150 protein-coding genes and 2 pseudogenes (1 of these 152 running past the window's edge) are annotated in these 161,551 nt (G+C 65.2%); 103 read left to right on the plus strand and 49 right to left on the minus strand.

Annotated elements, in window-relative coordinates; genetic code table 11:
- Positions 1-113 carry the beginning of an AraC family transcriptional regulator gene (locus BAC01S_RS30260; RefSeq protein ID WP_043201096.1) on the minus strand. Its footprint begins 790 nt before the window's first position, so only the first 113 of its 903 coding nucleotides appear in the window; its start codon is at positions 111-113; the stop codon falls past the left edge of the window.
- Positions 114-285: 172 nt separating this feature from the next.
- Here BAC01S_RS30260 and BAC01S_RS04445 point away from each other — a divergent pair, with 172 nt between their 5' ends.
- Both BAC01S_RS04445 and BAC01S_RS04450 read left to right on the plus strand, forming a co-directional pair.
- Positions 286-1,767: an aldehyde dehydrogenase family protein gene (locus BAC01S_RS04445; RefSeq protein ID WP_043201098.1), complete on the plus strand. Its 1,482-nt coding sequence runs from the start codon at positions 286-288 to the stop codon at positions 1,765-1,767.
- A gap of 136 nt (positions 1,768-1,903) precedes the next feature.
- Positions 1,904-2,659: an SDR family oxidoreductase gene (locus BAC01S_RS04450; protein WP_027793678.1), complete on the plus strand. Its 756-nt coding sequence runs from the start codon at positions 1,904-1,906 to the stop codon at positions 2,657-2,659.
- 41 nt (positions 2,660-2,700) lie between these two features.
- On the opposite strand, the gene BAC01S_RS04455 is transcribed toward BAC01S_RS04450, so the two are convergent.
- Positions 2,701-3,315, minus strand: coding sequence for a TetR/AcrR family transcriptional regulator (locus BAC01S_RS04455; protein ID WP_245616506.1), 615 nt, complete (start codon positions 3,313-3,315; stop codon positions 2,701-2,703).
- 53 nt (positions 3,316-3,368) lie between these two features.
- Here BAC01S_RS04455 and BAC01S_RS04460 point away from each other — a divergent pair, with 53 nt between their 5' ends.
- From BAC01S_RS04460 to BAC01S_RS04530, 16 genes are all read left to right on the plus strand, one after another.
- The gene (locus BAC01S_RS04460; protein WP_027793680.1) at positions 3,369-4,253 is read left to right on the plus strand and encodes an SDR family oxidoreductase; all 885 of its coding nucleotides are present in this window, start codon (positions 3,369-3,371) and stop codon (positions 4,251-4,253) included.
- Between the two features lie 48 nt (positions 4,254-4,301).
- The gene (locus tag BAC01S_RS04465) at positions 4,302-5,024 is read left to right on the plus strand and encodes an SDR family oxidoreductase (protein ID WP_245616500.1); all 723 of its coding nucleotides are present in this window, start codon (positions 4,302-4,304) and stop codon (positions 5,022-5,024) included.
- A 168-nt stretch (positions 5,025-5,192) separates the two neighbouring features.
- Positions 5,193-6,137, plus strand: a complete 945-nt coding sequence (locus BAC01S_RS04470) for a LysR family transcriptional regulator (protein ID WP_027793682.1) — start codon at positions 5,193-5,195, stop codon at positions 6,135-6,137.
- Positions 6,134-6,379 (plus strand): EexN family lipoprotein, encoded by a 246-nt coding sequence (locus BAC01S_RS33655; RefSeq protein WP_084168186.1) that lies wholly within the window; start codon positions 6,134-6,136, stop codon positions 6,377-6,379. The genes BAC01S_RS04470 and BAC01S_RS33655 overlap by 4 nt, the downstream gene beginning before the upstream one ends.
- 219 nt (positions 6,380-6,598) lie before the next feature.
- Positions 6,599-8,602: a conjugal transfer protein TraG gene (locus BAC01S_RS04475; RefSeq protein WP_027793683.1), complete on the plus strand. Its 2,004-nt coding sequence runs from the start codon at positions 6,599-6,601 to the stop codon at positions 8,600-8,602.
- A complete protein-coding gene (locus BAC01S_RS04480; RefSeq protein WP_027793684.1) occupies positions 8,599-9,063 on the plus strand; it encodes a CopG family transcriptional regulator in 465 nt (154 codons plus the stop codon). The genes BAC01S_RS04475 and BAC01S_RS04480 overlap by 4 nt, the downstream gene beginning before the upstream one ends.
- Entirely contained in the window at positions 9,060-10,094 is a 1,035-nt protein-coding gene (trbB, locus tag BAC01S_RS04485; RefSeq protein ID WP_027793685.1) for a P-type conjugative transfer ATPase TrbB, read from the plus strand. The genes BAC01S_RS04480 and trbB overlap by 4 nt, the downstream gene beginning before the upstream one ends.
- A complete protein-coding gene (locus BAC01S_RS04490; protein WP_027793686.1) occupies positions 10,091-10,459 on the plus strand; it encodes a TrbC/VirB2 family protein in 369 nt (122 codons plus the stop codon). Before trbB ends, BAC01S_RS04490 begins: the two co-directional genes overlap by 4 nt.
- Entirely contained in the window at positions 10,456-10,725 is a 270-nt protein-coding gene (locus BAC01S_RS04495; RefSeq protein ID WP_027793687.1) for a VirB3 family type IV secretion system protein, read from the plus strand. Before BAC01S_RS04490 ends, BAC01S_RS04495 begins: the two co-directional genes overlap by 4 nt.
- Positions 10,726-10,735: 10 nt before the next feature.
- Positions 10,736-13,162, plus strand: coding sequence for a conjugal transfer protein TrbE (gene trbE / locus BAC01S_RS04500; RefSeq protein ID WP_027793688.1), 2,427 nt, complete (start codon positions 10,736-10,738; stop codon positions 13,160-13,162).
- Positions 13,159-13,887 carry a P-type conjugative transfer protein TrbJ gene (trbJ, locus tag BAC01S_RS04505; protein WP_027793689.1) on the plus strand — a complete coding sequence of 243 codons (729 nt, stop codon included), beginning with the start codon at positions 13,159-13,161 and terminating at the stop codon, positions 13,885-13,887. The genes trbE and trbJ overlap by 4 nt, the downstream gene beginning before the upstream one ends.
- 12 nt (positions 13,888-13,899) lie before the next feature.
- The gene (trbL, locus tag BAC01S_RS04510) at positions 13,900-15,255 is read left to right on the plus strand and encodes a P-type conjugative transfer protein TrbL (protein WP_027793690.1); all 1,356 of its coding nucleotides are present in this window, start codon (positions 13,900-13,902) and stop codon (positions 15,253-15,255) included.
- 12 nt (positions 15,256-15,267) lie between these two features.
- Positions 15,268-15,975 carry a conjugal transfer protein TrbF gene (gene trbF, locus BAC01S_RS04515; RefSeq protein ID WP_027793691.1) on the plus strand — a complete coding sequence of 236 codons (708 nt, stop codon included), beginning with the start codon at positions 15,268-15,270 and terminating at the stop codon, positions 15,973-15,975.
- Positions 15,972-16,979, plus strand: a complete 1,008-nt coding sequence (gene trbG, locus BAC01S_RS04520; RefSeq protein ID WP_043201100.1) for a P-type conjugative transfer protein TrbG — start codon at positions 15,972-15,974, stop codon at positions 16,977-16,979. The genes trbF and trbG overlap by 4 nt, the downstream gene beginning before the upstream one ends.
- On the plus strand, positions 16,966-18,258 hold the full coding sequence (locus BAC01S_RS04525) for a TrbI/VirB10 family protein (RefSeq protein ID WP_027793693.1): 1,293 nt from the start codon (positions 16,966-16,968) through the stop codon (positions 18,256-18,258). The genes trbG and BAC01S_RS04525 overlap by 14 nt, the downstream gene beginning before the upstream one ends.
- Complete coding sequence (locus BAC01S_RS04530; RefSeq protein WP_027793694.1) at positions 18,255-18,473, plus strand: DUF2274 domain-containing protein; 219 nt, start codon at positions 18,255-18,257, stop codon at positions 18,471-18,473. Before BAC01S_RS04525 ends, BAC01S_RS04530 begins: the two co-directional genes overlap by 4 nt.
- Before the next feature lie 33 nt (positions 18,474-18,506).
- Here the strand turns inward: BAC01S_RS04530 and BAC01S_RS33230 are convergent, their stop codons facing one another.
- On the minus strand, positions 18,507-19,997 hold the full coding sequence (locus BAC01S_RS33230; protein ID WP_084168238.1) for a helix-turn-helix domain-containing protein: 1,491 nt from the start codon (positions 19,995-19,997) through the stop codon (positions 18,507-18,509).
- 96 nt (positions 19,998-20,093) lie between these two features.
- On the opposite strand from BAC01S_RS33230, the pseudogene BAC01S_RS30270 reads away from it, so the two are divergent.
- From BAC01S_RS30270 to BAC01S_RS34395, 3 genes and pseudogenes are all read left to right on the plus strand, one after another.
- A pseudogene (locus BAC01S_RS30270) lies at positions 20,094-20,576 on the plus strand (PDDEXK nuclease domain-containing protein); the annotation flags it as partial.
- 876 nt (positions 20,577-21,452) lie between these two features.
- Entirely contained in the window at positions 21,453-21,710 is a 258-nt protein-coding gene (locus BAC01S_RS35450) for a recombinase family protein (protein WP_281175876.1), read from the plus strand.
- Positions 21,656-23,989, plus strand: coding sequence for a P-loop NTPase (locus BAC01S_RS34395; RefSeq protein WP_156954301.1), 2,334 nt, complete (start codon positions 21,656-21,658; stop codon positions 23,987-23,989). Before BAC01S_RS35450 ends, BAC01S_RS34395 begins: the two co-directional genes overlap by 55 nt.
- A 550-nt stretch (positions 23,990-24,539) precedes the next feature.
- Here the strand turns inward: BAC01S_RS34395 and BAC01S_RS04550 are convergent.
- The gene (locus BAC01S_RS04550) at positions 24,540-24,962 is read right to left on the minus strand and encodes an Rrf2 family transcriptional regulator (RefSeq protein ID WP_027793695.1); all 423 of its coding nucleotides are present in this window, start codon (positions 24,960-24,962) and stop codon (positions 24,540-24,542) included.
- A 76-nt stretch (positions 24,963-25,038) separates the two neighbouring features.
- On the opposite strand from BAC01S_RS04550, the gene BAC01S_RS04555 reads away from it, so the two are divergent.
- Positions 25,039-26,013, plus strand: a complete 975-nt coding sequence (locus BAC01S_RS04555) for an alpha/beta fold hydrolase (protein WP_027793696.1) — start codon at positions 25,039-25,041, stop codon at positions 26,011-26,013.
- A 209-nt stretch (positions 26,014-26,222) separates the two neighbouring features.
- On the plus strand, positions 26,223-26,378 hold the full coding sequence (locus tag BAC01S_RS35340; protein WP_218001619.1) for a hypothetical protein: 156 nt from the start codon (positions 26,223-26,225) through the stop codon (positions 26,376-26,378).
- A 72-nt stretch (positions 26,379-26,450) separates the two neighbouring features.
- On the opposite strand, the gene BAC01S_RS04565 is transcribed toward BAC01S_RS35340, so the two are convergent.
- Positions 26,451-27,254: a LytTR family DNA-binding domain-containing protein gene (locus BAC01S_RS04565; RefSeq protein WP_027793697.1), complete on the minus strand. Its 804-nt coding sequence runs from the start codon at positions 27,252-27,254 to the stop codon at positions 26,451-26,453.
- A 204-nt stretch (positions 27,255-27,458) separates the two neighbouring features.
- Here BAC01S_RS04565 and BAC01S_RS04570 point away from each other — a divergent pair, with 204 nt between their 5' ends.
- The 8 genes from BAC01S_RS04570 to BAC01S_RS30275 are packed head-to-tail and all read left to right on the plus strand — an operon-like array spanning position 27,459 to position 35,772.
- A complete protein-coding gene (locus tag BAC01S_RS04570) occupies positions 27,459-28,337 on the plus strand; it encodes an FAD binding domain-containing protein (protein ID WP_027793698.1) in 879 nt (292 codons plus the stop codon).
- A 21-nt stretch (positions 28,338-28,358) separates the two neighbouring features.
- Positions 28,359-28,889: a (2Fe-2S)-binding protein gene (locus BAC01S_RS04575; protein ID WP_027793699.1), complete on the plus strand. Its 531-nt coding sequence runs from the start codon at positions 28,359-28,361 to the stop codon at positions 28,887-28,889.
- Between the two features lie 17 nt (positions 28,890-28,906).
- Positions 28,907-31,318, plus strand: coding sequence for an aerobic carbon-monoxide dehydrogenase large subunit (locus BAC01S_RS04580; protein ID WP_027793700.1), 2,412 nt, complete (start codon positions 28,907-28,909; stop codon positions 31,316-31,318).
- Between the two features lie 21 nt (positions 31,319-31,339).
- On the plus strand, positions 31,340-31,963 hold the full coding sequence (locus tag BAC01S_RS04585) for an SRPBCC family protein (RefSeq protein WP_027793701.1): 624 nt from the start codon (positions 31,340-31,342) through the stop codon (positions 31,961-31,963).
- 8 nt (positions 31,964-31,971) lie between these two features.
- Complete coding sequence (locus tag BAC01S_RS04590) at positions 31,972-32,868, plus strand: AAA family ATPase (protein WP_027793702.1); 897 nt, start codon at positions 31,972-31,974, stop codon at positions 32,866-32,868.
- Positions 32,862-34,064: a vWA domain-containing protein gene (locus BAC01S_RS04595; RefSeq protein ID WP_027793703.1), complete on the plus strand. Its 1,203-nt coding sequence runs from the start codon at positions 32,862-32,864 to the stop codon at positions 34,062-34,064. The genes BAC01S_RS04590 and BAC01S_RS04595 overlap by 7 nt, the downstream gene beginning before the upstream one ends.
- On the plus strand, positions 34,061-35,143 hold the full coding sequence (locus tag BAC01S_RS04600) for an XdhC family protein (protein WP_027793704.1): 1,083 nt from the start codon (positions 34,061-34,063) through the stop codon (positions 35,141-35,143). The genes BAC01S_RS04595 and BAC01S_RS04600 overlap by 4 nt, the downstream gene beginning before the upstream one ends.
- A complete protein-coding gene (locus BAC01S_RS30275) occupies positions 35,143-35,772 on the plus strand; it encodes a nucleotidyltransferase family protein (RefSeq protein ID WP_245616503.1) in 630 nt (209 codons plus the stop codon). Before BAC01S_RS04600 ends, BAC01S_RS30275 begins: the two co-directional genes overlap by 1 nt.
- Before the next feature lie 137 nt (positions 35,773-35,909).
- On the opposite strand, the gene BAC01S_RS04610 is transcribed toward BAC01S_RS30275, so the two are convergent.
- The 7 genes from BAC01S_RS04610 to BAC01S_RS30280 are packed head-to-tail and all read right to left on the minus strand — an operon-like array spanning position 35,910 to position 43,939.
- Positions 35,910-36,446: an NADH-quinone oxidoreductase subunit B family protein gene (locus BAC01S_RS04610; RefSeq protein ID WP_043201106.1), complete on the minus strand. Its 537-nt coding sequence runs from the start codon at positions 36,444-36,446 to the stop codon at positions 35,910-35,912.
- Complete coding sequence (locus BAC01S_RS04615; protein WP_027793706.1) at positions 36,443-38,017, minus strand: hydrogenase large subunit; 1,575 nt, start codon at positions 38,015-38,017, stop codon at positions 36,443-36,445. The genes BAC01S_RS04610 and BAC01S_RS04615 overlap by 4 nt, the downstream gene beginning before the upstream one ends.
- A 3-nt stretch (positions 38,018-38,020) precedes the next feature.
- Positions 38,021-39,481 (minus strand): hydrogenase 4 subunit F, encoded by a 1,461-nt coding sequence (locus tag BAC01S_RS04620; protein ID WP_027793707.1) that lies wholly within the window; start codon positions 39,479-39,481, stop codon positions 38,021-38,023.
- Entirely contained in the window at positions 39,474-40,133 is a 660-nt protein-coding gene (locus BAC01S_RS04625) for a formate hydrogenlyase (RefSeq protein WP_027793708.1), read from the minus strand. The genes BAC01S_RS04620 and BAC01S_RS04625 overlap by 8 nt, the downstream gene beginning before the upstream one ends.
- Entirely contained in the window at positions 40,134-41,084 is a 951-nt protein-coding gene (locus tag BAC01S_RS04630; RefSeq protein ID WP_027793709.1) for a respiratory chain complex I subunit 1 family protein, read from the minus strand. It lies immediately after the preceding gene.
- Entirely contained in the window at positions 41,081-43,090 is a 2,010-nt protein-coding gene (gene hyfB, locus BAC01S_RS04635) for a hydrogenase 4 subunit B (RefSeq protein ID WP_027793710.1), read from the minus strand. Before hyfB ends, BAC01S_RS04630 begins: the two co-directional genes overlap by 4 nt.
- Before the next feature lie 21 nt (positions 43,091-43,111).
- A complete protein-coding gene (locus BAC01S_RS30280; RefSeq protein ID WP_084168190.1) occupies positions 43,112-43,939 on the minus strand; it encodes a fused MFS/spermidine synthase in 828 nt (275 codons plus the stop codon).
- Between the two features lie 279 nt (positions 43,940-44,218).
- Here BAC01S_RS30280 and BAC01S_RS04645 point away from each other — a divergent pair, with 279 nt between their 5' ends.
- The 5 genes from BAC01S_RS04645 to BAC01S_RS04665 all read left to right on the plus strand — a co-directional run bounded on the left by BAC01S_RS04645 (position 44,219) and on the right by BAC01S_RS04665 (position 46,607).
- Positions 44,219-44,662, plus strand: a complete 444-nt coding sequence (locus BAC01S_RS04645; RefSeq protein WP_027793711.1) for a hypothetical protein — start codon at positions 44,219-44,221, stop codon at positions 44,660-44,662.
- Positions 44,663-44,785: 123 nt separating this feature from the next.
- Positions 44,786-44,974 carry a ribbon-helix-helix protein, CopG family gene (locus BAC01S_RS04650; protein ID WP_027793712.1) on the plus strand — a complete coding sequence of 63 codons (189 nt, stop codon included), beginning with the start codon at positions 44,786-44,788 and terminating at the stop codon, positions 44,972-44,974.
- Positions 44,975-45,002: 28 nt separating this feature from the next.
- Complete coding sequence (locus BAC01S_RS04655; RefSeq protein ID WP_027793713.1) at positions 45,003-45,347, plus strand: zinc ribbon domain-containing protein YjdM; 345 nt, start codon at positions 45,003-45,005, stop codon at positions 45,345-45,347.
- Positions 45,348-45,570: 223 nt separating this feature from the next.
- Positions 45,571-46,260 carry a CBS domain-containing protein gene (locus tag BAC01S_RS04660; RefSeq protein ID WP_043201112.1) on the plus strand — a complete coding sequence of 230 codons (690 nt, stop codon included), beginning with the start codon at positions 45,571-45,573 and terminating at the stop codon, positions 46,258-46,260.
- Between the two features lie 104 nt (positions 46,261-46,364).
- A complete protein-coding gene (locus BAC01S_RS04665) occupies positions 46,365-46,607 on the plus strand; it encodes a DUF3562 domain-containing protein (protein WP_084168192.1) in 243 nt (80 codons plus the stop codon).
- A gap of 18 nt (positions 46,608-46,625) precedes the next feature.
- Here the strand turns inward: BAC01S_RS04665 and BAC01S_RS04670 are convergent, their stop codons facing one another.
- Positions 46,626-47,465 carry a universal stress protein gene (locus tag BAC01S_RS04670; protein WP_027793716.1) on the minus strand — a complete coding sequence of 280 codons (840 nt, stop codon included), beginning with the start codon at positions 47,463-47,465 and terminating at the stop codon, positions 46,626-46,628.
- Positions 47,466-47,951: 486 nt separating this feature from the next.
- On the opposite strand from BAC01S_RS04670, the gene BAC01S_RS04675 reads away from it, so the two are divergent.
- Both BAC01S_RS04675 and BAC01S_RS04680 read left to right on the plus strand, forming a co-directional pair.
- Positions 47,952-48,656, plus strand: coding sequence for a universal stress protein (locus BAC01S_RS04675; protein WP_169740097.1), 705 nt, complete (start codon positions 47,952-47,954; stop codon positions 48,654-48,656).
- A gap of 134 nt (positions 48,657-48,790) precedes the next feature.
- Entirely contained in the window at positions 48,791-49,033 is a 243-nt protein-coding gene (locus tag BAC01S_RS04680) for a hypothetical protein (RefSeq protein ID WP_043201115.1), read from the plus strand.
- A 106-nt stretch (positions 49,034-49,139) separates the two neighbouring features.
- Here BAC01S_RS04680 and BAC01S_RS04685 read toward each other — a convergent pair whose 3' ends face one another.
- The 5 genes and pseudogenes from BAC01S_RS04685 to BAC01S_RS30290 all read right to left on the minus strand — a co-directional run bounded on the left by BAC01S_RS04685 (position 49,140) and on the right by BAC01S_RS30290 (position 54,192).
- The gene (locus BAC01S_RS04685) at positions 49,140-49,928 is read right to left on the minus strand and encodes a helix-turn-helix domain-containing protein (RefSeq protein WP_407667905.1); all 789 of its coding nucleotides are present in this window, start codon (positions 49,926-49,928) and stop codon (positions 49,140-49,142) included.
- A 13-nt stretch (positions 49,929-49,941) separates the two neighbouring features.
- On the minus strand, positions 49,942-50,349 hold the full coding sequence (locus tag BAC01S_RS04690) for a response regulator (RefSeq protein ID WP_027793720.1): 408 nt from the start codon (positions 50,347-50,349) through the stop codon (positions 49,942-49,944).
- Between the two features lie 125 nt (positions 50,350-50,474).
- Entirely contained in the window at positions 50,475-51,122 is a 648-nt protein-coding gene (locus BAC01S_RS04695) for a response regulator (RefSeq protein WP_027793721.1), read from the minus strand.
- A pseudogene (locus tag BAC01S_RS30285) lies at positions 51,119-52,399 on the minus strand (PAS domain-containing sensor histidine kinase); the annotation flags it as partial. The gene BAC01S_RS04695 and the pseudogene BAC01S_RS30285, both read right to left, overlap by 4 nt.
- A 368-nt stretch (positions 52,400-52,767) precedes the next feature.
- Entirely contained in the window at positions 52,768-54,192 is a 1,425-nt protein-coding gene (locus BAC01S_RS30290) for an MBL fold metallo-hydrolase RNA specificity domain-containing protein (protein ID WP_043201208.1), read from the minus strand.
- A gap of 353 nt (positions 54,193-54,545) precedes the next feature.
- Here BAC01S_RS30290 and BAC01S_RS04715 point away from each other — a divergent pair, with 353 nt between their 5' ends.
- The 4 genes from BAC01S_RS04715 to thpR all read left to right on the plus strand — a co-directional run bounded on the left by BAC01S_RS04715 (position 54,546) and on the right by thpR (position 59,023).
- The gene (locus tag BAC01S_RS04715; protein ID WP_027793722.1) at positions 54,546-55,292 is read left to right on the plus strand and encodes a beta-ketoacyl-ACP reductase; all 747 of its coding nucleotides are present in this window, start codon (positions 54,546-54,548) and stop codon (positions 55,290-55,292) included.
- Between the two features lie 83 nt (positions 55,293-55,375).
- On the plus strand, positions 55,376-57,193 hold the full coding sequence (locus BAC01S_RS04720; protein ID WP_084168200.1) for a PHA/PHB synthase family protein: 1,818 nt from the start codon (positions 55,376-55,378) through the stop codon (positions 57,191-57,193).
- Positions 57,194-57,338: 145 nt separating this feature from the next.
- The gene (locus tag BAC01S_RS04725) at positions 57,339-58,376 is read left to right on the plus strand and encodes a zinc-dependent alcohol dehydrogenase family protein (protein ID WP_027793724.1); all 1,038 of its coding nucleotides are present in this window, start codon (positions 57,339-57,341) and stop codon (positions 58,374-58,376) included.
- Between the two features lie 65 nt (positions 58,377-58,441).
- Positions 58,442-59,023: an RNA 2',3'-cyclic phosphodiesterase gene (gene thpR / locus BAC01S_RS04730; RefSeq protein WP_027793725.1), complete on the plus strand. Its 582-nt coding sequence runs from the start codon at positions 58,442-58,444 to the stop codon at positions 59,021-59,023.
- A 55-nt stretch (positions 59,024-59,078) separates the two neighbouring features.
- On the opposite strand, the gene BAC01S_RS04735 is transcribed toward thpR, so the two are convergent.
- Positions 59,079-59,552: an Lrp/AsnC family transcriptional regulator gene (locus tag BAC01S_RS04735; protein ID WP_027793726.1), complete on the minus strand. Its 474-nt coding sequence runs from the start codon at positions 59,550-59,552 to the stop codon at positions 59,079-59,081.
- Between the two features lie 242 nt (positions 59,553-59,794).
- Between BAC01S_RS04735 and BAC01S_RS04740 the strand changes: the two genes are divergently transcribed.
- The 12 genes from BAC01S_RS04740 to BAC01S_RS04795 all read left to right on the plus strand — a co-directional run bounded on the left by BAC01S_RS04740 (position 59,795) and on the right by BAC01S_RS04795 (position 71,571).
- Positions 59,795-61,180: an amino acid permease gene (locus BAC01S_RS04740; RefSeq protein WP_027793727.1), complete on the plus strand. Its 1,386-nt coding sequence runs from the start codon at positions 59,795-59,797 to the stop codon at positions 61,178-61,180.
- Positions 61,181-61,239: 59 nt separating this feature from the next.
- The gene (locus BAC01S_RS04745; RefSeq protein ID WP_027793728.1) at positions 61,240-62,436 is read left to right on the plus strand and encodes an amino acid aminotransferase; all 1,197 of its coding nucleotides are present in this window, start codon (positions 61,240-61,242) and stop codon (positions 62,434-62,436) included.
- A gap of 154 nt (positions 62,437-62,590) precedes the next feature.
- Positions 62,591-62,989 carry a DnaJ family domain-containing protein gene (locus tag BAC01S_RS30295; protein ID WP_043201119.1) on the plus strand — a complete coding sequence of 133 codons (399 nt, stop codon included), beginning with the start codon at positions 62,591-62,593 and terminating at the stop codon, positions 62,987-62,989.
- A gap of 18 nt (positions 62,990-63,007) precedes the next feature.
- Positions 63,008-63,655, plus strand: a complete 648-nt coding sequence (gene tadA / locus BAC01S_RS30300) for a tRNA adenosine(34) deaminase TadA (protein ID WP_084168202.1) — start codon at positions 63,008-63,010, stop codon at positions 63,653-63,655.
- The gene (gene ldcA / locus BAC01S_RS04760) at positions 63,652-64,578 is read left to right on the plus strand and encodes a muramoyltetrapeptide carboxypeptidase (protein WP_027793729.1); all 927 of its coding nucleotides are present in this window, start codon (positions 63,652-63,654) and stop codon (positions 64,576-64,578) included. Before tadA ends, ldcA begins: the two co-directional genes overlap by 4 nt.
- 307 nt (positions 64,579-64,885) lie before the next feature.
- Complete coding sequence (locus BAC01S_RS04765) at positions 64,886-65,608, plus strand: GntR family transcriptional regulator (RefSeq protein WP_043201122.1); 723 nt, start codon at positions 64,886-64,888, stop codon at positions 65,606-65,608.
- Between the two features lie 263 nt (positions 65,609-65,871).
- Positions 65,872-67,377: an NCS1 family nucleobase:cation symporter-1 gene (locus tag BAC01S_RS04770; RefSeq protein WP_027793731.1), complete on the plus strand. Its 1,506-nt coding sequence runs from the start codon at positions 65,872-65,874 to the stop codon at positions 67,375-67,377.
- 30 nt (positions 67,378-67,407) lie between these two features.
- The gene (locus BAC01S_RS04775) at positions 67,408-68,199 is read left to right on the plus strand and encodes an aspartate/glutamate racemase family protein (RefSeq protein WP_027793732.1); all 792 of its coding nucleotides are present in this window, start codon (positions 67,408-67,410) and stop codon (positions 68,197-68,199) included.
- Positions 68,200-68,458: 259 nt separating this feature from the next.
- The gene (gene puuE, locus BAC01S_RS04780) at positions 68,459-69,418 is read left to right on the plus strand and encodes an allantoinase PuuE (protein WP_027793733.1); all 960 of its coding nucleotides are present in this window, start codon (positions 68,459-68,461) and stop codon (positions 69,416-69,418) included.
- Positions 69,415-69,936 (plus strand): 2-oxo-4-hydroxy-4-carboxy-5-ureidoimidazoline decarboxylase, encoded by a 522-nt coding sequence (uraD, locus tag BAC01S_RS04785; protein WP_027793734.1) that lies wholly within the window; start codon positions 69,415-69,417, stop codon positions 69,934-69,936. The genes puuE and uraD overlap by 4 nt, the downstream gene beginning before the upstream one ends.
- Positions 69,937-70,015: 79 nt before the next feature.
- The gene (gene alc / locus BAC01S_RS04790) at positions 70,016-71,026 is read left to right on the plus strand and encodes an allantoicase (protein ID WP_027793735.1); all 1,011 of its coding nucleotides are present in this window, start codon (positions 70,016-70,018) and stop codon (positions 71,024-71,026) included.
- 20 nt (positions 71,027-71,046) lie between these two features.
- Entirely contained in the window at positions 71,047-71,571 is a 525-nt protein-coding gene (locus BAC01S_RS04795) for an ureidoglycolate lyase (RefSeq protein WP_027793736.1), read from the plus strand.
- A gap of 448 nt (positions 71,572-72,019) precedes the next feature.
- Here the strand turns inward: BAC01S_RS04795 and BAC01S_RS04800 are convergent, their stop codons facing one another.
- Positions 72,020-73,213, minus strand: coding sequence for a urate hydroxylase PuuD (locus tag BAC01S_RS04800; RefSeq protein ID WP_027793737.1), 1,194 nt, complete (start codon positions 73,211-73,213; stop codon positions 72,020-72,022).
- 141 nt (positions 73,214-73,354) lie between these two features.
- Entirely contained in the window at positions 73,355-73,708 is a 354-nt protein-coding gene (gene uraH / locus BAC01S_RS04805) for a hydroxyisourate hydrolase (RefSeq protein ID WP_027793738.1), read from the minus strand.
- A 177-nt stretch (positions 73,709-73,885) separates the two neighbouring features.
- On the opposite strand from uraH, the gene BAC01S_RS04810 reads away from it, so the two are divergent.
- Positions 73,886-74,068, plus strand: coding sequence for a hypothetical protein (locus BAC01S_RS04810; protein ID WP_027793739.1), 183 nt, complete (start codon positions 73,886-73,888; stop codon positions 74,066-74,068).
- A gap of 235 nt (positions 74,069-74,303) precedes the next feature.
- Positions 74,304-75,689, plus strand: a complete 1,386-nt coding sequence (locus tag BAC01S_RS04815; RefSeq protein ID WP_027793740.1) for an 8-oxoguanine deaminase — start codon at positions 74,304-74,306, stop codon at positions 75,687-75,689.
- 53 nt (positions 75,690-75,742) lie between these two features.
- On the opposite strand, the gene BAC01S_RS04820 is transcribed toward BAC01S_RS04815, so the two are convergent.
- Positions 75,743-76,675 (minus strand): LysR substrate-binding domain-containing protein, encoded by a 933-nt coding sequence (locus BAC01S_RS04820; RefSeq protein ID WP_027793741.1) that lies wholly within the window; start codon positions 76,673-76,675, stop codon positions 75,743-75,745.
- A 261-nt stretch (positions 76,676-76,936) separates the two neighbouring features.
- Here BAC01S_RS04820 and BAC01S_RS30305 point away from each other — a divergent pair, with 261 nt between their 5' ends.
- From BAC01S_RS30305 to BAC01S_RS04845, 4 genes are all read left to right on the plus strand, one after another.
- On the plus strand, positions 76,937-78,580 hold the full coding sequence (locus BAC01S_RS30305) for an ABC transporter ATP-binding protein (protein WP_043201128.1): 1,644 nt from the start codon (positions 76,937-76,939) through the stop codon (positions 78,578-78,580).
- Positions 78,581-78,686: 106 nt separating this feature from the next.
- Positions 78,687-79,793, plus strand: coding sequence for an ABC transporter permease (locus BAC01S_RS04830; RefSeq protein ID WP_027793742.1), 1,107 nt, complete (start codon positions 78,687-78,689; stop codon positions 79,791-79,793).
- A 30-nt stretch (positions 79,794-79,823) separates the two neighbouring features.
- The gene (locus BAC01S_RS30310) at positions 79,824-80,753 is read left to right on the plus strand and encodes an ABC transporter permease (protein ID WP_043201131.1); all 930 of its coding nucleotides are present in this window, start codon (positions 79,824-79,826) and stop codon (positions 80,751-80,753) included.
- A gap of 104 nt (positions 80,754-80,857) precedes the next feature.
- Positions 80,858-81,943 carry a BMP family ABC transporter substrate-binding protein gene (locus BAC01S_RS04845; protein ID WP_027793806.1) on the plus strand — a complete coding sequence of 362 codons (1,086 nt, stop codon included), beginning with the start codon at positions 80,858-80,860 and terminating at the stop codon, positions 81,941-81,943.
- Positions 81,944-82,057: 114 nt separating this feature from the next.
- Here the strand turns inward: BAC01S_RS04845 and BAC01S_RS04850 are convergent, their stop codons facing one another.
- Positions 82,058-82,267 carry a dodecin gene (locus tag BAC01S_RS04850; protein ID WP_027793744.1) on the minus strand — a complete coding sequence of 70 codons (210 nt, stop codon included), beginning with the start codon at positions 82,265-82,267 and terminating at the stop codon, positions 82,058-82,060.
- Positions 82,268-82,387: 120 nt separating this feature from the next.
- Here BAC01S_RS04850 and BAC01S_RS04855 point away from each other — a divergent pair, with 120 nt between their 5' ends.
- Positions 82,388-83,293, plus strand: coding sequence for an NAD(P)-dependent oxidoreductase (locus BAC01S_RS04855; RefSeq protein WP_043201134.1), 906 nt, complete (start codon positions 82,388-82,390; stop codon positions 83,291-83,293).
- Positions 83,294-83,448: 155 nt separating this feature from the next.
- Entirely contained in the window at positions 83,449-85,041 is a 1,593-nt protein-coding gene (locus tag BAC01S_RS04860; protein ID WP_027793746.1) for an ABC-F family ATPase, read from the plus strand.
- Between the two features lie 113 nt (positions 85,042-85,154).
- On the opposite strand, the gene BAC01S_RS30315 is transcribed toward BAC01S_RS04860, so the two are convergent.
- On the minus strand, positions 85,155-85,895 hold the full coding sequence (locus tag BAC01S_RS30315; protein ID WP_052408686.1) for a PA3715 family protein: 741 nt from the start codon (positions 85,893-85,895) through the stop codon (positions 85,155-85,157).
- 232 nt (positions 85,896-86,127) lie between these two features.
- Here BAC01S_RS30315 and BAC01S_RS04870 point away from each other — a divergent pair, with 232 nt between their 5' ends.
- Both BAC01S_RS04870 and BAC01S_RS04875 read left to right on the plus strand, forming a co-directional pair.
- A complete protein-coding gene (locus BAC01S_RS04870) occupies positions 86,128-87,561 on the plus strand; it encodes an aldehyde dehydrogenase family protein (protein WP_027793747.1) in 1,434 nt (477 codons plus the stop codon).
- Between the two features lie 166 nt (positions 87,562-87,727).
- Entirely contained in the window at positions 87,728-88,918 is a 1,191-nt protein-coding gene (locus BAC01S_RS04875) for an NAD(P)H-dependent flavin oxidoreductase (protein WP_027793748.1), read from the plus strand.
- A gap of 133 nt (positions 88,919-89,051) precedes the next feature.
- Here the strand turns inward: BAC01S_RS04875 and BAC01S_RS04880 are convergent, their stop codons facing one another.
- Positions 89,052-89,255, minus strand: coding sequence for a DUF1289 domain-containing protein (locus BAC01S_RS04880; protein ID WP_027793749.1), 204 nt, complete (start codon positions 89,253-89,255; stop codon positions 89,052-89,054).
- Positions 89,256-89,780: 525 nt separating this feature from the next.
- Between BAC01S_RS04880 and BAC01S_RS04885 the strand changes: the two genes are divergently transcribed.
- The 4 genes from BAC01S_RS04885 to BAC01S_RS04900 all read left to right on the plus strand — a co-directional run bounded on the left by BAC01S_RS04885 (position 89,781) and on the right by BAC01S_RS04900 (position 93,887).
- Positions 89,781-90,881, plus strand: a complete 1,101-nt coding sequence (locus BAC01S_RS04885; RefSeq protein ID WP_027793750.1) for a polyamine ABC transporter substrate-binding protein — start codon at positions 89,781-89,783, stop codon at positions 90,879-90,881.
- A gap of 101 nt (positions 90,882-90,982) precedes the next feature.
- Positions 90,983-92,143: an ABC transporter ATP-binding protein gene (locus BAC01S_RS04890; RefSeq protein WP_027793751.1), complete on the plus strand. Its 1,161-nt coding sequence runs from the start codon at positions 90,983-90,985 to the stop codon at positions 92,141-92,143.
- Positions 92,140-93,072 (plus strand): ABC transporter permease subunit, encoded by a 933-nt coding sequence (locus tag BAC01S_RS04895; RefSeq protein ID WP_027793752.1) that lies wholly within the window; start codon positions 92,140-92,142, stop codon positions 93,070-93,072. Before BAC01S_RS04890 ends, BAC01S_RS04895 begins: the two co-directional genes overlap by 4 nt.
- On the plus strand, positions 93,069-93,887 hold the full coding sequence (locus tag BAC01S_RS04900; protein ID WP_027793753.1) for an ABC transporter permease subunit: 819 nt from the start codon (positions 93,069-93,071) through the stop codon (positions 93,885-93,887). Before BAC01S_RS04895 ends, BAC01S_RS04900 begins: the two co-directional genes overlap by 4 nt.
- Before the next feature lie 82 nt (positions 93,888-93,969).
- Here the strand turns inward: BAC01S_RS04900 and BAC01S_RS04905 are convergent, their stop codons facing one another.
- Positions 93,970-95,388 carry a methyl-accepting chemotaxis protein gene (locus BAC01S_RS04905; protein ID WP_027793754.1) on the minus strand — a complete coding sequence of 473 codons (1,419 nt, stop codon included), beginning with the start codon at positions 95,386-95,388 and terminating at the stop codon, positions 93,970-93,972.
- A gap of 166 nt (positions 95,389-95,554) precedes the next feature.
- Here BAC01S_RS04905 and BAC01S_RS35770 point away from each other — a divergent pair, with 166 nt between their 5' ends.
- Positions 95,555-95,683: a hypothetical protein gene (locus BAC01S_RS35770; protein WP_281175877.1), complete on the plus strand. Its 129-nt coding sequence runs from the start codon at positions 95,555-95,557 to the stop codon at positions 95,681-95,683.
- A 22-nt stretch (positions 95,684-95,705) separates the two neighbouring features.
- Here BAC01S_RS35770 and BAC01S_RS04915 read toward each other — a convergent pair whose 3' ends face one another.
- The 4 genes from BAC01S_RS04915 to BAC01S_RS35455 form a co-directional block, all read right to left on the minus strand.
- The gene (locus BAC01S_RS04915; RefSeq protein ID WP_027793755.1) at positions 95,706-97,187 is read right to left on the minus strand and encodes a flavin-containing monooxygenase; all 1,482 of its coding nucleotides are present in this window, start codon (positions 97,185-97,187) and stop codon (positions 95,706-95,708) included.
- A 125-nt stretch (positions 97,188-97,312) separates the two neighbouring features.
- The gene (locus BAC01S_RS04920) at positions 97,313-98,491 is read right to left on the minus strand and encodes a tetratricopeptide repeat protein (RefSeq protein WP_027793756.1); all 1,179 of its coding nucleotides are present in this window, start codon (positions 98,489-98,491) and stop codon (positions 97,313-97,315) included.
- A gap of 115 nt (positions 98,492-98,606) precedes the next feature.
- Positions 98,607-99,287 carry a PspA/IM30 family protein gene (locus BAC01S_RS04925; protein ID WP_027793757.1) on the minus strand — a complete coding sequence of 227 codons (681 nt, stop codon included), beginning with the start codon at positions 99,285-99,287 and terminating at the stop codon, positions 98,607-98,609.
- Positions 99,288-99,658: 371 nt separating this feature from the next.
- Complete coding sequence (locus BAC01S_RS35455) at positions 99,659-100,309, minus strand: hypothetical protein (RefSeq protein ID WP_027793758.1); 651 nt, start codon at positions 100,307-100,309, stop codon at positions 99,659-99,661.
- Positions 100,310-100,936: 627 nt separating this feature from the next.
- On the opposite strand from BAC01S_RS35455, the gene BAC01S_RS04935 reads away from it, so the two are divergent.
- The gene (locus BAC01S_RS04935; RefSeq protein ID WP_027793759.1) at positions 100,937-103,453 is read left to right on the plus strand and encodes a penicillin-binding protein 1A; all 2,517 of its coding nucleotides are present in this window, start codon (positions 100,937-100,939) and stop codon (positions 103,451-103,453) included.
- A 258-nt stretch (positions 103,454-103,711) separates the two neighbouring features.
- On the opposite strand, the gene BAC01S_RS04940 is transcribed toward BAC01S_RS04935, so the two are convergent.
- The 6 genes from BAC01S_RS04940 to BAC01S_RS04960 all read right to left on the minus strand — a co-directional run bounded on the left by BAC01S_RS04940 (position 103,712) and on the right by BAC01S_RS04960 (position 111,573).
- Positions 103,712-104,242 carry a hypothetical protein gene (locus BAC01S_RS04940; RefSeq protein ID WP_027793760.1) on the minus strand — a complete coding sequence of 177 codons (531 nt, stop codon included), beginning with the start codon at positions 104,240-104,242 and terminating at the stop codon, positions 103,712-103,714.
- A 5-nt stretch (positions 104,243-104,247) separates the two neighbouring features.
- Positions 104,248-104,913, minus strand: a complete 666-nt coding sequence (locus tag BAC01S_RS33665) for a type II toxin-antitoxin system MqsA family antitoxin (protein ID WP_084168204.1) — start codon at positions 104,911-104,913, stop codon at positions 104,248-104,250.
- A gap of 2 nt (positions 104,914-104,915) precedes the next feature.
- The gene (locus BAC01S_RS04945) at positions 104,916-105,320 is read right to left on the minus strand and encodes a hypothetical protein (protein ID WP_027793761.1); all 405 of its coding nucleotides are present in this window, start codon (positions 105,318-105,320) and stop codon (positions 104,916-104,918) included.
- A gap of 381 nt (positions 105,321-105,701) precedes the next feature.
- Positions 105,702-107,303 (minus strand): efflux transporter outer membrane subunit, encoded by a 1,602-nt coding sequence (locus tag BAC01S_RS04950; RefSeq protein WP_245616504.1) that lies wholly within the window; start codon positions 107,301-107,303, stop codon positions 105,702-105,704.
- A complete protein-coding gene (locus tag BAC01S_RS30325) occupies positions 107,300-110,437 on the minus strand; it encodes an efflux RND transporter permease subunit (protein WP_043201146.1) in 3,138 nt (1,045 codons plus the stop codon). Before BAC01S_RS30325 ends, BAC01S_RS04950 begins: the two co-directional genes overlap by 4 nt.
- A complete protein-coding gene (locus BAC01S_RS04960) occupies positions 110,434-111,573 on the minus strand; it encodes an efflux RND transporter periplasmic adaptor subunit (protein WP_027793763.1) in 1,140 nt (379 codons plus the stop codon). The genes BAC01S_RS30325 and BAC01S_RS04960 overlap by 4 nt, the downstream gene beginning before the upstream one ends.
- 254 nt (positions 111,574-111,827) lie before the next feature.
- Between BAC01S_RS04960 and BAC01S_RS04965 the strand changes: the two genes are divergently transcribed.
- Complete coding sequence (locus BAC01S_RS04965) at positions 111,828-112,445, plus strand: TetR/AcrR family transcriptional regulator (protein ID WP_027793764.1); 618 nt, start codon at positions 111,828-111,830, stop codon at positions 112,443-112,445.
- A 20-nt stretch (positions 112,446-112,465) separates the two neighbouring features.
- Here BAC01S_RS04965 and BAC01S_RS04970 read toward each other — a convergent pair whose 3' ends face one another.
- From BAC01S_RS04970 to BAC01S_RS04990, 5 genes are all read right to left on the minus strand, one after another.
- On the minus strand, positions 112,466-112,696 hold the full coding sequence (locus BAC01S_RS04970) for a DUF2795 domain-containing protein (RefSeq protein WP_027793765.1): 231 nt from the start codon (positions 112,694-112,696) through the stop codon (positions 112,466-112,468).
- 183 nt (positions 112,697-112,879) lie between these two features.
- A complete protein-coding gene (locus BAC01S_RS04975) occupies positions 112,880-113,140 on the minus strand; it encodes a hypothetical protein (protein WP_027793766.1) in 261 nt (86 codons plus the stop codon).
- 389 nt (positions 113,141-113,529) lie between these two features.
- The gene (locus BAC01S_RS04980; RefSeq protein WP_027793767.1) at positions 113,530-115,275 is read right to left on the minus strand and encodes a ClcB-like voltage-gated chloride channel protein; all 1,746 of its coding nucleotides are present in this window, start codon (positions 115,273-115,275) and stop codon (positions 113,530-113,532) included.
- A gap of 136 nt (positions 115,276-115,411) precedes the next feature.
- Positions 115,412-116,149, minus strand: coding sequence for a glutathione S-transferase (locus BAC01S_RS04985; RefSeq protein ID WP_027793768.1), 738 nt, complete (start codon positions 116,147-116,149; stop codon positions 115,412-115,414).
- Positions 116,150-116,298: 149 nt separating this feature from the next.
- Positions 116,299-117,372 (minus strand): YeiH family protein, encoded by a 1,074-nt coding sequence (locus BAC01S_RS04990; protein ID WP_027793769.1) that lies wholly within the window; start codon positions 117,370-117,372, stop codon positions 116,299-116,301.
- 136 nt (positions 117,373-117,508) lie between these two features.
- Here BAC01S_RS04990 and BAC01S_RS04995 point away from each other — a divergent pair, with 136 nt between their 5' ends.
- From BAC01S_RS04995 to BAC01S_RS05020, 6 genes are all read left to right on the plus strand, one after another.
- Positions 117,509-118,453, plus strand: a complete 945-nt coding sequence (locus tag BAC01S_RS04995; protein ID WP_027793770.1) for a LysR family transcriptional regulator — start codon at positions 117,509-117,511, stop codon at positions 118,451-118,453.
- A gap of 170 nt (positions 118,454-118,623) precedes the next feature.
- A complete protein-coding gene (locus BAC01S_RS05000) occupies positions 118,624-119,610 on the plus strand; it encodes a sugar kinase (protein ID WP_027793771.1) in 987 nt (328 codons plus the stop codon).
- Positions 119,611-119,637: 27 nt separating this feature from the next.
- A complete protein-coding gene (locus tag BAC01S_RS05005; protein WP_027793772.1) occupies positions 119,638-120,603 on the plus strand; it encodes an NAD(P)-dependent oxidoreductase in 966 nt (321 codons plus the stop codon).
- On the plus strand, positions 120,600-121,661 hold the full coding sequence (locus BAC01S_RS05010; RefSeq protein WP_027793773.1) for a LacI family DNA-binding transcriptional regulator: 1,062 nt from the start codon (positions 120,600-120,602) through the stop codon (positions 121,659-121,661). The genes BAC01S_RS05005 and BAC01S_RS05010 overlap by 4 nt, the downstream gene beginning before the upstream one ends.
- A gap of 139 nt (positions 121,662-121,800) precedes the next feature.
- Complete coding sequence (locus tag BAC01S_RS05015; protein ID WP_027793774.1) at positions 121,801-122,610, plus strand: YhfC family intramembrane metalloprotease; 810 nt, start codon at positions 121,801-121,803, stop codon at positions 122,608-122,610.
- Between the two features lie 57 nt (positions 122,611-122,667).
- The gene (locus BAC01S_RS05020) at positions 122,668-123,033 is read left to right on the plus strand and encodes a DUF3022 domain-containing protein (protein ID WP_027793775.1); all 366 of its coding nucleotides are present in this window, start codon (positions 122,668-122,670) and stop codon (positions 123,031-123,033) included.
- A 48-nt stretch (positions 123,034-123,081) separates the two neighbouring features.
- Here the strand turns inward: BAC01S_RS05020 and BAC01S_RS05025 are convergent, their stop codons facing one another.
- Together BAC01S_RS05025 and BAC01S_RS05030 are read right to left on the minus strand one after the other, a co-directional pair.
- Positions 123,082-123,516 carry a PGDYG domain-containing protein gene (locus BAC01S_RS05025; protein WP_027793776.1) on the minus strand — a complete coding sequence of 145 codons (435 nt, stop codon included), beginning with the start codon at positions 123,514-123,516 and terminating at the stop codon, positions 123,082-123,084.
- A gap of 112 nt (positions 123,517-123,628) precedes the next feature.
- Positions 123,629-124,159, minus strand: a complete 531-nt coding sequence (locus BAC01S_RS05030; protein ID WP_027793777.1) for a Spy/CpxP family protein refolding chaperone — start codon at positions 124,157-124,159, stop codon at positions 123,629-123,631.
- A 264-nt stretch (positions 124,160-124,423) separates the two neighbouring features.
- On the opposite strand from BAC01S_RS05030, the gene BAC01S_RS05035 reads away from it, so the two are divergent.
- Together BAC01S_RS05035 and BAC01S_RS05040 are read left to right on the plus strand one after the other, a co-directional pair.
- Positions 124,424-124,888 carry an Lrp/AsnC family transcriptional regulator gene (locus BAC01S_RS05035; protein ID WP_027793778.1) on the plus strand — a complete coding sequence of 155 codons (465 nt, stop codon included), beginning with the start codon at positions 124,424-124,426 and terminating at the stop codon, positions 124,886-124,888.
- A 223-nt stretch (positions 124,889-125,111) separates the two neighbouring features.
- The gene (locus BAC01S_RS05040; RefSeq protein ID WP_027793779.1) at positions 125,112-126,224 is read left to right on the plus strand and encodes a saccharopine dehydrogenase family protein; all 1,113 of its coding nucleotides are present in this window, start codon (positions 125,112-125,114) and stop codon (positions 126,222-126,224) included.
- An 87-nt stretch (positions 126,225-126,311) separates the two neighbouring features.
- On the opposite strand, the gene BAC01S_RS05045 is transcribed toward BAC01S_RS05040, so the two are convergent.
- Positions 126,312-126,905: an AAA family ATPase gene (locus BAC01S_RS05045; RefSeq protein ID WP_027793780.1), complete on the minus strand. Its 594-nt coding sequence runs from the start codon at positions 126,903-126,905 to the stop codon at positions 126,312-126,314.
- Positions 126,902-127,060 carry a cytochrome bd-I oxidase subunit CydX gene (cydX, locus tag BAC01S_RS35460; RefSeq protein ID WP_052408687.1) on the minus strand — a complete coding sequence of 53 codons (159 nt, stop codon included), beginning with the start codon at positions 127,058-127,060 and terminating at the stop codon, positions 126,902-126,904. Before cydX ends, BAC01S_RS05045 begins: the two co-directional genes overlap by 4 nt.
- Positions 127,061-127,262: 202 nt before the next feature.
- Here cydX and BAC01S_RS05055 point away from each other — a divergent pair, with 202 nt between their 5' ends.
- The 19 genes from BAC01S_RS05055 to BAC01S_RS05145 all read left to right on the plus strand — a co-directional run bounded on the left by BAC01S_RS05055 (position 127,263) and on the right by BAC01S_RS05145 (position 151,579).
- Positions 127,263-127,727 (plus strand): hypothetical protein, encoded by a 465-nt coding sequence (locus BAC01S_RS05055; RefSeq protein WP_027793781.1) that lies wholly within the window; start codon positions 127,263-127,265, stop codon positions 127,725-127,727.
- Between the two features lie 130 nt (positions 127,728-127,857).
- Entirely contained in the window at positions 127,858-128,835 is a 978-nt protein-coding gene (gene corA, locus BAC01S_RS05060) for a magnesium/cobalt transporter CorA (protein WP_027793782.1), read from the plus strand.
- 270 nt (positions 128,836-129,105) lie between these two features.
- Positions 129,106-130,785: a sugar ABC transporter ATP-binding protein gene (locus tag BAC01S_RS30330; protein WP_084168206.1), complete on the plus strand. Its 1,680-nt coding sequence runs from the start codon at positions 129,106-129,108 to the stop codon at positions 130,783-130,785.
- A complete protein-coding gene (locus BAC01S_RS05070; RefSeq protein ID WP_027793783.1) occupies positions 130,782-131,804 on the plus strand; it encodes an ABC transporter permease in 1,023 nt (340 codons plus the stop codon). The genes BAC01S_RS30330 and BAC01S_RS05070 overlap by 4 nt, the downstream gene beginning before the upstream one ends.
- Positions 131,805-131,964: 160 nt before the next feature.
- Positions 131,965-133,005 carry a LacI family DNA-binding transcriptional regulator gene (locus BAC01S_RS05075; RefSeq protein WP_027793784.1) on the plus strand — a complete coding sequence of 347 codons (1,041 nt, stop codon included), beginning with the start codon at positions 131,965-131,967 and terminating at the stop codon, positions 133,003-133,005.
- 227 nt (positions 133,006-133,232) lie between these two features.
- The gene (locus BAC01S_RS05080) at positions 133,233-135,059 is read left to right on the plus strand and encodes a methyl-accepting chemotaxis protein (RefSeq protein WP_027793785.1); all 1,827 of its coding nucleotides are present in this window, start codon (positions 133,233-133,235) and stop codon (positions 135,057-135,059) included.
- A gap of 384 nt (positions 135,060-135,443) precedes the next feature.
- The gene (locus BAC01S_RS05085; protein ID WP_027793786.1) at positions 135,444-136,205 is read left to right on the plus strand and encodes a 2-keto-4-pentenoate hydratase; all 762 of its coding nucleotides are present in this window, start codon (positions 135,444-135,446) and stop codon (positions 136,203-136,205) included.
- Between the two features lie 29 nt (positions 136,206-136,234).
- The gene (locus BAC01S_RS35015; RefSeq protein WP_169740091.1) at positions 136,235-136,615 is read left to right on the plus strand and encodes a hypothetical protein; all 381 of its coding nucleotides are present in this window, start codon (positions 136,235-136,237) and stop codon (positions 136,613-136,615) included.
- Positions 136,616-136,712: 97 nt separating this feature from the next.
- The gene (locus tag BAC01S_RS05095) at positions 136,713-138,635 is read left to right on the plus strand and encodes a PrkA family serine protein kinase (RefSeq protein WP_027793788.1); all 1,923 of its coding nucleotides are present in this window, start codon (positions 136,713-136,715) and stop codon (positions 138,633-138,635) included.
- A gap of 186 nt (positions 138,636-138,821) precedes the next feature.
- Positions 138,822-140,090: a YeaH/YhbH family protein gene (locus tag BAC01S_RS05100; protein ID WP_027793789.1), complete on the plus strand. Its 1,269-nt coding sequence runs from the start codon at positions 138,822-138,824 to the stop codon at positions 140,088-140,090.
- A complete protein-coding gene (locus BAC01S_RS05105) occupies positions 140,087-141,799 on the plus strand; it encodes a SpoVR family protein (protein ID WP_027793790.1) in 1,713 nt (570 codons plus the stop codon). The genes BAC01S_RS05100 and BAC01S_RS05105 overlap by 4 nt, the downstream gene beginning before the upstream one ends.
- A gap of 193 nt (positions 141,800-141,992) precedes the next feature.
- A complete protein-coding gene (locus tag BAC01S_RS05110; RefSeq protein WP_027793791.1) occupies positions 141,993-143,669 on the plus strand; it encodes a SulP family inorganic anion transporter in 1,677 nt (558 codons plus the stop codon).
- Positions 143,670-143,932: 263 nt separating this feature from the next.
- Positions 143,933-145,345, plus strand: a complete 1,413-nt coding sequence (locus BAC01S_RS05115) for a GH1 family beta-glucosidase (protein ID WP_043201148.1) — start codon at positions 143,933-143,935, stop codon at positions 145,343-145,345.
- A gap of 125 nt (positions 145,346-145,470) precedes the next feature.
- Positions 145,471-146,712 (plus strand): ABC transporter substrate-binding protein, encoded by a 1,242-nt coding sequence (locus tag BAC01S_RS05120; protein ID WP_027793793.1) that lies wholly within the window; start codon positions 145,471-145,473, stop codon positions 146,710-146,712.
- A gap of 9 nt (positions 146,713-146,721) precedes the next feature.
- Entirely contained in the window at positions 146,722-147,657 is a 936-nt protein-coding gene (locus BAC01S_RS05125; protein ID WP_027793794.1) for a carbohydrate ABC transporter permease, read from the plus strand.
- On the plus strand, positions 147,654-148,586 hold the full coding sequence (locus BAC01S_RS05130) for a carbohydrate ABC transporter permease (protein WP_027793795.1): 933 nt from the start codon (positions 147,654-147,656) through the stop codon (positions 148,584-148,586). The genes BAC01S_RS05125 and BAC01S_RS05130 overlap by 4 nt, the downstream gene beginning before the upstream one ends.
- A gap of 13 nt (positions 148,587-148,599) precedes the next feature.
- Complete coding sequence (locus BAC01S_RS05135) at positions 148,600-149,697, plus strand: ABC transporter ATP-binding protein (protein ID WP_084168208.1); 1,098 nt, start codon at positions 148,600-148,602, stop codon at positions 149,695-149,697.
- A gap of 34 nt (positions 149,698-149,731) precedes the next feature.
- On the plus strand, positions 149,732-150,739 hold the full coding sequence (locus BAC01S_RS05140) for a LacI family DNA-binding transcriptional regulator (protein ID WP_027793797.1): 1,008 nt from the start codon (positions 149,732-149,734) through the stop codon (positions 150,737-150,739).
- A 78-nt stretch (positions 150,740-150,817) separates the two neighbouring features.
- The gene (locus BAC01S_RS05145) at positions 150,818-151,579 is read left to right on the plus strand and encodes an IclR family transcriptional regulator (RefSeq protein ID WP_043201149.1); all 762 of its coding nucleotides are present in this window, start codon (positions 150,818-150,820) and stop codon (positions 151,577-151,579) included.
- 27 nt (positions 151,580-151,606) lie between these two features.
- Here the strand turns inward: BAC01S_RS05145 and BAC01S_RS05150 are convergent, their stop codons facing one another.
- Genes BAC01S_RS05150 through BAC01S_RS05160 form a run of 3 tightly spaced genes read right to left on the minus strand, consistent with a single transcriptional unit; the run spans position 151,607 to position 155,102 of the window.
- Entirely contained in the window at positions 151,607-152,440 is an 834-nt protein-coding gene (locus tag BAC01S_RS05150; protein WP_027793799.1) for a citryl-CoA lyase, read from the minus strand.
- A 2-nt stretch (positions 152,441-152,442) separates the two neighbouring features.
- Positions 152,443-153,639, minus strand: a complete 1,197-nt coding sequence (locus BAC01S_RS05155) for a CaiB/BaiF CoA transferase family protein (protein WP_043201150.1) — start codon at positions 153,637-153,639, stop codon at positions 152,443-152,445.
- Between the two features lie 29 nt (positions 153,640-153,668).
- On the minus strand, positions 153,669-155,102 hold the full coding sequence (locus tag BAC01S_RS05160) for an MFS transporter (RefSeq protein ID WP_027793801.1): 1,434 nt from the start codon (positions 155,100-155,102) through the stop codon (positions 153,669-153,671).
- Between the two features lie 347 nt (positions 155,103-155,449).
- Between BAC01S_RS05160 and BAC01S_RS30335 the strand changes: the two genes are divergently transcribed.
- A complete protein-coding gene (locus tag BAC01S_RS30335) occupies positions 155,450-156,322 on the plus strand; it encodes a DUF2092 domain-containing protein (RefSeq protein WP_052408688.1) in 873 nt (290 codons plus the stop codon).
- A 206-nt stretch (positions 156,323-156,528) separates the two neighbouring features.
- Positions 156,529-157,548 carry a hypothetical protein gene (locus BAC01S_RS05170; protein ID WP_156954307.1) on the plus strand — a complete coding sequence of 340 codons (1,020 nt, stop codon included), beginning with the start codon at positions 156,529-156,531 and terminating at the stop codon, positions 157,546-157,548.
- Between the two features lie 54 nt (positions 157,549-157,602).
- On the opposite strand, the gene BAC01S_RS30340 is transcribed toward BAC01S_RS05170, so the two are convergent.
- Entirely contained in the window at positions 157,603-158,754 is a 1,152-nt protein-coding gene (locus BAC01S_RS30340) for a TQO small subunit DoxD (RefSeq protein WP_043201153.1), read from the minus strand.
- A 299-nt stretch (positions 158,755-159,053) separates the two neighbouring features.
- Between BAC01S_RS30340 and BAC01S_RS05180 the strand changes: the two genes are divergently transcribed.
- Genes BAC01S_RS05180 through BAC01S_RS05190 form a run of 3 tightly spaced genes read left to right on the plus strand, consistent with a single transcriptional unit; the run spans position 159,054 to position 161,469 of the window.
- On the plus strand, positions 159,054-159,824 hold the full coding sequence (locus BAC01S_RS05180; RefSeq protein ID WP_027793803.1) for a ferredoxin--NADP reductase: 771 nt from the start codon (positions 159,054-159,056) through the stop codon (positions 159,822-159,824).
- A gap of 55 nt (positions 159,825-159,879) precedes the next feature.
- Positions 159,880-160,446 carry a DsrE family protein gene (locus tag BAC01S_RS05185; protein WP_052408689.1) on the plus strand — a complete coding sequence of 189 codons (567 nt, stop codon included), beginning with the start codon at positions 159,880-159,882 and terminating at the stop codon, positions 160,444-160,446.
- Between the two features lie 24 nt (positions 160,447-160,470).
- Positions 160,471-161,469 carry a substrate-binding domain-containing protein gene (locus tag BAC01S_RS05190; protein ID WP_027793805.1) on the plus strand — a complete coding sequence of 333 codons (999 nt, stop codon included), beginning with the start codon at positions 160,471-160,473 and terminating at the stop codon, positions 161,467-161,469.
- The last annotated feature ends 82 nt before the right edge of the window (positions 161,470-161,551 follow it).

The following is a 161,551-nucleotide window of genomic DNA, read 5'->3' on the forward strand; positions in this document are numbered from 1 at the left end:
GGGACTTCTGGAGCCGTTGCCCGAAACAGCCTCAGCTCGGGAATGCGGGTTCCGCACATCCCCTCGGTCTCTCCGCAAAATCGTTCAATTGATGCTATCAGATTCTTGAGCATGGCTAGGCCAATCGAGCTTAATTTCCATGGCTAAATCATAGCTCGGATCTTTCTGTCATGTGTCAGCCACCCTCACAACTCGGATAATCAGGCAATATTTCCGGAGAATCTTGCTGGCTGATCCAGTGTGGCCGTCTTAGTCTTGGACATCAACCAAACTAGGAGAAACACCATGGATCAGCAAACCTTGGCAGCCCAACCTGCGTTCCTGCGTGGGCCCAAGCAGCTTTTCATCGACGGCCAATGGGTCGATGCGGTTTCCGGCGAGACCTTCGCCTCGATTAACCCGTCGAACGGCCGTGAAATCGGTCGGCTCGCGCTCGGCGCGGCAGCGGACATCGACCGTGCGGTCGCCGCCGCGCGCCATGCATTCGAGGGTCCGTGGCGACGTTTCAAGCCCGCCGACCGGCAACGCGTGTTGCTCAAGCTGGCTGACCTGATCGACGCACGCGTCGATGAAATCGCGACCATCGACTCGATCGACATGGGCATGCCCATCACTTCGACGAAGCGCCTGGCGGGCATCTGTACCGCGACCTTCCGCTATGCTGCCGCGCAGGCCGTGTCGATCCACGGCGATACCATCGAGCATTCGTACAACGATGCCTTTGCCTATACGCTGAAGGAGCCGGTCGGCATTGTCGGCAGCATCACTCCTTGGAACAGTCCGCTATTCTCCTCGACCTGGAAACTCGCCCCGGTGCTCGCGTCGGGCTGTACCTTGGTGCTGAAATGTGCCGAACAGGCCTCGTTCGTGCCGCTGCTGCTGGCAGAACTTTGCCTGGAAGCCGGCGTGCCGCCCGGTGTCGTGAACGTTGTCACAGGGTTTGGCGATGCGGGCGCCGCCTTGGCCTCGCATCCGGGCGTCGACAAGATCGCCTTCACCGGTTCGACCGAGACAGGCAGCAAGATCATCCAGGCCACAGCCGGCACGATCAAGCGCCTGAGCCTCGAACTCGGCGGCAAGTCGCCGCACATCATCTTCGCTGACGCAGACCTCGATGCAGCAGTCCCGGCTGCGGCCATGGGCGCCTTCGCCAACTCGGGCCAGATCTGTGCAGCCGGCACTCGCCTGTTTGTGGAGCGACGGGTCTATGACGAGTTCACCGAGAAGGTCGCCCAGTTCGCCAAGACGCTGAAGCTCGGCGATCCTTTGTCACCCACCACGAACCTCGGACCGCTGGTCTCAGCCGAGCAGCTCGAGCGCGTGACCGGCTACCTTAACGCAGGTGCCCGAGAAGGGGCGAAGACGCTTGTAGGTGGCAGCCGCGCCACCGAGGGCAACTTGGGCGACGGCTATTTTGTGCCGCCCACAGTCTTCGCCGGTGTCACCGACGACATGACCATTGCCCGCGAAGAAATCTTCGGGCCGGTCCTGTCGGCCATTCCGTTCGATGATATCGACGACGTGCTGCGCCGGTCCAACGACACGCCCTACGGTCTTGCCAGCGGCGTCTGGACCAAGAACATCAACACGGCCGTCAAGATGTCGAGAGGCATCCGCGCAGGCATCGTCTACATCAACGGCTACGGTCTGCACGACCCTGCGGTTCCGTTCGGCGGTTACAAGATGTCGGGCTTCGGTCGCGAGAACGGGCGACACCATATCGAGCAGTACCTGGAGACGAAGTCCGTATGGATGAATGCGGGCTAGGCCATACCACGCCAAACGGCCAGCGGTATCCGTGCTGGGTAATCGACATGTGGAGCCAGATCCGTGTCTCTCGACTGTCGAACTCGAAGCGGTACTCGGCGACATTCAATCCAGACTAATCCCTCAGGAGGGTTTTATGAAATTAACAGGCAATACGATTCTGATCGTCGGTGGCACGAGCGGGATTGGCCGCGCCTTGGCCGAAGCACTGCACGATCGCGGTAATCGCGTGATCGTAGCCGGCCGCAGGAAGAATCTGTTTGCAGAGGTTGCCAAACAGCGCCCCGAGATCGAGGGCATCGAAGTGGATCTGGGCGATCCGGTATCGGTGTCCAGATTGGGAGAAACCGTGCGAAAACACTATCCGCAAGTGAACGTCGTGATCGCGAATGCGGGCATATCGGTGCCGGAAGTTGTCGCAGCAGACGGATGGGACACGTCGGTCGCGGAAGCGGTCGTCGAAACCAACATCCTCGGAGTGATCCGTGTGGCGGCAGCATTGCTTCCGGTTCTGAAGGCGCAGCAGGACGCTGTGTTCATCGGCACCACCTCCAACCTGGCATTCGTTCCAAATGCCGGCTCGCTGACCTACAGCGCCAGCAAGGCCTTCGTGCATTCCTGGCTACAGGGCTTGCGCCATCAGTTGCGCCGCGTACCAGTAGAGGTGCTGGAGCTGGTTCCCTGCTATGTCCAGACCGAGTTGAGCGGGCCGCAGCAGGCAAGCGATCCGCGTGCGATGCCGCTCGATGCATATATCGCTGAAGTGATGCAGCAACTTGAGAATGGCAGTTACCCGAACGGGGAAATCATGGTGCAACGCGTTCTGCCGGCTCGCTGGGCGGAGAAAAACGGCACTTACGAACAGATTTTCTCGGCCATCAATCCGTCCTGATCGGCACGTTCATGTCCCTGTATGTCGACGCGGAACGGCGATCAAGCGTTCAGAGTTTCGTCGGGCCACGCCGACATGGCTACATCGATCATGCCGGTCAGCGCGTTCGTGTCCGCGCCGGCCTGCGGGAGCGTCAGAATGGCTTGCAGTACACCGAGAAAGTGCCAGGCCAACACTTCGACATCGGCATCCTGCGGCAGCTCGGCGCTTGCGATGCCTTCACGCAACAGACCCTTGAATACATCGCGCTGGCGCGCCACGGCATCAAGGATGGCCGTCTGTCCTTCTACCGTCAGTCCCGCAATCTCGACGCAACCCCATCCGATCAGACAGCCGGCCGGTCGCGACGGATCTGGCAGAAATCCTCGCAGCAACGCGTCAAGCCGGGTGCGGGGCGTATCGGCCTTGGCCGCGCCCATGTGGTGGAGGACACGCTCTGTATAGATCTGCAACGCCTCCCTGAACAGACCGTCCTTGTCGCCGAAGCGCTGGTAAAGGCTCGAACGAGAAAGTCCTGTTGCCTCGGTCAGCTCGCTGATCGAAGTGGCTGCGTAGCCATGGCGCCAGAACACCTCGATGGCCGCACGCATGACCGCAGCCTCGTCGAACTGTGGTTTCCCACTCATTTCCGCACCTCGCTTGACATCATGGAACATTCGTTCCAATATTATCCTGAACCGATCGTTCCAACAACTAGGAAGAGGCTGATATGTCCGAAGTCGTCCACGATTCCCGCCCATCTCGTATCGCCATTGCCGGCGCAACGGGTCGCGTCGGCTCGGCCTTGGCTCGTTTGCTCGCCACCGATCCGGTCGATGTTGTCGCGCTGACGCGCCGTCCCGACGAAGCCCGGCTGCCTAGCAACGTGACCATCGCAGCTGTCCGATTCGACGAGCCCGATACTTTACAGGACGCACTACGCGGCGCCGATCGCTTGTTTCTCTCGCAAGGCAGCTCGCCCGAGCAGGTCGCCAATGAAATCGCGCTGATCGACAGCGCCGTTGCCGCGGGCGTGCGCCACATCGTCAAGCTCTCCGCACTGGGACCGGCATCGCGGATCTTGCCGTTCGCATGGCACATGGAGATCGAGGCGCACCTGTCGCGTCAGCCGGTTGCCTCGACCATATTGCGGCCATCGGCCTACGTCGACATGCTCGTACGGCGTGCGGCGGGACAGGTCGCCAAAGGCTCATGGGCGGGCGCGGCCGGTGACGGACGCGTGAACTTCATCGACACACGCGACATCGCAAAGGTGGCACGCGTGGCGCTCCTTGAAGACGTCCAGCCGACGTCTCAACGCGCCTACCACCTGACGGGGCCGAGGTCCTGGACCATGACGCAGATTTCGGAGGAGTTCTCCCGTTTGCTCGGTCACTCTGTCGTCTACTGTAATCGATCGCCCGAAGATCAAAAGGCTGCGCTGACTGCCGCTGGGCTGACACCGTTTCTCGTCGATTTGATGCTCGGGCTGGAGCAGGTCCTTCGCGAATCCGTACTCGGAGAAACCACTTCGACTGTTGAGGAACTGACAGGCGAAGCGCCCCGGTCATTACCGGACTGGATCGCAGAAAACATCGCGCTCTTTCGCGCATAGGACCGGCATTGCGCCGGTCAACTTCCCACCACCATGCATCGGAGAAAGATGATGTCCTTGTCAAATAAAACGGTCCTGATTACTGGCGCCAATCGCGGCATCGGTGCCGCAACCGTTCGTGAATTGCTGAAGACTGGCGTTACCAAAATTTATGCCGGCGCGCGCAATACCCAATCCTTGCCGGATTTCAGCGATGCGCGCGTGGTGCCGCTGCAGCTCGATGTGACCAGCGACGATTCGGTCAGGAAAGCGGCTGATTTCGCAAAAGACGTCGACGTCCTGCTGAACAATGCCGGCACCATGGCGTTCGGCGACTGGGTCACGAGCCCGATGGACGTGATTGAGGCGGACATGGATACCAATTACTACGGCACTCTGCGCGTGATCCGCGCCTTTGCGCCTTCGTTCGTCAGTCGGGGCTCGGGCATCATTGCGAACGTCGTTAGCATTGTGGGTCTCGCGCCAGTTCCGGTGCTGGCAGGCTACTCGGCATCGAAAGCTGCTCTGCAATCGCTGACCCAGGCGCTTCGCGGCACCTTGGCAAAGTCCGGCATCACCGTTGTCGGCATCTACCCCGGCCCGGTCGATACCGATCTTGCCAAGGGTATTCCTCTCGACAAGGTCACGCCCGAGCAAGTGGCTGCCAATATCGTTAAAGGTATTGAAGAAGGCCAGACCTATATTTTCCCCGATCCGATGGCGCTGCAAATCGAACAGCTTTGGGCGACCAATGGCCGTCATCTGGAAGTCGCGATGCAGGTCGGCGGCTGAGCTGCTTCTGATCTACGCTGGAGACCCCGGCAGATTCTAGCAACGCATCGGTAGCCAGGCATCGTGGCTTAACCGGACGGCTGGCCGAACTTGATGACCAGGAAGCTGGCCGCTTTTATTGATGAAGTCCCCGGTTAAGCAGGAAAAGCCAAGGAGCCTGTGTATTAAATGGAACTCCGTCATCTTCGCTGCTTCCTGGCAGTTGCTGAAGAACTCCATTTCGCCCGCGCAGCAGAACGTCTACACATTGAGCAGTCACCGCTTTCGCGGGCAATCAAGGAGTTGGAAGAAGACCTTGGCGTTCAGCTTTTTGTTCGCACCACACGCAGTACCCGCCTAACTCGTGCCGGAAAACTATTTTTGGAATATGTGCCTCGCATCTTTACCGCTGTGCAACAGGCACGCGACTGTGTAAAGGCCGCCGCGAACGGATTTCATGGTCAATTGAGAGTTGCACTTTCGGACGGCATTCCTCCTTCGCGCTTTTCCATGTTCCTTGCGAGATGCCGAGAAGAAGAACCAGAGGTCGAGATACGACTGTCCGAGGTTCCATTAGCACAGCAGATCAAGGGGCTCCACGATGACCTATACGACGTAGGGTTCGCCGGATCGGACGAGGTCGGCGATGGTGTCAGTGCCTACCCAGTGTGGAACGATCCTTTGATGGTCGCCGTGCCGACGCGGCATCCTTTGTTGGCGCACAAGCGCATCCCGTTAGAGGATGTACTCCGCTATCCGCTTGTGCTCGGAGATCTCCACGCTTGCGAAGGCTATGCGCGGCAGATTGAGCGTGTATTGCGACGGGTCGATCAAGAACCGTTGATTGCGGAAAGAGTGGCTTCCATTGACCTTATGTTGGCATTGGTAGCGGCCGGCTTCGCATTGGGGCTGGCTGGTGCTTCGCAGGTCGCCGTCAGCCGCGAGCCGGGAGTAGTGGCCCGCCCCCTGGTTGGACACACGCCCGTGCTCACCACCTACCTACTGCGCCTGGACGGCGAGCCTTCGGAGACGTTGGCTCGCTTCATCGAGAGAGTCAGCAATATCGAATCCACCGGCATGAAGAAGCCAGTCGTACCATCTGATCCAGAGGGATCGGAGGAAATCGAACCATGAACAAGATCGTGTTCTTTGTGTTTGCCTTGGTATTGAGCGCGTGCAGTAAATCCGCTCCAATCGATACAGCGGAGTCTTTAGCTTCCCATCCAGATCATTTGCGTGAAGTAGAGCAGCAATGTGCAAGTGGCGACAAAAAAATGCCAACTGCCGAATGCAACGCTGCATCTGAAGCACGGCATCGGCTGTTCATAGGTAATGGCCCGAAGTACACACCGCCAAAGGACGTGCCAAAATTCTGAATCGTTAATACACGACAACTTTTCTGATGTCGTTGCTACGTATGCCGCTACACGCGCGAATACGCCGCGATAAGCGATACATATATCCAACTAGAAATCTTGTTTTTTTCTCGATATTTCTGCCAATAACGGTCTTTGACCGGCACTGATCCGGCACCGATGCTCCTGGCTACGCAGCACGTTTTCACTGCGTGACGCAGGAGAAAGTCGGAGGCAGGTATGAGCGGGACTACGGTGCTGTTCGGCCAGATGTCGGTGGTGTTCGGCATCGTGGTCGCGGGAACTTGGGCCGCTACCCAATGGACCGCAGCACACCTTGGCTACCAGCTACGCCTTGGTTCGCCATGGTTCGACTGCCTTGGTATCCCGTTCTATCACCCGTGGCGACTATTCGAGTGGTGGTATTGGTACGACGCCTATGCGCCGCGCCTGTTCCTCAAAGGTGGTGCCATTGCCGCTGCGAGCGGCATTACCGCCGCGGGCGTCGCCATCGGCATGTCGGTATGGCGTGCGCGGCAATCACGCCTCGTTACGACTTATGGATCGGCGCGCTGGGCCGATGCCCGTGATATTCGCAAGGCTGGCCTGACGCAACCCGCTGGCGTGTTTCTCGGCCTGCACGACCGGGAGTACCTGCGCCACGAAGGCCCGGAACACGTTCTGACTTTCGCGCCCACGCGATCGGGCAAAGGCGTGGGCTTGGTGATTCCCACGCTGTTGAGCTGGCCGGCATCCGCCGTCATCCACGATATCAAGGGCGAAAACTGGGCCACCACCGCAGGCTGGCGCGCACGCTTCTCGCATTGCCTGCTGTTCAATCCGACCGATGCGAAGTCGGCCGCATACAACCCGCTGCTCGAAGTCCGGCGCGGCGCGCATGAAGTGCGCGACGTGCAGAACATCGCGGACATCCTGGTCGATCCCGAAGGCGCGCTTGAACGCCGCAATCATTGGGAGAAGACTTCGCACGCGCTGCTAGTCGGCGCGATCCTGCATGTGCTGTATGCGGGCGAGGATAAGACGCTGCGCGGCGTCGCCAACTTCCTGTCCGATCCGGCGTGTCCGTTCGAGTTGACGCTGCATCGGATGATGACGACGCGCCATCTTGGCGATGCACCGCATCCTGTCGTCGCCTCCGCTGCGCGAGAGGTGTTGAACAAGTCGGACAACGAACGCTCGGGTGTGCTGTCCACAGCCATGTCGTTTCTCGGCCTGTACCGTGATCCCACGGTGGCCGAAGTCACCTCGCGTTGCGACTGGCGCATCGCTGACCTGATCGCCGCCGAACATCCCGTCTCGCTGTACCTGGTCGTGCCGCCGTCGGACATCAGCCGCACGAAGCCGCTGGTGCGCCTGATCCTCAATCAGATCGGCCGGCGCCTGACCGAATCGCTCGACGGCAGCGATGGCATCGCACGCCGTCACAAGTTACTGCTGATGCTCGATGAGTTTCCTGCACTCGGTCGGCTCGACTTTTTCGAGACTGCGCTGGCGTTCATGGCTGGCTACGGCATGCGCAGCTTCCTTATCGCGCAGTCGCTCAACCAGATCGACAAAGCCTACGGCCAGAACCATTCCATCCTCGACAACTGCCATGTGCGCGTGACGTTCGCCACCAACGACGAACGCACGGCCAAGCGCATTTCCGAAATGCTCGGCAACGCGACCGAACTGCGCGCGCAGCGCAACTACGCCGGCCATCGGCTCGCGCCGTGGCTCGGGCACCTGATGGTGTCGCGCCAGGAAACCGCACGGCCGCTGCTGACGCCGGGCGAAGTGATGCAGCTCCCGCCCGACGATGCCGTGGTGATGGTGTCCAGTCTGGCACCGATCAAGGCGAAGAAGCTGCGCTACTACACCGACGCGAATTTCAAGCGCCGTGTACTGCCGCCTCCCACGCTCGCGGTCGGGCGTTACCCCGACGCGCCGCCGTTGCGGCCGAACGACTGGAGTGGTCTGGCGATTCCAGTCGTACCAGCGGCGCCGGTCGATGCACATCCGGTCGGCAGCGAGGCCGGCACGGCTGACGACGGAGGACCGCGCAGGCGACCGGAGCTGTCGGAAGCCTCCGAGTACAGCCGCGAACCGCAGATCGCCGACAGCGACCTTGCGCTGCTCGATGACGACGACTTGCCGCTGCCGCTCCCTCGCCAGTTCGACCCGGCCATGCAGAGCACGGCCCGGCTGGCGTCCCTCGATCACGACGACGGACTCCAGCTATGAGCCAGTATCGCCTCAACCTGTTCATTGCGCCCGAGCACGCCAAACGTCTTGATGAACTGGCGACGAAGAAAGGCGTGTCGAAATCGTCGATCGTTGCGGCGGCACTCGCGTCCTGGCTTTCGCCCGATGCGGGCGACCAACGCGAGGCGGCGATCGCCAAACGGCTCGACCGACTCTCGCGCCAGTTCGAGAAGCTGGAGCGTGACCAGAACATCGAGATCGAGACACTGGCGCTGTTCGTTCGCTACTTCCTGACGGTCAGCACGCCGGTTCCCGAGGCTCACCAGGATGCCGCTCGCGCGCAGGGCAGGGCGCGTTTCGAGCAGTTCGTCGAACAGCTCGGCCGCCACCTGATGCGCGGGCGCAGCCTCGTGCGAGAGGTGGTGGAGGAGCTGAACCCCGACGCCGCACGACTTGACGATGCGGCGGCGCAGGCCGAAGCACAGGAGCGTGCCTCATGAGCACGATCGTTTCGACAACCGGGCAGTCCTTCGCCACTACGTCGCTCGACCGGCGCATCCGTATGTTGCGCACGGCGATGGGGCCGCTGATCGCCGCTGCGCTCGAAGACCCAGACGTGGTGGAAATCATGCTCAACCCCGACCACACGCTCTGGATCGATCGCCTGTCGTCGGGCCGAGCACCGATGGGCGCGGAGCTGTCCGAGGCGGATGGCGAACGTATCATCCGCCTGGTCGCCGCGCACGTCGGCGCGGAAGTGCATCGCGGCCAGCCGCTCCTGACCGCCGAGCTGCCGGAAACCGGCGAACGCTTCGAGGGCATTCTGCCTCCGGCTGCACCGGGGCCGGCCTTCGCACTGCGCAAGCGCGCAGTCGGTGTCATCCCGCTGGAACGCTACATCGCCGACGGCATGATGACCGCCGAACAAGCCGCGTTCCTGCGCGACGCGGTGCGTGAGCGCCAGAACATCCTGATCGCCGGCGGCACCAGTACCGGCAAGACCACGCTCGCCAATGCCTTGCTCGCCGAGATCGCCGCGACCGGCGACCGCGTGCTGGTCCTCGAAGACACCATCGAACTGCAGTGCACGGCGCGCGACCACGTGCCGCTGCGCACGCGCGCGGGCGTCGTGTCCATGACCGAGCTGGTGCGCGCCACGATGCGCCTGCGGCCCGATCGTGTGATCGTCGGCGAGGTGCGCGGCGGCGAAGCCCTGGATCTCATCAAGGTCTGGGGCACCGGCCACCCCGGTGGGATCGCCACGATCCACGCCGGCTCCGCGCCGGGCGCGCTACTGCGCCTCGAACAACTGATTCTCGAAGTGGCAGTGAATCCGCCGCGCGCGCTGATCGCCGAGGCGGTCAACGTCGTCATCCACATCGCCGGTCGCGGCCGGCGTCGCCACATCGAGCGCATCGCTCGCGTGACCGGCTTCGATGCCACCGGCTACCAGCTCTGCGGCGCGATTCCTTCGCCATCTTCGCCATCCCGCCCAGTCACGTCTTCGCTTGCTCCCGGAGAACTCTCATGAGCCACGCCCATGTTCTGCGCTTTTCCGTAAATCCGCTTGCACGCCTTTGCAGGCTGTTCCAGCCCGCGCAACAAGGTCTGATGCTGGCCGTCGTGATGCTGGCGCTGACAGGCACGGCCAAGGCCGCCGGCTCCAACATGCCGTGGGAAGCGCCGCTGCAATCCATCCTCGACTCGATCCAGGGGCCGGTCGCCAAGATCGTCGCCGTCATCATCATTATCGTGACCGGCCTCACGCTCGCCTTCGGTGACACGTCGGGCGGTTTCCGCCGTCTCATCCAGATCGTGTTCGGGCTGTCGATCGCCTTCGCTGCCTCCTCGTTCTTCCTGTCGTTCTTCAGCTTCTCCGGCGGGGCCGTGGTATGAGCACGGACGCCAATCTGCCAGGCTTCGAGGTGCCGCTGCATCGGTCGCTCACCGAGCCAATTTTGATGGGCGGTGCGCCGCGCACCGTAGCGATTGCCAATGGCACGCTGGCCGCTGCCGTCGGGCTTGGCCTGCAACTGTGGATTCCCGGCCTCGCGCTGTGGCTGATCGGCCATTCGCTCGCGGTGTGGGGCGCGAAGGTCGATCCGCAGTTCATGCAGGTCTTCGCGCGGCACCTGAAACACAAGTCGCTGCTGGACGTGTGAGGACGATGCCATGTTGTACCTCGCCGAATACCGCCAGCGTCCCGCCATGCTTGCCGACTGGCTCCCGTGGGCCGCACTCATCGCGCCCGGCGCGGTGCTGAACAAGGACGGCAGTTTCCAGCGCACAGCACGCTTTCGCGGGCCGGATCTCGATAGTGCGACGCAAAGCGAACTGATCGCAACGACCGCGCGCCTGAACAACGCGCTGCGTCGGCTGGGATCGGGCTGGGCCTTGTTCATCGACGCCGAGCGCCGACCGGCCGCCGACTATCCGCACTCGGAGTTTCCCGAGGCATTGTCATGGCTCGTGGATGAGGAACGCCGCGCCGCGTTCGAGCTGGCCGGCAGTCACTATGAGAGTGGTTATCACCTGACGTTGGTGTACCTGCCGCCGGAGGAATCGCGCGCACGCGCCGCGAAGCTCCTGTACGAGAACACGCCCACGTCCGGCGTGGACTGGCGTGAACGGCTTGCCGCCTTCGTCGCGGAAACCGACCGTGTGTTCGACCTGCTCGACGGCGTGATGCCGGAGATCGCGTGGCTGGACGACAGCGAGACGCTGACGTACCTGCACGCGACCATCTCGACGCGGCGCTATCGCATCAGCGTGCCCGAAGTACCGTTTCATCTCGACGCGCTGCTGGCCGACTCAGCGTTGATCGGCGGCCTCGCGCCGATGCTCGGCGACCAGCACCTGCGCGTCGTCACGGTACGCGGCTTTCCGACTTCGACCTGGCCCGGCCTGCTCGATGACCTCAACCGACTCGGTTTCGCTTATCGCTGGTCCACGCGATTCCTCTGTCTGGACAAGGCTGAAGCGGAGAAAGAGCTGACGCGGTTGCGCCGGCAATGGTTCGCCAAACGCAAGAAGGTCATCGCGCTGCTGCGCGAAACGATCTTCCAGCAGGAATCGCCGCTCGTCGATACCGACGCGAGCAACAAGGCGATGGATGCCGACGCCGCCTTGCAGGAACTCGGCAGCGATCAGGTGGCATTCGGCTACGTGACCGCGACCGTGACTGTCATGGATACGGACGCGGCGGTGGCCGACGAGAAACTGCGGAGGGTGGAACGCGCAATCCAGAGCCGGGGTTTCGTCACGATCCCCGAAACGCTCAACGCGGTCGAAGCATGGCTGTCGTCGATTCCGGGCCATGCCTACGCCAATGTGCGGCAGCCGAGCATTTCCACGCTGAACCTCGCGCACCTGATGCCGCTGTCGGCAGTGTGGGCCGGGCCGGAGAAGAACAAACACCTCGACGGACCACCGCTGATCGTCACACGCACCGATGGCGACACGCCGTTCCGTCTTGTGACCCATATCGGCGACGTGGGCCATACGCTCGTGGTCGGCCCGACCGGCATGGGCAAATCGGTGTTGCTCGCCACGCTGGCGATGCAGTTCCGCCGCTATCGTGGCTCGCGCATCTTTGCCTTCGACATGGGCCGCTCGATGCGCGCCACGATCCTCGGCCTCGGCGGCGAGCACTACGACCTCGGTTCCGATGGCGCGATCGCCTTCCAGCCGCTCGCGCGCATCGACCGCGAGAACTATCGCACCTGGGCGGCCGAATGGGTTGAAGGCCGTCTGCTGCACGAAGGCATTGCCGTCGGCCCCGATGAGAAGGCCGCCGTCTGGTCAGCGCTCGGCAGTCTTGCCGGTGCCCCCATCGAACAGCGCACGCTCACGGGCCTGTCGGTGCTGCTCCAGTCCAATGCACTACGGCAGGCGCTCGCGCCTTATGTGCTCGGCGGCGCGCACGGCCGGCTGCTCGATGCCGATCATGACCGGCTCGGCAGCGCCGACGTGCAGGGCTTCGAGATGGAGGAACTGATGCCGAGCAAGGCGGCGGTGCTCGCCGTGCTCGGCTACCTGTTCGCGCGCTTCGACGAACGGTTCGATGGTGCGCCAACGCTGCTGATTCTGGACGAGTCCTGGCTATTCCTCGACGACCCGGTATTCGCCGCGCGTATCCGCCAGTGGCTCAAGACGCTGCGCAAGAAGAACGTCAGCGTGATCTTCGCTACGCAGTCGCTCGCCGACATCAAGGATTCGAGCATCGCGCCCGCGATCATTGAGAGCTGCGCGAGCCGCATCTTCCTGCCGAACCCGCAGGCCACCGAGCCGCAGATTCGCACGATCTACGAAGGTTTTGGCCTCAACAGCCGGCAGATCGAGATCGTCGCCACCGCCGAACCCAAGCGCGACTACTACTACCAGTCGCGCCTGGGCAACCGCCTGTTCGACCTCGATCTCGGGCCGGCCACGCTGGCATTCGTCGGGGCCTCCACACCGCAGGACCAGCGCGACATCGACCGCGTGCTGCTGAATGCCGGCACGCCCGGCTTCGCGGGTGCCTGGCTGCGGCATAGCGGCCTCGACTGGGCCGCCGACCTCATGCCTTCGTTCCTCACGTCATCGGGGATTCAGCCATGAAGAAGACCGGGCTGGCCGTCGTCACGGCCTTGCTGCTGTCAGCGTCGTCCGCGTGCTTCGCGCAGTTGGCGGTGTTCGACGGGGCCAACTATTCGCAGAACCTGCTGACCGCCGCGCGGGAGCTGCAACAGATCGACAACGAGATTCAGCAGTTGCAGAACCAGGCGACCATGCTGGTGAATCAGGGCCGTAATCTCACGAGCCTGAACTTCAATTCGCTGTCGCAGTTGCTGTCCACGCTGGCGACCACGAACCAGTTGATCTCGCAGGCGCAGGGACTGACCTTCAACGTCGCGCAGACGCAGGCGACGTTTAACCGGCTGTATCCGTCGTCCTACGGTGCTGGCACCAGCAACGCGCAGATGGTTCAGGACGCGCAAACGCGCTGGCAGACCTCGGTGCAGGCATTGCAAACCTCGACGCAGATGCAGTCGCAGGCAGCGCAAAACCTGCTGTCCGACCAGAGCGTATTGAGCAGCCTCGTGACGCAGAGCCAGGGCGCGGTCGGTGCCTTGCAGGTGAACCAGGCAACGAACCAGCTGCTCGCACTGATTGCGCGTCAGGCCATGCAGTCACAGCAGCTCACCGTGTCGCAGCAGCGCGCGACGGCACTGGACCAGGCGCGTGCTGCGGCCGACGAGGCGCAAGCCCAGCAGGTCCGTACCCGCTTCATCGGCAGCGGCCCGCAATACACGCCGCAGTCGGTGAGCTTCTACGGGAATTGACGGAGAGCGACGATGAACGATCTTTCCGTCATCGACCAGTTCCTGGCCGTCTTCTCGCAATACATCGACTCAGGTTTTGGCCTGCTGCACGGCGAAGTCGCGTATCTCTCGGCCACGCTCATCGTCATCGATATGACGCTCGCGGGTCTGTTCTGGGCGATGGGTGGCGAGGAAGTGCTGGCGAAGCTGATCCGCAAGACGCTCTATGTCGGTGCCTTCGCCTACATCATCAGCAACTTCAACACGCTTGCGGGCATCGTGTTCCGCTCGTTCGTGGGCCTCGGCCTGCTTGCCACAGGTTCGTCGTTGAGCATCGGCAATTTCCTGCAACCCGGACGACTGGCCCAGGTCGGCGTGCAGGCAGGCCAGCCGATCCTGCAACAGGTCGGCACGATGTCCAACGGCATCACGGCAGTCTTCAGCAACATCGACATGATCGTGATTCTGTTGCTCGCCTGGGTTGTCGTGGTCATCAGCTTCTTCATCCTGGCCGTGCAGCTTTTCGTGACGCTGATCGAGTTCAAGCTGACTACGCTCGCGGGTTTCGTGCTGGTGCCGTTCGCGCTGTGGAACAAGACCGCGTTTCTCGCCGAGAAGGTACTGGGCAACGTGGTGTCGTCCGGCGTCAAGGTGCTGGTGCTTGCTGTCATCGTCGGTATCGGTTCGACCATCTTCGGGCAGTTCCAGACGCCGGCCGGCGCCGATCCTTCGTTGAATCACGCGCTCGCCATCATGCTCGCCTCGCTGACGATGCTGGGACTCGGCATCTTCGGGCCGGGCATTGCAACGGGCCTGGTATCCGGCGCGCCGCAGCTCGGCGCGGGCGCTGCCGCCGGTACGGCGCTGGGTGCGGCGGGCCTCGCCGTCGCCGGTGGTGCGGCCGTGGCGACAGGCGGCGCGGCAGTTGCCGCCGGCGCACGTCTCGCAGCGCGCGGCGCGGTCGGCACGACGCGCGCCGCCAGCGGTGCGGCATCGGCCTATCGCGCCGGCGCGACCGCATCCGGTGCGACGGGTGCGCGTGCCTTCGGCGCGGGCGTCGCCAACGTCACGCGCAGCGGCGCGCCGGCCGCCGGCGAACGGGTCGCGGCCGGTGCGCGAGCCGTGCGCGAGCGCGTAGCACCCCCTGCCGACGCGGGCACCGGCTCGTCGTCCACCTCATCTGAAACCGCAGGCACCGCATCCACGCCGTCGGTGACTACCGACGACACACCGCCGGCATCCATCGACAAGCCGCCTGACTGGGCCAAGCGCCTGCAACGTCGTCAACACATCTCTCATGGCGCTTCAACGGCCGCGCATGTCGTGCGCTCGGGCGACCACGGCGGCGGCGGAACCGCGCCGGACATCAACGATTCCTCGAACGAGTAAGGGAGGCGAGCCATGCGTTTCACACGACCCGGCGTGCGCTACAGCGAATCACCTGTGCCCGCCACGCCTTATCAGGCCGCCGCGCAGGTGTGGGATGGCCGCCTCGGCAGCGCGCGCGTGCAGGCAAAGAACTGGCGGCTGATGGCATTCGGCTGCCTGGGCCTCGCGCTGCTGATGGCCGCGGGCCTCGTCTGGCAATCCGGCCAGTCGCGCGTCACACCCTACGTGGTCGAGGTCGATCACGCGGGTCAGGTCCGTGCGGTCGGCGCGGCCGTCACGCCGTACAAGCCCACCGATGCGCAGATCGCCTATCACCTGGCGCGCTTCATCACCGATGTTCGCTCGCTGTCGATCGACCCGGTAGTGGTGCGTCAGAACTGGCTCGAAGCCTATGGCTATACCACCGACCGGGGCGCGGCCACGCTGAACGACTACGCGCGCGCCCACGATCCGTTCGCCCACGTCGGTCAGGACTCCATATCGGTTGACGTAACCAGCGTGGTGCGCGTGAGCGACGCCTCGTTCCAGGTGCGCTGGACCGAACAGCACTTCAACGACGGCAGGCCGACCGGCACCGAGCACTGGACCGCGATGCTCACCCTCGTCATGCAGACACCGCGTACCGAACAGCAGGTGCGCCGTAATCCCCTCGGTATCTACATCAACGGGCTGTCCTGGAGCCGCGACCTGGACGCACCGGAAGGAGCGAAGAAGTCATGAAACCGTCGATCACTGCCATTGCCTTCCTCGCCCTAACGGGCGGCCTTGCTGGTTGCGCCACGCAAGGCAAGCCCCCGCCGGCGATCTCACTGGACGAATCGGTCAAGGCGCAACCGCTGCCCGAGCCGCCCAAGCCGGTTGCGGTCGTGGAAGTGCCGAAGCCCTTGCCATTGCCCGATCAGATGAAGCCATTGCCCGGTAGCGCCGATGCGAAGCCGGCACCGGAGCCTGCGGACGCGAAGGCGCGTGTCGAGCAGGCCAACGCTGATGCGAGCGTGGTGCCGACGCGCGACGGCTACATCAACGCGATTCAGGTCTGGCCGTTCTCCGATGGCGCGCTGTACCAGGTCTATACCAGCCCCGGCCGCGTGACGGTCATCAGCTTGCAGCCGGCCGAGGAACTGGTGACGGTCGCGGCCGGCGACACCGTGCAGTGGATCGTGGGCGACACAGCCAGCGGCAGCGGCGCGAGCCGGCGCGTGGCCGTCATGGTCAAGCCGGTGCGCGCGGGGATCAAGACGAACCTCGTCATCACGACGAACCGGCGCACCTATCTGATCGAACTCACGTCGACCGCAAAGGCGTGGATGGCGTCGGTGTCGTGGGAGTATCCGAAAGACCAGATGCTGGCCTTGCAGGCCCAGGGGCGGGCCGCCGATGCGCAGGCACCGGCGGCCGAAGGGCTGTCGCTCGACCAGTTGCATTTCCGTTATGCGATTACGGGCGATAGTCCGCCGTGGAAGCCGGTACGTGCCTTCGACGACGGGCAGCACGTTTATATTCAGTTCCCTGCCGGCATCGCGCAGGGTGAATTGCCGCCGTTGTTCGTGGTCGGCTCCGATGGCAAGGGCGAGCTGGTGAACTATCGTTTCCATGCGCCTTACGACATCGTAGATCGCCTGTTCGGTGCGGCCGAGCTGCGCCTGGGTGGCGACAAGGCAGCCGTCGTGCGTATCGAGCGTACCGACGGCATTGCTGCGGGAGCTGGTCATGGGCACGACTGACCACGAAGCTCAGCCCGCGCCGAAGGTCGCGCCCGAGGGCGTGGCGCTGCGCGCAGCGCCGCGCGCGGTCACGCGGCTCAACCGCCGCACGCTGGCCGTCTCCGCCACGCTGCTCGCGGTGGCCGTAGCGAGCGCGTCGATGTGGGCGCTGCAATCGAAGGGCCGGCGCGGCTCAGGCGACCAGACCAATCTCTATAACGTCGATCGGATCGCCAAAGCCGACGACCTCGACCAGTTGCCGGCCGACTACTCGAAACTACCTCCGAAACCCGCACCGGCGGCCTCGGCCAGCGTGCCGCAGCTCGGGCCGCCGCTTCCCGGTGACTGGGGCGCGGCGTCGGCGATGCCACCACTGCCGAGCAATATGGCAAATCAGGGACCGTCGGCCGACAGCGTTGACCGTCAACGTATGGCTGACGAGATTGCACGATCGGCTGTGTTCTTCCGAACCGGCAGCGACACCGGCAAATCCGATGCAACCGCCTCGTCTGCGGGCACACCGTCAATCGCCAATGGCTCGGCGGGCGCGTTCAACCCGATGGGTGCCGGGCCGGCGTCGACGGCCGCACAGCCCAACGACCCGACGGCGATCCAGAACCGGCAGGATCAGAAGGAAGCGTTCATGGCGAAAGGCGGCGATGCTTCGACCAGTAACACTGGCAGCTTGCAGACTCCGGCCTCGCCGTACACCGTCATGGCGGGCACGATCATTCCGGCTGCGCTTGTGACGGGCATCAATTCCGACCTGCCGGGAGAGATCATCGCGGAAGTGACGCAGCCCGTGTACGACACGGCGACCGGCCACTATTTGCTGATCCCGCAGGGTTCGCGCCTGATCGGTCGATATGACAGCCAGGTCGCGTTCGGGCAGCAGCGGGTGCTGCTGGTGTGGCTGCGCCTGGTGCTACCCGATACCTCGTCGATCGCGCTCGACAAGCTGCCCGGCATCGACCCGGCCGGCTACGCAGGCCTGGAGGATGGCGTGGACTGGCACTGGGGCCGCGTTCTGTCGGGTGCTGTGCTGTCCACGATGCTCGGCGTCGGCTCCGAGCTGGCCGTCTCGAATCAGGGTAGTGCCAACGGCAATACGGTCATCGCACTACGCGACAGCTCGCAGGACACGGCCAATCAGGTCGGCCAGGAAATCACGCGCCGCGACCTAAGCATCCAGCCGACGCTGACCGTGCGGCCGGGATTCCAGGTGAACGTGATGGTGAAGAAGGATCTGGTGCTGCGGCCGTATCAGCCGCTCTTTGTGCAGCGAGGACCGATACAATGAATACGACGCGCAAGCTGCGGTTAGGGCCGCTGCCCGATACGCAAACCGTCAAGCTGACCTTTACATGTTCCGCGATCCTCAAGACGGATCTCGATCGCTACGCAGCGTTGCACGCGCAAACCTATGGTGAAGCAGTTGATGCTGCGACGCTGATCCCGCATATGTTGGAGGCGTTCATCGCAGGCGACCGAAACTTTAAGCGGTTGCTAAAGTAAGTCGGCTGTTGCTTCCTCGCATGACGTTTATGCTTAAGGTGATGGGTTGCGGTCGGGCGCATTACTGGGCCGGAGCGTGATGTTTTGAATCACCTGAATTTCTTTATTTCCGCTGTAATCTTGCTGGTTCCAAGAGGGCACTAAGGCGTAGTGACGGAATGTTTCTTGGAACTCCGGCTGCTCGAAGAAACCAATTAGATCACCATCGTCGCGCTCGGAGAAGGGCAGAGCATAGACGTACAGGTAACATCCCAGTCTGAACTCACATACGACATGAGGTAGCGTCTTACTGGACTCCTTGCGAACATACAAGGTGATTTGCGCCGATGGATCGGGCGGAAGCATCACCACGGCGGCAGCGATTTTCGGCAGAGGGCCGCTAGGGGATTCGCCGTAGCGTACCCATCGGATCGTTTTCTTCAGTGCAGCAAGTTCTTCTTCCGGAATAACCGAAAGGGCGATTTTGCTCAATGCCCGATAGAAGTTCTGCGGGACGATCAATTTCCCACTGTCTAGGCGCGCACGCAGCACACCGGAGGCATCCTCAGATATGTTTCTGGACGCCATGACCATGAGGTTGTCATGCTTTTTGTCGCGGAATAACTGGCCTCCAGGAAATTTGATGACGGGCGATGTCCCACGAGATTCAATGCCGAGGAATACTCGTTGCACGTTTAGCAACTCAACAAGCGTGGGTTCAATTTCTGTACCGAAGTGACCGTTGCATTCGTCACATTCGTCGCAAAGCTTCAGGTGCTTGTTACCCAACGAGGCCGGAATGGCATGCGCTTCTTTCTTGAATTTCGCCCCAGTCTCTTTCGTACGGCCGCAGAACCGACATGTTCGATCGTCCGTCCGAGCATTCCCAATGTCGAAGCGCTTATCGGTGCGTGGGTTGTGCAGATCATACTTCTCAAGCAGGAGGCCGAAGAGTTGCAGGTGTTCGTCTAATGGTTGCTTTTGCGGGTGATTAAGTTGATGTAGCGCCCGTTCATATTGATACTGTTCGGCTGTTGACGACGGCGGCGTTGGCAGGAGAAGGAAAAATTCCCCGTCGTTCATGTCGGCAAGCATTTTATTCAGTCGATGCAGATGCGGTAGCTTAGCGCCATGCCGATCGACGAAATCGGTGACTTTACTTCGGAGTTCAGGAGTGGCGCAGTGGATTTTGCTAATGGCTACTTTGGGCGGTTCGACTTCGCCAAAGATTGACGCAAAATCGACCACAGGCTCGACAGCTTCGGGAGTAAAGGTGATGATCAAATCGCTCATCCCGCGCTCGGTCATGAATGTCCAATGAAAGCCGTGGCTGACGCCGGTCTCGGTGAACTGGACACCGGCCGTTTCCAAGGTTCGCTGGATGGCAAGTGCATTGTTTTGCACCGGACTACGTTGACCGCGCTCGAAGTCCGCGACAGTCGAAACCGCGACGCCTGCCTTGGATGCGAGGTCTTGCTGTGACCATCCGAGCAGGCTGCGAGCTGCACGAACCTGCTCTGGTCTTGGGAGGATCTTCTGCGCCATGAAAAATATGATGTCAGTTAAAAAATATGACGTCAATTTTTTCACTGGTTAGAGGGGCGTGTCAAGTCTCAATAGACTGCCGCTGCAATTCGCCGATATGCCTTCGACTTCCTCGAACTGGGCGAGCAGTGCGGCACGCGCAGATTGGAGCGCGCGCTGATCGCCCGTATCAAGGATTTTCTGTGCGCGATGGACGGCATGTTCTCGTATATGGAAAGCCAGTACCGGCTGGAGGCTGAAGACAAGGCATCCTTCATCAACCTGCTGCTGGTCCACCGGCGCGTACGCGCGCTGGTGGCCATCGAGCTGAAGATCGGCGAGTTCGAGCCGGGGTTCGTCGGCAAGATGCAGTTCTATCTTGCCGCGCCGGATGCCCAGATACGCCGGGAAGACGAAAACCCATCCATCGGTGTCATCCTGTGCAAAGAGAAGAGGCGCACCATTGTCGAATACGCGCTGCGTGACGCGCGCAAGCCCATCGGTGTGGCGACCTACGAAATCACCAAGACACTCCCGAAGAAGCTGAAGGATCAGTTGCCGTCACCCGAAGCCATTGCTCGGTTGCTGGAAAATATATGAGGATGGAGCACGTCAGGCTGCTCCCAAAGAGTGGGGCTGAAGTGCGGTCTCAAGTTATGTATGATTGGTGCTGATTGATGATATGCCGATACCTCGCAAACCCGCACCAGCAAAGCGTCTGCTTTGGTGACGGTAAGAGCGACGGTAAAGGCTTTTTTCGATCACAGCCAAACCCTTTAACCATGCGGGTTTGGGCGATCCGTTGATGATCGAGTGGGAGTGATCTAGCGAGTGGAGTATTTTCAGTGCGCTAGAGCAGCGTTACTGTGACGGCTCTGAGGCGCTGGCCGCAGGGGAAGCCTGGTTAATGGATGAACGTTGCCGCGAAAAGGATGCGGTCGAGCTTGCCTTTCAGCAGGTTTGGAAGGACTCGCACCCGACTGCCGAGAACTTGTGAGCCTTGGGCCTCATGGGGAGATCGTCTTATGGGCGGCGGTCTTTGACACTTGGGGAACCTTGTGCGGCAATGAATTTGCCTGGCTCCTTAGCGGTTGCCGCTTGGATTTCAGCGGCTAAAATGACAGGCGGTCTTGGGTAGTGTGCGGATCGAACAATCCCTCATTTGTCAACGAGCGGCTCAGGTGGCCGGCATGTGCTCGCATGGCATGTTCATCAAACGGTCGTTTTCTGGGCGTTCCCATATGCATGGCTAATGGGGGCAGAGGCGCACTAATCTGTTAAAGTTCCCATTAAGTTTTCAACGTCCGGAAACTGTCAATGAATCAACGGCTCGGCTATGCTCGCGTCATCGACGGATGACCAGAACTAGGATCTGCAGCGCGATGCGATGCGCTTCGTAGGGGCGGGCCCTATCTACAAAGATGCGGCCAGCGGCAAGGATGCTGTTCGGCGGGGTTTGGCAACTGTTTGAAGGCGGTGCGCCTTGTAGGCTGGCGGCTCGATAGGCTTGGACGCAGCCTGCCTGACCTTGTGAACATCGTCGCTGGCTTGGAAGACAAGAAGATCGGCTTCGAGAGCATCACCGAGAAAATCAAGACAACTAGGGCGGCCGGGAAGCTGGCTACAAGTGAGTTTTCGGAAGCACGCAAATTTGTATTAACGCCTAGGCGGGGATCGGTATGCCGCAAATCCAGAATGAAAACCTGTTTCGTCACGCTCTCACCGAAGGAGTGAATTTTTTTCTCGGCGCTGGCTTTTCTGTCGCAGCTGAATCCTGTGGGAAGGCACTCCCAGTCGGAGATGGCCTCAAGAATGAACTGCTTGACCATTTCCGGCGCCCTAAACCGTCTGCTTTGACGCTTCCGCAGTTGTGTCAGATTATTTCTAGCACTCAACGGGATGCCCTAAATGATTTCTTTAAACAGCGATTCACTGTTGAGAAATTTGCGCCTGAATACGGCAATCTGGAGCGCGTCAACCTCAAAGCGATCTTTACTACGAATATCGACGATCTTATTCCGAATGTTTTTGCGGATAGTCAAAAATACTACATCAATGATGTGGTGCTGAGGGGGCCCGTGATCGCAGGCGGTAGCGCAATTGATTACATTCCTCTGCATGGAAGCGTGTTGCACGGAGATGGCAGGTACGACTTCTCCCCGTTGGAGATTGCCTCAAGTTTCGATAGGGATCGAGATAAGTGGTTTGGCTATGTAAGCCGAATTCAACAAACGCCTACTCTTTACTGGGGTTACAGATTGGAGGACGCCGGCGTATTGCAGTCGCTATCGAAGGAAACGGCTGCAGGTCGAAGCAGGGCCGAAGCTTGGGTCGTATTGCGATCCAAGGATGCAGAGGCTATCGAGTATTATTCGTCTCTTGGTTTTCAAACCATTATCGCCGATACAACTGAACTGCTGAAGTACTTGGGGCAGTTGCCGGTGAAGAAAGTTACTGGAGCGACGCGTTCGTTGATCGGCAAGCACTTTGGTGAATTTCTAATTCCGCCGTTGGCAAATGTGCCCGTTCGTTCGATCAGTGAATTTTATTTGGGCGCGGAGCCAACTTGGTATGATGTCTATTCGGGTAAGATTCACGAAACTGAGCATTTCACGGCCGCTAAAAATGCCATCGCTGGTGGTAAACATGTGGTGCTTACGGGAGGGGCTGTTAGCGGTAAAACCACACTGCTCCGCCAACTGGCTACTCGTACTACAGGATTTGGCCAGTGCCTCTACATTGACGAAATTACGCCGGAGAAGGCAATACTTCTCACTAGGGACATCGATGCAGAGGGGCAGCCGGTACTTCTATTTATTGACAATGCCGCTGACGCATCAGAAGCGATTCAGATTCTGACCAAGAGTAGCAACATCAAGATTGTTGCGGCTGAGCGTGATTATGTTTTTGAAAGTGTTGCGCACAGATTTCCTAAGGAGCGTTTTCTCGAGCTCGATATATCTGGTCTGAAGCCTATTGATATTCAAGCAGTACAGAGCTGCGTCCCAAATGACGTAATTCGACGGCAGTATGAACGGTCTCTTGATGAGTTGGCTGGGGATGTTGATCCTACGTTTTTCGAAGTTATAACCTCGACAATTCTCAAAAATTCGCTTGCCGACCGATTCATGCAGGCTGTGAAGGAATTGCGCATTTCAAATCTTCCTCAGCATGATCTACTTCTCATAGCCTGCTACTGTTATGCATGTCGAGTACCAATTTCTGTAGATATTGGGACGGCATTTTGCCGAATTCACGGATTAGGTGTGCAGGAAACTGCGGATAATCTCAGAAACATGGGGTCGGTACTCTCTCCATATGAGGGAGTACTTGCTGACACGTCGCAAGATTATTATGTTCCGCGCTCTCGAGAAGTTTCTGAACTTGTACTTCGTAAGATTCAGCCTCTTGAATTGAAGAGAATGTTGGAGATATTTCATTCTGAAGTCTCCCCAACGAAGATCGGGCGCTATGACGTGTTTCGGCGCAACGCGTATGATTCTCAATTGACAAGCCGAGCATTTTCTAAATGGGAAGAGGGGCTGGATTTCTATGAGTCTGCATTCGAGCGAGATTCTTCTCATTCATTGAAACAGCATGGGGCTTTGTATCTTGCCAGAAAGCACAAATATGAATTGGCCTTTACCTGGATTGACGAGGCGCGCGGGATGGCGAGTAGGGGCAACGCAGCGATCCGAAATTCATACGCGGTGATTTTATTTAGTGCGAACGCGCAAAAACCATTAAGGGCTGAGGTGATCGATTCTTTAGATGAATCGATGAAAATTCTACAGAGTTGTTATACAGAGGATCATCGCAAGGCCTATCACGCGAAAGTGTTCGCGGACCAGGCTATCAAATATGCAAAGAAGTTGCCCGAGTCTCCTACAGCCGTAACATATTTGGAGTCTGCTTCAACATGGTTAGATGCAGAACTTAAAACCCGAACCGGTGATCGCCGCATGAGGCAGCTTCGACGAGAGGTCGTCGCCGAACTGAGAGCGTTGAGGTAAGGTTGCCGCTCATGCAGCTATATGTCATGGCATTTTTGTGGCATTGTCGCTGTGTGAGATTTTATCTGTATGATTTATATGGATAATTTATTGTTGTTGATAATCAGTTGATCGTCTAATCTATTGAAAAATATGGGGATTTTTTCATTTCAATCCGTGTCGTGCCGAGTTGCAAAGGGTCCAGTTCGACGACATTTCTGACGGTATACGGGGGCTATGCGCAAGAGGCCTGCCTGATACCGTCAGCGGCGTAGACGGTATATGTAACGGTATCTGAAACCGTGCGACAGGGGCTTGATTGCCGGGCACCGGCGTACCAGTAGCCCGTTTGACGGGGACTGGCTTCTGACCACGGCTCCCGATTGTCGTCGGATTAGAAATTAGGATGACATAGCTTATTGAGAGTTGATTAGCTCGCACCTCGATCTTCGCAAGCTGGACTCCATTTCAGATCGAGCCTACATCAATAAACATCGGGCAGATAGCGGCCTGAGCGGTCGCTTGCAGCCTTCAGACAGACGACTGCCATCGCGCCAAAAGCGGGCGTTCCTTAGGCCTTCGGCACCTTCACGTATCGCGCTATGTCGGAAAGACGCATTTGCGCGAGACGCCGGAGCAATTCGTCCTCCGCTGAATTCAGTGCATCGCCGAGGAACCGGTTGACTGCTGACTCCACCGGGCAGGCCGGATTGTCATCCGCCGTACCGATCGCGAATGCGCTCTTGGATGCTATAGCAGCATAGATGTCACGCACGGTGAGATCGCCGAGTTCACGACAGAGAGCCCAGCCTCCCCCCGGTCCGGCGATCGACTCTACATAACCGGCAGAACGCAGCGCAGCCATAGTGCGTCGAACCAGCGACGGCTGAGTGTGTAGCATTTGCGCGATCGTCTCGGAGGTGGTTGTGCCACCACGCAGATGCATGTGTATGAGTACGTGAAGAAGCCGGGCCAGCCGTGTATCTCGTTGCATGGTTTTTGAAGCAAGCTATTCGTGACATTTGATGTTACGATTTCGCGTGACTTAAGGCAACCATGGGAGCGCGATCGTGTACGCATTGACTCAGTCCTTCATCGAAACCAATGGCGTCCGCCTGAGCGTTGCCGCCCAGGGAGCGGGGCCGCTGGTCCTGCTTCTCCACGGGTTTCCTGAGACGTCGCACGCGTGGCGACACCAATTAGCGGGCTTGTCGAGTGCAGGATTTCGCGCAGTTGCGCCGGATCTGCGGGGCTTCGGACTCAGCGATTGTCCGATTGAATCAGGGCGGTATACGACGCTCGACATCATCGGCGACCTGGTGGGAATCATGGACGCGCTCGGAGAGACAAATGCTGTCGTGGTGGGAAACGACTGGGGCGCAACCATTGCGTGGCAGGCCGCGCTGTTGCGGCCCGACCGCTTTCGCGCTGTCGTGGCGCTAGGGGTTCCCATGATGGACCGAGCCCCGATCACGCCGAGCCAGATATTTCCGCGAACTGAACAAGCGTGGTTTTACACGCATTATTTTTCTCAACCCGGGCAAGCCGAGAGCGAACTCGAGTTCGACGTTGCCGCTACACTGCGTAAGCTTTATTTCTGGGCATCGGGGGACGCCGGCCCGCGCGACCAGAAAACACCGAATCCTTTCGGACTCGTGGCGCGGCAGGCGGGACTCCTCGACGCTTTGCCGGAGCCTGCGTCACCACCCACGTGGCTCAAGAAGGCCGACTTCGACGTTTTTGTGCGGGCATACGAGGTGTCGGGGTTTCGCGGCGGGCTGAACTATTACCGCAATCTCGACCGTAACTGGGAATTGCAGGCAGCCTTCATGGGTCTGCCGGTCCCAACTCCCGCCCTTTATCTGGTCGGGGAATACGACACTGGGCTGGCGATTCCGGGCATGCACGAAATCATCGGCGGTATGCGTAAGCTTGTGCCCAACCTGCGAGACTCTCGAATCATTCAGCAAGCGGGTCACTGGCTACAACAAGAGGCCCCGGACCTCGTCAACGCCGCCGTGATCGAGTTTCTGCACAGCCTTTAGGAGCCGTTGATCGCACGTAGATTTGTATCGGTCGTTTGCCCAAGGGGGAGCAATGGCCGTCTCGGGTCGGCAAGACTCATTCGCCGTTCGAGCGGCCGGACCATGCCCTCCCGCCGTTAGCGCGAGCAGTGTTTGCGGTGCAAAGGCGGCCGACGACGCATCGGCGGACATGCGGCTTCGCAAGCCCGGTTATAGCGGCCCGCGCGTTGGTGGGGCATGGCCCGCATCGTTACCTGTTTCAGCTCTATGCGCTCGATCGGCCCTCCGGTCTCAAGAGCGGCGCGAAGCGCGAGGACCTCGTGCCGGCGCTCGATAGGAAGATCACCGCGCGCGACTGTCTGTGCGGCTATTTCGAGCGGACGTAGCGCGCAATGGAACCGGGAAATGGAACCGGAAGGCAAGGAAAAACGGGCCGGGGCGTCCGGGCCGCCCCCGCTTCACACCACGCCAAGCAACTCCTTCAACTGCGTCGCCCGTGAGCGGCTCACCGGCACGACGCTGCGCTCGCCGTCGTCCATCACGAGGTTCACGCTGTCCTCCGCTTTCACGAGCTCGACCGCGTACGGCAAGCTCACGATGTGGCTCCGGTGCACGCGCAGGAAGGTGCTGCTGTCGAGACGCAGTTCCAGATCGGCGAGCGACAGGTTCGAGAGATAGCGGTCGTCTTTCGTGACGATCGTCGTGTAATGGCCGTCGCCCTGGAAGCGCACGATGTCCTTCAGGTCGATCAGGATAACGCGGTTCTTGCGGTACACCGGAATCTTGAAGAGCCGCCGCGGCGGCGTCGGCGAGCCGGCGAGCGTTTCGGACGAGGGCTCGGTCGTGATGTCGGTCAGGTCGTAGAAGATCATGCAGGTGCCGCACGCGCCCTGCATGTCCGACATGCTCGACACCTTGATCATGAGAATACGGTCAGGAATGTTGATCATCATCGCGACGGGCGGCGGCGACTTCACCGGGCAGCCGCCCGCGTCGCGCGACTGGAGCAGGAAGCGCAGCTTGTCGCGGCTCTTCGCGGGATGCAGCTGAACGACGTCGATGCCGAACAGCCTATCCTGAGCGACTCCGAGCGACTGCTCGCCGGCGGGCCCGAGAATCTGCAGCGCGACATCGTTGAACGCGCTGACGCGCCCCTGCGCATCCAGCCAGACCACGCCCGGATTGAATTGCTCCAGCCGGTGCTGGAAGGTTTCGGCGCGGCGTGCGTCGGTGGCCGGCGTGACGTGCTCGAACGGTTTCATCCAGGGTTCTCCCTGAGGCGCTCGCGGCGTTTTGCGCGGCGTTCGCGACGCCGGTGCGGTGCCTCTGTTGTAAGTCCTTTCCCCCTTTCACGCAAGTTTTCCGGCGGCCGGCGCAGCCTGGCCGCCGTTGGCGAAATCGCGTTGAATTGCTGCGTTGCATTGTGAAATGCTAATTAACCGGAGGACGAAAACAAGGAGGCTGGCGTGATTCCCCGACCCTTCGAATACCACGCGCCGCAGACGCTGCCCGAGGCGGTTGCGTTGCTCGGCGAGTACGGCGAGACGGCGAAAGTTCTCGCGGGCGGCCACAGCCTGCTGCCGATGATGAAGCTGCGCTTCGCGCAGCCCGATCACCTGATCGACCTAGGCAAGCTGGCCGAACTCAAGGGCATTCGCGAGGAAAGCGGCACGCTATGGATCGGTGCGATGACGACCGAAAACGAACTGATCTGGTCGACCTTGCTGCAGACCCGCTGTCCGTTGCTTGTCGAAGGAGCCAGGCAGATCGCCGATCCGCAGGTGCGCTATCGCGGCACGCTGGGCGGCGACCTTTCGCACGGCGACCCCGGCAACGATCATCCGGCGCTGATGATCGCGCTCGACGCGGCGTTCGTGCTGCTGGGCGCGGCCGGCGAGCGCACGGTGCCGGCCGACGGCTTTTTCGTCGGCACCTACGAAACGCTGCTCGCGCCCGGCGAGATCATGACCGCCATCCGCATTCCGGTGCCTTCGCTCGCCACCGGTTATTGCTATGCGAAGCTCAAGCGCAAGACCGGTGACTTTGCGACGGCGGCAGCGGCTGTCACGATGCGGCTCGCCGGCGGCAACGTCGAGCATGTGCGCATTGCTCTGACGAATGTCGGCGACACCGTGATCCGTGCCATGGACGCCGAGCAGGCGCTGGCCGGCAAGCCATTCGACACAGGCGCGCTGGACGAGGCGGCGCGGCTTGCGATGGCGGCCTGCAATCCGGCGCCGGATCTGCGCGGCGACGCCGACTACAAACGCGCGATGGCGGGCGAGATGACGCGCAGGGCGCTCAATACGGCATACGAACGGGCGAACAACCCGGCTCGTCCTTAATAAAGCCTGGGAGAACACAACATGGCCAAAAAAACGATGGTGTCGTTCAGCCTCAACGGCAGCGAAGTGGATGTCGTCGTCGAGCCGCGCGAGCTGCTGATTCATACGCTGCGCGAAAAATGCCAGCACACCGGGCCCCATATCGGCTGCGAGACCTCGCATTGCGGCGCTTGCACGGTCGACTTCAACGGCATGTCCGTCAAGTCGTGCACGCTGCTGACGGTGCAGGCCGAGGGCGCGGCAGTGCGCACGGTCGAAGGGCTCGCCGAGGGCGGCACGCTGCACGCGCTGCAGGAAGGTTTCATGCAGGAGCATGGCTTGCAGTGCGGGTTCTGCACGCCAGGCATGCTGATGCGCGCGTATCGCTTGCTTCAGGAGAACCCCGATCCCACGGAAGCGGAAATTCGCTACTGGATGGCGGGGAATCTGTGCCGCTGCACGGGATACCAGAACATCGTGAAGGCCGTGCAATACGCCGCGCGCAAGTTGCGCGGCGAAGCGGTCGAAACCTCGCATCCGCTCATCGAGGCGGACGCGGCGCACGCGCACTGAGCGCCGGGAGAAACGTCATGGGAAATGTCGACGCCAATCTCGAACGTCTCGCCGCGCTCGAAGGCATGGGCTGTTCGCGCAAGCGCCGCGAGGATCCGCGCTTCATCCAGGGCAAAGGTACCTATGTCGACGACATCAAGATGCCGGGCATGCTGTTCGGCGTCATGGTGCGAAGTCCGTATGCGCACGCGCGCGTGAAGCGCATCGACAAATCGCGCGCGCTCGCGCATCCCGGCGTGCATGCGGTGCTCACCGCCGACGATCTCAAGCCGCTCAAGCTGCACTGGATGCCGACACTCGCGGGCGACGTGCAGGCCGTGCTCGCCGACGAAAAGGTCTGCTTCCAGAATCAGGAGGTCGCGTTCGTCGTGGCCGACGACCGCTACGTCGCCGCCGATGCGGCCGAACTCGTGGAAGTGGAGTACGAGGAGCTGCCCGCGCTCGTCGATCCGTTGAAGGCGCTCGAACCCGACGCGCCCGTGATTCGCGAGGACATCCGCGACAAGGATACCGGCGCGCATGGAGCGCGCAGGCATCCTAATCATATTTTCACGTGGACAATGGGCGATCGGGACAAGACCGACCGCATGTTCGAGAACGCCGAAGTCACCGTGAAGCAGGACCTCCTGTATCCGCGCGTGCATCCGTGTCCGCTCGAAACCTGCGGCTGCGTTGCCTCGTTCGACAAGGTGCGCGGCGATCTTACCGTCTATATCACGTCGCAGGCGCCGCATGTCGTGCGCACCGTGGTCGGGCTGCTCTCCTCGATTCCGGAATCGAAAATTCGCATTATTTCGCCCGATATTGGCGGCGGGTTCGGCAACAAGGTGGGCGTGTATCCGGGCTATGTGACGTCGATTGTCGCGTCGATCGTGCTCGGGCGCCCCGTGAAGTGGATCGAGTCGCGCAACGAGAACCTCTCCAGCACCGCGTTCGCGCGCGACTATCACATGACGGGCGAACTCGCGGCCGACAAGGACGGTCGCATCAAGGCGCTGCGCGTGCAGGTGGTGGCCGACCATGGCGCGTTCGACGCGTGCGCCGATCCGACCAAGTGGCCTGCCGGCATGTTCCATGTCTGCACGGGGTCGTACGCGATTCCGAACGCGTTCGTCTCGGTGGACGGCGTGTACACGAACAAATTCCCGGGCGGCGTCGCGTATCGCTGCTCGTTCCGCGTGACCGAGGCGGTGTACCTGATCGAGCGGATGGTGGACGTGCTCGCGCAGAAGCTCGGCATCGACAAGGCCGAGATCCGTCTGCGCAATTTCATCCGCAAGGACCAGTTTCCGTACACCACGCCGCTCGGTCTCGAATACGATTCGGGCGACTACGATACGGCGCTACGAAAGGTGCTGGCGGCCGTCGATTACGACGCGCTGCGCGCCGAGCAGGCGCAGCGCCGGGCCGACCCCGAGGCCGAGTGGCTCATGGGCATTGGCGTCGTGAACTTCACGGAAATCGTGGGGGCGGGGCCTTCGAAGATGTGTGACATTCTCGGCGTGGGCATGTTCGACTCGTGCGAGATCCGCGTGCATCCGGACGGCTCGGCCATTGCGCGCATGGGCACCATCACGCAGGGCCAGGGGCACCAGACCACCTACGCGCAGATCATCGCGTCCGAGGCCGGCATTCCCGCGTCGCAGATCGCCGTGGAGGAGGGCGACACGTCTACCGCGCCATACGGGCTCGGCACCTACGGCTCGCGCTCCACGCCGGTGGCCGGCGCGGCGGTGGCGCGCGCCTCGCGCAAGATTCGCGAGAAGGCGCGCCGGATCGCGGCGCACCTGCTGGAAGCGAGCCCCGACGACGTGGAGTTCGATCTCGACCGCTTCGTGCTGAAGGGGGCGCCGGACCAGTTCAAGACGGTGAAGGAGGTGGCCTGGGCTGCGTACAACAACGTGCCGGAAGGGCTGGAAATGGGCCTCGAAGCCGTCGACTACTACGACCCGCCGAACTTCACGTTCCCGTTCGGCGCCTACGTGTGCGTGCTCGACGTGAACCGCTACACCGGCGAGATCCGCGTGCGGCGTTTCTACGCGCTGGACGACTGCGGCACGCGGATCAACCCGATGATCATCGAAGGGCAGATTCACGGCGGCTTGACCGAAGGCTTCGCCGTCGCGCTCGGCCAGGAACTGCCCTATGACGAGTCGGGCAACCTGCTCGGCGCGACGCTGCTCGACTATTTCGTGCCGACGGCCGTGGAAACGCCGCATTGGGACACCGATTTCACGGTGACGCCTTCGCCGCATCATCCCATCGGGGCGAAGGGCGTGGCCGAATCGCCGCACGTGGGGTCGATTCCGTGCTTCACGTCGGCCGTCGTCGATGCCTTCGCGCATCTCGGCGTCACGCACATGAACATGCCGCACAACGCGTACCGCGTGTGGCAGCAAAGCCGGGCGCTCGGCCTGACCCGGGCCTGAGCATTGTGGGAGGAGCGCGCGATGAAAGTCGTACTCGACAAGGTGTTTCCACTCGCTGCGAGCGCGGACAGCGCGTGGCGGCTTATGCAGGATATCGAAGCAGTGGCTGGCTGCATGCCGGGCGCGAAGATTACGGAGCGCGTGGATGCTACGCACTACAAAGGAACGATCACGGTCAAGCTGGGGCCGGCGACAATGGCGTTCAAGGGCGACATTGAAGTGCTCGCCCTCGATGCGGCGGCGCGCAGCCTGCATTTAAGCGGCAAGGGCACGGACTCGACGGGCGGCTCGGCGGCGGCGATGGATCTCGTGGCCGCCGTGCGGGCCAGCGGCGAGGCGAGCGAGCTGACCGGCAGGAGCGAGGTGACGATGAGCGGCAAGGCCGCCGCGATTGGCGGCAGGCTGATGGGACCGGTCTCGGAGCAACTGCTCAAGCAGTTCGTGGCGAACTTCGCGGCGCGGCTCGACGCGCTGAATGCGCAGGCGGTGCAGCAGGCGTCGCCAGCGTCGGTGGAAGGCGAGGCGGACGTGCCCGCGGCGACGAGCGCCGCGCGCCCCGCCGAGCTCAACGGCATCGCGTTCGTGTGGGCCATGGTCCGCGACTGGCTGCGCGGCCTCTTCTCGCACGAGGCCCATGGCCGCTGAGGCATGTCATGACGCCCACCGATCGCATGCCCGACGTCGTCGCGCTGCAGGCGAAGCTCGCGAGCCACGGCTACATTGCCGAGCGCAGCTTCGCGGCGGCGCTGCTGCTGACGCTGGAAATGCGCCGTCCGCTGCTGCTGGAGGGCGAGGCCGGCGTCGGCAAAACCGAGGTGGCGAAGGCGCTGGCCCGCCTGCTCGCAGTGCCGCTGATCCGGTTGCAATGCTACGAAGGGCTCGACGCCCACACGGCGCTGTACGAGTGGAACTACGCGCATCAGCTGCTGGCGATCAAGCTGTTCGAGCAGGATGCGCGGCCGCTGCGCGACAAGGAGCAGGATGTCTTTTCCGAGCGCTATCTGCTCAAGCGCCCGCTGCTCGAAGCCATCACGACCACGCCCGCGCCCGTGCTGCTCATCGACGAGATCGACCGCACCGACGAAGCCTTCGAAGCGTATCTGCTCGAAGTCCTTTCCGACTTCCAGATTTCGATTCCCGAGCTGGGCGTGATTCGCGCGGTCGAACGGCCTTACGTCATCCTCACTTCGAACGGCACGCGCGAAATCTCGGACGCGTTGCGCCGCCGCTGCCTCTATCAGTACGTCGACTACCCGTCGTTCCAGCGCGAACTGCTGATCGTGCGGACCCAGGTGCCCGACGTGCCCGAAGCCCTCGCGCGCCAGGTCGTCGAATTCGCGCACGCGGTGCGGCAGATGGCGCTGCGCCGCAAGCCCGGTCTCGCGGAGACGCTCGACTGGGCGGCCGCGCTGCTGCGCCTTGGCGTGAGCGCGCTCGACGAGGGCGGCGTCGAGCGGGTCATGGATTCGCTCGCGGCGCTCGTGAAGACGCGCGAGGATCAGGCCGCGCTCACGAAACCGGTCGTCGAAAAACTGGTGGCCTCATGCTGACCGGAACCGAACGCGCCGCCGCGCAGACCAACGCGCCCGATCTTGCGGAGACGCTCGTCGCGCGCTATGCCGGCTTTGCGGGCTGGCTGCGTGCGAACGCGTTCAGTGTGACGAGTGCGGACGTGGCGGCTTCGATGGAGGTTGCGAACCGCATGGGGCAGTTCGACAGCGACCTGCTGCGCTGGAGCCTGCGCGCGCTGCTATGCTCGCGCGCGGAAGACTGGCGGCGCTTCGACGATCTGTTCGACGCCTGGTTCAGGACACCGAACCGTCGCGAGCTGGTCGAAACCCGGGTGGGCGGCGCTGGGCCGCTCACGCACGACGAGGCGGGCGAGGGGCTGCCCGATGCGAGCGAAGGCACGCCTGTGTCGCTCGCGGGTCGCGGCGCCGGTGCGCCGGGCGAGGGCGCCACGGCCGACGAGGGCGCCACCGAAGCCGAATCGCTGGCCGGCGCGGATTTCCGCCACCTCAACGACTCCGCCGAACTCTTTGCCATCGACGCCGCGCTGCGCCGCTTCGCGCAGCGCCTGCGCGGGATCGAAACGCGCCGCGAGCAGCGCGCGAACCAGGGGCGGGCCATCGACCTGCGCTGGACCCTGCGCCGCAGCGTATCGCGCGGCGGTTTGCCTGCGGAGCTTGGCTGGCGGCGCTTGCGGCGGCAGCGCCCGCGCATCGTGCTGATGCTCGACGTGAGCCGCTCGATGAGCCTCTACAGCTTCTTCCTGCTGCGTCTCGCGCGCGTGCTGAGCGGCCGCTTGCGCGACGTGCACAGCTTCATCTTCCACACGCGGCTCGTCTGCATCGACGAGGCGCTGCGCGATCCCGATCCGCGGCGCGCGCAGGAGCGCCTGCATCTGATTTCCGAAGGGTGGGCCGGCGGCACGCGCATCGGCGAGAGTCTCGCCGGATTCAACCGGCACTACGCCTCGAGCCTCCTGCACTCGCGCACCGCGGTCGTGATCGTCAGCGACGGCTACGACGCGGGCGATCCGGCGCAGCTGGGTGATGCGCTGGCCGCGATCCGGCGGCGCTGTCATTCGCTCGTGTGGCTCAATCCTCTCGCTGGGCAGCCGGGATTCGAGCCGGTCAGCGCGGGGATGCAGGCCGCGCTGCCGCACCTCGATCTGTTCGCGGGCGCGCGCGATCTCGCAAGCCTCGAACGTCTGTTTCCGCAAATTCTCGGGGCGCTGCAATGAATGCCGAAACCGTCGAACCCGTACCGGCCGCAACCAGCCTGCTGCAGCTCGAACAGCAATTGACCGATGCCGGGGTGCCATTCGCCGTCGCGACCGTGATCCGCGTCGCGCCGCCGGCCTCGACCCAGGTGGGTGCGCAGGCGCTCGTGGAAAGCGACGGCACGCTGCATGGCTGGATCGGCGGAGGCTGTTCGCAGGCGATCGTGATCGAGGCCGCGCGCCAGGCCATCCGCTGCGGTCAGCCGCGGCGGGTGCGCATCAGCAACGAGCCTGCACCGCCCGATCCCGAAGTGGAGGCGCACGCCATGCCGTGCGCGAGCAACGGCGCGATGGAGCTCTTCATCCAGCCGACCGTGCCGGCGCCGCTCGTGATCGTGTTCGGCGCGACGCCGACGGCGCACGAAGCCTGCGTGCTGGCGCGCCGCATGGGCTTGCGCGCGTCGCTGGCCGCCGACGCCGCGCGCGCGGGCGGTTCGCGTTTCGACGCTGCGGCCCTCGACCGGGCCGGCGCATCGTTCGCGCTGATCGCGACACAAGGCGATGGCGACGAGGATGCGCTCGAAGCCGCGCTGCGCAGCGGCGCCGGGGCCGTGCTCCTGATCGCGAGCCGCCGCAAGGCCGAGCGGCTGCGCGAAGCGATGTGCGCGCGCGGCATCGACGAAGGCCGGCTCGCGGCGTTGCATGCACCGGCTGGACCGGCGATCCACGCGCATACGCCGCAGGAAATCGCGCTGGGCGCCGTGGCGGGACTCGTCGCTTTGCGGCACGAACGGGAAGAAGCGGTGGCGGCCGCGCAAGCGGCCGTCCCGCAGGCCACGGTCGCCACGGAGGCCGTGCCGCCGCTGCCGCCTTGCGAGATGCCCGAAGCGCCGGCGGCCGAGGCGGGGCGCTACGTGAATCCGGTGTGCGGCATGAGCGTCGAGATCGCGACGGCGAAACATGTCGTCGTGCATGGCGGCCACAAGGTGTATTTCTGCTGCGACTGCTGCAAGGCCGAATTCGAGCGCGCACCGGCACGCTACCTGACCGCTGCGCCGGAGCGTGAGGCAAGCCCCGGCGATCGGCCCGCGGAGGGATGATGAATACGGTGAGGTTTTCGGCGGTCGTGCTCGCGGCAGGCTTGTCCACACGCATGGAAGGGCGCCACAAGCTGCTCTTGCCGGTGGGCGGCGAGCCCGCCGTGCGGCGCGTGGTGCGCGCCATCGTCGCCGCGCAGCCGCAGGAGGTCGTCGTGGTGACGGGATTCAACGGACGCGCCGTATTCGAAGCGCTCGACGGCCTGGATGTGCGCTTCCAGAGCAACCCGCGCTACCAGGAAGGGCAGATGACCTCGGTCGCGGCCGGCGTGGCCGCTTTGCAGGCGCCGTGCGACGCCGTGATGATCTGCCTCGCCGACCAGGTGCTGCTTGCGGCCGCCGATTATCGCGAGCTGATAGGCGCTTACGCTTCGATGCCGCGCGGGTCGATTCTGGTGCCGACGTTCAAGGGCGCACGCGGCAATCCAGTTCTGTTTGCGGCGAGTTATGCCCCCGAAGTCGTGAGCGGCCACGTGAATCCGGGTTGCCGCAAGCTGATCGCCGAGCACGGCGACGAGGTCTTTCTCCACGCGGCTGCGCACGACCGCTTTTGCGTCGACATGGATACGCCCGCCGATTATTCGAGCATCGTTGCGCGAGTAGGCCCGGCCACGGCGCCACCCGGCGGGTAGACACGGACAAGCCGGGCGTGAGGTTTCACGCTCCGACGTTTGCCGTAGCGGGTTCAAGCGCCTTGAAAATCTATTCGTAGTCCGGAATAGCGAAATTCCGTTTCGGTGCCTTGAAATTCGCACGAAAACGTAGACGCTCAGTCACGGGAAACCGGGTCATCGTGCCGGCTTCGAAGTGCCGCCAGAATGCCTTTCAAGAGATCGACGGGCGGCGGCGGGCAGCCGGGAATGTGGACATCGACGGGAAGCAGTTCCGAAAGCGGTCCACAGACCGCATAGCTGTCCTTGAAGATGCCGCCTGTGCATGCACACTCTCCCGCGGCAACCACCAGCTTCGGCTCGGGCGTTGCCTCGTAAGCCAGCCGCACCGCCTCGCGCATGTTCACCGCAAGGGGGCCCGTTACCAGGAGCATGTCGGCATGCCTGGGACTCGCGACGAAGCGGATCCCCAGTCCCTCGATGTTGTAGTACGGGTTGTTGAGCGCGTGAATCTCGAGCTCGCAGCCGTTGCATGAGCCCGCATCGATCTGCCGGATGCACAGCGCGCGGCCGAGTACGTCCAGAATCTGCTGGTGCAGCCGCTGCGACTCGGTGCGCCAGTCGTCACCGCCCTGCGGGAGGGGTTCGGCAGGCGGGCGTGTGCCGGCGATCCGCTTGAGAAGTTGCCACGTCACAGGTCGTGCCCCGCGTAACAGAGATTGAACGACTTATTGATCAGCGGAAAATCCGCGACGATATTGCCGATGATCGCGACTTCGAGCGCGGGCCAGTTCTGCCAGGACGGATCGTGGCAATGGCAGCGGGCGAGCGCGCCGTCCTCGCCGGTTTCGAGCGCAACGAGCACGTCGCCGCGCCAGCCTTCGATCCATCCCGCTCCATACGACGGCGGGCGGCGGACATCGGGCGGCACGGCAATGCCGCCGCGCGGCATCCCGGTGAGGATCGCGCGGATCTGGCGCAGCGATTCGTCGATCTCGCGGAACCGCAGCGCCACGCGAGCCGCCACGTCGCCGCGCTCGTCGCCGAGGTGGCGAGCGCCGATTTCGCGGTAGGGGACTTGCGCGTGATCGACCCTCAGGTCCATCGCACCGCCGCTTGCGCGCGCGGCGAAACCGCATACGCCGAGTTGAGCGGCCATCGCCGGCGTGAGGGTGCCGGTCTTCGCGAAGCGGTCCTGCAATCCGGCATGATCGTCGTAGATGCGCCGCATCGTGTGGACCTCGCGCTCGATGCGGTCGCACTGCGCGAGGATCGCGCCGGCCTTTTCCCGGTCGAGATCGCGCGCGAGGCCGCCGGGCTCGATCACGTCGAAGAGGTAGCGGTGGCCGAAGGCGCGCTCGTTCAGGCGCAGCCAGTCCTCCTTCATCCGCGAAAACTGCGCGAGCCCGAATGCGAAGCCCGCGTCGTTGCCTAGCGCGCCAAGATCGCCGAGATGGTTGGCGACGCGTTCGCGTTCGAGCAGCAACGCGCGCAGCCATTGCGCGCGCGGCGGAATCGTCGTGTCGAGCGCGCGTTCGAGCGCCATGCAATACGCCCACGCAAATGCGACGCTGCTGTCTCCGGCAATCCGGCTTGCCACGCGATGGCCGGCGAGTGCCGGCGTGCGCTCGAACAGGCGCTCGATGCCGCGATGCGTGTAGCCGAGACGCTCTTCGAGCCGCAGCACTTTTTCGCCGACCACGGAGAAGCGGAAGTGTCCGGGCTCGATGATGCCGGCGTGAATCGGCCCCACCGCAATTTCATGCACGCCGTCTCCCTCGACCCGCGTGAACGCATAGTCGGCTTCCTGCGACGCGAAGCGCTCCGTGCCGGATGAGGACTTGCGCAACGGGAAGTACCCGGCGGGCCAGTTGCCGTGGTTCAGCCAGGGGCGCACGTCGCCCGCGCCGCACGCGCGCAGGCCGGTCAGATCGTAGACGGCACGCTGCATGCGGGCCGCGCACGGAAAGAGGGCGGAGAGGTCCGGGTACTCGCCGGCCCAGGACGGCGTCTTGCCGAGCGGCAGCCGGACCCAGAGCAGCCCGTCGTCCACGGCATAGGCGGCGCATACCGTGAATGTGCCGCCGTGATCTTCGGCGCCCCACATCGTGATCAGGCGCCCCCCGCCTTCGTCGACCGCGGCGGCAACGCGGACCCAGGCCGCGACGTCCACGTGTGCAATGAGCGTGGCCGGTGCTTCCCCGAACGCGGCAACGCGGGTGAGGCCGGTTAAGGCGTGGAATGCGTGGAAGGCGTCGATCCCCATGAGTCATCCTGCAAGCACGGCCCCGGCCGCGCGATACCATGCGGCGAGCCAGGGGGGAAGGTAGAGACCGAGCATGAGCCCGATGGCCAGATGAACGAAAACCGGCAGCAGCGCCGGCCGGTGTTCGAGCCGGCGCGCCGTGGCGTCGCCGAACACCATGCCTTGCGCGTGCCTGAAAATGACGGCGAACGCGACGACCAGCGCCAGCATCAGAAGCGGCGCGGTCCACGGCAGCGCATGCATTGCCGAGGTGAGAATCAGGAATTCGCTCGCGAACACGCCGAACGGCGGCATGCCGAGAATCGCGAGCGTGCCGAGCATCAGGCCCCAGCCCACCAGGGGGCTCACGCGCACGAGCCCGCGAATGCCGGCGATGGCCTGGGTGCCGGCTTTCTGCGCGGCATGGCCCACGGTGAAGAAAATTGCCGATTTGACGAGCGCGTGAACCGTCATGTGCAGCAGGCCCGCGAACGTGGCGATGGGGCCGCCCAGCCCGAAAGCGAAGGTCATCATGCCCATGTGCTCGATCGACGAAAACGAAAAGAGACGCTTCGCATCCGTCTGCCGGAACAGCGAGAACGTCGCGACGAGCACCGAGACGAGCCCGAAGCCCACGAGCAGCCGCCCCGGCAGGCCGTTCTGCAGCGCGCCGTCGGCGAGCACCTTGCAACGCAGTACCGCGTAGAGCGCCACGTTGAGCAGCAGGCCGGACAGCACGGCGGAAATCGGCGTGGGGCCTTCGGCGTGGGCGTCGGGCAGCCAGCTGTGCATCGGCACGAGGCCGGCTTTCGTGCCGTAGCCGATCAGCAGGAACACGAACGCGAGCGAGACGATGGTGGGATCGAGGCTCGCCTTCGCGGCGTTCAGGCTGGTGAGCAGCAGCGCGTCGCCGCCGCCCAGCACGCGGCTGGCGGCCAGATACAGGAGGATCGTGCCGAACAGCGCCTGCGCGATGCCCACGCCGCAGAGAATGAAGTACTTCCACGCCGCGTCATAGCTGGCCGCCGTGCGATAGACCGACACCAGCAGCACGGTTGCGAGCGTCGCGGCTTCCATCGCCACCCAGAGAACGCCCATGTTGTTCGTCAGCAGCGCAAGCAGCATGGCGAACACGAACAACTGGTACATGGCGTGGTAGAGCCGCATGCGGTTCGCGCTCATGCGGCCGCGGTCGCGCTCGACGCGCATATACGGCTTCGAGAAGAGCGCCGTCGTCCAGCCGATGAAGGTGGTCAGCGCAACCAGAAACACGTTGAACGGGTCGACGAAAAACGCCTGGCCGAACACGAAGCCAGCGCCGTGCGCCATCGTGCGCTGCACGAGCAGGAGCGCGGCGGCAAGCGTCAGGAGGCTGAAGGCGGCGTTCAGGTCCGGCGCGGCGCGGCGCGCGCCCGCGAACGCGAGGCTCGCGCTCGCGGCGAGCGGCAGGCCGAGCACCGCCGCAAGAATCCAGGCACTACTCATCTTTGTGCTCTGCGAGGTGGTGGATGTCCAGGCTGTCGAACCGCTCCCGGATCTGGAACATGAACACGCCGAGGATCAGCATGCCCACGAGCACGTCGAGCCCGACGCCGAGTTCGACGATCATCGGCATGCCGTTGGTGGCGGCGGCCGCCGCGAAGAAGAGCGCGTTTTCCATCGAAAGAAAAGCGATCACCTGTGGAATGGCCGTCGCGCGCGTGATCATCATCATGAACGACAGCAGCACGCACGCCAGCGCGATGCCGAGCGTGCCGCGCGCGACCGAAGCGGCGAACTGCGTCACCGGCAGGGCCACGTTGAACGCGACGACCACGAGCACGATGCCCGTGAGCAGCGTGGCGGGAATGTTGAGCAGCGACTCCACGTCGCCCGTGATTTTCAGGCGCCGCACGAGGCGATAGAGAATCCAGGGAATCAGCCCCACCTTGAGCACGAGCGTGAGCGCCGCGGAGACGTAGAGATGCGTGTCCGCGGTGACGAAACCGAGCACGAGGTTGGCGAGGACGAGCGTGAAGCCCTGCAGCGTATAGAGATGGATCAGGGCGAGAATCCGGCGCTGGCTCAGCATCGCGAACGAGATGAGCAACAGGATCGCGGCGAGGAAGTTGACGATCTGCGTGGCGAGCGCGTGCATTCATGCCCCCAGCAGGAAATGGACGAGCATGCCGATCACGGCGAGCAGATACGCCGTTGCGAGGAACTCGGGCACGCGGAAGAGCCGCATTTTCGCGTTGAGCGTCTCGACGAGCGCGAGCAGCGCGCCGCCCGCGAGCAGCTTCGCGAAGAGCGCAGGCACGGCCAGCAGCAGCGCGAGCGGATTGCCCGCCTCGGCAATGCCCCACGGCACGAACAGGGCGAGACCGATGCACGAGTAGGCGAACAGCTTCAGGCTCGACGCCCATTCGATCAGCGCGAGATGGCGGCCGGAATACTCGAGAACCAGCGCCTCGTGGATCATCGTCAGCTCGAGGTGCGTGGCAGGGTTGTCGACGGGCAGGCGCGCGTTTTCCGCCAGCGACACCATCGCGAACGCAATGCCCGCAAACGCGAGGCTCGGATAGAGGGCGAACTCGCCGTGGCTGAGCGTATCGACGATATGCGTGAGCCCGGTGGACCGCGTGATCAGCGAGGCGGAAAACAGCACCATGAGCAAGGCGGGCTCGGCAAGGAAGCCCACCAGCATCTCGCGCCGCGCGCCGAGCGAGCCGAATGCGGTGCCGGTATCCATGGCGGCGAGCGAAATCGTGACGCGCGCCAGCGCGAACAGGCCCACGAGCGCGATGGCGTCGGCGGCCGGCGAAAGCGGCAGGTCGGTCGAGAGCGTGGGCACGATCGCGCAGGCCAGCGTCATGCAGCCCCAGACGACATAGGGCGCGAGGCGCGTGAGCGGGCTCGCATGCACGGCAACGACCGATTCCTTGCTGAAGAGCTTGTGCAGCGTGCGATACGGTTGCCAGAGGCTGGGACCGCGCCGGCCCTGGAGCCGCGCGCGGCAGATTCCGACCCAGCCGGAGAGCAGGGGCGCCGCGGCGAGCGCCACCAGGATTTCGAGCCCCTGCGAGAGCACTCCGGCCAGCGTGATCATCGGCGCACCAGGACGAGCAGGACGATCAGCGTGAGAAAGCTGTACGTCAGATAGACGGCGATGCGGCCGGCGTGCAGACGCCCCACGAGCGCGCCGAGCTTTTCTATGCCGCGTGTGAGCGGCTCGTAGATCCAGGCCCGCGTGCGGTCGGTGATGGCTACGCGGTAGGTCGGCTGCATGTCGAATGGAGACGGCACGTGCCGCTCGATCCTGAAGAACGGCGAGAAGATCTCGCGGATCGGCTGGCCGAAACCTTCGGCCGTGTCCTGCATGCGCGCGTTCACGAACGGATTGCCGCAGGCCCAGGACGCCGCGCGGCGCAAGCGCCCATGATAGAAGCGGCGCACGAGCACGAACGCGAGCCCGCAGCAACCCGCGAAGAACGCAAGGAAGACGATGGGCATGTAGCTCGCGCGATCGATGCCGGTGGGGGCGAGCAGCAGCCAGCCGCTTGTCTGGCCGGCCGCGCCGAGGTCGGCGCCCACCAGTTGCCGCACGACCGGGGTCAGCGCGCGGACCATCTGGACCGGCAGCAGGCCGAGCAGCACGATGGCCGCCACGAACCAGACAAAGGCCGCGCGTTCCCATGCGCCGGCATCGCGGGCGCGGGCCAGCGCGGCTTCGCGCGGCTGGCCGAGAAAGACGATGCCGAAGAACTTGACCATGGTGTAGCCCGCAAGCGCCGCAACGAGCGCGATCAGCGCGGCGATGAGCGGGATGGCCATGTTGAGGAACGTATTCGGCAGGCCGGGCGTGAAGAGGAAGCTTTGCAGCAGGAGCCATTCGGAGACGAAGCCCGAGAGCGGCGGCAATCCGGCGCTGGCCAGCGCGCCGGCGAGCATTGTCCACGCGGTCCACCGCATCCGGTGAATCAGGCCGCCCAGGCGGCCGAGATTGCGTTCGCCCGTGGCATGCAGCACCGCGCCCGTGCCGACGAACAGGAGGCTCTTGAACGCGGCGTGGCTGGCAATCTGATAGAGGAGGGCGGTCATCGCCAGCGCGGCGAGGCCGTTCATGCCGAAGGCGCGGAACAGCACGGCGAGCCCGAGGCTCACGAACATCAGGCCGATATTGTCGATCGACGAATACGCGAGCAGCCGCTTCATGTCCGACTGGATCGCGCTGAACACCACGCCGAAAAGCGCCGTGAAAAGTCCGAGCGCGAGCATCAGCACGCCCCACCAGGCAATCTGCAGATGCAGCAGGTCGAAGACCGTGCGCAGCATGCCGTAGAGGCCGGCCTTCAGAACGAAGCCGCTCATGAGCGCCGATACCGGCGAGGGCGCGGCGGGATGGGCTTCGGGCAGCCATACGTGCAGCGGAAAAATGCCGGCCTTCGCGCCGAAGCCGGCCAGCGCAAGCAGAAAGGCGATCGAGGCCTGGAACGGCGCGAGATGCTGCAGGCGCATGGCGGCAAACGTATAGTCGCCGGTGTTGCCCTGTAGCAGTCCGAATGAAAGCAGCAGCGCCAGCGCGCCGGCGTGCGAGATCAGGAAGTAGAGAAACGCCGCGCCGCGAATTTCGGCGATGCGGTGGTTGCTCATGACGAGGAACGCGGCGGAGATCGTCAGCGTTTCCCAGGCGACGAGGAAACTGTAGGCGTCGTCGGCGAGGAGAACGAGCGCGAGGCTCGCGAGGCAGGCGTGATATTCGAAGCACAGCAGGCCGGGCGGCGTGCCTTCGCCCTTGCGGAAGTAGCCGGCCGAGAAGGCGCTCACGCCGGCGCTCACCATCCCGAGCACGGCGAGAAAGCAGGCCGAGAGCGCGTCGATGCGCAGATGAACCGGCAAACCCGGCAGGCCGACCGGCAGGACGAGCCCTTGCGGCGGCGTGACCATGCCGAAGAGGCCGAGTCCGAACAGCAGCACGCCCAGCAGGGCGCCCGCGGGGAAGAGGCCATGCGCCACGACCCGCGTGCGGCGCAGATAGACGAGCCCCGCGACGCCAATGGCCAGCCAGCCGGCAACGACGTACAGCACGAGCTGAAGCATGAGGCGAGGTTCCATCGGGCCGGATCTCCCGCGGTCTCAGTCGTGCGCCGCGGACACCGGGTCCACGGTCGCGGAGGGGTCGGGGCTTGCCGCAACGCGATGGTTGCGCTCCATGTTCTTCGCGTGCGCGCCGAGGTCGAGTTCGCCCGACAGCGCGAGGTCGCGTGCGCGCGCGTGCAGCATCGGCCAGTCCGGGGGCGGCGCATGCTTCACCGCGATTGCGATCGGATTGCCGTCCCGCCGGGCATGGGTCCACAGCGGGCGTTGCCCGAACGCGCCGCCGATCCGGTCGAGACAGGCCGTTGCGTGCGCGCTGCGCTCGAGAAGGTTCGCGACCAGCACGCCCTGGTCGCGCAACGCGGCGTGGCAGTCGTCGTAGAAACGCTGGCTCGACAGACCGGCCGGCAGACCGAAAGCGTCGAAACCATCCAGCAGGATGGCATCGGCTGCGTCGCGCAGGCCGGCCAGATACGCGGCCGCGTCTGCGTGAACGACGCGGAACCGTGCCGAATCGTCGGGAATCTGGAACTGGTCGCGCAGCGCGATAACGCGCTCGTCGATCTCGATGGTCGTGACGAGGGCCTCGGGGAACCGGCGATGGCAGTACTTGGAGAGCGACCCGCCGCCCAGGCCCACGATGACGATGTGCGCCGGTTCCGGCTGGAACAGCTGGAACGCCATCATGGCCCGCGTATAGGGCAGATGCAGCGCGAACGGATCGTTTTTGCGCATGGCGGTCTGTACCCCGAACATGCCGAAGCACAGGGAACGCGTGCGCAATCCCTCGTGCACGACGGGCGTTCCCGGATGGCGGCCGAGCAATTCCGCGAAGAGCAGGCTCAAATGGCGCTGTTCGGATGGCAACTCAGGAATCTCCCCACTATGCACGAATCACCTGCAAACGCCTGGTGTCACGCGCTCCTGTCCGGAACGCATATGGTTAACACCGCATGTTAACGACATTAACATGCTATCAGAACTGTTCCGGCGTTGCCAGAGAGCGCCGCTGCGCAAAGGCAGGCATTGCGCGCCGCCTTTCTTGCGTTTACATGTGATGCACATACGATTAACATTAAATAAGATTGTCGGGGTGGCCACGGGGACGCGGCCTTGGGTGGGCGACGTGGCGGGGAAAGGTTTCTGATGATTGACTTCGATGTGCCGTTGCTGACGCACGAAAGCAGGCGGTTGCGGCTGCGCGAAGCGGCCGGCGAGCGAGGTCTCGTGGCCGTGGGCGTTGGCCGGGCAGGCGGGCGCGGATTCCAGATGCTTCACCGCTTTGCCGCGTCAGGCGACTGGCTGGAGGCGGGCGGCGTCAACGTCGTGTTCGTCTATCCGGCCGAGTCGGCACGTCATGTTCAGGACGCGCTTTCGGTCATGGCCGCGCGTTACCGGGGCAAACCCTGCTTGCTGCTCGACGAGGCCGGCCAGTTCTTTGGCCGCGCGCTGCCGGTCCACCGGCTACGCGCCATGCGTTTCGATCGGCAATTTGCCTGCATCGAGACCGCCATGATTTCCGTGCGGGACGCCGACTGGGACTCGCGGCTTTGCGACTTCCTCATCAGGGCAGGCGAGGGTGCGGCGTAACGGGCCGCGCGATGTGCATGGTGATCGCGTATGCCGTGGATCGAGGCGCGACTCGATCAACCCTTTGCGCCCGGGATGTATTATAATTTGATTAACATATACGGACGATAACGCTCTCGCGTCATGGAAACCAAAAGCGCCCGATTGACCATTCTGATCGACCCCGCCAAGAAGGCGGCATTCGAAGAGCTTTGCGCCGCGCAGGATTTGACGCCTTCGCAGGTCGTGCGGCAACTGATCCGCGAATATCTCGAGCAGCACGGCGTGACCTACAAGACGAAGAGCTCGGTCGGCGCGCGGGTGCGTCGATAAACGGCCCGTCCGGCACCAGGAATAACACATGAGCGCATTACCTCCTTGTCCCAAATGCAATTCCGAGTTCGTCTACCAGGACGGAAGCGTCTACATCTGCCCGGAGTGCGCACACGAATGGGCTGCCGATACCACCGCGGATCCGGCGGAAACGGCCGGCAAGGTTTATCGTGATTCGGCCGGCAACGTCCTGCAGGACGGCGATACGGTAACGGTCATCAAGGATCTGAAGCTGAAGGGCTCGGGCGGTGTGATCAAGATGGGCACGAAGGTGAAGAACATCCGTCTCGTAGACAGCGATCACGATATCGATTGCAAGATCGACGGCTTTGGCGCGATGAGCCTGAAGTCCGAATTCGTCAGAAAGGCATGAGCTTGACCGCTTGACCGCCTAACCGGGCTCGACCCGGTCAGGCGGTGTCCGCGCAGACATTCCCGACTCGTGGGCCACCACCACGCACACATTGCTTCCCCACCGCGGTTCGATTCGCCATAGGCCTTCGCACGATCTTGATTGATCAATATCAAGATAACGGCGGCTCCGAGGTCTACATTGAGTGGCGTCCAGGTGTTTGGCGATATCGAGGAGGAAGCTCATGAACGTATCGGACATCATGACGACGGACGTCGTCTCAGTACTTCCCACCGCAACCGTTTTCGAGGCCGCCGCCTTGATGGTGCAGCGTCATATCAGCGGTTTGCCGGTCGTCGACGAAGAAGGAAACATCGTCGGCATCCTGAGCGAGGCAGACCTGCTGCATCGCGTTGAGACAGGGGCCGGCAAGCCGCAGCGTTCGTGGCTGGCGGAGTTCCTGTTTTCGAACCGGAAGCTCGCGGCGGAGTACCTGAAGGAACATGCGCTGAAGGTCGGCGACCTCATGACGGAAAACGTCGTGTGTGTGATTCCGACCGCGTCGCTGGCCGAAGTTGCCGACGTGCTGGAACGCCATCACATCAAGCGCGTGCCTGTCACCGTCGACGGGAAACTGCTTGGCATCGTGAGCCGCTCGAATCTGGTGAGCGCCCTGGCACACGCGGCGCAGGCCGGTCCCGAGGTTGTCGCGGCCGACGCAGCCCTGCGCGAGAGCGTGTTGCATGCGCTTGAAGGCCGTAGATGGGCAATGGGGGCGGAGAACGTCGTCGTGAAGGACGGCGTTGTCCATCTTTGGGGCACGGTGAATTCCGAGGAAGAGCGCAAGGCCATACGCGTTTGTGCGGAACGTGTCTCCGGCGTGAAGGGCGTCGAGGACCATCTCGGCTATCCCACGTATTTCGCGCCCCTGTAAAAGCAGGCACGGGTTGGCCGCGTGGGAGAGAGCGGTTCCCGGACGGCTGGCCTTCGAGTTCGGCACGTTGCGCTTGCCGATGCGGGAAAGCGAGGATCACGCTCATGAAACACGAACCAGTACCGGATGGCCTGCCTGTTGGCGACCCCTTGAACGATCCTGGTGTGAGGAAGATCGTCGTCGACATAGCGAAAGCGACCCAGTCGGAAGAGGACACGGTGCGCGTGCTCTTTGCTGACGCTTACGAAACCCTCAACCGAGAGGCACGCATCTTCGGCTTCGTGCCCTTGCTTGCGGCCAAGCGCGTGCGCAGGATCCTTCTGGAACGCGCGAGCCGCGTGCACTAACCGCTTCGATAAAGCGCTTCAATGCGACATCAGCACCGGAAGCGTCATCGTGGCCAGGACCGTGCGCGTCGCGCCGCCAAGCACCATTTCCTGCTGCCGCGAGTGCCCGTAGGCTCCCATCACGAGCAGGTCGTAGCCACCCTCCGCGGCGTAGCTGAGCAGGGCATCGCCCGTAGTTTCAAGGGTGTGGCGGGGGAAGTGGGCGATGTCCGCCATCGTCGCGCCGTGGCGCGCGAACAGGGTTGCCAGATCGGCGCACGAAGCCTGGGTGGGATCGGATGTAACGGTTGCCGAAGCGGCTGCGATCGTCACGCGCGCTGCGCGCGTGATGAAGGGAAGCGCGTCGTGCGCGGCGCGCGCCGCCTCGCGGCTGCCGTTCCAGGCAATGAGCACGTGCTTGCCGATCGCTTCGTAGTTGCCGGTATGCGGCATGACGAGCACCGGTCCGCCGGCGCCCAGGATGGCCGCCTCGGCGAAATGATCGGCGACGTAGGCACCGGGATCGTTCAGATCGGTTTGGCCGAGGATCGTCAGATCGGCGGTTCGGCTGTGCTGCGTCAGGACGGCGATCGGGTCCGCGTCGCCGCCAATCCACACGCCCTCCACCTGCGCGCGCGCCAGCTCGGCGTGGAACAGCCGCTCGATCGCCCCGCGCTGCTCGGCCCGGCGCTTGCGGTGTTCGTCGTAGTAGCCGGCCGTGCCTGCCATCACGTGGAACTCGCGCGGCTGCGGCTCGAAGGCGGAGAACACCCCGTTCAGATGGGCGCCATACGCGCGCGCGAGCGTCAAGGCGAGCGAAAGCCGCGCGCTGACGCGGTGGCTCGTATCGAGATGAACCGTCAGGGTCCGGTAGGTCATGGCAGATCTCCATCACGATGGGAAGCGTGGGAAGCGGTCGCGGCCCAGCCCAACTCGGGCAACGAAGTGATATGAGTCTAGAAACAGGCGATCCTTCACCGTTGATTTAAATCAAGCGCCTGTGGGAAGCGCGAATGGCACCGAAGCGGGGCATGCAAACCCAGGCCATTGAGGCAGATCAATCGGCAAAATCCGTGCGCTCCTAGATTGAATACGGTGCGCCAGGGGTGGGCACATGCCGGGAAGGTGCTTGCCGAGCCAGAACGCCGGCAGATGGAATAAAAATCTGAAGACATGAAGGGGCGGCGCGCTTCGATAGGGGAGTCAAAAATGAGGCGTTGGGGGCAGGAATCAATGCATACGCCAGTCGTTGCGCCGTACGCGCGCATCGTTGTCCTGATGACCGGGAGCGAACATGTCGCTTCGCTGCTAGGGTACGTGGCGGGCTGGGCGCAAAGAGGCGCGCGCGTTCACATTGCAGGTCTTGTGCCCTCGCTCTCGCATGGCGACAGCGGATCCGGGAATGCCCGGCTCCTGTGCAGACGGATCAGTCTGACCGCAACGGTCGACGCCGCTTGCGAAGCACTCGCACGGCACGGAATCGAAGCCGACAACGAAATCGTTCAGGTGGAGGCGGGTGCCGTACAGACAGAAGCGCTTGCGCGCGCCGTGCGCGCTTCCCGGGCGGAACTGGCGATCGGCTCGTCGGACAGCCTGGTTTCGCTTGCGGGCTCGACGGGCTGTCCGGTGCTGGTGTTGCCCACGCCTTTCGCGCGTCGATGCCAGGTGCCGCCACGGCGCATTTTTGTCGCGAGCGACGGGAGCGCCGAATCGGCTTTCGCCGTTCGGGAAGCCGCGCGGATTGCCGCGCCGGGTGCGGCGGTCCGGGTGGGCTATCTCGCCTGCAATCCGGTGGCCGCGCGGCATCCCGAAGACTTCGACGCCGTCGTCCTCAAGGCGCCGCACGATGATGGCGGCGTTTCTGATGACGTCTTGCACGCGATCGTGGAGGCGGCCCGGCAATGGCATACCGACCTGCTGATGCTGGGGCCGCGCGGTGGTCACGCGGGCGGGCGGCTGCGCTACGGCAGCATCGCGGCCGGTGTTGCGCAACGGGCCGTGTTGCCGCTGCTGCTTGTGCCGCAGATGTCACAACGCGCCGGCCCCGCGGCGGCCGGCGGCGTGCATTGAGTTGATATGCATCAACGGTCACCGCCTGCCGGACCTTATTCTGAATTCAATTGGCAAGCAGACGGTTTGCCGTCGGCACGGGTAGGGGAGCAGGTCATGGAGATTGCGTTTCCGCGCAAGGGATGGAGGCCCGCATGACGACACTAAGGGGCACAGTCGACTCGGGAAAATGGATCGTCGAGGCGATCACGTCGCCCGCGGCGCAAGGCGGGTTCACCTGCCAGATCAGCATCACGCAGAGTGCGCCCGAGCCGGAGTTCGGCCACGCCTTCGCACATTACCGGGCGTTCGAAACCGAGGAGGCCGCGGTGCTGGATGGTCTGCGCGCGGGCATGACGTGGATCGAACTGAAGAACGGCCACGTATTCGGGGTGTAGGACGAGTTGCGATCGATCCTTCCGCGTGACTCCTCGCCGCTCTGCTTGTCGATCCAGCCGATTGCGCAAGCGCAGAGGGCGAGACGGTCGAGCGCGCCCTTCTGCTTCACACGCGTGCGAGACCCTCGGCGTCGACGATGCGGATCTGCTTGCCGCTCGGCTCGACAAGCCCTTCCCGGTGAAAACGCGAGAACATGCGGCTCACGGTTTCGAGCTTCATGCCGAGAAAGCATCCAATCTCTTCCCGGCTCATCTTCAGGTTGAATTGCGCGCCGGAGTAGCCGCGCCTCCTGAAGCGGGTAGCCAGATCGAGCAGGAAGGAGGCGAGCCGCTGTTCCGCGGTCATCGTGCCGAGCAGCAGCATGAGACTGGATTCGCGCACGATCTCGCCGCTCATCAACTGGTGGAGATGGTGCTGCATGCGGCGGCTTTCGTGGCACAGCGATTCGAACTGGCCGAACGGAATGATGCAGACGGTGCTGTCCTCGAGCGCGATGGCTTCGCAGCTGTGCGTGCCCGAGCATACGCCATCGAGCCCGAGCGGTTCGCCGGGAATCTGGAATCCGGTGACCTGTTCGCGGCCGTCGCGATGCATGACGATGGTCTTGAACGAGCCCGTGCGCACGGCATAGAGGCTCTGGAACGCATCGTGCGTGCGGAACAGCGCCTCGCCGCGGCGGACGCTGCGGGTCGTGTGGACGACGGTATCGAGTTGCTGGAGTTCGGCGGACGTGAGATCCGGCGGCATGCAGACCGCGCGCAGCGAACAGGTGGAGCAGCGCGGGGCGGGCCGGTGTGCCGCGGCCTCGCGAGCCGCGGGATGCTGGGGCGCCATCGGCCGGTACTCCGGTGACGTCGCGGGCAGGGAGGAATCGCTGGCGGCTTCGGCATGCATGATCATCTCCAGTTCAGCGCGCGGTATTCGCGCGCTGCTTCACAAGCGCTTCGAGGGTATGGCAGGCGGCGTCGAATTCGGACGTCTTGTCGAAGAAGAAGTCGGCGCCGGCATGTTGGCAGGCCACCCTGAACGGTGCGCTGGCATGATTCGTCAGCACGACCGTGACGACCGACGGCTGTTCGCGCGAGAGCCGGGCGACGAGCTCGATGCCGCTGCCCGCAATCAGTCTCAGATCGACGACTGCGACGTCCGCGCCGCTCGACGCGATTTCGGCCAGGGCGGTGGCCGTATCCTCGGCCTCGCCAACCACGATCACATCCGGAATGGCCGAGAATGCCTCGGCGATTCTTCGACGCACCGGCACAGCATCCTCGACGAGGAAAACGTTCAGTTTCGGGTGAATGCGGTGGACTTCCATGCCGCCAGTATCGGCGGCGCCATCTCAAAAATAAATCGGCGACGGTGGAAAGTGGCGTACGCGGAACGGAAGCTGTGTAGGGCGATTCCTACAGACATGCGACGAGGCGCCGCGGCTCCGGCGGCTCAGGGTTCGTCCTGATCGTCGAGCAGCTTGTGGCGCAGGGCATAGCGCACGAGCGCGGCCTCGTGCGGCATCTGCATTTTTTCGAGAATGCGGACCTTGTAGGTGCTCACGGTCTTGGTGCTCACGCAAAGCGTTTGCGCGATTTCCGTGATGGTCTCCCCGGAGGCGATGCGCCGGAAGACCTCGAATTCGCGGTCGGAGAGACGCTGGTGCGGGAGCGTGTCGGCAGGCTCGTTCAGGCTCTGTGCGAAGCGCTCCGCCATCGCCATGCTCACGTAGACACCCCCGGAGGCCACCTTCGTCACGGCGCTCACGAGTTCCGCGCTGGCGCTTTCCTTCGTGAGATAGCCCGAGGCCCCCGCCTTGAAGGCGCGCACCGCATATTGATGCTCGGCGTGCATGGTCAGCACGAGGATCCGCAGGCCGGGTCGCTCGTCCTTGATCTGCTTGATAAGCTCCACGCCGCTGCGCCCCGGCATCGAAAGATCGAGCACGAGAACCCTGGCGTCGCACTCGCGCACGAGCGCGAGCGTGGTGGCGCCGTCGCAGCTTTCTCCCACGACTTCGAAATCGTGAGCGCTTTCGAGGATGCGGCGCAACCCGTCACGCACGAGCGTATGGTCGTCGGCAATGATCACCTTGATCATGAAGCGTTCTCTTCGGATTGGAGAGCGTCGAGCTCGAACGTGAAGCAGATGGCAAAGCCTTCCCCCGGCGCGGTATCGATCTCGACGGTGCCGTTGAGCATGTGCGCGCGCTCGCGAATGCCAAGCAGACCGAACGATTTGTCGCGGCGGGTGCGATGCGGCGCGTTGCCGGGGTCGGTGTGCGTGCCGCGGCCGTTGTCGGCGATACGCAAGGCGCAGTGCTGCCCCTCGACTTCGAGCGTCAGGACCACGAGGCTGGCTTCCGCGTGGCGGGCAACGTTCGTGAGCGCTTCCTGGACAATGCGAAAGAGGGTGGAGGCCGCGGTGTTCGAAAACACCGTGTTGCCGGTGTGGAGATGCTGCTGGACGGCGATGCCGTAGCGGCTCGTGAAGTCGTTCGCGAGCCATTCGATGGCGGGGACGAGCCCGAGGTCGTCGAGCATGACGGGCCGCAGGTCGGCGGCGATGCGCCGCACCGCCTTGACGGTCGAATCGATCAGCTTGCTCATGCCCGTGATGCGCGCGGCGATGTCGGGGTCGGCGGTGTCGCCGAGGCGGTGCTCCAGCGCGGAGAGGTCGATCTTGAGCGCGGTGAGCTGCTGGCCGAGATCGTCGTGAAGCTCGCGGGCGATGCGGGTTTTTTCGGCCTCGCGCACGTTCTGCAGATTGGCGGAGAGTTCGCGCAGCTCTTCGCGCGAGCGCTTGAGCGAGTTTTCCGCCCGCAGCCGCTCGGTGATGTCACGCAGCATGACCGTGTAGAGCTTGCCGGAGACGTCGCGGATCTGCGAAATCGACGCCTCGATGGGAAACTCCTCGCCGTTGGCGCGCAGGCCGTGGAGAACGCGCTGCTGGTGGCCCATGGAACGCTCGGTGACGCCGGTGGCGCCGAACTGCTCGACGTGCCGCTCGTGGGCCGTCCGAAACCGCTCGGGAATGAAGCGCGAAAGCGGCGAGCCGATCGCTTCCATGGCGGAGAGGCCGAATACGAATTCGGCGGCGGGATTGAAGATGACGATCCGCTGGTTCTCGTCCACGGTGATGATGGCTTCCATCGAGGAGCGGATGATGCCCATCATGCGTGCTTCGTTCTGGCGCGCGCCACCCTCGGCGGGGACCGATGCGGGAGTGGCGCGCGCGCGGGCGAGGCGAAACCCGAACAAGGCAAAAACGGCGGCAATGACCGCACCGGCGAGGAGGACGGCGGCCGCGCAGATGAGCGCGCTCATGAACCACGGGCTGCCGGCGGCACTTGCGTCGGGCGGGAGTGTCGTGCCGCCGGATGCGAAGGCGGCAAAGGCGGCGAAGGCGTTGACGAGCGCGAGCGTTGCCGCCACGGCGGGCTGGCGGATCCGGTTGGCGAATACCCGCGCTGTGCCGCGCGCGGCGTGCGGATCAGTGCCTGAGCGCATGGTCAGGGCGCAGGGCGAAACGCCTGCACGGGAAGGGGGCGTAAGCCATTCGCGTGAAGTCCAGGGATGTCAGTGGAAGGAGCCCGACGCTCGATTCCACGTGGGCCGGCTATCCCGATTTTACGTGGCGCGCGAACGAACGCGGCGAAAAACGTGCTTGCCGCGCGGCGGCGCCGGCGCTTCCGGCTGCGGCGAAAGCTCCGCGCGAGCCAGGCGGCGATCTGGCAGGCCGCGTCTCAGGCGGCCAGATTGGGCGCGTCCGCAGGTTTGCCCGGCGCGCATGAACGATCGCGCCCGGGTTCTTCGGGAAGGTCGACCGTCTCCCCATATTCCGGCACGCTGCAATCCCAGTGCAGCGTTTCGGCGATGCGCCGGCGCAGTGCATCGGCCGCCGCGGGCTCGCCATGCGTCACGAACGTGCGGATGGGCGGGCACGCCATGCCGGCCAGCCAGCGCAGCGTCTCCCGATAGTCCGCATGGGCGGAAAGCGACGAGATGGAGGACACTTCGGCGCGCACGCGGACATAGTCGCCATGCAGCTTGATCGTCGGAGCGTGCGCTTCGAGCGCCGCGCCGCGCGTGCCCGGCGCCTGGTAGCCGACCAGGGCGATCGTATTGCGCGGGTCGGAGGCGTAAAGGCTCAGGTGATGCAGCACGCGCCCGCCCGTGGCCATGCCGCTGCCCGCGATGATGACCATCGGTCCGTCGCGCGAAGCAATGGCCTTCGAGTCGTCGATGGTTCGGGTCATGAACGCCGCGTGGTCGATGGTGTGCAACTGCGAGACCGTCAGCCGGTGGTCGCGCATGTGGTGGCGGTAAAGGTCGGTGACGCTGATCGCCATCGGACTGTCGAGAAAGACCGGGACGTTGGCCATCCGCCCGGTCTCCTTGAGGCGGGCAATGTAATAGAGCACTTCCTGCGCGCGTCCCACGGCGAAGCAGGGCATCACGACAACACCGCCGCGCGCGAACGTGCGCGCGAACATCGCGGCCAGTTCGTCCTCCGGATGGAGCGTGGCGTGCACCCGGTCGCCATAGGTCGACTCGACCACGAGATAGTCGGCATGGGCCGGCGGCGCGGGCGCGCGCATGAGCGGGTCCTCCGGGCGGCCGAGGTCGCCGGAAAACGCGATGATCGTGTGTCCGCAGCACACCACGACGCTTGCCGCACCGAGGATATGCCCGGCGGGCAGCAGCCGGAAAGTCAGATGCTCGTCGAGCGAGACCGGGGCGTCGAAGTCGCGCGGACCGATGAGGCGCAGTGCCGCTTCGGCGTCTTCGAGCGTATAGAGCGGCAAGGCGGGGCGGTGCTTCGAGTAGCCGTGGCGGTTGGCAAAAGCGGCGTCTTCTTCCTGCAGGCGGGCGCTGTCGCGCAGCATGACTGCGCACAGGTCGGCCGTGCCGGGCGTGCAATAGACCGGCCCGCGATATCCATTGCGCGCCAGCACCGGCAGGTAGCCGCAATGATCGATGTGGGCGTGCGTGAGAATGACCGCGTCGAGTGTATCGGCGGGAAAGGGCAGCGGCGCCCAGTTGCGCAGACGCAGGTTTTTCGTGCCCTGGAACAGTCCGCAGTCGATCAGTATCCGCTTGCCTTGCGCTTCCAGCAGGTAGCGCGAACCGGTGACCGTTTGTGCCGCACCCAGGAAGGTCAGCTTCATCATCATGCTCTCCTCACTATGCACCTGTGGTACGACCTGGCGACCTGGCCGGGGGGCGGCGCGGTGTCGCGCGTTCGGCATCCCGTATCCGATGCGCAGGAGGCGCTGTGGATAGCAGGTGTCCGGCAGGTCGAATAGCGCGCTGCCAGTTCGCGTTGCGTGCGGCTCAGTCTAGGCGTCGAAGCTCGATCGCAATTGATATGGGTCAACCAGGCACGGCGGCTTTCGCCGCGCTTCCGACCGATTCGGAATTGATGCATGTCAATCGTGGGCAGAGCCCGCTCCCTATAGTTGAGCAAGATCTCGACTGCGCCGATTCGCGGCCGGTCGCCAACTTGCCAGGGGGGACTGCCATGCGCAGCGAACGGATTGCTTTTGTGAGCGGAGGAATGGGAGGCCTGGGCGGCGCGATCAGCCGAAGACTGCACGATGCCGGCTTGACCGTCGCCGTTTCGCATTCCGAGCGCAACGATCATGTGGCAACCTGGCTGAATCGCGAACGCGAGGCGGGTCGGACATTCCATGCCTTTGTGCTCGACGTGGCCAGCTACGACTCCTGCGAAGCGTGTGCGAAACGGGTATTGGCGGAATTCGGCACGGTCGACGTATTGATCAACAACGCCGGCATCACGCGCGACGCGAGCTTCCTGAAGCTCACGAAGCGCGAATGGGACGACGTGCTGCGCACGAATCTCGACAGCGTGTTCAATCTCACGAAACCGTTCTTGCCCGGCATGGTGGAGCGCCGCTTCGGCCGCATCGTCAACATCGGCTCGGTCAACGGTTCGCGAGGCGCGTTCGGGCAGGCGAACTATGCGGCGGCCAAAGCCGGCATGCACGGCTTCACGATGTCGCTGGCGCTGGAGGTCGCGAAGCACGGTGTCACGGTCAATACCGTCTCGCCCGGCTATCTCGCCACCGCGATGGTGGAGGCCGTGCCGCGCGACATTCTGGAGACGCGCATTCTTCCGCAGATCCCGGTGGGCCGGCTGGGCCGTCCCGAGGAGGTGGCCTCATTGATCGCCTGGCTATGCTCGGATGACGGCGCATTCGTGACGGGCGCCAACCTGGCCGTCAACGGCGGCATGCACATGGCCTGAAGCACGAGGGAAGGTATGGCGGCGGGTGACGTGCTTTCGTGCCGTCTCGCGAGCCTCGGCGAGAATCGAATGGGGAGAGAACGATGAACGTTGCCGTGCGCGATGCCGCACCCCGGATTGCGACATCGAACCTTTATGGCTCGCCTGCGAGCGCCGCCGAGGGCGCTCCGCCTGCCGCCGTGCTGACCGACGAGTGGAACCGGACGGCCCAGGCGGCCATCGCCGCCATGACGTTCGGGCTCTCGCCGATCTCGCTCGCATTGGCCGCGATCGACTGGGGGGCGCATCTCGCGATTGCGCCGGGCAAATGCTTCGATCTCGCCATGCACGCGTGGCTCGCGGCGGGCCGGTTTCCGGCCATGGCCCCCGGTGCGGACGACGGCGAGGGTGACAGCGGCGTGGCGGTGCATGCGGGCGAAGCCGATCCGCGCTTTGCCGCCCCCGCGTGGTCCAACTGGCCTTTTCACCTGTATCGCGACGGCTTTCTCGGCATCCAGCGCTGGTGGCGCGAAGCCACGCGCGGCGTACCGGGTGTGGAGCGGCACCACGAACAACTGGTGGGCTTCGCGGCGCGCCAGTGGCTCGATGCGTGTTCGCCCGGAAACTTCATCGCCACCAATCCGGTGGTGCTCGACGCGACGATCCGCTCGGGCGGAGCGAACCTTAAGGCGGGCGCGCGCAACTGGTTCGAAGACGCGGTTGGGCTGGCCGCGAGCCGGTCCGGCGTTCATGCGCGCGCAACGCCAACCGAGGGGCCGGGGCAGGGCGTCGCGCTCACCCCGGGGCGCGTGGTATGGCGCAACGCATTATGCGAACTGCTCCAGTACGACCCGCTGACGCCCGACGTCGCGCGCGAGCCGATCCTGATCGTGCCGTCGTGGATCATGAAGTACTACATCCTGGATCTGCAGCCGCACGACTCGCTGATCCGCTTTCTCGTCGAATCGGGTTTTACGGTGTTTGCGATTTCGTGGCGCAACCCCGGCGCGCAAGCGCGCGATCTCGGTCTCCACGACTATCTGCGCGACGGTTTTTTCGCTGCGCTCGAGACGGTTCGTTCACGCTGCGGCGAGGCGGTGCACGCGGTGGGATATTGCCTGGGCGGAACGCTGCTGGCGATAGGAGCCGCGGCGCTCGCACGCGACGGGCAGTGCAACGGGTGCCGCGACGCGCTGCGCTCGATCACGCTGCTGGCCGCGCTGACCGACTTCAGCGAGCCCGGCGAACTCGGCCTCTTCATCGATGCGAGCGAGCTGGCGGAGCTCGACGCGCTGATGTGGCGCCAGGGCTATCTGGACGGCTTGCAGATGTCCGCCGCGTTCCAGCTGCTCAATGCCCGCGATCTGATCTGGTCGCGCATGATGAGCGAGTACCTGCTCGGACAGCGAACCAAGCGCAACGACCTGATGGCGTGGAATGCGGATACGACGCGCATGCCATACCGCATGCACACCGAGTACCTGACCCGGCTCTTTCTCGATAACGACCTGGCGGCGGGCCGCTACTGTGTCGACGGCCGTCCGGTCGCGCTCTCGGACATCGAGGCGCCGATGTTCGTCGTCGGGACCGAGCGCGATCACGTTTCGCCGTGGCGTTCGGTCTACAAGCTGCACCTGCTGACGCACAACGCGCTGACCTTCGTGCTGACGGCGGGCGGCCATAACGCCGGCATCGTGTCCGAGCCCGGCCATGCGCACCGCTACTATCGGTGCGCGACGCGCGGGCCCGGCGGGGCGTACCGCAGCCGTCACGAGTTCGTGACGGGTACGCCGGCTGTCGATGGCTCCTGGTGGCTTTGCTGGCGCGACTGGCTACGCGCGCGTTCGACGGGCGAGGTGCCGGCGCGCACGCCCGACGCGGGGCTCGGCGCCGCGCCTGGCGAGTACGTGCTCGAAACGTGAATCCGCCCCCTGCCATGCCGGATCTGCACGGCGCCTCGCGCCGAGCGGGAAGTTGATCGAAGTCAATCGAGCCTGCCGGCCACGGCGCATGATGGAAACGGCCGGCGCGCTTGCCAGCCTGTTTACGAATGCCGATGGAGGGAACATGAAAGCACTGGTCTACAACGGCCCGGGCCGCTTCGCGGTCGAAACGCGCCCGATGCCGGAATTGCAGGAACCCGGCGACGCAATCGTCAAGATGTCGAAAACGACGATCTGCGGCACGGATTTGCATATCCTCAAAGGCGACGTGCCGAGCTGCGAGCCGGGGCGCATTCTCGGCCACGAGGGCGTTGGGGTTGTCCACGAAACCGGCAGCGGCGTGTCGGGGTTCAAAGCCGGCGATCACGTGCTGGTGTCGTGCATTTCGAGCTGCGGCCAGTGCGAATACTGCCGGCGCGGCATGTACTCGCACTGCAAGACGGGCGGCTGGATTCTCGGCAACCGCATCGACGGCACCCAGGCCGAGTATGTCCGCATTCCGCACGCGCAAACGAGCCTGTACCGGATTCCCGCCGGCCTCGACGAGGCGGCGCTCGTGATGCTCTCCGACATCCTGCCGACCGGCTTCGAGTGCGGCGTGCTCAACGGCAAGGTCGAGCCCGGCAGCACGGTCGCCATCGTCGGCTCGGGCCCGATCGGACTGGCGGCGCTTTTGACGGCGCAGTTCTATTCGCCGGCGCAGATCATCATGGTCGACATGGACGCCAACCGTCTGGAATGCGCGACGCGCTTCGGCGCCACCTCGTGCGTCGACACGCGCACGACCGAAGCGGTCGATGCGGTGATGAAGCTCACGGGCGGCGTGGGTGTGGACTGTGCGATCGAGGCGGTCGGCGTGCCCGCCACATTCGAACTGTGCCAGCAGCTCGTGGCCCCGGGCGGCACGATCGCCAACATCGGCGTGCATGGCGAGAAGGCCTCGATCTTCCTCGACAAGCTCTGGGACCGCAACGTGTCGATCACGACGCGTCTCGTCGATACGGTCAGCACGCCCATGCTGCTCAAGACCGTGTGCGCCGGGCGGATCGATCCGAACCGGCTGATCACGCACCGGTTTGCGTTCGCCGACATGCTCAAGGCGTATGAGACGTTCTCGCACGCGGCCAGCACGCATGCGCTGAAGGTCATCGTCGAAATGTGACGCGCGCGCCCTCATCCGATTGAGCATAATGGAAGCCTCCCCCCCGGCATGCCTGCAACGGAGTCGTGACCCAACTTACGCTACCCGGATTCGAGGTACTCCCACTGTCTTTGGCGCATCACCTGTTCTTTGCCGTGATGCCCGATGCGGACACTGCTGCGCGCATTGCCGGGATGGCGAGAAGGCTGCAGTCCGACCTGCGTGTAAAGGCCAGGCCGCTGCACGCCGGCCGGCTGCATATCTCGCTGCACCATCTGGGCGATTTTGCGCATGCGCCGGAGGTCGTCGTCGCGCGTGCATGCGTTGCGGCGGCGAGCATTGACGCGCGCCCATTCGGCGTGACATTTGACCGGATCTCCACCTTCAACGGCGGAGCCGGAAATCGGCCCCTGGTGCTGACCGGGAGCGCCGGGCTGGACACGCTGATCGCCTTCCAGCAAGAACTCGGGGACGCCCTCGGAGGCGCGGGCCTGCGCGTTTCGCGCAGGCGTTTCACGCCGCATCTCACGCTGCTGTACGGCGAAGCGAGGTTCGACTCGCGCACGATCGAACCGATCGCCTGGACCGTACGCGAATTCGTCCTGATTCACAGCTGGCAAGGCAAGACGCGCTACGACATAAAAGGGCGCTGGCCGCTGGGAGACTGAGATAAAATGCGTAACCTTTGGGAGGTCGTCGCGCGCTCGAAGCCGCAGTCCGGTATCACTCCTCCAGCGGCATCGCGCTCGTCCCCTTGAGCTCGTCCAGGCACACGATGGACTGCACGCTGTTCACGCCCGGCGCGCGCATCAGCGTATCGAGCAGGAATTCGGACAGCGCCTTGAGATTGCGCGCCACCACCTTCAGCACGTAGTCGATGTCACCGGTCACGGAGTAGCACTCCTGCACTTGCGGCAGCTTCGCCACGAGCTCCTTGAACTTGACCAGCTCGCGCATATGGCCGCGTTCCATCGTCACCTGAATGAACGCCACCACGCCGAAGCCAAGGCTCTCGGCGTCGAGCCGCGTCTCGTAGCGGCGGATCACGCCGAGCTCCTCGAGCCGCCGGTGCCGCCGCAAAGTCTGGGCGGGAGAGAGCTTGATGGCCTGCGCCAGTTCGAGATTCGAGGCGCGGCCGTTTTCCTGCAGCGCGGCGAGCAGACGCAGATCGATGGAGTCCAGAGCGAGGCTGTGCACTTTTCTTGCCTGATTGGTGGTCGTCGGGAGAGGAAATTGTACCAATCAGGGTTTGCCAGCGTGCCAGATGCAATCCTATTTTTCGAGACCGGCTATACACTGGGCGCACCTGATGAGTCTGTCAGGCCCGGCGTGTATAGCGGCCGGTTGTTTGGCGCCGTTCGTTGGACATGCAATTTTATTTCGCGCAGGCGGTCGGCTTCATGAGATCGCCCCGCGGCAGACAGTAGACAGGAAGAGACATGGTTTCAAACGATAAGAGCGGCCAGCTAAGGCGCGGCCTCAAGAATCGCCATATCCAGCTGATCGCGCTGGGCGGGGCGATCGGCACGGGCCTGTTCCTCGGCATCGCGCAGACGATTCAGACGGCCGGCCCCTCGGTGCTGCTCGGCTATGGCATTGCCGGCGTCATCGCCTTCTTCATCATGCGGCAGCTCGGCGAGATGGTCGTGGACGAGCCCGTCGCCGGTTCGTTCAGCTACTTCGCCGACAAGTACTTCGGCCCCTTCGCCGGCTTTCTCTCGGGCTGGAACTACTGGGTGCTCTACATCCTCGTGAGCATGGCGGAGCTCTCCGCCGTCGGCATCTACATGCACTACTGGTGGCCGAATCTGCCCACCTGGGTCTCGGCGCTCGCGTTTTTCGTCATCATCAACGGCATCAATCTTTCTAGCGTCAAGTCGTACGGCGAGCTCGAATTCTGGTTCGCCATCGTCAAGGTGCTCGCGATCGTCGGCATGATCGTGTTCGGCGGCTGGCTGCTCGTGTCGGGCCACGCGGGCCCCGAGGCCGGCATCGCCAATCTCTGGCAGCACGGCGGGTTCTTCCCGCACGGCGTGAGCGGCCTCGTGATGTCGATGGCCGTCGTGATGTTCTCGTTCGGCGGTCTCGAACTGGTCGGCATCACCGCCGCCGAAGCCGACGACCCCTCGCACACCATCCCGCGCGCGACCAACCAGGTCATCTACCGCATCCTGATTTTCTACGTGGGCGCGCTCGGCGTATTGCTTTCGCTCTATCCGTGGCAGAAGGTGGTAACCGGCGGCAGCCCGTTCGTGCTGATCTTCCACGCGATGAACAGCGATATCGTCGCCAACGTGCTGAACCTCGTCGTGCTCACGGCCGCGCTGTCGGTCTACAACAGCGGCGTGTACTGCAACAGCCGCATGCTCTACGGCCTCGCGCAGCAAGGCAATGCGCCGAAGTCGCTGCTCAAGGTGAACCGGCGCGGCATTCCGCTCGTGGCGCTCGGCGTTTCGGCGGTGTCGACGCTCGTTTGCGTGGCGGTCAACTACTTCATGCCGGGCAAGGCGTTCGAGCTGCTGATGGGGCTCGTGGTGTCGGCGCTCATCATCAACTGGGCCATGATCAGCCTCATTCACCTGAAGTTCCGTCGCGACAAGGCACGCGCGCATCAGACCACGTCGTTCAAGAGCCTCGGCTATCCGCTCACGAACTATGTGTGTCTCGCGTTCCTCGCGGGCGTTCTCGTTGTAATGTATCTGATCCCGGACCTGCGTCTTTCGGTGTACCTGATTCCGGTGTGGCTGGCCGTGCTCGGCGTGGCCTATCGCGTGTGGAAACGCAATGCGGCCCCGGCGCTGCAAGGCGGCGTCACGGCACGCTGAGGACATCCGGCCCGATTTTTTCGCCCTGAACCGCTTTTTACTGCCTTCTCGCAAACATCATGTTCGAACACATCGACGCCTATCCCGGCGACCCGATCCTCTCGCTCAACGAGAACTTCCAGAAGGATCCGCGCCAGAACAAGGTCAATCTGAGCATCGGCATCTACTTCGACGACGAGGGCCGCCTGCCGGTGATGCAGGCCGTCCACGCGGCCGAAGCCGCGCTTCTCGAAGAGCCGGGTCCGAAGCCGTATCTGCCGATGGCGGGCTTCGCGCAGTACCGCGACGCGGTGCAGGCGCTGGTGTTCGGCGCGCAGTGCCCGTCGCGCGCGGCCGGGCGGATCGCGACGGTGCAGACGCTGGGCGGTTCGGGCGCGCTCAAGGTGGGCGCGGACTTCATCAAGCGCTATTTCCCGACCAGCCACGTCTGGGTGAGCGATCCCACGTGGGAAAACCATCGCTTCATCTTCGAGCGCGCGGGTTTCACGGTGAACACCTACCCGTACTACGACGAGGCGACGGGCGGCCTGAAGTTCGAGGCGATGCTTTCGGCCATTGACGCGCTGCCGCCGAAGAGCGTGGTGCTGCTGCACGCGTGCTGCCATAACCCGACGGGCGTCGACCTGGACGAGGCCCAGTGGACGCAGCTGATCGACGTGCTGCAAAAGCGTGAGCTGCTGCCGTTCCTCGACATGGCGTACCAGGGCTTCGGCGCGGGCCTCGACGCGGACGCGTTCGCGGTGCGCGAGATCGCGCGCCGCGGCGTGCCTGCGTTGGCGGCGAACTCGTTCTCGAAGAACTTCTCGCTCTACGGTGAGCGCTGCGGCGGTTTGCACGTGATCTGCGAGGATGCGGCGGCGGCCGATCGCGTGCTCGGTCAGCTGACGGGCGCGGTACGTTCGAACTACAGCAATCCGCCGACCCACGGCGCGAAGATCGTCACGCGGGTGCTGACCACGCCCGCGCTGAAGGCGTCGTGGGAAACCGAGCTGGCGGCGATGTGCAAGCGCATCGCGCGCATGCGTGTGGCGATCCACGACGGCCTGCGCGCGCATGTGAGCGGCGAGGCGCTCGAGCGCTACGTCCGCCAGCGCGGCATGTTCACGTACACGGGGCTTTCCGCGGAGCAGGTCGATCGGCTGCGCGAGGAACTCGGCGTCTACATCCTGCGTTCGGGCCGCATGTGCGTGGCGGGGCTCAACGAGAAGAACGTGAGCATCGTGGTGGACGCGATCGCCAAGGTGCTTGCGCACTGATTGATTCGGGCGATGCCGGGTTTCGGCGATTCATCCAGCATTGATTCGGGTGTCTGTCAAGCCGTCGGATACTGATGACGGCCACGACAGAAGCGGACGGTCTTCCAGGTCTTACCCTGATAGAATGCGTGAGCCGCAACGTAGTGGATTGCCGATGAAATTGCTTGATGCCCTCGTCGAACAACGGATTGCCGCCGCCGCCAGGCGCGGCGACTTTGCCGATCTGCCGGGCGCAGGGTCGCCCCTGGAACTCGACGACGACCTGCTCGTGCCCGAAGAAGTCCGGGTCGCGAACCGCATCCTGAAGAACGCCGGGTTCGTGCCGCCGGCGGTGGAGCAACTGCGCGCGCTGCGCGATCTCGAGGCGGAGCTCGCCAGGGTGAGCGACAAGGCGGCGCAATGCCGCCTGCGGGCGCGCCTGCTCGCGCTCGACATGGCGCTCGAATCGCTGCGCGGCGGCCCGATGGTCGTGCCGCACGAGTACCGCCGCCGCATTGCCGAGCGGCTTTCCGAGCGCGCGGCGGTCGACGAGCCCGCCGCGAGCGCGCGTTGACCCCATGGTGAGTACACGGTGAGCGCGTTCCCAGGCCTGTCCGGCGACGCGACTGGCACAGCCGCCGGCACGCCCGAGTCCGGCGACGCGGCCGCCGCCGCACCCCATCTCGACCCCGTTACCGATCGCGACCGCCATTTCATGCGGCTGGCGCAGGCCGCCGCCGAAGAGGCCCGCGCGGCCGGCGAAGTGCCGGTTGGCGCCGTGCTCGTGCGCGGCGACGAGGTGATCGCGACAGGATTCAATCACCCGATCGGCGCCCACGATCCTTCCGCGCACGCCGAAATGGCCGCGCTGCGCGCCGGTGCCGGCGCGTTGGGAAACTACCGATTGCCGGGCTGCGAGCTCTATGTGACCCTGGAACCATGCCTGATGTGCGCCGGCGCGATCATGCACGCGCGGATCGCGCGCGTGGTGTACGGCGCCCGCGACCCGAAGACGGGCGCGTGCGGCAGCGTTGTCGATGCCTTTGCGAACCCGCAGCTCAACCACCATACGAACGTGGTGGGCGGCGTGCTCGAAACCGAATGTGGCGATGCGCTGCGATCGTTCTTCGCGGAGCGCCGCCGGGCGAGCCGGGCAAGGCGGGCGGCGGCAGCAGGCGAGGCGCGGCCGGCAGAGGATTCGGCCGGCTGCGGGGACGACACCTCAACACGATCCCTATGACCACGCATCGCACCATCGAACTGATTGCACCGTCGGGTTATCCGCAGGACCCGGCGGCGGTTCATCGGGCGCTGGCGCGCCTGCACGCGGAAGGCCATCGCGTGGAGGGCATCCAGGCGACCGAGCGGCGCTACCAGCGCTTCGCGGGCACCGACGGCCAGCGCGCCGCCGAGCTCAACCGCTTCGCCGATCCTTCGCGCGAGTTGCCGGACATCGCGCTTGCGGTGCGCGGCGGCTATGGCGCCGTGCGGATCCTGCACGGGCTCGACTACGACGGCCTGCAGCGGCGCCTCTCCGGGCAGCCGATCGCGTTTTGCGGGCACAGCGACTTCACGGCGATCCAGCTCGCGCTGTTTGCGCGCGCGGGGCTGACCACCTTCGGCGGCCCGATGCTGGTGAGCGATTTCGGTGCCGACGAGTTGAGCGCTTTCACGATGCGTCACTTCTGGGACGCGCTCTCGCAGCCTGAATTCGTGCTCAAGGTGAATGCCCCGCAGGCGCATGCCGCGGACGTTTCGGGCACGCTCTGGGGCGGCAATCTGGCGGTGCTGACCTCGCTGATCGGCACGCCGTATCTGCCGCAGGTGGAGGGGGGCATCCTGTTCGTCGAGGACGTCAACGAGCAGCCTTTCCGCATCGAGCGGATGATTTACCAGCTGCACCTTTCGGGCATCCTCGCGCGGCAGCAGGCGCTGGTGCTGGGCGACTTTTCGGGCGGCAAGCCATTCGAGTACGACAACGGCTACAACCTGAAGGAGATGGTCGAGCAGGTGCGCTCCGTGGTCGGCATTCCGGTGCTCACCGGTCTGCCGTTCGGGCATATTCCGGACATGGTGACGCTGCCGGTGGGCGCGCAAGCGGATCTGCACGCGACAGCACACGGTTTCGAGCTGGCCGTGAGCGGTTATCCGCATCTTGGCTGACGCGAGAGCACGACAAGCGCCTCCGGGCGTTTTTTTTTTGCACTAAAACATGCAACTAACGGTCCTTTTCGGCCAACACCTGCCAATGCTCATGAGACTCCGAGGCTCTAAATTGTTGACAATAAATTGGACCAGCCAAGGGTGAAAGATCACTAAGCGTGTGCGTAATTCCCAATATTGATGCGGTCATTACCGGAAATGTGCGTAGTCGGGCGCATGGCGCCTGGGTAATTTCCCGAGGTTTGCGGATAAAATTGTTGACAATCTTTATGTCCAAACTAGGATACCAACCATAAAGGCGATAGACATGCGAAAGAGCGATATGGACGCCGAGACAACTGGCATCAAACCCGAGGCGATCGCCGCGCGCATCCGCGCCGCGATTCTGGAACACCGCCTCCCGCCCGGTGCCAAGTTGACTGAAGCTCAGTTATGCGAAGTGTTCGGCGTGAAGCGAGGTCCGATCCGCCAGGCGCTGGCGCTCCTCGCCACCGACCATCTCGTCGACCTGGAGCCCAATCGCGGCGCGTTTGTCGCGAGTCCGTCGCTTCAGGAGGTCCACGAGGTGTTCGAAATGCGGCGGATCATCGAGCTGGCCGTGGTCGAGCGCATCTGCACGGCGCAGCACGGCAACCGGCGGCTGAAGAGCATCGGCGAGTCGATCCGGCGCGAGCGCAAGGCGTTCGAAGCGCGTGACTTTCCGACCTGGATTCGTCTGTCGGGCGAATTCCATACGGAACTCGCTACGCTCACCGGCAACACGGTGCTGTGCGACTGCCTGAACGGCCTGGTGGCGCGCTCGACGCTGATTTCGGCTCTCTATGAGTCGCCCGGGCGCAGCCCGTGCTCGTTCGACGACCACGAGGCGATCGTCGCGGCGCTGGAGAGCGGGCAAGCCAAAGAGGCGGCCGAGTTGATGACGCGCCACCTGCAGGGCGTCGAGCTGCGCATGCTCGACCGGCCGGCGGGCGCGGCGGTGGATTTGCAGGACGTATTCGGCGTGCGCGAGGCGAGTGCTTCGGGACGTTGAGACGCAACGGGATTGCAGTGACGTGCGGCGGGCGTGCAAGACGCCTCGCCGCGCGGGACCAGGGATGAAGGTGGCGGCGCACACGCGTGCGCAGGCGCCGGGACGGCAGGGTGGCACAGGTGAAAGAGGGCGCGCAATCGCGGCGACCGGCACTGTGCGCGAGCCTGGCGGGTCCGGTGCGTCATCGGGCAGCGGGCGCGATGCCCTTGCCGCGCGTGTTCGAGCAGGTTTTCCGTCGGCGTATTCATCCCCAGGAGCGAGTCATGGCTCAGTTCAGTGCATCACCCGGCAGTTCCGCAATGCCCCCCTACGACCAGAGCGAGAGCAGCGAGACGGACACGGTCCGTCTGCCGGCCGGCTACAGCGAGAGGCTCTACAACGAAGACCTCGCGCCGCTGCGCGAGCAGACCTGGGGCGCCTACAACATTTTCGCGTTCTGGATGTCCGACGTGCACAGCGTCGGCGGCTACGTGTTCGCGGGCAGCCTCTTTGCGCTCGGTCTGACGAGCTGGCAGGTGCTGGTCGTGCTCATCATCGGCATCTCGATCGTCAACGTGCTCTGCAACCTGATCTCGCGCCCCAGCCAGCGCCACGGCGTGCCGTATCCGGTTGCGTGCCGCGCAACCTTCGGCGTGCTGGGCGCGAACATTCCGGCCGTCATCCGCGGGTTGATTGCGGTGGCATGGTACGGAATCCAGACTTATTTGGCGTCGAGCGCACTCGTGATCGTCGTCCTCAAGTTCTTTCCGCAGCTCTTGCCCTATGCCGACGTGCACAAGCACGGCATGTTCGGTCTTTCGGCCATGGGTTGGGCCGGCTTCATGACGCTCTGGGTGCTGCAGGCCCTCGTGTTCTGGAACGGCATGGAGACCATCAAGAAGTTCATCGACTTTGCGGGGCCGGCCGTCTATGTCGTGATGTTCGCGCTGGCGGGCTACATGGTGTATCGCGCGGGCTGGCACAACATCGGCCTGAATCTCGGCGGCGTGAAGTATCACGGTGCCGAAGTCGTGCCTGTCATGATCACGGCGATCTCGCTCGTGGTCTCGTACTTCTCGGGCCCGATGCTCAACTTCGGCGACTTCTCGCGCTACGGCAAGTCGCTCAGGAGCGTGCACCGCGGCAACTTCTGGGGCTTGCCCGTCAACTTCCTCGCGTTCTCGCTCGTGACGGTCGTCACGACCTCGGCCACGCTGCCGGTGTTCGGACAACTGATTACCGATCCGGTCGAAACGGTCGGCCGCATCGATCATCCGACTGCCGTGATTCTCGGCGCGCTCACGTTCACGATCGCCACCATCGGCATCAACATCGTCGCGAACTTCGTTTCGCCCGCGTTCGACTTCTCCAACGTCGCGCCGCGCCTGATCAGCTGGCGCGCGGGCGGCATGCTGGCGGCCGTGGCGTCGATCTTCATCACGCCGTGGAATCTGTTCAACAACCCGGCCGTGATTCACTACACGCTCGACGTGCTCGGCGCGTTCATCGGGCCTTTGTACGGTGTCCTGATGGTCGACTTCTATCTGGTCAAGCGCGGCCGTCTCGCCGTCGACGAGCTCTATACCGTTTCGCCGTCGGGCGCCTACTGGTATCGCAACGGCGTGAATCGCCGTGCCGTGATGGCGCTGCTGCCTGCGGCGCTGATCGCGATCCTCTGCGTGATGGTGCCGAGCCTCGGCGGCGCGGCGAACTTCTCGTGGTTCATCGGCGCGGCGCTCGGCGCTTTGTTTTATCGCGCGTTCACGCTCGGTGCGCGGGCGCGTGGCTGACCCAGGAACATGGCAAGAGCAGGAGACAACATGCGTATCAAGCTGATCAACCCGAACACGACCCAGCGGATGACCGCCGCAATGGGCGAGTGCGCCCGCGCCGTGGTCGCGGCGGGAACGGAGGTGGTGGCGGTGAGCCCGATGATGGGGCCGCCGTCGATCGAGGGCTATTACGACGAGGCGCTCGCAACGCCGGGTCTGCTCGCCGAAGTGGAGGCGGGCGAGCGCGAGGGCTTCGACGGTTACGTGATCGCATGCTTCGGCGATCCCGGCCTGTACGGGGCGCGCGAGCTCGCACGCGGGCCCGTGGTAGGCATCGCCGAGGCCGCCATGCATGCGGCGAGCGTGCTGGCGCCGGGCTTCTCGGTCGTGACCACGCTCTCGCGCACCCGCGCGATGGCCTGGCATCTCGCCGAGCGCTACGGCATGACGCGCTTCTGCCGCAACGTGCGGGCCATCGACGTGGCCGTGCTCGAACTCGACGAACCGGGCTCGGCGGCGCGGCGCGCGATTGTCGACGAATGCCGCCGCGCGCTCGACGAGGACGGCGCCGATGCGATCGTGCTCGGCTGCGCGGGCATGACGAGCCTCTGTGCGCAGGTGGAGGACGCGCTGGCCGTGCCGGTGGTGGACGGCGTGACGGCGGCGGTGAAATGGGTCGAGGCGCTCGTCGCGCTGCGGCTTGCGACGGCCAAGCGCGGCGACTTCGCCCGGCCGCTCGAGAAGCGCTACGACGGCGACTTTGCCCGGTTCAGTCCGGGCGCCGCGGCCTCGGGAGACGCGGGCTCCCCGCCGCCCGCGCGGCCGCTGCGCTACGGGTAAACGCGCAACACGCCCGCGGGCAGGGCAAGCGGGGTGCGGCGCCGGTCATACACCTCGCTTGACCCGTACTATCTGAACGCGCGTATGGGCGCGCCGGGATGATTTGGATACACTGGGCCGATCCTGAAAGCGGGCCGCAACGGCGTCCCGCCGCACCCGTGCACCGCGCTCGCGGCACGTTCGATGCCCCCGCTTTCCGTCGATTCATCACGTTTCGTCGGACAAGCTCATCCACCACCTTTCGATTGATTCGTCCAGCATGGCACTCGATCCCCAATATCCTCGCGACCTGATCGGCTATGGCCGGCATCCGGTTCAGGCCAACTGGCCGGGCAAGGCCCGCGTCGCGGTGCAGTTCGTGCTCAACTATGAAGAGGGCGGCGAAAACTGCGTTCTGCACGGCGATCGTGCGTCCGAGCAGTTCCTCTCCGAGATCGTTGGCGCGGCCGCCTATCCGGCGCGCCACATGAGCATGGAGTCGATCTACGAGTACGGCTCGCGCGCCGGCGTCTGGCGCATCCTGCGCGAGTTCGAGAAGCGCGGCTTGCCGCTCACGGTGTTCGGCGTGGGCATGGCGATCGAGCGCCATCCGGAGGCCGCGCGCGCGTTCGTCGAGCTCGGCCACGAGATTGCATGCCACGGCTATCGCTGGATCCACTACCAGGACGTGTCGCCCGAGCTGGAAGCCGAGCATATGAAGCTCGGCATGGAAGCGATCGAGCGCGTGACGGGCGAGCGCCCGCTCGGCTGGTACACCGGCCGCGACAGCCCGAATACGCACCGCCTCGTCGCGGAGTACGGCGGCTTCCTCTACGATTCGGACTACTACGGCGACGACCTGCCGTTCTGGATGGACGTGGAAGTTGCGGGCGGCAAGACCGCGCCGCAGCTGATCGTGCCGTACACGCTCGACACGAACGACATGCGCTTTGCCTCGCCGCAAGGCTTCAACACGGCGGACCACTTCTTCACGTACCTGCGCGACGCGTTCGACGTGCTCTACGAAGAAGGCGACGAAGCGCCGAAGATGTTGTCGATCGGCATGCATTGCCGGCTGCTGGGTCGCCCGGGGCGGTTCCGCGCGCTGCAGCGCTTCCTCGATCACATCGAAAAGCACGATCGCGTGTGGGTCAGCCGCCGCGTCGACATCGCGCGCCACTGGCGCGAACATCATCCCTATCAACCGCAGCACAACGATCACCGCGGGGCCGCCGCATGAAGGCAATGCACTACACCCTCGACCAGTTGAACAACGCCTCGACCGAAGCCTTCGTGGCCGCGCTCTCGGGCATCTTCGAACACTCGCCCTGGGTGGCCGAGGTGGCCGCGGCGCAGCGCCCGTATGCGAGCATCGAGGCGCTGCATCGCACGATGTCGGGCGCGGTGGAGATCGCCGGCGAGGCGAAGCAGCTTGCGCTCATCAACGCTCACCCGGAGCTTGCGGGCAAGGCGGCAGTGCGTGGCGAGCTCACTGCCGAGTCGACGCGCGAGCAAAGCGGCGCCGGCCTGAATCTGTGCACACAGGAAGAGTTCGACAAGCTGCAGTCGCTCAACCGGGCGTATCGCGAGAAGTTCGGATTCCCGTTCATTCTCGCGGTGCGCGGCTATGACCGCCACGGCATCATCGCAAATTTCGAATCGCGCGTGAGCAACAGCCGCCCGGACGAACTGCGCGCGAGCCTCGACCAGATCTACCGCATTGCGCGTTTCCGGCTCGACGAGCTGATCGACGCATGAATACCGCGCACCCCCGTCGATCAGGTCGACGGGGGTGCGCCTTTTCCGCATCACAGAATAGACACGAAGGAAGACAAAGATGGCACTCCCGACTCTCGACCCGAACGCGCCGGAATTCACGCGCCGCTATGTGAACCTCGCGGACCCGCGTCTGGGCGCGCAGGCCCTCGAGGCGAGCGACGACTTTTTCGCGCCGAAGGAGCGCATGCTCAATCCGGAACCTGCCGTCTTCATTCCCGGCAAGTACGACGACCACGGCAAGTGGATGGACGGCTGGGAAACGCGCCGCAAGCGCACGACGGGCTACGACTGGTGCGTCGTCAAGCTCGCGCGCCCGGGCGTGATCAAAGGCCTCGACCTCGACACGAGCCACTTCACGGGCAACTATCCGCCCGCGGCTTCGGTGGAAGGCGCCTATGTGCCGGAAGGCGCGCCGGGCGCCGCCACGCAGTGGACCGAGATCGTGCCGTCCACGTCGCTGCAGGGCAACAGCCATCATTACGTCGAAGTCGCGAGCGACAAGCCGTACACGCACCTGCGCGTGAACATTTATCCGGATGGCGGCATCGCGCGCCTGCGCGTCTACGGCCAGCCCCAGGTGGACTGGAACGGTGCGAGCCGCACGGAACTGTTCGACCTCGCGGCGATGGAAAACGGCGCCTATGTGGTCGCGGCGAACAACCAGCACTTCGGTGTTGCCTCGAACATCCTGATGCCGGGCCGCGGCGTGAATATGGGCGACGGCTGGGAAACGCGCCGCCGCCGCGAGCCGGGCAACGACTGGGCGATCATCGCGCTCGCGCAGCCGGGCATCATCAAGAAGATCGAAGTCGATACGTGCCACTTCAAGGGCAACTATCCGGACCGTTGCTCGATCCAGGCCGCGCGCGTGACGGGCGGCACGGACAGCTCGCTCGTTACCCAGGCTATGTTCTGGCCCGTGCTGCTTGGCGAGCAGAAGCTGCAGATGGACAACCAGCACTACTTCGAAAGCGAGCTGGCCGCGATTGGCCCGGTGACGCACGTGCGCCTGAACATCATCCCGGACGGCGGCGTATCGCGCCTGCGTTTGTGGGGCACGCTGGCTTGAACGCCGGCAGCGAGGCCATCATGAGCGACACCAGAACGACGTTGGCCATCGAGCCGCTCACGCGCGAAACGTTCGCACCGTTTGGCGACGTGATCGAGCTCGAAGGCGCGAAACAGATTCCGATCAACCTCGGCACGACGATCCGCTATCACGATCTGGCGAAAGTGGACGTGACGGACGAGGGCGGGCGCACGCTCGTCAATCTGTTCCGGGGGCAGCCGCGCGTGCTGCCGTTCGAAGTGAAGATGCTGGAGCGCCATCCGCTTGGCAGCCAGGCGTTCGTGCCGCTCAACGACCGGCCGTATCTCGTGGTCGTGGCGCCGGCGGGCGACCTGGACGTCGCGAAGATTCGCGCGTTCGTTTCGCGCGGCTGGCAGGGCGTGAATTACGCGAAGGGCGTCTGGCACCATCCGTTGATCGCGCTCGACGAGGTGAGCGACTTTATCGTCGTCGATCGCGGCGGCGACGGGCTCAATCTCAACGAGCAGGATCTGCCGGAGTCGCTCTGGCTGACTGAAGAGGCGATGCGGGCGGCGCAGGGCTGAAGCCCGCGCATTGCGCGAGGGCGCAATGAAAAAATCAAGCCACGGCTCACCAGGCCGTGGCTTTTTTGCATTCAGGATTTAGGGCGTGTACTTTCCGCTCCTTAACCGCGATTCGCAGCAGCGCGCGGCGGATGGCCTTTATTCGAGCCGTCGCATCCGACTCGGGCGCGTTACGAAACCATGCTTGCTCCGCTCAGGTTGCAAGCCGATGTGGCGAGTCTGACCTGGGCGAAGCCGGACTCATCAATACGCGGTGCTACGTGCCGCGTAATTCGATGGTGTCAACGGCGTAAGCGTCCAGAATACCGTGGCCGAAGCAACGCCGGTATGTGGGTCGGGTGGAGCGGCCGGGGCCGGCACGATAACAAAAAGGCCCGAAGCGCGATGCGCTTCGGGCCTTCGATTTCCGCACGGCGCGCGAGGGACATCTCACGTGCCGCGTACGGTCTTACTTCTGCGCACCACCGTCAAACCAGGCCGCAAGCTTCTGCCGCTCGTCATCGGTCATATGCGTGACATTGCCCAGCGGCATCGCCTTCATCTGCACGGCCTGCTGGTAAATGCGCTGGGCGTTCTGCGAGATCTGGTCAGGCGTATCGAACATCACGCCGGCGGGCGCCGCGCCCATCAGCGTCGGGTGTGCCGAGTGGCACGCCGCGCAACGGGCCTGCAGGATCGGCTGGATGTCGCCGACCTTCAGCGTCGGGGCGTTCGCGGCTTCGGCCTGCGGCACGACCGGGCGCGGCAGCGTCCAGACGAGCGCGACGAACATCAGCGCAACGCCGCCGAGCGGCAGGTACCAAAGCACGTGGCCGCGGTGGCGCATCACGAAGAACTGGCGGATCAGCGCGCCGGCCAGCATGATCACGACGAGAATGGCCCAGTTGTACTCGTGCGCGTAGGTCATCGCGTAGTGGTTCGACAGCATGGCGAACACCACCGGCAGCGTGAAGTAGGTGTTGTGCACCGAACGCTGCTTGCCGCGCTTGCCGTAGATCGGGTTCGGCTCCTGGCCCTTGAGCATCGCGTCGACCATCTTGCGCTGGCCGGGGATGATGACGAAGAACACGTTCGCCGACATGATCGTCGCGAGCATCGCGCCCATGATCAGATACGCGGCGCGGCCCGAGAAGATATGGCAGGCGAGGTACGCGGCGATCACCACGTAGATGCCCACGCACACGCCGAGCAGCTTGTCCTTGGTGCCGAGCAGGCGGCACAGCGAGTCGTAGACGATCCAGCCCGCGGCGAGGAAGCCGAGCGCCGAGAAGACCGCGACGACCGGGCCCATGTCGAGCACGGTCTTGTCGATCAGGTAGGTGTTCGGCGCGAACAGGTAGAGCACCGTGAAGAGCGACGCGCCGGAGAGCCACGTCGTGTACGACGGCCACTTCGACCAGTGCAGGTCGTCGGGCATTTCGGGCGGCGCGACGGTGTACTTCTGCATGTTGTAGAAACCGCCGCCGTGCACGTGCCACAGTTCGCCGAACACGCCGCGACGGCGCTGGTTCGGGTCCGTAGGCGGTTTGAGGCTGTTGTCGAGCGCGACGAAATAGAACGATTCGCCAATCCATGCGATCGCGGCGATGACGTGGAACCAGCGCAAGGCGAGGTTCAGCCAGTCGGTGATAAAGCCTTCCATGAAACTCCTCCACTCCTGAATCGTTGCGCGCGTGAGCCGTGAGACGCTACGCGCGGACTGCGGGGTCCGGCGCCTTTACCCAAGCGCCGCCGGTCCTTGATGTCCGGGAATTATTGTTGGCTTGGCAGACGTCGCCGGGCTTCAGCTGCCGCGGTACGTGCTGTACGACCACGGCGAGACGAGCAGCGGCACGTGGTAGTGCGCGGCCGTGTCGGCAATGCCGAAGCGCAGCACCACGCGATCGACGAAGCGCGGCTCCGGCACCTTCGTGCCGAGCGAGGCGAAGTAGTCGCCCGCATGGAACACGAGTTCGTATTCGCCCGCGGCGAGCGAGGCACCTTCGAGCAGCGGCTCGTCGCAACGGCCGTCATGGTTCGTCGTGACGGTTTTCAGCGCGCGGCGCGTGTCGCCCGAAAGCGCAAAGAGTTCGACCGTGATGCCCGCGCCGGGACGGCCGTTGGCCGTGTCGAGCACATGGGTAGTGAGCTTGCCCATTCGCAGTTTCCTTGTGTCTTGCTTGTGATAAATGTGCGAAATTTCAGCGGTAGCCCGATCCGATCCCATGAAGCATGGCGGCGGATCGAGGCTCCACATCAGCAGTGGCTACATACCCGTCGGCGGATCGAATCGAGCGCCGTGACCGCATTTTAAGAACGATCGAGGCTCCAGCGCATGACCGATAAGAAAGATAATGCCCGCAGCATGAGAGCCGCGCCGCAGCAGCGTTTCCGGCCGGCGCCGGGGGAGGGTTCGCCCTGGTTTTTTTGGCGTAAAAAGCCGCTCCCGGTCATCGTACTGGCGCCAAAATTCGACCTTTATATGGCCGTGCTGAATCCGGGTATCGCGCCTGCGTGAATTGCCAGCGAAATTTTGGCCGGGGAAGGTAGCAGACATGCGCAGCGTGTGCTGCGCGTCCCGAAGACGGCGGTTTAGCCGGGTAACCGGGCCAGCGGCGTTCGTGTTCGGGACGCGTCGGCACCCGGGCACCCGGAATCGCTGGCGTGTGCGGCACGGACGTCTGATTCACATGCCGCGGGCAGAACCTGCACCGCGGCACGGATACGTACGAATGACGGAGCGAACAGACACGATGGAACGCACACTCGAGAAAAGCCGCGGCAAGACGCTGCTGGTCAGGAACGCCGATGTGCTGGTGACGATGGACGGCGCGCGGCGCGAAATTCGCGGCGGCGGCCTCTACGTGGAGGACAACCGGATCGTCGCGGTCGGCGCGGCGGACGAGTTGCCCGACACCGCCGACGATGTGCTCGACCTGAGCGGGCATCTCGTGATGCCGGGACTTGTCAACACGCACCACCACATGTACCAGAGCCTCACGCGCGCCGTGCCCGCCGCGCAGGACGCTGAACTCTTCGGCTGGCTCACGAATCTCTACAAGATCTGGGCGAACCTCACGCCCGAGATGATCGAGGTCTCGACGCTCACGGCCATGGCCGAGCTGCTGCTTTCGGGCTGCACGACTTCGAGCGACCACCTCTACATCTATCCGAACGGCAGCCGTCTCGACGACAGCATCCGCGCCGCGCAGCAGATCGGCATGCGTTTTCACGCGAGCCGCGGCAGCATGAGCGTCGGCCAGAAGGATGGCGGCCTGCCACCCGATGCGGTCGTCGAGACCGAGGACGCGATTCTCGCCGACACCCAGCGCCTCATCGAGACGTATCACGACGAGGGCCGCTACGCGATGCTGCGCGTGGTGGTGGCGCCGTGCTCGCCGTTCTCGGTGAGCCGCGACCTGATGCGCGAGTCGGCGAAGCTCGCGCGCCACTACGGCGTCTCCCTGCACACGCACCTCGCGGAGAACGTCAACGACATTGCCTACAGCCGCGAGAAGTTCGGCATGACGCCAGCGGAGTATGCCGAGGATCTGGGCTGGGTGGGCCGCGACGTCTGGCATGCGCACTGCGTCCAGCTCGACGAGCACGGCATTGGCCTGTTCGGGCGCACCGGCACGGGCGTCGCGCATTGCCCGTGCTCGAACATGCGGCTCGCTTCCGGCATCGCGCCCGTCAAGAAGATGCGGCTCGCCGGCGTGCCGGTCGGGCTCGGCGTGGACGGTTCGGCGTCGAACGACGGCGCGCAGATGGTAGCCGAGGCCCGCCAGGCGATGCTGCTCGCGCGCGTGGGCTTCGGCCCCGATGCGATGACGGCGCGCGAAGCGCTCGAAATCGCGACGCTGGGCGGCGCCCAGGTGCTGGGCCGCGACGATATCGGCGCGCTCGCACCGGGCATGGTGGCGGACTTTATCGCGTTCGACTTGCGCCAGCCGCAGTTCGCCGGGGCGCTGCACGATCCCGTGGCGGCGCTCGTGTTCTGTGCGCCGTCGCAGGTTGCGCTTTCGGTGATCGGCGGGCGGGTCGTGGTGAAGGAAGGGGTGCTGCAGACGGTCGAACTCGGACCCGTCATCGAGCGGCACAACCGGCTCGCGGCGCAGCTCGTTCAGTCGGCGCGCTAAGACGCCGGGGAAGGGCAAGCGGCCGGCGGCATGGCTGCCCGGCCGCGCGAAGGTCAGGGTTTGGCGATCAGCGTCTTCGTCGCTTCGGCGACGAGGCTGCGCAACCAGCGTACTTCGTCCGAGTAATGACAACGTTCGTGCCACAACTGGTAGTACTGCATCGGCGGGAAATCGAGCGGCGCGGGCACGACCGTGAGCGGCAGGAAGCGCGCGTAGTGGTCGGCGAAGAGGCGCGTGGTCGTGAATACGAGGTCCGACTTCACGAGCACATAGGGCGCCAGATTGAAGTACGGCAGCGTGACGACGACGTGGCGCTTGAGGCGCTCGCGCGCGAGATGCACGTCGATGGCGCCGCGCTGGCCGACCGAGTAGGGCGTGGGAGCCAGGTGCGGCGCGTTCAGGTACTGGTCGAGCGTGAGCCCGCCGCGCTTGGCGAACGGGTGCGTGTTGCTCATCAGGCAGACGATCTGGTCGACGAACAGGTTCGAGAGGTGCAGTTGCTCGGGCGGCTCGGGCCAGTTGCCGATGACGATGTCGAGCTTGCCTTCTTCGAGCGCGAGTTCATAGTCGAAGGCGGGGCCGAGCGAGTGGAATTCGAGTGTCGCGTTGGGGGCGGCCTGGCGGAAGCGCTCGACCACGGTCGGCACGAACAGGACGTTCAGGTAGTCGGGGCAGCCGATGCGGTAGCAGCGGATCGACGTCGCGGGATCGAAATTGTGCTGCTGGAAGCGGATGCGCTCGATTTCGCGCAGCGCGTTCTGCACCGGTTCGAGCAGGCGCAGGCCGTATTCGGTGGGCACCATGCCGGACTTGCCGCGCACCAGCAGCGGGTCGCCGGTGATGTCGCGCAGGCGGCGCAGCGCCGCGCTGATCGCGGGCTGCGACTGATTGAGCTTGACGGCCGCGCGCGTCACGCTGCGCTCCATCAAGAGGGTGTGCAAGACGCGCAATAGATACGTGTCGATCGCCTCGCGTTGCTGACTCATGAACTCTCCGGATTATATGTTCTGGCTGATCGTCGGGCTTTGTGGGTATATGGTTTTTAATATGAACTGAGGGGGCCGTCAAGGGAGGCTTTCCCGAGAAGCGCCGTGTGGCGCGGCTCAGACGGATTTTTGGCGGCTCGACTCACGCGCGGCTTACGGGTTATCGTCACCCCGCGCAGTACCACCCCGCGGTGCCGCCCTGCAGTGGCGGGCATGGATGCGGAACACGTAACACCCATAACGTACTACGGCGGAACCTCAATGGGCGAATCTTCTACCGGGCTGATTACGGGGCTGACGGCGGGGCAAAGCGCGGGCGCACACACGCAGGTGCCGCGCCTCGCGCTCTCGGGCATCACGAAGCAGTACCCGGCCGTGCGCGCGAACGACGACGTCACCCTCACCGTCGCGCCCGGCGAGATCCACGCGCTGCTCGGCGAGAATGGCGCGGGCAAGAGCACGCTCATGAAGATCGTCTACGGCGCGGTGCGTCCCGATGCCGGCGAGATCCGCTGGGAAGGTCAGCTCGTCGAGATCGCGAGCCCGGCGGCCGCGCGCAAGCTCGGCATCGGCATGGTGTTCCAGCACTTCTCGCTCTTCGAGACGCTGACGGTCGGCGAAAACATCGCGCTCTCGCTCGACGAGCCGTTCGACCTGAAGACACTCGGCAAGCGCATCCGCGAGGTCTCGGCGCAGTACGGCCTCGATGTCGATCCGCAGCGCCACGTCCACAGCCTCACGGTGGGCGAGCGCCAGCGCGTGGAGATCGTGCGCTGTCTGCTGCAGAACCCGCGCCTCCTGATCATGGACGAGCCGACCTCCGTGCTCACGCCGCAGGCCGTGCGCAAGCTTTTCGGCACGCTGCGCCGGCTCGCGGCGGAGGGCTGCAGCATTCTGTACATCAGCCACAAGCTCGACGAAATCCAGGAGCTTTGCGACACGGCCACCGTGCTGCGCGGCGGCAAGGTGACGGGCAATGTGACGCCGCGCGAAGAGACCCACGCGTCGCTTGCGCGACTGATGGTGGGACACGAGTTGCCCGACTACACGCGCCGCACGCATCAGCCGGGAGAAGTGCTGCTCGACGTGAAGCATCTCTCGATGCCGAGCGACGATCCGTTCGGCACCTCGCTGACCGATGTGTCGTTCGGCGTGCATGCGGGCGAGATCTTCGGCATTGCGGGCGTGTCGGGCAACGGCCAGGCGGAACTGCTCGCCGCGCTTTCGGGCGAGGCGCAAACCGCCCGCCACGGCGTGGCCGCCGACGCCGTGACGATTTGCGGCAAGCCGGCGGGCCGGCTTTCCGCAGCCGCGCGGCGTGCGCTCGGCTTCGCGTTCGTGCCCGAGGAGCGCCTGGGGCGCGGCGCGGTGCCGGCCATGTCGCTCTCGGAGAACGCCTTGCTCACCGCGTATCGCGAGGGCATGGTGCGCTCGGGCTGGCTGAAGACGGGCGCGATGCGTGCGTTCGCCGAGCGTTGCATCGGCGCGTTCGACGTGCGCTGCGGCGGTCCTGACGCGCTAGCCCAGAGCCTCTCAGGAGGGAACTTGCAGAAGTTCATCGTCGGCCGCGAGATCCTGCAGGCGCCGAAGCTGCTCGTGGTCGCCCAGCCCACCTGGGGCGTGGACGTCGGCGCGGCCGCGTTCATCCGGCAGCAGCTCCTCGATCTTTCGGCGCGCGGCGTGGCGATTCTCGTGATCTCCGAGGAACTGGAGGAACTCTTCGACATCTGCGACCGCATCGCCGTGCTCGCGGGCGGGCGGCTCTCGCCCGCGCGGCTCACCGGCGAGACCAACGCCGAGGAAATCGGGCGCTGGATGGCGGGGCTCTTCGGCGACCGCGCGGCACAAGCGGGTGGCGGCGAGCCGCCGCCCGAAGCGGCGCCAGGACCCGCGGCCCGCGCCTGATGCGCAGCGAGCGGCGCGCAGCCCGGCGCACGACGAACCGGACGACAAACGATACAACGACACAACGGCAATCCCGAACCACGCTACCCGGATCGACCCCACCATCATGATTTTTCCGTACCGACTCGAAGCCCGCACGGCGCCGTCCCGCACGGTGCGCATTGCCGTGCCGCTGATCGCCGCGCTGCTCACGCTCGCGATCGGCTTCCTGATCTTCGGCCTCGTCGGGCGCGATCCCCTGCAGGCCATGTATGCCTTCTTCATCGAGCCGCTTTCGACCATCAACGGCTGGTCCGAACTGCTGCTCAAGGCCTCGCCGCTGTGCCTCATTGCGCTCGGCCTCGCGGCCGGCTACCGCGCGAACGTCTGGAACATCGGCGCGGAAGGGCAGATGGTGCTGGGCGGCATTGCGGCGAGCGGCGTGGCGATTTACTTCGACCAGTCCACGGGCGGGTGGATCCTGTTTCTCATGATGCTCGCGGGCGTGCTGGGCGGCATGGCCTGGGCCGCGATACCCGCGTGGCTCAAGAGCCGTTTCAACACGAACGAAATCCTCACGAGCCTGATGCTCACCTACGTCGCCACGCAGCTTCTGATCTGGCTCGTGAGCGGTCCGTGGCGCGACCCGAACGGCATGAACTTTCCGCTTTCGGAGATGTTCAGCGGCGACGCGCTTTATCCGACCTTCGGCGGCGACTGGCGCATTCACTGGCTGCGCGGCACGCGCCTGAACGCTTCGATTTTCCTCACGCTCGTGGCTATTCTGCTCGTCTGGCTCTTCATGCGCCGCAGCTTCGCGGGCTACCGCATGAACGTGGGCGGGCTCGCGCCGCTCGCCGCCCGCTATGCCGGCTTCTCGGAGAAAAAGACGATCTGGATCTCGCTGCTGCTCTCCGGCGGCCTCGCCGGACTCGCTGGCATGGGCGAGATCGCGGGCCCGATCGGCCAGCTTCAGGCAACGTGGTCGCCGGGCTACGGCTTCACGGCCATCATCGTCGCGTTCGTCGGGCGCCTGCATCCGCTGGGGATCGCGCTGGCCAGCCTTTTGATGGCGCTGCTCTATCTCGGCGGCGAGGCGGTGCAGACTTCGCTGCAGCTGCCGCAGGCGCTCTCGGGCGTGTTCCAGGGGCTGTTGCTGTTCTGCCTGCTCGGCGCCGATCTCTTCGTGAACTACCGCGTGCGCCGCCGTCATGCGGTCGCGGCGGGTCACTGACTCCCGATTTCCGGATTCAAGCAAAACGACATGGATATCCAGCAAGCCAGTTCGCTCGCCTCGAGCGCCGTCACCGCCGCCATCCCGCTCATGTTCGCGGGGCTGGGCGAACTCGTCACCGAGAAGTCGGGCGTGCTCAACCTGGGCGTGGAAGGAATGATGCTGATGGGCGCCGTCTCCGGCTACGCCGTCACCACCATCACGGGCAATCCGTGGCTCGGCCTCGTCGCCGGGATCGCGGCCGGCATGGCGATGGCGCTGCTCTTCGGCTTTCTCACGCTGACCATGCTCGCCAACCAGGTCGCCACGGGACTCTCGCTTACGATCTTCGGCGTCGGGCTCTCGGCGTATGTCGGCAAGCCGTACAGTTCGGCGGCGAATGCGGCGACCATCGCCGCATGGCCGATTCCCGGGCTCTCGCATTTGCCCGTGCTCGGCCCGGCGCTCTTCAGCAACACGCCTGTCGATTACCTCGCATTCCTCATGTTTGCCGTCGTCGGCTGGTTTCTCTATCGCACGCGCGCGGGGCTCGTGCTGCGCTCGGTCGGCGAGTCGCCGCAGGTCGCGCATTCGGTGGGCTTTCCCGTGATCGGCGTGCGCTACGGCGCGACGCTCTTCGGCGGCGCCATGTCGGGGCTGGCCGGCGGCTACTACTCGATCGTGCAGCTGCACCTCTGGCAGGAGCAGATCACCGCCGGCCGCGGCTGGATCGCGCTCGCGCTCGTCGTGTTCGCGACCTGGCGGCCGGGGCGCCTGTTGATCGGCGCGCTGCTGTTCGGCGCGGTCACGGGCCTGCAGTTCTACGCGCAGGCCGTGGGCGTGCCCGTGCCGACGCAGTTTCTGGCGATGCTGCCATACGTGGCCACCATCGTCGTGCTCGTGCTCATCTCGCGCAATCCGAACACGATCCGGCTCAATGCGCCGGCCTCGCTCGGCAAGGCGTTTTTTGGGGCCGCCTAGGTGGGCGGCCCGGGCGCGGCGCCTGGAGCGGATCGCCCAGGGACCGATTGGCCGGGACATCAAAGAAGAACCGCAGTTTCCTCATCCACGACAGGAGATCCACGATGCAAAAAACCATCCTGACCGCTTTTGCCGTTGCCGCCGCGTGCGCAACGGCGGCGTTCGCCGCGCCGGCGCAGGCCGCCGACGTGCCGGGCGTCGCGTTCGTCTATCTCGGCAATCCGGGCGATGCCGGCTGGACCTACGCGCACGATCAGGGCTCCAAGATGGCCGAGGCGAAGTTCGGCGACAAGATCAAGATCACGCGCATCGAGAACGTGCCCGAGTCGGCCGACTCCGAACGCGTGTTCCGCGATCTGGCGAGCAAGGGCAACAAGATCATCTTCGGTTCGAGCTTCGGCTACCAGGACTTCGAGCTGAAGGTCGCGAAGGACTTCCCCGACACCGTGTTCCTGCACGCGACGGGCTACAAGAAAGCGCCGAACTTCGGCACCTATGACGTGCGCATGTACCAGGGCGCGTATCTCGCGGGCGTCGCGGCCGGCTATGCGACGAAGACGAATACGCTCGGCTTCGTGGCTTCGGTGCCGATCCCCGAGGTGGTGCGCAACATCAACGCGTACACGCTCGGCGCGCGCTCGGTGAATCCGAAGGTCCACACGAAGGTCATCTGGATCAACAGCTGGTTCGATCCGGGCAAGGAGAAGCAGGCGGCCGAGACGCTGATCGGCCAGGGCGCCGATGTGCTGCTGCAGAACACCGACTCGAGCGCGACGCTCGCGACGGCTGAAGAGAAGCACGTCCATGCGTTCGGCTGGGACTCGAACATGGCGAAGTTCGGCCCGCACGCGCATCTGGGTTCGGTGGAGGGCAACTGGGGCGTGTACTACGTGGCCGCGATCCAGCAGGTGCTGGACGGCAAGTGGAAGAACGACCCGGTGTGGTGGGGCATCCCGCAGAAGGCCGTCGATCTGGGCGACGTGAACACGACCGAACTTTCCGCCGACGCGGTGAAGGCCGTCGACGCGAAGCGCCAGGCGATCGCAAGCGGCAAGTGGGACGTCTTCACGGGCCCGATCAAGGACCAGACGGGCGCCGTCAAGGTGCCGGCCGGCAAGGCGCTGACCGATCCGGAACTGCAGCGCCTGAACTGGTACGTGGAAGGCGTGGACGGCTCGCTGCCGAAGTAAGCGCTGCGCACGCAGCATGCACGGCGCGGCCGCGCCAAGCCTTCGGGCTTGCGCGGCCGTTTTGTTTGTGCTGGCCGATGTCGTGCGAGGGGGAGCCGCGGTGCGCGGCCGGCGTCAATCGTCGATGCGCAGCCCGACCTTGATCGTGACCTGCCAGCGCGTGATCTTGTCGTCCTCGATGAGGCCGCGTGTTTCTGTCACCTCGAACCAGTGCAGGTGGCGCAGCGTCTTCGAGGCGCGCGCGATCGCGCAGCGAACGGCGTCGTCGCTCGATTCCGTGGACGAACCGGTAAGTTCGATCTGCTTGTAGACGTGGTCGTTCATCGTGGGGTCTCCTCGCGGTGGGTTAAGGCGGGTATCAGTCGAGTATAGGCAATCGAAGGCCGGTATCATGGCGCTCCGGCCCGCGGGCCAGGCCAACGAGGCAGAGGAGACGGCGAAACGATGGACAGGCAGGAGCTGGGATTTTGCGGACCGGGGCTGATGGGCGCGCCGATGATCCGCCATCTGCTGCGGGTGGGTCACGCGGTGCAGGTCTGGAACCGGACGCCCGCGAAAGCCGAGGCGTTGGCCGCCGACGGCGCACGGGTCGCGGCCACGCCGCGCGAGCTGGCGCAGGGCGCCGACGTCGTGTTGCTATGCGTGGCTGACGCGGCGGCGGTCGAATCCGTGGTGTTCGGCGCGGACGGGCTGCTCGACGAGCGCGCGGGTTCGGCCGGGCGCCCGCGCGTGCGCTGCATCATCGATCATTCGAGCATTCCGCCGGACGCCACGCGCGCGCTTGCGGCACGGGCGGCGGCGCTCGGCGTGGGCTGGGTCGACGCGCCGGTTTCCGGCGGCGTGGGCGGCGCGCAGGCCGGCACGCTCGCGATCATGGCGGGCGGCGCGGATACCGACGTCGCGGCCGTGGCGCCCATCCTCGCCGCCTACGCGGCGCGCGTGACCCACATGGGCGCCGTGGGCGCGGGCCAGACGACCAAGCTGTGCAACCAGGCGATCGTCACGGCGACGGTGGCCGCCATTGCCGAGGCCGTGAGCCTCGCGCGGCGCAGCGGCATCGACGCCGCGAATTTGCCCGAGGCGCTCGCGGGCGGCTGGGCCGACTCGGTGCTGCTGCGCACCTTCGTGCCGCGCATGACGCAGGACGGCCTCGCACCGATCGGCGCGCTGAAGACGTTCCAGAAGGACGTGGATACGGTGGCCGCCGCCGCGCAGCAAACCGGCACGCCGATGCCGGTTGCCGGCACGGTCCAGCAATTGCTGCGGCTCGCCGCGGCGATGGGGCTCGCGGAGGCCGACTTTTCGGGTTTCATCGACGTGTTGCAGACGGAACGTAGCATGCCGCAGTGACGGGCGAGGGGCACGGGCGGCCGGATGCGATCCGGCCCCAAACTACTCTCCGAGCCGCCGTCAGCCGCGTTCCCGCGCCGGCTGGCACTCGCCCGCGAACTGACATAACCTGATAAAATTACAGGTTTTTCTCGCTCTATTTTCCGGGACGCGCTGTGCTCTCTACCGCCAACATCACCATGCAATTCGGGCCGAAGCCCTTGTTCGAGAACATCTCGGTCAAATTCGGCGAAGGCAACCGCTATGGCCTGATCGGCGCGAACGGTTGCGGCAAGTCCACGTTCATGAAGATCCTGGGCGGCGACCTCGAGCAAAGCTCGGGCACCGTGATCCTCGAGCCGAACGTGCGTCTGGGCAAGCTGCGCCAGGACCAGTTCGCGTACGAAGACGTGCGCGTGCTCGACGTCGTCATGATGGGCCACACCGAAATGTGGGCCGCGATGACCGAGCGCGACGCGATCTACGCGAACCCCGAGGCCACCGACGACGACTACATGCACGCCGCCGAACTCGAAGCGAAATTCGCCGAGTACGACGGCTACACGGCCGAAGCGCACGCGGGCGAGCTGCTGCTCGGCATCGGCATCGGCACGGAATTCCACAACGGGCCGATGAGCGGCGTGGCGCCGGGCTGGAAGCTGCGCGTGCTGCTCGCGCAGGCGCTGTTCTCGAAGCCGGACGTGCTGCTGCTCGACGAACCGACCAACAACCTCGACATCAATTCGATCCGCTGGCTGGAAGATGTTCTGAACGAGTACAACTCGACCATGATCATCATCTCCCACGATCGACACTTCCTGAACCAGGTCTGCACGCACATGGCGGACATGGACTACGGCACGCTGAAGGTATGGCCGGGCAACTACGACGACTACATGCTGGCGTCGGCGCAGGCGCGCGAGCGTCAGCAGGCTGCGAACCAGAAGGCGAAGGAGCGCGTGGCCGACCTGCAGGACTTCGTGCGCCGCTTCTCGGCGAACAAGTCCAAGGCGCGCCAGGCCACCAGCCGTCTGAAGATGATCGACAAGATCAAGATCGAGGAATTCAAGCCGTCGTCGCGCCAGAACCCGTTCATTCGCTTCGAGTTCGAGAAGAAGCTGCACAACATCGTCGTGGTCGCGGAAGAGATCACGAAGACCTACGAGCGCCGCATTTTCAACAAGTTCAGCATCAGCGTGCAGCCGGGCGAGCGTATCGCGATCATCGGCGAGAACGGCGCGGGCAAGACCACGCTGCTGCGCTCGCTGCTTGGCAACCTGGCCGTCGACAACGGTTCGGTGAAGTGGGCCGAAAACGCGAATGTGGGCTACATGCCGCAGGACACGTACGAAGAGTTCCCGAGCGACGTCACGCTGATGGACTGGATCGACCAGTACCGCCAGGAAGGCGACGACGAGCAGTCGGTGCGCGGCACGCTGGGCCGTCTGCTGTTCAACGCCGACGATATCCGCAAGTCGGTGAAGGTGCTCTCGGGCGGCGAGAAAGGGCGCATGATCTGGGGCAAGCTGATGCTCGGCCGCCACAACGTGCTGCTGATGGACGAGCCGACCAACCACATGGACATGGAATCGATCGAGTCGCTGCAGATCGCGCTCGAGAAGTTCGAAGGCACGCTGGTGTTCGTGTCCCACGACCGCGAGTTCGTGAACGGCCTGGCCAATCGCATCATCGAGGTCAAGACCGACGGCAAGATCAACGACTACAGCGGCAATTACGAGGACTTCCTTGCGAGCCAGGGGCTGCATTGAGTTCCCCGCATTGAGTTTCGCGCATTGAGTGTCGATTACTGATCGACGCTTGAAATAAAAACGGGCGACGCATCATGCGTCGCCCGTTGTGTTTTTGGCGGGGCGCGGGACGTTCAGTCGCTGTACTGCATGCCCTTGGGCAAGTCGTATTTGCCGTTGCGGTATTCGAGCGTGAAGCTCGTGCGCTTTGCCGCCTTCGTGTCGTCCTTGCAGTCGCCGTTGCGGACCGTGTTGACCGTATCGGAGGACTTCTCCGTGCCCTTCAGCACCGCGTAGCCTTCTTTGCCCGCGGGGCCGAGGTCGAGCGTGCGCGTCGTATTGTTGAAGGTGCCCGCGCAGTTGCCGTCCCACTCGCCGCCCGAATTTTCCACGATCAGGCGGTCGAGGACCGTGCGCAGGCTTTGACCGTCAACTACATACAGGCTCAGTGCCGTTTGCTCGAACGGATCGACGCGCGACGAACCTTCATGGGTCACGCGCACGCCGAACGCGCGGTTCTGCGGCGTGAGCTGATAGCGCGCCGTGTCGAGCGCCAGACCGGAAAATCTGATGGCGTCATAGGAGATTGCCGACTTCTGGAACTGATGCGCGATGATCGTGCCCGTTGCCGTGTCCGCAACCAGGACTTCGAGGTCGTCGGTGCCCGCGTCGTCGCTGTTGTTCTTCTGCGGCAACGGCAGCGCCGCGATCGTCAGCGCCTCATTGGCGGGCCACACCTTGCAAACGGCGTGATCCGTATCGAGCGTGCGGCCCGGATGCAGTTGCGCGGTCCACTTCTGGAAGTTGTCCTCGCAGCCCGCATGGGCAAATAGCGGCGCAAGGCCAACGACAAGACAGCACAGGGTACGTTTCATGAAGCTCGAAAGGGGAGTGAAGGAGCGTGCCAGTATAAGGGCTCGACCAAAACGAACCGTCGAATGTGCGCACACCTTCCGTAAGCGTCAACCACGTTAGAATGCGGGATCAGCGCGTCCCGTTTACGAGCCGCGAAAACTGACGCGCCGGGACGCACACATACGGAGCTTTGCATGCGATGGCAGTAAGCGCTCAAGCTCAAACTGCCGTCGACAGACAGGAGACATACGCATGAACCAGTTCGATCAGCTCTACATCAACGGCCAATGGGTCGCGCCGCACGGCAAGGGCACGATCGACGTCTACGATTCGGGCACCGAGGCCGTCATGGGCCGCATTCCCGAAGGCAACGAAGCCGACGCCGAAGCCGCCATCGCGGCCGCGCGCGCCGCTTTCGACGGCTGGGCCGCCACGCCCGCCGTGGAGCGGGGCGCCATTCTGCAAAAGATCGCCGACAACCTCAAAGCCCGCACCGACCAGCTGGCGCAACTCATCGCGGGCGAAGTGGGCATGCCGCTCAAGCTCGCCCGTGCGATCCAGGTGGGCGGCCCCGTGTATAACTGGGGCGCCTACGCGAAGCTCGCGAGCGAGTTCCAGTACGAGGAGCGCGTGGGCAATTCGCTCGTCGTGCGCGAGCCGGTGGGCGTGGTCGCGGCCATCACGCCGTGGAACTATCCGCTCAACCAGATCACGCTCAAGGTCGCGGCCGCTCTAGCCGCCGGCTGTACCGTCGTGCTCAAGCCGTCCGAGGTCGCGCCGCTCAATGCCTTCGTGCTCGCCGAAGCGATCCACGAAGCGGGCCTGCCCGCCGGCGTGTTCAATCTCGTGACGGGCTACGGCCCGGTGGTCGGCGAGCTGATGGCGCGTCACCCGCAGGTCGACATGGTTTCGTTCACGGGCTCGACGCGCGCGGGCAAGCGCGTTTCCGAAGTGGCCTCCGCAACGGTCAAGCGCGTGGCGCTCGAGTTGGGCGGCAAGTCGGCCTCGGTCGTGCTCGACGACGCCGATCTCGCGGCCGCGGTGAAGGGCACCGTGGGCGCGTGCTTCCTGAATTCGGGGCAGACCTGCTCGGCGCACACGCGCATGATCGTGCCCGAGTCGCGCTACGAGGAAGCGCGGGCACTTGCCAAGGAAGCCGTCGAGGCTTACACCGTGGGCGACCCGCGCGACGAGAAGGCGAAGCTCGGCCCGCTTGCCTCGAAGGTTCAGCAGGAGCGCGTGCAGCACTATATCGACCGTGGCATTGCCGACGGCGCCGAACTCGTGACGGGCGGCCCGGGCCTGCCTGATGGCGTGACGAAGGGCTTCTTCGTGAAACCCACCGTGTTCGGCCGCGTGCCCCGCAACGCGGCCATCGCGCAGGAGGAAATCTTCGGGCCGGTGCTCACGATCCTCACGGCAAAGGACGAGGACGATGCCGTCGCCATCGCCAACGATTCGCTCTACGGACTCGGCGGCGCGGTCTGGGCGGGCAGCGACGAGCGCGCCATGCGGGTGGCGCGGCGTATCCGCACCGGTCAGATCGACATCAACGGCGGCACGTGGAACATGGCTGCGCCGTTTGGCGGCTTCAAGCAGTCGGGGCACGGTCGCGAGAACGGCGTGTACGGGCTCGAAGAATATCTCGAGTACAAGTCGATGCAGTTCAAGGCGCCGAAAGCCTGAGCCAGCAGATTTTGGTGGCACTGCAAATAGTTTCGCGCAGTGCGTTGATTGATGTCATGAATGCGGTCACCTTGGCGGGTGACCGCATTTTTTATTGATATAGCGCAAGCTCGTCTGTCGGCGGCGCGCGACCATGGATGGTTTGCAACCAACAACGCGGGTCACCATGTTTCCAGCTCATTCGTTCGCGCCACTCACGATCCGAGGCCGCCGGCTTTTGCCAGTCGTACAGGGCGGCATGGGGGTCGGCATTTCGGCGCATCGCCTTGCGGGCAGCGTCGCCCGCGAAGGCGCGCTCGGCACCATCGCCAGCATCGATCTGCGCCACCATCACGCCGATCTGATCGAAGCATGCCGCGTCGATCCCGAACACGACACGCTCGCGCGCGCGAACCTCACCGCGCTGGCCCGCGAGATTGCCGCGGCGCGCAAGCTGAGCGGCGGTAACGGCATGATTGCGGTCAATGTCATGAAAGCGGTCAGCGCTCACGCCGACTATGTCCGCGTTGCCTGCGAGCAGGGTGCCGACGCGATCGTGATGGGCGCCGGCTTGCCCCTCGATCTGCCGGATCTCACGCAGGGCGTCGATATCGCGCTGGTCCCGATCCTTTCGGACGCGCGCGGCGTCGCGCTCGTGCTCAAGAAGTGGATGAAGAAAGGCCGCTTGCCGGATGCCATCGTCATCGAGCATCCGGCGCATGCGGGCGGCCACCTGGGGGTGACCGACATCGGCGACATGGGCAGCGAGCGCTTTTCGTTCGAGGCCATCTTCGCCGAACTCGAAGGCGTGTACGCGTCGCTCGGCATCAGCCGCGCAGACGTTCCGCTGATCGTGGCGGGCGGCGTCAACAGTCACGAGGCCGTGCGCAAGTGGCTCGAAGCCGGTGCGAACGGTGTCCAGGTGGGCACGCCGTTCGCCGTGACGGAGGAGGGCGACGCGCATCCCGACTTCAAGCGTGTGCTGGCCGACGCGAAGCCCGAGGACATCGTCGAATTCGTGAGCGTAACGGGCTTGCCCGCGCGCGCGGTAACGACGCCGTGGCTAGAGCGCTATCTGCGCAACGAGTCGCGCGTGCGCGCGAAGATCGGCTCGCTCAAGCTGGCGTGCCCCACGGGGCTTGAATGCCTGTCGGTGTGCGGCCTGCGCGACGGCATCGAAAAATTCGGGCACTTCTGCATCGATACGCGTCTTGCCGCAGCGCTGCGCGGCGATATTGCGAATGGGCTCTTCTTTCGCGGCCGCGAAGCCCTGCCTTTCGGGAATGCGATCCGCAGCGTCAGGGATCTTCTGGAGCTGCTGCTGACCGGTGTGGCGCGGCCGGCAGTCGCGCACCGCGCGGCTTTTGCCTTGAGTTGACAGGCAGCAACGTCGCGATGGAACCTCAGACCGACGATTCGCAGGTCTTACGAACTGCGGTTTGAGGTGCGCGGCTAACCAGAAAAGCGCCGGTTCCCTTCGGGCCGGCGTTTTCCTTTATGGCGCAAGGCAATCAGGCGCGGTCCTTGTGGAAGCGCATGGCGGTGCCCTCGCGCTCGATGCGCGTCCAGACCGCGCGCTTTTCCTCGTCGTTCATGAAGACCCAGTTGGAGACTTCCATGGCAGTACGGCCGCAGCCTTTGCAGATTTCGTCGAAGAGGGTCGAACACACGCCGATGCACGGGCTGTCGGGGAGGTCGTGGAGATTGGATGCCATCGAGAGAGCCTTGGGGCGCGAGCGGCGGCCGATCGCGCCGTCCGCGGATAAAAACCTCGCTATGTTAACCGATCTGTTCGCCCCTCCCGGCGATCTTTCCCGTCATTCCGACAGACTTTCGCGTGAGGCGAGAGGGCACGGCGATGGAGTGGTCATGCAGATCGAATAAGCGACGCTCCCCCGCGTTGGCGAATTCGCAGGCGTTGTAAGGTTTTGTCAGGTAGGACGATCCGGTGCCCGGACTCTTGCCCTGGCCGCCCGGCGGCGGCCTGTGGCGGCAGGCGTCGCACGAAAACAGCACGCACGGTTTTTTTGGTAGACACGCGCGCAGAACCGGCTAAAATTGCGCGCGATTTGTCGTCGGGCAACGTCGACCCGGTCTGTCCCGTTTGCGCGACAGGCTGGCGTTTTTTTTGTCGCCCGACATGATTGGTGGTAGGTTTCGGGAAGCTTGGGGGAGCCGCGCGGCGCGCGGCATGACACGAAGCAGGCGGCCGGCAGGGGCTGGCCAGGACGGAGAACGGAATGAAGAAAAAGGTGGTGGCACGACTGGCCGCGCTGGTGCTCTGTGCAGCGCCGTGGGTGGCGTCGGTGGCGAAAGACACGCAACTGAACGTCTACAACTGGTCCGATTACATCGCCTCCGACACGATTCCGAACTTCACGAAGCAGACCGGCATCAAGGTCAAGTACGACAACTACGACAGCGACGACACGCTGCAGGCCAAGCTCCTCGCGGGCAACTCGGGCTATGACATCGTCGTGCCGACCAGCAACTATGCGGGCAAGCAGATTGCCGCCGGCATCTTCGCGCCGCTCGACAAGTCGAAGCTCCCCAACCTCAAGTATCTCGATCCGCAACTGATGTCGCTGATCGCCGGCGCGGATCCGGGCAACAAGTTCGTGGTGCCCTGGGCCTACGGCACGACTGGCCTCGCGTACAACGTGACGAAGGCGCAGCAGTTGCTCGGCAAGGACGTGCCGCTCGACAGCTGGGACGTTCTCTTCAAGCCGGAAAACCTCTCGAAGCTGAAGGCCTGCGGCGTCTCCGTGCTCGACGCGCCGGACCAGATGTTCGCCGCCGCGCTGCACTATATCGGCAAGGATCCGATGTCGACGAACCCGGACGACTATCGCGCCGCGCTCACGATGATGAAGAAGATCCGGCCTTACATCACGCAGTTCAACTCGTCGGGCTACATCAATGACCTCGCGGGCGGCGACATCTGCTTTGCCTACGGCTGGTCGGGCGACGTCGTGATCGCCAAGCACCGCGCAATGGATGCGAAGAAGCCGTACAAGATCGAGTATTACATTCCGAAGGGCGGCGCGCCGATCTGGTTCGACGTGATGGCGATCCCGAAGGACGCGCCGGACAAGGAAGCCGCCCTCCAGTGGATCAATTACATCGAGACGCCGCAGGTGCACGCCGCGATCACGAATGCCGTCTATTATCCGAGCGCCAACGCGGAAGCGCGCAAGTACGTGAACAAGGACATCGCGAACGACCCGGCCGTCTATCCGCCGCCCGAGGTCCTGAAGACGCTGTTCCTGCTCAAGCCGCTGCCGCCCGAGATCCAGCGCCTGCAGACGCGCCTGTGGACCGAGTTCAAGTCGGGACGCTAAAGCAGGCGGCGCAGGACTGATGCATTACCCGAGCCCTCGGCAGGTTGCCGGGGGCTTTGTTCGTCAACCCCGTCCATCGACCAGGCAGGGCAGAGAGAATCATGAGTGACCAGTCGAGCGCACCGGCCGCTGCCGGCGTGCCGCCTTCGGGCTTTTCCGCGTCGGCCACCGCCGCAGACAACTTCGTGCAGGTGATCGACGTCGTCAAGAAGTTCGGCGAAACGGCGGCCGTCAAGGGCGTCAATTTGTCGGTCAAGAAAGGCGAGCTGTTCGCGCTGCTCGGCAGCTCGGGCTGCGGCAAGTCCACGCTGCTGCGCATGCTTGCCGGCCTCGAAACCGTCACGTCGGGCAAGATCCTGATCGACGGCGAGGACCTCGCCACGTTGCCGCCGTATCGCCGGCCGGTCAACATGATGTTCCAGTCCTACGCGCTGTTTCCGCATATGACGGTCGAGTCGAACGTCGGCTTCGGGCTGCGTCAGGAAGGTGTCAAGAAGGCCGAACTGCAGGAACGCGTGGCCACGGCGCTCGAACTCGTGCAGATGTCGCGCTATGCGAAGCGCAAGCCGCACCAGCTCTCGGGCGGCCAGCAGCAGCGCGTCGCGCTCGCGCGCTCGCTCGTCAAGCGCCCGAAGCTGCTGCTGCTCGACGAGCCGATGTCGGCGCTCGACAAGCAGATTCGCCAGCGCACGCAGATCGAACTCGTCAACATTCTCGACAAGGTCGGCGTTACCTGCATCATGGTCACGCACGACCAGGAAGAGGCGATGACGATGGCGAGCCGACTCGCCGTGATGAGCGAAGGCGAGATCATCCAGCTCGGCACGCCGAACGAGGTGTACGAGTATCCGAATACCCGTTTCTCGGCGGAATTCATCGGCTCGACCAATCTGTTCGACGGCACCGTCGTCGAGGACGAACCGGATCACGTCTATGTCGAGTCGTCGGACCTTTCCACGCGTCTTTACGTGAGCCACGGCATCAGCGGGCCGCTCGGCATGCCCGTCACGATCTCGGTGCGGCCGGAGCGCATCGCGCTCACGCGCAAGCCGCCCGAGGGCGCGTTCAACTGGGGCCACGGCGTGATCATGAACGTCGCGTACATGGGCGGCTACTCGCTCTATCACGTCAAGCTCGACTCGGGCAAGACCGTGGTCGCGAACGTCTCGAGCCTCGCGATCTCCGAGATCGAGTCGCCGGGGTGGGGCGACGAAGTGTATGTACGCTGGAGCGCGTCGGCCGGCGTGGTGCTGACGTCATGAACGCGACGCTCAGAAAAATCGCGAACTGGCCCGCCCGGCGCTTCAATCTGACCGGCCGCACGGCCGTCGTGGCGGGGCCATTCTTCTGGCTCCTGCTGTTCTTCCTCGTGCCGTTCATCCTGGTCGTGAAGATCAGTTTCGCGGATCAGCAGCTCGGCATTCCGCCCTATACGGAACTCACGTCGTTTGCCGACGGCGTACTGCACGTCGCGCTCGACCTGTCGCACTACGCGTTCCTGTTCCAGGACAGCCTGTACTTCGCGACCTACGTGAATTCGGTGATGGTGGCGGCGATTTCCACGCTGCTGTGCCTGCTGATCGGCTATCCGATGGCGTATTACATCGCGCGCTCGAATCCCGCCACGCGCAATATCCTCATGATGGGGGTGATGCTGCCGTTCTGGACGTCGTTCCTGATCCGCGTGTACGCCTGGATCGGCATTCTCAAGAACAACGGACTGCTGAATAATTTCCTGATGTCGGTCGGGCTCATCCATACGCCCATCGAGCTCTATCACACGAACACGGCCGTTTATATCGGCATGGTCTATTCGTACCTGCCGTTTCTCGTGATGCCGCTTTACGCGCACCTCGTGAAGATGGACCTGACGCTGCTCGAAGCCGCCTACGACCTCGGCGCGAAGCCGTGGCGCGCGTTTCTCGAAATCACGCTGCCGCTCTCGAAGAACGGCGTGATCGCGGGCTGTCTGCTCGTGTTCATCCCGGCGGTGGGCGAGTACGTGATTCCGGAACTGCTGGGCGGCGCGAACACGCTGATGATCGGCCGCGTCATGTGGAACGAGTTCTTCGACAATGCCGACTGGCCGATGGCCTCCGCCGTGACCTGCGCGATGGTGCTGCTCCTGCTCGTGCCGATGGCGCTGTTCCAGCACTACCAGGCGAAGGAACTGGAGGGCCGCGGACGATGAAACCCAATCGCGTTCTGCAGTTCATCGCGCTGGGCCTGGGCTTTGCGTTCCTGTATATCCCGATCGTCAGCCTCGTTGTCTACTCGTTCAACGAGTCGCAACTCGTGACGGTCTGGACGCGCTTCTCGACGAAGTGGTATCAGGCGCTCGCCACCGACGACGAGCTCATCAACGCGGCGTGGCTCTCGCTCAAGATCGGCCTGATGACGGCATTCGCCTCGGTCGTGATCGGCACGTGGGCGGGCTATGTGCTCGCGCGCATGGGGCGCTTTCGCGGTTTCACGCTCTACACGGGCATGATCAACGCGCCGCTCGTGATTCCCGAAGTGATCCAGGGTATCTCGCTCCTGCTGCTCTTCGTGGAAATGGGCAAGCTCCTCGGCTGGCCCGCGGGGCGCGGCGTGTTCACGATCTGGATCGGCCACGTGATGCTGTGTATCTCGTACGTCGCGATCATCGTGCAGTCGCGCGTGAAGGACCTCAATCCCTCGCTCGAAGAGGCAGCGCTCGATCTTGGCGCGACGCCGCTCAAGGTGTTCTTCGCGATTACGCTGCCGCTCATCTCGCAGGCGCTCGCCGCCGGCTGGCTGCTCTCGTTCACGCTCTCGATCGACGACCTCGTGCTTTCGGCGTTCCTCTCGGGCCCCGGCTCGACGACGCTGCCGCTCGTGGTGTTCTCGCGCGTGCGCCTTGGTCTGAATCCGGAGATGAACGCGCTCGCCACGCTGTTCATCGCGGTCGTGACGGTCGGCGTGATTCTCGGCAACTACTTCATGCAGCGCGCCGAGCGCAAGCGCATGGCGATGGCTGTCTGAGCGCCGGCAGCTCCTGTGCCGTGAAACGGCGCGCGGGCAGTTTCTGCCGCGCGCCGTTTTCTTTCGTTGTCCCGCATCCGCCTCAGAGCCGGTAGCCCATGCGCAAACCGCCCCAATGCCGGCCGTTGACGAAGATCGGCGCGGAGGCGTCCTTCATCAGCGCGAACTGGCCGCCGCCCATGTCGCGGCGGTAGGTCTGCAGGAGGAACGGCTTGGTATGCGAGCCGGCGCCGATGCCGGTGCGGTCGCCGAAAATACGCCGGTTGCGGCAGTGGGCGGCATTCCAGACCGGGTCATCACCCTGCGGCTGCGAAAATTTGCGGTTGTGCGTCGGGATGTAGCCGCGCGGATCGATCGCCACGCAAAACGCCACGCGCTCGTCGAAGGCGAGCAGCGGCTCGATGATCGCCGGCAGCACGCGGTCGGTGAAGGCCGCAAAGCGCGTGATGTGCTGCTGCGGGCTGGTATTCGGCACGGGCACATAGGTACTGTCGAAGAGGTCGGCTTCGCCGATGTCGCCACGCGCGAGGGCCGACTCGAACAGCTTGCCGACTTGCGAAGCCGCCCGCTGCACGGCGGTGATGAAGCGCGTGTCTTCGGTCTCGACGCCGGTTTCGGCGCTCAGTTCGATCAGCGTCTCCGAAACGTCGAGCAGGCGTCCCAACTGATCCTTCGCCTGGGCGAAATTGCGGCTCGAATCTTCCACGCCATCCGCCATCTGTTGCACCTGCGCTTCGAGTCCGTCGCATTTCGCCTCGATCTCGCCGGTCAACTGGGCGATCTGGCCGGCGTGTTCGTCGAGCTGGGTGATCGCCGCGCCGGTGCTTCGCACGGCTTCGCCGATCGTGTGCGTGCCTTCGCGGACGCGATGCGCGCGCCCGGTATTCGCCGCGCCTTCGACGATGAGCCGCTCGGTCTGCTGCGTGAGCTGGGCGAGCGTCTGTTCGATCTGCCCGGTGGCTTGCGCCGTCTTGGCGGAGAGATTTTTCACTTCGGCAGCCACGACGGCGAAGCTCTTGCCCGATTCTCCCGCGCGCGCGGCCTCGATGGCGGCATTCAGGGCGAGCAGTTGGGTCTGGCGCGCGATCAGCGAGATTTCTTCCGACACCTTCGAAACGTGCGCGAGGGCGGTCTTGAGCGCGCCGATCTGGCTTTCGATGACGGTGACGCCTTCCACGAGACCGTGGATGTCGGCGAGCGACGCGTCGATGGTCTGCTGGGAGGATTGCACGGTGGCCGCCGTGCCGGTGCTGACCTCGCGCATCGCGCGGGCCGCGGCGGCGATCTGGTGATTGCCGGCCAGCGTATGCGCCGCCGACTCGCGCAGCGCGTGACACACGGCGGCCTGATGCTGGACGCGGGCCGCGACTTCGTCGACGTGGCCGGACACGTCGCAAATCTCCATGCCGAGGCGGCCGGCATGCGCCGCGATATCGCCGATGATACCGGCCGACCTGCCCGCCCGGCCAGGGCCGCGCAGACGAAACCGCAAACGTGACATCGAATGTCTCCTTCCGATCGCACTGATCGTTCGGGCCCGGTCTGGTGTACGAACGCCGGGCTCTCAGAGCTATTAACGGCCAGTCATGTCGGGACTTGAGCGCGCGCCGGTGGCGGGCGCTATGATCGGGGAGCGCGGGCCGCAGGAGTTCCGCTGTGGGAGTCCGATGATCGAACGCATGCTGAGCGAGGGCGCCGCCGCGTCGCTCTGGCAGCAGCTGGTGCTGCTGTGGGAACTGATTGTGATGGTTTGCCGCTTTCTGTGGGGGCTGCTGAGGCTGCTTGGGGGTGGGTAGTGATACGGGGGATCCGCAATCGTCACCCGTCAAACTCATAATCGCTTTCGCGCACACGCCGAGTCCTGCGCCGGAAATCGAACGTGAAGCCCGGCCACAGCGACGTGTTCTTGCCGCCCCGGGTTTGATACCAGCTACGGCAACCCGATTGCCAGACGGTGCGCGCGAGCATCTGCTGCAGTGTGTCGTTGAACGCGCGCTGGACCTCGGGCCGCACGCGCATCGTCCGCGCGCCGCGGCGTTGCAGTGCGCGGATGCAGTCGGCGATATAGCGCACCTGCGACTCGATCATGTAGATCATCGAGTTGTGCCCAAGCCCCGTGTTGGGACCGACGATCAGGAAGAGATTGGGAAAGCCCGCGACGCTCGCGCCAAGGTACGCCTGTGGCCCGTCGCGCCGCCACACTTCGCCGAGATTCGCGCCACCCACGCCGGTCACGCGAAAGGGCGCGTCGACGTCGTTGACCTGAAAGCCGGTGCCGCAGATGATCGCGTCGAGCTGGCGGTGCGTGCCGTCGGTCGTGACGATGCCGTCGGCGACCACTTCGCGGATCGCGTCGGTGACGAGTTCGACGTTGGGCTGCGCAATCGCCGGGTAGTAGTCGGACGAGAGCAGCACGCGCTTGCAGCCGAGCAGATAGTCGGGCGCGAGCTTCGCGCGCAGGGCGGGGTCTTCGATCTTGCGCGCGAGATAGCCGCGTGCGAACTTCATGGGCGCTTCGAGCAGACGCAGATTGACGATGAAGCCGAGCGCCCGCGTTTCGTGCTGGCAGTACACGGCGGCGCGCGCCATGCGCTGCGCGAATGGCGCGCGGCGGTAGAGCGAGCGTTTGCGCTCGCCGATCGCGTGATCGCGGCGCGGCATGATCCACGGCGCGGTGCGCTGGAACACCGCGAGCCGCGCGACGCGAGGCTGGATATGCGGCACGAACTGGATCGAGCTTGCGCCGGTGCCGATCACGCCCACGCGCTTGCCGTCGAGGTCGTAGCCGTGGTTCCAGCGCGCCGAATGAAAGAGCGTGCCCTCGAAACGCTCGAGTCCGGTGAGATCGGGCAGCGCAGGGCGCGAGAGCGCTCCGTTCGCGGCAATCAGCAAATCGGCCACGATGGTGCGCGTCGTGCCGTGCTGGTCGATCTCGATGCGCCAGACACCGTCCGCTTCGTCGAAGCGCGCGGCGCTCACGCGCGAACGATATTCGATGAAACGCTCGATGTCGTACTTGCGCGCACAGTGGCGCAGATAATCGAGAATCTCCCGCTGGGGCGCGAACGCACGCGTCCAGTTGGGGTTGGGCTCGAACGAAAATGAGTAGAGGTGCGAAGGAATATCGCAGGCGGCGCCCGGGTAGACGTTGTCGCGCCACGTACCGCCGAGATCCGCCGCCGCCTCGTAGAGCGTGAACGCGTCGATGCCCATGCGCCGCAGGCGGATCGCCATGCCGATTCCGGCAAAGCCGCTGCCGACGATGGCAATACGCGGCGCCGCGTCAGCCTGAGAAGCCATGTGCCGTTTCCTTGCGAGGGCGGCGTGCATTGCGCGCCGCCCTCCGATGAAAAACGGGCCCCGCGAGGAGCCCGTTGTCGTGAGTGCCGTCGTGCGCCTTCAGAAGGCGCGGGCGCATCGCGCGCTCAGGAGTTGCTCCAGTCGTCGGAATCGTTGCTGCCGAGGTCGACACCGCCGCCGGACCCGTCATCCCAGTCGTTGGAGCCCTGGCCGAGGTCCACACCGTTGCCGCCGCCGTTTCCACCATCGTCGCGCGGAATCCTGCGGCCGTCGTCGTCCACGTACACGTCGCGCTCGATCACGCGGTCACGGCCCTGGTTCAATGCTTCGCCGAGCAGCACGCCAGTCAGCAGCCCGCCCATGCCCCCCATCATGCCGCCGCCGCCCTGCTGCACGACGACTTGCGGCGGTTGTTGCGGCGGATAAGGCATCTGGGGCTGACGGCCGAAGGCGGCGTCGGCTTCGCGCGCATAGGCCGAGTCGCCGCCGTAGCCGGAGGGCGAGGCGGGGGCGGGGGCGTATTGTGCGTTCGGATCGGGTCGGCCTTCGGCGCGCGCCTTGAGGCTTTCGAACTGGCGTTCGAGATCCTCGACCTGATACGGCGCGACCGGATTGGCGCTGTTCGAAAGCGTTTCGACGAGGCCGCGCAACTGCGCTTCGAGCCCTTCGACTTCCTTTTCGAGCACATCGTGGCCGGGCGCCGTCGAGAGCCGCACGTCGAGCTTCAGCGAGCGCACCGCGTTGAGCAGGTCGGTTGCGCGCTTGAGTTGATCGCGGCGATCGCCGCCGGCTTTCGCGTCTTCGTTCGACTTCGCGCGCCGCAACGTCCAGCGCAGCACGAGCGCGATGCCGACCAGCACGATCGCAATGCCGATCCATGCGCCCATGCCCGGGCCGTGACGCTGCGGCGCCGGCGCGACCGCCTGGGCCTGCTGCGCGAAAGCATTGTCGGCGCGGCTGGTCGTGACGTTGCTTGCGCGCGATGCGTCGGCGCGGATCTTCGCCTCGACCTGCGCGGAGTGCTGCGGCGTGGTGAAGCGCAGTTGCGGGTCGAGCGACTTCGCCTGCTCGACCTGGGCGAGCGCGTCGGCGTAGCGGCCTTCGCGGTCGAGCACCTGCGCATAGAGGTAATGCGCGCGCGCGTTGTTCGGGTGCGCCTGCAGGACCTCGACGAGGCCCGCATCCGCGCGTTGCCAGTCGCCCTGCGAGATGGCGGAATCGATCTGCTGGGCGCTCGGCACCGCGAAGGCGGCGCCGCTCACGAGCGCGAGCGAGGCGAGGGCAGCGACGAGATACTTTTTCATGTTGCAAGCCGGGCGGATTGGCGCCCGTCTCCATGACGATCGGAACGAGGATGCGGCGCGCGCGTGAGTTGCATGAGCAGCACGGCGCGCGGCCGCTTCCGGCCACGCTGGCGCGTTATTGCGCCGGCGTGTTCAACTGCTTCTTCAGCGCTTCGAGGCGCTCGTCCACCGAAGGACCCTTGTTCAGCGCCGCGAGCTTGTCTTCGAGCGCCTTGCCGCTTGCCGTGTCGGCCGAGTTCAGGCGTGCGTCTGAGCGGGCGTTCGAGAGCGAGACCTTGTCCTCGAGCTTCTCGAAGTCGGCCGAGAGATTCTTCCCGCCGATGCCGCCGAGCGCCGTGGCTGCGACATCCTTCGCCTGGGCGATCTGCTGCTTCGCCTGCAGGATGTTCGAGCGCGCGTTCAGGTCGTTGCGGCGCTGGCGCATGTCGTCGATCTGCTGCTTCAGTTGATCGACCGACGGCTCGAGCTTCGCGAGTTCCGCGGCGAGCGCGTCGCGCTCCGCTTCGGCCGTGCCTTGCGCGCCCAGCGCTTCGCGCGCGAGCGCTTCGTCGCCCGACTGCAGCGCGCGCTTCGCGCCGTCTTCGTACTTCTTCGCCTTGTCGGCGGCCACGTCGCGCTTGCTTTGCTGCGTCGCGACCTGTGCCTGGATCTCGACGAGCGCGTTCTCCGCTTTCGCGATGCTGTCGTCGAGTTCGCGCACGATCTGGCGGGCGTCGCGCGACGGGTCCTGCACCGAATCGGCGGCGTCGTTCAAGAGGCCCTTGAGCGTGCGCGAAATGGAGTCAAAAAGCGACATGAATTACCTCCGTGAATTGAGATCGGCCGCGATGGGCCGAGATGCACGCATGCGCGTTTTGCGTCGAGCGGCGTGGAGCCGTCCGCAGTCGCCCGCGGTTGTCGTCCGTGCTGCTTCCAGTGCCTGTTTCAGCGCTGTTTCCAGCTTACGCCGCTTTGTGCACAGCGGGCATGCAGCGCGCAAATCGGGGCGCCTTTGCCGATTGCAAGTGGGCAATCGAAACGGGCGAACGCATTGCCGGTATTTCCGCAAGCGCCGCCCGGCGCCATCGCTCGCGGATATTACACCAGGGGTCGCTTAAAGGGGACTTAAAGGGTCGATGGCTCGGTGCAGGGGCGGGCCGAGGCGCGTGCGGCGCCCGTCACGCGAGGTCATGCAAACTTGCCGTCCTCGGGCGCGCCGCCGTTTTGCCCGTCGTGGCGAGCGTCGGCATCGCCGTGCGGAAGCGTCGTGCGCGCGAACGGCGACGGGCCGCTCAGCGACTGCAGCGGTTCGGCTTCGTCAAGACCGGCGGAACTGGCGAGCGGTGCTTCGGCATCCTCCGCTTCGGCAGCGAGGCGCGCGATGGCCTGGCCGATTTCGCGTGCGGCGTTGCCGATCCCGGCTTCGGCGGAGGTTTCCACGGATTCCTCCGGCGCGGCGCCGTTGGCGGCGTCGTGCACCGCACCGTCTTGTGCGCGAACCTGCGCAGCGGTTTCCTCCGCTTCCTCGTCTTCATGCACGGCAAGTGTCGCGGCATCGGCCGCCGGTGCGGGAGCGAGGCGCAAAGGGCTGCCGCGGCTCGGGCGCTGCGGCCTGGCCGCCCGGCGCAGCACCTGTGCGAGCGCATCGGGTTCGCGCGGCGCGTTCAGGCGATCCACGATGCTCGCGGCCTTCACCTGGTCGCTGGTGGCGCTGAAAGCGATCACGGCCCGGCGCATCAGTTCGCTGATGCTGATGCCGAGTTCGTCGGCCGTAGCCGAAATGGCACGTTTTTGCGCGGGCGTCACGAAGACGACGATGCGTTCGCTGGGCTTGTTCATGATCGGCTGGCTGTTGGGGTCGGCAACGGGTGACCTCGGGTCCCGTCCGGGCGGCGGCCATCCGGCCGCTCGCGCGTGACTGTTCGATGACGGCCGCGTATCGCGTATCGGGGGCGTATCGGGGCCGGGCGGGGCGTGCAGCAGTGTGTCCATCATACGGCCATGCGGCGGGTGCGCAATGACTGCGTGCGCACGGGGCCGCGCGGCGCCGCGCAAGAATATTCCGGCTACACGGCGCCCGTTTCCGCTTTTTGACGCGCATTGCCACGTCGACGCGACAACTTCTGCGAAGGACGTCGCAATTGGCGCAAAGAGGCATCTTTTGTTCGGGAAAGCGCGGCAGGCCGCTTATGGAAAGCCGTTTGAAAGTGCGTTTTGAGAATTTTTTACAAAAAATCCCCGTCCGGCCGTGCGCGGAATTCTTTAGAATGCGCTGTTACCTTGCGCGATGGTGCGCTGCACCGCGCGTCGCGCGACCGGACGGGGGCGTTGCCGGTCGCGTTGCGACGGCCGGCGTGAGCCGGTTCGCCGCTTGCCGCATTGGCGCCATGACGCCATGATCACGATCCTTGCGCGCGCCTGCCGCGCGCAGCCGGGTGCGCGGCAGACGCGCCAATCATTCCAGTCATGCCTATCATTAAACGACCGTCTTCCCCGCACTTCCCGAGCGACGATCGGGAACCTTCCTTCAACAACGGATCGCCTCCGCGCGGACCCGACCGGCCGGACCGCAACGACTCGTCGCGCGACGGCGGCCGGCGCCGCCGTTCGATCTTCACCTCGATCGTGCTGGGGTTCTTCGGCCTGATCGCGACGCTGATCGTCGTGGGCGCGCTGATCGTCGGCTATGGGCTCGTCGTGATGGAGCCGCAGTTGCCGTCGCTCGATGCGCTCACGAACTATCAGCCGAAGGTGCCGCTGCGCATCTACACGGCCGACCACGTGCTGATCGGCGAATTCGGCGAGGAGCGCCGGCAGCTGGTGCGCTTCCAGGACATTCCCGACGTGCAGAAGAAAGCTGTTCTCGCCATCGAGGACTACCGTTTCTACGAGCACGGCGGCGTGGACTTCATCGGCATCCTGCGCGCGGGCTTCGCCGACCTGATGCATGGCGGCGCCTCGCAGGGCGCGAGCACGATCACGATGCAGGTGGCGCGCAACTTCTTCCTCTCGAGCGAGAAGACCTACACGCGCAAGATCTACGAAATGCTGCTCGCCTACAAGATCGAGCGGGCGCTCACGAAGGATCAGATCCTCGAGCTGTACATGAACCAGATCTATCTGGGCGAGCGCGCCTACGGCTTTTCCGCGGCGGCGCGCGTGTACTTCGGCAAGAATCTGAAGGACATTACGCTCGCCGAAGCGGCGATGCTCGCGGGCTTGCCGAAGGCGCCGTCGGCGTATAACCCGATCGTCAATCCGCACCGCGCGAAGATCCGTCAGGAGTACATCCTCAAGCGCATGCTCGACCTTGGCTACATCACCCAGGACCAGTACGACGAGGCGATCAAGGAACCGCTGCGCACGCGGACGGCCGGCAACGAGTACAGCGTGCACGCCGAGTACATCGCCGAAATGGTGCGGCAGATGATGTACGCGCAGTACAAGGACGAGACCTATACGCGCGGCCTCACGGTGACGACCACGATCGATTCGGCGGATCAGGAGGCGGCCTACGACGCGGTGCGCAAGGGCGTGATGGCCTACGAGCGCCGTCACGGCTACCGCGGGCCGGAAGGCTTCGTGCAGTTGCCGCCCGAAGGCGACGATCGCGACCAGGCCATCGAAGACGCGCTCACCGACCACCCCGACAACGGCGAGATCGTCGCCGCGGTGGTGACCGAAGCGGGACCGAAGGCCGTCAAGGCGCAACTGCTCGACGGCACCGCGGTCACCGTGAGCGGCGACGGCTTGCGCTTCGTGGCGGCCGCGCTGTCGCAGCGCGCCTCGCAGACGCTGCGCATTCGCGAGGGCTCGATCGTGCGCGTGGTCGAAGACGCGAAGGGCAACTGGGAGATCACGCAGCTGCCGCAGGTGGAAGGCGCGCTCGTCTCGCTCACGCCGCAGGACGGCGCGATTCGCGCGCTCGTGGGCGGGTTCGACTTCAACAAGAACAAGTTCAACCACGTCACGCAGGCGTGGCGCCAGCCGGGTTCGAGCTTCAAGCCGTTCATCTATTCGGCTTCGCTCGAGAAGGGTCTCGGGCCGGCGACCATCATCAACGATGCGCCGCTGTATTTCCCGCCGAGCACGCCGGGCGGCGACGCGTGGGAGCCGAAAGACGACGACCAGCCTGACGGTCCGATGCCGATGCGCGTCGCGCTCGAAAAATCGAAGAACCTCGTGTCGATCCGCATTCTGTCGTACATCGGCACGAAGTACGCACAGGACTACGTGACGCAGCGCTTCGGTTTCGACGCCGACAAGACGCCGCCGTACCTGCCGATGGCGCTCGGCGCGGGTCTCGTCACGCCGCTGCAGTCGGCGAGCGCCTATAGCGTGTTCGCTAACGGCGGCTATCGCATCAACCCGTACCTGATCGCCGAAGTCGACGACGCGCGCGGCCAGCCGATCCTGCGCGCGCAGCCGCTCGTCGCGGGCCAGAACGCCCCGCAGACGATTCCGGGGCGCAACGCCTATGTCATGAACAGCCTGCTGCATTCGGTGGCGACGTCGGGCACGGGGGCGGGCACCAACGTCCTGCATCGCGACGACCTGCAAGGCAAGACCGGCACGACCAACGACGCGAAGGACGGCTGGTTCGCGGGCTATCAGCGCTCGCTCGTTGCCGTGGCGTGGATGGGCTACGACCAGCCGAAGAGCCTCGGCAGCCGCGAGTTCGGTGCGCAGCTCGCGCTGCCGATCTGGGTGGACTACATGGGCCGGGCGCTGCAAGGCGTGCCGCAGCAGGAGCCGCCGATGCCCGACGGCCTGACGACGATCGGCGACGAGCTGTACTACAGCGACATGACGCCGGGCAGTGGCTTCGTGGCGAGCATCGGCCTCGATTCGGCGGGCGCGCCGGGCGGAGCGAGCAACGCGAGCGATGCCGTGGGCGGTGTAGGCGCGGGCGGGATGACGCCGCCCGATGTGAGCTCGAGCGAGAAGCAGCAGATCATGAACTTGTTCGAATCGAACAAGTAGTCGTGTATTTAAGCCTCATTCAGCGCGGCTTCGGGGGATGTCACTTCGAATGCTGCGCTGTGGCCGCATCCAATTTGTGCCGTGGCGCTATTTGACCACCGCGAGCCACCGGGCTCATGCAACAGGGCCGCGGCGGCTCGCCCTTTGAATGTGCGATGGACGGTCTTGTCCCGCTTCTTTTCGCTGAGGCAGCGACTGCTTGCGTCGCACTCCTAAGCGGTTGCATTATCAGCCGGGTCACTAGCTGGCCGGTAGCGATCAAAGAAATATTGGGGCTTCGGTCAATCCGGAAAGCGACAGTGCACGTTCGTAGGACTGTGATATTGCGCGCCCCGGATCCATTTCGTTGTTTCGAATCGCCACCTTGAGAAGATTATGTAGATAGGTCGAGCGCGTCACGTGCAATTGAATCGCCTCGCGAGCTTCGTAAGTGGGAAGACCAATGCCGACCCCGCGAAAGCCAGCTTTGAACCTGATCCCTGGCAATCCGGGTACAAGGTCCAAATGAGACTCAAACAGCAATCTCCAATTGATCTCGTTGATTAAATCGAGGATTCTTTGCCGTGGGAGCAAAAGGATATCAGGGCCAATGTACGAATAGAAACGCAGCAAGGCTGCGTTTGAATACGACAGTACAATCATAGACCACGAGACGCCCTCGGAATCGGAGAAGCCCAAGCTAGTCAGCTCTGGAGCACCATTAGTGGGCTCGGTGTTCTCCGTGGTAAAAAGCAGCCCGTCAGACGTTAGGATCTGACGAAGAATAGCTGTATTGGTGAGTGCGGGCATCTTGGTCAATGAACGGAGTGTGCTTCAGAGGCGTTGCCCTTAGGCCAAGGATTGAGTTTAGGCGGCTCCGTAACTGCGACCCTGTTGGCTACGTCGGTCCCTGTACTGGCGATTGCCGGGCCTATATACATGACCAACACATTGACGGGGGGCGCCACCGGGGCGATTTCTTTGGGGTGATTTATCTGTGTGCAATGCCGCAAACTCTCGCCGAAATCCTTTGGATGCTTCAGTGCAGCGATCGCCTCATCGCCAAAGTGCGCGGCTAGCCGAAGTAGTTTATCCATGGCTTGACTCTGCAGAACCTCGCCACTTTCATATTTGTTGAATGACTTTGGGCCACCACCAAAGAGTTCTGATGCTTCCCTTTGCGTTAGGTCGAAGAGCATTCGCAGGCGTTCAATATCTCCACCTGAAAGCAGCCCGAGCTGCTTTCGCAGGTACTCTCGCTTTTCAGCGTAGGCTTCCTTCATCAGCGCGTGGTTTGCCTGCGTTTGCTCTTCTGTGAACCATCGTTGGCCACATTTGGCGCAGACCGATGCGCTCAGTCCTTCAAGGTCTAGTACAAGTCCCCTGAATTCCAGCGCGTCGCTATAGTTGGCCGGAGAAGCTTCAGTGCTGCCGCAATGTGGGCACGCGGCTCGCTGAAGCGCTGCTCTCAATTTGGGCATGGTTACTTATTTCCTGACGAATGCATTGTTACGAGGCCAGTCCATGAGCCGTCGAGGTCCCGGACCAGCGCGATCTTCAGCGATATAGAGATGCAGCCCATCCTGGGCTCATCAGACCTGTGGCGTTCTTCATCATCCCAGTGAATTTCGTATTGGTCGGCATCTATAAACGGACGACCAGGGATACCACAAATTGCACAATTCGATACGGGCTTCTGGAAATCATCCTCGGTTAGGCCTAGAAGCATGGCCTTGACGTCATCGTTCGTCCATTCGAGCCGATCCATGAATTTCCAGGCTTCGCCGAACCAGGCCCGGCCGTCGAGCTCGTTAAGAAAGTCCCATTCGTCCGCTTCAACCAGGGCTTGGAGCTGCTTGAGGTCGCAGTATCGCATAGTGACCGACAATCACCATTATGGTGATCTATTGGTGTATTTCAAGTCGGATGTGTGTCTCAGCGCCATGGCCGCTGGCGGACGAGATGCGCCGCTGGCTCATTGTAGCCCTCAGGTCGAAAAAAGTGCCGTAGTAAGAACTAGCCTTATGCGATCTGTTGATGCTTATACGGGGTACGTTCGTCACCGGTGGCGGGGGAAATTTTTCCTATTTGTTATGTGATTAAGCTTGGAGCTAGGCCTCTGCCGATTTGCGCTGCTTCGAGACGGATTTCGACGCACATTGTTAAGGCGCTCGATTCACTGTGGTCTTGTCATAGGGCGGGATCAGATTGGTGCTTGGTGGGCGCGCCAAGCTTGGCCGGTACGTATTGTTGTGCCGCTGGCCGGGGCTCAGTCGGCTGAGGGAGTGGGTGGCGGCGTATCCGGCTTCGCGGCCGGCTGCGTAGCGGCCCCCGTGTCGGTAGCCGCCGTGTTTGCGCTGGCCGCCGTCGGCGGATTGCCCATCGCCTGGAACAGCGCGGCCGTATCGGAAAGCCGCTGCCCGCGATAGCGGATCTCGTCGAGGCGCGCGTTGCGCCATTGCTGCTCGCTCTGGCGCACCGCGTAGTAAGGCACGGCGCCAAGCCGGTAGCGCGCGTTCGTTTCCTCGTACACGCCCTCCGAGGCCTGCGCGGAAGCACTGGCCGAATCGAGCGCCTGGGCGTCGTGCTCGAGCGAGGCCAACTGGTCCGCCACGTTCTGGAAGGCCGCGAGCACCGTCTGGCGATACGAGGCGTTGGCGGCGTCGTAGGACTGCAGCGCCGCGCGCCGCTGCGCAACGAGCTCGCCGCCATGAAAGATGGGCTGCGTGAGCGAGGCGCCGATGGCCCACAGCGCACCGGCGCCGGAGGCCGCCATCGGCCACGAGAAGCCCGCCTGGCCGAGGCCCGCCGAGAGCGTGATGCTCGGGAACATCTGGGCGGTCGCGGCGCCCACGTCGGCGGCGGCGGCCCTGAGCGTCGCGTCGGCGGCCTCGATGTCGGGACGCGACTTCAGCAGATCGGACGGCACCAGCACCGGCACCTGCGCGGGCAGCGTGAGGCTCGCGAGGTCGAGGTCGGGCGGCGCCGCGTCGGGCGTGCGGCCGAGCAGGACGGCGAGCGCGTGGCGCGTCGTGCTCAGTTGCTGGCGCAGCACCGGCAGGTTGGTCGCGATCGAAGCCGCGCTTTGCTGCGCGTTCAGCAGGTCGGTGTGCGAGACCGCGCCGAGCGCGTAACGCTTCGCCAGATCGTCGGCCTGCGCGTTGGCGAGCGCGACCAGTTGCCCGGTCGTGTCGATCTCGGCATGCAGCATTGCCGTGCCGAGCGCCGCCGCGACGATGTTCGCGGCGAGCGCGCGCTGCGCCGCTTCGAACTGGAACGCCTGCACGTTCACGCGCGAGGCCTGCGCGGCGTTGTTCAGCCGGGTCGCACCGAACAGGTCGAATGAATAGCGCACCTCGACGACACCCGCGAAGATGTCGTACTGAAGCTTGTCGATGCCGAGCGGCGGAATACCGGGCGTGCGCTGGCGCTGCGCCGTGCCGAGCGCGTCGACGGTGGGCAGCATCGAGCTGCCGATCTGGCCGCGCAACTGCTCGCGTGCGGCCTGCAGGCTATGGTCGGCGGCGGCGAGGTTCGGGCTGTTGCGCAAGCCTTCCTCGACGAGGGCGTCCAGCGCGTCGGAGCGGTACAGCGTCCACCATTGCGGCACCGGCTGCGCGCCTACGACGAACTGCTGCGCCACGCCTTGCGCCGCAACCGTCTGCGCCGGCTGGGGATCCGCGCCGTAGTGGGCGGGCTGCGGCATTGCGGGCGCTTCGCCGCTCGGCCCCCATGCGCAGCCGGCGAGGCTTAGCGCGGCGAGCGCGGTCGCCCACGCGCAGGCGCGCAGCGCCGGGTGCCGCCGGCGCGACTCGACAGGCGGCGCCGCGTTGCGATCGATCGGCATGACTAACGGGTTCGTGGCGCTCATGATGCATTCTCCGCGTCGGAGCCCCGCTCTCCGGTTTCGCCGGTCTCGCTGCTGCGCACGCGGAACGCCGCGGCATAGAGCGCCGGCAGATAGAACAGGGTGAGCACGGTGGCGCTCGTGATCCCGCCCATGAGCGCGGAGGCCATCGGCCCGAAGAAGTTCGAGCGCAGCAGCGGGATCAGCGCGAGCACGGCGGCGGCAGCCGTCAGCGTGATGGGCCGGAACCGCCGCACCGTTGCGCCGACGATGGCGTCGAAGCGCTTGTGCCCTTCGCGGATGTCATGCTCGATCTGGTCCACGAGTATCACCGAGTTGCGCATGATGATGCCGAACATCGCAATCACGCCGAGCATCGCGACGAAGCCGAACGGCTCGTGAAACAGCAGCAGCGTGAGCACGACGCCGATCAGTCCGAGCGGCGCGGTCAGCACGACCATCATCACGCGCGAGAGGCTCTGCAGCTGGATCATCAAGAGCGTGAGCACGGCGATGGCGAGGATAGGCAACTGCACGAAGATCGACGCCTGGCCCTTCGCGCTTTCCTCCACGGAGCCGCCCACTTCGATGCGATAACCCGTGGGCAGCGAAGCGCGGATCGGCGCGAGCTGCTTCTCCACTTCGTGCGTCACGTCGATGCCTTGCGCGCCGGCCTTCACGTCGGACTGCACGGTGATGGTGGGCTGGCGGTCGCGCGACCAGATCACGCCGTATTCGAGGTCGTTCGCGAGATGGCCGAGCGAGCCGAGCGGTACCGGTCCGTTGGGCGTCGGCATGGCGAGCGTCAGCAGATGGGCGGGGTCGACGCGCTCGGCGGCGGGCGCGCGCAGATCGACGCTGATGAGCTTGTCGCGTTCGCGGTACTGCGTAACGGTGTAGCCCGAGAGCGTCATCTGCAGGAAGTTGGCGACGTCCTCCGACGAAACGTTCAGCGCGCGCGCCTTCTGCTGGTCGATCTCGAAGTGCAGCGATCGTTCGGCGGGCTCGTCCCAGTCGAAGCTGACGTTGTCGGTGCGCGCGTCGGCGCGCATCGTCGCGGCGACGCGCTCCGCGATGGCGCGCACCGTGGCGATGTCGTCGCCGCTCACGCGGAACTGCACGGGGTAGCCCACGGGCGGCCCGTTCTCGAGGCGCGAGAGGCGCGTGCGCACGGCGGGGAAGTCGTTGCGCAGCTTCGTTTCGAGCCATGCGGCGAGCTTTTCGCGGTCCTCGATCGACTTCGCCGTGATGACGAACTGCGCGAAGTTCGGCTGCTGCAACTGCTGGTCGAGCGGCAGATAGAAGCGCGGCGCGCCGGTGCCGACGAAGTCGACCGCATGATCGATCTCGGGGCGGCCCTTGAGCGCGGCTTCAAGGCGGCGGGTTTCGCGCAGCGTGGCGTCGAACGAGGCGCCCTCGGGCAGGCGGACGTCCATGAGCAGCTCGGGCCGGTCGGAGCTCGGGAAGAATTGCTGCGGCACGAGCGTGAAGCCGAGCAGGGCAACCAGAAAGAGCGCGATCGTGAGCGCGAGCACGACGAAGCGATATTCGATGCACCAGCCGATCCAGTGCCGCAAGCGGTGATAGAAGCGCGTGTCGTAAATATCATGCTCGTGCCCGTCGGGCTCGTGGGCCGCGCGCTCGCGCTCGGGCAGGAGCCGGTAGCCGAGCAGCGGGATCAGCACGACGGCCGCGAACCACGAGGCGATCAGCGCGATCGCGGAGACCTGGAAGATCGAGCGCGTGTATTCGCCGGTGCTCGACTTCGCAAGCACGATGGGCAAAAAGCCCGCGACGGTGACGAGCGTTCCCGTGAGCATCGGGAAGGCGGTGCTCGTGTACGCGAACGCCGCGGCGCGCGTGCGGCTCCAGCCTTGGGCGAGCTTCACGGCCATCATCTCGACCGAGATGATGGCGTCGTCCACGAGCAGGCCGAGCGCAAGCACGAGCGTGCCGAGCGAGACCTTGTGCAGGCCGATGTCGAAGAGATACATCACGAGCGAAGTCACGGCGAGCACGATGGGGATCGTGATCACGACCACCATGCCGGTGCGCACGCCCAGCGAGACGAGGCTCACGAGCAGCACGATGCCGACGGCTTCCGCCACGGCCTCGACGAAGTCGTCCACGGACCGCGAGACCGCGTGCGGCATGCTCGACACTTCGACGAGCCGCAGGCCCGCGGGCAGCCCGGCGCGCAGTTGCGCGACGCGCGCGTCGAGCGCCTTGCCCAGACGAATCACGTCGCCGCCGGGCTGCATCGTGAGGCCGATGCCGAGCACGGCGTTGCCTTCGAAGCGCATCTGCGTGGCGGGCGGGTCGTCGTAGCCGCGCCGGATCGTGGCGATGTCGCCGAGGCGAAAGCTGTGGCCGTTCACGCGGATCAGCGTGTCGGCCAGCGCCTGCAAGTTCTCGTACTGTCCGCTCGGGCGCACGAAGACGCGGTCGTCGGCCGTGGTCAGCGTGCCCGCCGGCGAGACGCTGTTCTGCGCGCCGATGATCTGGCCGAGCTGCGTGGGCGAAATGCCGAGGCGCGTGAGCTGCGTGTTCGGGATCTCGATGTAAATGCGCTGATTCGGGTCGCCGAAGTAATCGACCTTGCCGACGTCGGGCACGCGCAGCAGCTCTTCACGCAGCTTGTCGGCGTAGTCGTGCAGCTGGGCCGGCGAGAAACCGTCGCCTTCGAGCGCATAGATGTTCGTGTAGACGTCGCCGAACTCGTCGTTGAAGAACGGCCCCTGCACGCCGGGCGGCAGCGTGGCGGCGATGTCGCCCACTTTCTTGCGCACCTGGTACCAGGTGGGCTGCACTTCGCTCACGGGCGCCGAGTCCTTCATCGTGAAGAACACGAGCGACTCGCCGGGGCGCGAATAAGCGCGCAGGAAGTCGATATAAGGCGTTTCCTGCAGCTTGCGGCCGATGCGCGTGGTCACCTGATCCTCGACCTGGCGCGCGGTCGCGCCGGGCCAGAAGGTCTGGATCACCATCACGCGGAACGTGAACGGCGGATCTTCGGACTGCGAAAGACGCGTGTAGGAGAGGGCGCCGAAGAGCGTCGCGAGCGCGATGATGAAGATCACCAGTGCCTGATGCCGCAACGCCCACGCCGACAGGTTGAAGCGCCCCTCTTCGTGATCGGAGGCCGGAACCTGGCTCATGACGCGAAATCCTCGGGATGGAGCGGCGGCACCGGGTGCACTTTCTCGCCCTCGGTGACGGTGTGCACGCCTTGCAGCACGATCTGGTCGTCGTCGGCGAGGCCGCTCGTCACGGTGATCGTGCGCGCGTCGTAGCGCGAGACCGCCACGCGACGCAGCTGCAGCACGTTGTCGGGTTTGTGGATGATCCAGAGCGCCGGCGCGTCGCCGTCGTGGAAAAGCGCGGTGGCCGGGATCGTGTAGGTGCCGCTCGCGGCCGCCCGGCTCGCCGCGATCGCGACGTTGGCCGTCATGCCGAGGCGTACGGCAGCGTCCGGATTGGCCAGCGTGAGTTTCACGCGCCAGGTGCGGCTCTGCGGATCGGCGGCGGCGGCGATTTCGCGGATCTGCGCCGTGTACTGCCGCCCAGGCAGCGCCGGCAGGCTCACCTGGGCGCGCTCGCCGACGGCGAGGCCGGCAACGGCGGTTTCGGGCAGATCGCAGACCACGTCCACGTCGCCCGACCACGCGAGCTGATACACGGCCTGGCCGGATTGCACGTTCTGGCCCGTGTCGGCGTTTTCGGCGGTAATGACGCCGGCGTGATCGGCGACGAGCTGCGTGTAGCGGCGCTGGTCCTCGGCGAGCGCGAGCTGCTGTTGCGCCTGATCGCGCTGCGCCACGGCCGAAGCGTAAGCGTTCTGCGTCTGCTCGAACTGCGCGCGGGCAATGAGATTGGCGGCAGCCTGGGCCGTGTCGCGATCGAGCTGCTGCTTCGCGTAGGCGTAGTTGTGCTGGGCAGCCGCGAGCTGTGCGGCGGCGCTGGCCGCGTTCTTCTCGAAGTCGGACGGATCGAGGCGCGCGACGACCTGGCCCGGTTTGACGGTGCCGCCCAGGCGCACGCTGCGCTCGATGACCTTGCCGGCCACGCGGAACGAGAGCGGCGTCGAATAGCGCGCTTCGATATCGCCGGGATAGCTGGCCTGCGGGCCGGTTCCGTCAGGATGCACGATCATGAAGACGACGGGGCGCGGGGCCTCCGGCGGCGGCGCTTCCTTGCCGCAGGCGGCGAGTGCCGCGGCGGCGCACAGCGAGAGGAGACCGGCCAGGCGGCGCCAGCGCGAGCGCCCTGATGACCCACTGGACTGCATGCGCATCCTGCCCGATGCGCCACGACCGCGACGATTCACATGGACCTCGATTTGCCAGGGGCGCAGGCAAGATACCGGGCCTGGCGCGGCGCACCGCATGGCGCGGGCGCGGCCGGACCCGCTTTGCGCTCGCGCACACGGGATTCATTTACAGCATGCGTGCCAGATAACGACCACAGATGACGAATTGGATTCTAATACAACACTGTATCTGAATCCAAAGTTGAATTGGAGGAATGTTTCAGTGCTAGACTCCCGCCATGAACCGCATCCGACTGACCCGCGAACAAAGCCGTGACCGGACGCGCGAGCGCCTGCTCGACGCGGCGCAAGCCATTTTTACGAAAAAAGGTTTCGTGGGCGCGAGCGTGGAAGACATCGCGCTGGCGGCGGGTTACACGCGCGGGGCGTTCTATTCGAACTTCGGCAGCAAGGCCGAACTGCTCGTGGAACTGCTGCGGCGCGACCATGAGGCGATGCAGGCCGATCTGCGCGCGATCTTCGAAACGGAGACCTCGCGCGAAGAGATGGAGGCGCGCGTGACGGCCTACTACAGCCGCATGGCGCAAGAGAGTCAGACGTTTCTGCTGTGGGTGGAGGCGAAGCTGCTGGCGGCGCGCGATGCACGCTTTCGCGCCCGCTTCACGGCGTTCCTGAAGGAAAAACGCGACCATCTCGCCGAATACATCGAGGAATTTTCGGCTCGCGCCGGCACGCCGATGCCGCTCGAGCCCGATCTGCTCGTGATCGGCCTGATCGGGCTGTGCGACGGCGTGCAGTTTCTCTCCACGGCCGATCCGCAACACGTCACGCCGCCCGTGGTCGAGGCGGTGCTGAGCCGATTCTTTGCGCGCGTGGTGTTTGGACGCGACGCCTGAGCCACGCCGCACGGCGGGCGTCAGCTGCCGAGCCCTGGGCTGTAGTTGCTGCCGATCAGCCGCGTGACCGAGTCGACGTTGTGATAGTCCTGTTCCGGCATGCCGTCGAGAATTGCGAGCACTTCGTTGCTCGCGCCCGCGTTGCGCGCGGCGTCCACGAGATCGTCCTTGTTGGCCGGCCAGCGGACCTCGCGCAGTACGTCGGTCAATTGCAGATCGATCGGCTCTTCGGGAATGGGAGTGGCAGGCATGCGGGGCGTCCTTTGCCCGGCCGGCGCGGGTCCGCGATGACAGGCGGACCGGGCCGGCAAGGCGGCTGAATCGGCTAAATCATGGCCACGGCGCGACCGGGTACAGCATGGCGCCGCGACGCCAGCATAGCCAATTCTTCGCACCGGCCGACGCTGGGTGTCCGCCGGGGGCCCGGACCAGGTCTAAGTCTGGAGATGCAGTTCGGGCGTCAGGGTTTTGTCGAGCTGTCGCGACTTCGGCAGCGTGATGTATTGCCAATGCTGCGCGCCGCTTGCCATGGGGACCGGCACGTCGGGGGCAGGCGGGGCGACCGGGGCGTCGTTCAGGCGCAGCTGCGGGGCCGCGCCGCCGTAATCGGCCAGGGTTTCCCGTGCTGTATGCGCCGGTGCGGCGAAGCAGGACGCCGAGAGCATCACGGTGGCCATCACTGTCGAGGTTTTCATCGCTCGACCTCCTCTCTCATGCGGCCTTGTGGCCGCAGCAAGCGCCGTGCCGCGCCCGGGCGGGCGCTGCGCGGCAGCCGCGCCGCTCACGCTGGGGGCGGCGCGCCGCATTGGCTTCGCGCGGGTGCGGCGGCTGCTGCCGTGCGGCTGCGCGGGAAGATATGCGATATATCCATAATGGCAGGAAATGGGCACGCGCGTCTCGAACGCGCGTGCTTTTTTGCGCTTTCTGGCCAGCGGCAGGGCGCCGGCCGCGCCGCTTCAGCCGCCCGCCCGCAACCCGTCGAAACGGATCGACCGCCAGGAGGGGCGGTCCCGCATATCGCCGTTGAGCCAGTTCCATTGCGGATGGCGCGCCATGAACGCCTGCGCAGCCAGGAAGCCGCGCGCTAACGATCGGGCGAGAGGCGCCGATAGGCGTCGAGGAGCGATGTCTTGTAGACGACACCGGCAAGCGTAGGCTGCTGCGCGCTCTCGATCACGGGCAGCCGTTCGCCGCGAAAGGCCATGAAGTGCTGCAGTCCGGCCGCGAGCGACATGTCGGGCGTGAGCGCATGGAAGGGCATCTGCACGTAGTCGGCCGCGCACTTGTTCGCGGTGTCGCGTTTTTGCAGCAGGTCCGACGTGATGTCGGCGAGCGCCACGGCGCCGAGGAAACGTCCCGCGTCGTCCGTGACATAGAGGTACTTCACCGGATATTCGAGGAACACGCGTGTCATCTCGGGCACGGTCGCATGGACGCCCACGACGGTGTTGGCGGGCTGGATCAGCGTGCGCATCTGCGTCGCGCGCAGCCGCATGCGTTCCTCTTCTTCGCGGTTGCGATGCAGGGTGATCTCGTACATCGAAGCTTTGCCCGTCGCGCGTGCGACGAAGTACGCCACCACGCACGAGAGCATGAGCGGCAGCACGACCTCGTAGCTGAGCGTCATTTCGAAGATCATGAGGATCGCCATCAGCGGCGCCTGGGTCGCGCCCGTGAGAAACGCGCCCATGCCCACCATCGCGTAGGCGAACGGCGCCGAGGTGCCGTGCGGCCACAGCGCATGCATGCCCTGGCCGAAGAGGCAGCCGAGCACGGCGCCCATGAAGAGCGTCGGCGTGAATACGCCGCCGACCGCGCCCGAGCCGACGGTGGCGGCGGTCGCGATGAGCTTGAAGACGAGCACGGTGGCGAGCGCCGTCCAGGTCCACGGCGAGTGGAGGATCGAGTTGACGACGCTGTAGCCGTTGCCCCAGACCTCGGGCGTCCAGACCGAAAGAATGCCGCAGACGAGGCCGCCCAGCGCGAGCTTCACCGGAAGCGGCACCTTCAGGCGTCCGAAGCCCGTCTTCGCGATGTCGAGCAGGCCCAGGAACTGCGGCGCGAGCAGGCCGCACAAGAGGCCGAGCGCGACGAAGAGCAGGACCTCGGGGCCCGTCACGGGCGGAAACACGGGCATTTCGTACGGGGGCCGGTAGCCCGCGAACTCGCGCATGGTGATGTTCGCCACGACGGAGGCGACCACGAGCGGCCCGAAGCTCTCCATGGCGATCGACCCGAGCACGATTTCGGTGACGAAGAAGGCCCCGGCGATCGGCGCGTTGTAGGCGGAGGTGATACCGGCTGCCGCGCCGCACGCGACCAGCAGGCGCAGGCGCTGCGGATCGAAGTGGACCCAGCGGCCGATCAGCGAGGCCGCGAGCGCGGCGAGCTGCACCATCGGGCCTTCACGGCCGATCGAGCCGCCGCTCGCGATCGTGAAGAGCGACGAGATGCTGCGCCAGAGGCTCTTGCCGACCGGCATCACGCCGTTGCCGATCGCGACGGCCTCGACATAGTCGGTATGGAGGGAGCGGTTGCCGTCGCCCGGCGTTTTGCGTTTGGCGACGAGCAGCAGGCAGCCTGCGATGAAGCCGCCCGCGGCGGGCAGCCAGATGCGCGTGTGCCAGGGCAGATTGCGGGCCATCTCCACGAGGCTGCCGTGGTTGCCCGAGAACACGACCTGCAGCAGGGCAATGCCCTTGCGGAACAGCACGGTCGCACACGCGCCCGCCATGCCGACGATAACCGCCCACACGAGCATCGTGTGGGCGTCTGACAGACGGAAGAGATCGCGGGCGCGGGTGCGCAGTTTCAGCAGGAATGACAGCACAGCGGGCAGGTCGTTGTTAGGAGTGAGCGTCGCCGTGCGCAAGCATAGCATTGCGCGCGGCGAGAAAAAGCGGCGCTGCGGGTGGGGCCGCGGGGGGGAGTGGGACGCCGCGCCGAATGTGCGGCGTGCTCGCGGTTCAGCGCGCGGCGTGATCGAGTTCCGGGTAGTGCCGGAAGATGCCGGTTTCGTTGAACGGGAGGCGGCGGGGCGAGGCGACATAGGCCGCGATGTTCGGGCGTGCGGCAACGGCGTCGTGCAACGCCACGACGTGCGGAAAGTGGCCGCCCAGGTGTTTCGTCGCCTTCGGGAACGCGTAGCACAGCCCTTCGACGATCTGGAAGATCGAAAGATCGACGTAGCTGAGCGCATTGCCGACCATCTGCTTCGGCCCGGCCGGATTTTGTGCGAGCACGCGCTCGAAGTAGCCGAGAAACTTCGGCATGCGGTGCGCGAGGAAGTCGGAAGTGCGCCGCTTCGCTTCGGTTTTTTGATCCTCGTAATAGAGGCCGCTTGCGATCGGGTGATGCGTGTCGTGCACCTCGGTCACGAGGTCGGCGATCGTCAGCTGCAGGCCGTTCGCGACGTATCGCAGCCCTTCGTCTTGCGGCGCGAGTCCGAGCTTCGGCCCGAGATAGAACAGGATGTTGGCCGTCTGCGGCACGATCAGGTCGCCGTCTTTCAGAAACGGCGGCGCGAACGGCGGGTAAGGCGTGGTGCGGCTCTCGAGTTCCGCCATCATCGTGCCGATACCGTAGCCATCCGCCTTCGCGCCGCGCGCCACGTCCACGTACCCGGCCTTTGCCTCTTCCAGCGCGAGCCGCACGAATTCGCCCCGGCCCTGCAGGCCGTCCCAGTAATACAGTTCGTATGCCATCGGTTGCCCCTTTGCCATGACGCGCACGGCCCGCGGACCGGGCCGCACGCCACAGTATCGCGCGCATGGCGCGCGCCCGCGCGAGACGTGCCAGGGCGCGCGAAGGCCGGCAAACTGCGCGGCGAACTGCGCGGCGAACAGGGTTGCGATCAGGCAAAGAGGCGCTCCACCCCCCAGGTGATCGCAAGGCCGCCGCCGATCAGCCAGACATAGAGAATGAACCCGGTGGTCAGCGCGCGCGGCCCGGCCTGGCGGATCTGCGAAATGCGCGTCTCGATGCCGAGGGCCGTCATCGCCATGGTCAGCGCGAAAGTGTCGAGCCCGTTGACCGTGTGCGTGACCGTCTCCGGCAACATGTGCAGCGAATTCACCACCACGCACGCGAGAAAGCCGATTGCGAACCACGGCACCGCCAGCTTGCGGGCGCCTTCGCCATGGTGCGCGCCATGCGCACCGCGCGCCGACCGGTTGACCCACAGACCGACCACGAGCAGCACCGGCACGAGCAGCATCACACGCGTCATCTTGACGATGGTGGCGATGTGGGTGGCCTCGGGGCTCACGTTGCTCGCCGCGCCGACGACCTGCGCGACCTCGTGGATCGTGCCGCCGAAGAAAAGGCCGGCCCCGAGGGTATCGAGATGGAGCCAGCCCGCGCGATAGAGCACCGGGTAGAGGAACATCGAGAGCGTGCCGAACAGCACGACGCTGCCCACGGCCATGGCGCTCTTGTGCGGTTTCGACTGCAGCGTGGACTCGAAGGCGAGCACGGCGGCCGCGCCGCAGATCGCGCTGCCGGCGGCGGTGAGGAGCGCGGTGTCGCGGTCGAGCTTCATGATCTTCATGCCGGCCCAGGTGCCGACGATGAGCGTGCTGACGACGATCACGACCGACTCGACGAGCCCCGGCAAGCCCACCTGGGCGATCTCCTGCAGGCTCACGCGCAGGCCGAAGAACGCGACGGCGATGCGCAGCAGCCTGCGCGCCGAGAAGTTGACGCCGGCGGCCCAGCTTTCGGGCATGCCGTCGCGCAACGCGTTGCCATAGATCGCGCCGCCGACAATGCCGACGATCAGCGGGCTCAGGCCCAGATTGGCGATGGCGGGCAGGGCGGCCAGCCGCGTGACGGCGGCGGCGAACAGCGCGACGAACAGCACGCCGTTGAGCTGCCCGCGAGTGGACGAACGCTGATGCGCGAGGGGCGTTGACGACGTGGCGGACATGTCGGCTCTTTATCGGGTAACGAACGGAGTAACAAGCGAAATAACGAACGAATGCGCCAATCCTAATTTAGATATATCGATATGAAAAATCGTGATTTGCGAAGTAAAATATAAGTCAGTCCGATATTTAATCACCATGACCCCGGAGCAGCTGATAACCTTCGCCGCCGTTGCCGAGCACCGCAACATCAGCCGGGCGGCCGTGGCGCTGCATCTCTCGCAGCCCGCGGTGTCGGGCCAGCTGCGCCTGTTGCAGGAGGCGTTCGGCGAGGCGCTTTACCTGCGTGACGGCCGTGGCGTGCGCCTCACGTCTGCCGGCGAGCAGCTTGCCGCCTACGCGGCGCGCCTGCGCGACAGCTGGCGCGAGGCCTACGCGTTTCGCGACGCCCTGCGCGGCCTCGAGCGCGGCACGCTGCGCATCGGCGCGAGCACCACGCCCGCGAGCTATCTGCTGCCGTATCTGATGGCGGCGTTTCATCGGCGCTATCCCGACGTCAAGATCGAAACCGCGAGCGGCAACACGTCCGATGTCGTCGGCATGCTGGGTGCGCTCGACATCGCGTTGATCGAGGGGCCGGTCGGCGAGCAATTGCCGGCCGACACGGTCGTCAAGCTCTGGCACGAGGACGAGATCGTGGCGATCGCGCCGCATACGCATCCGCTCGCCCGGCAGGTGCTCGACCGGGCAGCCGGGCAGCATAGGGCGGACGAGACGGATGGCGGCCGCATCGCGCTGGCTGCGTTGGGCGACTATCCGCTCGTGCTGCGCGAGGACGGTTCGGGCGTGCGTCAGATCGTCGAGCGCGCGTTCTCGCGCGCGGCCGTGCCGATGCGCATCGCGCTCGAGATCGCCGGGGTTGAAGGCGTCAAGGAGTCCGTGCGCGCGGGCATGGGCATCGGTTTCGTTTCCGCCATGTCGATGCGCCACGAAGACGGCGCGCTATGTCAGATCCCGCTTGGGCCCGAGCCGCTTGCAAGGCGCTTTTCGATTCTCGTGCCGCATGCCGGGGCGGCCTCGCGCGTCGCCCAACGCTTTCTCGACGAGTGCCTCGCCGGGCTGCCCCGCGGGCACGAGGCGTGACGGAAAGCGGCCTTAGGGCTAACCAGAATGGCATGGCGGCGCCGGCCGGCGCACTATGCTCAGACTATTTGGGCGCACAGGCGCTTTTTTTGGGGTTGAAAATGGAACCGGTTCCATTCAACTTGGGGCACCGAATTTTCATCCCGACATCAAGATCAGGAAAACCTTCCATGACCGATTCCCTCGACGTCGTCACCTACGGCGAAGCGATGGCGATGTTCGTCGCCGCCGAACCCGGCCCGCTCGCGCAGGTCGCGCATTTCACGAAGCGCGCCGCGGGTGCGGAACTGAACGTCGCGACGGGTCTCGCGCGGCTCGGCTTCAAGGTGGGCTGGATAAGCCGCGTGGGTGCCGATTCGTTCGGCCAGTTCGTGCGCGACGTCCTCGAAGAGGAGGGCATTGACGCACGCTGCGTGAGCGTCGACACGCGCTTTCCCACCGGCTTCCAGCTGAAGTCCAGGCACGAGGACGGCAGCGATCCGGCTGTCGAGTATTTCCGCCGCGGCTCGGCCGCGAGCCGGCTCTCGCCTTACGATTTCCAGCGAGACTACGTGCTGGGCGCGCGGCATCTGCATCTGAGCGGCGTGGCCCCGGCAATTTCGTCGACGTCGCGCGAGCTGGCGTTCAAGCTCGCACGCGAGATGCGCGCGGCCGGCCGCACGATGACCTTCGACCCGAATCTGCGCCCCACGCTCTGGAATACGCGCGAGGAAATGACGAGCACGCTCAACGAACTGGCGACCTACGCGGATTGGGTGTTGCCGGGCGTGAGCGAGGGGCTCGTGCTGACGGGTTCCGACGATCCGGATACCATCGCGCGTTTCTATCTGGTGCGCGGGGCGCGCGGCGTGGTCGTGAAGCTCGGCGCGCAGGGCGCCTGGTATCGCACGGCGGAAGGCGCGCACGGCCTCGTGAAAGCCCAGCCGGTGGCGCGCGTGGTGGACACCGTGGGCGCCGGCGACGGCTTCGCGGTGGGGGTGATCAGCGCGCTGCTGGAGCGCCGCCCGCTTGCGCAGGCTGTCGCGCGCGGCAACCGCATCGGCGCGCTTGCCGTGCAGGTGATCGGCGATTCGGAAGGGCTGCCGCGGCGCGCGCAGCTCGACGCGCTCGAAACGCAGGACGCGTCGGCCGCCACGGCGGCCGCGGGCGCGGCTTGAAGCAGGAGGGATTGGGAAATGACGGACATGACACCGACGATTGTTGCCTACAAGAATTTGCCTGACGACGTGACCGGCTATCTGCGCGAGCACGCGCAGGTCGTTTTCGTGGATGCCGATACACCGGGAGCGCTCGCCGAAGCGCTCGCCAACGCCGACGGCGCGATCGGCGCAAGCGTGAAGATCACGCCGGCGATGCTCGAAGGCTCGCGCGTGCGCGCGCTCTCGACGATCTCGGTGGGCTACGACCAGTTCGACGTGGCCGATCTCACGCGGCGCGGCATCGTGCTCGCGCACACCCCCGACGTGCTGACCGAATCGACGGCCGACACGGTGTTCTCGCTCATACTCGCGAGCGCGCGCCGTGTCGTGGAGCTGGCCGACTGGGTCAAGGCGGGCCAGTGGAAATCGAGCGTCGGCCCCGCGCAATACGGCGTGGAGGTGCAGGGCAAAACGCTCGGCATCGTGGGGCTCGGGCGCATTGGCGGTGCGGTGGCGCGGCGCGCCGCACTCGGCTTCAACATGAAGGTGCTGTACACGAACCGCAGCCCGAATCCGGCAGCGGAACGCGACTATGGCGCGCGCCGTGTCGGGCTCGACGAACTGCTCGGGGCCTCGGACTTCGTCTGCCTGCAGGTGCCGCTCACCCGCGAGACGCATCGCCTGATCGGCGCGGCGCAACTCGCGAAGATGAAGCCGGGCGCGATTTTCATCAATGCGTCTCGCGGCGCGACCGTCGACGAAGCGGCGCTCGTCGCCGCGCTCGAAGCGGGCACGATCCACGGCGCGGGGCTCGATGTGTTCGAGCAGGAGCCGCTCGATCCGGCATCGCCGCTTTTGCGCATGCCCAACGTCGTGGCGCTGCCGCACATCGGCTCGGCCACGCACGAGACGCGTCACGCCATGGCGCGCTGCGCCGCGGAGAACCTCGTCGCCGCGCTCGCCGGCACGCTCGATCGCAACATCGTCAACCGCGAGGTGCTCGCGCGATGAGCGGCACGGACACGGCCGCGCGGCGCGCGACCATCAGCGATGTGGCTCGCGAGGCGGGCACCGGCAAGACCAGTATTTCTCGCTATCTGAACGGCGAGCACTCGGTGCTCTCGCCGGATCTGCGCACGCGCATCGAGGCTGCCATCGAACGGCTCGACTACCGGCCGAACCAGATGGCGCGCGGTCTCAAGCGTGGGCGCAATCGCCTGATCGGCCTGTTGCTCGCCGATCTCGCAAATCCGTATTCGGTCGAGGTGCTGCAAGGCGTGGAAGCGGCGTGTCATGCGCTGGGCTACATGCCGCTCATCTGTCACGCGGCGAACGAAGCGGACATGGAGCATCGCTATCTGCAGCTGCTCACGACTTATCGGGTGGAAGGCGTGATCGTCAACGCGCTCGGCGTGCGCGAGGCGATGCTCAAGCCCGTGGGCAACGGCGGCATTCCAGCGGTCCTGATCGACCGGACCGTGGACGGGCTCGATGCCGACGTGGTCGGGCTCGACAACGCGGCGGCGGCGCGTCTTGGCGTCGGGCATCTGCTCGAGCAGGGTTGCGACGAGATCGTGTTCGTCGTGCAGCCGTTCGAGCACGTGAGCTCGCGGCGCGAGCGCGTCGCGGCGTTTCGCGAGGCGCTGGGTGGTGTCGTCGGTAGTGCGCAAGCGGTGCGCGGGACGGCCCGCGTGCTCGATCTTCACGATGCCGCCGGGGCGGAAGCGGCGCTCGCCGCGCTCGACGCGCACCTCGACGAAGCCGCGCGGCGCGGGGCGCGTTGCGCGCTCTTTGCGGCGAATGCCCCCGTGGCATTGCGGGTTGCGCTGCATTTGAAGGCGCGGCTCGGCGCGCAATGGCAGCAGCGCGTCGCGCTCGTCGCGATCGACGACCCCGACTGGGCCGAACTCGCCGGCATCACGACGATCCGCCAGCCCACGCGCGAGATCGGCTATCGCGCCGTGGAGTTCCTGCACGAGCGCATCGAGGGCACGGCGGCCGCGACGCGCGCCGCCGTGTTCGAAGGCGAGCTCGTGGTGCGGGAGTCCACGCGCGGCATGGGGGCGTAGCGGCAAGATACTGGCCGGCCCGGCGGGCGGGGCCGTTTGCGTCACGCCCGCCGCGCGAGGCTACGCGCCCATACCGTTATCTGCGATCATTCGGGCTGCGGCGCGCGAGTGGCGCGCGCCGGATGTCGTCAGGATCTCCATGACCGTAGCCCCGATCACCTTGCTGTGCCTCGCGCTGGCGACGCTGTTCGTCGCCGCCTTGCCCGTGCTGCTGTACCGGCGGCTCTCCCGGCCGTACGCGCTCGACTGGCGGGACACGATCTCGGGCATTGCGGTGTTCGCGCTGTTCGCTACGGTGATCGAGCGCGCGCTCAACGGCTATGTGCTGCACGACAATCCCGCGACCGCGCAGTGGCTGGCCGACCCGGTCGCCTTCGTCGTGTATGGGGCGTTCGCGGCGGGTGTGTGCGAGGAGGTGGGGCGCTACATCGCGATGCGGCTGCTCGCGCGCCGCGCGAACCGCGCGGCCACGGCGCCGGAGGACGGCACGGGCCTCGCTTACGGCATCGGGCATGGCGGCGCGGAGGCCTGGCTCGTCGGCGTGCTCGTGCAACTGCAGTGGATCGTCTTCGCGGTGCTTGCCAATCGCGGCGAGCTCGACGCGCATCTCAGCAATCTCACGCTGGACGCCGTGCTGCGCGTCCACCTGATCCTCGCGAATCTTTCCCCGACGTTTGCCGGCGTGTTCGCCATGGAGCGCACGGCGGCGTTCGTGTTCCAGATCGGTTTTTCCGTGCTCATGTGGCGCGGCGTGCGGGCCGGGTGGCGGGGCATCCTGCCGTTGACCATCGTGGTTCACGCGCTGATCGACATGCCGGCGGCAATGTACCAGGCACGCATGCTTGCGCTGCTGGAGGTGGACGGCACCTACGCCGTGCTCGCCATCGCGGTCGCCATCGTGCTGTGGCGCGTATGCCGTTCGAAGCGAGCGGCGGCGTCCATGGCGTAAGCTGGCCTGGTCAGCGCGTTTTTTATCCTGTTTTTTCCCGTTCTCTTACTGGCATCGATGGAAGCCTATCTGTTCGAATGCGCGAGCCCCGACTTCGAGGAACTCGCCCGCGTGATCGCCGACCTGTTCCCCGAGCAAACGCGCTTTGCCGAGCAGGCCGCCGACAACGGCGCGCCGCTCTTGACCGTGCATTGGGTGGCAATGCGTTTCGCCTCGGTGGCCCGCCGCATGACGCTCACGATTGCGATCGCGCCCGCGGCGCTCGCGCGCTATCGCGCGTTGCCCGCACGCCAGCGCGCGCGCAGCTTTGCCGTGCTGAGGGCTTATGTGGAGGCGACGATCGGCTCGCTCGAAGAGCAGCATGCCAAAGGCGAAAGCGTGTCGCGCGAAGTGACGCTGGAACTGGACGAAGAGTTTGCTTGAGCCCCTGGCTGCGCCAGGGCGCTCTGCCGGCTCGCCTTCAAGCGGCCTTCATTCGGCAACGCGATAGACCTTGGCGAAGCGCTCGGCTTTCACGACGCCGTAGTCGCCGGGTGCGTACTGCATGACCCAGTCGCCGGCCGCGCCGGCGAGACGGTCGCCGCCGTCCGAGCGCCGAATCGTGAACGGCTCGTCCATGCGCTTTGCCAGCACGACGGCAGGGCGGTTGCGGTAGTCGCCGGGCTCGCCGTGCGCCAGAGCGGCGTTGGCGGGGAAGTACTTCGCGTCGAAACGCTCGCGCGAGACCACCCAGCGCTCGCCGGTTGCGCCCGTGACGATCGCGTCGCCGCGCGCATAGCGGTTCGGGCCTTCGAGGCTCATGAGTTCGCCGGGTTCCGCGGCGAACGCGACAGCGACGGTTTCGTCCTTGACGACGCGCCGGGCGGCGGCGTCGCCGCGCAGGTCGAGTTGAGTCAGTTCAATCATGGGCTCTTGCGTGAATCGGGTTGCGCAAACAACGACGGCCGGGCAAGGGTGCCCGGCCGTCGCTCGGTCGAAAAGCGTACCGCGATTCTAGCTTCTAGCCGCGATGCGCGCCTTAGTTTGCTGCCGGCGCGCTGGCAGCCGCGGCGTCGCTGGCCGGCGCGGCCTTCGGCTTGCTCTTGTGCTTCGGATGGGCCGGGCCCTTGCCGCCGGCCGGTGCGCCGTGACGGAAGGTCTTGTCGGCGAGGGCCTTCTGGTCGGCCGAGAAGCTGTTGTAGAGCGGCTCGAACGCCGTGACGAGCTTCTGCATGTCGTCCGCGTGGGCCTGCGTGATCTGCGCGTACTGCTTCATGTCGTCGAGCGCGTTACGCGTGTTTTCGCCTTCCACGCGCTGCTTGTAGAGGTCGGCCATGGTTGAGCCGTTGGCGCGCATCTGGTCGGCGAAGGTCTTCCACAGCGGCTCCTGCTCGGGCGTGATCTTCAGCGCCGAGTGCAGGTAGTCGATGCGGTCCTCGATGCGTTGCTCGTGTTGCGCGGCGTGCGCCTCGACGGCTGCCGAGGACGGTGCGGCCGACGAGGCGGCCGTTTGCGCGAAGGCGCCGCTCATTGAGAGCGCGGCAGCAAGGACGACGAAAGCTTTCTTCATTGTTGCTCCTTGGATCGTTTCGTAGCGAGTAGGGCGCAGTGCCGTATCGGTTGCAGGCGATATTAGTACCACGTTAACGCTGCATTGCGGCTGTTGTGCGACAACTGCTTACAAGTGAAACGCGCGGAAACCGTCCGGAATACGCCGAAACAAACGGCGCGGCACGGTGTTCGCAGCTTGTTGCACGCCTTGTTACGGATGCCGGCAGGACCCCGTCGCGGGCGATAATGATGCCATTGTCCGCACACGAGAGACATTCCATCGATGAGACCTCCGCGCCTCGACCAACTCGACGACCTCGACCGCAACCTCGTCGCCTTGCTGCAGGAGAACGCGCGCGAGAGTGTCGCGAACCTCGCGCGCCGGCTGGGCGTGGCGCGCACGACGGTGCTCGCGCGCATCGCGCGGCTCGAGCGCGCGCAGGTGATTGCCGGGTATGGCGTGCGGCTCGGCCAGGATGTGCTCGACGCGAGCCTGCAGGCGTGGGTGGGGCTCATCATCGCACCCCGGCATGGTCCCGACGTGCAGAAGCGTCTTGGCCGGATGCCGGAGGTGCAGCTCCTCTGCGCGGTGAGCGGCGAGTACGACTATGTCGCGTGGGTGCGCGCCGAAACGCCGGATCGCCTCAACGACTTGCTCGACCAGATCGGCGGCATGCCGGGTGTCGAGCGCACCACGACCTCCATCGTTCTGGCGCGCAAGATCGACCGCGGTTCGGTCATGGGTTAGGGCCTTGGGCCCGGGTCTTCGCCACGCACGACCGCCCTGATTTTTTCCTGATTTTCCCCCGATTGATGCCGGTTTCGACGAAATGACGAATCGCATCGTCGGATCGTCGAAATTTGCGGTCGAATCGCAGCATTTTGGATCTATAAACCGTTTTTGCACCTCCCTAGACTTGATGGAAAGGGCGCCGCCGGCCCTCCGGACCATAAAACCAGGGAGATGCAAGATGAAAGTCGCGATTGCAGGCGCCGGCCTGATCGGCCACACCATTGCTCACATGCTGCGCGAGACCGGGGACTACGAGGTGGTCGCGTTCGACCGCGACGCCCGGGCACTCGAAAAGCTCGCCGCCACCGGCATTCCCGTCGAGCGCGTGGACTCGGCGGACGCCGCCGCGCTGCGCGGCGCGCTTTCCGGTTTCGACGCGCTCGTCAATGCGCTGCCGTACTACCTTGCGGTGAACGTCGCGTCGGCGGCGAAGGGCTCGGGCGTGCATTACTTCGACCTCACCGAGGACGTGCGCGCCACCCACGCCATACGCACGCTCGCCGAGGGCGCCGACCATGTCTTCATGCCGCAATGCGGCCTCGCGCCCGGCTTCATCGGCATCGTCGCGCATGCGCTCGCGAGCCGCTTCAGCGAGATCCGCGAGGTCAAGATGCGCGTCGGCGCGCTGCCGCAGTTCCCCACCAACGCGCTCAAGTACAACCTCACGTGGAGCGTGGACGGGCTCATCAACGAGTACTGCCAGCCCTGCGAAGCGATCCGCGACGGCCGCACGCAATGGGTCCAGCCGCTCGAAGGCCTCGAGCACTTTTCGCTCGACGGCGTGGAGTACGAGGCGTTCAACACGTCGGGCGGTTTGGGCACGCTCTGCGAAACGCTCGCGGGCCGGGTCGAGTCGCTCGATTACAAGTCGGTGCGCTATCCGGGGCACCGCGAGCTCATGCAGTTCCTGCTGGAGGACCTGCGCCTCGCCACCGACCGCGACATGCTCAAGTCCATCCTGCGCCGCGCCGTGCCGGCCACCGAGCAGGACGTCGTGCTGATCTTCATGACCGTGACCGGCATGCGCGACGGCCAGCTCGTGCAGGAGGTGTTTACGCGCAAGATCTTCGCGAAGACCGTGTGCGGCGTGCCGATGAGCGCGATCCAGATCACCACGGCGGGCGCGATGTGCGCGGTGCTCGACATGTTCCGCGAAAAGCAGCTGCCGCAAAAAGGCTTCGTGCGCCAGGAACAGGTGTCGCTGGCGCAGTTCCTTTCCAACCGCTTCGGGCAGGTGTATGAAGGCGCGGCGCTCGATGCGCGCACGCTCGCGCAGGCCGCCGCAGCTTGATGCGGCCTGACGTAGCCGGACTGCGAACCCGCCGAAAAAGCACGAGATCAACGAAGAAAACGAAGAGGGCCGTGCGCGCCGTCGGTCTCAGACCGGCGGTGTTTCTTTTGCGATGCGCTGGAGCAAGGCGTCGAAATCGGCTTCCGTGGGGGCGGTGTTGTCGAACACGGCGACTCCCTCGAGCTGCGCGGCCGACGGCACGAAACGGCGCTGCCGGTAATCGTCCCAATGCGCGAGCTTGTAGGCGTCGCCCGGATGCGCGCGCGCGACGATGCGGCGCTGCGCCGTTTCCTCCCCGGTCTGCACCCAGACCACCGTGAGCGCCACGTCGGGGCCGATGCCGAGCCACGCGCGGTCGAACAGGCGCCGTTCGCGGATCTCGCGCGAAAGCGGGGCCACCGCGAGCACGCTCACGCCGAGTTCGAGGTTTTCACGCGCGGTATCGACGAGCCCCAGGTACTCCGGGTCGCGCAGATGCTGCAGGAAGAGCGGGCTGTCGCGGTCGTTGGGGTTGCCGGTGAGCGCCGTCATGGCGGCACCGCCGGTGCGGCCGTAGAGCGTGTCCTTGTCGAGCAGGCAGAAGGGCTCGCTAGTCGCGTGGCGAAGCGGGCCGATCAGGCGCTTCGCGAGGGTGGTCTTGCCGGTGCCCGCGTGGCCGCAGAAGAAAACGAGCCGTGTCACGTGCGGCGGGTCGGGGCCTTGCCGGCCGATGCGTCGTCACCTTGACCGCTTTGGACTTCGCCGGTGAGCTTGCTGTTGGCGTCGAGCCACATTGCATTGATGATGCCGAAGCCGAGCGCCACGCCGATGCCGAGGATCCACGAGAAATACCACATCGTATTCGTCTCCTGTTGGCGAGAGCAAAACCGTCGTGAGGAACGGCGGGCGGCTGCCGTCAGCCACACGAAGCATATACCATGCATGAACGCTGCGGCACGGTCGAGATCGGTGCAATGCAGCATGCATCGAAGGCGTAGCGAGTCAACGCCAGGCCAAAATCAGGCCAAAGCCACAACGACACACTCAGGGGAAGCTTCCATGCCGTCGCGCGCGTTCCACGCCTCGTCCAACGTGCCTGCGCTTGTCGCCGGCGTCACGCTGGCCTTTGTTCTGGCCTTCGTCCTGGCGCTCGGCGGCTGCGCGGAAACGCCGGAGCCGCCCATGCCGTTCAAGGCCGTTCCCGTCGAGCGCATCCTGCTGCCGGCCTACACGCAGCCGGGCGACGGGCTCGTGGCGGTGGACGTGCGGCGCGAGCGCACCGGCAACGTGATCGTCCGGTTCCGCGACGCGCCCGTCTACGTCGACGGCCAGCGTGTCACGGACCTGATGAACGGCGAGCACGTGGTGTTCTACCTGAGTCCGGGCGTTCACCGGATCGGCGTGAGCACCCAGTTCGATCCCCTGGTGGAGATTCGCTTCGCGGTCGATCCGCGCTATACGAACCGTGCGAGCGTCGCGTTCGGCAAGGATCACCGCATTCTGATCCGCCGGGTGGCACAGTAGCCCCTGCGCGCCTCGCGGCATGCCGGGAACCCCGGCGGTCGCCCGGGGGTCAATCCGGCGCAGGAGCGTGGCGCCGGTGCGCCGCGCCGCAACGAACGCCGTCGTCAGGACGAGCCAGGACGAATACGACATGCTGATCAATTGCGCCGCCTACGAGGGCGGAAGAAAGCTGGGCGATATTCCGCTGAAGGACATCAGCGACTATCTCGCCCGACCCGAGTGCTTCGTCTGGGTTGCGCTCAAGGACCCCGACGCCGGCGAGATGGACGCGATGAAGGAGGAGTTCGGCCTGCACGCGCTCGCGATCGAAGACGTCATGAACGGCAGGCAGCGGCCGAAGATCGAGGAGTATGGCGGCACGCTGTTCGCCGTGCTCCACACCATCGAGATCGGCGAGGACGGCGAACTGGCCATGGGGCAGGTCAACGTGTTCGCCGGGCCGAATTTCGTGCTTTCGGTCCGCCATCGCACGCTGCAGGGCTTCCAGGACGTGCGCGCGCGCTGCGAGCGCGAGCCGGAGCTGCTCAAGGAGGGCGCGGGTTTCGTGCTCTATGCGCTCATCGACAGCGTGGTGGACCGCTACATGCCGGTGCTGGACGCGCTCTCGGGCGAGATCGAGGAGCTGGAGGACCGCATCTTCGAGAAGCACGGCGTTTCCGCCTCGCGCGGCATCATCGAGGATCTCTACTCGCTCAAGCGCCGCCTCGTGATCCTCCAGCATCACGTCTCGCCGCTCGTGGAGGCCGTGGGCAAGCTGGTGGGCGGGCGCATTCCGCCGATCTGCGTGGGCATGCAGGCGTACTACCGCGACGTCTACGACCATCTCGTGCGCGTCTCCAATCTTGTCGACGCGCGCCGCGAAATGATCGTCACCGCGATCCAGGTGAATCTCGGCATGATTTCGCTCGCGGAAAGCGAAGTGACGAAGCGCCTCGGCTCGTTCGCCGCGCTCTTCGCCGTGCCGACGATGATTGCGGGTATCTACGGAATGAACTTCCAGGAGATTCCGGAGCTACATTACCGCTACGGCTACCCGGTCTGCCTCGCCGTCATGGCGGCCATCGACGTGATGCTGTATTTCCTGTTCCGCCGCGCGGGCTGGCTCTGAGCACGCGAGGCCGGCGCAGCGCCGCCGCGGCGGGAAGCCCCTCGAAGCGCACAATGAAGCAGGCGCTCAAGAAACGCGCCGGCCGGCCGTTATTCGTAAGGTGATGGCAGCGAAATCGACGCCTCGGGCAGACGAGGCCCCGACCTTGCGATTTTGTTGCGCCACACCAAACGCCGCGCACGCCGGCGGCGCGGTCCCGGCAGGCAGCGGGCGCCGCGGCGCCGGCCGGCTCTTGCCACGCGCGGCGAGGCTCGCGACTACAGGATCGTGATGGATGCAAGTGCCCCCGACGTGATTCCCGCCGCCCACGAGGTGTTCGCGGTGACGGGCGTCGGCAAAACCTATGAGCAGCCGGTGCTCGCCGACGTCAGCCTCGCCCTCCACGCGGGCGAGGTATTGGCGCTGACGGGCGAAAACGGCGCGGGCAAGAGCACGCTCTCGAAGATCATTGGCGGCCTCATCTCCCCGAGCGCGGGCAGCATGACGCTGCTGGGCCGTCCCTATGCGCCCGCGAGCCGCCGCGAGGCGGAGGCGCTGGGCGTGCGCATGGTGATGCAGGAGCTGAACCTGCTGCCCACGCTGTCGGTGGCGGAAAACCTGTTTCTCAACCGCTTGCCCCAGGCGGGCGCGCTGCGCCTCGGCTGGATCGACCGCCGGCGGCTTGCCGAGGACGCGCGCGCCGCCATGGCGCAGGTGGGGCTGGAGGCGATCGATCCCGGCACGCCGGTGGGCGAACTTGGCATCGGCCACCAGCAGCTCGTGGAGATCGCGCGCAACCTGATCGGCGAAACCCGCGTGCTGATCCTCGACGAACCCACGGCCATGCTGACCGGCCGCGAGGTCGAGCTGCTGTTCGAGCAGATCGCGCGGCTCAAGGCGCGCGGGGTGGCGCTCGTGTACATCTCGCACCGGCTGGAGGAACTCGAACAGATCGCGCAGCGCGTCGCGGTGCTGCGCGACGGCCGCCTCGTGCGCGTGGACGGCATGGAGAACCTCACGCCCGAGCGCATCGTCGCGCTGATGGTGGGCCGCGAGCTTGGCGAGCATATCGATCTCGGCGAGCGGCGCATCGGCGCGCCGCTCCTGAAGGTCGAGGGCCTCGGCCGGGCGAATGCCGTGCGCGACGTATCGTTCGAGGTGCGCGCGGGCGAGATTTTCGGCGTGTCCGGGCTGATCGGCGCCGGCCGCACCGAGCTGATGCGCCTCATCTACGGCGCCGACCCGAAGGATCGCGGCAGCGTCGCGCTCGCGCCGCAGCCGGGCGCGGCGCCGGTGCCCGTGAAGATCGACGCGCCGGCCGACGCCGTGCGGCTCGGCATCGCGCTGATCACGGAGGACCGCAAGGGCGAGGGCCTGCTGCTGCCCCAGCCGGTCGCGGCTAACGTCACGCTCGGCAATCTCGGCGCGGTGTCGCGCTATGGCGTGATCGACGGCGCCCGGGAGCACGCACTCGCCCGCGGGCAGATCGACGCCTTGCACATCCGCGCGGCCGGGCCGCGCCAGGCCGTGGGCGAGCTCTCGGGCGGCAACCAGCAGAAGGTCGTGATCGCGCGCTGGCTCGCGCGCGGCCTCACCTCCGACGTGCGCGTGCTGCTGTTCGACGAGCCGACGCGCGGCATCGACGTGGGGGCGCGCTTCGAGATCTACGCGCTGATGAGCGCGCTCGCGCGCGAGGGCCGGGCACTCGTCGTCGTGTCGAGCGATCTGCGCGAGCTGATGCTGATCTGCGACCGCATCGGCGTGATGTCGGCGGGCCGGATGACGGCGACCTTCGCGCGCGGGCAGTGGTCGCAGGATGCGCTGCTCGGCGCGGCGTTCGCGGGCCACCGCGCCGAGGACGCGCTGCTTGCCGACGCCGCGGATCTGCCGCAGGCGCCGGCGGGCGAACCGCAAGGCGATGAGCCGCGCGGCGGCGAGCGCGACGATCCCCAAGGAGGCGCAGCACCATGACGAATCAACCGTTGCGCGGGCAACCGGGCGGCGAACCCGCCGCCGTGGCGGTGCAGCCGGCCATGAAGCCGGTGAGCAGGCGTTCCGCGTTCTCGAACTATCTGGGCCTCGCGCTCGCGCTCCTCGCGATGATCGTGCTGTTCTCGCTGCTGAGCTCGCACTTCCTGACTTACGACACCTTCAGCACGATCGCGAACCAGATTCCGGATCTCGTCGTGATGTCGGTGGGCATGACCTTCGTTTTGATCATCGCGGGCATCGACCTTTCGGTGGGTTCGGTGCTCGCGCTCGGCGCCTCGGTGGTGAGCGTCGCGTCGCTCAAGTGGGGCTGGGGCGCGTTGCCGGCCGCGCTGCTCGGGCTGGTGGCCGCCGCCGCGACGGGCACGTTCACGGGCGCCGTCACGGTGGGCTGGCGGATCCCGTCGTTCATCGTTTCGCTGGGCGTGCTCGAAGCGGCGCGCGGCCTCGCCTATCAGATGACGAACTCGCGCACGGCCTATATCGGCGACGCGTTCGACTTCCTCTCGAACCCGATCGCGCTCGGCATTTCGCCGGCGTTCCTGATCGCCGTCGCGGTCATGGTGATCGCGCAGCTCGTGCTCACGCGCACGGTGTTCGGCCGCTACCTGATCGGCATCGGCACGAACGAGGAGGCGGTGCGGCTGGCGGGTGTCGACCCGCGCCCGTACAAGGTGATCGTGTTCGCGCTCATGGGCGCGCTCTCGGGGCTCGCGGCGCTGTTCCAGATCTCGCGGCTCGAAGCGGCGGATCCGAACGCGGGCGACGGGCTCGAACTGCAGGTGATCGCGGCCGTCGTGATCGGCGGAACGAGCCTCATGGGCGGCAGAGGGTCGGTGATCAGCACGTTCTTCGGCGTGTTGATCATTTCGGTGCTGGCGGCGGGGCTCGCGCAGATCGGCGCGAACGAGCCGACCAAGCGCATCATCACCGGCGCGGTGATCGTGGTGGCGGTCGTGCTCGACACGTACCGCAGCCGCAAGGGCAGGCGCAGTACATAACAATCGATTGAGAGGGCGCGGTCCGCTCGGGGGCGGGCCGTCGAGGGCTTTAGCCGCGTTGCGGCGCGCGCAGCCGCAACATGGGGCAAGCGGCGCAGGCAGGTGCAGGCACGCAAAGCGGCTGCAACTAGCAGTGAACCAGGCAGGAGCAACAGAAAAAATGGCGACGATCAAGGATGTGGCCGCCGTGGCGGGGGTGTCGTTCACGACGGTGTCGCACGTGGTCAACAATTCGCGGCCGGTCTCGGCCGACGTGCGGGCCAAGGTGGAGCGTGCGATCCGCGAGTTGGACTACGTGCCTTCGGCCGTGGCGCGTTCGCTCAAGGCGCGCGCGACGGCGACTGTCGGGCTGCTCGTGCCGAACGGCACGAATCCGTATTTCGCGGAGCTCGCGCGCGGGGTCGAGGACGGCTGTGCGAAGAAGGGCTATTGCGTGTTCTTCTGCAATTCGGACGACGACCCGGACAAGCAGCGCAACTACCTGCGCGTGCTGCAGGAAAAGCGCATCGACGGGCTGATCGTCGCGTCGGCGGGCGACGACGCCGTGCTCGCCGGCACGCTCGCCCACGCGCGCGAGCCGCTCGTGGTGGTCGATCGCAACATCGAGGGACTCAACGCCGACCTCGTGCAGATCGACCACGAGCGCGGCGCGTGGCTCGCTACACGCCACCTGATCGAACTCGGGCATTCGCGCATTGGCTGCATCACGGGGCCGGTGACGACGGCGGTGAGCGCGATGCGCGTGCATGGCTTTTTGCGTGCGATGGCCGAGCGCGGCATCGAGGTTCCGCCGGGCGCGATCGTCGAAGGCGACTTCTCGGGCACGGGCGGCTACCACGCGGCGGCCCGCCTGCTCGACGGCACGCGGCCGACGGCGATCTTCGCGTGCAACGACATGATGGGCATCGGGGCGTTGCGCGCCGCCGCCGAGCGCGGCCTTTCGGTGCCCGGCGACTGCTCGATCATCGGCTTCGACGACATCCAGTTTGGCCACTTCACCTGGCCCACGCTCTCCACCGTCGGCCAGTCGGTGCGGGCGCTGGGCGAACTCGCCGCGCTCACGCTGATCGAGCGGATTGCCGGCGGCGCGCTGGCGCAGCCGGGTCCGGGCCGCCGCCGCGTGATGGCGCCGCGCCTGATCGCGCGCGAGTCCACGGCGCCGCTGGGCGGCTCGATGGCCGTGCCGTCGCTCGCGGCCTGAAGCGATCGGGCCGAGGGCTTCCGCCGGGCCGCTGCCAGCCTGGCGCCTTCGGTGCCGCGCATCCGCGCGTCGGTGTTTTGTAATTTTTCCCGGCGCATCAGGGCGTTATCCTCAGACCATTTAGTTTTTTCAAGTCTCTCCAAACGTTTGCCGTAAACACGCTTTAGAGCACAGGCTCGAATCGTGGCGATCAAGCGTTCGCCATCACGGTATGCACGGGGAGGGTCATGAACAAGGGCATCAGCATCAAGGCGCGCATCGGCCTCACGATGATATTTCTGGCGACGCTCGTCGCCGTCATCAGCGTGTTGGGGCTGCTTGGCCTCCGGCGGGCCAACGAAGCGTACCTCGACACCTACGCCAATCAGATGCCGAGCGCCCGCGCCATCAATGTCTCCGAGCTTTACGCCGCGCGCGAGCGGCTCGTGCTCGACCGTGCGGGCTTCGAGATGGGTACGCCCGAAGTCGCGCCTACGCTGGAGCGCGCGCACATGATGCGCGGCATCTCCGACGACTGGTGGAAGAAATATCTCGCTCTTCCGCGCGATGCGGAAGAAGACCGCCTTGCGCAGGAAGTGAGTGCGCGGCGCGACACGCTGCACCAGGCCGCGGACGCCTTCGCCGCGGTCGTCGCGGGCGGCGACCAGACGAAGCTCGTTGCCGCCGCAAAGGGCGTGCAGGCTGCCTACGACGACCTTGCCAAGGCCGACGAGGAGCTCGACAAGCTGCAGAGCACGCAGGCGGAGCAGGGCTACGAGGACGCCGAGGCGGCGCACCAGGAGCTGCGCATCGCCAGCGTCGTGGCGCTGCTCGTGGGCATCGGCGCGGCCGCCTTCTCGTTCTTCACGCTGCGCCGCGCGATCGCCGGGCCGCTGGCCGAGGCGCTCGGCCATTTCGAGGCGATCGCCGGCGGCGACCTGCGGCGCTCGGTGAGCGTGGACCGGCGCGACGAAATGGGCGATCTGCTGGGCGGCGTCTCGAAGATGCAGCGCAGCCTGATCGACACGGTGCGCAGCGTGCGCGAAGGCACCGAATCGATCGCCACCGCGACGCGCCAGATCGCGGCGGGCAACATCGACCTCTCGTCGCGGACCGAGGAACAGGCTTCCGCGCTGCAGGAGACCGCCTCGAGCATGGAGCAGCTCACGGGCACCGTGAAGCAGAACGCCGACAACGCCCGCCAGGCCAGCGCGCTCGCGGCCAACGCCTCCGAGATCGCCAACAAGGGCAACAGCGTCGTGAGCCAGGTGGTGGGCACGATGGGCGACATCAACCAGAGCTCGGCGAAGATTGCCGAGATCATCACGATCATCGAAGGCATTGCTTTCCAGACCAATATCCTGGCGCTGAACGCGGCCGTGGAAGCGGCGCGCGCGGGCGAGGAGGGGCGCGGTTTCGCGGTGGTCGCGGGCGAGGTGCGCAGCCTCGCGCAGCGCTCTTCGGCGGCGGCCAAGGAGATCAAGGCCCTCATCGACACCTCGGTCGAGCGCGTGCAGACCGGCACGGCGCTCGTGGACGAAGCCGGCCGCACGATGGGCGAGATCATCGCGGCCGTGCAGCGCGTGACGGACATCATGGGCGAGATCGCGGCCGCCTCGCAGGAGCAATCGAGCGGCATCGACCAGGTGGCGCGCGCCGTGAACCAGATGGACGAGGTGACGCAGCAGAACGCCGCGCTCGTCGAGGAGGCCGCGGCCGCCGCGCAGTCGCTCGAAGACCAGGCGAGCCGGCTGCGCTCGGCTGTCGCGGTGTTCAGCCTCGACGACACGGGCCACGCGGCCGGCTTCGGCGCGCCGGCGAAGCCGGCGGCGATCCGCAGCGCGGCACCCGCGGCGACGGCCGCGCCGAAGCCGACTGTCCAGGCCGCAGGGGCCGTAGCCGTATCCGTACCCGCCCGGCCGGCGCTCCCGGCAGCTTCCGCCGCGGCGAAACCCGCGGCTCGCCCGGCTGTCCGGCCCGCGCGGCCTGCGGTGCGCGCTGCCGCGGCAGCCGCGGCACCGGCGGCGGCAACGCCGGTCGCCGCCGGCAGCGACGACGACTGGGAAACTTTCTAGGAATCCGTGGCGCCCGGGAGGCACCCGGGCCCGAGCCGGGAAACGCCACGGTACGTACCGCACGCCGCTGCGCCCGCAGCGGCGTTTTTCGTTCCTTTTCGTCCCATAAGGGGTGACGCACACGCTGCGCGCTTGCGGTTACGGTAAATTGACGGGCGGTGTCACGAACGCGGCCAGGGCGCCGGGGTACACTGCGCGCTTGCGCGGCGGCGGGCGAAATCCTTTCCGGCGCGCGCCATGCCCGAGTTCGCCGGCGCTTTCGACGAGCGGTCCCGTAGAGAGCCTGTACGCAAAACGACCTGGAACAACCCCTAACGATCGCAACGACCGTCCGCCGCGCCGGCAACCGCCCGGCCTCGCGAGACAGCGCAAGAGGACCCAGACATGACGCATGACGATCTCGCGCAGCGCCTCGTGAATGCGCGCCGCCGGCATCAAATGATCGACACGGTGGCGCCCGAGCGCCTGCCGCCCGACGCGGCCACGGCCTATGCCATCCAGCAGGCCGTGATTGCGGGTCTCGGCACCGTGACGGGCGGCTGGAAGATCGGCGCGAAGGCTCCCGGCGCTCCCGCTTCGGGGGCACCGATTCCGGCGCCGCTCGTGTACGTCTCGCCCGTGCGCCTCGAGCGCCAGGCATTTTTCCGCGTGCTGGTGGAACTGGAGATCGCGTTCCGTTTTGCCGAGCCGATCGCGCCGCGCGGCGAAGCCTATGCGCGCGACGAGGTGCTCGCACGGGTCGGGCAAATCCTGCCGGCCATCGAGGTTGTCGATAGCCGCTACGCCGAGTGGCCCAATGTCGCGCCGCTCGCGCAACTCGCTGACGCGCAGAACAACGGCGCGCTCGTGACCGGTCATGCGCAGCCCTATGGCACGCTCGCCCGCGCGCTGGACTTCGTCGCCCCCGAGCTCGAACTGTCGTTCGACGGCGAGTCGCTCGTGCCCGAAGCGCCGGGCAATCCGGCCGGCGATCCGCGCGAACTGCTCGTGTGGTTCGTCAACCATTGCGCGGCCATGGGCATTACGATCGAACCCGAATGGACCGTGACCACGGGCACCTATGTCGGTGCGCATCGCATCGACCGGCCCGGCCTGCTGCACGGGCACATCGACGGGCTTGGCGAAGTGGAGATCGAGTTCGTCTGAGAACGCGGAACCCGCGATGTCGGACCGAGGTGGGAACTGAAGCCGTCGGCGCTCTGCGCGACGGCTTTTTCATGCGCGCGGAATGCCTTGTCTGCTGGCGCAAGCTGTCATTTCTGCCAGTTACCCAGGGCGAAGCTGCAACCGAAGCCGCTATTGCGGTGAGGGGCGCGCAAGACCGCGGCGACCTGCTGCGCAATGCGCGGCACCGTGCCGACGCCGGCAGGTTCGACACGCAAGAATGGAAAAAAATGGAGGGTGACGTGCACGGACAACAGCCCGGAGCGCAGGGCGCCGCTCGAATGCATTGCCGGTCCGGATTTTGCACGGGTCGGGAAGATCATTGTAAGACGGAGCTTGCCGCTCTCCAAGCCGGAAAACGCCGGTTCGAATCCGGCGCGATTTCTGTGTGAAAAAAAAACCAAAAGGGTTTAGGATGAATTCGAGCGATGTCGTTTCCGATGAGCGCGCCGCGCACGACATCGGTCGCAGATCTAGCGAGGAGGTAGCATGGATATCTACAGCAGCTTCGCGAACCGCTTCGAAAAAACGCGAGAGGAAGAATTCTCGCTTGAGGAGTATCTCGCGCTCTGCAAGGAAGATCCCAGTGCGTATGCCACGGCTGGCGAACGCATGCTGGCTGCAATCGGCGAACCCGAACAGATCGATACAAGAAACGACCCGCGCCTGTCGCGCATCTTCGCGAACAAGGTCATCAAGGTGTATCCCGCATTTCGCGAATTCTATGGCATGGAGGACGTGATCGAGCAGGTGGTCGCGTACTTCCGCCATGCGGCGCAAGGGCTTGAAGAAAAGAAGCAGATTCTCTACCTGCTCGGGCCGGTGGGCGGCGGCAAGTCCTCCATCGCCGAACGTCTGAAGCAGCTTATGGAGCGCGTGCCGTTCTACTCGATCAAGGGATCGCCCGTGAACGAATCGCCGCTCGGCCTCTTCGACTACGACGAAGACGGCCCGATCCTCGAAGAGCAATACGGCATTCCGCGCCGCTACCTGCGCAGCATCCTGAGCCCCTGGGCGGTCAAGCGCCTGCACGAATACAACGGTGACATCCGCAAGTTCCGCGTGGTGCGCCGCTATCCCTCGATCCTGCGCCAGATCGGCATTGCGAAGACCGAGCCTGGCGACGAGAACAATCAGGACATCTCGTCGCTCGTCGGCAAGGTCGATATCCGCAAGCTCGAACAGTACGCGCAGGATGACGCCGACGCCTACAGCTATTCCGGTGGCCTGTGCCTCGCGAACCAGGGCCTGCTCGAATTCGTCGAAATGTTCAAGGCGCCGATCAAGGTGCTGCACCCGCTCCTCACGGCAACCCAGGAAGGCAATTTCAAGGGCACCGAAGGATTCGGCGCGATCCCGTTCAACGGCATCATCCTCGCGCACTCGAACGAGTCGGAGTGGAAGGCGTTCCGCAACAACCGCAACAACGAGGCGCTGCTCGACCGGATTTTCGTGGTGAAGGTGCCGTACTGCCTGCGCTACTCGGAAGAGATGAAGATCTACGAGAAGCTGCTGCGCAACTCGTCGCTGGCCGACGCCGTGTGCGCGCCGGGCACGCTCAAGATGATGGCGCAGATGTCCGTGCTCACGCGCCTGCAGGAACCGGAGAATTCGAGCCTCTTTTCGAAGATGCAGGTCTACGACGGCGAAAATCTCAAGGACACCGATCCGAAGGCGAAGTCGTATCAGGAGTACCGCGACTTCGCCGGCGTCGACGAAGGCATGAACGGGGTCTCCACACGGTTCGCGTTCAAGATCCTCTCGCGCGTATTCAACTTCGATTCGACCGAAGTGGCCGCGAACCCGGTGCACCTGATGTACGTGCTCGAACAACAGATCGAGCGCGAGCAGTTCCCGCCGGAAACCGAGCAGAAGTATCTGTCCTTCGTGAAGGACGTTCTCGCGTCGCGTTATGCCGAGTTCATCGGCAAGGAGATTCAGACCGCTTACCTCGAATCGTATTCGGAATACGGGCAGAACATTTTCGACCGGTATGTCACATACGCCGACTTCTGGATTCAGGACCAGGAGTTCCGCGACCACGATACGGGCGAAAGCTTCGACCGCGCGGCGCTCAACGCCGAGCTGGAGAAGATCGAGAAGCCCGCCGGCATCAGCAATCCCAAGGATTTCCGCAACGAGATCGTCAACTTCGTGCTGCGCGCGCGCGCGGCCAACGCCGGCAAGAACCCGGCGTGGATCAGCTACGAGAAGCTGCGCGTGGTGATCGAAAAGAAGATGTTCTCGAATACGGAAGAACTTTTGCCGGTCATCTCGTTCAATGCAAAAGGATCGGCGGAAGAACAGCGCAAGCACGAAGACTTCGTCAACCGTATGGTCGCGAAGGGCTACACGCCGAAGCAGGTGCGTTTGCTGTGCGACTGGTACCTGCGCGTGCGCAAGTCGTCATGATCGACGAGGCTTTACCGTCCGCTCGCGCCGCCGCTCAAGCAGCAAGGCGGCGGCGCGCACGGACTCCCGGCGGGGCGCGGACCGCATGGCCGTAAGCGCGAAGAAGACGGCCGGCGCCGCTGAAGTGGCCGCATAGCAGCGCGGCCAGGCGCCTCGCCTATTCGAAACTGGAGCGGGAGACTGGATGTGCTTCATCAAATCATCGACCGCAGGTTGGCTGGCAAGAACAAGAGCATTGCAAACCGCGAGCGCTTCTTGCGCCGCGTGAAAAACTATATTCGTCACGCCGTTTCGGAAGCGGTGCGTGACCGCAGCATCAAGGACATACAGAAGAACCAGAGCATCACGATCCCGCGCAAGGATATTGCGGAACCGTCGTTCCGCCACGGCCCGGGCGGCCGGCGCGAGATGGTCCACCCGGGCAACGAGGACTACATTCGCGGCGACCGCATTCCTCGTCCGCAAGGCGGCGGGGGCGGCGGGGGCAGCCAGGCGAGCAACGAGGGCGAAGGTCAGGATGACTTCGTGTTCGAGCTCTCGCGCGAAGAGTTCATGCAGTACTTCTTCGACGACCTCGAACTGCCGCGTCTCGTGAAAACCCACCTCATGGCCGTGCCGACGTGGAAGAGCATCCGCGCCGGCTGGGCCGCCGAGGGCACGCCCAACAACATCGACGTCGTGCGGTCGCTGCGCAGCGCGCTCGGGCGCCGCATCGCGCTGGGTGCGCCGCTCGTCAACGAGCTGCACGAGCTCGAAGAGCAACTGGAGGCGCTCAAGGCGGACCCGGCCGACCGGCGCGAAGAGATCCGCGTGCTGGAGGAGGAAATCCATCATCTGAAGGGCCGCATCTGGCGCATTCCCTTCATCGACCCGTTCGATCTGCGCTACGTGAACCGCGTGAAACAGCCGCAGCCGTCGAGCCAGGCGGTCATGTTTTGTCTGATGGATGTCTCGGGCTCCATGGACGAGCAGCGCAAGGATCTTTCCAAGCGCTTCTTCATCCTGCTGTACCTGTTCCTCAAGCGCAATTACGAGAAGATCGAGGTGGTGTTCATTCGCCATCACACGCGCGCCGAGGAAGTGGACGAGGACACTTTTTTCCACTCCACGGAAAGCGGCGGCACGGTGGTGTCGAGCGCGCTGGAGCTGATGAAACAGGTGATCGAGGACCGTTATTCGCCCACCGACTGGAACATCTACGGCGCCCAGGCCTCGGACGGCGACAACTGGACCGACGACTCGCCGAAGTGCCGCAAGCTCCTTGCGGATGACATCCTGCCCAAGGTGCGCTATTTTGCGTATATCCAGGTGACGCCGGAGGAGCAAAACCTCTGGCTTGAATATGCGCAACTGGCGCTCACCGAGCCGCAACTGGCGATGAAGAAAGTCGACACCGCGGCGGATATCTACCCGGTATTCCGGGAGCTGTTCGAAAAGCAGGTGGAGCAATCATGACCACACGCCACCTGCACAACGAGGCGCGCGGCTATCAGCCGGAGCGCCGGAAGACGGGCGGTCATCATAAAGGGCACCACGGCGCGCAGGAGGACGCCGCGAAGCCTGCCGCCAAAGAACGGGGTCATGTTGCCGAGCCTGGTCACGAGACCGGGCCCGGTCTCCGCAAGCCTTGGGAAGCGCTTATGAACGTAGCCGACAGACGGCCTCTGCCGTGCCCATCCGACTGGACCTTCGAGCTGATCGAGGAGTACGACACGCACATTTCCCATGTTGCGGAGCAATATGAACTGGATGTCTATCCGATCCAGCTCGAACTGATCAGCGCCGAGCAGATGATGGACGCCTATGCGTCCGTCGGCATGCCGGTGAACTATCGCCACTGGTCGTTCGGCAAGCATTTCCTCTCCACGGAGAAAAGCTACCGCCGTGGGCAGATGGGGCTGGCATACGAGATCGTCATCAACTCGAATCCCTGCATCGCGTACCTCATGGAAGAGAACACGATGACGATGCAGGCGCTCGTCATCGCGCACGCGGCTTACGGGCACAACTCGTTCTTCAAGGGCAACTACCTGTTCCGTCTCTGGACGGATGCGCACGCAATCATCGACTACCTCGTCTACGCGAAGAACTACATCGCCGAATGCGAGGAGCGCTATGGTCTCGATCGCGTGGAGGAACTGCTCGACTCGTGCCATGCGCTCATGAACTACGGCGTGGACCGCTACAAGCGGCCGCAGAAGCTCTCGCTGGAACGCGAGGCGGCGCTGCGCCGCGAGCGCGAGGCGTATCTGCAGTCGCAGGTCAACGAGCTGTGGCGCACGCTGCCTGCGAGGCACGAGCCGCTCGCGGAGGAAGTGGAGGAGCGCTTCCCGCCCGAGCCGCAGGAAAACCTGCTGTATTTCGCCGAGAAGAACGCGCCGTTGCTCGCCCCGTGGGAGCGCGAGGTGATCCGCATCGTGCGCAAGATCGGTCAGTACTTCTATCCGCAACGGCAAACCCAGGTGATGAACGAGGGCTGGGCCACCTTCTGGCATTACACGCTGCTCAATACGCTCTACACGCAGGGCAAGCTGGAAGACGGCTTCATGATGGAGTTCCTGCACTCGCACAGCAACGTGGTCTATCAGCCGCCGGTGACGAAGCCGTATTACAGCGGCATCAATCCGTATGCGCTGGGCTTTTCGATGATGAGCGACATACGGCGCATCTGCGAGAGTCCCACCGACGAAGACCGCAAGTGGTTCCCGGAACTCGCCGGCAGCCCCTGGCTCAAGGCGCTGCACTATGCGATGCGCAACTTCAAGGACGAGAGCTTTGTCGCGCAGTATCTTTCGCCGCATCTGATCCGCGAAATGCGGCTTTTCTCGGTGCTCGACGACGACATGCGCGACGCGCTCGAAGTGTCGGCGATCCACGACGACAGCGGCTACCAGTACGTGCGCCAGGCGCTCTCGCGGCAGTACGACATGCATCACCGCGAGCCGAACATCCAGGTGTGGTCGGTCAACACGCGCGGCGACCGCAGCCTCACGCTGCGGCACTTCATGAGCGACAACCGGCACCTGTCCGGCGACACGGACGAGGTGCTGCGGCACATGGCGCGGCTCTGGCAGTTCGATGTGTATCTGGAGAGCGTCGACGAAAACGGCACCGTGCGCAAGCGCTACGAGTGCCGGTATGTGCCGCCGCCGGTGAGGGTATAGGCGGGCGCGCCGTCTCGCGTCCTTGATCGCTTTTCATGCAGTTCGAGGCCAGCCTGCGGGCTGGCCTTTTTCATTGCGCGTGCCGAGGTTTTGGCGCTCGATTGCTTGCGCGCGCTACCATACACGGTTATACCCGCAGTTAACCCACCAACGAAGGAGCTCGAGCGGATGCAGGCATCGAAAGGAAGGCGTCATGGCATTTGAACCGTTCAAGGCCGTGCGGCCGGTCACGCGCGCCTCGGCACTGCGCGATTCTCTGGCGGGCCTGCAGCTCGCCTCGATGAACATCCCTCAGTTGCTGGGTTACGCGCGCATCGCGGGCATGCCTGCTGTCACCGGTCTCTACACGGGTTTTCTGCCGCTCGTCGCATTCGCGTTGTTCGGCTCGTCGCGCCACCTCGTCGTGGCCGCCGACTCGGCCACGGCCACGATCTTCTCGAGCCGCCTCGCGACCATGGCGACGCCCTCCAGCGCCGAATACGTTGCGCTCGCAGGCATGACGGCCTTGCTCACCGCGTTGATGCTGCTGATCGCGCGCGTGTTCCGCCTGGGCTTTCTCGCCGACTTTCTTTCCCGCACGGTTCTCGTGGGCTTCCTCACGGGCGTGGGCGTGCAGGTGGGCATCGCCATGCTCGGCGACATGCTGGGCATTGCGGTGACCTCGCGGCGCACCGTGCAGCAGGTAGGGCAGATCGCCACGCAGCTCACGCACATCAACTGGCCGACGCTCGGCCTCGCGGCGCTCGTCGTCGCGGTCATCCTCGTATTCAAGCGCCTGAAGCCGCGCTGGCCCGTGCCGCTCGTCGCCGTGGTCGCGAGCATTGCGTGCAGCGCCTCGCTGAACTTCGCCGCTCACGGCATTTCCGTCATGGGGCCGGTGACGGCGGGGCTGCCGCCGTTCCACTTTCCGGCCGTCGGCTGGTTCCAGGTGATGGACCTGCTGCAGATCTCGGCTTCGTGCTTCGTCATCATCGTCGCGCAGAGCGCCGCCACGAGCCGCGCATTCGCCACGAAGTACGGCGAGACCGCCGACGAGGACGCGAACCTGCTCGGCCTCGCCGCCGCGAACGTGGCCGCCGGCCTCTCCGGTGCCTTCGTCGTGAACGGCAGCCCCACGCAGACCGCCATGGGCGATTCGGCGGGCGCGCGCAGCCAGTTCGCGCAGCTCGTATTTGCGCTCGTCGTGCTGCTCGTCCTGCTGTTCGCGAGCCGCTGGCTCCAGTATCTGCCGCACTGCGTGCTTGCCGCCATCGTCTTCACGATCGCGGTGGGGCTCGTGCACGTGGGCCAGCTGCTCGACATCCGCCGCGAGAGTCCCGGCGAATTCAGGCTTGCCGTGACGACGGCGCTCGCCGTGGGGGTGATCGGCGTGGAGAACGGCATCCTGATCGCGATCGGGCTCTCGCTGCTGCGGCACGTGCGTCACAGCTACCGTCCGCACACGATGGTGCTTGCCTCCAGTAACGGCGGCCGCTGGCAACCCGAGCCGTCGCAGCCCGGCATGCAAACCGCGCCCGGATTGATCGTGTATCGCTTCGGCGCCGACCTCTTCTACGCGAACGACCATCTGTTCATCGATGAGGTGGAGCAGCTGGTCGATAGCGCGCCGGCGCCTGTGCATTGCGTCGTTGTGGATGCGGGGGCGATCACCGATCTCGACTATTCGGCGGGGCGCTCGGTGAACATGCTGTGCACGACGCTCGCGCAACGCGGCGTCAAGGTGGTGTTCGGGCGCGTGAACCGTTATCTGCACGCCGATATGGACCGGCACGGCATCACGCCTGTCGTGGGGGCGCAGAACATCTATCCGACGCTGCACGAGGCGCTCGCGGCCGTGCGTCCGGATCTCGGGATTCGTACGGAGACCTGAGCAGCAAGCGATGCGGAAAGCCTCGCGCCCTGTGCGAAGCGGGCGGTGCAAGGCCGTCCGCCTATCCTGACTCGCCGCGCATAGCCTTCGCCTGGCTTGCGCGGAGCGCTCCAGACAAACCCTGATTGTCCTGCCGATTTCGCGGCTGCTATCGTGCGCCAGAAGCGTTGTGGAAGCGCTTCCACTCCGCTTCCGCCCGCCGCCTGTCACTCCCGTTCCGGTCGCCGTGCGCGCCCGGCAAACCCTTACGCGCAGGAGCTCTCGTGACTTACGACACCGCCGCTTCGCCGCCATCCGCTCTCTCCGCCACGCTGGACGACGACCCCTTCACCCCTGCGGCCGACTCGGCGCTCTGGCGCCGCGACTTCCTGCTCGGCGCGGCGACCGCGTCGTACCAGATCGAAGGCGCCGTTAGCGAGGACGGCCGGCTGCCGTCGATCTGGGACACCTTCAGCGCCACGCCGGGCAAAGTGCTCGCGGGCGACACGGGCGCGGTGGCCTGCGATCATTACCATCGTTGGGAAGAGGATTTCGATCTGCTGTCGAAGCTCAACTTCGAGGCCTATCGTTTCTCGATCGCCTGGCCGCGCGTGATGGACGCCGCGGGCCGCCCGAACGCCAAAGGCATCGCGTTCTACAAAAAGCTGCTGGAGCGCCTGAAGCAGAAGGGTATCCGCACCTTCGCGACGCTTTACCACTGGGACCTGCCGCAGCATCTGGAGGATCGCGGCGGCTGGCTCAACCGCGATACCGCATACCGCTTCGCCGACTACGCCGACCTCATGAGCCGCGAGCTCAAGGGGCTCGTGGACGGCTGGATGACGCTCAACGAACCGTGGTGCTCCGCGTATCTGGGCTACGGCAACGGCCATCACGCGCCGGGCCTCGCGAACGGCCGCTACGCCACCCAGGCCATGCACCATCTGCTGCTCGGGCACGGCCTCGCGATTCCCGTGCTGCGCTCGAACGATCCGGACTCGGCGAAGGGCATCGTCGCCAACGTGGGCCGCGGCACGGCCAATTCGCCCGCTGCCGCCGACGTGCGCGCCGCCCACCTGTTCGAGGTGCAGCACAACGCGTGGATTCTCGACCCGCTCCTCAAGGGCGCCTATCCGCAGGATCTGTTCGAACTGTGGCCGGGCACCGAGCCGCTCGTGCTCGAAGGCGACATGCGCACGATCGCGGCGCCGCTCGACTTCCTCGGCATCAACTATTATTTCCGCACCAACGTGAAGAGCGACGGCGCGCACGGTTTCGTCGAAGTGCCGCTCGAAGGCGTCGAGCGCACGCAGATGGGCTGGGAGGTGCATCCGAACGGCTTGCGCGATCTGCTGATCGGCTTTCATCGCGACTACGAGGGCCTGCCGCCCATCTACATCACCGAGAACGGCATGGCTTCGAACGATCGCGTGATCGACGGCCAGGTCGAGGATACGCAGCGCATTGCCTTCCTGAAGCGGCACCTCGCCGCTGTCGATGCGGCGATCAAGGCCGGCGTGGACGTGCGCGGCTACTTCGTCTGGTCGCTGCTCGACAATTTCGAATGGGCGTTCGGCTACGAGCGGCGCTTTGGCGTCGTGCATGTCGACTACGACACACAAAAGCGCACGCCCAAGCGCAGCGCCGAGCTGATCGCGCGCTTCATCGAGGCCCGGCGCTCGCGCGGCACGAACTAGCGCGCCGGGGGCCGCACCGGAAAGGGCGAGGCGCGCAACGCGCCTGCCCGTGGCAACGCGGCAACGTAGCACCGCTTATGCAGATCAACCCGGCAAAATAACCCGGAACGACCGGAGGAGACGCAATGAAGCACAACGTACCTGTCCTGCGCGGCGTAGTGGCAGCGCTGACGCTGGCCGGCGCCCTGGCGGCCCATGCCGCCGAGCCGTTGAAGGCCAACGTGATTCACTGGTGGACCTCGGGCGGCGAGTCGGCCGCCATCAAGCAGTTCGCGCTCGCCTACGACCAGGCGGGCGGCCAGTGGGTCGACAACGCCATTGCCGGCGCCGACCAGGCGCGCTCCACGGCGATCAACCGCATTGTCGGCGGCGATCCGCCCACCGCGGCGCAGTTCAATACGTCGAAGCAATTCCACGACCTCATCGACCAGGGACTCCTGAACAATGTCGATGCGGTCGCGGCCAGGGAGAACTGGAACGCGATCTTCCCGCCGTCCATTCTCAACGCGATCAAGGTCAACGGGCACTTCTACGCGGCGCCCGTCGACATTCACATGCAGGACTGGTTCTTCTACTCGAAGCCGGCCTTCGCCAAGGCCGGCATCCAGGGCGAGCCGCAAAACTTCGACCAGCTTTTCGCCGACCTCGACAAGCTGAAGGCGGCAGGGCTCATTCCGCTCGCGCTGGGCGGCCAGGCGTGGCAGGAGAAGATCACCTTCGACGCGATCTTCGCCGACATGGACCGCGATCTGTACCTGAAGGTCTACCGCGACCGCGACGTCAACGCCGTCAACTCGCCCGAGTTCCGCAACGTGCTCGCCACCTTCAAGCGCTTGCACAACTACGTCGATCCGGGCTCGCCCAACCGCAACTGGAACGATGCGACGGCGCTCGTGATTTCGGGCAAGGCGGGCATGCAGATCATGGGCGACTGGGCCAAGGGCGAGTTTTCCGCGGCGAAGCAGGTGGCCGGCAAGGACTTCGGTTGCTTCCCGGGCTTCGGGCCGAAGTCGCCTTATATGGTGGCGGGCGACGTGTTCGTGTTCCCGAAGACGGACAACCCGGAGCAGATCCAGGCACAGCAGCTGCTGGCGACGGTCATGACTTCGCCGCCCGCGCAGGCGGCCTTCAACCAGCGCAAGGGGGCGATTCCGATCCGCCCGGACGTCGACGAGTCGGGCTTCGACATCTGCGCGAAGGAGGGCATGGCGATCATGAAGGACAAGTCGCGGCAACTGCCGAACCCGGAAATGCTGATCTCGCCTGACGTGCAAGGCGCGCTGCAGGACGTCATCACGAACTTCTGGAACAAGGACCAGTCGGCCGAGGACGCGCAAAAGGCCTTCGCGACGGCGCTCAAGAGCTAAGACCGGCTCATGTACGCTCTCAAGCTCACGCAAGCGCGCCGCCAGGCGAGGCCGCATTCGCCCGCGCGGCGGCGCCTGTCGCTCGCCGCGTGGATCGCGCTCGTGCCTATGGCCGCGACGGTCATATTCGCTTACCTGGGCACGATTCTCTGGACCGCGCGCGTTTCGATGAGCTACTCGCGCTCGCTGCCCACGAATACATTCGCGGGCGCGACGCAGTATGTACGCCTCTTCGAAAACGACCGCTGGATCGTCTCGCTGCAAAACCTCGCGATCTACGGCGTGTGCTTCGTCGTCGCGTGCCTTGCGATCGGGCTTCTGCTCGCCATCTTCATCGACCAGCGCGTCGTGGCCGAGGGCGCGTTGCGCACGGTGTTCCTCTATCCGTATGCGATGTCGTTCGTGGCGACGGGCCTCGTCTGGCAGTGGATCCTCAATCCCGAACTTGGCGTGCAGGCCGTCCTTCACCACCTGGGCTTCATGCACGCGCAGTTCGACTGGATCGTTTCGCAGCGCTTCGCGATCTACACGCTCGTGATCGCGACGGTGTGGCAGGCGTCCGGTCTCGTGATGGCGCTCATGCTGGCCGGCCTGCGCGGCATCGACGACGAGATCTGGAAAGCCGCGCGTCTGGACGGCATTCCGCGCTGGCGAGTCTATGCGAGCATCGTCGTGCCCATGCTCAAGACGTCGCTCTCGACGGCGTTCGTGCTGCTCTTCGTGATGGTCGTGAAGCTCTACGACGCGGTGGTGGCGATGACCCAGGGGGGACCGGGCACGGCGAGCGAGGTGCCCGCCAAGTTCATCATGGATTATCTGTTCAATCGCGCCAACATCGGCCTTGCTTCGGCGGCGTCGATCGTTTTGCTGGCTACTGTGCTGGCGATCCTCGCGCCGGTCTTCTATGCGCGCAGCCGCTTCGCCCTGAGGGAGGCACGCCGATGAGCACGTTGCCCCGTCATACACTGGATGCACCAGAGCCGGCAAAGCGCAGCAGCTCCAAGGGTAGCCCGAAGCGCCGCTCGCGCTTCACGCCGGCGCGCGTCGGCATCTACGCGTTTCTCTTCACGGCCGCCCTGTTTTTCCTGTTGCCGCTCTACGTGATGCTCGTGACGTCGGTGAAGCCGATGGACGAGATACGCTTGGGCAACCTGATCGCGCTGCCCGTGCATTTCACGCTCGCCCCCTGGCGCGACGCCTGGGCCACGGCGTGCACGGGGCTCGACTGCGGCGGCATACGCGTGGGCTTCTGGAACTCGGTGCGCATTGTCGTGCCCAGCACGATCCTCTCGATCGCCGTGGGCGCCGTGAACGGCTACGCGCTCTCGTTCTGGAAGCCGCGCGGCGCGGGCGTGCTGTTCGGCATCCTGCTCGCGGGCGCGTTCATCCCCGTGCAGGTGATGGTCTATCCGCTCGTGCGCGTGCTGGCCTTCGTGCATCTGTTCAGCTCGCTGCCCGGCATCGTCGTGATCCATACGATCTTCGGCATGCCCGTCATGACGCTGCTGTTCCGCAACTACTACGCGTCGCTGCCGCAGGAGCTGTTCAAGGCGGCGCGTATCGACGGCGGCGGCTTCTGGCGTATCTTCGTACAACTGATGTTGCCGATGTCGGTGCCGATCATCGTCGTCGCCATCATCATGCAGGTCACGGGCATCTGGAACGACTTCATTCTCGGCCTCGTGTTCGCGGGCGAAAAGAACCTGCCGATGACCGTGCAATTGAACAACATCATCAACACGACCACCGGCGAGCGGCTCTACAACGTGAACATGGCGGCGACCATCCTCACGTCGCTCGTGCCGCTCGCGATCTACTTCGTTTCGGGGCGCTGGTTCGTGCGCGGCATCGCGTCGGGTGCCGTCAAGGGATAAGAGGGGACAGGCAATGGCGAATCTGGCGAACGTGGCGGTGCGCAACCTGCGCATCGATCTGGGCGCGAACACGGTGATCGACGACCTCGATCTCGACGTGCGCGCCGGCGAATTCGTGGTGCTGCTCGGCCCCTCGGGCTGCGGCAAGTCCACGCTGCTGCACAGCATCGCGGGACTGATCGACGTGGCCGACGGCAGCATCGAGATCGGCGGCGAGGACATGACGTGGGCCGACCCGAAGGACCGCGGCGTGGCGCTCGTGTTCCAGTCGTACGCGCTCTATCCGACCATGAACGTCGAGCGCAATCTTTCGTTCGCACTGCGTATCAACGGCACGCCGAAGGACGAGATCGAGCGCCGCGTGAAGCGCGCGGCCGACATGCTGCAGCTCGGGCCCTTGCTCACGCGCAAGCCTTCGCAGCTCTCGGGCGGCCAGCGCCAGCGGGTGGCGATCGGCCGGGCGCTCGTGCGCGAGGCCGACGTATTCCTGTTCGACGAACCGCTTTCGAATCTCGACGCCAAGCTGCGCACGGAGCTGCGCCGCGAGCTCAAGCAGCTGCACCAGCAACTGGGCGCGACGATGATCTACGTGACGCACGACCAGGTGGAAGCGATGACGCTCGCCACGCGCATGGCGGTCATGAAGGGCGGGGTGATCCAGCAGTTCGGCACGCCCGCCGAGGTCTACGCGCGGCCCGACAATCTGTTCGTGGCGACCTTCCTCGGCACGCCGCCGATGAATCTGCTGCGCGGCGCGCTGGAGGCGGGCGACGGCAAGCTGTGGTTCCGCACGCCGCATCTCGCGGTGGACGTGACGCACTATGCGTTCCGCGGTGCGCCCGACTTCGGCCGCGCCTGCGTGCTGGGCGTGCGGCCCGAGGACGTCCGCGCGGCGGGCGCCGTGCGGGCGGGCCACAGCGCCTCCGGGGGGCGCCTGACGCTGATCGAGCCGATGGGCAATCACCGTGTCCTCTGGCTCGATTATCATGGCGTGCAGATCGCATCGATCGATCAGGACAAGGCGCCGCTCGTGAGCGGCACCGCGGTGCCGTTCAGCCTGGATGGCGCACACGTCTCGCTGTTCGACGAGGAGACGGGCGCTAGGCTCTGAGCGGGCAGCCGGAAAAATACTGAGGGGACGAGACGTGGCGACCTTGAAAGACGTGGCGGCACTGGCGGGCGTGGGTCTTTCTACCGCGTCGCGGGCCATATCGGGCAAGGGGCCCGTTTCGGCCGACGCGGCGGCGCGCGTGCAGGCCGCGATCGATCAGCTCGGTTTTCGGCCGTCGTCGATCGGCCGAGCGATGGCCACGCAGTCGCTCGGCATCATCGGCATTTTCGTGCCCACGTTCTTCGGCTCTTACTACGGCACGATCCTCAAGGAAACCGACACGGAGCTGCGCGCCGTGCGCCGCCACGTGGTGGTGGCGACAGGGTGCGGGGACACGTCGCCGCGCGAGCAGGCGATCGAAGCCGTGCGCTTTCTGATCGGCCGCGATTGCGACGGCGTGGTGGTGATCAGCCACGACCTGCACGACGAAGACCTCGCGATGCTGCATGGCCTGCATCCGCGCATGGCGTTCCTGAACCGTGCTTTCAAGCAGCTGCCCGATGCCTCGTTCTGTGCCGACCACGTGAAGGGCGGCGCATTGGCGGCCCGCACGCTCGTCGAGCACGGGCACCGCCACATTGCGGTGATTGGCGGCCCCGCGTCTTCTTCGGACAATGTGGCGCGTCTCGGCGGTTTTTTTGCCGAGCTCGAGCGCCACGGCATTGCGCGCGAAACGGTCACGCATATCGAGTCGGACTTCTCGCCCGAGGGCGGCTATGCCGCCGCACAAACCTTGCTCGACACGAAGCGGCGCTTCACGGCGCTCTTCTGCGCAAACGACACGATGGCCATGAGCGCGCTCGCGCGGCTGCAGCAGGCGGGGCTGGCCGTGCCGCGCGACGTTTCCGTGATCGGCTACGACGACGACTATTCGGCGGCCTACATGGCGCCCGCGCTCACTTCGGTGCACATTCCCACCGCCGAGCTCACGCGCAACGCGGTGCGCTGGCTCATCAACCAATGCTACGGCGCGGACTGGCTGATCGAGCGGACCTTTCCGGTGACGGTCACGATGCGCGCTTCGGTGGCGCGCGCGGCGTGACGTCGGAGCATAACGGCAGGGCGGGCGCGGGACATCGCGTAAAATTCAGGTGTCCCCACCTGCCAGCCTGTGCCCGACATGTCCGCGGAAAATCCGGTCCGTAAAGAAGAAGGTGTTGCCGTCATCGACCGCGCGTGCGCGATCCTGTTCGCCTTCCGTCCCGAGGATCAGGCGCTTACGCTCGCCGAACTGGCCGCGCGCACGGGCCTCTACAAAAGCACGCTGCTGCGGCTCGCCGGCGCGCTGATCCAGCATCGCCTGCTGCTGCGCCTCGACGACGGCCGCTATCAGCTCGGGCCCGCGACGTTCATGCTCGGCGCGCTCTACCAGCGCAGCCTCAATCTGGGCGACATCCTCCTGCCCGTCATGCGCGAGCTCGTGCAGGCGAGCGGCGAGAGCGCGTCGTTCTATGTGCGCGACAACGCGGTGCGCGTGTGCCTGCACCGCGTCGATTCGAGCCATATGGTGCGCCACCACGTGCGCGAAGGCGACGTGCTGCCGCTCGAGAGCGGCTCGGGCGGCCGCGCGCTGCTGGCGTTCAGCGGCGAGCCGGGCCAGGCGTTCGAGCAGATCCGGCGTGACTACTACTGCATTTCGATCGGCGAGCGCGAGCGCGAAACCGCGGGCGTCTCGATTCCGGTGTTCGGCGTACACGAGACGCTGCGCGGCGTGCTCACGCTGGCGGGGCCGAGCTCGCGCGTCGATCGTGCCTTCGTCGAACGGCATCTCGACACGCTGTTCGACTGCGCGGCGCGGGCGACCGATGCGCTGGGCGGCGATTCGCGCGCGCTTCGCGCCGCGCGGCGCGAGCACGCGGCGAGCGCGAAGCAGAGCGTTTGAAAAGAGGGGGCGGCGGCTTCGCCCGCCTCACTCGTTGTCGAGATGGCGCTCGGGCGCGCCGGTATAGGCATACGGGATCTGCCGCGGCATGGGGCCTTTGTTGCGCTCGTGGCGGCCGCGCTGCTCCCACGCGTGCGCCAGGATACCCACCGCGCGCGCGAGGCAGAAGATTCCGCGCGCAAGTTCCGGCGCAAAACCCAGCTCCGCGTAGATCACGGCGGTCACGCCGTCGATATTCATCGGCACGGGCTTGTCCTTGCGTTGCCTGAGCAGCGCCTCCACGCCGCGCGCGATCGCGGCGTAGCGCCCCGAGATCGTGCCGGCCTTCACCTGTTCGTCGACCAGCGCGAGCAGCCGTCCCGCGCGCGGATCGACCGGATGAAAGCGGTGGCCGAAACCGGGCAGATACTTGCCGTGCGTGACGATGAACGCGTCCACGCCCGCCTCGACCGCCGCTTCGAGCGCGGCGCCGCTATCGATGCGTTCGGCAATCGCCGCGTACAGTTCGACAGCCTGCTGGCCCGCGCCGCCATGCACGTCGTCGAGGGCGTTGAGCGCCGAGGCCATCGCGCCGTTGAGCGGCAGTCCGCAACTCGTGGCGATGCGCGAGATCGCGATGGACGGCGCGTGCGGACCATGATCGACGGAGGCGACGAGCGCCGCTTCGAGCAAGGCCGCCTCACCGTGGCCCGGTAACTCGCCGCGCAGCATCAGCCAGATCATTTGCGGAAAGCTCACGCTGCCGATCAGCTCCTGGATCGGATAGCCGCGCACCTTGATCGAGCCGGGGTGGATGTCGATGATCGACGTGCTCCAGTAATCGGCGCAGAGCGTCTCGAGGTCGGTCGGGGTCGTTGTCATGATCAGATCACGCCTTCTTCGTGGAGCGCGTCGATTTGCGCGCCGTCGTAGCCGAGCTGGGCCAGCGTTTCGCGCGTATGGGCGCCAAGCACGGGAGCGGGGGTGGCCGGCGCCGCGTCGGCGCCCGAGATGCGCAGCCCCGCGCGCGTCACGCGCTGCGGCGCCTCGCCAGCCGCCCCGTCGAACGTGCGCAGGAAGCGGCGCGACGCCAGATGCGGATGCGCGAGTATCTGCGGCACCGTCAGCACGCGGCCCACCGGCACGCCGCGCTCCAGCAGCCGCGCCTCCCACTGCTCCGCGCTGCCGGCGGCGAGCGCGGCCTCGATTTCCGCCTTCAGGACTTCGCGATGCAGCTTGCGCGTATGGCGCGCGGCGTAGCGCTCGTCTTTCGGCAGATCCGGGCGGCCGATCACCTCGCACAGGCTTTCGAACTGCCGCGTCTCGTTCGCCGCGATATTGAGCAGGCCGTCGCCCGTGCGGAACGTGCCCGAAGGGGCGGCCGTGAAATTCTCGTTGCCCATCGGCGTAGGCTCGACGCCGGCATTCAGGTAGTTCGACACCACCCAGCCCATGGTGGCGAGCGTCGCTTCGAGCATCGATACGTCGAGCCGCCGGCCATGCCCGCTCGTGCGCGCGTCGACGAGCGCGGCGCAGATGCCGAACGCCGCCGTAAGCCCGCCCACCGTATCGGAAACCGGATAGCCCACGCGCAGCGGCGCGCTATCGGCGTCGCCCGTCACGCTCATCACGCCGGCCATGCCCTGGATGATCTGGTCGTAGGCGGGCCGCCGCGACAGCTCGCCGTCTTCGCCGAAGCCCGAGATCGCACAGTAGACGAGGCGAGGGTTCGCTTCGCAGAGCTGAGCATAGCCGAGCCCCAGCCGGTCCATCACGCCGGGGCGGAAATTTTCGACCAGCACGTCGGCGTCCTTCGCGAGATCGAGCAGGATGGCCTTGCCGCGCGGGTCCTTGAGGTTCAGCGTGATCGAGCGCTTGCCCGCGTTGACGGCGACGAAGGAGGCGCCCATATTGCGCGCGGCGGCATCCTTGTCGGCGCCGAGGCGCCGCGCGAGATCGCCGCCTTCGGGGTGTTCGATCTTGGTGACTTCGGCGCCGAAGAGCGCGAGCTGATAGGCGCAGAAGGGGCCCGCGAGCACATTCGAGAGATCCAGGACGCGAACGCCTTCGAGGGGCAGCATGGTGACTCCGGTCATACGTGAAAAGCCGTTCAATGAGAAATGTCGTCGAGCGGGCGGTTATTGGTGCGCGGGCCGAAGAGGCCGATCGCGCCCATCACCACCACCATCGCGCCGCTGATCAGGGCAAAGACGCCAGGTACGCCGAAGTGGCGCAGCGCGAAGGCGATCATGAAGCCCGAGAACATGGCGGACAGGCGCGACATCGAATACACGAAGCCGACCGCCGTGGCGCGCATGCGCGTGGGAAAGAGCTCGACCTGGTAGGCGTGGTAGCCCACGGACAGCAGGGTGCTGCCCAGTGTGATCAGCACGCCTAAAGTCATCAGCATGGCGGCCGAAGTCCGGGTGGCGAAGAGCGAGCCGAACACCGCGATGGCGAGCGCCGAAAGCACGATGAGCGTCTTGCGCTCGATGCGATCGGCGATAACCATGCCGAACAGAGGACCGAAGGGATTCGATGCGGCGATCACGAACGAATAGAGCAGGCTGTGCGTGATCGTGACGCCCTTCGAGACGAGCAGCGTGGGCACCCAGGAGGCGAAGCCGTAAAAGCCGATCGACTGGAACAGGTTGAAGACGAGCAGCGTGAGGGTGCGGCCGCGGTAGGGCGCCTGCCAGATTTCGGCGAAACGCGCCTTCTCCGCGGCTTGTGCCGGTGCACTCGCTATGGCCGGCGGCAATGGCCGGCCGGTCTCTTTCTCGACCTTCGCTTCGAGCCTCGCGAGCACGCGCGCCGCGCGTTCCAGCTGACCGCGTTGCGCGAGCCAGCGCACGCTTTCGGGCACGCGCAGTCGGATGGCCCACGCAATGAGCGCGCCGGCGGAGCCGAACACCACGACCCAGCGCCAGCCGTCGAAGCCCAGCGGCGCACGCGGCACGAACCACCACGCGAGCAGCGCCACGACGGGCACGGCGGTGTACTGCACCAGATGCACGAAGGCGAAGGCCCGGCCGCGCATATGTTTGGGCACGAGCTCGCTCACGTAGGTATCGATGGTCACGAGCTCGATACCCACGCCGATGCCGGCGATCAGGCGCCAGAGATTGATGGCCGGCGCGCTGGTTTGCAGCGCCATGACGAAGGTCGCGGCCGAATACCAGAGCAGCGAGGCCGTGAACATCGTGCGGCGGCCGTAACGGTCGGCGAGGCCCGTGAGAAAGAACGTGCCGATGAAAAGCCCCGCGAACGACGCGGCGACGAAGGCGCCGAGCCCCGAGACGCCGAAGAACGACGCGGTCGTCGTCGAGTAGAGACCGCTCTTCACGAGGCCGGGACCCACATAGGCCGTGAAGAACAGATCGTAGAACTCGAACCAGCCGCCCGTCGCGAGCAGGAGAACGAGCACCCAGATCGATCGCGTGGCCGGCAGGCGGTCGATGCGGGCATTGATCAGTGCGGCATGCGCCGAGGCGGCGCCGTCTCGCGGCGACTCGTGGGCGGCATCGACCGGCAGACTGGACATGGACTCCTCCTGAGCCGCAGATGGATCGTTCCATCTAACAGAATGTCATTCTAAAAATGTGAGCCAATAATAACGTGGGACGATCCGGCACAGGACCAGGGGTTGTACCGAGCCCCGACTGTGCGCTGCCGGATCGATCCGTCATGCATGGAGTCGACCTGGAGCGTGGCGATATGAGACGCATGCCGTGACGACTCGCGGGCCGGCTGATAAGCTCAACACCATGCGGCGCAATGTCTTCGGATGGTTGCGCTGACTACGATCGCCCTCATACACGTGGTTCCACGCCGCGGTTCCCTGGCGGCGTGCGGCACGGCGGTTCGAGGGTCTCTCTGGAGGGAGAAGATATGACTCGAAGAGCCTTCCCTGTTTCGCTGGCGGTTTCGTTTTCGGTGGTCGTCGCGCTCGCGGGCTGCGCGCATCCCGGTAGGGCCGGGTCCGGGCAGACGCAGTCGAACGTGCCTTCGCCGCTCGTCGATCTCGGCAACGACGCGAGCGACGCTGCGGCCGCCAGTGCGCCGGCTGCCGCGCCACCCGCCGTCGATCCGCACGCCACCGCGGCGCTCGACAGCATGGCGCAGTACCTGCGGTCGCTGCATAGCTTCGAAGTGGACGCGGATACCTCCACCGACGTCGTGCTCGACAACGGCCAGAACGCCGCGCTCGTGCGCCACGCGCAGGTCAAGGTCAGGCGTCCCGACGGCCTGCGCGCGGAGATCACCGGCAACGGCAACGTGCGCGGCATGGTCTACGACGGCCGCCGCTTCACGATCTTCAACCAGAAGAAGGGCTTCTACGCGCGTACCGACGCGCCGCCAACCCTCGACGGTCTCGCCCGCGAGCTCGCGAATACCTGGCATATCGAATTACCGCTGGCCGATCTGTTCTACTGGGGCTTCGGCCAGCAGGACGACCTCGCGCTGACCTCGGCGCAGGCGCTCCAGCTCGATAAGGTGGACGGACGCTGGTGCACGCACTACGCATTCCGGCAGCAGGGCGCGGACTGGGAACTCTGGATCGGGCAGGGGCGCCGGCCGTTGCCGTGCCGCATGATCATCACGGACACCACGCAGCCTTCGCGCCCGCGCCATGAGGTGACTTATCACTGGAAGCTCGGTGTGGCGTTCCCGGCTTCGACCTTCGCATTCCATCCGCAGGCCGGCGCGAGAGAGATCGAGATGACGCCGGCAAACAAGCCTCCGTTCGAGGATGCCGAATGACGGGGCACACTCAACGGGCGGTTGGGGGGGCGGCGGGTGCGTCGATCCCGTTGGCGTTGCCGTGACGGCGGCCGCGGCCGGTTCGATGGTCACGACGTCGCCGCCTGGACGCCCCCGTAACAATTCGTAAAGACGCGCACACGTGCGGTAATGCGCCTGTCGGCTTGTTGAAGCCGGCGCTTCGTAGAATCGACCTGTTCGGTTCAATGACTTTTAAAACGGCGGCAGGGCATATGGAGCAGGGGGCGCGTCAAGCGATACGGTGGTTGATATTGGCGGGGCTGCTGATCGGCAGTTGCTGCTCGTCGTTCGCGCACGCCGCGTGCAGGCCGACCGGCGAAGGCGGCACGCTCGAATTGCTGCTTTCGCCGGTGCGTATTGCCGTGCCGAAGGGAGCGCCGGACGGCGTGCTGCTGGGCTCGGCTCAGGCGGCGGCCGTGCGCGACCTTCCATTCGCCTGCACCGGCACGGACAACCAGCGCGAACTGCGTGTGCTCGCACCGGTCGACGTGACTTCGGGCCTTGGCGATGTCTATGCCACCAACCTCGCGGGCATCGGCTTTCGCATCGTGACGCGAGGCGGCAGCTTCGCCGGTATCGACGACGGGCCGCGTACCGGGGCGTACAAAGTGACGCTGCCTCCCGATGCGAGCCGCTTGACCGGCTTCGACGTGCGCGTCGACTTCGTGAAGATCGGCGACGGGCAGGGCGGCACGCTCGCGCCTGGCAAGCTCGCAAGCGTAATGGTTGGCGGCGCGACGCTCGTGGACGTGGTGGTGCTCGAAGGCAGCGTTTCCTTCGACGCCCAGCAATGCGCTCCGCTCTCGGTGGGGGGCGAGGTCTCGGCAGGGGGCGGGACGATGGGCGCGTTTTCGCAGGAGGCCGTGGTGATCCAGACCGGATGCAGTTCGGGCGTGAATGTGGCGCTCGGCCTGGAGTCGACCTACGTGTACGGCGCGAAATCGGCGCTGGTTGTCGATCCGCCGCCGCCGCCGGTGAAACATGCGGCGGGCGACATTCCGCCCAAGGCGCGTTTTGTCGTGCAACGCAAAAGCAATAGCAACGGCAACGGCAACGGTATGTGGCCGCCGCGGCCAAGCAGCCCGAAGCACGACACCGACGAGGGCAACACTCCCCAATCGCCGACCGCTGCCGCGGGGTCCGGCGGCGCAACCGGCTACGGCGTGGCGGGCAATATGTGGAACGGCTCCGGTCCGCGACGCTAGCTCATCTCGCGTGGCGGACCGGCGGGGTGTAAGACGGGGTAAAACTGCGGCGCCTCAATGCCCGGAAGCGGCGCCGGACGCTCCGATGCTTGCCTCCGCAACGTGCTGGAGCGGCGCGGAGAAGGTCCGGCCATCGACGTCCGTCAAGGTCACGCGTACTGCCTTTGCCGCGTCGGCGGCGTTTCCGGCGGGCAGCATCATCGTGATGTACGAGGCCGCGCCCATGGGCGCACGCAGGCCGAAAGGACCAGGGCCGAAGCGGTTGTAGGCGTAGTCGTTGTCGAAGGCGGACTTCGGAAGGTGCGAAAGCGCTTCGGCATCCCATTGCACGACCGGTGCATTGTTCGCGTCGAGCAGCGCGGCGCGAACGATGTGAAGCGGCGCTTCGGGCGTACCGGCATCGAGCGTGGCGTGGAAGTGCAGTTTGCCTTGCGCGTCGAGCGTCGCGTCGCCGAGCGTCACGTGATGCGCGGTGGGGCTCACGGGGCCGCTATGGAAAGGCGAGAACACCGATCCGCGATAGTAGTTATAGGTGCCCACGTCGAACACCACCACGAAGGCCAGCACGATGAGCGCGAGCTTGCGGAAGCTGACATCGGTCAGCGGCAAGGGCAGCGAGCCCGAGGCCCAGCGGAAGAGGCCGCTATTCGCGCGCTGGGGCTTGTTGCGCAGCAGGACATTGTCGAGCGCATAGGCGCCGCCTCCGCCGAGTAACAGCGTCGCGCCCATGGCGAGGTTGCAGGCGGCCATGGTCCACTCGTCGATGCAGGTGGCCCCCTGCCAGCCGAACATCAGCATCAGCAGCACGGAAAATCCCATTGAGGCCAGCGCGGCAGCCCGCGTGTAGAGCCCCGTGATCAGCATCAGGCCGACAATCAGCTCGGCCGCGCTGAAGAGGATCACCCCGGCGTAAAGCAGTACGAAGTGATGCAGCATGTAGCTGATCACGTGGCTCATGCCGAGTATCGCGCCGGGCATGGCCGTCTGGAACTTGTTGGCCATCCAGTGCGTGGCATTCGGATTCAGCTTGCTCGGCGCATAGATGAAGCGGCGCGAGCCGCCGCCCCAGTAGATGAACCCCTGGATCACGCGAACCGAAATCAGCGCGAGTCCGGCGGCGCGCGCCGCGTACTCGTTCAGCCCCGGCTCGGCATGGCTCGCCGGCCCGGTCTTCCCGGAGGCTCTTTCAAAGGCAATGGAATTCATGGCGATATCCCTGAGACAGTAACGAGGGTTGTGAAGACATTCCCCATTTCGGGGGCGTCGGCTCTTGCTCGAGCAGGTAACGACAGCATATCGGCCGGGGGCGAAGCATAAAAATATCTTGATGGCATGCGCGGGATGCCTTTTTGGTATCTGGCCCTTGAACCTTACGATTGGCCTGCCATGCGTGGAAGTCATGGCCAGGATGCCATCATTGTATTTTTCGGGGCGTGAACGGTTCCCTACACTGCGGTTCATGCGGTCGAACGACCCTCCGCCAACCCGTGCAAGGAATCACGATCATGAGCAACGTCGAACAACAAACCGTCCTCTCCGTGAAGCATTGGACCGATACGCTTTTCAGCTTCACCTGCACCCGCGACACGTCGTTTCGCTTCGAAAACGGCCAGTTCACGATGGTCGGCATGGAAGTCGAGGGCCGGCCGCTCATGCGGGCATACAGCATTGCCAGCGCCAATTACGAAGAGGATCTCGAGTTCTTCAGCATCAAGGTGCCGAACGGTCCGCTGACCTCGCGCCTGCAGCATCTGAAGGAGGGCGACCCGATCCTCATCGGCAAGCGCCCGAGCGGCACGCTGATCGTCGACAATCTGCTGCCCGGCAAGACGCTGTGGATGCTTTCGACGGGTACGGGCCTCGCCCCCTTTCTGAGCGTGATTCGCGACCCGTCGGTCTACGACCGCTTCGATCGCATCGTGCTGACGCATACGTGCCGTAACGTCCGCGAGCTGGCCTATCGCGAACACATCACGGAGGCGCTGCCGCAGCACGAGTTCCTGGGCGAATCCGTGCGCGACAAGCTCATCTACTACCCGAGCGTCACGCGCGAGGACTTCCGGAACCGCGGACGCATCACCGAACTGATCGCTTCGGGCAAGCTGTTCGACGATCTCGGCGTCGCGCCGTTTTCGCCGGAAAGCGACCGGCTGATGCTGTGCGGCAGCGCGCAGATGCTGAAGGACACCCGGGCGCTGCTCGAAGCGCGCGGATTCGAGGAAGGCAGCCAGGCCTCGCCGGGGCATTTCGTCATCGAGCGCGCGTTTGCATCCTGAGTTGCGTTCCGGATTGCGCAGTCACTCTCACCTGTATCCATCAACGGGATTCGCCATGAAAGTCATCCAGTCACTCGCCGCCGCCACGCTGATCGCCGCCACGGCGGTGTCGTTCCAGGCGCATGCACAGCAGTCCGAACCGCAAGGCTTCTGGACCACGCCCACGATCCAGGGCTACGGCCCGATCCATTTCCTGCCCGATTCGGCGTTCAAGCCGCAGGCGGACCACACCTACAAGATCGTGTTCTCGCTCACGCAGGGCTCGAAGTCGCCGGATACCGTCAATCCCGCGCTGGACCGCGTGGCGCGGACCGTCAATCTCTATGCGGCGGCCGGCGTGCCGCTCTCGCATCTGAAGTTCGTGGCAGTTGCCTCCGGCGCCGCGACTCCGCTCGTGCTCGACGACGCGCATTACCGCGCGGCCTACGGCATCGCGAATCCGAACCTGCCGGTGATCGCGGAACTGAAGAAGGCCGGCGTGATCGTGTCCGTGTGCGGACAGGCCGTTGCCGAGCATCACTTCGGCTACGACTGGGTCGCCTCCGACGTCACGCTCGCGCTTTCCGCGCTCACGACTGTCACGACGCTCGAGTCCGACGGTTACGTCCTGATGCCGCTTTGAACCTCGCTACCACGGATGCCGATCATGCCTTCAACCAACACGATCCTTTGCGCGGCTATCATCGCAGCGCTGGGTGTATGCGGCGCGCCGCTGGCTCACGCGGCCGATGCCATGCCCGCGCCGGCCGCTTCCCAGAGCGTGTCGCCGCCGTGGCAACACGGTGAAAACGACGACGCGCCCCAGCGCGGCCTGGCGTTCACCGAGCCCGATGCGGACAATCTCGCCGACTTTCACGGCGATCCGCTGCATCCCGCGCTGGCGCTCTTCGTCGGCGGCAACTACTTCTTCGCGATGGCGCCGCTCGTGCACGCGTTCGAAGACAAATATCCCGAGTATCGCGGCCACGTGTACTGGGAAACGATTCCGCCGGGCCTGCTCGTGAAGCAGATGGAGAACGGCGGCACGGTGACCGTGGGCAACATGACGTGGACCGTGAAGCCCGACGTGTATCTCGCTGGCCTCAAAGCAGTGCAGAAGCAGATCGACGCCGGTAACGTCAAGGCGCCGGCGGTGCCCTATGCCACCAACACGCTGACGATCATGGTGCCGAAGGACAACCCGGCGCACATCACGGGTCTTGCCGATCTGGGCAAGCCGGACGTGCGGCTCGCGATGCCGAACCCCGAGTTCGAAGGCATTGCGCGGCAGATCAAGGCTTCGCTCGCGAAGGCCGGCGGCGATGCGCTGGTGACCAGCGTTTACACGACGAAGGTGAGCGACGGCACGACGCTTCTCACGCATATCCATCACCGGCAGACGCCGCTGTGGATCATGCAGGGCAAGGTGCAGGCGGGCGTGACCTGGCAATCCGAAGCAATGTTCCAGGAGCAGGCCGGCCATGCGATTACGCACGTCGACATTCCGGATGCGCAGAACACGACGGCGATCTACGCGGGCGGCATGGCCGCGCATGCGCCGCATCCGCAGGCGGCGCAGCGCTGGCTGGCGTTCATCCGCTCGCCGCAGGGGCTGAAGATCTTCGAGCAGTACGGCTTCAAGCCCTACACGGGCGGCGCCGATTGAGCGCGTAGCCGGACGGAGGCACCGGAGCAAGGAAAGACCGCGTCGCGCGCTCGTGCGCGGCGCGGCATTGATGGAGCGAATG

The organism is Paraburkholderia acidipaludis NBRC 101816 (assembly GCF_000684975.1).
GTDB classification, from domain to species: Bacteria; Pseudomonadota; Gammaproteobacteria; order Burkholderiales; family Burkholderiaceae; genus Paraburkholderia; species Paraburkholderia acidipaludis.

Excerpts from the sequence above, each read along its gene's own strand:
- BAC01S_RS04445 (WP_043201098.1), top strand. The coding sequence starts at position 286 with ATGGATCAGCAAACCTTGGCAGCCCAACCTGCGTTCCTGCGTGGGCCC.
- BAC01S_RS04450 (WP_027793678.1), top strand. The coding sequence starts at position 1,904 with ATGAAATTAACAGGCAATACGATTCTGATCGTCGGTGGCACGAGCGGG.
- BAC01S_RS04455 (WP_245616506.1), bottom strand. The coding sequence starts at position 3,315 with ATGTTCCATGATGTCAAGCGAGGTGCGGAAATGAGTGGGAAACCACAG.
- BAC01S_RS04460 (WP_027793680.1), top strand. The coding sequence starts at position 3,369 with ATGTCCGAAGTCGTCCACGATTCCCGCCCATCTCGTATCGCCATTGCC.
- BAC01S_RS04465 (WP_245616500.1), top strand. The coding sequence starts at position 4,302 with ATGATGTCCTTGTCAAATAAAACGGTCCTGATTACTGGCGCCAATCGC.
- BAC01S_RS04470 (WP_027793682.1), top strand. The coding sequence starts at position 5,193 with ATGGAACTCCGTCATCTTCGCTGCTTCCTGGCAGTTGCTGAAGAACTC.
- BAC01S_RS33655 (WP_084168186.1), top strand. The coding sequence starts at position 6,134 with ATGAACAAGATCGTGTTCTTTGTGTTTGCCTTGGTATTGAGCGCGTGC.
- BAC01S_RS04475 (WP_027793683.1), top strand. The coding sequence starts at position 6,599 with ATGAGCGGGACTACGGTGCTGTTCGGCCAGATGTCGGTGGTGTTCGGC.
- BAC01S_RS04480 (WP_027793684.1), top strand. The coding sequence starts at position 8,599 with ATGAGCCAGTATCGCCTCAACCTGTTCATTGCGCCCGAGCACGCCAAA.
- trbB (WP_027793685.1), top strand. The coding sequence starts at position 9,060 with ATGAGCACGATCGTTTCGACAACCGGGCAGTCCTTCGCCACTACGTCG.
- BAC01S_RS04490 (WP_027793686.1), top strand. The coding sequence starts at position 10,091 with ATGAGCCACGCCCATGTTCTGCGCTTTTCCGTAAATCCGCTTGCACGC.
- BAC01S_RS04495 (WP_027793687.1), top strand. The coding sequence starts at position 10,456 with ATGAGCACGGACGCCAATCTGCCAGGCTTCGAGGTGCCGCTGCATCGG.
- trbE (WP_027793688.1), top strand. The coding sequence starts at position 10,736 with ATGTTGTACCTCGCCGAATACCGCCAGCGTCCCGCCATGCTTGCCGAC.
- trbJ (WP_027793689.1), top strand. The coding sequence starts at position 13,159 with ATGAAGAAGACCGGGCTGGCCGTCGTCACGGCCTTGCTGCTGTCAGCG.
- trbL (WP_027793690.1), top strand. The coding sequence starts at position 13,900 with ATGAACGATCTTTCCGTCATCGACCAGTTCCTGGCCGTCTTCTCGCAA.
- trbF (WP_027793691.1), top strand. The coding sequence starts at position 15,268 with ATGCGTTTCACACGACCCGGCGTGCGCTACAGCGAATCACCTGTGCCC.
- trbG (WP_043201100.1), top strand. The coding sequence starts at position 15,972 with ATGAAACCGTCGATCACTGCCATTGCCTTCCTCGCCCTAACGGGCGGC.
- BAC01S_RS04525 (WP_027793693.1), top strand. The coding sequence starts at position 16,966 with ATGGGCACGACTGACCACGAAGCTCAGCCCGCGCCGAAGGTCGCGCCC.
- BAC01S_RS04530 (WP_027793694.1), top strand. The coding sequence starts at position 18,255 with ATGAATACGACGCGCAAGCTGCGGTTAGGGCCGCTGCCCGATACGCAA.
- BAC01S_RS33230 (WP_084168238.1), bottom strand. The coding sequence starts at position 19,997 with ATGGCGCAGAAGATCCTCCCAAGACCAGAGCAGGTTCGTGCAGCTCGC.
- BAC01S_RS34395 (WP_156954301.1), top strand. The coding sequence starts at position 21,656 with ATGCCGCAAATCCAGAATGAAAACCTGTTTCGTCACGCTCTCACCGAA.
- BAC01S_RS04550 (WP_027793695.1), bottom strand. The coding sequence starts at position 24,962 with ATGCAACGAGATACACGGCTGGCCCGGCTTCTTCACGTACTCATACAC.
- BAC01S_RS04565 (WP_027793697.1), bottom strand. The coding sequence starts at position 27,254 with ATGAAACCGTTCGAGCACGTCACGCCGGCCACCGACGCACGCCGCGCC.
- BAC01S_RS04575 (WP_027793699.1), top strand. The coding sequence starts at position 28,359 with ATGGCCAAAAAAACGATGGTGTCGTTCAGCCTCAACGGCAGCGAAGTG.
- BAC01S_RS04580 (WP_027793700.1), top strand. The coding sequence starts at position 28,907 with ATGGGAAATGTCGACGCCAATCTCGAACGTCTCGCCGCGCTCGAAGGC.
- BAC01S_RS04585 (WP_027793701.1), top strand. The coding sequence starts at position 31,340 with ATGAAAGTCGTACTCGACAAGGTGTTTCCACTCGCTGCGAGCGCGGAC.
- BAC01S_RS04590 (WP_027793702.1), top strand. The coding sequence starts at position 31,972 with ATGACGCCCACCGATCGCATGCCCGACGTCGTCGCGCTGCAGGCGAAG.
- BAC01S_RS04595 (WP_027793703.1), top strand. The coding sequence starts at position 32,862 with ATGCTGACCGGAACCGAACGCGCCGCCGCGCAGACCAACGCGCCCGAT.
- BAC01S_RS04600 (WP_027793704.1), top strand. The coding sequence starts at position 34,061 with ATGAATGCCGAAACCGTCGAACCCGTACCGGCCGCAACCAGCCTGCTG.
- BAC01S_RS30275 (WP_245616503.1), top strand. The coding sequence starts at position 35,143 with ATGAATACGGTGAGGTTTTCGGCGGTCGTGCTCGCGGCAGGCTTGTCC.
- BAC01S_RS04615 (WP_027793706.1), bottom strand. The coding sequence starts at position 38,017 with ATGGGGATCGACGCCTTCCACGCATTCCACGCCTTAACCGGCCTCACC.
- BAC01S_RS04620 (WP_027793707.1), bottom strand. The coding sequence starts at position 39,481 with ATGAGTAGTGCCTGGATTCTTGCGGCGGTGCTCGGCCTGCCGCTCGCC.
- BAC01S_RS04625 (WP_027793708.1), bottom strand. The coding sequence starts at position 40,133 with ATGCACGCGCTCGCCACGCAGATCGTCAACTTCCTCGCCGCGATCCTG.
- BAC01S_RS04630 (WP_027793709.1), bottom strand. The coding sequence starts at position 41,084 with ATGATCACGCTGGCCGGAGTGCTCTCGCAGGGGCTCGAAATCCTGGTG.
- hyfB (WP_027793710.1), bottom strand. The coding sequence starts at position 43,090 with ATGGAACCTCGCCTCATGCTTCAGCTCGTGCTGTACGTCGTTGCCGGC.
- BAC01S_RS04645 (WP_027793711.1), top strand. The coding sequence starts at position 44,219 with ATGATTGACTTCGATGTGCCGTTGCTGACGCACGAAAGCAGGCGGTTG.
- BAC01S_RS04650 (WP_027793712.1), top strand. The coding sequence starts at position 44,786 with ATGGAAACCAAAAGCGCCCGATTGACCATTCTGATCGACCCCGCCAAG.
- BAC01S_RS04655 (WP_027793713.1), top strand. The coding sequence starts at position 45,003 with ATGAGCGCATTACCTCCTTGTCCCAAATGCAATTCCGAGTTCGTCTAC.
- BAC01S_RS04660 (WP_043201112.1), top strand. The coding sequence starts at position 45,571 with ATGAACGTATCGGACATCATGACGACGGACGTCGTCTCAGTACTTCCC.
- BAC01S_RS04665 (WP_084168192.1), top strand. The coding sequence starts at position 46,365 with ATGAAACACGAACCAGTACCGGATGGCCTGCCTGTTGGCGACCCCTTG.
- BAC01S_RS04670 (WP_027793716.1), bottom strand. The coding sequence starts at position 47,465 with ATGACCTACCGGACCCTGACGGTTCATCTCGATACGAGCCACCGCGTC.
- BAC01S_RS04680 (WP_043201115.1), top strand. The coding sequence starts at position 48,791 with ATGACGACACTAAGGGGCACAGTCGACTCGGGAAAATGGATCGTCGAG.
- BAC01S_RS04685 (WP_407667905.1), bottom strand. The coding sequence starts at position 49,928 with ATGCATGCCGAAGCCGCCAGCGATTCCTCCCTGCCCGCGACGTCACCG.
- BAC01S_RS04690 (WP_027793720.1), bottom strand. The coding sequence starts at position 50,349 with ATGGAAGTCCACCGCATTCACCCGAAACTGAACGTTTTCCTCGTCGAG.
- BAC01S_RS04695 (WP_027793721.1), bottom strand. The coding sequence starts at position 51,122 with ATGATCAAGGTGATCATTGCCGACGACCATACGCTCGTGCGTGACGGG.
- BAC01S_RS30290 (WP_043201208.1), bottom strand. The coding sequence starts at position 54,192 with ATGAAGCTGACCTTCCTGGGTGCGGCACAAACGGTCACCGGTTCGCGC.
- BAC01S_RS04715 (WP_027793722.1), top strand. The coding sequence starts at position 54,546 with ATGCGCAGCGAACGGATTGCTTTTGTGAGCGGAGGAATGGGAGGCCTG.
- BAC01S_RS04720 (WP_084168200.1), top strand. The coding sequence starts at position 55,376 with ATGAACGTTGCCGTGCGCGATGCCGCACCCCGGATTGCGACATCGAAC.
- BAC01S_RS04725 (WP_027793724.1), top strand. The coding sequence starts at position 57,339 with ATGAAAGCACTGGTCTACAACGGCCCGGGCCGCTTCGCGGTCGAAACG.
- BAC01S_RS04740 (WP_027793727.1), top strand. The coding sequence starts at position 59,795 with ATGGTTTCAAACGATAAGAGCGGCCAGCTAAGGCGCGGCCTCAAGAAT.
- BAC01S_RS04745 (WP_027793728.1), top strand. The coding sequence starts at position 61,240 with ATGTTCGAACACATCGACGCCTATCCCGGCGACCCGATCCTCTCGCTC.
- BAC01S_RS30295 (WP_043201119.1), top strand. The coding sequence starts at position 62,591 with ATGAAATTGCTTGATGCCCTCGTCGAACAACGGATTGCCGCCGCCGCC.
- ldcA (WP_027793729.1), top strand. The coding sequence starts at position 63,652 with ATGACCACGCATCGCACCATCGAACTGATTGCACCGTCGGGTTATCCG.
- BAC01S_RS04765 (WP_043201122.1), top strand. The coding sequence starts at position 64,886 with ATGCGAAAGAGCGATATGGACGCCGAGACAACTGGCATCAAACCCGAG.
- BAC01S_RS04770 (WP_027793731.1), top strand. The coding sequence starts at position 65,872 with ATGGCTCAGTTCAGTGCATCACCCGGCAGTTCCGCAATGCCCCCCTAC.
- BAC01S_RS04775 (WP_027793732.1), top strand. The coding sequence starts at position 67,408 with ATGCGTATCAAGCTGATCAACCCGAACACGACCCAGCGGATGACCGCC.
- puuE (WP_027793733.1), top strand. The coding sequence starts at position 68,459 with ATGGCACTCGATCCCCAATATCCTCGCGACCTGATCGGCTATGGCCGG.
- uraD (WP_027793734.1), top strand. The coding sequence starts at position 69,415 with ATGAAGGCAATGCACTACACCCTCGACCAGTTGAACAACGCCTCGACC.
- alc (WP_027793735.1), top strand. The coding sequence starts at position 70,016 with ATGGCACTCCCGACTCTCGACCCGAACGCGCCGGAATTCACGCGCCGC.
- BAC01S_RS04795 (WP_027793736.1), top strand. The coding sequence starts at position 71,047 with ATGAGCGACACCAGAACGACGTTGGCCATCGAGCCGCTCACGCGCGAA.
- BAC01S_RS04800 (WP_027793737.1), bottom strand. The coding sequence starts at position 73,213 with ATGGAAGGCTTTATCACCGACTGGCTGAACCTCGCCTTGCGCTGGTTC.
- uraH (WP_027793738.1), bottom strand. The coding sequence starts at position 73,708 with ATGGGCAAGCTCACTACCCATGTGCTCGACACGGCCAACGGCCGTCCC.
- BAC01S_RS04810 (WP_027793739.1), top strand. The coding sequence starts at position 73,886 with ATGACCGATAAGAAAGATAATGCCCGCAGCATGAGAGCCGCGCCGCAG.
- BAC01S_RS04815 (WP_027793740.1), top strand. The coding sequence starts at position 74,304 with ATGGAACGCACACTCGAGAAAAGCCGCGGCAAGACGCTGCTGGTCAGG.
- BAC01S_RS04820 (WP_027793741.1), bottom strand. The coding sequence starts at position 76,675 with ATGAGTCAGCAACGCGAGGCGATCGACACGTATCTATTGCGCGTCTTG.
- BAC01S_RS30305 (WP_043201128.1), top strand. The coding sequence starts at position 76,937 with ATGGGCGAATCTTCTACCGGGCTGATTACGGGGCTGACGGCGGGGCAA.
- BAC01S_RS04830 (WP_027793742.1), top strand. The coding sequence starts at position 78,687 with ATGATTTTTCCGTACCGACTCGAAGCCCGCACGGCGCCGTCCCGCACG.
- BAC01S_RS30310 (WP_043201131.1), top strand. The coding sequence starts at position 79,824 with ATGGATATCCAGCAAGCCAGTTCGCTCGCCTCGAGCGCCGTCACCGCC.
- BAC01S_RS04845 (WP_027793806.1), top strand. The coding sequence starts at position 80,858 with ATGCAAAAAACCATCCTGACCGCTTTTGCCGTTGCCGCCGCGTGCGCA.
- BAC01S_RS04850 (WP_027793744.1), bottom strand. The coding sequence starts at position 82,267 with ATGAACGACCACGTCTACAAGCAGATCGAACTTACCGGTTCGTCCACG.
- BAC01S_RS04855 (WP_043201134.1), top strand. The coding sequence starts at position 82,388 with ATGGACAGGCAGGAGCTGGGATTTTGCGGACCGGGGCTGATGGGCGCG.
- BAC01S_RS30315 (WP_052408686.1), bottom strand. The coding sequence starts at position 85,895 with ATGAAACGTACCCTGTGCTGTCTTGTCGTTGGCCTTGCGCCGCTATTT.
- BAC01S_RS04870 (WP_027793747.1), top strand. The coding sequence starts at position 86,128 with ATGAACCAGTTCGATCAGCTCTACATCAACGGCCAATGGGTCGCGCCG.
- BAC01S_RS04875 (WP_027793748.1), top strand. The coding sequence starts at position 87,728 with ATGTTTCCAGCTCATTCGTTCGCGCCACTCACGATCCGAGGCCGCCGG.
- BAC01S_RS04880 (WP_027793749.1), bottom strand. The coding sequence starts at position 89,255 with ATGGCATCCAATCTCCACGACCTCCCCGACAGCCCGTGCATCGGCGTG.
- BAC01S_RS04885 (WP_027793750.1), top strand. The coding sequence starts at position 89,781 with ATGAAGAAAAAGGTGGTGGCACGACTGGCCGCGCTGGTGCTCTGTGCA.
- BAC01S_RS04890 (WP_027793751.1), top strand. The coding sequence starts at position 90,983 with ATGAGTGACCAGTCGAGCGCACCGGCCGCTGCCGGCGTGCCGCCTTCG.
- BAC01S_RS04895 (WP_027793752.1), top strand. The coding sequence starts at position 92,140 with ATGAACGCGACGCTCAGAAAAATCGCGAACTGGCCCGCCCGGCGCTTC.
- BAC01S_RS04900 (WP_027793753.1), top strand. The coding sequence starts at position 93,069 with ATGAAACCCAATCGCGTTCTGCAGTTCATCGCGCTGGGCCTGGGCTTT.
- BAC01S_RS04905 (WP_027793754.1), bottom strand. The coding sequence starts at position 95,388 with ATGTCACGTTTGCGGTTTCGTCTGCGCGGCCCTGGCCGGGCGGGCAGG.
- BAC01S_RS35770 (WP_281175877.1), top strand. The coding sequence starts at position 95,555 with ATGATCGAACGCATGCTGAGCGAGGGCGCCGCCGCGTCGCTCTGGCAG.
- BAC01S_RS04915 (WP_027793755.1), bottom strand. The coding sequence starts at position 97,187 with ATGGCTTCTCAGGCTGACGCGGCGCCGCGTATTGCCATCGTCGGCAGC.
- BAC01S_RS04920 (WP_027793756.1), bottom strand. The coding sequence starts at position 98,491 with ATGAAAAAGTATCTCGTCGCTGCCCTCGCCTCGCTCGCGCTCGTGAGC.
- BAC01S_RS04925 (WP_027793757.1), bottom strand. The coding sequence starts at position 99,287 with ATGTCGCTTTTTGACTCCATTTCGCGCACGCTCAAGGGCCTCTTGAAC.
- BAC01S_RS35455 (WP_027793758.1), bottom strand. The coding sequence starts at position 100,309 with ATGAACAAGCCCAGCGAACGCATCGTCGTCTTCGTGACGCCCGCGCAA.
- BAC01S_RS04935 (WP_027793759.1), top strand. The coding sequence starts at position 100,937 with ATGCCTATCATTAAACGACCGTCTTCCCCGCACTTCCCGAGCGACGAT.
- BAC01S_RS04940 (WP_027793760.1), bottom strand. The coding sequence starts at position 104,242 with ATGCCCGCACTCACCAATACAGCTATTCTTCGTCAGATCCTAACGTCT.
- BAC01S_RS33665 (WP_084168204.1), bottom strand. The coding sequence starts at position 104,913 with ATGCCCAAATTGAGAGCAGCGCTTCAGCGAGCCGCGTGCCCACATTGC.
- BAC01S_RS04950 (WP_245616504.1), bottom strand. The coding sequence starts at position 107,303 with ATGAGCGCCACGAACCCGTTAGTCATGCCGATCGATCGCAACGCGGCG.
- BAC01S_RS30325 (WP_043201146.1), bottom strand. The coding sequence starts at position 110,437 with ATGAGCCAGGTTCCGGCCTCCGATCACGAAGAGGGGCGCTTCAACCTG.
- BAC01S_RS04960 (WP_027793763.1), bottom strand. The coding sequence starts at position 111,573 with ATGCGCATGCAGTCCAGTGGGTCATCAGGGCGCTCGCGCTGGCGCCGC.
- BAC01S_RS04965 (WP_027793764.1), top strand. The coding sequence starts at position 111,828 with ATGAACCGCATCCGACTGACCCGCGAACAAAGCCGTGACCGGACGCGC.
- BAC01S_RS04970 (WP_027793765.1), bottom strand. The coding sequence starts at position 112,696 with ATGCCTGCCACTCCCATTCCCGAAGAGCCGATCGATCTGCAATTGACC.
- BAC01S_RS04975 (WP_027793766.1), bottom strand. The coding sequence starts at position 113,140 with ATGAAAACCTCGACAGTGATGGCCACCGTGATGCTCTCGGCGTCCTGC.
- BAC01S_RS04985 (WP_027793768.1), bottom strand. The coding sequence starts at position 116,149 with ATGGCATACGAACTGTATTACTGGGACGGCCTGCAGGGCCGGGGCGAA.
- BAC01S_RS04990 (WP_027793769.1), bottom strand. The coding sequence starts at position 117,372 with ATGTCCGCCACGTCGTCAACGCCCCTCGCGCATCAGCGTTCGTCCACT.
- BAC01S_RS04995 (WP_027793770.1), top strand. The coding sequence starts at position 117,509 with ATGACCCCGGAGCAGCTGATAACCTTCGCCGCCGTTGCCGAGCACCGC.
- BAC01S_RS05000 (WP_027793771.1), top strand. The coding sequence starts at position 118,624 with ATGACCGATTCCCTCGACGTCGTCACCTACGGCGAAGCGATGGCGATG.
- BAC01S_RS05005 (WP_027793772.1), top strand. The coding sequence starts at position 119,638 with ATGACACCGACGATTGTTGCCTACAAGAATTTGCCTGACGACGTGACC.
- BAC01S_RS05010 (WP_027793773.1), top strand. The coding sequence starts at position 120,600 with ATGAGCGGCACGGACACGGCCGCGCGGCGCGCGACCATCAGCGATGTG.
- BAC01S_RS05015 (WP_027793774.1), top strand. The coding sequence starts at position 121,801 with ATGACCGTAGCCCCGATCACCTTGCTGTGCCTCGCGCTGGCGACGCTG.
- BAC01S_RS05020 (WP_027793775.1), top strand. The coding sequence starts at position 122,668 with ATGGAAGCCTATCTGTTCGAATGCGCGAGCCCCGACTTCGAGGAACTC.
- BAC01S_RS05025 (WP_027793776.1), bottom strand. The coding sequence starts at position 123,516 with ATGATTGAACTGACTCAACTCGACCTGCGCGGCGACGCCGCCGCCCGG.
- BAC01S_RS05030 (WP_027793777.1), bottom strand. The coding sequence starts at position 124,159 with ATGAAGAAAGCTTTCGTCGTCCTTGCTGCCGCGCTCTCAATGAGCGGC.
- BAC01S_RS05035 (WP_027793778.1), top strand. The coding sequence starts at position 124,424 with ATGAGACCTCCGCGCCTCGACCAACTCGACGACCTCGACCGCAACCTC.
- BAC01S_RS05040 (WP_027793779.1), top strand. The coding sequence starts at position 125,112 with ATGAAAGTCGCGATTGCAGGCGCCGGCCTGATCGGCCACACCATTGCT.
- cydX (WP_052408687.1), bottom strand. The coding sequence starts at position 127,060 with ATGTGGTATTTCTCGTGGATCCTCGGCATCGGCGTGGCGCTCGGCTTC.
- BAC01S_RS05055 (WP_027793781.1), top strand. The coding sequence starts at position 127,263 with ATGCCGTCGCGCGCGTTCCACGCCTCGTCCAACGTGCCTGCGCTTGTC.
- corA (WP_027793782.1), top strand. The coding sequence starts at position 127,858 with ATGCTGATCAATTGCGCCGCCTACGAGGGCGGAAGAAAGCTGGGCGAT.
- BAC01S_RS30330 (WP_084168206.1), top strand. The coding sequence starts at position 129,106 with ATGGATGCAAGTGCCCCCGACGTGATTCCCGCCGCCCACGAGGTGTTC.
- BAC01S_RS05070 (WP_027793783.1), top strand. The coding sequence starts at position 130,782 with ATGACGAATCAACCGTTGCGCGGGCAACCGGGCGGCGAACCCGCCGCC.
- BAC01S_RS05075 (WP_027793784.1), top strand. The coding sequence starts at position 131,965 with ATGGCGACGATCAAGGATGTGGCCGCCGTGGCGGGGGTGTCGTTCACG.
- BAC01S_RS05080 (WP_027793785.1), top strand. The coding sequence starts at position 133,233 with ATGAACAAGGGCATCAGCATCAAGGCGCGCATCGGCCTCACGATGATA.
- BAC01S_RS05085 (WP_027793786.1), top strand. The coding sequence starts at position 135,444 with ATGACGCATGACGATCTCGCGCAGCGCCTCGTGAATGCGCGCCGCCGG.
- BAC01S_RS05095 (WP_027793788.1), top strand. The coding sequence starts at position 136,713 with ATGGATATCTACAGCAGCTTCGCGAACCGCTTCGAAAAAACGCGAGAG.
- BAC01S_RS05105 (WP_027793790.1), top strand. The coding sequence starts at position 140,087 with ATGACCACACGCCACCTGCACAACGAGGCGCGCGGCTATCAGCCGGAG.
- BAC01S_RS05110 (WP_027793791.1), top strand. The coding sequence starts at position 141,993 with ATGGCATTTGAACCGTTCAAGGCCGTGCGGCCGGTCACGCGCGCCTCG.
- BAC01S_RS05120 (WP_027793793.1), top strand. The coding sequence starts at position 145,471 with ATGAAGCACAACGTACCTGTCCTGCGCGGCGTAGTGGCAGCGCTGACG.
- BAC01S_RS05125 (WP_027793794.1), top strand. The coding sequence starts at position 146,722 with ATGTACGCTCTCAAGCTCACGCAAGCGCGCCGCCAGGCGAGGCCGCAT.
- BAC01S_RS05130 (WP_027793795.1), top strand. The coding sequence starts at position 147,654 with ATGAGCACGTTGCCCCGTCATACACTGGATGCACCAGAGCCGGCAAAG.
- BAC01S_RS05135 (WP_084168208.1), top strand. The coding sequence starts at position 148,600 with ATGGCGAATCTGGCGAACGTGGCGGTGCGCAACCTGCGCATCGATCTG.
- BAC01S_RS05145 (WP_043201149.1), top strand. The coding sequence starts at position 150,818 with ATGTCCGCGGAAAATCCGGTCCGTAAAGAAGAAGGTGTTGCCGTCATC.
- BAC01S_RS05150 (WP_027793799.1), bottom strand. The coding sequence starts at position 152,440 with ATGACAACGACCCCGACCGACCTCGAGACGCTCTGCGCCGATTACTGG.
- BAC01S_RS05155 (WP_043201150.1), bottom strand. The coding sequence starts at position 153,639 with ATGCTGCCCCTCGAAGGCGTTCGCGTCCTGGATCTCTCGAATGTGCTC.
- BAC01S_RS05160 (WP_027793801.1), bottom strand. The coding sequence starts at position 155,102 with ATGTCCAGTCTGCCGGTCGATGCCGCCCACGAGTCGCCGCGAGACGGC.
- BAC01S_RS30335 (WP_052408688.1), top strand. The coding sequence starts at position 155,450 with ATGACTCGAAGAGCCTTCCCTGTTTCGCTGGCGGTTTCGTTTTCGGTG.
- BAC01S_RS05170 (WP_156954307.1), top strand. The coding sequence starts at position 156,529 with ATGACTTTTAAAACGGCGGCAGGGCATATGGAGCAGGGGGCGCGTCAA.
- BAC01S_RS30340 (WP_043201153.1), bottom strand. The coding sequence starts at position 158,754 with ATGAATTCCATTGCCTTTGAAAGAGCCTCCGGGAAGACCGGGCCGGCG.
- BAC01S_RS05180 (WP_027793803.1), top strand. The coding sequence starts at position 159,054 with ATGAGCAACGTCGAACAACAAACCGTCCTCTCCGTGAAGCATTGGACC.
- BAC01S_RS05185 (WP_052408689.1), top strand. The coding sequence starts at position 159,880 with ATGAAAGTCATCCAGTCACTCGCCGCCGCCACGCTGATCGCCGCCACG.
- BAC01S_RS05190 (WP_027793805.1), top strand. The coding sequence starts at position 160,471 with ATGCCTTCAACCAACACGATCCTTTGCGCGGCTATCATCGCAGCGCTG.